This window comes from Methylobacterium sp. FF17 (assembly GCF_025813715.1).
Classification (GTDB): domain Bacteria; phylum Pseudomonadota; class Alphaproteobacteria; order Rhizobiales; family Beijerinckiaceae; genus Methylobacterium; species Methylobacterium flocculans.
In genome coordinates, this window is sequence record NZ_CP107532.1 from 2599599 (window position 1) to 2823581 (window position 223983).

A 223983-nucleotide genomic window follows, 5' to 3' on the forward strand; every position below is an offset into this window, starting at 1 on the left:
ACGATCCTGTCGCCGCCCTACGGCGTCTACTTCCTCGGGCAGGGCCTGGTGACCTGGGGGCTACTCGGCCTCCTCGCCCTGCTCTTCGCGGGATTCTGGTGGGAGGGCCGCCAGATCGGCAAGGCCCTCAACCATCCGGACCTGCTCGATTCCCCTGTCGCCGGGCTGCTGGGCGGCCTCGCCGTGATCGGTGAGCGCGCCGCTGCCATCGGGATGGAGCCTGGCTTCTTCCACGGCCCCCTGCGGCCGATCCGCCGGCGCTGACGGGTCCGTGGCGCTCAGCGCGCCGGCCCCTCGCGGGCGACCAGGCTGTCGCGGTGGACCGCGAGGCTCGCACACGCGCTCGCGAGGGTGACGGCGCAGCCGAGGGCGGGCAGCGTCCAATCCTCCGCCCGCCACAGGGCCGCCGCGAGGCCCGCGCGCCGAGGCAGGCCAGGGACAGGGCGGCCCGCCAGCACCGCACCGCGCGCGGCTCGAACCGCACCAGGCCGTTCGCCCACCAGACCAGGGGCAGCATCGACAGCCAGTAGAGCGGCTGGGCACGGGCGGCGCCGTGCGGTCCCGGCACGAGGCAGGCGGTGACCGAGACGGCGGCGGCGAGGCCCGCCACGACGGCGAGCCCGGCCGCCACGTTCGAGGGACGGTCCTTACGCAGGCGCTGCCAGTAGGCCGGCTCGCGGCGGATCAGGGAACTCTCTCCCGGGCCGGTGCCGGACGCTTCCAGGCCGCGAGGCGCGCCAGGACGTAGGCCGGCACGCGGTCGGCCACGGCGAGATTCTCCGGGCGCAGAGAGAAATCGTAGGTCAGGCCATCGCGGTGGACGAGGTAGGTGCAGGTGGAGACCTCGCGCCCGTCCGAGGTGTCCGAGGCGAGGCAGCTGGGCGGCGTCTGGTCGGCCGGCCGTGCCGCTTGCCGGGACGGGAGGCGGTAGAAGCGCCGGTGGTCGACGCCTTCGGAATGGACGAGGCGCTCGCCGCCGGACGGGTCGGGCCGCCACGGTGCGCCCTTGGCCAGCCGCGCATCGAAAGTGCCCCATTGCCGGGCGTGGAGGAATGCGAAGTGGCGACCGTCCGGGTCGCCCACGACGTGGACCACGAGGTCGGTGGCGAACGGGCCGGCATGGCCGTGGCTGAGGGGGCTGTAGCCGGGGAGGCCCGCCGCGACCTCGGCGGCGGGCAGCATCAGCCAGAGCGCGTCCGCCGGCTCCCGGCCGAGCCCCGGGAGCGCGTCGAGCCAGGGTAGGCGGAAGTTTCGGGAAAACTCGTAGGTGTGGGGCACGGCGTACGCGGTCCCGGCGAGGCGGTACCGCGTGGTGCCGAACCGGCCCTCCGCCGCGAAGGCCGCAATCACGAGGGGCAGGCCGAGGAGCGCGACGAGGAGCGCGACGCGGCGCGAGGGACGCATGCGGGACGTCCCTATTCCGGGGGGCCGGCACGGAGCCCGGCCGCTTCCGCCGCGAGGTTGGCGCGGGCGGCTGCCTCCAAGCGGTCGTGGAAGAGGTCGGTCTGGTAGAGGCGCGGCCGGGCGAGGAAACGGTCGAGGACCTGGGCGCGCCCGAGCCGCCACGCCGCCTCGGAAACGGCGGCGTATTCCCGGCGGATCGCCGCCGCGTAGGCCGCATAGACGGCGCGCGGCGCACCGAGCACGGCGAGATCGAGGTCAAGGAGGAGCCGTGTCGCCAGGTCCGCGCTCGGGCCGTGCGCCGCCGTCGCGTGGATCATCGCGATCGAGGCCCGGACGAGCGCATCCCCGGACGCCGGCCCCGCCTCGGCACGCAGCAGGTCGGCGCTGCGGGTTTCGTTGTCGGCGCGGGCGGTGTCGTAGACGGCGTCGTGGAAGACGATAACAAGGTCGATGGCGTCACCGTCGAGGCCGGCGAAATCGGGATGCGCCCGCACGGAATCGTGCCCCGCGAGCAGCGCCGCGACGTGGGGCCAGCCGTGATAGTGCCGGTCCGCCGCGCCGTAGCCCGCGTCGAGGGCCCGCCACGCCGCCGCGCCGGGCGTGCCGACGGTCCGTATCCACAGGGCGTCGAACCGCGCGTGGAGGGACGAGTCCCTGGCTTCCAACGCGCCGGCCTTAGTTCACGCGGTGGCAGGTCGAGGTGGTCTCGGCCGCGCCGCGCATCCCGCCCGCCGGCCGCACCTCGCAGACCACGTACTTGCCGCCCCGCTCCAGGGTGAAGCTCGGACCAGAGGCGGAGACGATGCGGTGGCCTCCGTTGAGGAGCGTGCTCATGGGCTCCTCGATTGTGATCCAGGTCGTGGCGGGGCGCGGCGGCCCGGCGGGCACCTGGGCGAGGGCGGGCCCGGCCGCGAAGACGATCAGGGCGAGGGTGAGGGGCAGCGATCGACGCATTGGGTATCCTGTATGGGGGGCCGGCCTCCGGCCCCTTGGGGCGATGAGGGGGATTAGGGCATCACCACGGCGAGGTCGGCCGCCGGCAGCCAGCCGATGACCGGGGCCTTCTTCCCCCGGTAGCGTACGCGCACCCAGGCGTCCCGCCGCTCCAGCACCGCGACGGGATCGAGCTGGACGAGGTAGGGCGCACGGGCCGGAACCGGCCCGGGCTCCGGCCGGAAGGCCGTGCGCTCGGCCGTCACGAGGCCGACGCCGATCCATCCGTCCGGGGCCGCCGCCGCACGCCGCGAAAGCGCGTAGGGGGTGCCCACCATCGTGCCAGTGGTCATCGAACAACCGCCGTGATCTTCCGCGAGGGTCAGGGCGGCGCCGTCCGGGGTGAAGGCGAGGTCTCCCGGAATGCGCTCCGGCTCGTCGGGAAACCACGTCTCGACCTTGGCTCGGTCGCCCGCGAGGGTCCCGCGCAGGAGGAACACGCAGGCGAATTGCGGGCTCCCGGCATCTGCCGCCCCCCGCTGCTCGGCGAAGACTCCCGTCACCGCATCGCCGGAAACCGCCAGGGTCAGGCTGTCGTAGGTGCCGGACCGGGCGGCCGGCTCGGCCGCCGCCGCGCCGCAGGCGGCGAGCAGGGCGGCGAGGCCCAGGGCGGTGCCACGCACCGTCAGAGGCCCTTCTCCAGCACTTTCACCACGGCCTCGACCCGGTCCTTGCTGTCGGCGACGTTGGAGAACGGCCGCCAGTTCACGTCGAGGACCCCGCCGATGAACGTAAGGCCGTTGGGGTAGTTCGAAGCGGGGGCGGTCTTCTCGTCGAAGCGGACGCGGATGGTCTTGAGCTTCTGGGCCAGAGCCTCGCGGCCCATGGTGTCCTTGGCCACCTCCTTCAGACCGGTGGCGAGGGGCTCGAAGATCGTTTTCTCAAAGTAGCCCGGGTCGGAATAATACTTGGCGTCGCCCGGAATCGTGAGCTGGTCCCACGCTACCTCCACCGGTACGGCAAAGCCCGCTGCCTCCTGGATCGCCTTCTCCTGCGCGGGGTAGCGGTCCTGTCGGTAGGCTGCGATGGCCCGGCGCTCGGCGAGGCCGATGGTCGGCTCGGCTTGCGCAGCGGTCGCGGACAGCACCGCCAGGGCGGCGGCGAAGGCGTGGCGGCGTGAGATCATGCGGTGTTTCCTCGGATGGGCGGACCCGGATGCGGGCTTGGCGTGACGTTTCGATGACGGGGTGAGATTTGCCTTCAGGGCGAAACCCGCCCTCACGGTGAGATCGCCCTCACGGTGTCGGGACGCAGCGCACCGGGCCGCTCGCCTCGACGGTGGGCGGGGCGGTCCCCGTGAGGCGTACGGGAAATGAGACGATGCTGAGCGTGTCCTTCGGGGCCCTTCCGGCCCGATAGGTCTCAGCGCAGGCCTTTACGGGCGCCGGCAGAGCCGCGACGGCGGAGGGAAGCACCCCGTCGCGGGCGATCCGCATCCAGCACGCGGCCCCATGCTTCGGGATCGAGCAGGCCCCCTGCACGCCGCGCTGGAAACCGAGCCGCACGGTCCCGTCCGCGACCGCGAAGGAGTCGATGCCGGCTTCGGCGGTCGTGTCCCGGATCAGGATACGGCCCGTGCCTGCGTCGAGCACCGCGAGCGGGACGGTGCCGTTGGTGCTCGCCTGCTCGATAGACGAGGAACCCGCCCGCGCGGCCGAGGAAGCGCTGGCCGGCGGTCGCCAGGATGCGCGCACCCGTCCCCGGCGCGGCGGCGCAGGCGGGAGCGGCGCCGTTCGCAAGGGGCACGAGGGTCGCGTCTTCGGGGTCCGGCGTGTCGGTGTCGCTCTCGCGCACCATGAGATCGCGGTAGGTGGTGCAGGTGATCTGCTTGCCCTCCCCCGACATCTTGCCCTCTCCAGACGTCGCGGTCTCGGTCTTTGCGGGCGGCTCGAACCGCGCCGCCTCCCATCCCACCGCCATTGACGAGGCGGGGAGGCACGCTGCGAGGAGCGCGAAGTGGGCGGCGGCGAAGCGGGCGGCGGGGAGAAGGCTGCGTCTCATGCGGGTTCCCTGTATACGGCGCGGGACGCCCGAGGAAAGGCAGGATGGAGAGCCATGCGGACCGTTCTCGCCAAGGTCGCCAAGGGTTCTGCCGGGCCGCTCGCAACGCTTCTCGCCGTGCCGCTCCTCGGACCGCTCGCCGTCCGGGCCGAGCCCGCTCTGCCGGGCGACGTGACGGCGTACGTGACGCGGCTGCGAGACTGCAACCATTGGGGCGGGGAGGATGCCACGGACGCGGCGCGCGGCCGGGCCATCGCGGCGGCCGTGAAGCGCCTGCGCTGCGACGCCGCCGAGGCGGACGAGCGGACCCTGCGACGGCGCCACCGGGGCGACCCCACCATCCTGAAGGCCCTCGACCAGGCGCGCGATGCGGACGGCTGAGCGGGGCCCCGACGCCGGCGATCCGGTCCGACGCTGCGTCCTGCGGCTGCTGCACGTTCCGCTCCTCGGGCTGCTGCTGGCGCTCGGCCTCGCCCCGGTCTTCCTGCTGTTTCCCCTCCTGTTCGCCGAACCCGGAACCGATCCGACCTTGCGGCCCGTCGAACTCTGGCTCGGCACGGCCCTCGTCGGCGGCCTCGTCGGCACCGTGGAAGGCGCGGCGCGGCCCCTCTACCGGGCGGCCGGCCTCGTCCTTGCCGTCGGCCTGCTCTCGATCCCGGTCCCGCACGGGCTCGCGCGCTGGCTCGGCCTCGATGGGGAAGCCGCCCTCGACGCCCACCCGTACGAGATCTGGCTTGCGGCGTGGTTTTCGGCCTGGGTTTTGGCTTGGGTTTTGGCTTGGCTCGGCCTCGTGCTCCTGGGCCGGCACCTCCCGGCGCGACGCGCCCGCATCGACCGTGCGGCCGTTCGATGACGGCGCCGTTCGAGGATTCTGGTCGGGGATTCTCGGCGATGATCGTCCCGCCATGATTGCCCCTCGGTCCGACGGGACGCGAAGGGCGGCCCTCATCGTCGGCGGCTGCGGTGTCGTCGTGTTCGGCTGGGCCCTCGTCGCCTACGCGCCGGCCCCGGGGATCGCCGCGGCCGTCGTCGCGGTGCCGGCGTTCGCCCGCGCGGCGAAGCGCCGGGTCGCGGCCTTCCTGGCCCTGGCGGTCTTCTCTGCTGCCGTGATCTGGGCGGCGTTCGGAACGACGACGGGCTACTTCGTTCTGAACCGATCGCGGCTCGACGCCGTGGTGGCGCAGATCGCGGCCATGCCCACCCTGGTGTCCTTCGAACGCGGGCGGGACGATCCTCCGGCGGAGGCGGAGCGAACGGCGTGGTGGGAGAGCACCCGCCTCGTCAACGGCCAGCGCGTCACCCCGTACCGCCCGCAAGGCGCGCGCGACACGGACAGCCTGCGGGAGATCGACGTCCTGCGGGAACTCGGGGTTCCCTACGACCGCTACCGCGCCCTCTGCGACGCCCTCGAACGCCTCGGGCTCGCGGGGTTCACCCGCGGTCCCGGCGGCGAGATCGGCCTGGACGAACCGATCCCGGGGGGCACGCCCTGGGGCACGTCGTTCTTGTACCGGCCGGACGACGTGTTTCCGGCCGCCTCCGAGGCCGAGAGCGACCGCCGCCTCGCGCCGAACTGGTTTTTCGTGTCGCGGGGCTGAGATTTACCGAACAACGCCGCCGGGTTCTTGGAGGGAAGGGCGGGCGCGCGAGGCCTCCGCCGTGGTGATGGTGCCGGTCCCGAGCAGGGCCGCGAACACGAGCATCGGCACGGCCCAGACCTGCATCGGCAGCCCCCAAAAGGCGTGGTCGCGCCCGGCCGGCCCGAAGGTCGTGCCGTGGTTCCAGCGCCATCCGAGACCGAGGACGGCGAGCGCCGCGAGACTCATGGTGAGGCAGACCGCCCTGTCAACTTCCGGCCCGTCGACCTGCCGCAGGACGATCAGGGGCAGGAACATCGCCAGCGCCACGAAGAGGACGACCCAGTAGCCGCGCCCGGTCCAGAAGACGATCATGTACTGGTCCTTATCCCTCGTGTTTCGGAGCGATCCGCCCGGGCCGTGACCGCGTTAGCCCATCGCGCCGGCGCGCCGGTTGCGCACCATCGCGGCGAGGGCCGCGACGATGATGACCGCCAGCGCCCCGGCGATGACTAGAAGCGTGACGGTGCGGTTCCACAGGCGGTCGAGGGCGAGATCGGTGGTGACGAGGTCGGGCCGGGCCGGATCAGCCAGCACCCGGACGCTGTAATCGCCCACGTGCATGCCCGTGAACACGGTATTGATCCGGCGCACCACCGTGCCCGTCGGCGTGGGCAGGGTGAGGGTCATGTCGCAGAGATGGAGCACGATCTTCGCGCTGCACTTGCCGTCGCTCACCCGCGCGGCGGCGACGGGACGCGCCGTGTCCCGGATTTGCCAATCCGAGATCACCGGCGGGGCCGTGTAGACGGCGCAGGCGACGAGGAGGGCCGCTAGCGCCACGAGGCCGAACAGGGTCCAGAAGATGTTGCCCCAGCCCTGGCGGGGCGGCGGCAGGCGCAGGGGCTCGGGGCGGTCGGCGGCGGTGTTCATGCTCGGAACCTCACGGGATCGCGGGAGTCTGGGAGGATTCGGAGGCCGCCGCGGTCTCGGCCAGGACACGGCGCGCCTGCGCCGCCTGCCGGTAACGGCCGATGAGGCCGGCGAAGTCCTGTACCGACATCCGGTACGGCAGGCCCGCCGTGATGGTGACGATACGCCGGCCCGCATCGAGCTTCACCTTGCGGCCGCCCGGCACCCGTTGCGGGAACGGCGCCTCCGGCGGCAGCAGCAGGCGGGTGACGACGCCGTTCTGCCGGGTCGTCATGTCGAGGTCGGCGATGCTGTCCCAGGGGATCGGCCGGTCGAGGCCGGGCACCGCCACGTAATCGGGGCTCAGGATCATCGTCGTGCGCTCGCCCCGCCACAGCCGGAAACCGCCGATGCCGCCGAGGACCGCCCCGCAGGCCAGCGCCACCCCCATAACGGCCCCCGCCTGGCTGGCGGACAGGCCGGGCAGGCCGGCGGCGAGCCACAGGAGGGCGACCCCGATGAAGAAGCCGCTGGCCACCAGGAGGGCGATGGCCCCCGGGCGGGTGCTTTCGCGCAGCACCCGCGCCTCGGTGCCGATCTCCGCCACCGTCGCCTCCAGGTGCGCGCGGAACGCCGCGTCGTGGGCCCGCACGGCGTCGAGGAAGTCGTGCGTCGCCGCGCGGCAAAGGCCGGCGGGATCGGCGAAGTAGGCCGCGAGCTGGCCGAGCGCGTGCGGGGGCGGCACGGCGGCGGCGGCGGCCAGGAGTTCGGCGTTGAGGGTCCGGCCGAGGGCCGCCACGCGCTCGCGGGTCGGCGGATGGGTGTCGGTGGGGTGGGCCTGCTCTGCTTCGAGATGCGTCGCCGGATCGTCGAGGCCGCGCGCGATGGCGTGGTCGAGGCTCGCCGCCACGAGGTCGGCGGGGGCGGACGCGGGCGCCTCGGCGGCGGCGTCCAAGGTCTCGGCGATGCGGGGGGCCACCGCCCCCGTGCGCAGGAGCGCCCGCGCGGCGGCGTCCACGGAGGCCGGGCCAGCGCCTGCCGCATCGGCCGCGAACTCGCGGGTCCGGCTCCAGTGACGCACGGCGAGGTGGAAGTTCTCCATGACGAAGACGCCGAGGCGCAAGGACGGGCCGAGGAGCCCGAAGGACCCGGCATGCCCCTGCGCCACCGCGTCGAGGGAGCGGCCGACGCCGGCGTAGATCGGCAGGAAGCGCTGGCTGTAAACGGTGTCGCCGCCGGCATAGTGGGCGAGTTCGTGGCCGATAATCGCCGCCACCTCGTCGCCCCGCAGCAGGGCGAGGTAGGGCAGCGGCAGGTAGAAGATCCGGCCCGTCAGCGGCGCGCCGCCGGGCTCGACCACGGCCGGGCCGGCGCTGACGAAGAAGCCTCCGGTAAGGCCGACCACCACGGCCTCCGGCTTCAGCGCCCCGAGCCGGTCGGCCAGCCCCTCGGTGAGCCGCCACAGGCCCGGCGCCTCGGCGGGCGAGACGACCCGGCCGAAGATCGACAGGGGGTCGGGCTCGAAGGCGGAGAGCGCCCGGCGCAGGCCGAGCACTGTGGCGCCCGCCGCGACCAGGACCGCCCCGATGGCGACGACGGCCACGAACAGCATCTTGATCTCGCCGCCGCCCAGCCCGGGCCGTGCCAGCAACCCGGCCTCGAAGACCACGGCGGCGACAAAGCCCGCCGTGGTAAAGAGCACCTGGAGGGTGAGCACCGGCGGCAGCAGGCGGCGCATCCACGAGAAACCGGCCACCAGCGCGTCGCGCGAGGCCCGCCCCAGCCGCCCGAGAGCGGCGCCGGTGAGGAGCACGAGGATCGACAGGAGTGCGGCGCCCCCCCCGGCCGCGACGACCACGGGCGGGAGCAGGCGGCGCCAGTCCATGATCGTCGTCAGGATCGCGACCTCGTCCCGAGCCGCCCGGGCCTGAACCAGGGCGAGTGGACCGCCATAACCCTTGCCGTTGCGGCGGAACTGCATCCGGAAATCGGGGCGCCCGTCCGGCGGCGCCCGCGCCTCCAGATCCGCGACGATCCGGGTCAGGTGCTCCCGCTCGGCGGCGAGGTCGGCCCAATCGGCGCCGGCCCGCTCCTGCTCCCACAGGCCGAGGAGCAGGATGCCCAAGGGCAGGAGGACGGTGGCGGCGATCAGGTGCGTGACGGAACGCAAGCGCAAGGGCATGCGCGAATTAGCTACGTCAGGGATACCCGCCTCCTCAGATGCGTTCGGAGCCAGAACGGGTCACTCAGAATTTGTTCGCCGGACGCTCGTCCACTGGAATCGGGATGAGGCTGTCGTGCTTGCGGCACGAGATCCTATCGACCTTGCGGCTCTCACCCTTGATCAGGTCCATGGCGCCAGTCTTTCGATTGACCAGGAAATAGCCACTGACATCGGCAGCGTCCGCGAGGTGGTGAGTCGCATTCTGGCGCAATGGGCAGAGGCTGGTCTGGTCGAGCTACGTCGTGGCGCGGTCGAGATCATTGACAGAGGCAGCTTGGCCTCTGCCGGTAGACGGTGACTGCTGCACTCCAATGGTTCGGTGTCCGCTTCGGGGCAGAAGGTCAAGGTCCGTTACCCATCCCGAGCCGAAATTGCCGGACGGCCGACGAATGGCCGCTTTCGGGAAGCGCTGATGGCGATCCTTATGACTGTGTTGGGTCGAGGCTGTGTGAAAACGTGGAAGCGATAGAAGGATCTCCCCTTCGAACACCGTCAGTAGTGCTGAAACCGGCGCCCTAATTGCATCAGAACGGTGGTCTGGTAGGCTGGAATGCCTGCCACCAAGAGGATTCTTCTACGATTTCGGAACGGGGCCGCGTTTTCACACAGCCTGGGTCGGGACCCGCCGGTCCACTAAACGGCTGGGTTGGGTGGATTTCTGGCCGTCCGTTCTTGGGCGATGCTCCGATTAAAGCAGACCCTACGGTACGACCGGACTCGCGCATGGATCTTCCACCGCAGTTCGAGCCGCACCATCGCTGTAACGAAACCGTAATCTGCAGCTCACAGCCAACGTGCCCTCCTCATCCAGCAAAGGGCTGCGGATCAGGTCGGGACCAGCCGAGAGGCGTTGACACGATACAAGACATGACACTATCGAAGTTACATGAGGCGGGACAGCCGATTGTCGGGCGTGCTCCACGTCCTCCTTCACATGGCCGAGTTCGAGACGCCGGTGACATCCGAGCGGCTCGCCATGGTGATGCAGACCAATCCGGTCGTGGTTCGTCGCATCATGGGCGGCTTGCGCGACCTCAGCCTCGTAACATCAGAAAAGGGACACGGAGGAGGATGGAGCCTCTCCTGTGACCTCGACCGCATCACCCTGCACGATGTCTATCTTGCCCTTGGAGCGCCCGAGATCTTCGCGATGGGGCATCGCAACGCATTCCCGGCGTGCCTTGTCGAGCAGGCCGTAAACGCAGCGCTCGCGACCGCCTTCGAGGACGCCGAGCGCTTGCTGCTCGCGCGCCTAGGCGACGTGACCCTCGGGCAGCTCAGCGTCGATTTCCATGCCCGGCTTTCGAAGCGTGAAACCAACCGAAAGGAAGCCCGTCCCGATGGCGCGTAGCGGCCAAGACCAGCCCCTTGATTTCATCGCTGTCTTCGACGATCCGGCGGCCGCCGCGAAGTACCACGAAGGACCACGCCGCTTCGTTCCCGGCTTCGAGGCCCTTCATAGAATGACCGCCATCCTCCTCGCCGAGGGAACCCGACATGACGCACATGTCCTGGTGCTCGGCACCGGCGGTGGCTTGGAGCTACGGGCCCTTGCCGAGGCCCAACCGGAATGGACCTTCGTCGGCGTCGATCCCGCGAAGGAGATGCTTCTGCAGGCCGAGCGGACGCTCGGTCCCCTGATGGAACGGGTGACCCTGGTCCAGGGCTACATCGACGACGCCCCGGCCGGTCCCTTTGATGCGGCCACCTGCCTTCTCACGCTCCACTTCCTCGAAGGCGTCGAACGGCAGGCAACGGTTCGGAGTATCCATCAGCGGCTGAGGTCGCGCGCTCCGTTCGTCGCCGCGCACACGAGCTTTCCGCAGGAGCAGGGTGAGCGGGAGCGCTGGTTGGGTCGCTACGAAGCGTACGCGCTCGCATCGGGGGCCGAACCGGAAACGGCACGGAAGGCTCGCTTGGCCGTCGATGCGAGCCTGCCTGCCCTGAGCCCCGGGGACGATGCCGCCATCCTAAGGGAAGGTGGTTTCACGGACGTTGCCCTGTTCTACGCCGCCTTCACCTGGCGGGGCTGGATCGCGCGGGCGTAGGGAACGGCGCCCGATGCTGCGCGACGACCGCTCCTGCTCCGAAGCCGCCGGGGAAAACCAGGTTGAACCTGAAACCGGCGTCGCAGCCAATGCCGGTGAACGGGAATGCCTGCCATAGGGATCATGCTTCCGTTTGGGTCCGTCCGGCACCATGCGTCGTCCCGCCGGCACTAAGGGGCCCGGGCGCGCCTTCGGCTTGGCTCGGCCGCGGATGCGGAGTCGGTCACCTGCTGCATCCGGCGCGGAAGTTCGCGAGCGAGGGCCGTGCGGCGGTACGGCGTCATCTTACGCCAAGCCCTCACCTCCGGAAGCGTACGACCGCAGCCCAGGCACCACCCGGTCTTCCCATCGAACTGACAGAGACCGATGCATGGATCATCCTTCATGGTCGGTGCCTTCACCTTGCCGAGGGAACCAAGTCTCGACGGCGGGTCGCCCCGCACCTGCTTCGATGAGCAAAGCTCCATAGTTTCATCGACTCCTAACCCGCAACCGGGGAGTTTGGTCCGACGTCGACCCCTCGGATGGGAGCGGCCTCGTCAGGGTGGTAAGGCTCGTTGGATGATGGACGAGACGACGGCGGCCAGGACCGTCAGGAGAGCAGTCGATAGCTGCTACGCACGCGGCCTCAACCTCACGCCGCTGCGGCGCCGGGTCCTGGAGGTCGTTGCCTCAGCCCCCACGCCGGTGTCAGCCATCGCAATCGCCGAGCGGCTCTCTGATCCGACCAGACACCTCGCTCCACAGGCGGTGTACCCGACGCTGGACTTCCTGATGGAAGCGGCGCTCGTGCGACACGTCGGTCTGCGCAAGGCCTACGTCTGCTGTGATCCGCAAACCGCCGGCGATTGCGCCATCCTCCTCGTCTGTACGGCCTGCGATTGCGTGAGTGAGATCGCCGCCGAGCCGCTCCGAGCCTGCATCAATCGAACAGCGTCCCTGCGAAGGTTCGTTTCCGGGAGACGCCCGATGGAAATCGAAGGGCTTTGCTCGGCCTGTCAGGGATGACGGCATCGGAACAGGACATCAGTCGCATGTTGCAACAGTGTAACGTTGCGACGCATTCGGCCCGACTGTGGATGAACCTGGTTGCGGGCCAGGGGCCTACCAAGGCAGGTGTAATAGTATAACGCTCGGTCGGATTACCCATGTCGCTCACGCTTCGCGCTCGGCTCGCAGCCGGTACAACCCTGGCCTCGCTGTCTTTGCTTCTTCCGGCAGGCACCGCGACGGCCCAGCAGTCCGTGGCCCTGGAGGAGCTCAGCGTCACCTCGCCGAGCCCCATCCAGCCCGTTCGCGGGAGCGGTGGCGCATCGTCCGGGTCCGGCGCCACGTTCCCCGTAGGCGTGCTCCCGGTGGTGACCAACACCTTCTCGCCGGTCACCGTGGTGACGCAGCAGCAGATCGCGCGCGAGCAGCCACGCACCCTCGGGGACGCCCTGTTCGACCGCCCCGGCATTTCCTCCTCGACCTACGCGCCGGGGGCGGCCAGCCGGCCGATCATCCGCGGCCTCGACAATGCCCGCGTGCGCATCCAGGAGAACGGCGTCATCAACAATGGCGTGTCGGACCTGGGCGAGGACCACACCGTCCCGGTCAATCCGCTGGTGAGCGACCGCATCGAGGTGATCCGCGGACCCGCCACTCTGCGCTACGGCTCGGGCGCCATCGGCGGCGTCGTCTCCGCGGAGAACAACCGGGTTCCGACCTTCATCCCGGCGAACGGCGTCTCCGGACAGGTCACGACGGGCTTCTCCAGCGTCGATAACGGGCGGCTCGGCGCCGCGACGGTCGACGCCGGCAAGGACGGCATCGCGGTCCACGCCGACGGCTTCAAGACCGCCACTGACAGCTACGCCATTCCGGGCGGCATCCAGCGCAACTCGGCCACCGAGTCGCAAGGCGGCTCGGTCGGCATCTCGGCCATCGGCGACCGCGGCTTCATCGGCATCTCCTTCAGCCACTACGATGCGCTCTACCAGATCCCCGGCGGCGAGGCGGCCGAGAGCCGGACCCGCCTCGACCCGCGCCAGGACCGGGTTGTCGCCCGCGGCGAGTACCGTCCGCTGGACGGCCCTCTGGAGGTGATCCGCTTCTGGGCCGGCGGCTCGGTCTACCGGCACGACGAGATCGGCATCGGCGAGGACGGCATCGACGGCATCCAGGCGACCTTCAAGAGCCGGGAGGTCGAGGGGCGCATCGAGGCCCAGCACGTCCCGGTCTTCACCCCCCTCGGCACGCTGACGGGCGCCCTTGGCGTGCAGAGCGGCCGACGCGTGCTCAACACCCAGGGCGAGAGCTTCCTGCCGCCGACCGAGTCGCGCTTCAACGCCGTCTACCTCTTCGAGCAGCTGGAGGTGGGAGGAGGACTTCGCTTCCAGGCGGCCGGACGCATCGAGGGCGCGCGCTCATCGAGCACGGCGGTACAGTTTCCGAGCGACTACCTGCCCATCGAAGGCCAGGACCCGGTCTCATTCGGCCTGAAACGCCGGTTCGCCCCGAAGAGCGCCAGTTTCGGCGCCCTGCAGGACCTGCCCTACGGGTTCGTTGCCAGCGTGAACGGGTCCTACGTGGAGCGGGCCCCCACGGCCTATGAGTTGTTCTCACAGGGGCCGCACGACGCCACCGAGACCTTCGAGATCGGTGATCCCCGCCTGAAGCTGGAGCGGGCCCGCACGGTTGAGATGAGCATCCGCCGGGCGCAGGGGCCGCTGCGCCTCGACGCGACGGGCTACTACACCCGCTACACCGGCTTCATCTACAAGCGCGACACGGGCAACCGCTGCGGCGACGACTTCGCCTCCTGCGGCAGCGGCGATGAGCTGCGCCAGATCGTCTATTCGCAGCAGAACGCCACCTTTTACGGTGCGGAGATCGCCGCGCAGCTCGACGTGATCCCGGTGGGCAACGGTTGGGCCGGCATCGAGGCGCAGTACGACTTCGTCCGGGCGCAGTTCGATGACGGCTCCTACGTGCCGCGCATCCCGCCCCATCGCCTCGGCGGCGGTGTGTTCCTGGCGACCGATGGCTGGTTCGCCCGGGTGAACCTGCTGCACGCTTTCGACCATGTCGAGATCGCGCCGTTCGAGACGTTCACGCCTGGCTGGAACGACCTGCGCGCCGAGGTGAGCTACACCAAGGCCGTCGATCCGGCGATCTACGGTGCGAGCGAGTTCACGCTCGGCCTGCAGGGGCGCAACCTCCTGGACGACGACATCCGCAACTCGGCCTCGTTCAAGAAGGATGAGATCCTGCTGCCTGGCCGCAACGTGCGCCTGTTCTTGACGGCGCGCTTCTAAGAAGACCGGCGCCGCCTCCAAGAACTTTCAGGTGGAGGCGGCCCGGTGGATCAACCGTGGCAGGCGCAGCCGGCATGGTTGCAGCCGGCATGCCCCTTGTGCCCGTCGGCGCACTCGTCACAGCAATAAGCCTTCTCGTCGCGCTTCACCGCCTTGGTCAGCGAGACTACGCAGACACAATCCTGGCAGGCGCACTTCACCATCTCGACATCGACGCTGGTCATGGGTTCTCTCCTTCAAATCCGGTTTGATCCCCACCGTCATTGGTGCAGGGGGCGTGGGAATGCTCGTGCGGCTCGGTGAAGTGAGCGACCATGTTCCGCAGCACGTCACGGACGTGGTCGTCGTCAATCGCATAGGCCACGTGACGTCCATGGCGAGTCGCACGCAATAGGCGCGCGGTCCGCAGGAGACGAAGGTGATGCGAGGTCAGCGACTGAGAGAGGCTCAAGCGTGCACCGAGCGCACCCACCTCCATGGGCTCGTCCAGGCAAGCAAGCACGATCCGCAAACGGTTCGGCTCGCCGAGCAGCTTGAAAACCTCGGCGATGTCCCTGACCTGATCCTGCGAGAGATGCTGCACTCCTACCCTCAATACATGAGCATGTGTTCATGTATTGCTGATCAGCGGCGCGACGTCAATCCAGTTCAACGAACCTGCCGCGAAGCGACCTGCCAATCGCTCCGCAGTCCCTGCAGGCCAGTCGAGTAGATACCCACATCACGAAGACCGCAGGCATCGACCGCGGCACTTGGCAAGATAGGAGAGAAAGCGTGGCGCGACCTGACCTAGAGGCTGTTATGAACTGGCCGCGAGTTGAGCGGCTTGTTTGAGCATGAGGCAGACGAAGGCGACGATGTGGAGATCTGCGAGCGTACTGGGATAGCGCTCGTAGTCCTTGACGAGGCGTCGGAAGCGGGTCGCCCAGGCGAAGGAGCGCTCCACCACCCAGCGCCGCGGCAGCAGGACGAAGCCGCGCTTGGCCTCGGGCAGTCTGACGACCTCCAGTTCGATGCCGTGCTCGCGGGCGGACTGGGCCGGTTTCTCACCGGTGTACCCCTGGTCGACGTAGGCCAGGTCGATGCTGTCGCCGGTGGCGGCCTGCACGGCTTGCGCCAGACGCCCGACCTGGGCGCGATCGTCGGCGTCGGCGGGCGTGACGTGCAGGGCCAGGAGGTGGCCGAGCGTATCGACGGCCAGGTGGACTTTCGAGCCCTTCTTGCGCTTGGCGCCATCGTAGCCAGCCCGCTCGCCGCTCTCGGGCGTCGAACGCAAGGTCCGACTGTCGAGGATCGCCGCGCTGGGCTCAGGCGAACGTCCGGAGGCCAGACGCAGCAGCGCGCGGAGGTCGTCAGCCAGTTGCTCGAAGCAGCCGGCCGCCAGCCAACGCTGGGCCTGCTGATAGACGGCTTCCCAGGGTGGCAGGTCATTGGGCATCCACCGCCACGGTGCGCCTGTCTTCACGACGTAGCGCAGGCCGTTGAACACCTCGCGCAAGCTATGCTCGCGCTGTCTCGCATCCTCGCGCAGCAGCGTCAGGTAAGGGGCGACCAGCGCCCACTCATCATCGGAGACATCGGATGGGTAGGATCTGCGCGAAGAGGTCATGCCCCTTCATCTGGAATCCTCGAACAACGGGTCCATAACAGCCTCTAGGCACGAAGCGGATCTGCCCGACGACGGGCAAGAAGTTCTACGATCTCGGCAAGGACCCCGTCATCTCGCCCTACTCAGGCGAGGTGGTCCCGCCCACGGTCGCGGCGTCGCTTGGCAGGGGGGGCGCTCCGGTCGTCGCGCGCAAGGAAGCCCCGTCCGAGGACGAGGACGAAGCCGAGGGTCCGGAGCTGGTTTCCCTGGACGAGGTCGAAGCCGAGGAGGCCGACAAGGATACCGATGCCGAGGGGGATGACGCCCTGGACATCGAGGACGCCGATGACGTGTCCGAGGATGACACCCTCGTCGTCGACGAGGACGACGACGACACGGACAGCCTCGTCGAGGTCGAGCCGGACGAAGACGAGTAGCGTCCTCCGGGCCGAACCAGCCACGGGATGGCGCGCATGGCTCTCCCGTGGCTTGCACGCCGAGGCGCCCGGCTAGGATCTGGTGGGCTTCGACATCAGCAGGGCCGACCGGACGGCCATGCGTCGTGCCGGCTCGCTGGCCTCGGCATCCATCATCGTCCGATAAGCATGGCCGTGCCTCGCGACGGATGCAGCCAGGTCGACGACGAGACCGTGACCGATCCGGTAGTCCCTGGTCGACGGCTCGGAGAGGTAGGTGTCGACCGCGGCCACCAAGTCCTCAATCGCGATCCGCTCTTCCGTTACCAGATCCCACAGCGTGTCGTTCTTCGACATCGCGTGGCCTGAACCCCGCGATCTGCCGGGGGCAAATGGGCAATCGATGTTTGCGACGTGCCCTGACGTTTCGTTCGGGGTCGTCCTGTGGCGCATCGGTTTGCGGTGCCTCCAGCGGCGTACCATCGACCCCGATGCATCCGACCAGCGACCGATCAGAGGCAGGCTCAGCCAACGATGTAATGTTATTGCGTTGCGTGACTTGGAGCCTTAGAGATTGTCACTCTGCCGCTGTCAACCGTCACGGTCATGCGCGAATATCCCCCACAGGTCGGCCAGCCCCGATCAGCGTCATCGCCGGATCTGAGCTTCTACGAGATCCCCCCCGGTGGCTCGGACTACGGAGACAGGGTGTCCTCGCTGATCGCTCGTCTCGTCCCGGGCTACGGTACAGTTTCCGAGGTCGGGTCGGCGTCTGGGGAGCTCTGCCGTACCCTTCGCAATCGGTCGGCCGGCACGGATGCCGAGGCTGGTTCTGACAGCGACTTGGTGCTGACGTGCGTGGACGACGTTGCCCGGTTCGACGCGCGAAAGCTCCTGTCGCACTGTCTCGTCTCCGCTCGGCGCGCCGTCGTCTGGGTCGTGCCTGCCGATGACGGCACGAGGCTCCTGGGACCGACCCTGGCGGGCTGCCTGCCGCGTGCATGGGTCGAGGAGTTGGAGAGCCGTCCCCTCTCTCTCGAAACCCTCTACGCGACCGTCTGCCAGGATTGCCCACCGAGCATCGTCACGAGCACGGCTTGGTCCATGCCCTTGGTGATCCATGACCTCGGGGCCTTCACGACCGACCTGACCTATCGCCTGGGATGGTCCGGGAGCCCGCGGGAAGCGGATCTCCATGTGCACCTGAATCAGGTTGCCAGTGCCCACCCCTTCGGGCACGCCATACCCGTGTCGAGGCGGTCCGCCGTCCTTGCCTGGATGCTCCAGTGAACGCCGAACCATTACGAGTCATCTACCGGCCCCCGAAGCGAACGTCCGACGAGCTTACAGGTAGCTTAGGCCCGGCCAGGCGGCGCGGCGTTTAAGGCCGCCCATCCAGCGGCAGGCAAGCCAGAGCGGCGGAACCAGGACGGCGGCGATCACCCAGATCTGCACCGGGGCTCCCGCCTCGATCCGGCCGGAAGGGCCGGCAAGGCCGAGCGCCAAGGCGCCGTCATTGAGCAGGCGCAGCAGCCAGAGATGCGCAAGGTAGAAGAACAGCGGCGTCCCCCCGAAGGTGCGCAGGACCCCGAGGCTTCGCGCCGGCACCGCCTCGAACAGGGCGAGGAGCCCGAGGCCGAGGGCCGACGTCAGTAGCAGGAAGTCGGCCGAGGGCGGGTACTTGGTCAGGTTGACGAAGGAGAGCGCGGTCATGAGGGACGTCGCCCCCGTCTGCCACGGCACCGGCTCGCCGTAGCCATTGAGGCTCCGCAGGATCAGGAAGGCGGCCAGCGCCGCGCCGCTCAGCGTCAGGAGCCCGGAGCGGCGGGTGCCCGGCGCGACCTGCCCGGCAAAGAGCGGCCCGAGAGCGTAGCCCGCCGCGATCACGCCGAACCAGGGCAGCACCGGGTAGGAGGTCCGCGCCACGCCCCAGGGCAGTTCGAGGAAGCCGCGCTGGTGAAGGATCAACCAGAGGACGTAGCCGGTGTCGCCGGGTTGGAGCACGAGCCCGTCGAACAGGTTGTGGCCGAGCATCACCGCCAGGGCGAAGAGCACAGTCAATCCGCCGGAGCCAGATTCTTGAAACATTGTAACGTTACATCCACGCACTGGCCTGGCTGGCGCTCGCTGGCCCATCGGAGGGAGGTTGCGTGAAAGCAGCGAGATGTCCGACTGGCCGTTCGTTCGAACGGAATCCGCAAATGACAGTCGGATACCGCAAGGGGTCCTGCCGGAGTACAGGGAGGCTCGGCCTATCAAAAAGAAAGCCTCATGCCACCGACGAAGTTGCGCGGGGTCCCGGCGAACACCGATCCCGTTGTCCCAGACAGGACGCTAGCCCCGTTCTGCAGCCCGGTCGTCGCGCTGATTGAGTTCGCCAGGTTCTGAGCCGAGGCGACGTAGGTCTTGTCGAAGACGTTGCGGGCCTCGAAGAAGAGGTTCAGTCGTTTCGCGTAGCCGCCGGCTAGCTCCGTGGCGTAGTGCAGGTTCAGGTTGACGATGGTGTAGCCCGGCGCCCTGAGCTGGTTGGCGTTGTCGATGAAGAAGTCGTCCTGGAACACCGTCTCGACGTAGGCTCCCAGGCCTGCCAGCGGTCCGGTCAGTTGGTCGTAACCCACGCGGGCGAGGAGCTGGTTGGCCGGCACGCCGGGGATCTTGTTGCCGGCCCGGTCGAACTGCGCGGTACGTGTCCCGGCACTGAGTTGCTCGACGTACCGGGTGTAGATCTGGTCGTCGTAGGTGTAGGCCGCCGTCGCCTTCCAACCGGGGGCGAACGCCCAGCTTGCGCCGACCTCGATGCCACGGTGCTCCGAGGCGGGTGCGTTGAAGGTGTAGCTCAGGAGACCAGCTCCTGGCGATTGCGAGATCAACTCGTTGCGGAAGAACTCGTAGAAGCCCGTCACGCTGAGGCGGACGTTCTCGGTCGGGGTCCAGTCCGCACCGAGATCGAACCCAAGGTTCTCCTGGGTCTGAAGCTGGGTGTTGCTGCCGGGCACGCCGGCGGGCGTGATGAACAGGTTGCCGGCGGTGGGAGTGCTGTAGCCGGTCGCGACCCGCCCGCGGAACTGCCACGCCTCGCTCGGTCGGTAGAGCAGCGAGAGCTCAGGGGCGACGTTGAGGAAGCTGCGGTCCACGTTCGCCAGCGTCGTGGTCGTGCTCGTGGCCGTGTAGCTGTAGGTCATGTTGCGCCCTTTGATCGTGGTGTTCTCGGCGCTGATGCCAGCCACCGCGATCCACTGGTCGCTGAGTTGGACCTCGGCGCGGGCTCGGCCTCCCAGATTGGCCTGCGTCGCCTCCTGATCGGCGGTCAGGGCCCCGAGGCGCGGTCCGCCGTAGGGCGCGCGATTGTAGGTCAGCTGATTGGTGTTCAGGGTGTTGTAGGCCAGCGCGACGTATCCGGTCGCCGGCAGGCCGAAGAGGTCACCGCGCCGGGTCAGGTCGGTGAGGAAGTTGAAGCCCGGGAAGTCGCCTCGGGAGGACGTCGTGTAGAAGGGCTGGTTGATGTTGCGGTCATCGAACACGAGCTGCGTGCGCCAGGTCGTGAACGCGTCGAGGTCGTGTTCCCAGTGGCCGCCAATGATGGTGCGACGGTCCCCGCGCAGGAAGCTGCCCTCATTGGCCGTGACCGGCACGGTCGCGCCATTCCGGCCATTGCGGAGGAGGTTGTAGGTCACGCAGCCGGGGGCGGCGTTCAGCGCCGTGGCACAGCCACGCTGGAAGGGATTGATCGCGAACTGGTCGAGCGAGGCACGTCCGGGGAGGTTGGTAAACACCTCGTTGTTGATGATCTTGAGCGTGAAGCGATTGTCCGGAGTCGGCGTGTAGGTGCCCAGGAAATTGATGGTCTGGGTGTCGAAGGCATTGTGGCTGAGGAAGCCGTTGCCGCGCGTGTCGCTGGTGAACAGGCTGTACTCGAAGGGGCCGCTGACACCGCCGAAGGTGGCGTAGTTGTTAAGGTAGCCGAAGCTGCCGGCGTCGACGCCGTACTCGACCCCGTTGATCTCGGATCCACGCCGGGTGACGAAGTTGAGGGCTCCGCCGGTCGCGTAGTTGCCGAAGAAGGCCGATTGCGGTCCCCGGAACACGTCGATGCGGCCGTAGGCGCGGGGGTCCGTCAGGTCGAAGCGCGAAGTCCCGTCCGCCTGCGTGACGGGAAAGCCGTCCTCCAGCACGACCATGTTGCGGTTCACGCCGGTCGAGCGGGCGTTGTTGCCCCGGATCGAGATGACGATGTCGCGCGGGCCATTGCCCTGGCGGACGGTGACCCCGGGGCTGTTGCGGAGCACGTCGGCGACGGTGGTTGCCGCCCGGTTCTCGATGACGCCCTCTCGCCCGATGCTGGTGACGACCTCGCCGACGGGACGGTCCAGGGGCGTCGGTGCGGCGGCACCGGTAGGCGCGATGGCGGTCCGGCCACTCCCCTGACCGGCGCCGCCGCCCTGGCCCTCGATGGAAAGCTCTTCGAGGGTCACGGCCTGACCCGTGGCCTGGGCCTGCGCCATCGTAATCGCGAAAGGGCTTGCGCCGAGAAGAAGGGCCAGCGTGCGCATAGGCCGGCAAATGCTTGAAGACGGGAACATGGTGGAAGCTCGACTGATCGGGGAGGAAGTCGCGCAGGGTTGCTGCGGCAAGCACGTGCGAAGGCGATCAGACGAGGTCAGGCGGAGCTCGGGGCTGCCCCGGGTAGCAGGCGGGAGAGGTCGAGGAAGTCGGGGGTGGGATCGGCCACGACACCGGGTGCCAGTGCAGGGGGCGGATGGATGCTAGGCCCGTCGGCAGCGTCGGGAGTGTGATCCCTGCACAGCATAGCTGGCACAGAGCGCATCCTGGGAGCGCCGGAGCGGGCACTTCCGTATTCGCAGGGTCCGCCTCGCTCCCATCGACCGCATGGCCGCAGATGATAGGGTTGCGCAGGGGGTCGGACATCTCCGCGAGCATGAGCAGGGCCGCCGCCGGCGCGAGCGCCTGTGTCCAGAGCGCAAGCGCGATCAGGGCGACGCCGAGGATACCGCGGCGGCCGAGCAGCTGGGGGAGGATGGTGTGCACGGGAGCGCCGCCCGGTCGGCTATTTCAGGTCCTTGCCTGCGTTCGCAGCGCCTGCATGCCGAGGTCGAGCAGGAGCATGGCGAGGATGGCGAGCCCGGTCATTGGGAACAGGGCCCCGAGGACAAGCACGATCAGGGTCACGCCAGCAGCGACCCGCCGGTCGCGCGGCCACGGCGGTACGCCGAGGCGACCCGCCGGACGCCGCTTCCACCACATCGTCGCGGCGGTGACCGCGAGCAGGATGGTCGCTAGGCAGAAGGCCAGCATCGCAAACTGGTTGGCCCGGCCCCAGTGCTCGCCCTTGTGGATGCCGATTCCATACTGGATCGCACGGGCAACGCCGCCCAGGTCCCCGAACCGGACGTCGACCAGCGGCTTGCCGGTGTATTGGTCGAGGGAGATCATCCGCTGCCCCGTTACATCCTTCGGGTAGGCGGCCGCGGCGTAGACGCCGGTGTCCCCTGACGGCAGGGAGACCTCAAAGCCACGTGGCATCCCAAGGCCCCGAAGGATCTCCACGGCACCCGCGAGCCCGATGGCGGGGATGTTGGCCGGTTGCGAGAGGGGCACCGGGGCGTCCTCCATCGCCCACCCAGTTGGGGTGAGCATCTCCTGCATGGGCACGTTCGAGACGGGCTTGTTGGCCCAGAGGGCGCTGGGCTGCCCCACGCCGGCCTCGTTGGACCAAGTGCGCAGTTGCTGGCCCCACCAGACCGACCATGGCAGCCCGGTCAGGGCGAGGAAGAAGATACCGGCACCGGCGACCAAGCCCGTGACGGCATGCAGGTCCCGCCACCAGACGCGCTTGCGCGGTGTCCCCCGGACGCTCACGACCCCGCCGCCCTGCTGACGTGGCCACAAGAGATAGATGCCCGTCAGGACCAGGATGATGGTGAACCCGGCCACAACCTCGATGATGCCGTTGGCCACCGGTCCAAAGTAGGCGAGGCTGTGCAGGCGCCGCAACACCATCATGAATTCGTCGTCACGCGCCACCCGGTCGAGCACCGAGCCGTCATACGGGTTCAGGTAGACCAGGATCTTGCGGGGTCCCTCGGCCATCGTCACGACCGCGGACGCGGACGGATCGACGGGGTCGGTCAGTGAGACCGGCACGGCGGTGGGTACGGCCTCGGAGGCGTTGAACAGCAGAACGTCTGCACTCAGGGGCTGACCCGTCTGCGCGGCGACCGTGGTCCGGTACGCGAACAAGGATGCGTTGACCTCGTCCTTGAACAGGTAGAGCGAGCCGGTCGCGGAGAGCAGGATCAGGAAGGGCAGGCAGAGCAGGCCGGCATAGAAATGCCAGCGCCAGACGGCGCGATAGACGGCATCCTGCATCGGGCGGGCCGCAGCCACGGCGCGGAAGGCCGTCGCGTCACCCTGAAGGGACTGAGACATGGGTTTGGGTCCGGGTCTGAGCGATCTGACAAGACGGATCGATCAGGTGGTCGGCGGACCTCGTGGACTGACGGATTGGTCAGGCGGGGCCCGAGCCTGAACCGAACCGGCGTCGCGCCAGGGGATGACGCTCACACGTACAGAGGACGCCCAGGCGACGGTCGCGAAGACCTCTAGGAGTGGGTGGAACAGCTCGTTGGCATGCGCCACCGTGCAACAGGCATCATGCAGGCAGGCTGGGGCGTGCTCCCCAGGGAGGCGCACACCTATGTGCTCCGCACAGACCTCGTTGCCGACAGGAGCAAGCGGGCGCGCGACAAGGCCGCCGAGGAAAGCCTGCAGCAATAGCGCGTAGAGCGCGACCACCGAGATGATCGCGCGGCCATGGACAGTCCGTGGCAAGCACCCGCGCATCGCCGCATTTAGGGTCGGGTGTGGCAGACGGTCAATCGGCCATCGTGTGGCGTTCATGCTCACAGCCGCCACCAATCAAGAACCGTACTTTGGTCTGCTATCTGGTGGCGCCGGCGGCCGCCTCTACGCCCGGCTCGGGTCGGAACTGGAACGTCCGCTTCGGGACGAAAGGTCGAAGCCTGGTTGCCACCCCGAGCCGAACGTACCGAACCGCCGACGAATGATCGCTCTTGGGAAGCGCCCAGGGCGGACGAAGCGTCAGTTTCAGCTCACTCGCCTATCCCCCCCGGTCAGGCCCTCCGCTCGCAGTAGCAAGGTGAAGGATTCTTCATCGGTTTCGCCGACCTCTTCAGGATGGCGATGATCCCCCTGGACGAGGCCCGTCCTTACCTTTTGGCGGCCAGCTACGTCACGAAATCGTCGACGGGCCCCATCACGCGGCGTGGCCCGGCAATCGTCGCCTTGGCTTACGGGTGCGGGCTCCAGCCGGCCGAGATCCTCTGTCTGAAAGGGCGACATTGGCGCCCGGGCGGGGTGGACGTCCTGGATGTCGACATGGTCGGCATGACCATCGACAGCGCTCCCATCCGCACCCGACATCGCCGGTTGCCGATCCCGCCGCACGTGAGGACGCTGGTGGAGGCCTATATGGGCGTCTCGCGGATGCCGGTGAGGGACGAGCCGATCTTTCGGGATGCCGATTGCAGCGAGGCCACCATGGGGAGCCTGATAACTCAGTTGCGAAACCCCGGCCGTCGAACGGGGCAAACCTCACCGCTGCCGCCTTCGCCGCTGCCTTCGCGACCTCGGTGATGTGGCCCCTTCGCGGCGAGGACGAGAGCGTCTTGAAGCCTGGCTTGTACGAGTATCTCACAGCGTTAAAGCCCTGGGAGGGATCCGCTTGGCGAACCGGGCACCCGCCACTGGGGGCCCTGCGGACATACCTTGCGAAGCGCGTCGAGATGTGGAGGATCGACCGCTCGTTCTGGCATCCCGCTGCCCAGCCAGATTCGACAACCAGCACCGAGCCTTGACGCGGTATCAGCATACCGCAAAAGTATGGTGACACGGTTGGGGTTTGGTCCGCGAATGGAAGTGAATTGATCCGTTTCGGCCTGTTTATGCCGCTGCCGGACGATACGAAACGACATCGGAACAGAGGGAAATCTACGCATTCGCGTCCGCCTAGCGCGCGGAGGCCCAAGCGCAGAAACCCATAGGCGGCAAAAACTTGGATCGTTTCGACGACACCGTCCAGTGTTCAAAGGCCAGGGAAATAACCCGGTGCGCATGGGCAATCCCCGATGCCCGACTTCCGCTTCGCCCAGGGTCCCGTAACGGCGTGAGACCTACAACGATTTCCACTTCAAGGCTATCTGCCCAGGGCACTGGGTGAGCGGGTCGCTTGGCACGGCCAGGAGCCATGACGCTCGACGTGCGCCATTCTAGAGCGGCCGAGGCTGAACAAGCCGGCCGCCTCGTCCACCTTGGGGGCTCCTAGGCTTGGCGCGGCGCTTCCGTCGCAGGACTTCCCCGGAACGCCGTTAGATGCCTCACGTTGGCCGCCGAACCGCTTCTCACAGGAACATCGGATACATGGCCAGCACGGATATCGGCACGATCTACGCGGGAGCACTTCGGAATACGCGCGCTCTGGAGAAGCAGGGGCTGGAGCAGATGGAGCGACAGCTTTCCGGATTGGAGCGCTATCCCGACTACGCCGCGGTCCTACGCCGTCACGTCGAGACCACGAAGGCGCAGATCGACCGCCTAGACAAAGCGCTGGCCGCCGTCGGCGAAAGCTCCTCGTCGCTCAAGGAGACGGTCACCAGCGTCGCCGGCTCCATCGGGGCAGCGGTCCATGCCATCGCCCAGGACGAGACCCTGAAGAACCTCTACGCGGGTTACGCCTATCAGTACGACCAGGTGGCGGCTTACCGCTCCCTGGCCATTATCGCGGAGCGGGCCGGCAAGACCGATCAGGTCTCAGGCTTCCACACCGCGGCCGAGGAAGAGGTGAAGGTCGCCGAGGAGATCGCCGGCCTGATCGAGCCGGTCACGAAGACCTACCTCGACCTCACCCTCAGCGGCGCCAAGGCCGATAGCTAAAAACGTTCCGGGCGGCCCTGCGATGGTCGCCCGGCCCTAGTCTGCATGCCGAAGGTCAAGGCCGGACGGAGCCACTTGCGCCGGCCGGAAACATATCCGCTAGCGTCCCCAGCCTCGGCAACGCCTACTTCATCGTTGCCAAGTAGGCGATGACGTCCGCGACCTTCTTGTCGTCCTTGAGGCCCTGGTAGACCATCTTGGTGCCCTTCACCTTGTTGGCCGCAGGCCCAATCAGCCATTCCTTCAGATTAGCCTCGTCCCAGGTGATGCCTGACTCCTTGAGCGCGGTCGAATAGTTGTACCCCTCTACGGACGCGGCCTTGCGTCCGACGACGCCGGTCAGGTTTGGGCCCACGCCGTTCTTGCCGAAGGCGTGGCAGGCCTTGCAGGCCGTGAATGCCTTCTCGCCAGCTGCCGCATCCTGGGCCTGCGCGGAGAAAGTAGGAAGGAGCAGTGCGAAGGCGGCGCCGATGATCGGATTACGCATCAGTATGGATCTCCAGGTGCGACAGTCGACGCTCGCACGTAACCGCTTGGCCACGCTGCAGAACCTGAGCCGCTATAACCAACATAGGAAGTATCCGGTCGGCGACCGGGGGTAGGACGATGCGGCCAAAAGCAGCCTGGCCGCGACGGATTGAAGTCGAGATGCAAGCGAATGCCGCCCGCAGGGGTGAGCCGAAGCCATTAGGATCCATGACGATGCTCTCACAAGCGGCTATCCTGCTGACAGCCCTCCTGTTCGGTGGGATGGTCCTGTACTCGTTCGGGTTCGCCTCGTTCCTGTTCAGCGCCCTTCCCGCCGACGCGGCAGGCCCACTCCTGCGCCGGGCCTTCCCTCACTTTTACGTTTTCGTCATAGGATGCGCTTTCGCCGACGCGGCGTTGACAGCCACTCTCGATGGGACCTCCGCCCTCATCCTTGGGCTCATCGCCGCCACGGCACTCCTCACGCGCCAGATCCTCGTGCCAGCTATCAACGCTGCGACCGACATGGGTAGTCGTCGACGCTTCGGCGTGCTTCATACCGGCTCGGTCCTGATCACCCTGGCCCACATAGCCGGCTCGGCTGCGGTGATCCTGAGGCTTTCCGCCTAGCTTAAGACGGTGGTAGCCTGCGCCACCCACCCTCGCAAAGGCGGCCAAGCCGCAAACCATCGGAGTCGGCCGCAGTTCCGACCGCCCGGGATCAACCCAAGACAGCCACGCTGTCCGGAGGAAGGCGGCCCGGCCGTCTCCGCTCCGGAACGCACCAGATTCGGCACGCGGCTGATCGGACGGAGCCTGGCCGGCAGCTTTGGGGGTGAAGTCGATCTGACCTACCCGGTCACCGGCGTGGTCTGTACCATCGACGCCCCGCTCCATGGCCTGCACGCCGAGGATACCCCTACGCTATAGCTTCCATAGGTCTCAGCGGACCTAGCGCAAACCTCCAGTAAAGGCTCGATGGATGCGATGCATCAGTTCGCCGATACGTCGGGAAGGCGGTTGCGCCGGCAGTGCGTCGTACATCGCGCGCAGGGTCCGGCCGAGATGCCTCTCGGTGGCGTTCCTCGTGGACGCGTACACCCGGTCGCTCCGTATCATGGGTATGGGCTTTCCGGTCTCGCCGTCCGACATCTAAGCGCCCTGATCGTTCCGAAGGCACGGTGTGCCCGCCGCCTTTGCCCGCAATGAAGTCCGTAATACCAACTCTCATTGATCAGCATGCATGAGCCCATTGGCGCCGTCCGATGGACGTGATGCGCCAGGGCTGGGCGATGAGCTTGTTCCAGGCGTTGCAACAGTGGTCGAGGATGTCGGCATAGGATCGGAAGACGCGGTTGCCGAGCCAGTTGTCCCGCATGAACTGCCAGAGGTTTTCGACGGGGTTCAGCTCGGGCGAGCGGGCTGGGAGGGGCAGCAGGGTGATGTTGTCGGGCACAGGCAGCTTCCTGGTGGTGTGCCAGCCGGCCTGATCGAGCAGCAGCACGGCGTGGGCGCCGGGCGCGACGGTTGCGGAGATCTCTTCGAGGTGATGGGCCATGGCCGAGGTGGTGCAACGGGGCATAACCAAGCCTGCCCCCACGCCTCGGGCCGGACAGATCGCTCCGAAGATGTAGGCCGAGGCCGTGCGCTGATCCTTTGGCGCCGAGGGACGCGTTCCACGCTTAGCCCAGCGTCGGGTGAGCGTGTTCTTCTGGCCGACACGGGCCTCGTCGCAGAACCAGATCTCTACGGGCTTGGCCCCGACAGCCTGCGCGATCTGCGCCAAACGGTCGGTGAAGCTTTTTTAAAAACAGCCGCGGCGTCCGGGTCCTGGGCGTGATGGCGTGGACGGGCCGAAAGCTTCCGGTAGCCCATGGTCCGCAAGACCCGGCTCAAGGTCTGCTCGGAGACCGACACGCCGTGATCCTCGCACAGGATCTGGGCAAGGTCGCACAAGCGCCAGCGGACCACACCGTGGGCGGCGGGCGTCGGCCCCTGTTCGACCAGGGCCCTGAGAACCTCGCGCTGGTCGGCGTTCAGGCGCGGACGGGCACCCGGGGCCTTGCCGTCGATTAGCCCGCTTGGGCCATCGGCGTTGAAGGCCATCACCCAATCACGCACCGTCTGCAACCCGACCCCGCCGATCTCGGCCGCCTCCGAACGCGAGCCACCCGCGGCAATCACAGACAGCGCCAACAGGCGGCGGGTCTGGGACGGATCACGTGACCCCTTGGCTAAGACACGCAGGGCCTCGGCATCAAAATCCGACCGCAGCGGTACCGGAGCAGCCATCGCATCCTCCTCAGGCTCCAAAACCAGAGGACAGAATCATGACCCGCATATCGACGCCACCCCGCGTGAGTCTCGCTCAACGAGGCTTGGTATAAGGTCCGTCCAAACATATCGGGGGACTAAGGTTCCCTCCGAGGCGTCGAAGGCGGACATGTCACCGGACGATGATCCGTCAGAGCGGCGTCGGCGGTCCTTCCAACGACAACCGAGCATCGTGCCCGGAGCGGAGGGGTCCGTCCGGACCCCTCCGCCTATGGCCGGAGCCGGATCAAAACCTGAGATCCCGTTTTCACAGGTATGCGCCTGCGCTACCCTGGCTCAGGCATGGACGGTGAAGCAGGCCCCCGGGGCATTCGCCACCTCAAGCGTCGCGTCGATCTGGTCGAGCATGGCGCGCACGAGCTTCATCCCGAGGCCCGTACCTTTCGGCTTCCGCTCAGCCCAGCCCTCTGGCAGGCCCTCGCCGTCGTCGCAGACACGGACCCGCACACGGCCGCCGCCTTGGTCGCTGACACTGACCGCGATGTGCCCCCCGCCGCCTTCGGTCGAGGCGTACTTGAAGGCGTTGGTGACGAGCTCGGTCGCGATCAGCGAGAGCGCCACCGCCTTGCGATAGGGCACCATAACCCCGGAGTCGGCGGTGATGCCGACGGTGTGGCCGTCGCCCGCCATCCCGGACAGGTCACGGCACAGGTTCTCGATGGTCTGGCCGAGGTCCACCTCCTCGACGTTCTCGGCCTGGTAGAGGCTGTCGTGGACGCGCGCGACGCTCATCACGCGGGCGGACGTCTCAGCGAACGCCTGCTTGGCGTCCGGGTCCTTAGTCTGGCGCTGCTGCATCAGCAGGAATGCCGAGACGATTTGGAGGGAGTTCTTTACCCGGTGGTCGATCTCCCGGCTCAGCACGTCCTTCTGCTCCAGTGCCTTCTCCTTATCCGCCAGCAGTCCCGTGAGCTCGACGATGGTGCGGCGCTGGCGGAGCGCGACGCCCTCGACGACCTGCGCGAGGGAAGCGGCGAAGGACATCTGCCACTCCGCCCAGGGCCTCGACATGCCTTGGCGTTCCTCGATCCAGCGCTCGAACGACCGCCGCGGCAGGACCGGGGCCGCCCCGCTGCCGGGCGTCACGGGCTTGCGGGGGTCGCCGCCCCAGGACACCGTACTTGGCACCTCGGGCCGAAACCACAGCAGCAGGTTTTGCCGCGCCTCGTCGACGAAGACCGCAACAAGTCCACTTGCACGGTTCGCATAGGCCAGGGCCGGCGGGTACGCGGCGGGAAGCGCGTGGGTGCTGAAGCCGGCCTCCGCTTGCGGCCTTGCGCTGAGAAGCCAGTCCCGGAGAGCAAGCAACGCCTCCGGCTCCGGCGCCCTGCCGACCAGGGTGACGGCATCGCTTGAGACCACGGCGGCCCCTTCCGCCTCGAACAGGTCGAGCATCGTGGTCTCACCGGCCGTCAGCGCAGCCACGTAGTCGTCGGACCGGGTCAGCTGGCGCACCAAGCGCCCCTCGGCGGCGAGGTGGGCTTGCTGAGCCTCCCAGAGGCGCCGCCCCTCGATCTCCTGTACCCGCATGGCAAGCGTCTCCGCCAGGATGCCGGCAACGGCCCGAGCCTCAGGAGGTACGTAGTGCGGGCGGCGATGGTGTCCGATCAGCAGGCCCCACAGCGCCCCGTCCACGATGATGGAGGCCGACATCGAGCCGTTGACGCCAAGGTTGCGCTGGTACTCCAGGTGGATGGGCGACAGCGAGCGGTGCTGCGCGAACGTAAGGTCGACCGGGGTCCCGGCCAAGGTAACGTCCCCGAGGATCGGCACGGGCTCCGCGTCCCGGTCGGTTACGAAGCGGCTTCGCGAGCGCAGGTAGAGGGCGCGGGCCTGGGCTGGGATGTCTGAGGCCGGGAAATGCAGGCCAAGGAGGGAGCGCGACCAGTCCGTGACCTTGTCCTCGGCGATGGCCTCACCGTTCCAATCGGTGTCGAATCTGTAGACGAGGACGCTTTCGAAGCCGGTGACCGCCCGGACCTCGCGCGCGGTCGCCTCGGCCACCTCGGCGACGGTCCGCGCCGTGCGTAGCCGGGCAATCGCGGGTCCGGCGCCAGCCGGATGCGAGGGTCCGAAGTCGCCGGGTCGGTCCGGGGCTCCCTCCAGCTCGACCAGGAGGCGTCCGCCATGAGCATGCGCGACGGCGTGGAAGGTGGATGCGCCGTCCTGCCCAAGGCACACGATATCAGAGACGGTCTGTCCGTCGGTCAGCCGTCCTGACGCCAGGGCCCCGCGGACGCAGGCCACGAACCCTTCAGGAAGGAGGCTTTCGAGCGCGCGACCGAGCAGGGATGGGCCCGCCTTCGGGAACGCCTCGGCCATGTTGGCGCTATGTGCCAGGATCCCGAGGCCGACCGGCTCGACGACCAGGAGGACGGCGTCGGGCTGTATCGAACCCGGGATATGGATCAGCTCGCGTTCGCAGGCGGTGACGTCCACCGGCTCCGCGCGTTCGCGACGCTCGACGACGGAGGCGCCCTCGATGCTCTCGCGGCGGGAGGATTGCCCGGCCGGTCTGAGCTCGATCCAGGACCCCTTCGTCGGCTTGCCCGACACCATGCGAACTTCGAGGCTGACCGGACCGGCGGGACGGTCAAGGGCGAAGCGACCGGCGACGTCGAGATGCCCACGACGGACGCCTGCGAGGAAGCGCCCCCGTCCGCGCGGTACGTCGGCACCCGGCATAAGGTCCCGGAAAAAGTCCCGGCCTTCGAGCTGTACGGTCGGTTTACCGAGGAGGCTTGACGCGGCTGGGTTTGCGGCGCGCACGTAGCCCCTGTCGTCGACCCGGACGACGCCTTGCGGGATGCCGGCGATCTGCTCCGCTGGGAGGGCATCGTAATCCGGACTGTTGGCCGGCAAGCCCGTGCCGTCACCTCTCGTCATGTCTCGCCCATCAGGAGGTTCGCTTGGCCCGGCAATACCACAGCACGGTTCGGATGCCTTGCGCACAGGGTAACCTGTGAGGACAAGTCGGAACGGCGCCGCAGCCGCCTTGGATGGTCGCGCCTCCTAGTCCGCGGCCATCGCGACGAGTGGGGAGGTCTCGGAGGAGAGTAAGGAGAGCCATCGGGAGTGTCCGCATAGAGGGCACGGTGAACGCAAAAGGCCACGCTTCGGTTTCGGCGGACCGGTTCACGTCCGTGCCGGCGCTCGGACCCGAGCGCCGAAGCCGCCGTCATGGCCGACCGCACGCGGAAGCCTTCGACGGGCCGGACGCCTCTCAATCGCGGATGATCTCGGACAAGGGCGCCTCGGCCGTGAAGACGACGCCCCGAGGGCGGTACTCGATCTCGGCCGTCCCGCCGATCTTTGTCGCCAGGGCACGCTCGATCATTCGGGAGCCGAAGCCGGTTCGCGTCGGCCGCGACACAGGCGGCCCCCCGATCTCCTGCCACTGGAACCAGAGGCGCCCCGGGCTCGACCCGTCCACCGCGTCCCAGCTGACGATGATCCTGCCCGTATCGACGGAGAGGGATCCGTACTTGACCGAGTTCGTCGCAAGCTCGTGGATGGCAAGGGCGAAGGCTAGGCCGACGCGCGGAGCCAGCCTGAGGATCGGGCCGCCGATCCTGAAGCGGTGGTCTTGCTCGACGCCGAAGGGATGGAGTGAGGCGATGACGACCTCCGTCAGGGTCGCCCAGTCCCCGCTGCCGCGTGCCAGCATCTCCGACGCCGCCGACAGGGACTTCAACCGGCTTTCCATCGCCTCCTGAGCAGCCTCAAGCGACGACGCGTTCCGGAGGGTCTGGCGTGAGATGGATTGGACGGTGGCCAAGGTGTTCTGGATGCGGTGGTTCAGCTCGCCCGCCAGCAAGTCGCGGTGCTCCTCCGCGCGCTTACGGTCCGTGATGTCCAGGCTGATCCCGGCGATGCTCAGCGGGGCGCCGTCGGCACGGTACGAAGCCTGTCCGCGCAGCTGGAGCCAGCGGATCTCACCCGAAGGCGTCACCACCCGGATCTCGATGTCGTAGTCGGAATGCCCGGCGGTGGCCGCATCCCGCGCCGCGAGCTTCCTGGCCCTGTCGTCGGGATGGATGACGGACAGCATCTCCTCGTAGGTCAACGGGTCCCTCGGCGAGCGACCCATGTTCTCCTTGAACCCGTCGGACGCCATCAGGCGCATCGCGTCCAGGTCTACCGTCCACCGGTGTCGAGCCTTCCGTCGGCAGCGTCGGCGACAGCTACGACAATGCCCTCGCCGAGACGATCAACGGGCTGTTCAAAGCCGAACTGATCCATCGGCGTGGACCATGGCGGTCGTTCGAGGCCGTCGAGTTCGCCACCCTCGAATGGGTCGACTGGTTCAACACCCGTCGTCTGCTCGAACCGATCGGGAATATCCCTCCCGCCGAGGCTGAAGCGCGCTACTATGCCCAGGCCGAGGTGCAAACCTTGGCAGCCTGAATCAAACCAAATGGCCTCCGGGAAACCCGGCGCGGTTCATACCGCCGGGAATACATTCAACATCCTTCGCCAAACCCATACGACCGAACAGCATTACCTCGGCGGCGACGGCACGCACCATCACCACGTCCTGACGGCCGTGTCGGGATCGTGGTGGAGCGGTCCCTACGACCGCCGCGGCATCGCCTGCGCCTGACAGCCGGGACGGCACGCCCAACCGCTACCACCTCCTTTCTATCGACGGCGCCAGCTACGCGACGCGCTTCGTCGCCGCTTCCGAACCGGACCGAGCGATGCGGATCACCCTCGACAGCCAGTACAACGCCCGCAGCCCGGAGGTCGCCCGGGCATACACGGTCGAGCGCCTGCTCGGCTCGCCCATCCCCGTCGAGGCCATGGGATCGACCGACCTCGTGGTCGACGTGTTCGATGGCGGCCCCCGGACGCGTGTCACCCGGCGGCTCGGCAGACGCGCGGCGGTCGCGATGGGGAAAGCACGTCAGCCCGATCCGTTCGTGACGCAGGTCTACGCCCGCAACATGGACACCAAGAAGCCCTGGGTGTCGGCGATCCCATCCTCGCACATCTGGGTCGCCTGGTTGCCTTCGGACCTTGGGCCGGGGACGCACCGGGCGGATGTCGAGGTCATGGACGAGTACGGTCGAGGGCGGCACGGGGCGATAATCATCGAGGTCACCGGTGCATGACGCCTCGGCCCTTTAGCCTCTGGTACGCTGACCCTCCAAGACGGTGCGCAGTACTGTCGGCGGGCGCCCCACCAAGTTCGCGAGCGTCGGATCGGTATTGGCGAACTCGCCCGCCCGCGCCGCTTGGTACAAGCCGAGGGTGATCTCTATGACGGCCTTGGGCGCCCCGCCTTTCCGCATCGCTGCCTCCAAGGCCTCGTCCGTGATGGTCCTGCGTTCGACCGGCTTGCCGTGTATCGTCGTTAGAAGGGTTGCGACATCAGCCAGGTCCAGCGCTTCCGCACCGGTCAACGGCGGAGTGGGTCCCTCGAATCGCCCCTCATCTACAAGCAAGACCGCGGCGGCGGCGGCCAGGTCGTCGTGGGTGGTCCACGCGACCTTGCCGTCGACCGGGGCGCTGAGCACCCCTGTATCGACTGCATCCCCAACCATCATCGTAGGTACCGTCTCGGCATAGAAGCCGTTGCGCAACGAGGTCCAGGCAATGCCGGCGTCGCGTAGCATAGCCTCGGTCTCCGCATGGGTGTGCATCGGCCGGAAGGCGGAGGATGAGCCCGCCCCCATGTGGCTGGTATAAACGACGCGCCTTGCACCCACCGCGCGCGCGGCTTCGACAGCACTTCGATGCTGGGCCACGACGTCTGCGCCGGTTCGCTCCCCGTTGGAGGAGATGATCAGGACCTGCGTAGCTCCCTCGAACGCGGATAGCAGGGTGTCGGGCCTTGCGTAGTCACCGTAGCGCACGCCTACGCCTGCTCGGACGAGCGCATTCGCCTTTCCCGGGTCCCGGGTGGTGGCGATGATCCGGTCCGGTGGCATCCGCCTCAGAAGTTGCTGGGCGATGCGACGGCCGAGTTGGCCCGTGGCTCCTGTCACGACGATCATCGACGATACGAACCCTGCGTTAGCTTTGATAACGACTCTCTGATAACGCTGATTAACGATGTAAGCAAGTTCATGCTATCGGCGATAACTTCCGAGCGATATGTTCTCGCGATGGCGCACAGCGAACCTCAGGACGACATCCCGGCTGGTACACGGGCACGCATCCTCGCTGCCGCGGCCGAACTCATTGCGGCCGGCGGGATCGAAGCGGCGACGACGCGTGCAGTGTCGACCGCGGCCGTGGTTCAGGCCCCGACGATCTACCGGTTGTTCGGCGACAAGCGCGGCCTGCTCGATGCCGTGGCCGAGCAGGCGTTCGCCACTTACGTCGCGGGGAAGGCCGCGCGGACACCGAACCCGGATCCTGTCGCGGACCTACGCCAGGGTTGGGACGACCACGTCGCTTTCGGCCTGGCCCATCCGGCAATCTTCACGCTTATCAGCATGCCGGCCGAGGGCGCCTCCTCGACCGCCGCAGCGGCCGGGCTTCAGGTTCTGCATGAAAGGGTCCGACGCGTGGCGCAGGCCGGTCGACTACGCGTCGGGGAGGAACGCGCAGTGGATATGATCCACGCCGCGGGCACCGGCACGATTCTTACGCTTCTTGGGCATCCGAGAGGCGAACACGCCGACTTTTCCGATGCCGCGCGCGAGGCGGTGATGGCTGCGGTTTTGGACGAGCGTCAAGCCTCGGCCACAGTCACGTCGGCAACGATGGCATCGGGCCTACGGTCCCATTTAGATGGCCTCGATATGCTGTCGCCGGGCGAACGCCATTTGATGGACGAGCTTCTGCGGCGCGTCGCGGATGCCGGTCGGTAGCTGCCTTTTGGAAGTTTTGCGACAAACGGCCGTGAGACCTGCCGTTCAGGCGGCCTGAGCCCTTATCTCTCGCAGGAAGCAGCTGACAAACTCATCCATACCGGTCTCGCCCATGTCGACGGACTTGGCGTTCCCGGCGGCCACGAACGTGACGTCGGTGATGCCAATTACGTTCAGGATCAACCGTAAGTACTGGGTCTCGATGTCCCGGTCTCGGATCGGGGAGCCCTCCGTGTAAATGCCGCCGGAGGCCAGCAACACGGTCGCCTTCGTGCCGGTGACAAGGCCCTTGCCGTCCATGCCGAGCGTCAGGCCCTTCCGAACGATGTGGTCGATCCATGCCTTCAGCGAGGCCGGGACGTTGTAGTTGTAGACCGGTGTCGCGATGACGAGGTGGTCAGTTGCCAGCACCTCGGACACCAACTCGTCCGATAAGCGCAGCACCTCCCTCATCTCGGCCGAATGCCGCTCGGATGGAGTGAAGTAGGCCTGGAGCCAGGGCGTGTTCACGAACGGCAGGTCGGTCTGCATCAGGTCGCGTTCGACGACCTCACCCCCCGGATGCGCCGCGCTCCAGCGGGCCACGAACCGGCGGGTAAGCGCGCGCGAGATCGAGTGGTCGCCGCGCGGGCTGGTCTCGATGACGAGGAGGCGAGGCATCGGAAGTCCCTTGATTCTGTGGGTTGGCAAAGGAGCGGTTCGGCTTGGCCCCGCCCGAATGGACGGTGGCAGGCACTCCGGTGTTCGGACCCAAGATTGCCGGTTTGACCTAGTCAGCGGGAGCGATCAAATAGTGATGCTTTCCATCGGCGCAGGTGATGGATGATCGGCAATCTCACCCTCGACCAGCTTCGTGTCCTCGTAACAATCGCCGAGACCGGCAGCTTCTCCGCCGCAGGTCGACGGCTGCGACGCGCCCAATCTGCGATCAGTCAGACCGTAGCAGTCCTTGAAGCCGCTCAGGGGGTGACGCTATTCGACCGTTCAGGGCATCGCCCGCGCCTGACGGAGATTGGCAACGTCCTCGTCGGGCAGGCGCGCCTCGTCCTGGCGAACGCCGGGCGTTTCGAGGCGATGGCTGCAGTCACGCGCGAGGGGGTCGAACCGGAACTCGCCGTGGCCATCGACCCGCTGGTGCCAACCGCCCCGCTCATCGAGAGCCTGCGTGCACTTCGTGACGCCTTCCCGCACCTAGCGGTCAGCTTCTCGACAGAAGGGCTCGGCGGCGCGGAGCGTCGGCTGCGCAGGGGCGATGCCGCGCTTTCCTTCTGCATCCTCCTCCCGTCGGTACCCGACGACATCAGGGCGCTCCCGCTGCTCGGCGCGCGGCTCGTGCCTGTCGTGGCGCCTAGTCATCCCCTAACGCAACTCGGACGCCCAGCGACCCGGGCGGACCTGGAGGAGCATGTCCAGTTGGTCCTCTCCGATCCATCCGATCCGGAGGGGCCTCGCCATGGCATTATGGGCACGAGGGTCTGGCGCTTCGTCGACCTCGGACGCCGCCTCGACTTCCTGCTGGCCGGACTGGGATGGTGCCGAATGCCCGAGCATCTCGTCGCTCCGCTTCTGAGCGACGGGCGCCTCGTCCCGCTGGTTATCGACGACGACCCAGCTCGCCTAGCCGGTCCCCTGACGGTGTATGCTGCACAGATGTGCGACCGTCCGCTCGGTCGCGCGGGTCGTTGGCTTCTCGGTGACCTGCAGGCACGCTTCGAGGACGCAATCGACTGTCGCCCCGTCTAGGGCGGGTCTATCCATGCCGATGGGTGGCTAGGCAGGGCTGGCACCCGCACAGTGTAGCATCGCGGACGGCCGCGATGGTGCCAGTCGCTGACCCCATCGCCGTTGGCCTCCATTGCGGTTGATCGGGCTTCGATAGGCGCACGGGCTCCTTGCGCTCGCCTTGGGTCGCGGCAGGTCCTTAAACGGAGGCTCTCCCGACCTTGGCCATCTGGTTGAACATGAGTTCCGGAGCAAGGCGGCTGCCGACCTTCAACGCGTTGCTGAGACCTGGACGAATCTCAAGCCTGCCCTTTTCGATTCCGGCGATGGCGCGCGCGGCAAGCACCGACACGTCCATTCCTTTCTCGCCCGGCATCAGGGCGGCGAACTCCCCGTGGAACAGGGGGGTCGCCGTGAGGGGCGGCGCCAGTTCGACCACCCTGACACCCGTCCCGTCGAGTTGGGTGCGCAGGCATCGGGTGTAGGCGTGCAGAGCCGCTTTAGTGGCCGAGTAGACTGGCGCCGCAGCAAGGGGGACGAAGGCGAGCCCGGAAGTCACGTTGATGATCATGGCGTTCCCGACGCCCTTCAGGTGCGGCAGGAACGCATCGATTAAGCGGATGGGGCCATTCAGATTGGTGTCGATTTCCCGCGTGACGTCCATGGGCCCGCTCTGCCGCCTCAGATCCAGGTGCCGCATGATGCCGGCATTGTTGATCAAGGTGTCGAGCTCCGGGAACTGGCGAAGCACGCCATCGCACAAGGCGGCCGGTGCCTGAGGGTCGCCGACGTCGCTGCGAAAGGTATGGATATCTGGCAGCGCCCGCTTCGTTGAATCGAGCCTAGCCTGGTCACGGCCGGTGACGATAACGGTGTTGCCACGGGCAAGGAGCGACTTGGCCAACTCCAAGCCAATCCCGCTCGTCCCTCCTGTGATCAAAATGGTTTTGTTTCTAAGCTTCATCGCCTGGGCCCGCCGTGTGGGTTCTTGTTTGCGAAGCCATCGATGCCATGCCACGGTATCCGGACGGAAGAAGGCACCGGAAAGTTCTATACTTACCGTACGGAGAGTGTCGGATGGATGCCCTGACGCGATTTACCCCGGAGCAGGTGGCAGCGGCGAAGCGCTACTCGGAGGCGATACCGCCAACTGACATAGACCCCCGCATCGAGCGCCTCGTCGCCGACTTGATCGGGCGGGTCGCCGACAAGTGGACGATGCTGGTCCTGGAGCTGCTGACCGATGCGGGTACCTTGCGGTTCACACGCATCGCCGAACGCATCGAGGGCATCAGCCAGAAGATGCTCACTCAGACGCTACGCCAGATGGAGCGGGACGGCCTCATCGAACGGAAGATCTATCCCGTCGTCCCGCCCAAGGTCGAATACAACCTGACGCCACTCGGCTTGACCCTCGGCGGAGCGTTCTGCGGCCTGTGGGTCTGGGCCGCCGAGAACCTGGGTGAGGTCGAACGCGCCCGGGCGGCCTTCGACAAAAAGGCCTAAGGCGAACGCCTCGGCTGGGGGCGTCATGTTGGGGCTCAACGAACAAGGCTGTCACCCTGCCACTCGACCCGCAGTTATGCTGGCTTCGTCACCGACGCTATTCGGCCGCATCGCGCAGGAAGGGTTCTTCGATAAGGGGCGCACCGCAGGCTGCCATCAGGTCGCGTAGGAGATCAAGCGCACGGTCCACGTCGGGCCGCGTCGCCAGCCCTTTCCGGTACTGGGTGCGCCCGCCGGCCACCGTGACTGCGATGTCGAAGTGACCGTCCGGCCGTTGGACGACTTGGTAGGAGACGCTGCGAGCCATCCTTTCGACCTAGCGCAACCTTCCGGCTTGGGAAGGTTGCCAGATCCACGAGCAGTGACGGGTCGGGTGCGTCCTCGGGATCGGTCGAAGTCGGCCTTGCGGCCAGGACGCTCGAACAGGGACCGGCCCGACGGCGACACGGGATGTACGCCGCGTTCCCAGCCGATGCCGGATCGGCCTCCTGGCGGAGGTCGGAAGCCTTCCGGCTTCGCGCGACAATGATGCGGTCGCGTCTAGCAAGCGAAAATTGATCGCTGCCCCAGGATCCACAATCGCGTGAGAAACACGAAGTGTAGCCGCTTGTCGGGAAAGCGCACCTCCCATAGCAGTTCAGGTTCCGTAGCCGACGACTTATGCAAATGCTCGGCTTCAGAAGAGACCTAGTCCGCTTCTCGCCATCAAACCAAGTTCAGCTTTCCACCCCGTACCGAAGTTGCGTCACGCCCGACGAATGGCTGCTTTCGGGAAGCGTCGAGGCGGGCCTGTACGTCAGGGGTGGGTCGGCACCCGTCTGTCCTGTGTGGATGGCTCCCGCATTGCAAGTGACGAATTGAGGTTCTGACGCGTTGGTCGGGTGCAGTCTTGTGTCCGGCCTGTTGATGCAGTCGTTCATGTTGACCGCTGGCCCTGATGGTATCCGCGAGCTGGGTCCCACTCTGCTTTGCGGGCTATGATGCCCTGGACTGGCGGCGGGGTGTCCCGGCTCCCGGTCTGACCGGTTCGCCATCAACTCTCATCGTCCTCGCAACCTGGAAAAGTGCTCCGCTTCCTCCGGTCAGGCGGCCGTGGCCGCGGGTGCGCGGTAGGTGCCGCCGCGGGTCATGATCGCCCAGGCGACCCGCGCCGTGCGATTGGCCGCTGCCACGGTCACGACACGCACTGGCTTGCGCTGGAGCAGCGCCGGCAGCCGTGGGTCGACCGACGTCGGCGTCGCCTTCGCACGCCGGATCAGAGAGGTCATGCCGACCACGAGCAGGCGTCGCAGATAACGGTCGCCCATGCGCGAGATCCGGCCCAGGCGCTCCTTGCCGCCGCTGCAGTTCTGCAGCGGTGTCAGGCCCAACGAGGCCGCGAACTGCCGACCGGAGCGGAAGCGCTCGGGCTCGCTCACCGAGGCGGCCAGCGCTGTCGCCGAGACGATGCCGATCCCGGGGATCGTCGCTAGGCGCTGCGACAGGTCGTTGTCCCGATGCCAGGCCAGCAACTCCTTCTCCAGCCGGGTGAGCTGGATCTGCACGGCGCCGATCTGATCGGCCAGCCCGGTTACCACACGATGGGCTAACGGCGGCACCTCGGCCGCGTCTCCGGCTGAGAGCCTGGCCGCCAGTTCGAGCGCATGGCGCAGGCCCCGCGCCATCTCGATCCCGAACTCGGCGAGCAGGCCGCGGATCATGTTCACCAACTGGGTGCGTTGCTTGACCAGCAGGTCGCGCGTCCGGTGCAGCGCCAGCGCCGCCTGCTGCTCAGTCGACTTCACCGGCACGAACCGCATGCTGGGGCGCGTCACCGCCTCGCAGATGGCGGCGGCATCGTTCGCATCGGTTTTGCCGCGCTTGACGTATGGCTTCACGTAAGCCGGCGGCATCAGCCGCACGTCGTGGCCGAGCCTCATCAGTTCCCGGGCCCAGTGGTGGGACGTTCCGCACGCCTCCATGCCAACCAGGCAGCGCGGCAGCTTGGCGAAGAACGGCACGACCTGCGCCCGCCTCAGCGCCTTGCGAACGACGACCTGCCCAGCTGCGTCGATGGCGTGAACCTGGAAGATGCTCTTGGCCAGATCGATGCCGACGGTGGTGATCTCCATGGGGATGGCTCCTACATCTGCGTCGCTGCTGCTTCGACAGCAACCACATCTTGGCACCGCGATGCCGTCAGTTGGAGCGGGAGCCATCCACCCCATCTGCTCTATGACCGGGCTGGGTGGAAAGCTTCAAGCGGACATCAACACCGTCCGTTCAGCAGGATCTCGGCGACCTCAGGCACGTCCCGTGTCGCCCGCTCACACAGTCCGGCAAGATCCGCACCTGAGAAGGCGTGCATGTAGAGGGGGTGGAGGGCATCTCGACGAACCGCGCTGCCATCGGGGTAGCCTCCGCCACCGCCGCGTCGGAGGCATCCGTCGCCAGGCATTCGGCGATGCAGCGGACGCAGCCCCCGAAACCGATCCGGAATCCCTCGCGAGCAAGTTCGGGAAATACCTTCGCCTCGGCGATGGTGAGGCGCATCAGGGCGATGCTCTCCTCGGCCAGGGTGAGGTTGGCGAGCTCGATGCCGACCTGGACGAGACGCTCCTTCAACGTCCCGCTCGTCGGGACGATGGCCATCCGCACCTGCAACGCATCGACGTAGCGGAGTACGACCGCCGAGAAGAGTGCCTCCTTGGTCGGGAAGCGCCCGTACAGCGTCATTTTGCCGGTGTGGGCGAGCTGGGCGATGTGATCGACCGTGGTGCGGCCGAACCCCTACTTTAGGAACAGGGACGAGGCGACGGTGATGATGCGTTCCTCGATCTGTCCGGCCTGGTCGGCGCGCGGGCGTCCACGGCGCGGGCGGTCCGGCGACGACTGGACGGGGGTACGCAGACGCAAAGGGCGCGCAGGCCGGCCGACTAACGATCGGCTTCCTTGACCTTAGGGGCCGCCCCGGCAGGGGCGCCAGGGGGATTGGCGGAGGGATGGGTTCCGCCCGAGCCGCGGCAAGGTCGCCGCGCTCCCGGTCGAATATGTAGCCGACCATGTCTAACTGGCTGCGGTCGATCCTGGGGAGCCTCGGAGAGCCGCAAAGCTCTTCGGGGACTTGCATCACATCCTCGGCATAAGGGCGTCCTCGTCGGGGACAGGGTCGGGCGTGTCGACCAGGCGCGCGGCGAACCGGGCTTGGAGGAAGTAGGATTCGGCTCGAAGACGCTTGCCCTCGTGGAGGATCGCGGCAATGCGGTCGTTGATCACCCTCAGGAGCGCGTCCTCAACCCATTCCGGGAATGGCCTGAGCTCGGACAGCCAGTGGCTGATCTGGGGACCCTTAATGCTGCGCCCGGTGACGGCCGCCAGGTCCGCGGCCAGAGGCGCGATCCAGCGCTGGCCGTGGATGAGCTGACCGATGCGGATTACCAGCTCGCGCCGGAACTCCTGATCCCTATCTTTGACGGAGGTCATTAGTGTCTCCCTTTCGGTTTGCGAGGCCGGCCTGCAAGCGGGCGCGGCGTAGGTGGACGAGGGCGGTCTCGCGGGCGAGGACGGCCTCCTGATCTGTAAGACGGATCTGATCCAGGCGTACCCAGAGGACGTCTTCAAGGTGCTGCCGGGATGCGAGCCCCCGTTGAGTCGCCCCGGCCCGAGTGGCTTGAGGGAGGCCGGGGCGCGGGGCACCGGCGTTATGATAAGGTCTTGGCGGCGGCCTTGCTGGGCGTTCGGAGTAAGGACGGGGCGTGGTCGTCGATAAGGCGCTCTATGGCTGCCCAGGGACGGCTAGCGATCTCGTCCTTCTCGGCGCGAGCGATCACCGAGGCAATGTGGTCGACTATGCCCTGCGGGCAAGCCAGATCGACTCGCACCTGGCCGTCCGCCACTGCGTCGCGCACGAGAACGGAGATGCTATGCACCCGTCGTGCATCATGGATCGGCATGGACGCCGTTACGGTGTGGGCGGCGTCGTCGAACTTCATTGGGTAGAGGCACTTCAGCTCGACCTCGGTCTCGCGGATCGATTGATGAAGCACATGTTGAGTTCCGACAATCAGCAGCGTCAGGTCGAAGAAGTGGAGGGTGATGGTGACGTCCACGAGGTATTTCCTGAGTAGGGATGGGCGGGATGGTGGCCCCGTCGACTCGCCCTGAGTTAGGCGGCTAGTGGGAGGCCGGGGTACGAGGCCCCGGCATTCCGATCAGGCCTCTCCGGTGAACGCCAGGAAGTCGTCCACGGTGTCGTTATCCCCAATCATGGCCGTGCCTCGGCCAATCCAGATGTCGCGTTCGGCGTCGTAGTCGTGGACCTGGTAGCTCTCCTGCCCCTGATACCAGTAGCGCGTCATCCCGCCGGACCCATCGCGGTACGTGAACACGCTGGGGAGACGGTCGTCGTCGCTGAGGCGTGTGTTGCCATCGTAGAAGCCAGCAACTTCAAGAACGGAGTTGGCTTCCGTGGCTGAGACTTCGTCGGTCATGGTGGCGGTCCTGGCAATGCCCAGAGGGATATGGCGGGTGTCACGGCCCTCACTGAGACGTCCCGCAGGACGTCTCAGTGAGGGCCGAGGCGGCGGTCCGATCAGGCGCCTACTTTGCGAACTGGGCGTCTACCCAAGCGTCCTCGGCCTCTTCCCTCGCGGCCACCACCTGCGCCCGGACAGCCCATGCATCGACCTCGGCTTCGTCGATGACCTGGCAGCGATGGTCCCGAGCGATCTGGTGGGCCTGCTCCTGACGGTCCGAGGACTTCCAGACAGGAGCAGCGCCACCTCGACTGAAGACCTGAGCGCGGCTTCCATCGTCGAGCCAGACGCTGATGTACCCCCCGACGTCGCCGTGGGCGTACATCGTCTCGCGGCGGTATCCGCTCCCGTCGACGCAAATCCGGGTGACGTCGCCCTTGAGGATGGTCACGATAGTGGACATTGCGTAGGTGCTTTCCAAGCCTGTAACTGAACCGGTTACAATATGCATGTGATCGAACCCGTTGACCAGAACCCGAACTGAAATAATTACATCTTCGGGCGAAAGGTGGTATTCCAGGGGTTGCGTGGGGTTAATGCCCAACCTAGGGTTTAATCTGGCTCCGGAGCGGGCGCCTACCTGAGGACGGCACCAGCGGGGAGGGCGTTGACGGCGAGGTAGGCCGCATCTGCGGCGTCAGCCGCAGCCCCGGCCATCACGATACCAGCCGCCCGTGGCGCGTCGCTGGCGAACAGGGCGACCCCCTCGATGGGAGTCAGGGCACGGCGGCAGGGATCAGCATCGGGCATGGTCGGTCTCCTCGGCATCAAGGGCGCGCAGGACCCGTTCGAGAGCGCCTTGCTGGGGATCGGGTAGCTCGCGGTCCTCGGGCAGGCCTAGGTACCAACGCCGCCAGCCCACAAGGCGCCGGGCGGCCTCGACGACGTAGCGTTCCGCGTTGGTCCTCTCAGGCTCCAGGGCGGCGGCCTGAGGTCGGCGAGGCACAGCCACAGCAGGAACCCTACGAAGAAGAACGTCACCGCGTGGCTCCCATGGTGGCGGGCAGCGGCGCCCCCGGCGGCCGCGGCGACGACCTGGGACGGGGCGGCCCCGGCGACGAGTTCGCCCCGCAGGGCAAGGTGGACGCCGGAACCGACGAGGGACACCGGCGCGGCCGCGCAGCGGGACCGGTAATCGCCATCCCCCACTGACGATGCCCCGGACTTCGCCGAGCTTGCCGGCGCAATCGGCATGGGCGTTGCTGAGAATCCTCGTCGAATCCCGCGGCGTCGCGCTGGGTGCCGCCCGTCTACCAGGGCGCGCCCGAGTAGGTCAGCAGCGTGTCCGGGATTGCGAACATGTCCGGCTTCCCAGCGTGGAAGTCGAAGACCGAGGCGGTGATCAGCACGGCGAGGACGAGGCGGGTCATCGGAACTGTCCGACGTCAGCACCTGTGGGACAGATTGAGGGTCTTCACGAACGGAGGATGGCTGGTTCATCGTAGCCCCTGAGGAGCGAAGATGAATCAGACATCCGGACCGGCCAAGAAGCCGGCAGAAGCAGTGATCAAGGACATCCGCCGGGCAACACGTCGACAGTTCCCGTCCGAGGAAAAGATCCGCGTCGTACTGGAAGGCTTGCGTGGCGAGGACAGCTCCATTCGAGGAGCGGTGATCGAGCTGCGGACCAAGGAGCACGTTCATTCCGTCTTGGTCCTTCTGATCTAGAGGCTGTTATGAACCGGCCGCGAGTTGAGCGGCCTGTTTGAGCATGAGGCAGACGAAGGCGACGATGTGGAAATCTGCGAGCGTGCTGGGATAGCGCTCGTAATCTTTGACGAGACGACGGAAGCGGGTGGCCCAGGCGAAGGAGCGCTCCACCACCCAGCGGCGTGGCAGCAGGACGAAGCCGCGCTTGGCTTCCGGCAGTTTGACGACCTCCAGTTCGATGCCGTGCGTGCGGGCAGCCTTGGCCGGCTTCTCACCGGTATAGCCCTGATCGACATAGGCGAGATCGACGCTGTCGCCGGTGGCAGCCTGCACGGCTTGCGCCAGACGCCCGACCTGGGCGCGGTCGTCGGCATCGGCGGGGGTGACGTGCAGGGCCAGGAGGTGGCCGAGGGTGTCGACGGCCAAGTGGACCTTTGAACCCTTCTTGCGCTTGGCACCGTCGTAGCCGGCCCGCTCGCCGCTCTCGGGTGTCGAGCGCAGGGTCCGGCTGTCGAGGATGGCCGCGCTCGGTTCGGGCGAACGTCCGGAGGCCAGACGCAGCAATGCCCGCAGATCGTCGGCGAGTTGCTCGAAGCAGCCGGCCGCCAGCCAGCGCTGCGCCTGCTGGTAGACGGCTTCCCAGGGCGGCAGGTCGTTGGGCATCCAGCGCCACGGCGCGCCCGTCTTCACCACGTAGCGCAGCCCGTTGAACACCTCGCGCAAGCTGTGCTCGCGCTGTCCCGCATCCTCGCGCAGCAGCGTCAGATAGGAAGCGACCAGCGCCCATTCGTCATCGGAGACGTCGGACGGGTAGGCTTTGCGTGAAGAGGTCATGTCCCTTCATCTGGAATCCAGCCGTCATAGGTCCATAACAGCCTCTAGCTCGGTGCCCTCCCATTCGCCGGCGCGCTTCTCGCCGCCAACCTTGCCGGCTGTACGGATGCATGCTCGACGAGGCCGGACTGACCGCAGACGTGCTGGAGGCGCGGGTGGTAGTATTGTGGAGAAATTTTTTCAAACACAACTCGGATGTCTTCTTGCATGGCCACGTCCCTAGCAGTAGTTTACATTGAAGAAGACTGTTAACGACAAATCAAAATGGGACTTTCATTAGGCGCTCGCCTTTTGCTAACTCTTGCGCATACCGCCCACGGGCCGCACCACACGCAGTGAAAGCATAATGGCTCATTCCCCCATCCCAAAGATCGAGTACGTCCCTCCTGATCCCTCAGCCTTGCGTTTGACGGAGCAGATGAACCCGCTCCGGGAACCAGGTAAGCACAAGCCCAAGCCCTGGCCGGCCGCAGGCGAGCGCGCGGGGTCGATCAACGGTCATAAGTTTGTCTGGGAACTGCCAGATGCCGCATATGATTCGTTTCGGGCATGGGCCATCCGGTTGGAGGCCGGTGAGCCCGAGGCGGTGGCACAGGCGCAGGAGCGCGCGATCCACGTCGTCGTAAGGCACCCGCCCGGCAGGCGCGATGAGTTCCGAGATTCGGAGCATGTCCTTTTTGACATCTCGGACGCCATACACAGCGGGTTCTTCGACAGTTCCAAGGATCGAGACGAATCGGATGCGGTGCGCTGGAGGCGCTCTGACCTTCACATGGAGAAGGCACTGAAGACCATCGAGGTGATCTTCGGCGACGATCAACACGGCATGATCATGTGGATCACAAGCGACTGCTACAAGGCCCAGCGCCAGACCGGCACCCAGACGTGTTTCCGGCGCAAGAGGTCGGAGGTAAGGCTAGAACTCGGCATCGCCAACATGCGCGACCACGCGCTCCAGGTTTTTGGCCCGGATGACTAGGACTAAGCCGGGGCGCAGGCGTAACGGACTAGGCGTGCAGTCCCGCAGTGTGGTGGCATCAGTTTAGCTGAAGTCGCTGCACACCGGGAGGCGTTATAAGACCTATTCTTATTGGCTGCACCACTGTCCGTCGTCAGGTGATTTGGGACATTCAGCGGTGTTCAGGAGCGGAGGCTCTGGTCCATCTGGGGTAAGAGGTTAGGCAGCCTGCGCGTGATGGCGCAAGCGGCGATCCATCAGGGTCTGGCGCTTGATGCGTTCCCGCTCGGCCAGGATCCCTTCGCCGCGTCCGAAGTAGACGTCAGCGGGCGTGAGGTTGCCCAGGCTCTCATGGGCTCGGGCATGGTTGTAGTGTTCAACGAAGGCTTCGACCCGCGTCTCCAGCTCGCCGGGCAAGTAGGCGTGTTCGAGCAGGATGCGGTTCTTGAGCGTCTGGTGCCAACGCTCGATCTTGCCCTGCGTTTGAGGATGACAAGGCGCACCGCGGATGTGGGTCATGCCCCGGCTGCCGAGCCAGTCGGCCAGGTCGCTGGCGACATAACTCGGGCCGTTGTCGGAGAGCAGGCGGGGCCGCTGCATCACCCGCGCCTGATCGAGCCCAGCCACACCCAGCGCCCGGTCGAGCGTGGCGGTGACGTCACTGGCCTGCATCGTGGTGCAAAGCTTCCACGCCACGATGTAGCGTGAGAAGTCGTCGAGTACCGTCGACAGGTAGTACCAGCCCCAACCAACGACCTTCAGGTAGGTGAAGTCCGTCTGCCAAAGCTGGTTGGGCGCGGTGGTCTTATCGCGGAACGCGTCGGCGGCCTTGATGACGATATAGGCCGGGCTGGTGATCAGGTCCTGAGCCTTGAGCAGCCGGTAGACGGTGGCTTCCGAGACGAAGTAACGCCGCTCGTCGGTGAAGCGCACCGCCAGCTCACGCGGGCTGAGTTCAGGCTTCTCCAGAGCCAGGGCAACGATCTGCTCGCGGATTTCCGCAGGTAGACGGTTCCAGACCCGGCTCGGCTGCGAAGGATGGTCCCTCAACGCCTCGGGGCCGCCGCGCTGGTAGGCGTCGTACCAGCGGTAAAACGTCGAGCGCGTGATGCCGAGCTTGTGCAGGGTCGCGCGCACCGGCAGGTGGGATTGCTCGACCAGCCGGATGATCTCCAGCTTCTCGGGGGCCGGATACCTCATGCCTCGTCGCCCCCAGCCCCGCTCATGCTTTTTTTAAGCAGACGATTCTCCAGGACGAGATCAGCCACGACCTCCTTCAGTGCCCCCGTCTCGCGGCGCAGATCCCGCACCTCGTCCGTGGTGGCCGCGCGCGCCGTGTCGCCGGACAGGCGCTTCTTGCCCGCCTCCAGGAACTCCTTGGACCAGCCGTAGTACATCGAGGCGGCGATCCCCTCGCGTCGGCACAACTCGGCGATGCTGTCCTCGCCACGCAAGCCTTCCAGCACCACGCGGATCTTCTCCTCGGACGAGAACTGTCGACGCGTGGCCCGACGGATGTCCTTGATCACCGCTTCTGCCGGCTTCTTGGCCGGTCCGGATGTCTGCTTCATCTTCGCTCCTCAGGGGCTACGATGAACCAGCCATCCTCCGTTCGGGAAGACCCTCATTCTGTCCCACAGGTGCTGACGTCGGACACGCCGAACAGGCCCGGACCGACGAAAGCGCCCGCCGGCTCACCACCATCCCGGGCATCGGTGCACTCAACGCGACGGCGCTGGTCGCGGCGATCGGTGATGTGGCGACCTTCGCCCGCGGACGTGATCTGGCGGCCTGGCTCGGCCTCGTGCCGCGTCAGGTCACAACGGGCGGACGACCACGCCTCCTCGGGATCACCAAACGCGGCAGCAAGTACCTGCGCAAGATGCTGATCCAGGGCGCACGGGCCGCGATGCCGACTTTGCGCAAGAGCGATACGCTGATCGGCCAGTGGCTACGGGGCCTGCTGGCGCGGGCGCACGCCAACACCGCCGTCGTCGCGCTGGCAGCCAAGATGGCCCGGACCGTCTGGGCGCTGCTGCGCCACGAACGCGTCTATGAGCCGGCGGCGGTGGCTGCCTGAACCGAGCTTGGTCGGCGAAGCCTTCGTCGGCCTCACCATGTCTGCGAGCGGCGAGAGGAAGATGGCCTGACAGTCGATCGGTGTTCTGGAAGCCTCCGGCGGAAAATGGCGCTCGACGCCGATCCCTTTATGAGGACCAGGACGCGCGGATCTCCATCTTGGCCAACGGCATCGCCGGAAGGCCGGATACGTTTATGCAGACTGCTCAGACCAGCGGATCATAAGCCACTTGCGGACGGGGCGGGCCATACGTTTCCACCTTCGCCTAGGTACGCTTCCCACCGAGAACGACGCGGAGCGAATGGGCGAGCTCATCCCGCCGATAAGGCTTGTTAAGAACGGGGAGATCACCCCGCCCGATCACCTGGCCCTCTTCGAGGTTGGCGACGTACCCGGAGGTCAGCAGGACCTTTAGGCCCGGTCGGAGGCGCTGGGCCTCGACGGCAAGCTGCGAGCCGTTCATGCCGCCGGGCATCATCACGTCGGAGAACAGGATGTCGATCCGCGCGACGCCCTGGAGATGGACGAGGGCCTCGGCGGCGTTGCGGGCCACGACCACGCGGTAGTGGAGCTCCTCCAGGCTCTCGACGGCCATGCCGAGTACCTGCTCGTCGTCCTCGACCAGGAGCACGGTATCGCCTTCCGTCGCCCGGCGTAGCGGAAGGTTGCCACTGCCGGAGCCTAGCTCCTCGCCGGCCGGTTCCGCGGAGCGGGGGAACAGGAGGCGGAAGGTGGTGCCGGCACCGAGCTCCGTTTCAATGCCGACGAAGCCACCTGCGCTCCGGGTGAAGCCATAGACCTGCGACAGGCCCAGGCCCGTTCCCTTGCCGATTTCCTTTGTGGTGAAGAACGGCTCGAACACCCGAGCCATGGTCTCCGGGGAGATCCCGCTGCCCTGGTCTGTCACCGAGACCTCGACATAGGCTCCCGGTGGGACACCCCTGTCGGCCACCGCCGCGGTGTCGAGATGCACGTTCCTGCTCCGTACGACTATCCGCGAACCGCCCCCCTCCATCGCGTCGCGGGCGTTGACGACGAGGTTCAGCACCGCCGCCTCGAACTGCGCCGGGTCGATCCGGATCGGGTCGATGGTGGGGTCGAGTTCCAGCAGGAGTTCCACGGCGCCTCCCGCCGCCCGCTCGGCCAGCGGCTTGAATTCGGAGAGAAGGCGGTTCGGGTTGATGGTCTGGGGCCGCAGCATCTGCCTGCGGGAAAAGGCCAGGAGTTGCTGCGTGAGCTGCTCACCGCGCCGCGCCGCGTTCATCGCAGCTTCCGCCAGGCGGACGACGCGTTCGGTGTTCTCCGGCTTGCGCAGCATCATGTCGAGGCCGCCGACGATGACCGTCAGCAGATTGTTGAAATCGTGCGCCACGCCGCCGGTCAGCTGCCCGATGGCCTCCATCTTCTGAGCCTGCCGCAACGCCTCCTCGGTGTTCCGTTGGTCGGTCCTGTCGACGATGATGCCCGCCATGCGAACGGGCCTCCCATCGCCACCGAATTCGGTTTTACCCTTGGCCGCGATCCAGCGGATCGCACCGTCGGTCCGTGAAATCCGGCATTCCAGGTCCAAGGTCCCGGTCTCGGCTGCCTTCGCGAAGGCGGCCTCGACCATGGGTCGATCCTCCGGCACGGCGTGGGCCAGGAAGGTGGCCCTGCCCCACGACGAGACAGGCGTGTCGTAGCCGAAGATCGCGTCGTATCGACGGGAGCGGCGGGTGATGTCGTTGACGAGGTCGAGATCCCACGACCCCATGCCGGCGGAATCGAGCGCGAAGGCCAGGGTCTCGCGCGCCGCCTCGACCTCGCGCGTGCGTTCCTCGACACGACGCTCCAAGGTCTCGTTCGCGATGCGCAGGCGTCCCTGGGCGTCCTCGCGTTCCCGAATGTGCTGCCGGGCCTGATACTGGCGCCTTCGGACACGGAGAGCCGAGGAGACCGCACTGAGGAGCGTCTCGGCGTTGATCGGGCGTTCCAGTAGGACGACGTTGCCGAGTCGCTCGATCACTGCGGCGGCCTGGGCCGTGCGCCGCCCGGCCTGCCGCGTCGCCAGCATGATGAAGGGGAAGTCCGACCACGGTGGCTGGGACGCTACCCAGGCGTCCAGGGATGCCGCATCGACGTCGAGGAGCGCCTCCTCGGTCACGATGGATGTGGCGGCGGACGAGCGGAGGCCATCGAGCCACTCGGCGCTGTCGGCGCAGACGGTGACGCCGACGCCGGACTTGCCCAGGAGCTGCGCCATCACGATGGCGTCGCGTCCGCGCGGGGCGAGGATCAGGACGCCTTCCCCATCGGGAACGGATGCCGGGGTCATACCGCCGGCGCCGGCTCGGCGGCGCCCGGGATCAGCGCGACCTTGCCGTCGTAGGTCGGCAATCCGGACAGGATACCTTGGAAGTCGGAGAGGGCGGCGCCGACCTGGAGACCGACGGGGGAGAGCTTGAGTTCCCGGATGGTGCGCTCGTGGGCGTTGACCCGGCTCTTCACCACCGACAGGGCGGTCCGGACCGCACCGTTGGCCTCGAAGTACCGGAACAGCAGGATGCCGTCGCTGAGATAGCTCAAGTCGATGTCCGACCGGACGTCGCCGATCACGCCGTGCTGACCGAGGACCAGGAGGGTCGTGGCCCCCTTCTGGTTCAGGTAGTTCAGGAGCTCGTGCATCTGGAGGATGAGGTACTCCTCGCCCGGCATGGCGTGGATGTACGCGTTCAGGCTGTCGAACACGATGAAGCTAGCCCCCCGCGTCTCCACGGTGTTGCGCACCCTGCAGGCGAACTCGCCGGGAGAGAACTCGGCCGGCTCGATCTCGTCGATGACGAGGCTGCCGCTGGAGAGATGGACGTCAAGGTCCATGCCCAGCGCCCTGGCGCGCGTCAGCATGGTCTGGCGGCCCTCGTCGAACAGGAAGTAGGTCGCCTTCTCCCCGCGGTCCAAGGCCTCAAGCATGCAGCGGACCGCCGTGGTGGTCTTGCCGACGCCCGAGGGACCGAGCAGCAAGGTGTTGGTTGCGGGCGCCAGCCCTCCACCCAGGAGGAGGTCGAGTTCCTTCGAGCCGGTCGAGGCCGGCGTCATGTCGAACTGTGCGTGATGGTCGTCGATGACGAGGCTGGGGAACACCTCGACACCACCGGTGTCCAGAAGGAAGTCATGAAGCCCGCCGTGGAACTTGACGCCGCGCATCTTAAGGACGTCGAGGCGCCTACGGGCTGCCCCGAAGCCGCGCCTGACCTGCTCCAGCATGATCACCCCGTGGGCGATGCTGTGGAGTTGGACGTCGGCGGTCCCGTCGTCCAGAAGCAAGACCGTGCATTCCCTGGACGCGAACATCTGCTTCAGGGCGAGGATCTGGCGGCGGTAGCGGAGCGGATTCTGGGCGAGAAGCCGAAGCTCGGACAAGCTGTCGAACACCACCCGCTGCGGCTTGAGGCTGTCGACCCGGTCGATCACCTCCCGCACGGTCTCGCCGAGCTCGACCTCGGAGGGATGCAGCACGGATTGCTCGCTGTCGGGGTCGAGGCCAAGCTCGTTGACGAGCTCGTAGACCTCTATGCCGTCGAGGGACCACCCGTGCGTGCCGGCTGCGAACGCAAGCTCGTCTGCGCTCTCCGACAGGGTGACGTAGAGACCCTTCTCCCCTCGCGCGACGCCGTCGAGGAGGAACTGAAGGCCGACCGTCGTCTTGCCGGTCCCGGGCGTCCCTTCGAGCAGGTAGAGGCGACCGCGCGTCAGGCCGCCGTCGAGGATCTCGTCGAGTCCGGCGATGCCCGTCGACAGGATGTCGCGACCCCTGGAGGCATGCGTCGGGGCGAACTCTGTCATTGGGCGGCATCCGGTTCGTGGCAAACAATACCCGCGTCGTGGGCTCAGGCGTACCTTGGAAAATGCATTCGGACGACAACTCCGGCTTGGCGGTTTAGTCCCATGGCAGTCGCTCGACCTCCGTGGCCTGGGCGACAAGTCAGTCCCCTCCGCTGGGGGGCGGTCGGCCTAATGCTGTAAATCCGACACCTGGTGCCGGCGCTGAACGTCCGTACCGGATGGAAACCGAACCCTGATCCTTCGCCCTGAAGCGGACGATCCGGCTCGGGTCGGATACGGACCTAGGGCATGGGTTCCATCCGGCGGATTTCGCCCACCGGGAGGCGAGGTTAGCCTCAATCCGCGCGGTGTATGGCGTCGATGACCTGGGAGACGCTGTAGGGTTTTGCTACGAACAGGCCATGGTCGGGCACCGCGCGATCCGCGAACCGCTGGCGTCCCGACGTCAGGATGATCCTGATGTCGGGCCAAGCGTCGGAAACGCGTTCAGCGAGCATTACGCCGCACATTGTCCCCGGCATGTCCACGTCGCTGAAGACCACGCCGATGTCAGACCGTTGATGCAGGACGAGCCACGCCTCGTCGGCATGGCGTGCCTCGACGACGTCGTAGCCGGCGTCCTCAAGCATCTCGACGGCCATCAAACGCACGAGGTCGTCGTCCTCGACGACGAGGATCACCGAATCTTCGGGAGCGCTCTTGGCGGGCATCACGTCCCAACAGGCCAGGGAGGGATGGGTTGCCGGCTTGGAACGTATTCGTGAAAGGGTCGCGGCTGCGTTCGCCGGGCGGCGGAGGCGCACGACCTCGGCCGTGGAGCCAATCCACCACGGAAGGGTTTGTCCTCGCGGCGGTGCGCCTGGCATCGCCGAGGCTCCGGATCGACCTAGGGATTGCATGGCTGAGGATACCACGCCGACCGAGTACGAGTGGACGCTGGCGAGCTTCACCGACACGATCCACCGCGGTGGCGTCGCCATGTGGGCCTGGTCGCCGAGCCGGCGACTGGCCCAACTCGACGGCTTGTGCCGGGAATTCTGGGCCACCAGTAAGACCGTCGTTCCCATCGACGAGTTGTTCGCGAAAGTGAACGCGGAGGACCGCCACGGGATGATGCTCGACTGGGACGCGAGCGCGACCGATCCGGGCCCTTATAGCTTCGACTTCCGCATCGGCGACGGTCCCGATGCCCGCTGGATCTCGGCACGCGGCGTCGGTGGCGACACCGGCCAGGTCGGCGAGTGGGTGCAGGCCATCTTCCTCGATATCACCGACCGCAAGCGCGCCGAGGAGGCCGAGCACCTCCTGACCGCCGAACTCGAACATCGCGTCTCGAACATGTTCACGGTCGCCCGCGCACTCACCGCCATCGTCGCCCGCGAGGCCAAGTCGACGCCCAACTTCGCCGAGGATCTCTCGCGGCGGTTCGGCGTCCTGCACGAGGCGACATCGCTGGCGACGCGTTCGCACAAGCACGACCTCGGCGATGTCAGGCTCCAGGACCTCGCCGAGCGCATCCTGTCCCCCTACCGGGACGGCGCCAACGTCCTCATTGCAATCGACGGGAGCGTTACCGCCGCGCCGGGTCGGGTCAACGACTACGCAATGATCTTCCACGAGCTCGCCACCAACTCGGCCAAGTACGGCGCCCTGTCAGGAGGCGGGACCCTAAGGCTGCAGGGCGGCATCGATGGCAATGAGATACGGCTGACCTGGGAAGAAGGCGTAGCTCCGTCTAAGGCGGACAAGGCCGATGGCACGGGGTTCGGCTCGCGCCTGCTCAAGCAGACCATCGAACGGAGCCTACGCGGACGCTTCCACCGCACCATCGACGGGAGCGGCCTGCACTTCGAGATGGTGGTGCCGACGGAATAGGTAATGCGTGCACCGGACGTGGTCGTGGGTATCCCATGCGCATGTCAGGCAACGCCGGCCAAGCGATGGTACGACACCGGGAATGCTCATCCGCTTCCCCGGTGCCGCAAGAGTCACGCCGCCCTGGAGGTGACCTTCTGGTAGGTCCCCGTAGCGATCTGGTCTTCCAGCTGTGCCTTGAAGTCCGCGATGCCGAGAACCTGGACGGGATTGCCCGCGTCGTCGAGGAACTCGTAGAGCGCGTCCTCAATGTTGCGGTTGCTGAAGAACACGATGGCGTCCTCGTCGCCGCCACCCTCCAGGTGAGGCTCGCCGTTCGCCACGCCTGAGACATAGGAGCCAGTCGGGCGGGTCTCCTTGTGCGTCCCGTCTGGGCGATAGAACCGCAGCTCACCCTGCATCACGAGGGTCACGTAGGGACTCCTGTGCCGGTGCAGCATCACGCGCTGGTTCGCGGCGAACTTGAAGACGACGTCGACGATGCGGTTTTCCTCGTCGACCTTGTAGACGAAGAAGGCGATGTGCGGCAGCCAGTCAAGCGTCCGCCAGGTGATGTTGCTCTCGTCGAACATGGGTTTCGGCATTCGGTTTCCTTCCGTTTCCCCCATGCGGCCGCTCGTGGGCGACGCACGGCTTTCCGCCGCATCGGATGGGTTGACCTTGGGGCAACGTCCCGCACGGCGGATCGATGCGGCGGCCCGTCAGCCGGGCGGGCCTGCCAAATGCTGTCGAAGGTCCCCGAACGTTGCTCAGACAGAGTGCCGGTTTAGGACGACTCCGTACCGACGCGTTCACGCAGGTGCGCGATCAACGCCCGCAGAGCCTGAGGCACCTGGCGTCGGCTTGAATAGTAGACGTGGAAGCCCGGTCCCGGCGAACTCCATTCGGGCAAGACCTCCACCAGGGTGCCGGCGGCCAGTTGCCGTGCGACCAAGCCATCCTGGCAGTAGGCGATCCCGCCGTCCGTCTCGGCCATCGCAAGCGCAAGCGCCGTCTCGCTCAGCACGACGGACCACGCCACGTCGACGACGTGATGCTCCGGCCCCCGCTCCACCTCCCAATGGTAGATCGCGCCGGTGCCCATCCTAAGACCGATGCAGCGGTGGGCTGCGAGGTCGGAAGGGTGTTCGAGCGGGGGGGCACCCCCGAGGTAGTGCGGGGAGGCCACCATGACCCACCGGATGTCGCCGCCGATGGGTAGTGCGATCATCTCCTCGGGGACACGCCCCCCGAAGCGGATGCCCGCGTCGAACCCTTCCCCGACGATGTCGACGAAGTCGTCCTGGACCACGACCTCCAGCCTCACCTCGGGGTACTCGGCAAGGAAGCACGACAGGGCCGGACCCAGGACCAGTCGGGCCGCATCGGTCAGCACGTTGAGCCGGAGCCGGCCGGCCGGCTTACCCCGGTAGCGGTTCAGCGCCTCCAGGCCTTCCTCGATGGCGCCGAACCCGGCCTCAAGACGCGCCAGCAAATCGGTGCCGGCCTCGGTCAGGGTGACGGCGCGGTTGGTCCGGTTGAACAGCCGCACGCCGAGCCTAGTCTCCAGCCCGCGTAGGGCGTGGCTCAGCGCCGAGGGCGAGACGTCGAGTTCGAGGGCGGCGCGCCGGAAGCCGCCGACCCGGGCGATCACACGGAACAGGTTGAGGTCGCCCAGGTCGCCCCGGGTCAGTCCCGCCACGATTGCCGCCCCCTGTCCTGTGTTGAGCTCAACTGAACACTACGATGAGTTTGATCGCGGCACAAGCGAGCCGCCGCGTGTTTAAATGTCAGCAAGGCCGGACGCCGGTATCCACTGACAATCGAGGACGAGACATGGCTGAAAACAGCAAGCGCATCGCCGTGACCGGAGGCCATGGCAAGGTCGGCAGGACCCTCGTCCCTTACCTTAAGGACAAGGGCTACGAGGTCTTCGTCATCGACCGCGATGCGCCCACCGATCCGAATGAGTTGGCGATGGTCGCCGACCTGACTGACTTCGGCCAGGCGCTCGACGCCCTGTCGTCCGCCGGGGAGGACACCTACGCCCACGCCGAACCCAAGGCGTTCGACGTCGTCGTTCACCTCGCCAGCATCCCGCACCCGCGCATGCTGCCGGACAGCGACGAGTTCCGGCTCAACATGATGGCGACCTACAACGTCTTCGAGGCGGCTCGCCGGCTCGGCATCAAGGACATCGTCTGGGCGGCCAGCGAAGTCGGCATCGGCGTACCGTTCGACAAGACCGACGCCCCCTACGTCCCGGTGGACGATGACTACCCGATGCGCGGCTTCAACGTCTACGCGCTCACCAAGGTGCTGGGCGAGGAGATGGCGCGCCAGTTCTGCCTCAACGATCCTGAGATGCGCATTACCTGCCTGCGGCTTTCGAACGTCATGGACCCGCAGGAATACGCCAGGTTCGAGGGCTGGCAGGACGACCCGACCCGGCGCCTCTGGAACATGTGGACCTACATCGACAACCGCGACGCCGCCCAGGCCATCGAGTGCGCGATCCGGTACGAGGCCCGCGGCAAGGACGCGTTCCTGATCACCAATGACGAGACGGTGATGCGCACGCCGACGGCGGAGCTCCTCGAACGCCATTTCCCGAAGGCGGAGCGGCGCAAGGCGTTCGCCGGCAACGAGGTCATCCTCTCGAACGAGAAGGCCAAGCGGGTCCTGGGCTTCAAGCCGGTCCACCATTGGACCGACGAGGTCTGAGGGCATGACCGGTCTTGATCACCTGGGATTCCTCGGCTTCGACACCTTCGGCACGGTGGTCGATTGGCGCTCGGGCGTCGCCCGTTCTGCTGCGCCGTTCCTCGACCGCCATGGCATCGGCCTCGATCCGTTCGCCCTCGCCGACGAGTGGCGGTCCCTCTACCAGCCGGCGATGGAGGAGGTGCGCTCGGGCCGTCGTCCCTGGGTCCGCCTCGACGTCCTCAACGGCGAGAACCTGAGGGCCGTGCTGGGCCGGCACGGCGTGGCGGTCTGTGACCTCCCGGACGGCGAACTCACCGATCTCAACCGGGCCTGGGAACGGCTCGACACCTGGCCCGACAGCGTCGAGGGACTGACCCGCCTCAAAAGGCGGTTCGCCATCGGCCCGCTCTCCAACGGCCACCTCGCCGGCATGATGCGGCTCGCCCGGTTCGGCGGCCTGCCCTGGGACGTCATCGTCGGGGCCGAGATCGCCCGATCCTACAAGCCGATGCCCGAGACCTACCTGCGCTCGGCCGAGGCGGTCGGCCTGCCGCCGGAACGCGTCGGCATGGTCGCCGTGCACAACGACGACCTCAAGGCCGCCCGGGCCTGCGGCCTGCGCACCGTGTTCGTCCGCCGGCCTCACGAGCACGGCCCGGGCCAAACCACCGACCTCGCCCCCGCCGGACGCTGGGACATCGTCGTCGACAGCCTCACCGAGGCCGCCGACGCCCTCGGCTGCCCCTGAATCGGAGATCACCGACATGACCGACACCCATCGCCCGCTCGCGCTCGTCACGGGCGCGTCCAGCGGCATTGGCTACGAGCTCGCCCGGCTGTTCGCGGCCGACGGCCACGACGTCCTCATCACGGCGACCGGCCAGAACGACGGCCTGGAGCGCACCGCCGACGCGGTCCGCGCGACCGGCGTCGAGGCCATCGTCGTGAAGGCCCACCTCACCGAGTACGACGGCGTCGAGGCTCTCGCCCAGGCCGTGGCCGGGACAGGTCGCCCCCTGGCTGCGGCGGCCCTGAACGCCGGCGTCGACGTCGGCGGCTACTTCGTCGGCGGGATCGACCTCGCGGCCGAGCTGAAGATGATCCAGCTCAACGTCGTCTCGCAGGTTCACCTGACCAAGCGGCTTCTGCCGGCGATGGTGGAGCGCGGCGCGGGCCGGCTACTCTATACGGCCTCAATCTCCGGCACGATGCCAACCCCCTACGAGGCCGTCTACGGCGGCACGAAGGCCTTCCTGATCAGCTTCGTCGAGGCGGTGAAGGAGGAGGTGAAGGACAGTGGCGTCAGCTTCACGCTGCTGCTGCCGGGCGAGGTCGATACCCCGTTCTGGCACCGCGCCGGCATGGATACGACCAAGCTCGGCCTGGGCGAGAAGGCCGCCCCGACCAAGGTCGCCCAGGAGGGCTACGAGGCGATGAAGGCCGGCAAGGACCGCGTGGTCGCCGGCAAGCCCGGCTCGAAATTCATCGGCCGGGTGCTCAACAACATCCTGCCCGACACCGCCAAGGCCGCGGCCCATTCCGGCGGGGCGGAGCCCGGCTCGGGTTTGAAGTGAGGGGGCGATGACGATGAACGACGATCTTCTCGCACCGGGCCGCGTCGCGGTCATCACCGGCGCGGCGCTCGGGATCGGCGCCGCTGCCGCACGGCACTTCTCCGCGCTTGGCATGAGGCTCTGCCTCCTCGACCGGAACGAGGACGCCCTCCGGGATCTCGCCGCCGATCTTGGCCGGGGGGCGGACGTACGGACCACGGTCGGTGACGTCACGTCCGCCGACGACCTGAACGCGCTGTGCGCATCGGCCTACGTCGGCTTCGGCGAGGTCGCGGTCCTGATGAACAACGCCGGCGTCATCGCCGGCGCCGGGCCTTGGACCGATCCGTCCGCCTGGCGCCGCCAGCTTGAGGTGAACCTGCTTTCCATCGTCACGGCGCAATCGATCTTCGTGCCGCGTATGCTCGCCCAGGTCGGACGCGGGGCGGTCGTCAACCTCGGCTCGAAGGAGGGCATCACCACCCCACCCGGCAACGCCGCCTACTCGGTCGCCAAGGCCGGTGTGAAGGTGCTGACCGAGCAGTTGGCGCACGAGCTGCGCGCCGAGGCCGGGAACAAGGTGACGGCCCATCTGCTCGTTCCGGGGTACACCTGGACGCCAATGAACGCCGCCCGGAAGCCCGCCGGCGCAACCATGCCCGACGAGGCATGGACGGCGGAGCGCCTGCTCGCCCACTTCGAGGGCCGCTTCCGACGCGGGGACTTCTACATCCTCTGCCCGGACAACGTCGTCACGCCCGAGCTCGACGCCGCCCGCATCCTCTGGGGCGCCCGGGACATCACCGAGAACCGGCCGGCGCTCTCGCGTTGGCACCCCGACTGGACGGGGCGCTTCGACGCCTTCGTCGCACAGGAGGCTGGCACATGAGGCCGTACGTCATCTGCCACATGATGGGTCCTCTAGACGGGGAGTTGCTCGTCGACCGCTGGAGCCCGTCGACGGGGCGCTCGTCGGAGTCGTTGGTCGCGGAATACGACCGCGTGCACGAGGCGCTGGAGGGCGACGCGTGGATCGCTGGCCGGGCCGTTGGCGAGGAATTCGCCGAGGGACGGCCGCACCCGCAGGAGCCGGTGCCCGCGGTAGAGCGTCCGGTCCACGTCGCGCGGGCTGGAGCCGAGGAATACGCGATTCTGATCGACCAGCACGGCAAGCTGCACTGGACCGGGCCGGAGACCTACGGGGCGCCCCTCGTCATGATCCTGGCCCGGGACGTCCCCGACGCGCACCTCGCCGAACTCGCCGCCGACGGCATCTCCTACGTCGTGTCGGAAGGCCCGGAGATCGATCTCGGGCGAACGCTCGACGTGCTGGCCTCAGCCTTCGGCGTCCGCCGGCTGATCCTGGAAGGGGGTGCCCGGACCAACGCCGCGTTCCTGAAGGCGGGACTGGTGGACGAGATCAGCCTGGTGTTGTTCCCGGCCATCGGCGGCCATTCGGGAAGCCAGTCCCTGTTCGAGGCAGGCGAGGACGGACTGGCCGACCGTGTCCGGCTGAGCCTCGTCTCCACCGAGGTCCGCACGGCGGGCGCCGTCGCCCTCCGGTACCGCGTCGCCTACGCGCCAGTGTAATCCGACCCACAAACCGAGGTGAACCCCACTCAACTCGGCGTGCAATCCAAGTGAACGGATTAGAGGCAGCCAACGGCCTCCGGCTTCGTTAAGTCTTCGTCACCGCATCGACACCGAGCGGCGCCCCGGGCGCCGAACCACACGGGAGGTCCCCTCCCGCGAACGATGCCCCATGCCCGCATCACCCTACAAACCAAGGATTGAGATTATGACCACCCAACGTCCCCTCGCCCTCGTCTCCGGCGGCTCGTCCGGCATCGGCTTCGAGCTTGCCAAGCAGTTCGCCCAAAACGGCTTCGACGTCGCCATCTCCGGCTCCAGCGACAAGGTGCACGCCGCGGCCGACGCCCTGCGCGAGCTCGGCGCCGAAGCCTACCCACACAAGGCCGATGCCGCGACCTACGAAGGCGTCGAGGGCTTCTGGACCTTCGTGACCGGGCTCGGCCGGCCGGTCGAGGCCGCGGCGCTCAACGTCGGCATCGGCCAGGGCGGCGCCTTCGTCGACAACACGCTGGAGGCCGAGTTCCGGCTGATCGCAGTCAACATCACCGGCACCGTGCACCTGGCCAAGCGCGTCGTGCAGCACATGGTCCCGAACGGGCGCGGCCGCATCCTGATCACGTCCTCGGTCTCGGCCACGATGCCGACCCCCTACGAGACCGTCTACGGCCCGTCGAAGGCTTTCGGCTTCATGTTCGCCGAGAGCCTGCGCGAGGAGCTCCGTGAGACCGTCGTGACCGTGACGGCCCTGCTGCCCGGCGCCACCGACAGCCAGTTCCACAAGAACGCCGGCATGGCCTCCAGCGCCATCGACCAGGGCAAAAAGAACGACAAGACCGAGGTCGCCCGGCAGGGCTTCGAGGCCCTGATGAACGACGTCGACCACGTCGTCGGCGGCGACGAGGAGACCAAGCAGACGGTCGTCGACAACCGCGTCACGCCCGAGCCGGTGAAGGCCGCGCGCCACGCCGAGAAGACGAAGCTGCAGGGCTGAGGGGGATCACCATGAGCAACCTCACGAACGCGGTGACGGTCGTCACCGGTGCCTCCTCCGGGATCGGCGCGGCCACCGCCAAGCGGCTCGCGGCCTCGGGCGCCAAGGTCGTCCTGGCCGCCCGCAACGAGGACAAGCTGCGCGCCCTGGTCTCCGAGATCACGGAGGCCGGGGGGACGGCGAAGTACAGGGTCACCGACGTCACCGACCGAGCCGACGCCAAGGCTCTCGCCGCCTTCGCCGAGGAGACCTACGGCGCGGTCGACGTCCTGGTGAACAACGCCGGCCTGATGCTCTTCTCCGCCTGGAAGGACACGGCGGTCGACGACTGGGACCGGATGATCGACACCAACCTACGCGGCTACCTCCACGCCATCGCGGCGGTGCTGCCGTCAATGCTGAAGCGCCGGTCCGGGCGCATCCTGAACATGAGCTCGGTCGCCGGCATCAACGTCGGCGAGGGCGCAGGCGTCTACAGCGCGACCAAGTTCTTCGTCCGGGCCATCACCGAGAGCCTACGCAAGGAGGTCGGCGTCGCGAACGGCATCCAGGTGTCGATGGTGAGCCCCGGCGTGATCGACACGGGTTGGGCCGACAAGGTCTCGGACGCCGAGGGGCACAAGGCGGCGACCGAGCTGAACAAGGACGCCATCCCCGCCGAGGTCGTCGCGGACGCGGTGGCCTACGCCCTCGACCAGCCCGCGAACGTGACCGTGAGCGACGTCGTCGTCCATCCCACAAAGCAGGGTTGGTGAACCTCGCGACCAGCACGCGACCACGGTTCGGCGCCGGCATCCGCCCCCCCGATCAGGAGAGAACCATGCGCGAGAACTGGGGCAACGCGACCATCGAATGGGGTTCGGCCGAGGTCGAGCCCGGCATCCGCATCCATCACGGCGTCGCTGGGACGGGCGAGCGTACCGTGCTGCTGATTCACGGCTACCCGGAGACGGCCTATGCCTGGCGCCGGGTAGTCCCCCTTCTCGTCGCTGCGGGCCTGCGCGTCGTAGTCCCGGACTATCGCGGCGCTGGCGGCTCCTCGAAGCCGCCGAGCGGCTACGACAAGCACACCATGGCGGGTGACCTCCACGCGCTGCTCTACGACCACCTGGGCCTCACCGGACCGGTAACGGTAGTCGGGCACGACATCGGCATGATGGTCGCCTACGCATTCGCCCGTCGATTCCCGGACCGGACCGAGCGGCTCGTCGTGATGGAGGCGCCGCTGCCCGGTACCGCCGCCTATGACAAGGCGCTCGTGGACACCGACCGCCTCTGGCACTTCCAGTTCCATCGCGCCCCGGACGTGCCCGAACTCCTCACCGCCGGGCGGGAGCAGCTCTACCTGGAGCGCTTCTACCAGGACCTTGCCTTCCACACCGAGGCCATCGGCCTTGAGGCAGTCGCCCGCTACGTGCGTGCCTTCTCGCGTCCCGGCGCGATGCGGGCGGGCTTCGAACTCTACCGCGCATTCCCGACGGACGCCGAGCGCAACCGCGCGGACCTCGACCGGGACGGCAAACTGACAATGCCGGTACTAGCGCTCTCGGGCGCGGCCAGTGCGTTCGCTTCCTTCACAAAAGGGATGATGCGCGAGGTCGCGGGGGACGTAACCTTTCGCACCATCGAGCGGGCGAACCATTGGGTGCCCGAGGAAAATGCCGAGGGGCTTGTCGACGCCATCAAGGTGTTCGCCCGATGACATGGACGTCTGCTTCCAGGGATCGGACGCATCCGGCTGTATGACCATGTTGGGTCGGAACCCGCCCGTCCGCTCTACGACTTGGTCGAGTGGTCTTCAATCCGTCCGTTTCCAGGCATAGAACCCCGAAAGCCGCCCTCGGACCTTCGGTTACCAGGCGCGCGAGGCCGTCACTTCCTCAGCGGCACGCCCTTCGTGGTGAAGCGCGGCGCGCCTGGATGGCGCATGGTGCGCGGCTGACCGCCCGCCTTACCCATACCCGTTCCCGGCGGCTGCGAGGACGGAACGAGCTGGTCCGGCTTCGGCCCGATCAGGTCCGCGCGGCCCATCGCCCGCAGCGCCTCGCGCAACAGGGGCCAGTTCTCGGGGTCGTGGTAGCGCAGGAACGCCTTGTGCAGCCGGCGCTGTCGCATCCCCTTGATCGCGTCGACCGGCTCGCTGCCACCGCGCCGCACGCCCTGCAGCGGGTTGATCTCGGTGTGATACATGGTCGTGGCCGTCGCCATCGGCGAGGGCAGGAACGTCTGGACCTGATCGGCGCGATAGTCGTTCTTCTTCAGCCAGATCGCGAGGTTGAGCATATCCTCGTCAGTGGTGCCGGGATGCGCCGCGATGAAGTACGGGATCAGGTAGTATTTCTTGCCGGCCTTCTTGGCGGCGGCGTCGAACATCTCCTTGAATCGGTCGTAGGTGCCGATCCCCGGCTTCATCATCAGGTCGAGGGGGCCGCGCTCGGTATGCTCGGGCGCGATCTTGAGACGGCCACCGACGTGATGGGTCACGAGTTCCTCGACGTATTCGGGGCTCCGCACCGCGAGGTCGTAGCGCACGCCGGAGGCGACCATCACCTTCTTGACGCCCTCCACCTCGCGGACCTTGCGATAGAGCCGGATGAGGTCGTCGTGGGAGGTGTTGAGGTTCGGGCAGATGTCCGGGAACACACAGGACGGCAGGCGGCACGCCGCCTCGATCTTCGGGTCCTTGCAGGCCATCCGGTACATGTTCGCCGTCGGCCCGCCGACATCCGAGATCACGCCCGTGAAGCCCGGCGTCTTGTCGCGAATGTGCTCGATCTCGCGCAGGATCGAGCCCTCCGAGCGGTTCTGGATGACGCGGCCCTCGTGCTCGGTGATGGAGCAGAAGGTGCAGCCGCCGAAGCAGCCGCGCATGATCGTCACCGAGAACTTGATCATGTCCCAGGCGGGGATCTTGGCATCGCCGTAGGAGGGATGCGGCGCGCGGGCGTAGGGCAGGTCGTAGACCGCATCCATCTCCTCGCTGGAGAGCGGGATCGGTGGCGGGTTCAGCCAGAGGTCGCGATCGCCGTGGCGCTGGACGAGGGGGCGGGCGTTGCCGGGGTTGGCCTCCCGGTGCAGCACCCGCGAGGCGCGGGCATAGGCCTCCTTGTCGTCCTTGACCTCGTCGTAGGCGGGGAGCCGGATCACGGTGTCGCCGGGGCGGCGAGAGGCGGCCTCGTCGGCCGAATCGAGATCGTCGGCGGGCAACTCGGCGTAATGCGCGGGCACGCGGCGGAACAGGGCGACCCCCCGGACGGAGTCGAGCTGGTGCGGCGCCTCGCCCGCCGCGAGACGGTTCGCCACCTCGACCACCGCACGCTCGGCATTGCCGTAGAGGAGCAGATCCGCCTTCGCATCCGCCAGGATCGAACGGCGCACCTTGTCGGACCAGTAATCGTAATGCGCGATCCGGCGCAGGGAGGCCTCGATGCCGCCGAGGATGATCGGCACGTCCTTGTAGGCCTCGCGGCAGCGCTGCGTGTAGACGATGGTCGAGCGGTCCGGGCGGGCGCCGCCTTGTCCGCCCGCCGTGTAGGCGTCGTCGCTTCGCAGGCGACGGTCCGCCGTGTAGCGGTTCACCATCGAATCGAGATTGCCGCCGGTCACGCCGAAGAACACCGTCGGCCGGCCCAGCGCCTTGAACGGTTCCGCCGATTGCCAGTCGGGCTGCGCGATGATGCCGACCCGGAAGCCCTGCGCTTCGAGCAGGCGGCCGATGATGGCCATGCCGAAGCTCGGATGATCCACATAGGCGTCGCCCGTCACCAGGACGATGTCGCAGGCGTCCCACCCAAGCGCGTCCATCTCGGCGCGGCTCATCGGCAGGAACGGTGCCGCCTTGCTGAGAAGCGGCAGCTTGCAGGCGAGGGGAGCCGGGGATCGGCTCGCGGAAGCTTGAAGGTCCATGGGGTCCGTGCATAGACCGCCAGGCCCGCGAGCTCAACGAAGAGCGGAGGGGCCCGGGAGCCGCGACCTCACGACAGCGGCCGAGACTGGCACTCACTCTGCACCAGACGCGAAACGCGGGCACAGGCCGGGCGGCGAGTCGTTTTTCGTTGGCCAGCGTCCATCCGACGGCGGTATCTGTTCAACCATCCGCCGATGGATCTCGGAAACGGTCCCTGGAAGGGCGAGGTTGGGTCGTCACCTGACGGTCCCGTCTCGTCCATGATGGGTGGCTTGCCACCCGTATCCTTCCGAGATGACAACGACGAAATCGGACGTCTACCAGGCCACCAACGGTCCCCGGCTCAGATCGCCGCCCTGAACCGGACGGTCGATGGTGCTCCCGATACGAGTAAGCCCGCGAGTTTTTCCAGGCCTTCACGCAATGATTCTCGGTTCGGGGCCCCGTTGACGCAGACGCGCACGCTATCGCTCTGATGCAAGGCGGATACCTCGAACAAGCTGAGCGGTGTGACCCCCACCCCGATCTCTTCGGCGGCTTGGGTATAAGCTTCTGCGGACCAGCCGTTCCCGAGGTTCAGGCAGAAGTAAAACGCGTTGGGATGGGTCATGATGGACCGCTCGGGCAGCACGGAGGCCACGAGCGCCTGTCGTGCTTCGGTTTCCGTGCGTAAGGCACTGACGATTTCATCGATCTTCTGCGACGCCAGGAGGCGCGTCGCCCACTCCGCGGTGAAGGGAGATGCCATCAGCGTCGTGGCACGAAGGGCGATCCCGAACGCGTAAACCAGATGACGCGGCACTTTCATGAAGCCGATGCGAAGTCCCGGACCGGCGAGCTTCGATAGGCTCGAGATGTGAACGACGCGATCCGGAGCGGACGCCGCCAGAGGTCTCAACGTGGGGTTCGGCAGGAACCCGTAGACGTCGTCCTCGACGACCATGACATCGTGGCGTGCGCAGACCTCGGCGACGTCGCGCCGCCGCTCCAACGACATCGTCGCCGTCGTCGGGTTGTGCAGTGTCGGCGTGCAGAACAGGACCTTCGCCTTGGTCCGCTGGCAAACGACGTCGAGGTATTCCGGCATGATACCTTCGCGATCCATGCGCACGCCGACGAGCGAGCGACCCAGCATGCCGGCGGCCGATTTCAAGCCGTAGAAGCTCAGCTCCTCCGCCAACACGGACTCGCCTGGCCGGGTCAACGCCATGAGCGCGAGCAGCAATCCGTGCTGACCGCCGCAGGTGATCAGCACGTCGTCGGCCTGGGCCTCGATCCCGAATTGGCCGAGCCAGCGTGCCGCGACCTCACGGTGCCGGCCGAGACCGACATCGACCTGAGACGAAAGCATGCCGCCGACATCGATGTCGCCTTCGAATGCCGGGCGTATCGACGCCAACGCGGGGTGGTGCATCGCATGCGTCGGGAAGTTGTGGGACAGATCGATGAAGGCCGGGCGTGGGGCAGGTACCCGTAGGGATGACGGCCCATCGGTCTCCTGCACGGGGTTGAGGAACGTGCCCCGGCCGACCTCGCCCCGCGCCAGGCCGGTGCGTTGCATCTCCGCATAGGCCCGGGTGACCGTCCCGAGGTTGAGGGACAACCAGCCGGCCAGATCCCGCTGCGGCGGCAGCCTGTTGCCAGGGCGCAGGACGCCGGAGCGTAGCGCGATCTCGACCGCGCCGACGATGGCCAAGTAACGAGGCCCCTCCGTCCGCTCGACCGCGTCCGTCCATGTCGGCCGAGCCATGTCTTCCCCGATTGTCATGGTGATTGTCTCGGTAGCCCCCGACCTGCGCCGGAAATTCCAGCAGCGTGCCACAAGCTTCCACGCGATGGACCGGACAATATCAGCTAGTTTGACCATGACAATGCGGCGCACCGAGGTGGGCCAAGACGTGTCCTGCATGCTGGACCTGCGCCAGGGAGATCACGGTGCCCAACTCCGAAACGACGTCATCGGCCGCGCTCTTCCACATGATCGCCGGCGGCCCGACGCCGGTGGCGCCCTTCAGCCATGCGGTCGAGATCGACGGCATGGTCTTCGTCACGGGTCAGATGCCCGACACGCCGCAGAGCCCTGGCGTCCTGCCGGACGGCATCGAGGCGCAGACGCGCCATGTGATGTCCAATCTCGAAGCGGTGCTGGCGGGACTCGGACTGGGCTTCGAGCATGTCGTCGTCGCGCGCGCGTTCCTCACGGAATTCCAACGCGACTACGCCGCGTTCAACACGACCTACAAGGCGTACTTTCCGCCTGATCGGCTGCCGGCGCGCACCTGCATCGGCGTGACGGGGCTCGCCTATGACGCGCTCGTCGAGATCGACCTCATCGCCCATCGCAGCGCGGCGACAGCGCCGAAGCCCTGAACATCGTTCGCCGAGACGGGGAACCATCTCGGCGGCGGAGGAGGCGGCACGGTCACCATCGAGAGCAGAAGGATTGAACGATGTCTTTCGTTTTGGGCAAGGTCCTCGGGATGGTCGCGGTGGTCGGCGCCATCCTGAACAACGGCACATCACACGCTCTTGCGGCGAGCCTGGACGAGATCAAGACCAAAGGAACCCTGATCGTCGCGACCGAGGACAGCTACAAGCCGTTCGAATTTGTCGAGAATGGCAAGCCGATGGGCCTCGATCACGAGCTTCTGGCGCTTTTGCGCAAGGAGGCGCCGTTCAAGATCGTTCAGCAGATCATCCCCTGGACGGGGCTCCTGGCCGGCGTCGCGACCGGCAAATACGACGTGGCACTGACCGCCGCCGTGATCACACCGGAGCGCGTCCAGAGCCTCGCCTTCACGATGCCCATCGCGGATGCCACCCAGTATTACGCGGTTCGCGCCGATGAGACTCGGATCAAGGGCGTGGCGGACTTGGCGGGCAAGACCGTCGGCGTGCAGTCCGGCGGTGCGTCCTATGCGGCGCTGGCCGATCTCGAACCCACGCTCGCCAAGGCGGGCGGGAAACTCGGGAAGGTGGTTCAGTACACGTCCCTGCCGGAAGCCTACCAGGACCTCGCCAACGGACGGCTCGATTACGTGATCAACGGCGTCGTGAACCTCGTCAGTCTGACGAAGGACCAGCCGAAGCGCTTCAAGATGGGTGAAGCGGTCGGCGCGCCGACCTATGCGGCCTGGGCCGTGGCCAAGGGCAACGACAGCCTTCTCGCCTACCTCGACGCGTTCATGGCGAAGGTGCGGGCGAGCGGGGAGCTCTATGCCCTGCAGGAGAAGTGGCTGGGCCGCGCCTTCAAGGACATGCCGGCCACGCCGACGAAGTAGCGAAGCCTTTGGCGGCCCTCTGACAACGGAAGCAAGCGGTCATGACGGGGCCAGCGATCCGGACGATCCTCGACGGCGCGGTGGTCACCGCGGCGCTCGCGGCGATCAGCATCCTGCTCAGCATGCCCCTGGGCCTGCTCCTCGCTCTTCTGCGCTGGCGCCGGATCCCGGTGCTCGCGGGCGTGCTGGCCGACTTCGTGAGCGTCGTCCGCGCGACGCCCTTCGTGACGCTCGTCCTCTTCGTGTTCTTCATCCTTCCCGCGACCGGCATCGAACTGGAGCCGGTTCCTGCGGCCATCGTGGCGCTGACGATGAACACGGCGGCATTCAGCAGCGAGATCTGGCGGGCCGCCCTCCAGACTTTCCCCCGCGACCAACGCGAGGCCGCGAGCGCGTTCGGCATGTCCGAGTGGAAGATCCTGACCCGCATCGTCTTCCCCCAGATCTGGCGGGCCAACCTTGGCCCGTTGGTCAGCGAGGTCACGATCCTGCTCAAGTGCACCCCGGCCGTAGCGATCATCGGCGTCGTCGAGATCACCCGCGCAGCCGGCCGGGTCGGCGCCGAGACCTACGAGCCGCTGCCGCCCTTCCTCGTCGCGACACTCATCTACACGGTGCTGATCGCAGCGGTCGTGCGGGGCCAGCGTGTCATCGAGCGCAGGATCGCCAGGCGTTTCGGACTGAGGCAAGCATGAACGGGCTGCTGGTCGTCTGGGAGAGCCGGGACGTCTTCCTGTGGGGGGCTGCCAATACCTTATCGCTGGTGCTGGGATGCCTGCTGCTCAGCATCCCGCTCGGCATTCTCGGCGCCATCCTCCTCACCGAGGCGCCGAAGCCTCTCCGGCGGTTGATGGCGGAAATCGTCGATCTGCTGCGGTGCGTGCCGTTCCTGCTGCTGGCCTACGTGGTCTATTACGGCCTGCCCGAACTCGGGCTCAGGCTCACCTCATGGTGGGCGGGCTTGGCCTCGCTGACGGTCTACACCACCGCCTATCTCGTGGAGATCTTTCGGGCCGCGTTCCTCGCCGTCGCCAGGGACAACATCGAGGCCGCCCACGCCTTCGGCCTGTCCCGCAGCCTGCTCTACCGGCGCATCATCCTGCCCCAGGTCGCCATCACGGCCGCTCCGGTGATCGGGAATCAGATCATCACGACGATCCGGGACAGTGCCCTGCTCATGATCATCACGGTGCAGGAACTGACCTTCGCCGCGAATTTCGTCAGCGCGAACCACTTTTCACCATTAGCGCCGTTCGCCGCTGCGGTCGGCCTCTACCTCCTCATGTCGTTCGTGGTCGAGGAGGGCGTGCGCCGCATGGAGAGTGTGAGGAGGGTGCGTTATGGCTGAAACCGACGATGCGATCTCGGTGCGGGGCGTATGCAAGGATTTCGATGGATTCGAGGTCCTGCGCGACATCGATCTCGACATCGCTCCTGGCACGACGACCTGTATTCTCGGGCCGAGCGGCTCGGGCAAGTCGACCCTCCTGCGCTGCCTGAACTGGCTTGAGGAGCCGAGCGCAGGCTCGGTCCTGATCCACGGCGAGCCCATCGGCCGGAAGGGGACGGGGGCGACCGCACGGCCCATGGCCCGGCGCGAACTCGCCGCCGCGCGAACCCGCATCGCCATGGTGTTCCAGCACTTCGCACTCTGGCCGCACCTGACCGTCCTCGGCAACGTCATCGAGGCACCGATCCACGTTCTCGGACGCCCCAGGCGGGACGTCGAGGAGGAAGGCCGCGCGATCCTGGCTCGCGTCGGGCTCGCCGAGAAGGCCGACGCCTATCCGCACACGTTGTCCGGTGGTCAGAAGCAGCGCGTTGCGATCAGCCGCGCGCTTGCCATGAGGCCGAAGGTCATCCTCTTCGACGAGCCGACCAGCGCCCTCGATCCCGAGATGGTCGGGGAGGTGCTCGGCGTCATTCGGGAACTCGCGAAAGAGGGACTGACCATGGTGGTCGTGACCCACGAGATGAACTTCGCACGCGATGTGGCCGACACGATCGTTTTCATGGAAGGCGGCTGTATCCGGGAGGTCGCGGCGCCACACACATTCTTCACCGATCCGCAATCGGAACGGGCCAGGCGGTTCCTGACCCGACACTGACCGCCGGTCTTGCAACGCGTCCGGTCGTTCGCGGACGTGGAGGGTAGCGTCCGCCTTCGAAGGCCCGATGGAACGAGCGTGACGACCATTTTTGGGTCGGAGGCGGAATGTCCGCTTCAAGGCGACGGGTTCGGGTCGGTTCACCACCCAATCCGGTCTTCGACGCGTGTCAGCCCATTGTCGGACGGTGGGCATTTTCAGGAAGGCGCCGCGCTTTCACGGATACGGCCACGTGCCTACATAGTCCTCGTGCCCGTCCTCCTCGCGCTTGGCGCCGCCCTCCTGTTCGGTCTGGTGTTCGGCCCCCAGTGGTGGGTGCGCCGGGCGATGCAGCAACACGCCGCCGAGCGGCCGGACTTGCCCGGGACCGGCGGCGAGCTCGCCCGCCATCTGCTCGACATGGCGCGGCTAGAGCACGTCCTCGTCGAGATCGCGCCCGCCGACCACTACGATCCGGTCGCGAACGTCGTGCGGCTGTCGCCGGGGAATCATGACGGCCGCTCGATCACGGCGGTCGCGGTCGCGGCGCACGAGGTCGCCCACGCACTCCAGCACGCGGCGGGGGACCGGCTTTTCGCGGCGCGGGTGAGGTTCGCTCCGGTGGTGCAGGGCTTCGAGTTCGCCGCGGCCCTGGTGACGATGACCGCGCCCGTGGTGCTCGTCTTCGTCCATTCGCCTGCCCTGCTCGTCGTGCAGGTGGGTATCGGCATCGCGCTCCTCGGCGTTCGCGTCCTGTTCCACTTCCTGACGCTGCCCGTCGAACTCGATGCGAGCTTCCGCCGGGCCCTGCCCATCCTAGAGACGGGTCGCTACCTCGACGAAGGCGACATGCCCGGCGCCCACACCGTCCTGCGCGCCGCCGCCCTGACGTACGTGGCTTCGTCCCTGGTGGCGCTCGTGAACATTGCCCGCTTTCGACGACTCCTGCCGTTCTGAAACGTCCAACGCGAGCGCCCGGTTTTCAGCACCGATAAGCTGCGATCGGACCATCTCTTCCCAGGCCTGAGCCAGCCATCCCGGTGGTTGCTCTGCGCCAGGAGCGGACAGCAACGCACCGCCTGGCAGGGGAAATCGGTTCGCAGGTCGGCGACCATCCGGTGCCGCCCCCTTCGCGAAGCTGTGAACGTCCGCATGCAGGCCGCCCGGTAAGACAGAGGCCTGCGACCGGGTCGGGTGGAAAGCGGGCCTTGCCGCCGGGTCCGTGAGCGGACGTTCCCCCTTCGAACCAACCCGGCTGCTGCTGCGCCAAACGCATCAGCCGGCGACGTCCGCGCACGCGGCGCCCATGGCCACCCGGCGGGCGAGGGCCCAGTCGATCAGTGCTTCGATGGATGGCCCGAGCGCAACGCCCATCGCGCTGAGCGCATACTCAACCTTCGGCGGCACCTGAGGGTAGACCGTCCGGGTGACGATGCCGTCCTTCTCCAGCTCCTTGAGCTGTTGGATCAGCATCTTCTGGTTCACACCCTCGATCCGCTTCTCCAGCTGCGAGAACCGTAGCGGCACCTTCGCGGCGAAGAGCTGGACGATGATGACGATCTTCCACTTGCCCTCCAGAACCCGCAGGGTCTCGCTGGTCGCCGCTGCCCAGACGAGCTGCTGCTTCGGGTCCTCGCAAAACCAATCCCGCGCCGGTGCCATACTTACCTTCAGGTGGGCTACCCACCTTTCGGTAGGTTCTTGCTGGAACCTCTACCTACCCATAGGTCCCGCTGCATCGCAACGGGCGCGGTCAGGGAACAGGGCATGAAGATCGGCATCATCGGCATCGGACACATCGGTAAAACCCTGGCCACGACGCTCAGCGCGGCCGGGCACGATGTGAAGGTCGCCAACGCACGCGGCCCGGAAACCATCGGCGCCGACGTGCTGTCGACGGGCGCCCGCGCGGTGACGGCACAGGACGCAACCGTGGATGTCGACGTTGTCATCCTCTCCATCCCGCTGGCCGGCATTCGAAAGGTTGCCCCTCTGATCCGGGCGGTTTCCGATAAGACCGTCGTCATCGACACCTCGAACTACTACCCGATGCGCGACGGGACCCTCGACGCCATCGAGGCGGGCCAGGTCGAGAGCCTGTGGGTCGCCGAGCAACTGGGCCGGCCCATCGTCAAGGCCTGGAACGCCATCGGTTCGGGCTCGCTGGCCGAGAAGGGCTCCCCGTCCGGTACGCCGGGACGCATTGCCGTTCCCGTTGCGGCCGACCGCGAAGAAGACCGCCGCGTGGGCATGCGCCTGGTGGAGGAAACCGGCTTCGACGCCTTCGATGCGGGGTCCCTGGCGGAGTCGTGGCGCCAGCAACCGGGGGCGCCGGGCTACTGCACGGATCTGACGCGGGAAGAAATGCCGGGCGCGCTTGCCGTCGCCGAGAGGGCTCGCCTGCCGAAGCGGCGCGACCTCGTGGTGGCGGTGGTTCAGGAGCGCGTCGGCGACGGCAAGACCAACCCGGATGCCGCGTTCGGCGTTCGCGTTGCGCGTGCGATCTGCCGCTGACGCCTGACCGGCGCACTCACGAAAGGACACGATCGATGACCCGCGTTGTACGCTTTCACGAATACGGTGCCGCAGACGTGCTGCGCATCGAGGACATCGAGGTTCCCGGGCCTGCCGCCGACGAGGTGCAGATTGCGGTTCGAGCCATCGGCCTCAACCGTGCGGAGGTGATGTTCCGCAAGGGCGCCTACCTGCAGGAGGCGAACTTCCCCTCCCAGCTTGGCTATGAAGCCGCCGGTACGGTCAAAGCGACGGGCCGCGACGTGTCCGGGTTCGCCGTAGGCGACGCCGTCAGCGTCATCCCGACACTCGATATGGCGCGCTGGCCCACCTATGGCGAAGTCATCAACATTCCCGCGCGCTACGTCGTCAAGCATCCGGCCGCCCTTTCCTTCGAGAAGGCCGCCGCATCCTGGATGCAGTATGTCACCGCCTGGGGCGCGCTCCTCGATCAGGCGAAACTCACCGCCGGCGATTTCGTCATCGTGTCGGCCGCGTCGAGCAGCGTCGGGATCGCGGCGTTCCAGATCGCCCGCAGCGTCGGGGCGACGGTGATCGCGACCACCCGCACGAACGCCAAGGCGCAGGCGCTGATCGATGCCGGCGCGCATCACGTGATCGCCACGGACGAGGGCGACCTGGCGGCGCGCGTGAAGGACATCACCGGCGGCAAGGGGGCCCGCGTGGTGTTCGATCCGATCGGTGGTCCTGCCATCGCGCAGTTTGCCGAAGTCATGGCCGTGGGTGGCATCCTCCTGGAGTATGGCGCCCTGAGCCCGGACGAGGGGCCATTCCCGCAGTTCGCGGTGCTGGGCAAGTGCCTGACCCTGAAGGGATATCTCTACACCGAGATCGTCAGCGACGATGAGGCGCTTGCACGTGCGAAGGCCTTCATCCTTGAGGGACTGGAAAGCGGCACGCTCGATCCGCTGGTGTCGCGGACGTTCCCGTTCGACCAGATCCAGGAAGCGACCCGATTCCTCGAATCCAACGAGCAGATCGGCAAGATCGTCCTGACGCTCGATTGATGGCGATGATGCCGGACTCTCCAGAGTCCGGCACCACATCGGTTAAGGCGTTCGGCTCGCGCACCATCAGCTTGCGGTGCGATCTGCGCAGCAGGGGACGAGCGGAAATACCCCCTTCTCGGCTGCAGATGATTGCCTCACCGAGCAGCCTGAAAGCGGACCTCCCCAAGGCCCGCGACGGGTCGAGACACCTCCGTCTGCTTTATCGACGAGTTGGGTGAATCTCCGCCGGTCCGCTTCCGTGCATCGGAACGACGGCGCGGACACTTGCGCGATAAGGTCCGAAACAAGCGCCGTCACTCGGTCGCAAGCGAACGCGTCACCCGCGGCATGACTTCGGTGCCGAGCAGTGTGATCGAGCGCTGCATGGCATCGGGCTCCTGCATCGCCGAACTCATCTGGAAGGTCAGTCGCGAGATGCCCCCAAGCGCGGCGCCGGCGGCAAGCACCTTCGCCGCGACCGTGTCCGGAGCGCCGATCAGGTACGCGCCGTAGGGTCCACACATGGCTTCGAACTGCTCCCGTAGACCCGTGCTCGGCCAGCCCCGCTCCGCGCCGATCTTGCCGAACAATTGAGCCCAGCCCGGATAGAACGCCTCTTGCGCCTCCCGGTCCGTGTCGGCGACGAACCCGACCGCGTGCACACCCACCTTCAGGCTCTCCGGCGCATGGCCGGCCTTGCGACCGGCTTCCCGGTAAAGTTCGACCAAGGGACGGAAGCGCGGGAAGCTACCGCCGATGATGGCGACCATGAGAGGCAGGCCCAGGGTGCCCGCACGGACGAAGGAGGCTGGGGTCCCGCCGACGCCGATCCAGACCGGGAGCTTGTCCTGGTTCGGGCGTGGGTAGACACCCTGACCGGTCAGCGGCGGACGAAACCGGCCGCGCCAGGTGACGTGGGTCTGGTCGCGCAACGCCAGGAGCAGGTCGAGCTTCTCGACGAACAGCGCATCGTAATCCTCGGCCGCGAAACCGAAGAGCGGGTAGGCTTCCCCGAAGGAACCGCGTCCGACCACGATCTCGGCCCGACCCTTGGCGATGAGGTCGAGGGTTGCGAACTCCTGGAAGACGCGGACGGGGTCTGCGGCGCTGAGGACCGTCACGGCGCTTGTCAGTCGAATGCGGCTCGTACGCGCCGCCGCGGCCGCGAGAATGATGGCGGGTGCGGAGTCGAGGAATTCCGCCCGATGATGTTCGCCGATGCCGAAAACGTCGAGCTCGGCCCGGTCGGCGCACGCGACCTCGATGAGCAGGCGTTCCATCCGTTCCGTTGCCGTGATCGTGCGCCCCGTCTTCGGGTCGGGAAGCGTGACGGCGAAGCTGTCGATGCCGATTTCCATAACGGATGACCTCAGGTGCATGACTGCGGGAACGAGGGGATGGGTGGGGTCACTCATCGTCGAACTGGGAGGCCGTTGACGACGGGCACGACCTCCCGCTTGGCAGGCGCTCAGCGACGACCGAAAACCGCGAGGATCTGATCCCGGCGCAGCCAGGCCAGGGTCGCCGTCAGGGCGAGCAGCACGGCGGCCGGGGCGGCGGGCGTGGGCAGTGCGGTGAGATGGGCGACGATGGCACCCACCATGGTACAGGCCAGCCAGAGCGCGGCGAACGCGGCGTATCCGGGGACCAGCAGGGCGATGGCCCCGGCGACCTCCACGAGGCCGGTGACGATACGGAACCACTGACCGACGCCGATGAAGTCGTAGACCTCGACCATCATGGGCACGCCAGCGAGTTTGGCGCCGCCAGCGGCGAGGAACACCAGTGCAAGCAGCACCTGCAGCGACCAGGCTAGGATGTTGAGCCTGCGCGACGGGGCAGGTGAGATCGCGAGGGTCTGGGACATGATCGACATCCGGTTCTAGGTGGCCGACCGCGGATGCGGCTTGGCTGTGAACCCAGATCTAGGTTCCTTCCTTCTCTCATCGAAGTCTATATATTTCGATGCGTCCCATCACCCAGGCATATGGATGCTCGATCAACTCACTCTCGATCAGTTACGCACCTTCGTCGCCGCCGTGGACACCGGCAGCTTCTCGGCGGCGGGACGCAAGCTCGGGCGCGCGCAGTCCCTCGTCAGCCAATCCATGGCCAACCTTGAGGCACAGTCCCGAATCAAGCTGTTCGACCGCTCCAGCCGGTATCCGGTCCTCACCGAGGCCGGCAGCGTGTTGTTGGCTCATGCCCGTGCGACCGTGGCCGCCGCCGAGACCTTCAAGGCGCACGCGCGGGACCTCGCCGGCGGCTTGGAGCCGGAGGTCAGCTTCGTGCTCGACGTCCTGTTCCCGATCCAGGTGCTGACCGCTGCCGTTGTCGCGTTCCAACCGGCATTTCCGACGACATCCCTGCGCGTCCAGGTCGAGACCCTGGGCGCGGTGATCGCGCCCGTTCTCGACGGACGCTGCGCCTTCGCGGTCGCCGGCGCCACGCCCCTGCTGCCGCCCGAGCTCGCACGTGAGCCATTGTGTCAGATCGAGTTGGTGATGGTCGCGTCGCCTGCACATCCGCTGGCCCACCGGACCGGGACGATCCCCACGGCGGACTTGGCCGAGCACGTCCAGCTGGTTCTGACCGACCGGAGCGAGTTGACCAAGGGGCGCGAGTTCGGCGTGTTCTCGCCGAGGATCTGGCGGCTGGCTGATCTCGGAGCCAAGCATGCCTTCCTGCGCTCGGGCCTTGGTTGGGGTGGGATGCCGCTGGACGTCGTCGCGGATGACCTCGCCAGCGGCCAACTCGTGCGGCTGGACATTGCCGCCCTGCCAAAGGGCGGCCTGTTTCTGCCGATGTGGGCGGTCTATCCGATCGAGCGCGCACCTGGTCCGGCGGGCCGGTGGCTCATCACACAGCTTCGGCGCACCGATACCGCCCGCTGACATCAAGCTCTTGGGACACGAACGCTCCCCCGATCATCGAGCTGAGAACGTCCGTTTCCGGAGACGACGGAATTGAGATCCAGCGGCATAGATGGCTCGGACGCAGCAGAGCTGAATTTTAAGCCTGGCAGCTCCGTGGCACACATCGCGAATGTCGAACCCGTGATGCGCAGGCTACGTTGGCGGCACTCTCTTGGCGAAGGCCCGGAGCGCGAAGCGAGCCGGCAGCCAGCCGACGACAAGGACCGCCTCGCCATCGCGACAGTCGAGGCCATGCCCGATCGCAAGGGGCGGTTGGACAGGGAGGTCCTCGTCGTCGAGGTCCCGTCCGGATATCGCGGCGCAAAGAAGGGCGTGCCCGATGCCGAGACCGGCGCGCTCTAGGGCGGCATCGCCCGATACGAGGAAATCCGGACCCGGTATGGGCCCCACGCCACCGACCACATGGAAGGCGCCCGGAAGGCGATGGGCAGGACAGAAGGTCCGGAAGGCTGCTTGAGCCACGGCCAAACTCTGGTCCGGACAAGCACATAGGCCCGACCAATCTTTCGTCGAACCTTTGATCAGGAATTGCTCTCTGAGCCGGGAAGACCATTTCCCTTAGGGAAAGCTGGTCGGAGTGGCAGGATTTGAACCTGCGACCCCCACGTCCCGAACGTGGGTACGTTCGGTGTCCGTCCCCGCGGGGGTTTCGGTTTCCCCTCTACACCGCGACTGGTTTCGCATTCGTTCATTCACGTTCATGCGCCGCAATCCGTGGCCGTCGGGACCAAACCTGTGGCCGACATGTGGCCCGAGAACGTTTGTGGACCGCCGCCGTGACAGTGCCAAGGCCCCTCCGCACCCGCCCGGGCTTGCCCTTGGGCTCCGACGGCGCGAGGTTCGGTGCATGCCTGATCGTCCCGGCCGCCCCGGTGAACGCGTTGCCGACCTCTACCCCATCGAGGACGGCCCCGGATCCGGGCGCCTCGTCGAGCTCACCGTGCGCGTGCTCGTGGGGACCGAGCGGTCGACCGTCATCGTGGCCGACCCGGTGACGGGGAGGGCCCTTGCCCACCAGGTCGTCCCGCACGGGGCGGAGGCTGACACGGCGGCCGCCGCGGTTGCGTCCCTAGTGGAGGACAGGATCGCAGGGGGAGCGCCGAGATGGCTGATACGACCGAAGCCCGCCCGTCCCGAGAGGAGCGCCTCGCGCGGCTGTCCCCCGAGGACCGCGCCGCCGTCGAGGTCTGGAGCCTCGGCCGCCGGGCACGGGACCTGGCCGCCGCCGGGGATCCGGACGCGCCCGCGGCGGAGGCGGCCTTCTGGGAGGCGGAGGCCGCCGCGATCGAGGCCGAGATCCTGATGCGGCGGGTCAACGTCGAGGACCTGAAGGCCCGGTACCCGGTGCTCGCCCGGGACGCCGAGGTCACCGTCGGCGTGGGCTGGCAGCCGATCCTGGAAGCCCTGTTCGATCGGCTCGCCGGCATGAGCGTCGTCGTCCCCCTCGTCCGGGAGAAGTTCGGCGGGCTCGACGCCAAGTTCTACCCGGTCGGTGCCTGGGTCCATGCGGAGTTCGACGCCATGGACGGGATCAAGGAACCGGTTAGGGAGGCGGCGCTTCGGACCTGCGAGGCCTGCGGGGCGCCGGGCACCATGCGGCGGGACGGCCGGTGGCGGACCCGGTGCGATCGGCATGCCGCCATGTGAAACCAGATTAAGACGGATCGCCGTTTCTGTCTTAATCCGGTTTCAAATGGGAGAGCCCCTCCGGCCTACTGTTGCTGGGCTACCCAAAGGTTGTCAGTGGGACGGGGGTATCTGACAGCGCTGAAGGCATTTGATGGCAGTTCCCTGTCAAATCAGGCTTTGCAGCGGATATGAGAGCATTGACGCGGACGCCTCGACGGCGATGCGGGCGGCTCAGGCCGCCGCCACAACCGGAAGCTCTTCGAGCCGGGTCGTGTACCGGGGGGAGCGCATCTCGAACTTTGTCGACCAGTCCCGCTTGGGCGCAAACCCTGCCGTGCCTGGTACGACCGCTCCCCGTCCGAAGCGGCGATTGCAGGCGTCGAGCGCCTCCATAAGAGCCGCGCCCATCTCGCGGTCGATCTGTCCTAGGCCGGGCATGGCTCGCTGCGACGAGACGAGAGGCGCCAAGTCGGTCGTCACGACCCCGGCCTTGGAATAGCGGTACCCGTCCCGCCACGTCTTCCGGACGCCGTGGGTCGCGGCCTTCACGAGCGCGAGCGAGTCGTTGGTCGCTTCCGGCAACGTGACGACGGTCGAGACCGAGCGCTGTGGCCGGCCCCGGTCGTGCTCCGAGGTGTGAAAGAAGACCGTGACGTGGTTGGTCGCCAACCCTTCGCGCCGGAGCTTCTCGCCGAGCCTGGACGCATGCGTCGCCACGGCCTGCTCCATGGTGGCCCGGTCCTCGACCCGTTCCGAGAAGGACCGGGTGACCGCGCAGCCCTTCCGGGTCGCCGCCAACGTCTCCAGGTCGAGGCAGGCCGTCCCGCGCAGCTCGTGCACAAGGCGCTCGCCCACGACAGTCATGGCCATGCGGGCGGCGCGCGGGTCGAGGTCGCGCACGTCCGCGGCGCTGTCGCATCCCAGCGCCTCCAGGCGCCGGGCGTTCGCCGGGCCCACCCCCCAGATGTCGGCCACCGGCACCCGGATGATCCAATGGTCGTACTGCTCGGGATCGGTCAGGTCGCACACGCCCCCCAGCGCGGGATTTTTTTTCGCGATGTGGTTGGCGAGCTTCGCGAGGGTCTTCGTGGAGCCGATCCCGACGCAGGTGGGGATCCCCGTCCAGGCCCTGACGGTCTCGCGCATGTCTCGGCAGAGGATCGCCCGCTCGGCAGGGCGCACATCCGAGATGTCCAAAAAACTCTCGTCGATGGAGTAGATTTCGATGCGGGGGGAGAACCCCTGGTAGACGGCGTTCACCCGGGCGGACATGTCGCCGTAGAGGGCGTAGTTCGAGGAGTAGACCCGCACGCCCTTCTGCCGGCACATGTGGCGGATCTTGAACCACGGCTCGCCCATGCCGATGCCGAGCGCCTTGGCCTCGTTGGTCCGGGCGATGGCGCAGCCGTCGTTGTTCGACAGCACGATCACCGGCAGCTTCGCCAGGCGCGCATCGAAGACCCGCTCGCACGAGCAGTAGAAGCTGTTGCCGTCCGAGAGGGCGTAGGCCCGGGCGCTCATTCCGAGCGGCGCCTCGGGCTCACCGAGCTGGAGACCACGCCCCAGACCTCGATGACGGCGTCGGGCGAGAGCCGGAACTCCGGGAAGCGCGGGTTGGCGAAATGCAGGGTCACCCGGGGGCCCTGGCGCTTCCAGACCTTGAAGGAGCGCTCGCCGTCGATGTCGACCACGACGACGTCGCCGTTGCGCGGGGTCAGCGAGCGGTCGACGACGGCGAGATCCCCGTCGTGCAGGCGGGCCAGCAGCATGCTGTCTCCGGCCACGCGCACCAGGAAGGTCGCCGGCCGGCTCACGATCAGCAGGCGCTGGAGGTCGATCTCCTCCTCGATGAAATCGTCGGCCGGGCTGGGGAAGCCGGCCCGCACGGGCGTCGCCAGGAGGGGGACCGGCATGGGGAAGCCGATAACGACGTCGTAGACCTGCATGCCCGCGCTCCGCGAATCCTTCGGAACAAAAGCAGAACACATTGGCCGGGTTCCGCACAAGCGGCCACGCTTGCGGCGACGGAAATAGGGGGCAACCTATGGACGGACCCTGGAACGGTCTACGTCACCCGGAGGGAGCCGTGCGCGTGTCCCGTGATACGGACCCACCCCGCACGCAGGCAGGCTCGGCGCCGCTCCATCGTGTCAAAGAAGACACACGAAGCGGGCGACGACCCGGGACGTACCGGTACGCTTAACCTAAGCGCCAACCCGCACGTCGAGCGCGCTGGCTGAAGCTTTCCAACGGGGGTATGCTAATCAGCGTATTCGTGAACGGCAAGGCATCATCCATGACCCCGGCGACCTTCGGGTCTTACATCGTCAGCCAACGCAAGGCGAAGGGCATAAGCCAGAAGGACCTTGCGGCCCGCATCGCGCGGGAGGAGGACGGCAAGCCCATTTCCGCGCAATACCTGAACGACATCGAGCGGGATCGCCGCAATCCCACTTCCGACCACATCATCACCCAGTTCGCGACCGCGCTGGACGTCTCGCCGGAGTACCTTTTCTATCTGGCCGGAACCCTGCCGAAGTATGCGCGCGATGCGGGCGTCAGTCCCGAGACGGCCACCCAGATCATCAGCGCGTTCAGGAAAAGCGGCGGGTAGGGGAGCGGCCATGGTGATGATGGTGCCGGACGAGACGAGGCGGTTCCGCAGGCGGCCGCACTTCAGGCAGGAGGAGATCGATCGCGAATGCGAGACGCTCGTGGCCGGTTTCCTCATGCGCCACAGGGGCAAGGTCGAGTACCCGATCTCGACCGATGACCTGACCGTGCTCATCGAGCAGCATGTCGACGTGTTGGACGTCTACGCCGACCTCACGCCGGACGGACACGACGTCGAGGGGGTGACCCGCTTCAAGAGCGGCGCGATCCCCGACATCGAGATCTCCAAGCCCCTGTCGACCGATACCCGCCGCGAGAACCGGTACAGGACGACGCTGGCGCACGAGCTTGGGCATGTCCGTCTCCACGACGGGCTTTTCCAGGCGGCCTTCACTCCCGGCGACATGTTCGAACATGCCCGCGAGCATCGCCTGGTCTGCAAGCGCGATACGATGCTCGATGCGCCGAAAGGCGACTGGCTCGAATGGCAGGCCTGCTACGCCTCGGGCAGCTACCTCATGCCCGTCGGCGCGATCCGGGGCCTGCTCGCACCCATCCTCGCCGCCCAGGACGCCCTGGCGCCGTACCAGGTCGGCGAGGGCGTATCCGATGCGATGATCGAGGCGCTGCGGGCTCGTTTCCAGGTCTCAAGGGACGCGGCACGCGTGCGCCTCCTGAAGCTGAACTACATCAGTTCCACGCCCAGGGTCCCGACGCTTTTCGGCTGACCCCGTTCGTTCGAACGGGGCTGTTGACTCCTTCCTCAGACCCGAACTACGCTGATCAGCATATCGGCGATTCGGCATAGCGAGATGCGGTCGTTGGAGCGGCGCGCCCCGATAGCGGCGGGCCTGGCCCCTCGTACCGAAAGAACGACATGAACCGCATGACGCCGAACTTCGAGACCGATCCCCTTGCGGAACCGCTCGATGCCCTCCTCATCGATATCGCCGTGCGCGTGCAGCTTCCGCCGGGATTGCACGAAAAGGCGTGCGGACGCGGCGAATCGGTCTGCAAGCACATGGAACGCGACGGGAGCTCCCTGAAGGACCGGGTCCGGCGCTTCTATCCGCAGGGGTCGATGGCCATCGACGCCACCATCTCCACGCGAGGGACGGACGAGGAGTACGACCTCGACTACGTCGCGGAACTCGACGTCCACCACGAGGCTCCCCCCGGGGCGGTCCTCGACCTCGTCCACGCGGCCCTGCGCGACTACCCGACCTCCAAACCGGTCGAGCGTCAGACCCGGTGCGTCACGGTCTTCTTCGCCGACGGCATGCACGTCGACGTCACCCCATCCTCGCTCCTGCCGCATGGGGCGGAACGGGAAAGCCACATTTTCCATAGCAGTCCCGACAGGCCCTCGCACGAAGGGCGGCACGTGCCGATGAACGCCTACGGGTTCGGCGGCTGGTACAACCAGCTCACGCCCGTCGAACGTCGCTTCGCCGATGCCGTCAACCGGCGGATCTACGAGGCCGCCGGCATCGAGATCCGTGCCGACGCCCAGTTCGACGAGGTCCCAGGCCAAGTGCCGCTGATCGTCAAAAGCGTGACCACCGTCGCGCTCCAGTTGCTCAAGAGGCATCGCAACGTAATCTACGCGGGCTTCGAGGGCCGCATCCCGCCGTCGGTGATGCTGAGCTGCATCGCCGGCCATTCGGCGAGCCCCGGCACACCGCTTTCCGACATAGTGATCCGGCTGTGCCGCACGATCGCGCGGATGATCCACGCCGCCTCGGCCAGGCGGGAGAAGGTCTCGGTCGTGAACCCCGTCTATGCCGACGACCGGTTCACCGATCGCTGGCCCGAGAACCTCGGGCAGCAGGACGGATACGCCGCACATCTCACCAGGCTCGCCGACGGTCTGGAAGCCATCCGCCGGGGGGCCTCCCTGGAGGATGCGCAGGATTGGCTGCGCCTTCAATTCGGGGACTCCGTCGTCTCCCGATCGATGAAGGCGTTCAACCTGCGGCTCGGCAGCGGCATCCGCCACTCCGCGCAGGCCTACACGCCCCGCGGCGCCCTCTACGTGCCGAGCGCACCCCGCATCATCGGAGCCGGGGCGGCTTCCGCTTCGATGCCGGCCGCGGCGCGCGCCCATACCTTCATGGGGGACCTCCGGCGGTGAAAGGCTTCCCGAGCATCGCCGACCAGGCCGCCGCTATGCTGCGGCTCTGGCCCTCCTTCCGCATGCACCGGATCGACGATCGGTCCGCGACTTGGAGCGGGCCGATGCGACCCCTCATGGCGCGCTACGAGATCGAGGTCCTCTACAGGGTTCCCCTCATCGTCGAGAGGTTCGCTCTCCTGCGCCAGCAGCCGAGGGTGCGTGTCGTCTCGCCGGAACTCAGGCGTCGGAACGGCGACCCCGAGGGAAAACTGCCCCACGTCTATTGGGACGCCCGGGACAATCCGAGCCTGTGCCTGTTCGACTTCGAGACCTCCCAGTGGACGCCCTTCGACCTGATCGCCGAGACGACGTTGCGTTGGTCCGTGGATTGGCTGGTTTGCTACGAGGGATGGAGAGCGACCGGCGAATGGACCGGCGGCGGACGTCACCTCCAACTCGCACGGGCAGGGAACTGACATGACTTACGTTCCGCCCCGGCGTTCCGACGACACCCACCAAGGCCGCCGGATCCGCCAACCATGGCCCGCCGACAGGCCCTTCCGCATCCTCTCGATCGATGGCGGGGGGATCTGCGGCATCCTTCCGGCCTCGGTCCTGGCCGAACTCGAACACCGCTTCCTCGGCGGCAGGTCGATCGCCGGCCATTTCGACATGATCGCCGGAACGAGCACCGGCGGCATCATCGCCCTTGGCCTCGCCCATGGCCGGACGGCCGGCGACGTGCGCGACATCTACGTCGAACGTGGATCGAACATCTTCCCGCCACCCACCCGGGTCGGCCGCATCGTGCGATCGCTGCGGCGAACCCATCGCTACGCATACGACCGCGCGCCGCTGGAGGAGGAGCTGCTCCGGATCTTCGGCGACGCCCCCTTCGGCGATGCACGGACGAGACTTTGCATCCCCTCGTTCGAAGGTCGGCATGGGGAGCCATGGATCTTCAAGACGCCGCATCATCCGGATTACCGGAAGGACCGCTTCGAACGCATGGTGAAGGTCGGCCTCTCGACCGCCGCCGCCCCAACCTACTTCGAGGCGCTTCCGAACAACGGCTACGTGATGGTCGACGGCGGTCTTTGGGCCAATAACCCGGTCATGAACGCGCTCGTCGACGCGCTCGCGTGCTACGATGTCGGGCGAGGCCAGATCGAGATCCTCAGCCTCGGCTGCGGCGAGACGGCGTTCACGGTCGACCAGGCGAAGGCGCGGGGCGGCCTCTTCCAGTGGAAGGGGGTCATCCTCGCGGCGATGCGGGCGCAGTCCCACAACGCCCTCGGCCAGGCCGGCCTCCTCGTCGGCAAGGACCGGGTCATGCGGATCGATGCGCCCGAGAGCTCGAACGCGATCGCCCTGGACGATCATCGCCGGGCCACCGCGGAGCTTCCGGCCATGGCCCGATCCCTCGTCGAGGCGTCGGGCCGCGAGATCGCGAGGGTCTTCCTCGGCGACGAGGCGGCTCCCTATACCCCCTGTCCCCTCCCTCTCTAGGAGGGCCCCCGGCCGAGGGTCGGCCATTCCGGGTCCGCGCGTCACGATGCGGGCGGTCGGCCATCCGGCAGGTCCAGCCGCCCGCGCAGCCGTCCCATCTCCGCCTCCGCCACGCCGAGCCGAGCCGGACCGGGCCGGGCCGGGCCGGGCCAGGGCCTCGTCCGACGCCCGCATCCGCGCGGCAATCGTTTCCCGCTGCCGGAATTAGAAAAGGCGGACCGAGCATTCAGGTTGGTGGTTGTCACGATCATGAAGGGCAGGCGAACAAGGCAGGGGAAGCGGTAGGATACGGGCGGAACCCCCGCGCGCTTCCGGCTGCGGCCGGACCCACCACCCATGCCGAAGTCGCCTCGCTCCTCGAGCGTGGACGGGCCAATGGATGAGACCGCGTTGCGCCTCCGGGCCTTTTTCGACCTGCACCGGGAGTGGCCCGAAACCGGTCAGGATCCAGCCGCGCACACCCGCAGGTCCGCATACCGGGCGAAGGCCTATGCCTGCCGGATGTTGATGCGACGGACGGCGCCGCAGGACGTGGGACGGGGCGACGACCTTTCGCGGGCGTGCCCGCAGCGCCTATGGCATGGGTTCACCAACGACGGGCGAACCTCGTCGTCGACCGTCGTCAGATTCTGATCTGGGACCCGATCTCCACGGCGCGGTCGACCGGGATGCGGAAATAGCGCGACGCGTCCGTGGCCGCCTGTGCCATCGCGATGTAGATCCGGTCCTGCCAGACCGGCATCCCGGTCTCCGACGACGCCACCAGGACGCGCCGGGTCAGGAAGTAGGATAGCTCGCCCCTGTCCAGGCCGGCCTGCGCCAACGCCGCCGGAAGGTCGGGGAGTTCCATGAACCCGAACCGGACGCTGGCCCGGCTGACGGTCTCAGACAACTGCTCGACCCGGACGCGCTCCCCGCCGACGATGCGCGGCGTATCCTCCGTCACGACCGTCACGATGATGTTCTCCGCGTGAAGTACGCGGTTGTGCCTTACGTTGTGCAGCAGGGCGCCGGGCGTGTCGCCGAGCGTGCCGGTCAGGAAGACGGCCGTTCCAGGCACGCGCTGGATCGTCCCGTTCGTGGCCGTCCCGATGAAGTCGGAGAGGGGGAGACGGTCGCGGTGGATCTCCCTGGTGATGAAGAGGGAGCCGGTGCGCCACGTCCACATCATCGTCACGAGCACAGCACCCACCAGCAGGGGAAGCCAGCCCCCGTCGAGGAGCTTGAGGGCGTTGCCCGTCAGGAACACGCCCTCGATGAGCAGGAACGGCGCCAGGACCAAGGCCGCGACCGCCGGCGACCACTTCCACGCCTTCCACGCCACGACGAAGACCAGCGCCGTCGTGATGACCATGTTGCCGGTGACCGCGATCCCGTAGGCCGCAGCCAGTGCGGTGGAGGACTTGAACAGCACCACCAGGAAGACGACCGCCACGAGCAGCCACCAATTCACCTGCGGGATGTAGATCTGGCCCCTCTCAGTCTCGGAGGTACGCAGGACCCGCATGCGCGGCAGCAGCCCCAGCTGCATCGCCTGCTGGGTGATGGAGAACGCCCCCGTGATGACCGCCTGGCTCGCGATGACGGTGGCCATCGTGGCCAGCAGCACCATCGGGACCAGGGCCCAGGATGGGTAGAGCAGGAAGAATGGGTTCTCCATGTTCTCCGGGTGGGCGAGCAGCATGGCGCCCTGTCCGAGGTAGTTGAGGGCGAGGGCCGGAAAGACGAGGCCGAACCATGCCGTCCGGATCGGCCCTCCGCCGAAATGGCCCATGTCCGCGTACAGCGCCTCTGCGCCGGTGACGGCGAGGAACACGGCGCCGAGGACCAGCAGGCTCGCGCTTCCGTGGCCTAGGAGGAAGCTCACGCCGTACGCCGGATTGAAGGCATGGAGGATGCCGGGTTCGCCGGCGAGATGGATCAAGCCGCCAACCGCCATGGCAAGGAACCAAAGGGCCGTGATGGGGCCAAAGAACGTGGCAACCCGGGCGGTCCCATGGCTCTGGACGACGAAGACGCCGATCAGGATGGCCAGGCTGAGTGGCAGCACGAAGGGTTCGAAGGTCGGCGTGACGAGCTTCAGGCCCTCGACCGCGGACAGGACGGAGATGGCCGGGGTGATGATGGCGTCGCCGTAGAACAAGGCTGCGCCGGCCATGCCGATCAGGATGACGGCCCCGCCCTGGTGGCCAAGTGCGCGTTGCGCCAGGGCGACGAGGGACAGCGTGCCGCCCTCGCCGTCGTTGTCCGCCCGCAGGACGATCAGCACGTACTTGACGGTCACGATGAGGATCAGCGCCCACAGGATCAGCGAGATCACGCCCAGGATGATCTCGCGGGTCAGCGCATGGTGCCCTGCGCCACCGGTGGCCGCATGGAGCGACTCCTTCAGAGCGTAGAGCGGGCTGGTGCCGATGTCGCCGTAGACCACCCCGACGGAACCGAGGGTGAGGGTCCAAAAGCCGGCTCCCGGCGCATGTCCAGTCCCGGCCTCCGATGGCCTCGGCGATGGGACGGGGGTCGTGACGCTGGTGGGCATGGGTCGTGTCCCTTGGCTTGGCCACCGGTCATCACCGCGGCCCGGCTATAACGGCCAAGCCTCCAGGATTGTTCGTCGCCCGCGCAAGCGCCGTCGCCCTGGCGGTCGAACCGAAATCCTTATGCGAATGTCCATCGGTCCATCTCGATCCCTTATGCGGGTTCGAGGATGTTCGCCTGCCTTATCCGCGGCGCAGGGTCGAACCATCTCCATGAACGTCTTCGTACGACGCCAAGCCCCGACGGAGCCGCTGCCGTCCCGGCAAGAGGCGCCACGTGACGAACGCCATTCCTTCGACCGGCAACCGACGCGGGACCGACTTCGCAACATCCGCTCGCAGTGCCGTACCTGCGGCGTGCGCTTCCACGGCTTCCACCTCGGCAACGACGGCGTCGTCCAGGCTGACCGCTCCGTATGGAGGGCGGCCTGTCCGAGATCCGTGCAAGCCGAGTGCCCCGTCGGCTGCCCGGAGCTTCGCCAGGCATTGCGCCGATCGACCCTGATTTCGGAATGAGCCGACGTCGGCTGTTTCCGCCGGGAATACCGAGGAAGGCGACGCGGCGGGTCATGGTCCCGGCGATCCTGATGAGATCCTTATAAGATCGCCCTCTCGTCCCTCTCGAACCCTAATGCGGTTCCGGGCCACATCAAGGTCATGAGCGCGACCGGTCATGGCACCGGTCCGCCGAACCGAAACGGACGCACCATGCTCGATCTGACCTTCATCGCCGTGGGGCTCGCCTTCTTCGGCCTGGCCGCCGGCTACGCCGCCCTTTGCGAACGCCTCTGAGGGACCTGCCATGACCCTCGACCTCACCCTCGGCGCCCTCGTGACCCTCGGGCTGCTCGGCTACCTAACCTACGCCCTCGTCCGCCCCGAGCGGTTCTGAAGGAACACCTCCCATGACCCTCAACGGCTGGTTCCAGATCGCGCTGTTCTGCGCGGTCGTCGTCGCGCTCGCACGCCCCCTCGGCGGCTACATGACCCGCGTGTTCACGGGTGAGCGAACCCTCCTATCTCCCGTCCTCGCGCCCGTCGAGCGTGGGCTCTACCGCGTCGCCGGCATCAACGCCTCGCAGGAGCAGCACTGGCTGGCCTACGCCCTGACCATGCTGACCTTCCACGTCCTCGGCTTCCTCGCCCTGTACGGGCTTCTGCGCTTCCAGGCGGTGCTGCCGTTCAATCCGGACGGGCAGTCGGCGGTCGCGCCCGACCTCGCCTTCAACACGTCGACGAGCTTCGTCACCAACACCAACTGGCAGTCCTACGGCGGCGAGACGACGATGTCGTACCTCACCCAGATGCTGGGGCTGACCCACCAGAACTTCCTGTCGGCGGCCACCGGCATCGCGCTCGCCGTCGCCCTCGTGCGCGGCTTCTCCCGGGCCTCGGCCAAGACCGTGGGCTCGTTCTGGGTCGATCTGACCCGGACCACCCTCTACGTGCTGCTGCCGCTCTGCATGGTGCTGACCCTGTTCTACGTCTGGCAGGGCATTCCGCAGACGCTCGGCGGTGCCGTCGAGGCGACGACCCTGGAAGGCGCCAAGCAGACCCTGGCGGTCGGCCCGGTGGCGAGCCAGGTCGCGATCAAGATGCTCGGCACCAACGGCGGTGGCTTCTTCAACGTCAACGCCGCGCACCCGTTCGAGAACCCGACCACGCTGTCGAACTTCGTCCAGATGGTCTCGATCTTCGCCATCGGCGCGGCGATGACCAACGTCTTCGGCCGCATGGTCGGCGACGAGCGCCAGGGCTGGGCCATCCTGTCCGCCATGGGCGTGCTGTTCCTCGCCGGAACCGCGGTGGTCTATTGGGCTGAGAGCGCAGGCAGTCCCGTCCTCAATTCCTTCAGCCTCACCGGGGGAAACATGGAGGGCAAGGAGGTCCGCTTCGGCATCGTCGCGTCCGCCCTGTTCGCGGCGGTGACCACGGCGGCGTCCTGCGGCGCGGTCAATGCCATGCACGACAGCTTCACGGCGCTCGGCGGCATGATCCCGATGATCAACATGCAGCTCGGCGAGATCATCGTCGGCGGCGTCGGCGCCGGCCTCTACGGCATCCTGGTCTTCGTCATCGTGACGATCTTCGTGGCCGGGCTGATGGTCGGCCGGACCCCCGAGTATCTCGGCAAGAAGATCGAGGGCCGCGAGGTCAAGATGGCGATGCTCGCCATCCTATGCCTGCCGCTGATAATGCTCGGCTTCACCGCGCTGGCCACCGTGGTCGCCGCCGGCCTCGCCGGGCCCGCCAACGCCGGCCCGCACGGCTTCTCGGAGATCCTCTACGCCTTCACCTCGGCGGCGGCCAACAACGGCTCAGCCTTCGGCGGGCTCACGGCGAACACGGCTTTCTACAACACGACGCTGGGTATCGGCATGCTCTTCGGGCGGTTCTTCGTGATCGTCCCGGCGCTCGCCATCGCGGGGTCGTTGGCGGCCAAGAAGACGGTTCCGGCCTCCGCGGGGACGTTCCCGACCCACGGCGGCCTGTTCGTCGGGCTCCTCGTCGGCGTGATCCTCATCGTCGGCGGACTGACGTTCTTCCCCACCCTGGCCCTCGGGCCGATCGTCGAGCACCTCGCCGGCGGCCTTGGTCAGACCTTCGCGGCGGGAGGCTGAGATGCAACTCGCCATGCTGCCATCCCGCAACCGCGCCGCGATGCGGCGCGCCCTGGCCCGTCACAGGCCGCGGTCCCAGCCCTGGAGCCGGATCGAGCGCAACCGAAAGGACATTCGGCTTTCGGACGTCATCCTCGCCATGCTCGGCCTGGCCATGCTCGGCGCCCTCGGCCTGATGGCCGGGGTCGCCCTCGTCGGCGATGCGCTCGCACCTTGAACCCCGCTCCACGGCGCGGGACCGCGCCGACCCTGAAGACGTCTTCCAATCGGACACCCGCAATGGCCCGCCCAAATTCCACCAGCCTGTTCAGCGCCGCTCTCGTCGGTCCGGCGCTCATCGGCGCCCTGACCAAGCTCGACCCACGCAAGATGATCAAGAACCCGGTCATGTTCGTGGTCGAGGTCGTGGCCGCGCTGACCACCGTCCTGTTCATCCGTGACGTAGCGACCGGCGGGGCGAACCTCGCCTTCTCCGGCCAGATCATCCTCTGGCTGTGGTTCACCGTGCTGTTCGCCAACTTCGCCGAGGCCATCGCCGAGGGACGCGGCAAGGCCCAGGCCGACAGCCTCCGGCGCACCCGCACCGAGACCATGGCCAAGCGCCTGAAGGGCGCCGGCCGGGAGTTCGAGACCATCCCCGGCAACGACCTCAAGGTCGGCGACGTGGTGCTGGTCGAGGCCGGCGACATCATCCCGTCGGACGGCGAGGTGATCCTCGGCGTCGCCTCGGTCAACGAGGCCGCAATCACGGGTGAATCAGCACCGGTGATCCGGGAATCCGGCGGCGACCGCTCGGCGGTCACCGGTGGCACCCAGGTGCTCTCCGACGAGATCCGGGTGCGGATCACCGCCGCCGCCGGCTCGACCTTCGTCGACCGGATGATCGCCCTGGTGGAGGGTGCCTCGCGACAGAAGACCCCGAACGAGATCGCGCTCAACATCCTGCTCGCGGGCCTGACCATCATCTTCGTCTTCGCCGTCGCCTCGATCCCGAGCTTCGCCTCCTATGCCGGCGGATCGATCCCGCTCATCGTGCTCGTCGCACTGTTCGTCACCCTGATCCCCACCACCATCGGGGCGCTCCTGTCCGCCATCGGCATCGCCGGCATGGACCGCCTTGTGCGCTTCAACGTCCTTGCCATGTCGGGGCGCGCCGTCGAGGCGGCTGGCGACGTCGATACCCTGCTGCTGGATAAGACCGGCACGATCACGCTGGGCAACCGGCAGGCCATCGAGTTCCGTCCCGTCCGCGGCGTATCCGAGCAGGACCTCGCCGACGCCGCCCAGTTGGCATCGCTGGCCGACGAGACCCCGGAGGGTCGCTCCATCGTGGTGCTGGCCAAGGAGAAGTACGGCATCCGCGCCCGCGACATGGGAAGCCTCAACGCCACCTTCGTGCCGTTCACCGCCCAGACCCGGATGAGCGGCGTCGACCTCGACGGTTCCTCCATCCGCAAGGGCGCCGTCGATTCCATCATCGCGTCGGTGAGCCAGCAGCCGATGGCCACACGCGGATCGAGCGCGGCCCTGGCCTACAGCCCCGGCGTCGCCGACGAGGCCGTGCGCGAGATCCAGTCCATTGCCGAGGACGTGGCCAAGGCGGGCGGCACCCCGCTCGCCGTGACGCGGGACGGCCGGCTTCTCGGCGTCGTCTACCTCAAGGACATCGTGAAGGGCGGCATACGCGAGCGCTTCGCGGAGCTGCGCCAGATGGGCATCCGTACGGTGATGATCACCGGCGACAACCCCATGACCGCCGCCGCCATCGCGGCGGAGGCCGGCGTCGACGACTTCCTCGCCCAGGCCACCCCGGAGGACAAGCTCGCGCTGATCCGCAAGGAGCAGTCCCAGGGCAAGCTCGTCGCCATGTGCGGCGACGGCACCAACGACGCCCCGGCGCTGGCCCAGGCCGATGTCGGTGTCGCGATGAACACCGGCACGGTGGCGGCCCGCGAGGCCGGCAACATGGTCGACCTCGACAGCGACCCGACAAAGCTCATCGAGATCGTCGGCATCGGCAAGCAGCTCCTGATGACCCGCGGGGCACTGACCACCTTCTCCATCGCCAACGACGTGGCCAAGTATTTCGCCATCATCCCGGCCATGTTCCTGGTGCTCTACCCGCAGCTCCAGGCCCTCAACGTCATGGGCCTCGCCTCGCCCGAGAGCGCGATCCTCTCGGCCATCATCTTCAACGCCCTCATCATCGTCGTCCTGATCCCGCTGGCGCTGAAGGGCGTGTCCTACCGGGCGGTCGGCGCCGGGGCGCTGCTGCGCCGGAACCTCCTGATCTACGGGCTCGGCGGCATCCTCGTGCCCTTCGTCGGCATCAAGGCGATCGACCTCGCGGTCACCGCCCTGCACCTCGTCTGAGCCGTCCCCGCCGATCACCTCTTGGAGCATCGCCATGTTGAACCAGCTTCGCCCCGCCTTCGTCCTTCTGATCGCCCTGACGGCGATGACGGGCCTCGCCTACCCCCTCGCGATGACCGGCATCGCGGGGGCGATCTTCCCGGCCAAGGCCGCCGGCAGCCTGATCGAGCGCGACGGCAAAGTCGTCGGCTCCAGCCTGATCGGGCAGTCCTTCACGCAAGACGGATACTTCCACGGTCGTCCCTCGGCCACGAGCGCCGCCGATCCGGCCGACGCCACCAAGACCGTGCCGTCGCCCTACAACGCAGCGAACTCATCTGGCTCCAACCTCGGGCCGACGAGCGCGGCCCTGGCCGAGCGGGTCAAAGGCGACCTCGACGCCCTGAAGGCCGAGAACCCTAGTGCCACCGTGCCGGTCGACCTCGTGACGGCGAGCGGCTCGGGCCTCGATCCCGACATCTCGCCCGAGGCAGCCCTGTTCCAGGTTCCCCGGGTCGCCAAAGCGCGCAATCTGCCCGAGGATCGGGTGCGCTCCCTGGTGGGGGCCCAGGTCCAGGGTCGCTTCCTCGGTATCCTCGGAGAGCCCCGCGTGAACGTGCTCGCCCTGAACCTCGCCTTGGACGGTTCAGACTCGAAGTAAGCCAGCCTCATGACAGGCCGCCCCATGCCGACGCCCCTGCGCGAACCCGACCGTCCCTCGCCCGACGCCCTGCTGCAGGCCGCGCGTCGGGAGGAAGGCGGACGGGGTCGCCTCAAGATCTTCCTCGGGGCGGCCCCGGGGGTTGGCAAGACATACGAGATGCTCACCGTCGGCCGGGCGAGGCTGAAGGCCGGCACCGACGTGGTCGTCGGTGTGGTCGAGACCCACGGGCGCGCCGAGACCCTGGCGCTCGTCGAGGGGTTCGAGGTGCTCGGCCGGCGCTCGGTCGCGTACCACGGCACGGCGCTCGACGAGATGGACCTCGACGGATTGCTGGCCCGAAGGCCCGCCCTGGCGCTCGTGGACGAGCTCGCCCACACCAACGCGCCGGGCTCGCGCCACCCCAAGCGCTACCAGGACGTCGAGGAACTGCTGGACGCCGGCATCGACGTCTACACCACCCTCAACATCCAGCACGTCGAGAGTCTGAATGATGTCGTCGCGCAGATCACCCGCATCCGGGTGCGCGAGACCGTGCCCGACGGCGTCCTCGACCGGGCGGACGACATCGAGGTGGTGGACCTCAACCCGGACGACCTGATCCAGCGCCTGCGCGACGGCAAGGTCTACGTGAAGGGCAACGCCGAGCGCGCGCTCAAGCACTACTTTTCGCGGGGCAACCTGACGGCCCTGCGCGAACTCGCGTTACGCCGCACCGCCGACCGGGTCGACGACGAGCTCCTGAGCCACATGCGGGCCAACGCCATCGCGGGCCCGTGGGGCGCCGGCGAGCGCGTCCTGGTATGCGTCAGCGAGGATCCCCGCTCCGCCGGCCTCGTGCGCCATGCCAAGCGGCTCGCCGACCGGCTGCACGCGCCCTGGACCGCCATCACGGTCGAGGGTCCCCGCAGCCTGTCACTCGACGAGGCCGCCCGCGACCGCATCGCCGACACCCTCCGCCTCGCCGACCGCCTCGGCGGCGATGCCGTCACGCTTCCGGGCGGTCGACGCGTCGCCGACGACATCCTTGCCTACGCCCGTTCGACCAACGTCAACCACATCATCCTCGGCAAGGCCGACCGGTCGAAGCTGTTCGAGCTCCTCAACGGCTCGGTGGTGCACGACATCGTCCGGCACTCGGGCAACATCAGCATCCACGTCATCACCGGCGAAGCGGCGAAGGCCGATCCGGTCCCCCCGAAGACGGTCGCCACGGCTCCGGCCAAGCCGCCCTTCGCACCAGTGCCCTACGTCGTCGGTGTCCTCGCCACCGCCGTGGCCCTCGGGCTCGCCCTCTTGGTCGAACCGTATCTCGGCGTCGAGAACGCCGATCTCATCCTTCTCACCGCCATCGTCGCCGTCGCCGTACGGTTCGGCCTGGGACCGTCGCTGGCCGTCGTCGTCATCGCCTCGCTCTCCTACAACTTCTTCTTCCTGCCGCCGGTCTACACCCTCACCATCGCCGACCCGACCAACGTCGCCGCGTTCCTGCTGTTCACGGTGGTCGCCGTGGCGGTCTCGAACCTCGCGTCGCGGTCCCGCCGCGAGGCGGTGGTCTCGCATGGCCGGGCCCGGGCCACGGAACGCCTCTACGGCTTCAGCCGCAAGCTCTCCGGCTGCGGCACCCTCGACGACGTACTCTGGGCGACCTCCGCCCAGGTCGCCGCCATGCTTCGGGTCCGGGTTGTCGTCCTTCTCCCCGATCAGGGAGCGGTCTCCGTCCGGGCCGGCTTCCCACCCGAGGACACCCTCGACGCGGCCGACCTCGGCGCGGCCAAGTGGGCCTTCGACAACGAGCGACCCGCCGGCAGGGGCGCCGACACCCTGCCCGGCGCCAAGCGGCTGTTCCTGCCGATGCGGACGGGGCGCGGCATCGTCGGCGTGATCGGCCTCGACGCCGACGGCACGGGTCCCATCCTCTCGCCCGAGGACCGCCGCCTGTTCGACGCGCTCGCCGACATGGCGGCGCTCGCCGTCGAGCGGGTCCGGCTGGTGGAGGATCTCGACCGGGCCGAGCGCGCCGCCGAGACCGACCGCCTGCGCCAGGCCCTGCTCACCTCGATCAGCCACGACCTGCGCACCCCGCTGTCCTCGGTGCTGGGTGCGGCCACCACCCTGCGCGACCTCGACGAGGCGCTGCCCCGCGACGCCAAGGCCGAGCTGCTCGCCACCATCATCGCGGAATCGGAGCGGCTCAACCGCTTCATCGTCAACCTCCTCGACATGACCCGGCTGGAGGCGGGAGCGGTCGCGGCGAGCCTGACCCCGCAGGACGTCGGCGAGACCGTCGACACCGCCCTGCGCCGCTTAGGCTCCATCCTCGCCGGCCATCAGGTCGTGCTCGATCTTCCGGCCACCCTGCCGGCCCTGCGCCTCGATCCCGTCCTGTTCGAACAGGTCCTGGTCAACCTCCTCGACAACGCCGCCAAGTACGCTCCCGAGGGCTCGACCGTCACCGTCAGGGGCGCGGTCGAGCCCGGACAGGTCCGCCTCCAGATCCTCGACGAGGGCGACGGCGTGCCGGTGGCCGACGTGGAGCGCGTGTTCGACAAGTTCTACCGGGTCCGCAAGTCCGACAGTGTCCGGGCCGGGACGGGCCTCGGCCTCGCCATCGCCCGCGGCTTCATCGAGGCCATGGGCGGCACCCTGACCGCCGGCAACCGCCACGACCGCCTCGGCGCCGTCTTCACCATCATCCTGCCCGTCCCGGTTCCGGGACGCGGCGAAGCGGATATCGCCGCATGACCATGAACATCCTCGTCATCGACGACGAGCCGCCGATCAGGAAGCTCCTGCGCATGGGCTTGGCCACCCAGGGTTACGAGATCTTCGAGGCGCCGGACGCCCGCACCGCCCTCGATGTCCTGTCCCGCGAGACGGTCGACCTGACCATCCTCGACCTCGGGCTGCCGGACATGCGCGGGCACGACCTGTTGCGCCTCATCCGCATGGATTTTCGCGACCTGCCGGTGGTGGTCCTGTCGAGCCGCGACGACGAGGCTGGCAAGGTCGAGGCGCTCGACCTCGGGGCCGACGACTACGTCACCAAGCCCTTCGGTATGGGTGAGCTCCTGGCCCGTATCCGCGCGGCCCTGCGCCACCAACTCGCGGTCCAGGGCGAGCGAGCCCTGTTCGAGGTCGACGGCCTCAGCGTCGACCTGGTGCGCCGCCTCGTCCGGGTCCGCGGCACCGAGGTGAAGCTGACCCCACGCGAGTACGACTTCCTGCGCGTGCTGATCCAGCATGCCGGCAAGGCGCTGACACACGCCCAGCTCATGAGCGCGGTGTCGACCTCGTCCGACCCGCAATACCTGCGCGTCTACATGCGCCAGCTTCGCCTCAAGCTGGAAGAAGACCCCGAGCGCCCGCGCATCCTCCTGACCGAGACCGGCGTCGGCTATCGCCTACGTGCCCCCGAGGACGAGGCCCGGGCTTGATGGCGGGTTTAGCCGTGCATGAAGGCGAACCCTTCGAGATCCTTCCGGACCCGGGCGCTTGAGCGAGCCCCTCGACCCATACCGCAGTCCCGCGACCGAGCCGACCCGAATGACCATCGACGAGATCCTATCGCCCGACCAAGTCTCCGTCGGGGTCCGTGCGGCGAGCAAGGCCGCGCTCCTGGACGACCTGGCGCGCCGGGCCGCCCAGGCGCTCGGTCTCGATGCCGCGTCGCTGCGGACGGCGCTGGAGAAGCGCGAGGGCCTCGGTTCGACCGGGGTCGGGGACGGCATTGCGCTGCCGCACGCCCGGCTGGAGAGCGTCAGGCACCCGTTCGGATGCCTGGTACGCATGCGCGATGCGGTGGACTTCGACGCCATCGACGAACGGCCGGTGGACCTCGTCTTCCTTCTGCTGCTTCCGACCGATGCGCAGGGCTCGCAACCCAACGCTCTGGCCTGCGTCGCCCGCCGGATGCGGGATTCCAAGACGGTGGCGGCGATGCGGGGAGCCCGCGATGCCGGGGCGCTGTTCGCGACTATGAGGGGCAGCCGGACGTCACCGTGACGGCCTACAGGCTGTCGATCCAACGACACTGGATGCTGTGCACCCTGACCGTCCAGGATGGGTGATGGGGTGGACGCCCCCCGGCGGCATCGCTGTGCCAGAGTGGTGGTGTTGAGCACCAATCGAGGGAGGCGTCCGTGTCCCAGGTTACCACGATCGGCTTGGACATCGCGAAGAACGTGTTTCATGCGCATGGTGCGGATGCGCGTGGGCAGGGCGTCTTCAGCAAGCGGCTGAGCCGGGCAAAGCTTCTCGGCTTCTTTGCAGCCCAGCCGCCCTGCCTGGTGGCTCTGGAGGCCTGCGGCGGTGCCCATCACTGGGCCCGCGAACTGATGGCGCTGGGCCATGAGGTGCGGCTGATCCCACCAGCCTACGTCAAGCCGTTCGTGAAGCGCCACAAGAACGATGCCGTTGATGCTGAGGCGATCTGCGAGGCGGCGCAGCGTCCGACGATGCGCTTTGTCGCCGTCAAGAGCGAGGAGCAGCAGGCCTCGGCTCTCCTCTTCCGGACCCGCGACCTTCTGGTTCGGCAACGCACCCAACTGATCAACGCCCTCAGGGGGCATCTCACCGAGTATGGCTGGGTCGCACCGAAAGGCCCGTCGCATATGGCGATGCTGGGCGATCTTCTGGAGGACGAGATGGGCTCCTTGCTTCCACCTGCCGCTGTCGCGATGTTCCGGGTGATGCTGAACCTCCTGGCCGACCTGGATGACCGCATCGCCGAACTCGACCGGGAGATTGCCCGCCGGGCTCGGGAGGACGAGACGGCTCGTCGGCTGATGACCATCCCCGGCATCGGCCCCATTACCGCAACGGCACTGATTGCCCTGGCTCCTGTGGCCGAGACCTTCGCCAAGGGACGGGACTTCGCCGCGTGGCTCGGCCTTGCCCCCCTGCAACGGTCGACGGGTGGCAAGCAGAAGCTGGGCGCGATCTCGAAGATGGGCGAACGCACGTTGCGACGTCTCCTCATCATCGGCAGCAGTGCGGTGGTGCATCAGGCGTCGCGACGCGGAGCGCCTAAAGGATCGTGGCTGGAACAGATGCTGGCGCGAAAGCCCCGCATGCTGGTGACGGTGGCGCTGGCCAACAAGATGGCGCGCATCGTCTGGGCCCTTCTGGCGAAGGGCGGAAGCTACCGAGCTCCGGCGGTGGCCACGGCGTAGAGCCGGGGTCGGCGTCAGAGGCTGTCGGGGACGCGAGGTCGGTCGAAGGAGGGTATGGCACAACAGTCGGCGAGACGGGGCCGGAAGAACCAGTGCTTTCCACCGTGCCAGCGAGCACGCTTTGGGTGACTTGGTTCCGGTCCGCGAACTCCCATACGGGCCCGCAGCCAAAAGCTGCAGCAGAGGCCGGACAGATGGCAGCAACCGACATCGTGCCTACACACCAAAAGCCACTTGCGTTCCAGGGGGCGTCCACAGATGGGAAGCAGCTTGGCTGCTTTCGGTCGCAAGACGTTCTTAAGCGGACCTAAGATGACCTGCCGACTCCGGATGGACGGTCCAACCCATCGCAGGGTCGAAGTTCGTTGAAGTGGGATGCCGACATCATCAGAGGCGATGCGACCGGCACGAAAGCGCTCTGCCTCGGGAGACAGCGTGATTCACGATTGCAAAGCCCCGGTCACGCGACATCTCGTGCTGGTCCGGCATGGCCAGAGCGTAGCCAACCGATCCGGCCTGTTCACGGGATTGCTGGACTCGCCCTTGACCGAGCAGGGCCGGATGGAAGCCGAGGCAGCCGGGCGGCGTTTGGCCGAGCGCAGCTGGCGCTTTTCCGCAGCCTTCACCTCGACGCTGACGCGGGCCGTCGTGAGCGGCCGGCTTATTCTCGATGCGCTCGGGCAACCCGGATTGGTCCCCCAACGCTTCGCCGCGCTCGACGAGCGAGACTACGGCGACCTCAGCGGGCTCGACAAGATCGCCGCCGATGCGCGCTGGGGGGCGGAGCGGATCGAGACCTGGCGCCGCTCCTACGCCGAGGCGCCGCCGAACGGTGAGAGCCTTCGCGATACCGTCGCCCGCATCGTGCCATGCTACCTCCGAACCATCCAGCCGGCGGTCATGGGCGGAGACGTGCTCGTCGTTGCCCACGGCAATTGCCTGCGGGCGCTTGTCATGGCGCTTGAAGACCTGAGCCCCGCGGAGGTCGAGCACCTCGAACTCGCGACGGGCTCCGTCAGGATCTATGAGCTTGCTGCGGACACGGCGATCAAGGCCCGTTGGATCGACGGGTGAATCCGCCTGTCGGCCCCACAAAATGGGTCTCCGCAAACTCTGAAGGGGTCATCATTCCATCTATTTCAGTGATGGGAAACATCTAATCATTCCGTTGGAGTGAATGAACGGGACCTGGGATCCTCCGGCATCACATCGGAGCCATCCATGTCCGCGCCCAGACTTTTCTCCCACTCTCGTTCGACGCGTGCCTTAGCCGGCACGAGAGCCATCCTTCCGGGACTGGGCCTCTGTGTGGCGGTCACCGCCGCAGCGATCGGCTTCGAAGCCGTCGAGACGCACCTGTTCGGTCGCGCTTGGCTCGAAGCCTTGGTGCTGGCGATCCTGCTCGGGAGCGCGATCCGCACCGCCTGGACCCCGTCGCAGCGTTTCTTTCCCGGCATCGCTTTCGGGGCCAAGACCGTGCTGGAGATCGCGGTCGTACTGCTCGGCGCGTCGCTCAGCCTCGCGACGATCCTCGCCGCCGGACCGGGCCTGCTCTTCGGCATCGCGGGCGTCGTCGTCGTGGCGATCCTGTCGAGTTACGGCATCGGCCGAGCGCTCGGGCTGCATCCGCGCATGGCGATCCTCGTGGCCTGCGGGAACTCGATCTGCGGCAACTCGGCGATCGCGGCCACGGCACCGGTGATCGGCGCCGATGGCGAGGACGTCGCCGCCTCCATCGCCTTCACCGCGGTGCTGGGCGTGCTGGTGGTGCTCGGCCTGCCGCTGCTGGTGCCGCTGCTCGGTCTGTCGCCGATGCAGTACGGCGTGCTCGCCGGCCTCACCGTCTACGCTGTTCCGCAGGTCCTCGCCGCCACCGCGCCGGTCGCGGCGCTCAGCGTCCAGGTCGGAACCCTGGTGAAGCTCGTCCGGGTGCTGATGCTAGGCCCGGTCGTCCTGATGCTCTCGCTCGGCGCAAGCCGGCTGCGCGAGGAGACCGACGAGGCCGCCCCCGGCGTCACCGCCGGCGACCGCCCTGCTCGCGCCGGCCTCGCGATCCACCGCCTGGTGCCGTGGTTCATCCTCGCCTTCCTGGCGCTCGCGGGCCTTCGCTCGGCCGGGCTGGTCCCGCAGGTCGCGCTCGCGCCGATGTCGGAGACTGCCAACGTGATGACCGTGGTTTCGATGGCGGCGCTCGGTCTCGGGGTCGATGTGCGCAGCGTCGCTAAGGCCGGAGCACGGGTGACCCTGGCGGTGGTCGCCTCGCTCGTCGCACTCGGCGCCGTCAGCCTCGGTCTGATCCGCGTGCTGGGCCTCGCTTGAACCGATCGGATGCGCCCGAGGCCCGGTCAGGCCCCGGCGAGGCAGGGCGAGACGAAGAGCTCCCCGCGATAGGCCCCGCGCAACGTGCGCACGGACACGATCAGCCAGAGTAGGGTCAGCAGGCCGACGAGGCCCGCTCCGAGCCAGGCGAACCCGCTGAGTGCCGTCACTTCGCCGATCCGCAGGGTGGCCAGGGCATAGACGCCGAGCGGGAAGATGTAGCCCCACCAGCCGAGGTTGAACGGAACGCCGGCGCGTAGGTAGCGCACGGTGACGGCGAGCGAGAGCAGAAACCACCAGGCGCCGTAGCCCCAGAGGATCAGCGCGCCGATCAGGCCCGTGATCCTGAGGATCTCGGGCGCGCCGGCAAAACCGCCTGCCGCGAGGATCGGGCCACCGGCCTGCCCCAGCACGAGCAGGCCGAGCGCCCCGGTTCCGAGCGGACCGAGGGAGAGCCAGCTCGATGCGGCCATCTCACGCGGTGGCAAGTTGTGCAGCGCCATGCGCAGCACCAGGATCGCCAGGATGCTCAGCGCCAGCGGGACCGAGACGCCCCAGAGTACGAAGCTCGTGACGATGACGGCGAGTTGTTGGCTCTCGCCGCTCAAGGCTGGAGCGAGCAGGCCACCGGAGACGGCGACGACCTCGGCTGTCACCACTGGCAGCAGCCATACGGCCGTCATCTGGTCGATGCGGTGCTCCTGACGGGTGAACATCAGGTAGGGGATCGCGACAGCACAGATCAGAGCGAGCGCCACGTCGAACCACCACAGCGGCAGTGCGATTCGGACGGTCTCTGCGCCGAGATAGGGCGGACCGAATATCAGCAGCCCGTTCAGAAGCGTCGCCAGTGCCATCGGGATCGCCCCGAAGAACATCGACACCGTCGAGTGTCCGAAGATCCGTCGGGCGCCGTCGAAGTAGAAGATCCAGCGCGCGCCGTAGACCAAGCAGAAGGTGGCGAAGAGCACGACGGAGGCGAGCCAGAGCCCGAGCGGCACAGGGGCCAGCAGGGCATGCGTCGCTGGCAGACGGTCGAGGGTCAAGGCGACCACGCCAGTGCCCATCACCACGGTGAACCAGTTCGGCGTGAATTGTCGGACCACGTCCCGCGGATGCTGGAGGCGCGAGAGCGGCTTTAGGCCTGTGCTGATCGCCAGCAGACTGGATTCGGACACGGGGCGCTCTTGGGCTTCGGAGGGTCAACGCACCGGCTCTAGCACGACCCCGCATCGCGCGCCGCCGCGATAGACAGCAACTCGCAAGCGGCGCTTAATCATCAAAACAATCGATTAAAACTAGCTAATCAAACCATTAGTACGAATGGTTTCCGGCCGCTACCTTCTTGTCATCACGAACCGGCGTGACGACCCCACCAGAAGGATATCGACCATGACCCGTACGATCGCCGCCGTCGCCCTCGCCGCCTCCGCGCTTGTCGGCATGACGGGCCTCTCGCAGGCCCAGGGCCTCCGCGCTCCGCAGGTCCGCTTCATCACCAGCCCATCCGCACCGATCTACGGCGACGCCGATGGCGCCAACGCCAAGAACCCGGCACTCCCGGCCTACGCCCGTGGCCGAGGCCAGGAGACCGGCGGCCCGGCGCGGGAACTGATCGGACGCTGACAGCGCCCCCTTGGCCGCCGGGCATCCGTCCGGCGGCGCGTGAAGCCTTCGACCACCCGAATGGCAGGGAGATCCGTCATGACCCGACCCACCATCGAGACCACCGACGAGGCCTAGCAGGGCGAGACCAGCGGTCATATGCGCTGGGTCCTATTCTGGACGGTCGCCCTGACTGTCGCCGCCGTCGGCACCGCTTGGCTGACGATCATCTGATCCGGCCGCCCGCCATTGATCGGAGATCGGAGATCTTCGGATGATCGCAATCGGAGATCGTTGAGATCTCGAACGATCATTGGATGGAATAATCGTCTCGCCGTAGCATCTCCTTCACGGAGAAGACGCCTCTTTGCCGGGATGCCTTGGATCGATGACCCGAGTTTCCGGCGGCGAGACCGAACCGTCTCGACCGACGCCAATGCCGTCCGCCGACGGCGACACCGAGATCTAGCGACCGGCCGACGCGGCCCAACAAACGATTCCAGGGAGACATCATGCGCCATCTGCACGAACCGTTGAACCGCCGCCTCGTCCTGGGTGGCCTAGGGGTCGGCAGCCTCGCCGCCGCCATGCCGGCCTGGGCCGCGGGCTCGGTGAAGCTTCCGCTGCCCGGCGGCCCGGACGAGCGGGCGCTGACCACCGCCTTTCCGGGCAAAGGCGAGATGATCCTCCAGCGCACCCATCCGCCGCTGCTGGAGACGCCGTTCTCGGTGTTCGACGAGGGCGTGTTCACGCCCAACGACCGCTTCTACGTGCGCTGGCACTGGGCCTCGATCCCGACCGAAGTCGATGCCGGCACCTTCCGGCTCAAGGTCCACGGCCACGTCGATAAGGAACTCTCGCTCTCGCTCGACGCCATCGCCGGCCTGCCGCGCTTCGAGATCGCCGCGGTGAACCAGTGCTCGGGCAATTCACGCGGGCTGTTCGAGCCGCGGGTGCCCGGGGCGCAATGGGCCAACGGCTCGATGGGCAACGCCCGCTGGACCGGGGTGCGCCTCAAGGACGTGCTCGAAAAGGCCGGGGTGAAGGCCGGTGCCGTGCAGGTGCGCTTCAACGGCCTCGACGAGCCGGTCGTCGACGACGCGCCGGACTTCAAGAAGTCCCTCGATCTCGACCACGCCAACAATGGTGAGGTGATGATCGCCTACGCGATGAACGGCGAGCAGCTCCCGTTGCTAAACGGTTTCCCGCTCCGCCTCGTGGTGCCGGGCTGGTACTCGACCTACTGGGTCAAGATGCTGTCCGACATCGAGGTGCTGGACAAGCCCGACGAGCAATACTGGATGAAGACCGCCTACCGCATTCCGGACGTGCCGGGCGCCAACATCAAACCAGGCCAGACCGGCTTCAAGACGGTGCCGATCAACAGGATGGTGCCGCGCTCGTTCATCACCAATTTGCAGGACGACGCCAAGGTGGCAGCCGGAACGCCGGTGGCCATCCGCGGCATCGCTTTCGGCGGCGATTGCGGGGTAAAGGCGGTCGAGTTCTCCAGAGACGGCGGGGCGACGTGGTTTCCGGCGCAACTCGGCGCGGACGAGGGCCCCTACAGCTTCCGCCGCTTCGACGGCAGCCTGCCGGCGCTGGCCGCCGGCACCCACACGGTCAGGGTCCGCTGCACCAACACCAACGGCGTCGCGCAGGGCATGGACCGGATCTGGAACGGGGCCGGCTTCATGCAGAACGGCATCGAGGCCGTATCCTTCCAGGCCGCTTGAGGAGACCAGCCATGAACCCGATCCATCCGGCGGCCCTGATCGCCGCGCTCGCCTTGTCTCCTCTGGTGGCGCTTGCCGCCCCGGCCCCCGAGCCGATGCGCTTCACCTCACAATCCATCGCGATGCCGACCTCCGACCGGACCTTCCCCGACGGACAGGGGGCCGAGGCGGTCAACAACAACTGCCTCGCCTGCCACTCGGCCGGGATGGTGCTAACCCAACCCAAGCTCACGAAGGCGCAGTGGACCGAGACCGTGAACAAGATGGTCCACGTCTACAATGCGCCCGTTGATCAGGCCGACGTGCAGACCATCGTCGACTACCTGACGGCGTTGAAGCCGGCACCCTGAACCCCCGAATCCCGAGGCCGCCGCGCTTTTTTCGCCGGCCTCGGGGAATAGACCGCGCCTTCCGGCGTCTCCCCAGGGCGATGCACGGCCGGCCCGGCCTTAGACCACGGATTTCCGATTTCGAACCAGCCCTCACGGTAGGCCCCGGCCGCCGAACGAGCGCGCATGCCCGAGAGACCCGCTTCATGACCCATATCCGCACCAGCCTCCGCACCCTCCTCGCCGGAGCCGCCTTGCTCCTAGCGCAGGCCCAGCCCGGGTTCGCCGCCGGCTTCGACGGCGCGATCAAGAACAACGCACTGGCGCTGAACGCCGCCGGGACCGTCGCCGCTGTGTCGAACAGCGAGGAGAGCGCCGTCGTCGTCTACGACGTCGCCAAGGGCACGGTGCTGCGCCGCCTCGACGGCTTCGTCACGCCGCGAAACATCGTGTTCGCGCCGGACGGCGCCCGTTTCTACGTCTCCGACAGCGGCACCGGCCGGATCACGGTCTACGAGACCGCCACCGGCAAGGAGGCCGGCGTTCTCGCCGCGGGCCCCGGCTCGTTCGGTACGGTGCTCTCGGCCGACGGGGGCAAGCTCTACGTCAATAACGAGGCCGCAAGCACGCTGACCGTGTTCGACACCAGGACCATGCTCGCCGAGGCTGTGATCCCCGGCTTCGCGCAGCCGCGCCAGGGCGTGAAGCTGTCGCCGGACGGCAAGACCGTGTTCGTGACGAACTTCCTCGGCGACAAGATCACGTTGGTCGATACCGCCACCAACAAGATCACCGGCGAGATCGCCGGGTTCGACAAGCTGCGCGCCATCTCGATCACCAAGGACGGAAAGACGCTGTTTGCAGCCAACAGCGGCCGCAACACCATCGGCGTGGTCGATGTCGCCGCCCGTAAGGTCACCTCCGAGGTGGCAGTGGGCAAGGACCCCTACGGCGCCGCGCTGACCCCGGACGGGCACTTCGTCTATTCGGGCAACCTCAAGGACAACTCGCTCTCGGTGATCGATACCGGCACCCTCAAGGTCGTCGCCACGGTGACCGGCCTGAACGAGCCGCGCCAGGCGATCGCGTTCTCGGCCGACAACGCCCACGCCTACGTCCTCAACCGCGACCTTAGCGTCGCCGTGGTGGACCGGGCGAAGAACGCGGTCATCTCGACCATGAAGCCCTGAGGCGTCGCGCGTCGGGTGCCTTCTCGGCTCCCGGCGCGTTCTCGTCGTCGACACGTCACGAACGCAGGACAAAGACCCCATGCTCGGCCTGTTCCAGCGCAAGGACCGCCTCATCGTCCACGGAAAGGCGCCCTACAACGCCGAGCCACCGCTCGATCGCCTACGCGCCGCCTTCCTCACCGAGCAGGCCGACTTCTACGTCCGCAGCCACGGGAATATCCCGGATCTCGACGCCGACAGCTACCGCCTGACCGTCGACGGGATGGTTGCGACGCCGCTCGAACTGTCCATTGCCGATCTGAAGACGCGGTTCGCGCCCGTCACCGTCACGGCGGTAATGCAATGCGCCGGCAACCGCCGGGCCGACATGCTAGCGGTGGCCCCGGTCTCCGGCGACCCGTGGGCGCCCGGCGCCATCGGCAACGCGAAATGGACTGGGGTGCGCCTCGCCGACGTGCTGCGCGCGGCCGGCATCGATGCGGGCGATACGCGCCACGTGGCCTTCGAGAGCCACGACCGGATCGCGGACACGGACACGCGTTTCGGCGCCTCGATCCCGCTCGCCAAGGCGCTGGCCCCCGATACGTTGGTCGCCTTCGCAATGAACGGCGAGCATCTCTCCCCCGAGCATGGCCACCCCCTGCGCGTGGTGGTGCCGGGATTTGCCGGTATCCGCAGCCCGAAGTGGCTCGCCCGCATCACGGTGCAGGACCGGCCCTCCGACAATCCGATGCAGGCCGACGACTACAAGCTGTTTCCGCCCGACGTGACCGCCGAGACCGCCGACCCCACCCACGGCATCACCATCGAGGCGATGCCGCTCAACAGCGCGATCTGCGAGCCCGCCCGCGGCGCAGCGTTGAAGGCCGGCCGGCACGCGATCCGCGGCTACGCCATCGCCAGCGACCGCGCGGTCGCCCGCGTCGACGTCTCGACGGATGGCGGTCGCAGCTGGGCACAGGCCCGGATCGACCGCGATGCGGACGCACCCTACGCCTGGACGTTCTGGGAGATCGACTGCGAGCTGACCGCGGGCGAACACGAACTCGCGGTGCGGGCCTGGGACTCAGCCGGCCAGACCCAGCCTGCGGCGCCGGACGACACCTGGAACTACAAGGGTTACCTCAGCGCCGCCTGGCACCGGGTACGGGTCACGGTGGCCTGACCTCACGCCCAGAGTAGGGCGGTGGCCGCAAGGCCCGAGATCGCGATCAGCAGGGCCGCGATCCCGACGGTGAGGATGCGCGGCATCATCGGGATCTCGGTATGGGCAAGACGCGCTCGAATCGCCCGATCCCGCCATGCGGCGCCGGCGAACGAGGCGAGCGCACAGGCGATCAGCGTGAGCGACAGCACCTTCAGCGGCCAAACCGCCAGCACCTCCCGCAGGAAGCGCTGCGCAGCCAGGCCGACGCCGAGGAAGGCGAGCCCGGTGCGAAGCCACGCCACGAACGTACGCTCGGCTGCCAGCACCGTCCGGTCCTCGGCGAGCCTCACCCGGGGATCGTCGGGGGGCACGGGTTTCGCGGGCTCACTCATTTGATGTTCGCCGTCGCGATCAGGTCGAGAAGCGCGTCGGCGGCCCGGCTGCAGTAGCGCTCCTTGTGGCGCAGCACCCGGAAAGGACGGCTCGGCAGGGCGAACGCCGCCCGTACCAGGGTCCCGGCTCGAAGCGCTGCGGCGACCACGGTCTCGGACAGCACGGCGGCCCCGCCCCCGGCCTCGACGGCGGCGCGGACCGCCTCGTTCGAGGGCAATTCGAGTGTGACTTGGAGTTGAGCCGCAGCGAGGCCGGCGTCCGTCAGCGCCGCCTCGAAAGCCGAGCGGGTTCCCGATCCCGCCTCGCGCAGCACCCAATTGGCCGTTGCGAGCTCCTTGGGTTCGAGGGCAGTAGCCCCGGCGAAGGGATGGCCAGGAGCGACTACGAGGACAAGCTGGTCTCGCGCGATGGTCGTGCTCGCGAGCGTCGGGTCGTCCAGCGCTCCCTCAACGAAGCCGAGTTCGGCCTGCCCCGCGCGCACCGCGTCGGCGGCGTCGGTGGTGTTGCCCACCGCCAGCCGGATAGCGATCTCGGGGTAGGCCCGGCGGAAGGCAACGAGATGGCGCGGCAGCCAGTCGCTGGCGATGGTCTGGCTGGCGTAAAGCGCCAACGTCCCTCGTCGCATGCCGCTGAGGTCTGCGAGCACCAGTTCGGCGGCCTCCGCCCGGGCGAGCACGGCACGGGCCTCGACAAGGAACGTGCGCCCCGCCTCGGTCAGCTCGATCCCGCGGCCGACCCGGTGGAACAACTTGGTGGCGTGACGCCCCTCGATATTGGCGATCGCCGCGCTGACCGCCGACTGAACGAGGTTCAGTGCCTCGGCGGCCCGCGTCACGTGCTGCCGCTCGGCCACCGCCACGAAGATGCGGAGCTGGTCGAGGGTCATGGCTGCTGCCGATCCGGCGCGAGGCCGCGGACCTGCGCATCAACCGCCTGCGCGACGGTGAGCAGCCGGGCCTCGTCGGTCCGACCGGTGACGACGTAGGACATGCCGCCATCGACCCAGGAGAAAGCGGCGACGTCGCCCTCGCGGGCGAAGCGGAACACTGTGCGGCCATCCGCATCGCCCACGCGGCTGTAGAGCGTCAGCCGGGTGCCGTGGTCGTCGTCGTACATCAGCATCGCTGCGGATTCGGACCCAGCGGGCAACAACCGCCCGCCCATCAGGCGGAAGCCGTAGGCCGTGAGGTCGGGGGTGGTCACCGCCCGGCCGAGGCGCTTCGAGAGCCACGTAACAAGGTGCGGCTTCTCGTCGGCGCGCACCTCCACCGGATGCACCGCCTCGACCACGTAGGTGCGGAAGGCCGCCACTGCGTCGTCGGTCGCCGGCTCGGTTCGCGCAAGCGTGACCGTGGGTACCTGCCGCGCGGCATGGCCGAACCAGCCGGCGGCACCGCCGACCGCGAGGCAGAACACGGCCGCAGCCGCGACCGGAAGCCAGCGCCCGGTTATTGGGCTATGTCGCGAGCGGATGTTGGCCACCCGGAGCCGCGCCGGGATCGCCTCCTCGGCAATCGGCGCGAGGCGGGTACGCAAGCGCTCGCGCAGGGCGCGATCCGCCGAGACCTCGGCCGCCCGCGCGGGGTTTCCCCTGAGCCATGCCTCGACCAGCGCCTGCCGCTCCGGTTCAAGATGACCGTCGATCAGGCCGTGCAGGTCGTCCTCGCCGACCGGGCGCGGATCCCCGCTCATTTCACCCTCCTCAACAAGCCGGTTCGGCCCGTTTCCAGAAAACTTCGCATCCGCTCCCGGGCTCGGCTTAACCGCGACATCACCGTGCCCAGCGGTACTCCGAGCACCTGCGCCGCTTCCGCATAAGACAGATCCTCGACCGCGACGAGCAGTAGCACTGAGCGCTGCTCCTCGGGCAGGGCGTCGAGTCCGGTGAGCACGTCGCGTGCCCCCATAACGGCCTCGGGGTCGGCACCCGGATCGGGCACCTGCTCCAAAGCCTCAGCGCCGACATCGATGCCGCGCCGGCCCCGGCGTCGAACAGTGCCGAGGAACAGGTTGCGCTCGATCGTGAACAGCCAGGCTCGCAGGTCGCCGTCGCGGCGACGTCCGGACCAGCCGGACAACGCCCGCTCCAGGGTGTCCTGGACGAGGTCATCCGCCGCTTCGCGGTCCCGCAACAGTGCGACTGCGTAGCGCCGCAACGCTGGGATCTGCGGTTCGATGAGGGCGGCGATCTCGTCCACGAGGCTTTACCGATCAGGGCTTGGCGATGTGCCACGCGTCGTTGAGGAATCCGTCGCCGGTGATGTCGCCGGGCTTCGTATCCTTGGCGAAGGTGTAGAGCGGCTTGCCCTTGTAGGCCCACTGCATCGTCCCGTCGTCCCGCGTCACCATCGTCCAGTCGCCACTAGCAGCCGAGCCGGAGGCGGCCATCAGTGCCGGCCAGTTGGCGGCGCAGGGGCCGTTGCACATCGACTTGCCGCCCATGTCCTTGTCGAAGGTGTAGAGGGTCATGCTCTTGGAATCGACGAGCGCCGGCCCCTTGGCAGTCTCGGCCGTCATCGCAGGCGCAGCGGCCTGGGCGGCGACGGCGGAGAAGGCGAAGGCCGCAAAGGCAGCGCGGATCAGCATGGTGTGCATGAGTGAGGTCTCCGGCGGTCGACCATGACCGCATCGGGAGAGATGCCGAACGGGCGCGTCTATTCCACTGACACACGAAAAAGATTGGTGACGTCAGCGTGACCGCCGACTCGTCCTCAACCACGGCATACGGCCGTCACCCAGGAGCAGTCAGAGGAATGATGCGGCGGCGTCACCACTCTGAAAGGCGGAGATCCGAGATCATGCCCTCGCACGGCGAGATCGACTGCAACGTCTGCTTTCAAGAGATACGTTGGCTTGCTCTTACGGCGTAGTTGGGTCGATTTCCGCCGTGTTGATGGGGTGGTGCCAACAATCAAATTGCTTCGAGCGGGCCCTTGCTTCGTAACACTCAGGTTCCGCGTGGTCCCAGCAGGATGACCGCGGCACCAATAAGACAGATCGCGGCGCCGCCGACGTCCCATCGGTCGGGCCGATGTCCCTCGGCCAGCCATGGCCACAGGATCGACGAGACGATGTAGACGCCGCCGTAGGCTGCGTATGCGCGTCCCGCGCTCTCGACGAGGGTCGGCAGGTAGGCGAAAAGGTCAAGCGAAGCCTTTCCAGGCGTCAGCCACCACGGCGAGCGTTCGAGGCGTAGCCAAGCCCAGAAGGCGAAGCATCCGGCAATCTCGGCGACGGCTGCGCCGACATAGGCGATAAGTGTCATCTCGCCGGCATCCGGTGCCCCGCGTCCACGGTCAAGCCTGGTTTAGAAGCGACCGGCCGGTCAGACGAGATCGAGGGAAACCGTCCCGAGATCCCCGAAGGATGCGCGGACGTTCTGGCCCGGGACGATCCGCACGAGGCCGGCGCAACTCCCCGTCGTGACGACCTCGCCGGCTTCCAGGCGGCGCTCGCGGCCGGCCAGCCACTGTGCCGTCCAGGCCACGGCGCCGATGGGTGCGCCGAGCGTATCCGACCCCCGGCCCCGGGTGACGGCATGGCCATCGAGGTCGATACGGACCTCTGCCGAGGCGAGGTCGACGGGACGTCCATCCCGCACCCAGGGCCCGAGCACATGGACGGCTTCGAGCCCAAGGTCGGCCGTGGCCGTCAACGCGTTCAGTGGGATGCCGTGGGGGACGCGACGTCCGACGATATGCAGTTCGAGATGGCACGCGAGGCAGGCATCGGCCGCCTCGTGCTCTCCGGTCGGACCTTCCAATACCTCTCCCAGGGGGTGCGCGAGGACGAAGCAGTATCTGGCCCCGACCCCGATGATCCCCCGCGGGAGGAGGAAGGCTGAGCCGTCGTCCAGAAGCGCTCCGCGACGCAGGGGGGTGATCACCCGTTCCGTGCATCCCAGGGGCTTGGCGGTCACCGGGCTGGTGGCGCACAGCGCGTAGCCGACGTGGCCGTCCGCCAGGATGCGCAACGTCGCCTCCCGGAAGTCCTCGGCCTCGTCCATTCCGGCCAGACGGTGGAGGCCTACGTCGAGGCTCTCACCGCCTGAGCGATGGGCCGACGCGGCGCTTTCGGCGATCCGCTCGATCTTGTCCCGTGTCAACGTCATGGCGCCCGGCTGCGGGCGAGCGTCACGCCCTGGTGGTGCCGCTGCCGGATCGGATGCCGTCGCATCTGACCATCCCTCCGGTGGCGGCCGTGCTCCTGCGCAACGAAACGGTGGATCAGCGCCATCACCGGCAATCCAATGCAGAGCGTCGCAACGGTGGCGGAGGCGGAGAGGCCCAGCCCCCAACCGGTGACAACCCAAAGGATGAAGGCGTACCCCGTCATGACGAACCGTGCGACGAGGCGGCGGGCATGGCGTGCCCGCAATCGTCGGGCCGCGTAACCCATCCTAGATCCTAAGCTCGATGCGGTCCGTCGCGATGACGACGGCGTCCGGTCGATGGCCAGTGAGGTCGACCGCGTAGTGGAGCGCATCATGCCGGGTGCGGAACAGGCCCCCGCCCAGGCCATGGACCTCCATGGCGACCCAGCGACCCTGGGGGTCCTGGCCGACGATGAACCGCATCGATTGGGATTGGACCGCCTCGGAGACGATGGTGGCGACCGGGATGGTGACGGGCATGGAACGACTGGGGTTCGCGCGATCCATCGGTGGACCGCCTCCTTAAGCTGGACCCAGGCGCATAACGGTTCGAGCGGGAGCCCCGGGCTTCGGCATAAGTGTCCCATCAGGATTTTCGTCGAAACGCGGATGGGGCGCCAAACTCACTCGCATCGGGGCCTGCGGCGGCCCACCTTTGCCTGGAAGGCAGAAGGCCGCGTGGGGGGATGTGCACTTGAGCGGAAAGCGTTCGCCGGCCTGGCGCGTGGCGTGGTTCTGCGCGCCGATCCTGGCATTGGCCGTCGCCGGCCTCGCCTATGCCTACCTGACGCACCCGACCACGCTCGTCGTCGCGGTCGCCCCCAACGGCGGCACCGAGCCGGCGCTGATGCGCGCCTACGCCGAGGCGCTGTCGAGGAGCAAGGCATCCATCCGGCTGAAGCTCGTTCCTTTCGGCGGGGTCCGCGAAAGTGCCGAGGCGCTGCGGGACGGCAAGGCCGACCTCGCTGTGGTCCGGCCGGACGTGTCGATGCCGCGAAACGGGCTCACGCTGGCGGTCCTACGCGAGCAGGCCACCCTGGTGGCCGCGCCCCGACGGGTCGGCATCGCGGATTTCGCAGCCCTCGCCGGAAAGAGGCTTGCCGTGTTGGCACCCCGCAAGGCGGACCATGCCCTGGTGCGGGGGCTCGTGGAGCGGCATGGACTGGAACTTCGGGACGGCGGTCCGGAGGGGGACGCATCGGCGAAGGCGGTCTCCCTGGTGCCGGTGGAGGAAGCCGAGCTTGCGACGGCCTTCGCCGCCGGGCGTATCGACGCCGTGATCCTTCTGACAACCCCGACCTCGGCGGCCGCCCAGCGCATCGTCGATCTCGTCCGCGACGCGGATCCCGACCACGAGGCGGCGCTGTTCGGGATCTCCAATGTCCCTGCCGCCCTTGCGAGGATGCCACTGCTCCAGTCGGTCACCGTCCCGGCCGGCCTCTTCGACGGCGACCCGCGCATGCCGGCCGATGACATCGTGACGGTGGGATCGTCCTATCGCCTGATGGCCCGCTCGACCCTGTCCCGGACCGTCGCCGCCGAAGCCACCCAGCACCTCTTCGAGATGCGTACCCTGCTCGCGGAAACGACCCCCGCCGCCAACGACGTCCTGCACCCGGCGTACGACACGACCGTCGGCGCCACCAGCGCGCGGCTGCCCATCCACCCGGGCGCCATCGACTATTACGAGCGTGAGCAGGAGAGCTTCATCGAGCGTTACGAGAGCTGGATCTACCTCGTGGCGATCTTCGGCGGCGGCCTCGGCTCGGTGGCGGCGTGGCTCCGCCAGCGGGTGGGACGCATCCGGCGTGAGCGCATCGAGGTCGCGACCCTACGATTGCTGGAAATCCGCTCCAGCGCCCGCGGTGAGACCGGGCCGGCGAAGCTTGAGGCCATGGCGGCCGAGACGGACGACTTGGCCGCCAGCATCGCCCGGCATGCGATGAGGCGGACGACGGAGCCGCGGACGCTTGCGGGCGCGACCCTGGCGGTGGATGCGGCGCGATCGACCATCGCGAGGCGGCTCGGACGACGAGGGCCGGAGGGGGCGACCGCCCCCCTCGATGGATTTTCAACGGAAGGTCGAGACGGAGGGGAGCGATGACGATTACGAACGAGGTTCGCTTCGAGCGGAAACGCGAGCGGGCCTACGAGCCTTGGGACCTCACCCACAGGCCCGAAGGGCTCGACATGCTGTTTTGGCTTCTCGCGAAGAGGGAACTCGGGGCGGCGGGAATGGACACGACCGAACGAGGCGGGCCATCGCGGGCCCATCACGAAGGAAACGCGGCATGAGCCTTGGTGCGACGACCTTGGACGGGACGGGCACCGCCCGATCGCCGTCGACATCCGTCGGGCATCTCATTCCCGAGGGTCCGCCGGCCGCCACCGGCGGTGGAGAGGTCCCGGGCGTCGTGGCCTCCGGGGTCTACGCCGGCGGACGCCGGATCGCGGACATCCGGATCGACGAGGCCGGGGAATGGTCGCGCCGGCCCGATCACGTCGTCTGGATCGGCCTCTACCAACCCTCGATGGAGCTCCTCGAACAGGTGCAGGCCCAGTTCGGGCTGCATCGGCTCGCCATCGAGGATGCCAGGCACGCCCACCAGCGTCCCAAGGTCGAGCGATACGGCGACGGCCTTTTCGTGGTGGTGCGGACCGCCCAGCTCGTTGAGGGACGCATCGCGCTCGGAGAGACCCAGATCTTCGTCGGACGAGGCTACATCGTCACCGTCCGCCACGGCGCCTCGGCTTCGTACGCGTCCGTGAGGGAGAAGACGGAGTCCTGCCCCAGGCAGCTCGCCCACGGGGAGGACTACATCCTCCATGCGGTGCTCGACTTCATCGTCGACAACTACCGGCCGGTCATGGAGACGGTCATGGCCGAGGTGGAGGCCATCGAGGACCGCGTCCTCAAGCGCGAGCTCCTCCCGGCCGAGGTGGAGCGCCTCTACCTGCTCCGACGCGACCTGCTGCGCCTGCGTTCCGCCGTGGTCCCGCTGGTGGAGGTCTGCCGCAAGCTCGAACACGGCGACATGGTCGCCATCGACGAGGAGATGCAGCCCCTGTTCCGGGACGTCTCCGACCACCTGCGGGGCGTTCAGGAAGAGATCGACGCGATGCGCGAGGTGCTCGCCTTCGCATTCGAGGCGAGCCTGATGCTGGGACAGGCCCAGCAGACGGTCATCACCCGGCGGCTCGCGGCCTGGGCGGCCATCCTGGCGGTCCCGACGGCCATCGCCGGCATCTACGGCATGAACTTCGAGGTCATGCCCGAACTGAAGTGGCGCTACGGCTACTTCGTCGTGCTCGGCGGCATCTTCACCGCCTGCGCCGTCCTGTACTGGCGGTTTCGTAAGAACGGCTGGCTGTGATGGGGTTCGGCACCGCGGATCGGCCATAGGGCTGCCGGGCGGAAGGGCGGCCGGCCATCGCCTTCCATGGTCCGGCCACCGCACGTTCGGGCCTTGTCGACGTCGCGTCCCAGGGAGACGACTAAGGCGGGTCTCGCCGAAGGCCTCCGGGGGCATGCGCGCCATCCGTGTCCGGCGCCGGCCTCAGTAGCGGATGGTGGCGCGCAGACCGAAGACGGCCGCGTTCCCGATCCGGGCTCCGGTCGGGTCGCGTGGGTTGGCCACCCCACCGTTCGGCCGGAACACATACTGGAAGTCCGGCTGCAGCGTCACGCCGGGTCCGAGCACCGCCTGGTAGGTCGCCTCCAGCACCGCCTCGCTGCTGCGCCGCGGTCCGGGGACTCCGCCCAGGAGAATGGCATCGGTGTCGAGGCCGCGCGCTCCGTCCGAGATCTTGCTGAGAGCGAAGGCGACGCCGATGGTGTCGTCGGAGCGCCCCGGGAACAGGCCTTTGTAGCCGATGCCGGCATCGAAGTAGACGTCGAGCAGGTTGCGGTCCGTCGGCGAGGACGACACGCGCACGAACACGCTGGCGCCGTCGTTCGGGTCGTCGGGCTCACGGTAGATCGTCTGGTCGATCATCCCGTAGATGCCGTTGTTGCCACGGAATCGCCGGGCGATGCCGGAGCTGGCGGGATCGGCCAGGGGCCGGCCTTCACGGTCGTCGCGCAGGCCGTCGAAGCGGCCGAAATGATACCAGCCGCCGAGCGTGACTGTGCCGGGCTCAAGGTTGTCGTCCGCCTCAAGGCCGTAGGCGTAGGCCGCCTCGGCGATCACCAGGGCAGGGTCGTTCGTCCGGAAGTTCGTGCCCGTGCGGTTGCGGCGCTGCGGGTCCGGGTCGTTGTCTTCCCGTGCCGCGCCGGAGGGATCGCCGTTGTAGACGCCCGCCTGCAGGGAGAGGTTCTTGTTCGGCACGTACTTGGCCCGGACGCCCGGCGTCGCCAGCGGGTAGATCGGGCCGCCGCTCGGCAGGATGACCGCCATGATGTTGGGCCATCCGAAGGTCGAGTTGACGAACAGCGTGCCGGTCTGGCTCACCGCGAACTCCGTGTCGCTGGCAAGCTGGCCGATGCGCAGGCTGAGCTGGTCGTCGAACAGCTTCTGCTCGAACCAGAGCTCGTACAGGCGCGAGGACGGCAGGGCCTCGATGGCGCTGACGGTGATGAAGTTGTTGACGTAGTAGCGCGACAGGCCCGTGCCGTGGATCTGGAACAGGTTCGCGTGGAAGCTCGCGCCCTGCCAGCCCAGAAGCCTGTCGAGGTCGGCGTCGAACTGGAAGTCCAGTCGCCCCTCGTAGATGCCGCCGCGGCGCGAGCCGCCGGTGACGTTTCCGAAGCTCTCGCCGATGAAGGTCAGGCTGTAGGAGATGCCCTTCCCCTGGAGGAAGCTGCGCATCCCATAGGGGTCACCATAGGATCCGAGTTGGTCCTGGATCGACGTCGTCAGGTTGGCCGAGGGCTTGGCGGAGGTGTCGGGCTGGGCGACCGAGGTTTGCGGATCGCCGCCCGCGCCACGCAGGTTGCGCAGGAACGGCGTTTCACGCGCGATCCGCGCCGCGTCACCGATGAGGTCCTGACCGGAAACGGCCTGGGAACCCATCGCAAGGGCGAGCCCGATGAGAAGGCGGCGATGGTAGCGTCGCAAGGAACCCGGCATCCTCCGCAAGCCTTCGGGGTTACCTGGCGCCCGTTCAGGTTTCGGAGGCGTCGGCGCCGCCGTCATGGGACGCATGTTCCACGCCGGACCGGTTATGGACCAACGAAGGCGGTCGCGATATGGGCCGGGCGAAAGGCGGCGTGGCTTCCGGACGGGAGGATCCCGCGTCGGGGTTTCGCCCGCGTCGGGGCGCATCCGTGCGTTTCCCCACCTGGATCAATCCTCGACGGATCCCATCAATTCACCGGTGACCAGCAACGTCGCGGCGATGGCGGAGCGCAGCTCGGCGATGCCCCGACCATGGGGCGACGTCCCTTGGCCCGGTTCATCGAACGCGGCGCAGGCTTCCGACAAGCGGACGAAGCCCATGAGGCCGGCCTCCGACTTCAGGCGGTGGATCGATGCCAGTCCCGCCGGCGATAGGAGCGAGGCATCCCCCAGCCCGGCCAGCATCATGACGAGGGATCGCAGCATCAGGAGCAGCGAACGGGTTCGGTCGCCCCCCAGGAGGGCCGTGACCTGTCCATGGATCGTCGGATCGAAGACGAGCGGGCCATCCGCTGCGGCATGTCCGTGATTGTGTCCGGGCATGGGTCACCGCGCATCGCAAGGTGGGTGGAGGCCCGCCCGGACGGCCTTTTGCCGCTCGCTGGAACCGGCCTCTTCCCACCCCGGTCCGGAGGACGCGTCCGGTACCACCGGCGAGGCGATCGGCCCATCCGTGGGCACCAGGCCCGGCGGCAGGGCCGGAGCGTCGGGCCCGGGGTAGGGACCGAGGCCGGCGGCGACCGGGGAATGTGGGATCGGGATGTGGACCATGGCGCTTCGGTTCGTTCGCATCGATGACCGCCATCGTCCACGGACGGACCCGCGCCGTCACCTCGTCCGGATGGGCGGCCCGATAGGCCGCACGGCCTAGCGAGCGATCCGGGACGCCCTCGGACGACCGAGGTTGGCGCCGCCCCAGGCGGCGGCCGCGGAGCGGTTCGGCACGCCCAGAACCCGGAGCAAGGTTGCCACGTGGATCTTCACCGTACCTTCCCCGAGGACGAGCGTGCGCGCGATCTCCTTGTTCGATCGGCCCGACACGATGAGGTCGAGGACCTGGCGCTGGCGCGGGGTCAGGTTCGCCATGGCGTCGGGGCGCCCCGCGATCCGGGCGGGGTCGCCGGGGAACGCCCCTCCCTCCCCGGTGCCCACATGCGTGACGAAGGAGGGCACGTAGACGAACCCGTCGAGCACCATGCGAAGCGCTTCGGCCAAGGCCTCGACGGTCGGCCCCTTCGGGACGAAGCCGTGGACGCCGGCCCGCAAGGCCATGAAGACGTCCTCGCGACGCGTCGAGCCCGACACGACGACGGTCAGGACCTCCGGATGGCATTCCCGGACCGCGGAGAGGCTTTCGGCACCCGCCATGCCCGGCATCGCCAGGTCGAACAGGGCGAACCGCACCATCGGCCTTTCGGCAAGGGCTTCCAGCGCCTCGTCGAGCGAGCCGGTCTCATGCACCGCCTCGAAGCCGAGCCGCGTCGTCAGGACGGCCGCCAGCGCGATCCGGAAGAAAGGGTCGTCGTCGGCGATGACGGCTTGCCCGGGAGATGACATCGGTTCCCCCGTACGCTGTCCGGTTGGGATGCGGGCGGCCCGGAGCCGCGACGATAGTCCGGATGGCCTATTCGCGGCATGATACCAGCTCGACCGGACTAATGGCCATGCGGCGAGGACTTCGTAGCATCGAATACGCATCACGGATCCGGGATTTCCCCGGGCCGCGGCGTGCCGAGCCGGAGACGCCTTCCATGAGCCAGCGTGCCAGACCCGCCGTCGTCGTCGTGGCCGAGGACGACCCGGTCGCCCGCAGCCTCGTGGTCGCGGAACTCGCCAGGGCGGGCTACCTGGCGATGCCGCACGGGGACGGGTTGTCGGCCCTGGAGTACCTCGCCCTTGGAGAACGGGCGGACGCCCTCGTCACCGACGTGCACATGCCCGGCTCCATCGACGGCCTCTTCCTGGCGGTCGAGGCGCGGGCGCAGCGCCCGTACCTGCCCGTCCTCTACATGTCGGCGCGGGCCCTCAGGGTGCAATCGATGGTGCCCGGGTCCCGCTTCCTGCCGAAGCCCTACCCGGTGGGCGGCCTCGTCGGCATGCTCCGGATCGCGATGGGCGCATCGGCCGCCCGGATGATGGCGGAGACCTGGTCGCTGCATGCCGAGATCGAGCGCAGGTTCGTCGTGACCGACGACGGCTGGATGGAGGCCGCGACCGGCTGGCGCCAACTCACCGACGGGATCCTCGGCGAACTCCACGGCATCAAGGTACGCGTGCGCCGGGCCGGCGAGCGCGCGTGGCTCACGGTGAAGGGACCGCGGGAAGGCATGCGGCGCTCGGAGTTCGAGTACGAGATCCCGTCGGCGCAGGCCGAGGTGCTTCTCGGCTCCGGGCTCGCGGGCGAACCGGTCGTCAAGGTCCGCCACCTCGTTCCCCATGGCGGCGTGACCTGGGAGGTGGACGTGTACGAGGGGCGTCTCGCCGGTCTCGTCCTCGCCGAGGTCGAGCTGCGCGACGAGGCGCAGGAACTCGACCTGCCGCCGTGGGTCGGACGCGAGGTCACCGGCGACCCGCGTTTCGGCCGGAAGGGCCTGAGGTCCCTGTCCTGGCAACGCGCCTGAGGGTGCGCGGGATATCGCGAGGACTTCCGTGCCCGTAACGCGTAGGGGACAAGGCGCGACCGGACGGATATCGGAACGCGTCCGGCGGGAGCCGGGCCTTCGGGGGATGAAGTTGATGACCGGGTCCGCGACGCCGCAGGCAGACGACACGGACGCGCCGGGTTCCACCTGGCATCCCGGCATGCGGACCGCGAGCCCGGCACCGGGCGTCGCCTTGGTTGCGCTGGTCGTCCTGGGCCTCGTCCTGGCTTGCGCGACCGCGGCCTGGAAGGAGGCGAGCAACGCCAGGGTCACCGCGGAGCGGCTGGACGTGGCCGTGCTCCGGGTGGCATCGGTGATCTCCGAACGCATGGCGAAGTACGAATACGGGCTCCGCGGCGCGCGGGGAGCCATCGTGGCCGCCGGCGAGGACGGGATCACACGGGGCCGCTTCAGGGACTACAGCCTGACCCGCGACATCGACCGCGAGTTCCCCGGGACCCGCGGCTTCGGCTTCATCCGCCGCGTCGATCCCGCACGGGAGGCCGCGTTCCTGGAAGCCGCGCGCCGCGACGGCGCACCGGACTTCGCCCTCCGCCAGATCACCCCGCACCCCGGCGAGCGCTACGTGATCCAGTACCTGGAGCCCGTGGAGCCCAACCGTCCCGCCATCGGCCTCGACGTCGCCTCCGAGGACCATCGCAGGGGCGCGGCGCTCGCCGCGATGGAGACCGGCCAGGCCACGCTGACCGCGCCCATCACCCTGGTGCAGGCCAGCGGCTTGCGCGAGCGAGGTCTCCTGCTCTACCTCCCGATCGCCCGGATGGACCCGAGGGGGGCGACGGTCGCCGAACGACGGGCCCGGACGATCGGATGGGCCTATGCGCCCCTCGTCATCGACGAGGTACTCGCCGGCCTGGACCTGAACCTCGTCGAGCTGGACCTGGCGATCTCGGACGCGACGCCCGAGGCGCTTACCCGGTTCTACGGCACGGGCGACGCGCTCGCCTCGGTCGACCCGGCCCTGGTCCGGCGCAGGACCGTCGCGGTGTTCGGGCGATCCTGGGACCTGGAGGTCCGGGCGCTGCCCCCGTTCGTATCCGGGCTGAACCTGACCTCACCGGCCACCGCCGGCGGCACCGTCCTGGTCGCCATGCTGATGTTCGCCGGCATCGCCCATCTCCGGTTGACCGGACGTCGGCGCGAGGTTCTCGCCGGGGTCGAGAGGAGCCGCCTGGCGGCCATCGTCGAGAACGCGGAGGACGCCATCGTCGGCAAGACGCTCGACGGGACCGTCACGGACTGGAACCCGGCGGCCGAGCGCCTCTTCGGCTTCACGGCCCCCGAGGCCATCGGACGCAACGCACGTGACCTCGTCGTGCCGCCGCACCTGCGGGCGGAGGAGCGCGAAACCCTGGATCGCGTGCGTCTCGGGAAGCCGGTCGCCCCGCTGTCCACGTTGCGGCTCCATCGCGACGGCAATGCCGTACCCGTCCTCGTCACGGTCTCGCCGATCCGTTCCCCGCGCGGGGAGACCGTCGGCGTCGCCACCGTCATCCGGGACATCGGCGCCCAACTCGCCGCGGAGGAGGAGATCCGCACGCTCAACGCGTCCCTGGAACGCCAGGTCGCGGAACGGACCTCGCAACTCCGGGCCGCCTCGGCCTGGCAGGACGCGATCCTCCGGCATGCCGGATACGCGGTCATCGCGACCGATCTGGACGGGACGATCAGCCTGTTCAACCCGGCGGCGGAACGGATGCTCGGCTATGCGGCCGGCGAACTCGTCGGAACCGCGACGCCCGGACTGTTCCACGACCCGCGCGAGGTCGCTGATCGCGCGGCCGAACTGTCCGCCGCCCTCGGGGAGCGGGTGGAGCCCGGCTTCGAGGTCTTCGTCGCCCGTGCCCGGCGAGGCATGCCGGAGACGGCGGAGTGGACCTACGTCACCAAGGCCGGGGAGCGACATCCCGTGCTCCTCAACGTCAGCCTGCTGAGGACGGCCGACGGCCGGGACCTCGGCTACCTGGGCATCGCGATGGACCTGTCCGAGCGGCGCCGCCACGAGGCCGAGATGAAGGCGGCCAACGCCGGCACCTGGAGCTACGACGTCGCGACCGGCCTCGTCCGTCTCTCCGCCGAATGCGCCCGCCAGCACGGCCTGCCGGACGCGGAGACCGAGATCGACGTGGAGCGCGGCTGGCGCCCGCTGGCGCACCCGGCCGACGTCGGGCACGTCCTCGCCGACCTCGGCGCGGCCGTCGAGACCGGCGGGAGCTACACGACCGAGTTCCGCATCCCGCTCCCCAACGGTGGCCTGCGCTGGATCTCGGCCATGGGTCGCGTCGAGACCGACGCCGACGGCAGGACGTCGAAGGTCCTCGGCCTGACGCTGGACGTGACGCCGCGCAAGCTCGCGGAGATCGCGCTGGGCGAAGCCAAGGCGCAGGCGGAGGCCGCGCGCTCCGATGCCGAGAGGGCCAACCAGGCCAAAACCGACTTCCTCGCCTCGATGAGCCACGAGATCCGTACGCCCCTCAACGCCATCATCGGCTTCACCGACCTGATGCTGGCATCGGACCGGCTCGCCCCAGACCTGCACCGGCACGCCGACCTCGTGCGCGCGTCCGGCGCGGCGCTCCTCGCCATCGTCAACGACATCCTCGACTTCTCCAAGGTCGAGGCCGGCGCGGTCGAGCTCGCTCCGAGGCCCTTCGCGCTGTCGAGCCTCCTGGATGCCTGCACGTCCATCGTCCGGGCACAGGCCGAGACCAAGGGCCTGCAACTCCGGACGAGCCTCGGCCCGGACCTGCCCGGTTGGGTTCTGGGCGACGAGGGCCGCCTGCGGCAGGTGCTGCTGAACCTGCTCAACAATGCCGTGAAGTTCACCAAGGCCGGCTCCGTCACCCTCGACGTGAGTTCGGAACCGGCGGGGCCGGCGGAGCGGGTGCTCCGCCTGCGGGTGACCGACACGGGCATCGGCATCCCGGAGGAGAAGCGCAAGCGCCTGTTCCAGCGCTTCAGCCAGGTCGACGGCTCCATCGGCCGGGACTACGGCGGCACGGGGCTCGGCCTCGCCATCAGCAGGAGCCTCGTCGAGCTCATGGGCGGCGAGATCGGCGTCGGCTCCGACACCGGGCGCGGATCGAGCTTCTGGTTCAGCGTCACGCTTCCGTTGGCGGACGCGCCCGACGGACAGGCGACGGTTCCCGCGGCATCGGTCGCCCGACGGAAGGGGCGCCTGCTCCTCGTCGACGACTCCCCCATCAACCTGGAGCTGGCCAAGGCCGTCCTGACCGGTGCGGGACATGACGTCGAGGTCGCGGGCGAAGGCGCGACGGCGGTCGCGGCGGTCGCGGCCGGCGGCTTCGACCTCGTCCTCATGGACGTGCAGATGCCCGGGATGGACGGGATGTCGGCGACGCGTGCGATCCGGCATTCCAAGCTCCCGACGGCGACGATCCCCGTAATCGCGATGACGGCGAACGTGCTGCCCGAGCAGGTCCGCGCCTTCCGCGAGGCCGGCATGGACGACCACGTCGGAAAGCCCTTCGAACGGGAGGCGCTCTTCGCCACCATCGAACGCTGGCTCGGCGCCGGCACCTCGGCATCGGGCGTTCCCGTCGAACGTCGGGTGCCCGCCTCGTTCGACCGCTCGATCTACGAGCAGATCGGCCGGTACCTCAAGCCGAACCGCCTTCACGAGGTCCTGCACCTGCTCATCGCGGAGCTCCGCACGAGCTTCCAGGGCGACGCAGCCATGTTCGACGCCCGGTCCTGGTTGCGCCATCGCGCCCACTCGCTCTCCTCGGCGACGGGGATGATGGGCTTCGTGGACCTGGCAACCGCCTGCCATGCGCTCGAATGCTGCGGCGAGGATCGGCTCGACCGCGAGGGCGTCGAGGTGTTCGGGCTGCTCCTGGAGCAGGTCCGGCGACTGTCCGACGATGCCGTCGTCCTCGCCGAGGAGCTCTCCCGTGGCATCGACGGGACTGATCGCCCCCACACGGCGGAGCATACCTCCGCATCCGCCCGGGAGGCGGCGGCAAGCTAGGATCGGGCGTGCTGTAGTAAATCTCCGGCCTTCGACCTGCCCGGCTCAGACCGCATCCTCCGGCCTGCGCCTGCGGTAGCGCCCGCCGCCTTCGCTCACGAACATGCGCCGCTTATACCTCCGCTCGTCGATGCCCCCCCTGACCGTCGCGACGTCCCAGACCTGCCTGTGCCTCTCGGCCTCCTGCACCAGGTCGGCACCGATCCGCATCGTGATCTCGTTGACGTGCAGCGAGCCCTGCTCCGGCAGGATCTCCCAGACCTCCTGAACCACCCGCAGCCAGAACTCCCGCGCGCGCACCGTGGCCACCTTCCTCCGCGACGCGTCGAGCTCGGCCGCATGCCGTGCGATCTCGGCACGAAGCCCCTCGATCACGGCCTCGCGCGCATCCACCATGCCGAGCGCCTCGTTCCGGAGCTCCCGTTCGGTCGCGACGGCCTCCGCCATCCGCCGCCGCTCGCCTTCCAGGACGGCCGCGGCCTCCGCCTGCGCCGCCTCCCACAACGCCACGCCGGCCTTCGCCAACATCGTCGAGACCGCGTCCGGCATGCACGCGAGCTCGATGATCGGGCTGTAGGCCCGCTCCTCGCACCAAGCCGAAAAGTGCTCGCCGACAACCAAGTTGCTCTCTGCCAATGCGGGCTGCAGCGCATACTTCGCGGCGTCCTGGACCATTCGGCTTCCGGCTCCGAGGCCGCAGATGGAACGGATTAGAGCGACCTCACTAGGGCTGTCCACACCCTGTTCGGAACGCCCATCGGAAGCCGGTTGCCCGCCCGGTCTGGCCAGGGCAGGGTGGCCTCTCACCTCCTGGGATCCCCGCCGTGAACGCTCGCTCGATCTTGAAACGGATAGCTCGCACCGCCTGAGCCCAGCTCAGCGCCCCTTCGCGCGCGCCCTCCGTTCGATCCTGTGAGCCCCCCCAATGTCCGAGAAGCTCTCCGCCGCCGCGGCTGCGTCCGTGCGCGCCGCCATGCTCGACCCCTCGAAGCTCGCCGGAGCGCGCAAGACGAAGGTGCCGCTCCCCCGGGTGCAGCGCCTCGCCGGCGGGGAGATGCAGTCGTGGTGCGTCGTCACCGACCTCCGCTCCGTTCTCAGGCCGCTGCTCCGCCATCGCCTCAGCCGGCCGTGCGCCCGCGCCATCGAGCGGGCGATCGTCGCCGCGAACGTCGTGACGACCACGAGGCTTGAGCGCATCCTCTACAAGGAGGCGCTGCGCCGGGACCTGCCCCGCGGGGCGTGCCCCGAGCTCCAGGCTGCGGCCGACGTCCTCCCGTTCCACCTTGCGGAGCTCGGATGCCGCGTGTCGGCGGCCCGGATCGCCTCGCAGGCGCTCGCGTCCGCACACCTCGCTGTGCAGACCGGGCGCCTCGACAGGGCGTTCCTCTACCTTAGGCACGCGCTGTTCCGGGCAGAGGAGGCCGAGCACGGTCGCGGGGATAACGCCGAGCTCGCGCAGGGACCCCTCTACCAGTTCCTGGAGGCCTTCGACGTCCGGGCTGGCCTCTGGCTGGCGGCGATGACGGCCTTCGAGACGGCAGACCGCATGGTGGAGGACGAGCACGACATCCTCAGGGGCGGCGTCGGGATGATCGCGCCGCCGCCGTCCGACCTTGCGGACCTCGACCTCATCCTGGGGCAGGCGAAGGCCAAGGCGGAGGAGGCGCCCGGCCGGACGCTCGTGGTCTTCCCGACGATGGACCACCTGCCCCAGCCCTCGAAGTCCGTCTCGGACCGGGGGGACTCCCCGCGCGCGATCGCGGAGCCTTGGGCCGGGAAGGGCATGCCCCTCACCCCGGCGCCGGACCCGGCCGCCTTCGCCGCTCGGCTGCGGGGCCTGTTCCCGTGGGCCGACGAAGTCGTCGACGTGTTCGCCAGCGACTTCGTCGGCTCGCCCTACGCCGCGCTGCGGCCGCGCATCCTCGTCAGCCCTCCCGGCTGCGGGAAGACGGCCTTCGCCCGTGCGGTGATCGAGACGGCCGGGCTGGACGTCACCGTCTTTGGGGCTGCTGGGACCATGGACGGAGGTGCCTGGGCGGGCACATCTCGTCAGTGGGGGTCGTGGCGCCCGTCGACGCCAGCGCAGGGCTGCCTTCGCCATGGGAAGGCGAGCCACGGCATCGTCATCGACGAGGTCGAGAAGGCGGGCAACGACCGGCGGTGGGGCAGGCTCGACGAGACGATCCTCCCCTTCCTCGAACGGGGATCCACCGCCCGGGCGATCCACGACCCGGCTTTCGAGACGGCACTGGACCTCAGCGCAGTCTCCTACGTCCTGACGGCGAACTCCCTCCGGGGCGTCTCCACGGCGCTGCTCGACAGGTGCCAGATCCTGGAATGGCCGGCCCCGCGGGCGGAGGACCTGCCGGTGGTGGCGGCCGGGATCCTCGCGGAGATCCGACGGGACCGGGGGCTGGATGCGGCCTGGTGCCCGGACCTCGACCCCGAGGAGCTCGGGATGATCCCCTGGGTAGGGGGGAGCATGCGGCCGCTGAGGAGGATGGTCGAGGCGGTCGTGGCCTCGCGCGAGGTCGAAGCTCGCCGCCTTCCGAACTGAGAGGGAGGGCGAGATGGAGACGTCGGACACCTTCGCCCTCATTGCGGCCCGGATCCGGGACGCGTGGGAAGCCGGCCGCATCTGCAGCCTGGTCGGCCGCGGCTGCCGGGCCCGCGTCATCCGGATCGGCCGCCTCGTCGCGGCCGGGCGGCTCGACCCCGCCATCGGCCTTCGCCTCGCGTCCGAGGTCGAGGGTGTCACCTACTTCTTCGCCCCCCTGCCTCCGGAGCCCGCCCCGTGATCGCGTCTGAATTCCTCACGATCGCCGGGCGCGCGTTGCAGGGTCACCGCGGCGCCGACAGCGTCACCGTCCGGGCCGTCGAGCCGACCGTCCACGGGCCCCGTGTCCGATGGGACGGCCCGCTCCTCTCCTGCGAGCGCGAGCGAACGCCAGCGCACGGTGGCGTCATCATGTGGCCGCCGGCCGGCCCGCTCCTCCTTGACGTCCTGTCGCTGGCCACGGCGTTCCGCTGGGCGGACGGGGCGCCGCGCTGCGCCAAGGACTGGAGCGAGCGCTTGGCGCGTCGGTACCGGCGTGTCTTCGGACCGACGGGGCCGGCTACGGGGCCGGGGTGGTCCTGGCTGTGGGAGGCGGGCGCTCAGGCGGTCAAGGACGCCGGGCTCCCCCGCGATTTCAGGACCGTCGACGCGAAGGAGAAGTACGGCTCGGCGCGCTGGTACGTCGAGGGCGACACGTCCGAAACCGTCGACGACATCATCGACGCGATCGAGCACCTGTCCGCCCACATCTGCGAGGACTGCGGGTCCCCGGGCAGGATCCGGAAGGGCGGGTGGCTCCGATGCCTCTGCGAGCGCCATGCCGGTGGGCGCCTGCCGACCGGTGACTGACGTCTACTGGAACAGGTCGCGACGTCTCTGGAGCGTCCGCGAGCGCGGCCGGGTCGTCGCCCACGCCCCGGCGATCGCCCTCTCGGGCGTGCGGTTCCGGGCGTCGGAGGCGTCCCGATTGCGGTGCCTGCGGACGGGGGCGAGGGACGTCCACGCCTGGGCAGCCGGCACGATCGAGGGTGTGTCCCGCACAGGGGACGCGAGCCGGCTCCGGTACCGGATCGAGGAGGCAGGTTTCAGGGTGGAGGGCCGGGTCGTCACGAGGGCGGCCGCGGTGTGGTTCGAGGCGGACGGGGCCGCGTGGTGCGAGGGAGGGTGGTGATGCCGACGATCTGGATCATGAGCGACATCCACGCCGACGCCTCCCCGTGGGTCCCGCCGCCGGGGCCGCGCGTCGACGTGGCGATCGTCGCCGGCGACGTGTCCGACGGGCTGTGCCGGAGGGCGCTGCCCTGGCTCGCGGAGCACGTCGTCCCGCGCGCCGGGGCCGTCATCTATGTGCCGGGAAACCACGACTTCTACGGGACGAGGATGCCCGACGAGATTGAGCGGGCTCGGGGGAACGCGATCGAAGCCGGGATCCGCCTTCTCGACCTCGGCCAGGTCCTGAACCTGGGTCGGGTCCAGATTATCGGGGCGACGCTGTGGTCCGATTACAGGATCGGCGGGGAGGGCACCCGGGCGGCGGCCATGGCGGCATGCGGCGACCGGCACACGGGGATGAGGGATCACCGGCGGATCCAAACGCGCGACGCGGCAGGGGTTCCCGCCGCGTTCCGTCCGCAGGAGGCGGCCGCGCTCCACGCCCGGCACCGCGCGAGGGTTGAGGAAGCCCTTGCGGCGGAGTGGGACGGCCCAAGGATCGTGGTCACCCACCATGCCCCGAACGCGCGCTCCCTCCTGCACGGGGAGGTCCGCGAGACGATCGACGCGGCCTACGCCAGCGACCTGTCGGCCCTCATGGAGGGGGCGGGCGCGCCCGACATCTGGATCCACGGGCACGTGCATCGGAGCGCCGACTACGTCGTGGGTCGGACCCGTGTCGTGGCCAACCCGAGAGGGCACGACACCTCTCACCAGCGGCGGGACGGCACGTGGGCCGACGGGCGGGAGAACCCTGCGTTCGACGGCGGCCTCGTGGTGGAGATCTAGGAACGGAAGAGGGCACCACCCTCGCGGATGGCGCCCTGATCTGCAGTGCAGGAAAAGCGAACTAAAATATGGTTCGCTTCTCTACCAGGGGGTAAACCCGTGATAGGATGAGGGGTCCGCACGGTGTGCGGACTTTTCGCAACTGAAATTTAAGCCCTGATCTTCGGGTCCGCTCGCGTCGAAGAGGTCCGGCTCGTGCCTCCCCTCGGCCTTCCGTGCTTGCTCGGCTGCCTACATAGGGAAGTCGACGAGGATCCTGTCGAGCCCCTTCGGGGTGATCAGGGGCTGCGGGTTCTGCTCAACCGTGCCGTTCGACCGCCGGATCGGAGCGAGGCGCACGTGCATGTACTTCTGCCCCACCTGAGGACGGAACGGCCGCTTCTTCACGGTGCTGGGCCGGACGTAGAGCTAAGACTCCAGGCGGTCGTTGTCCCGCAGGTTGAGTAATGAATCCAACGGGGCGGCGCCTGTCGAGCCGGCTAGCTATCCAACCCACTTACGGTTGTCTTGGCGCGACCTAGACACGGCCTTCGACGCAAATGGGCTTAACCCCGAGACCGACGCTTAACCGGATCGATAAGGCACGCGCGTCGTCACGGCGCGCGCTTCACGAACCCAATGTCCACCGCCACATCCTTCAGGCGCTCGGGCTCACGTTCCTTGCGCTCTGAATACCGGTCGACGAGGTAGGCTGACCGCTCGCGAGTCAGCAGCGTGAACTTCATCAACTCCTCGCAAACGTCAACCACCCGGTCGTAGAGCGGACCGGGCTTCATCCGACCTGCCTCGTCGAACTCCTTGTAGGCCATCGGGACCGAGGACTGATTTGGTATGGTGATCATCCGCATCCAGCGCCCGAGGATGCGCAGGTTGTTGACTGCGTTGAACGACTGCGAGCCGCCCGAGACCTGCATCACGGCCAGGGTCCGGCCTTGTGTTAGGCGTACAGAGCCCTCCGACAGGGGCAGCCAGTCGATTTGGCTCTTGATGACCCCGGTCATGGCGCCGTGGCGCTCGGGGCTGACCCAGACATGCCCCTCGGACCAGATCGAGAGGTTGCGCAGCTCCTGGACCTTGGGATGGTCGGCGGTCGCGTCATCAGGCAGCGGTAAGCTGTGCGCGTCGTAGATCCGCACCTCGCCGCCCATTGCCTCCAGCAGGCGCGCGGCCTCGTAGGCCAGGAAGCGGCTGAAAGAACGCTCTCGGAGCGAGCCGTACAGGATCAGGAAGCGTGGGGCGTGGGTGAACGGTGCCTGCACCTGCAGGTTGGTCGCCGTCGGAACCACGAAATGCTCCTCGCTGAGGTTGGGCAATCCGTCGGCGAAGAGCTGTTGGGGCTTGTCCAAGACGCTTCATTCCTCTACGTTTCAACGATGGTTGAGATATTGACATCATGATGGACGAACGGCAAGCCGTCGCTGCCTTCGCAGCCCTCGGACAGGAGCATCGGCTGCGCATCGTGCGCCAGCTCGTCACCGCTGGCCCCGAAGGGATGGCGGCCGGCGTACTGGCCGAGACGGTCGGTGTGTCGGGTACCAACCTGTCGTTCCACCTGAAGGAGCTCAGCCATGCGGGGCTGGTCACCTCCCGGCGAGAGGGACGCTCGATCATCTACAGCGCCGCCTACCCGGACCTGTCCGGGCTCATCCAATTCCTGATGCGCGATTGCTGTCAGGGGCGTCCCGAGGTCTGCGCCCCCGCCGTCGCGGCCCTGGCCGCCTGCTGCTTGCCCACCGGAGACACCGCCCATGCCTGATCGCGTCTACAACGTCCTGTTCCTCTGCACCGGCAACTCCGCTCGCTCGATCCTGGCGGAGGCCATGCTCAACAAGGAGGGCCAGGGACGCTTCCGGGCCTTCTCCGCCGGCAGCCAGCCCAAGACAGACGTGAACCCGCTCGCTGTTCAGGTTCTGAGCGAGACGGAGTACCCGACCGAGGGGCTGCGCTCGAAGTCCTGGGACGAGTTCGCCCGCCCCGACGCGCCGGTCATGGATTTCGTCTTCACGGTCTGTGACAACGCCGCCGGCGAGGCTTGCCCGTACTGGCCCGGCCAGCCGGTGACGGCGCACTGGGGCATCGAGGATCCCGCCTCGGTCGAGGGGACGGACCTGGAGTGCAAGACAGCCTTCGTAACTGCGCAGCGCTACCTCAAGAACCGGATCTCGGCCTTCGTAGCGTTGCCGCTGGCCAGTCTCAATGGAGTCGCCCTGTCCGCCAAGGTGCGCGAGATCGGCCAGCAGGCCGGCGCCACCTCGCCCCGCCCGGAGGTCGCGTGATGGACGTCGTCATCTATCACAACCCGGATTGCGGCACGTCGCGCAACACTCTGGCCCTCATCCGCAACGCCGGCATCGAGCCGCACGTGGTCGAGTACCTGAAGACGCCGCCGAACCGGGTGTTGCTGCACCAACTCGCAGACCGCGCCGGCATCAGGGTCCGCGACTTCCTCCGCGAGAAGGGCACGCCCTACGCCGAACTCGGCCTCGGCGACGAAAGCCTCACGGACGACCAGCTTCTGGATGCCATCGCCGAACACCCGATCCTGCTCAACCGTCCCTTGGTGGTCAGCCCGAGGGGCGTTGCCCTCTGCCGCCCCTCCGAGGCTGTGCTCGACCTCCTACCGGCCCAGCAAGGAGAGTTCGTCAAGGAAGACGGTGAGCGCGTCGTCGATGCGCACGGGCGCCGCGTCGCCACCGCCTGAGCCGTTCCAAGCCTCCAAGAACAAGAAACGGTCTCGATGCTTGCGCTTGCCATCTTCGTGGTCACCCTCGTCTTCGTCATCTGGCAGCCCAAGGGGTTCGGGATCGGGTGGAGCGCCCTCATCGGGGCCGCCGTGGCGCTCGCCACAGGGGTCATCAGCCCCGGTGACATCCCTGTGGTCTGGCACATCGTCTGGGACGCCACCTTCACCTTCGTCGCCCTCATCATCATCTCGCTGCTCCTCGACGAGGCCGGCTTCTTTCATTGGGCGGCGCTACACATCGCCCGCTGGGGCGGCGGCCGGGGACGTTTGCTATTCCCGCTGGTGATCCTGCTCGGCGCGGCCATCGCGGCGGTGTTCGCCAATGACGGGGCGGCCCTCCTGCTCACCCCCATCGTGCTCGCCATCCTGCTCCGGCTGAACTTCAAGCCGGCGGCGGCGCTGGCCTTCATCGTCGCCTGTGGGTTCGTGGCGGACTCGACCAGCCTGCCGCTGGTCATCTCGAACCTCGTCAACATCGTCTCAGCGAACTTCTTCGACATCTCCTTCAGCCGATACGCGGCGGTGATGGTGCCGGTGAACCTCGTCTCGCTGACCGCGACCTTGGTGGTGCTGTGGCTGTTCTACCGGCGCGACCTTCCGGCCACGTACCCCGTGGCCGAGCTCGAAGCGCCCCGCCACGCGATCAAAGACCCGCTGGTCTTCAGGGCGGCTTTCCCGCTCCTCGGGCTGCTGCTGGTCGCCTACTTCGTGACGGCACCGTTCGGCGTGCCGGTCTCGGTGGTCACTTGCGCCGGAGCACTGGTCTTGCTGGCGCTGGCCAACCGCAGCCGCGTCATTCCCATCCGCAAGGTCCTGACGGGGGCCCCCTGGCAGATCGTCCTGTTCAGCCTCGGCATGTACCTCGTGGTCTACGGCCTGAAGAACGTCGGCCTGACCGACTACTTGGCGCAGGGGCTCTTCTGGCTCTCGGGCCATGGTCCGTTCGTTGCCACCATCGGCACCGGGTTTGCCGCCGCCATCTTGTCCTCGGTCATGAACAACATGCCGAGCGTGCTCGTGGGTGCGCTCTCCATCCAGCAGGCTCCGGATCTCTCGCCCCTGATGCGCGAGCTCATGGTCTACGCCAACGTCATCGGCTGCGATCTCGGCCCGAAATTCACCCCCATTGGCAGCCTGGCGACCCTGCTCTGGCTGCACGTCCTCGACACCAAAGGCCAGCACATCACCTGGGGCCAGTACATGCGGGTGGGTCTGGTCATCACGCCGCCGGTGCTGCTCGTCACCCTCGCCGCCCTGGCGCTCTGGCTCCCCGTGCTCGGGGCTGGGTAGCGGACCGATGGCTCCGACGCGCCGCTGGCCCGTGATCTCGGCCCTGGGGGTCGTCCAGATCCTGACCTGGGGCTCCTCGTTCTACCTGCTGTCGGTGCTCGCCGCCCCGATGTCGGAGGATACGGGATGGCCCTTGGCGTGGGTCATCGGTGGCCTGTCCCTGGGCCTCCTCGTCGCGGGTTTGGTCTCGCCGCGCGTGGGAGCCTTCATCGGGGAGCATGGAGGCCGGCCCGTCCTGGCCTTTGCGGCCCTGGTCCTCGCCGCGGGCCTCGCCATCCTCGGCCTGGCTCCGAACCTTCCGACCTACCTGGCGGGATGGCTTCTCATCGGTCTGGGCATGGGCACCGGACTCTACGATCCGGCCTTCGCCACCCTCGGGCGCCTCTACGGCTCCGAGGCACGGAGCGCCATCACGACGCTGACACTCTGGGGCGGCTTCGCCAGTACGGTATGCTGGCCACTCTCCGCCTTCCTGATCGAGCAGGTGGGCTGGCGCGGGACCTGCCTCGCCTATGCCGGGCTTCATCTCGCGGTCACGTTGCCCCTCGTCCTTCTCGTGATCCCCCAGCAGCCCGTACGTATTGTTTCGCGATCGGAAGGCGTGATCCCTGCCATCCGGCTTGAGGGACGAGAGCGTCGTGCCTTCCTCCTCATGGCGGGGGTGCTGACCCTTGGGGGCACGGTCATGGCGTTGGTCTCGGTGCACCTCATCACCCTGCTCCAGGCCCGTGGCGTGGCACTCACCTCGGCCGTCGCCTACGGCGCCCTGATCGGGCCGGCACAGGTCGGGGCGCGCATCGTCGAGATGGCTGGCAAGGGCCGGCATCACCCTCTCTTGACCCTCTCCGCGGCGATGATCCTGGTAGCCATCGGGGTCGCGATGCTGGCGGCCGGCCTACCCTTGGTCGGGCTGGCGCTGGTCCTCTACGGGGCTGGCAACGGGATCTATTCGATCGCCCGGGGAACGGTGCCCATGGCCCTGTTCGGTCCCGAGCGCTACGCCCCGCTCGTCGGCCGTCTCGCCCGTCCAGGGTTGGTAGCGCAGGCGCTTGCGCCCTCCGTCGGAGCCGTTGTCCTCACCCACGCGGGCGCGAACGCCACCTACGCCCTGCTCAGCGTGCTCGCCGTTGCGAACGTCGCGCTTGCCCTGTCCCTCTGGCGTGTTCGGCCCGGAGGATAGAAAAGCGACGGCCGCCGCGGACGTCCGCCGCGGTCCCCAATTCGATCCTTGCCTTCGACGGATCCCGAGCCTACTGACGCTTAAACGATTCCATAACGGTTTAAGTGTCGTGAAAGAAAAGCAAGCGCTCGATGGCTTCGCAGCCATCGCGCAGGAGACACGCCTGCGCATCATCCGCCTCCTGGTCACGGCCGGGGCGAAGGGCATGGCGGCCGGCGCCATCACTCAGGCGATCGCCGGGGCCTCCGCGCCGCGCATCTCGTTCCACCTCGGCCACCTTGAGAACGCCGGTCTTGTGGAGAGCCGCCGCGAGGGGCGCTCCATCATCTACAGCGCGATCTTTCCGGCCCTGTCCGACCTTGTCGCCTTCCTCATGCGCGATTGCTGCGAGGGGCATTGCGAGGTCTGCGACCGCGCCATCGACCTGTTCGCCAAATGCACCGGCCGGCCCCAGCGGGTCGAGCAAGCCCCCAAGATAGTCTGCGAGGAAGCATGACAAACCTGCGCGACACCCTCGAAGGCCACCAGATCGCGATCTACTTCGTGGCCATCGGCGTCGCCGCTCTTACCGCCCTGACGCTGCCCGGAACGACGGCCCTGGAGGTCGGCATCAACCCAGCCCTGGCGCTAATGCTCTTCGTCACCTTCCTCCAGGTGCCCCTGCCTGAACTTGGGCAAGCCTTCACGCGAGTCCGTTTCCTGGCGGCGCTCCTGGTCGCGAACTTCGTCGTGCTGCCGATCCTGGTGGCCGGCCTGATCCGGTTCGTGCCTGCCGATCCCATGCTGCGGCTAGGGGTGCTCATGGTCCTGCTCACGCCGTGCATCGACTACGTCGTGACCTTCGCACACCTCGGTCACGCGGACGCCAAGGTGCTGCTGGCGTCCACCCCGGCGCTCCTGATCGCGCAGATGCTCCTTCTGCCCGTCTACCTGAACATCTTCCTCGGCGAGGACGCCGCCAGGTTCGTCCAGGTCGGTCCATTCGTGCACGCGTTCGTCTGGCTGATCGCCGTCCCTCTCGGGCTTGCCGCGTCGGTTCAGCATTGGGCCGGACGCAGCCTAGCCGGGCAACGGGTGTCCACAGGCCTCGGACTCCTGCCGGTACCCGCAACGGCCCTCGTCCTGTTCGTGGTGATCGCGTCCGTCCTGCCCCAACTCGGGCCCGCGCTCGACGATGCCATCCGGGTGGTCCCGATCTACGTCGCCTTCGCCGTGGCGGCACCGCTTCTGGGTTGGACGGTCGGGCGCGCATTCCGCCTTGATGCGCCCACCGTCCGCACCCTCGCCTTCAGCGCGGCCACCCGCAACTCCCTTGTGGTTCTGCCACTGGCGTTTGCGGTTCCGGGTGCCGTGCCACTCCTGCCCGCCGTCATCGTCACACAGACGCTGGTCGAACTCCTCGCGGAACTCATCTACGTCCGCCTCATGCCCAGGTTCGATGCCCCGGCATCCTCGCCGGTCGCCGCCTAGGTCGACGGTCGTTCCACGGACGAGCGGCTGCGTGACCCCGCATCGCCACCCGCTTCCGGCCTCTTGGGACCAAGGCAAGGACGACCGGCGGTCCCGTTCCACTGCTGTGTGTCGGAGGGGCCGGCTTTCACATCGGTGCATCGAGCATGTCGAGAACCGGGCAGGCCGGCGTCGGGGCGCCGCTGCACCGCTCCACGGTGTCGCTCAGGATGCGCTCAAGCCGCGCGAGACGAGCGAGCTTGGCGCGGACCTCGGAAAGGTGGGCGGCGGCGACGTCCCGGACCTCGCCACAGGACCGGTGCCCGGGCGCGGCCAACGCCAGCAGGGTTCGGATGTCCTCGATCCCGAAGCCCAATGCGCGGGCCTGACGGATGAACGCCAGGCGCCGGACATGAGCAGGATCGTAGGCCCTGTGACCGCCTTCCGTGCGGGCGGGCGGCGGCATGAGCCCGATGCGCTCGTAGTAGCGGACGGTCTCCAGGTTGATCCCGGCCGCCGCCGCGATCTGGCCAATGGAGAGACCTCGCGAACCCTTCGCCATTTTTCGCTTGATCCCGTAGTGGCTACGGGATGCAGGGTGGCACGATGATGATCGACACACCATCCATGACGCCTTCCGCACGACCCGCCTCAGGTCCGCGGGACGGCCTGCCGGTTTCCTCGGGAAACTGGTTCGCAGGGCTGGGCACGGTCGCCGGGCTGGGTGCCCTGGCGGCTTCGTCCTGCTGCGCCCTCCCGGTGGCGCTTGCCGGTCTCGGCGCGACAGGGGCGGTGTTCGGAGGGTTGGCCATGTTGGCGAGCATCCGGCCGATCCTGCTCGGCGGGGCCGCCCTGGCCCTCCTCATGGGTTGGGCGCTGTTCTTCCGTCACCGGGCGACGGCATGCGACATGGCCGAACCATGTGCTCGCACGGGGCCGTCATGGCATACCCCTGGCCTTCTCGGGCTTGGGACGGCGCTGGTCGGTTTGGCGCTCGCGTGGGAACCATACCTTGAGCCTGTCGTGCTCAAGGCGATGCGGTGAGGCCGACGATGCAGCTTCGGTCCACCCTGACCTGCCCGCACTGCGGTCATCGAGCGACGGAGACGATGCCGACCGACGCCTGCCAATTCTTCTACGAGTGCACCAGCTGCGGCACGCTTCTGCGCCCGAAGGCGGGCGACTGCTGCGTCTTCTGCTCCTTCGGCGACGTGCCCTGTCCGCCCATCCAGGAAGCGCGCGAGAACGGCGGGTCCGCATCCTGCTGCTCGGGGTCCTCCTGAGCTGCGGACCGGACACGAAGCTTACCCGCTTGGTCCAAGTCCGGGCAGGGTGCCGTGCTGAACGATCCGACCCTCGATTTAGCGTGTCCGAAGCCGTCGGGTGCATGGCTTCGGAGGTCCGAGCGCGAGACGTCCTGCGCGTCCCGTACTCCAGTCCCTTCCTCGCCGGTCTACGATGTGGCATCGTCCAAAGGTGACCTTCTGGCTCGCCCTTCGCAGGCTGCTCCCGCTCCTGGCGGTCCTCAGCCTCGCCCTTGCGCCGGTGACCGCATCCGCGGCCGCCGCGGGCATGCGCGCGCCGACGGCCGTTCAAGGTCACGCCATGGCGATGCCCGACGAGGCCATGGACGACATGGCCGGGATGGCCATGGACGAGATGCCGTGCTGTCCCAAGGAGCGGCCGGGCATGCCCGACTGCTCGAAGGGTTGCCCCCTGATGGCGCTCTGCCTGGCGAAGGTCGCCACCGGGCTGCCGGTCGCCGTCGGACTTCCGGGCCGCGTCGCCGGCGTCGAGGGGCCGACCTGGGGCGTCACTGCCTCCTTCGACAGCCTGTCGCAAGGGCCGCCCACCGAGCCTCCCCAAGCCTGAACCCGATGCCGCCGGCGCCTGCGCCGGCCGATCCCGCGCGCCTGAAGGCCCGGGTCCCATCGTTTTCAGGAGATCATCGACCGTGTCCAAGACATCGTTTTCGCGCGCCCTCACGGCTGCGCTGCTCGGCCTCGTCCTCACCGCCGCGGCCCGGGCCGACACCAAGGACTACGAATTCCAGCTGGTGAAGGACGAAGCCAAGCAGGGCGAGGCCATCCTCGACGTCCGCCTCGTCGACAAGCGCACGTCCAAGCCCGTGCCGAACGCCGTCATCTTCGCCAAGCGCATCGACATGGCGCCCGACAGCATGGAGGAGATGACCTCCAAGATCGAGCAACTGCCCTCGCCGGAGCCGGGCCTTTACCGGTTCAAGGCGAAGCTGACGATGGCCGGCGGCTGGCGCCTCTCGCTCGGGGCCAAGGTCCAAGGCGAGACCGGCACCGTCGAGAACAGGCTGGTGTTCAAGGCCACCAAGTGAGCCGGTCGGCTTGGGCGGCCGGGACCCTCTCCGCGCTCGCGGCGGGGGTTTTGGGGTATGGCGCGGGGCATGAGGGCAGCCCCGTGCCGGCGCTCGTCCAGCAGGCGCGGACCGGGTTCGCCCATTGGCTGCCGGGAACCCGGCAGCCCTCTTCGGTGCCCGCTCGGGTCCCGGCCAAGGCGACGGGACCGGTCGTCTACTACCAGGACCCGGACGGAAAGCCGGACTACGCCTCCGAGCCCAAGCGCACGGCGGACGGTCGAGACTATCGCGCCGTCCACGCGAGCGAGGAGGTGCGCTTCGACGAACCCGACGAGACGGAGGCAATGCCCGACGCCGGGCACGGCGACATGGCCATGGCTCAGGCCACGATGCCGGAGACGAGTGCCCGCAAGGTGCGCTTCTACCGCAACCCGATGGGTCTTCCGGACACCTCGCCGATTCCGAAGAAGGACTCGATGGGAATGGATTACCTCCCCGTCTACGAGGGCGAGGACACCGACGACGGCACCGTGAAAATCTCGCCCGGCAAGCTCCAGCGCACCGGGGTCCGGACGGCGGTCGTCGAGCGACGCGTCCTGTCGATGCCGGTGCGCGCACCTGGCGCCATCGAGGAGGACGAGCGCCGGATCTCGGTCATCGCGATGCGTACCGACGCCTTCATCGAGAAGGTCGAGGCCGTCACCACCGGCGACCACGTGCACAAGGGCCAGCCCCTCCTGCGCCTGTTCTCGCCGGAGATGAACGCGGCCGCCGCGCAGTACCTAACCGGCATCGGCTACGAGGGCGCCCGCCGGCGTCTTGAGAACCTCGGCATCCCGCCCGAGGTCATCGACGAGATCGAGCGATCCCGAAAAGTGCCCTCGACCATCACGTGGTCGGCGCCCCGCGACGGCGTCGTGGTCGAGCGCAACGTCTCGGACGGGATGCGCGCCAAGTCCGGCGACACCCTGTTCAAGCTCGTCGACCATTCCCGGGTCTGGGTCTTGGCCGACGTGACCGAACGCGACCTGGCGGCCGTGGCGGAGGGCCAGACGGCGACCGTGCGCGCCCGGACGTTTCCTGATCGCGTCTTCACCGGCGCGGTGACCCGGATCTACCCGCACCTCGCCATGGGGACCCGGACCGCCCGCCTGCGCATCGAGTTGCCCAACCCGAACGGCGACCTGCGCCCGGGCATGTTCGCCGACGTCGCCATCGCCACGGGCAGTGACAAGCCGGTGGTCGCGGTGCCCGATGACGCCGTCATCGATACCGGCATCAGGCAGGTCGTCCTGCTAGACAAGGGAGAGGGTCGCTTCGAACCGCGACCGGTCAGGCTCGGCGTCCGCGGCGACGGCTACGTCGAGATCCGCGCCGGCATCGCCGCGGGCGACCGCGTGGTGACCTCGGCCAACTTCCTCATCGACGCCGAGAGCAACCTGAAGGCGGCCCTCCAAGGTCTTTCCGAGCCGAAGCCCGATCCCGGGCCGCAAGCCGCCGCCGAGGGGAAGGCGCCATGATCGCCCGCCTGATCGCCTGGTCGGCGCGGAATCTGGTGCTAGTCCTGATCGGGACCATCTTCGCGGTCGGAGCCGGGCTCTACGCCCTGAAGACCCTGCCGCTCGACGCGATCCCGGACCTCTCGGACGTGCAGACCATCGTCTACACTGAGTACCCGGGCCAAGCTCCCCAGGTCGTGGAAGACCAAATCACGTACGTCCTCTCGACTGCCATGCTGACGGTGCCGCGATCCAAGGTCGTTCGCGGGTTCTCGTTCTTCGGGGTCTCGTTCGTCTATGTCATCTTCGAGGACGGCACCGACCCGTACTGGGCTCGCAGCCGAGTGCTCGAAGATCTCAACACCGTGGCCAAGCGCCTGCCGGCGGGAGTAACCCCGACCCTGGGCCCCGACGCCACCGGCGTCGGCTGGGTCTACCAGTACGTCGTGGTGGCTAAGGAACGGACGCTGGCCGAGCTCCGCTCGCTCCAGGACTGGGTCGTGCGCTTCGGGGCGTCGCGTGCCGAGGGCGTGGCGGAGGTCGCGGGCGTCGGCGGCTTCGTGAAACAGTACAACGTCGTGGTCGATCCCAACCGGCTCCGTGCGCAGGGCATCACCCTGTCCAAGCTCCGGGACGCGATCCGGTCGAGCAATGCCGACGTCGGCGGCCGCACCGTCGAGCTCTCCGAGTTCGAGTTCGTCGTCCGTGGCCGCGGGTATCTCAAGAGCGTCGCCGACATCGAGAGCATCGTCCTGAAGACCGAGGCGGGCACCCCGCTGCGGGTGAAGGAGGTGGCTCGGGTCGAGCTCGGTCCCGACGAGCGCCGCGGCATCACCGAGATGAACGGCGACGGCGAGGTCGCCGGCGGGATCGTCCTGCAGCGGTTCGGGGCGAACGCCCTGAACGTCATCGAGAACGTGAAGGTGCGCCTTTCCGAAGTCGCCGCCAGCCTGCCCAAGGGCACGGAGATCCTGCCGGTCTACGACCGCTCGCACCTGATCGAGGCGGCCATCGAGACCCTCAAGGGTACCCTGATCGAGGAGAGCGTCATCGTCGCCCTCGTCTGCGTCGTGTTCCTGCTCCACGTCCGCAGCGCGCTGGTCGCGATCCTGATGCTGCCGGTCGGCATCCTGATGGCGTTCGCGGGCATGAAGGCCCTCGGGCTCGGGGCCAACATCATGAGCCTCGGCGGCATCGCCATTGCGGTGGGCGCAATGATCGACGCCGCCATCGTCATGATCGAGAACGCCCACAAGCACTTGGAGCGGGCTGACCCCGGAAAGTCCCGGGTCGAGATCCTCATCGAGGCAGCGAGCGAGGTCGGCCCCTCGCTGTTCTTCTCGCTTCTCATCATCACCGTGAGCTTCCTGCCGATCTTCACCCTGGAGAGCCAGGAGGGGCGCCTCTTCGGGCCGTTGGCCTTCACCAAGACATTCGCCATGGCGGCGGCGGCGGTGCTGTCACTGACCCTCGTCCCGGCGCTGATGGTCCTGTTCGTCCGCGGCCGGATCATCCCAGAGCACCGCAACCCGGTGAACAGGCTCCTCATCTGGGTCTATCGGCCCCTTATCGCCGGCGTGCTCCGGGCGCGCGTGTTGACGGTCCTGCTGGCCATGGTCGTCCTGGCGGCGACGGCATGGCCGGCGAGCCGGCTCGGCTCGGAGTTCATGCCCGACCTCGACGAGGGCACGCTGATGTACATGCCGACGACCCTGCCGGGCATCTCGGTGACTAAGGCGGGGGACCTGCTGGCGACCCAGGACAGGATCATCAAGTCCTTCCCCGAGGTGGCATCGGTCTACGGCAAGGCCGGTCGCGCCAACACCGCGACCGATCCGGCGCCGAGCGAGATGTTCGAGACCATCGTCAACCTGAAGCCGAAGGCGGAGTGGCGCCCCGGGGTCACGACGGCGAGCCTGAAGGCCGAGATGGACGCTGCACTCCAGTTTCCCGGGGTCTCGAACGCTTGGACCCAACCGATCCGCGCGCGGATCGACATGCTCTCGACCGGCATCCGCACCCCTGTCGGGATCAAGGTGATGGGGACCGACCTCACCGAGATGGAGAAGGTCGCCCGCCAGGTCGAGGCGGTGGTGAAGGCGGTGCCGGGCACGTCGAGCGCCTATGCCGAGCGCGTCCAGGGCGGCTACTTCCTCGACATCACCCCCGACCGCGAGGTGCTGGGTCGGTACGGGCTGACGGTCGGGGACGTGCAGGACGTCATCGCCATGGCGCTCGGCGGCGAGAGTGTCACCAACACGGTCGAGGGCCGCGAGCGCTACACCGTCAACGTGCGCTACCCACGCGCCTTTCGCTCCGACCCACGATCCATCGGCTCCGAGGTCCAGGTGCCCATCGCAGGCGGGGGTACGGTGCCGCTCGGCGAGGTGGCCAAGGTGCAGTTGAACCGTGGTCCGACCCAGATCCGGACGGAGAACGGCCGGCTCGCGGTCTTCATCTACGTCGACGTCGCCGGTCGCGATCTCGGGGGCTACGTCGCCGAAGCCAGGGCGGCGGTGACCAACGAGGTCAGTCTGCCGCAGGGCACACTCGTGCAGTGGAGCGGGCAGGTCGAGTACCTCGACCGGGCGACGGCCCGGCTGAAGGTCGTGGTCCCGCTGACGCTGCTGATCGTGTTTCTGCTCCTTTACCTGAACTTCCGGCGGCTCACCGAGACGTTCATCGTCATGCTGTCGCTGCCCTTCGCTCTCGTCGGCGGGGTCTGGCTGATGTGGTGGATGGGCTTCAATGTGTCGGTGGCGGTGGCCGTCGGCTTCATCGCGCTCGCCGGCGTCGCGGCCGAGACCGGCGTGATCATGCTGGTCTACCTCGATCATGCGTTGATCGAGGCGCGGGCTGAATGCGGTCGCGCTGGCAGGGCCTTCACCCGCGAGGGCCTGCGGCGGGCGATCATGGTGGGCGCGGTCGAGCGGGTGCGTCCGAAGATGATGACGGTTGTCGCCATCATGGCCGGGCTACTGCCCATCCTGTGGAGCACCGGCTCTGGCTCCGAGGTTATGCAGCGGATCGCGGTTCCCATGATCGGCGGCATGGTCTCGTCGACCATGCTGACCCTGGTCGTCATCCCGGCGGTCTACGGTCTCGTGAAGGGATGGAGCCTGCCCGAACCCGAGATGCCGACCGAATCCGTTGAAGTCGCCGAATTGCCCTTAGCGGCAGAGTGAGAACGGGAGACCGACCATGAACGAGACGATCATGACGACCCGGCGTGCCGCGATCCTGGGACTAGCGGCTTTGGTCGTCCCCGGGCACCGCGCTCTGGCACAGGACCTGCCGACCCTGTCCGTGACCAAGGACCCAACCTGCGGCTGCTGCGAGAGGTGGGTCGCCCACCTGCGGGAAAGCGGTTTCCCGGTGACCGTCACCGAAGGAGCGGTGAACCCGCTTAAGGTCCGCCTCGGGGTGCCGCGTGACCTTTCAGCCTGCCATACCGCCCAGGTTGGCGGCTACGTCGTGGAGGGGCATGTCCCGGCCGGGGCGATCAAGCGGCTGCTGGCCGAGAAGCCCAAGGGCACCGGACTGGCTGTCCCTGGCATGCCGACGGGTTCCCCCGGGATGGAGGTCGAAGGCATGGAGCCGGACACCTACGACGTCGTCCTATTCGGGCCGACCGGGCGGAGCACCTTTGCGCGCTATCGAGGCGGCGCAATTATCTGAGACGAAGCCGTGACCTCCGGGAGGGGAGGGTAAGCGTGAGGCCAGGGCGCGCCCGATGCACCTCATGCTATGGAGGCCCATGCGCCGCTTCCCGCCCGAACGCATCGTCTGCCTGACCGAGGAAACAGTCGAGACCCTGTATTTGCTCGGGGAGCAGGACCGCATCGTCGGCGTCTCCGGCTATGCGGTCCGTCCTCCACAGGTCCGCCGCGAGAAGCCGCGGGTCTCCGCTTTCACCAGTGCGGACATTCCGAAGATCTTGGCACTCGCGCCCGACTTGGTGCTGACCTTTTCGGATCTTCAAGCCGGTATCGTCTCAGACCTCATACGGGCAGGCATTGCCGTGCATGCGTTCAATCATCGGGACGTCGCCGGTATCCTTGCCATGATCCGCACCGTCGGCGCCTTGGTCGATGCCCGAGACAAGGCGGAGGCGCTGGCGCTCGGCTACGAGAACCGGCTCGCGCGGGTGGCTGCCCAGGCCCGGGGACAGGCGCGATTGCGCGTGTACTTCGAGGAATGGGACGAGCCCCTCATTTCGGGCATCGGGTGGGTTTCTGACCTGATAGACATCGCTGGCGGCAACGATGTCTTCCCGAACCTCGCCCGGCAGCCGGCCGCTAAGGACCGTATCGTGGCGCCGGAGGCGGTGCTGGAAGCCGCTCCCGAGGTCATCCTGGCATCTTGGTGCGGGAAGAAGGTTGTGCCCTCGCGCATCGCCGGGCGGTCGGGCTGGTCGGCCATCCCCGCCGTCGTGAACGGACGCATCGTGGAGATCAAGTCGCCCCTGATCCTGCAGCCCGGTCCTGCAGCACTGACGGACGGCCTCGACGCCATCCTGCAGGCATTGGGTCATCCGCTCCTGGATGACGACCCTTATCCGCTGTCTCCGGCCTTGGGTATCGCCGCCGCGCCGTGGCGCCTCACCGAGAGGCACCGCACGCAGCTTCTCAAGGTCCCGGATGAGGGATGGATCGAGGGCACTCGCCTCGACGCACGCTCGCTGGAGGTCCTCGTCCGGCGCGGATGGATCCGACGCGCGCACGCCGACCCCCTCGGGCGGGCGCGCCGCGACGGATACCAGCGGACGGAGGCGGCTAGGCTCGCGCTGGGCATTACGACCGCGCCACCCTAAAGGGTGGGCGCCCCTCATGCGTGGCGCGCGATCCTAGAAATGGTGGTGATGCCGCCGATGATGATGATGGTGGTGGCCCCAGCCATGGTGGTGATGTGGCCGGAAGTGATGATGGTGTCCCCAGCCGTGATGGTGACCTCTGCCGTAGTAGCCCCCGCCGTGGTGATGGTGATGCCGGCGATGGTGATGGTGATGCTGAACGTGACGCATCAGGCCAGGGCCATCCTGCATCGCGATGACCCCGCTCGGTGTCACCGGAGCGGCGGAAGCGGCGGTGCCGAACGTCAGGACGGCGAGGATCGACAGAGCGATCAAGGAAAAGGTGCGCGTCATGGGCTTTCCTCCTCAATGAGGAACGAACGCCCGGCGAGGTCTCCTTAATCCCGCCCCCGGTCCTGAGCCAACGGTAATGGCGACGGAAAGGGGCCCCGAAGGGCCCCTGGACGATCACATGCGGTGGTGGCGATGGCCGTGACCGTGGCGCATCATGTGGCCACGGCGATGGTGGTGATGGCGCATGCCGTGCCCACGATGGTGGTGATGGCGCATGCCATGGCCGCGGTGGCCGTGGCTGTCGTGCATGCGAACATCGACGATGCTGGTCGGGGCATCGACGGCGCCGACCATACCGGGAGCGGCGGAGGCAGGTGCGGCGATGCCGATGGCACCGAGCGCGGCCAGGGCGGCGACGGCGAACAGGGACTTCCTCATAGGAGCTTCCTCGTTGGTTGTTGCTGGATCGTCTTGGCCCCGGGCCGGACCGGCGAACGGCCCATCGGGAGCGACGAGGAACGGCTTCGCTTCGAGGAGGGTTCCGCGGATGCGCAGTCTCCCGATGGTCATGGATAAGGAAGGCTTGTCCCTGACTTACCGCGATGTCGGCGTTGTTCGTCCGCGAGGCGGATCCCGGGTTCGAACGGAGTGGCCATGCGTCTGCGACCGTGTTACCTATTGGGTAACGTAGTGCGGAGCATTACCTTGCGGGTAACGGATTGGTGCGATGCAGATCCGTTTCCGGTCTAGGCGCCTGGGGAAGGCGCTGTCGGACCCGAAGGAGATGGCGAAGGCCTACGGGGACAGGGCGAAACCGATACGGAAGCGGCTGGACGTGTTGGGGCAGGCGGCCTGCCTCTCGGACGTTCCGACGGAGCCACCCGTCCGCCGGCATCAACTCGGCGGTAACCGGGACGGCCAACTCTCGGTCACGATCAAGGACAACTGGCGTATCGTCTTCGTGCCCGACCACGACCCGGTGCCCTGCCTGCCTGACGGCGGGCTCGACACGGGTCAGGTCACGGCGGTCGAGATCATCGAAATCGTCGACTACCATGGCAACTGAACGGCGGAGACCAAGGGGATGACGACGCAGGAAGCCTGGACGCCGCAATGGGCGACCCATCCCGGCGAACACCTCGAAGAGTACATCCAGGAGCGCGGCTGGTCCCAGGCCGAGTTCGCCCGCATCGCCGACATGACGCCCAAGCTAGTCAGCACGATCATCAACGGCTCCAACCCGGTCACGCCCGAGACCGCACTGAAGCTGGAGCACGTGCTCGGCCTCAAGGCCTACATCTGGACCGGCCTCCAGGCGAACTGGGACCTGTTCCAGGCTCGGCAGCGGGAGCAGGAGGCGGCCGTGCGGGAGGCCGAATGGCTCAAGGGGTTCCCTATCAGGGAACTGAAGGCCTGTGGTCGCCTTCCCCAGACCAACGACCCCGGCAGGATCATGGACGGTCTGCTGGGCCTCCTCGGGATCGGGGGACCGCACGCCTACGAGGCGAAGCTCGGTTCCCTGGCCGTGCACCACCGCAAGGCGAGGACCGGCACCACCTCGCCCCACCACATGCTGTGCTGGCTGATGCTGGGCGAGGAGAAGGCGCGCCGGCTCAGCCTGCCGGCCTACGATCCGGGGCGGTTCAAGCAGGGATGCGCAGAGATCCGTTCGCTGACCGTGGAAATGCCTGAGACCTTCGAGCCGCGCATGCTCGAAATCTGCCATGCGTCCGGCGTCGCCCTAGTGTTCCAGAAGCCCCTAAGCAAGACCTGCGTCTTCGGATCGGCGCGGTGGCTGAACGACGACCGTCCCATGATCCAGATGTCGCTGCGCATGAAGAGCAACGACCATTTCTGGTGGACCTTCTTCCACGAGGCGGCGCACATCAGCCTGCATCGCGGAATGAATTTCGTCGACGACAAGAACGGCGAGGACAACGACGTCGAGGCCGAGGCGGATGCCTGGGCCGAGGAGATGCTGGTCGGGCGCGAGCGGATCGATGCCTTCGCCACCACATGCCCACGGACGAAGCAGGAGGTCGTGACCTTCGCCGACGAGGTCGGGCTTCATCCGGGCATCGTGGTCGGCATGCTGCAACACCGACGCGTCCTCGCATTCAGCCACCTGAACGACCTGAAGGCACGTTTGGGATGGGCGGACGAGGTCGCCGCCGCCTGAGTGCGCGGGGCATCGGTCAGGCCGCCTCGGTCATGGGGGCGCTGATGGCCGACAGGCCCATCACCTCCGCCCGTCCCCCGCCGCGGCGAAGGTCTCAAGCAGGCGCCGACGCTCAGCCACGAGAATGCTAGTCCCCGGCGGCTTGGGCGCTGCCGTGCTCCGTACCGGCTCCCGCCTTCCGACGAGCGCGACCGGCCCCTGCGCTGGCATGTCCACCTCTCGCGGGCCTGATGCCAGGGCTTCGGGTCGGCTTACCTCGCCTAGTCCGTTGCCGGCAGCCATCATGGTCTCGCGGAACGCCCGGTGCTGACCGCCGTCCTCGTACACCAGCCGGACCGCCGACGTTCCGCTCGCCACGAGGGCGGCGACCTGCCGCTCGTCGTCCGCCTGCTTCCGGGCGACCGCGTCGGCGGCGGGGGCGTCAACGCCCGCATCGAACGCGTAGCGTCCGCCCGCCACGTCGACGGCCGGTTCCGCCCCCGTGACCTCGAACCGGTCCGACCCTTCCTTGAGGTTCCTCCAGAAGGCCATGTTCGGGTCCTGCCGGTGCCGGGCGAGGTTCTCCGGGGTCATGCGGAACGGGTAGGACTGGAACTGGACGGCTCGCTGCCCGCCCGCGAACGCCTCGCGGACGACGGCGTAAAGCTCCGAGATCGCCTCGTCCGTCATCGCGAAGCAGCCCTGGGACGAGCACGAGCCATGGACCATCAGGTGCGTCCCCGTGCGCCCCAGGGAGCGGTCGTACGCGTTCGGGTAGCCGAGGTTGAACGACAGGTAGAGGCTGGAATTCGCGTTCATGGACTCCGGCGTGATCGCGTAGAAGCCCTCGGGGGCCTGTCGGTCGCCCTCCCGGGTCTTGGGCCCGAGCTGACCCGACCACCGGCACATCGGATACGTCTTCAGCAAGGCGTACCTGCCGTCCGCTCCGCGCTTCCAAAGCTCGATCTCGGACTCCTTCTTGTAGGCCCGCATCAGGATCGGGTCGGCGGAAGACACACCCTTGGTGGACATCAAGGCCAGGGTCTCAGGCGGGATGGGCGCGAGGTGGCGGGTCGAGCCAGCGTACCGTCCGTCCTGGCAGGCGGACAGCGCCGACAGGAGAGCCAACCCGAGCGTGATCTTCTTCAGCATGTCGGCCTCGACGGTATCTGTGTCCGAGCCTGGGCCCGGGAGGGGCATGACGGGTTGCCGTGGCCACGGTTCGGCGGGATCGGGGCTATCATGAGGTCAATTCCCCGGCATCGGGATGCCGCCGGCGCGTTCGGAAGCCGTCGATGAGCAGCAGGACGACGCCCAGGGAGATCCAGGCATCCGCCAGGTTGAAGGTGAACCAGCGCATGCCGCCCATGTGCAGGTCGAGGTAGTCGGTCACGGTCCCATCCATGAACCGGTCGATGAGATTGCCCGCGGCGCCGCCTGCCATCGAGGCGAGCCCGAGGCGTTCGAGCCCGCTTCCCGCTGCCACGGCACAGCCGGCGATGAGGCAGGTAAGCGTGCCCTGGATGCCAAGAAGAAGGGTCAGGGAAGACGGATCGCGTGCCGGGAACAGGCTGAAGCTGATGCCGTGGTTGAACGACAGGCTCAGGTCGACGAAGGGCAGGAAGCCCTGGACCCCACCCTCGGCCAGCCAACTCTCGGCCGCCGCCTTCGCGGCGAGGTCGATGGCCGCGGCGGCCACCAGGATGGCGCCCACCGTCGCGACCCGGCGGGCCAGTCCCTCGGATGGGGTGGTCATCATGCCCTCAGAAGGCGGAGCGCGTTGGCCGTCACCAGGACGGTCGCACCGGTATCCGCCAGGATGGCCGGCCACAGCCCGGTGATGCCGGCGAGCGTGGTCACGAGGAACACCGCCTTCAGTCCGAGTGAGATGGCCACGTTCTGATGGATGTTGCCGAGCGTGGCCCGGGACAGCGCCACGAGGGCGGCGACGTCGGACACCCGGTCGTTGAGAACGGCGGCATCGGCAGTCTCCAGCGCGGCATCGGTACCGCCGCCCATGGCTATGCCGACGTTGGCTGCGGCAAGCGCGGGGGCGTCGTTGATGCCGTCGCCGACCATTGCCACAATCCCCAATTCCTTCAGGGCATTAACCTCGGCGAGCTTGTCCGCAGGTAGAAGATCGGCCCGGGCGGTGAGCCCGAGGCCCCTTGCGATGGCCTCGCCGGTACGGCGGTTGTCGCCCGTCAGCATCACGCACTCGACGCCGAGCCTGCGCAAGGACGCGATGGCGGCGGTCGCATCCTGTCTGGGCTCGTCCCGGACCGCTATGGCGCCGAGGGCCTCGCCGTCCCGGACCACGATGACCGCGGTCTTGCCTGCTTCCTCCAGCGCCGCCACGGTCCGCTCGGCCTCGTCTCCGAGGGGGGCCAGCGTCGCCGCGTGGCGGGGGGAAGCCACCACGACGAGCCGTCCTGCTACGGTGGCCTGGACGGCCTTACCGGGCACCGCCCTGGCGTCACGCACCGGCCGTAACGGGATGCCGTCCACCCCCGCGCGTTCGATAAGAGCTCGGGCGATGGGGTGGCTTGACCCCGCCTCCACCGCCGCTGCCAGCCCGAGAAGGGCCCGGTCCGTCATGCCCGTGGCGAACGGCAACACGTCCGTGACGAGCGGCCGACCGACCGTGAGCGTCCCGGTCTTGTCGAAGGCGACGGTTCGAACCCGCCCGATGGTCTCAAGGGCGGCGCCACCCTTCACCAGAAGTCCGCGACGAGCCCCGGCGGCCAGCCCGGAGGCGATGGCGGCGGGAGTCGAGAGGACGAGTGCGCAGGGGCAGGCGATGAGGAGCAGAGCCAATCCACGATAGATCCAGGTGCTCCAGTCGGCACCGAGCAGGAGGGGCGGCCCAAGCGCGGCCAGCGCGGCGAAGGCGAACGCCACCGGGGTGTAGACGGCGCTGAAGCGGTCGATGAAGCGCGCGGTCGGCGACTTCGACGCCTGCGCCTCCTCCACCATATGCAGGATGCGGGCGACGGTGTTGTCGGAGGGCATCCGGGTCACCCTGACCTGCAGGGCGCCGTCCGCGTTCACGCTGCCAGCGTAGACCGCGTCCCCGATTTCCTTTGGCCGGGGGACGGATTCCCCCGTGATGGGGGACTCGTCGAGGCTCGACGACCCGTCCGTGATCTCACCGTCGGCGGGCACGCGGTCGCCGGGGCGGACCAGCACGGTCTGCCCGATCCGAAGGGCGGCAGCCGGCACCTCGCGCACGATACCGTCCTCCTCGATCAGGCGCGCCGTCTTCGGCACGAGGCCTACGAGCGCCTTGATGCCGGCCCGGGATCGGCCTGCCGCGAAGCCTTCGAGCATCTCGCCGACCGTAAACAGCAGGACCACGACCGCGGCTTCCTCGGCGGCATGGATGGCGAGCGCGCCGACCGTCGCAACCGACATCAGCATCTCGATGGAGAAGGGCGAGCCATTGCGCGCCGCAGCGATGGCCCGGCGTCCGTAGAAGGCAAGCCCAAGGAGCGCCCCGGGCCAGTAGGCGTACTCGCCGACCAGCGCAGGCTGGGCTTGATCCAGTAGGAAGCCCACGGCGAACAAGGCTGCGATGGCAATGGCTAGGAGCCCCTTGCGGCTGCGCCAGGCGGGGGGCTCCGCCTTCTCGTCCTCGACCGAAAGGATATCGGTCCCGGACGAATGGGCATGGGCGAGGTCGGCTGCCGTGGGCAGGGAGGCGACGCCGTAGCCGAGGCCGGCGATCCGCTCCTCAAGCGCAGCCCGGGGCGTCGCGCCCTCATCAAGCACGAGGTCGAGGACCTGGGCCGTGTAGTTCACGCGCACGTCGCCGACGCCGGGGAGGCGGGTCACCGCCGTCTCGATCTTGGCCGCGCAACTCGGGCAATCCATGCCCTTCACGCGGTAGCGCAGTGCGGCGGCTGCGGGGATCTTCCCCATGGTTCCTGTCCCCGGCATGGCATGCTCCGTCGGCCCGGGCGTCGCGCCGGGCGGTGGGACCCCCTATGTGCACCCTGTAGCAACTACAGGGTCAAGACCGTGGCGAACGCATCCTCCATGACCATCGGCGACTTGGCGGCGGCGACGAACACCCGTGTCGAGACGGTCCGGTGGTACGAGAAGGTGAAGCTCCTGCCGAAACCCGCGCGGTCGGCGGGCAACTATCGCCTGTACGGCCCGGAGCACCTGCGTCGTCTGAGCTTCATACGGCGTGGCCGGGACCTCGGCTTCACCGTGGACCAGATCCGCGAGCTTCTGGCTTTGGCCGACGAACGCGGCCGGTCCTGCGCCGAAGTCGACACGATCGCGCGTGCGCACTTGGCGGAGGTCGAGCGGAAACTCTCGGACCTCACCAGGCTCGCCCGTGAGCTGAGCGACGTCATCGGTCAGTGCAAATGCGGCTCGGTCGCAGACTGCCGCATCATCGAGGCCTTGTCGCCTCACGGCGACCTGGCCTGAGCGGGGGACCGACCAAATCGGGGCACCGGCGGATGGAGACGGCCGAGCCGGCGTCAGCCCGATGGGGGTGATCGCCCATCGGTCCAGCGGCGCTCACGTCATGGAGCCAAGGAGATAGAGCAGGATCCAAACGCCAGGAACGAGGAGCAGCACCCAGGCGAAGGAGCGTAAAGCCGCCTTGCGAACGTGCGGCCGCACCCGCCGCCGACGCCGTGGATTGCCTCGCCCCCAAACATTCTCATTTCGCGCAGCCTTCTTGCCGGCCATTGGGCATTCCTAAGTCCGGGGACCTACCTGGCACTTCGAGGGCGGCCGTACCGCCCCGCCCCCTGTTGTCTCCCCACCGTGTCGATTCCGGAGCCTTGCTAGAGGGTCTGTTGCGTCCTCAGGTGCCGGTAAAGGGCATGCACGGCGTCCATGTAGTCGAGGGAGGGACTTTTCCGGCAAAACGCCCGGAGGAAGTTCGCCTGCGCGCTCAGTGGCATCGAGGCCGGCGCCAAGTCGAGGCCCTCGTCGATGCCTTCGGGTGCCCGTATCAGCGCCCCGCTCATGAACCCCTGGGCCCAGGCGAGGTAATCCCGCTCCCTCTCCGGCGCTTCCCCGATGTCATGGATGAAGCGCGCGCAGGTGGATGCGCCGATGCCCACGATCTTCGTGGCCGGCGCCTGCGCCAGGATCACGAAGACGCCCGAAAGCACAGCCGGCATCGCCATCATCGTCCGTTACCATCGGGATCGAGGAGCCTGGAAGCGTGCACGCCGGCCGGATGGCCGGTCATGGCCTCGTGGGTGGCCGAGCATCCCGCGTAGCGCCCGCCCTGGGAAACCATCAAGAGGCGCCGGTCCCCCGAAGCCGATGTCCGGACCGCCAGGAAAGTCCGAGCCGCAGGCCATGCGACGGTTCCCGGAGCGTCACCCTCCCGCGGCGTTCCATGGCGTTGAACGCCTTCCTGGAGGATGGCGGCGTAACGGGCCGGGAGTTCCACGTCGGAGAAGGGGCGGCTGAGCCAGATGACTTGCTGCAGGCCCTCGTCCTTGCAGACCTCCAGGACGACCCGGTCGGTGTCCCGTCCGGCCGAGGGGGGACGGTCATGGAAGTAGATCAGGGCGGTGATGTTGCCTTCCCGGTCCACCATCGAGGGTTTTGGTACCTCCGTCAGCGGCCCCCACGAGAGCCCGAACGGCGCTTCTTCCGGCTTGGCCGGCTCGGGGGTATCCATCGCCATGGTGCCCGGCTGTCCGACCTGGCAAGGACCGGCGTGCCCTAGGGAATAGCCGCAGGGTTCGGGCACGGAGACCGTCGGGGACGGCATGAAGCCGCTTCGCAAGGGAAAACGGCCGGGGATCACGCAGCTTTGGTCGCTCGCCGCGGAGGTTCCGCCCATTCCAAGGAAGCAGGCGAGGAGCAGCGCGGCGACGTTCATGGCAGGGCTCCGTCCGGTGGGGGCTGCCTCACTCCGCCGCGACCTCGACCTGGTGCCTCGCTTGGCCGGCACCAACCGGCCGGGCGCCCCCCGACGGCAGGACCGCTCCGGCAAAGCGTGCGTACAGGGCCGGCAGGACGACCAACGTCAGCAGGGTCGCGCTGATGAGGCCTCCGATCACCACGGTGGCGAGCGGCCGTTGGACCTCGGCCCCCGTCTCGGTCGCCAACGCCATCGGTACGAACCCGAGGGACGCCACCAAGGCGGTCATCGCCACCGGTCGGAGCCGGGTCATCGCGCCTTCGAGGATCGCCTCGCGCCGGGGCTTCCCCTCCGCGATGAGCTGCTTGATGTACGTCAGCATCACCAAGCCGTTGAGGACCGCCACCCCCGACAGGGCGATGAAACCCACCGCCGCGGGCACGGAGAACGGCATTCCCCGCAGCCACAGGGCGGCGATGCCGCCGGTGAGCGCCAGCGGCACCGCGCTGAACACGAGTAAGGCGTCCTTGGCCGAGTTCAGGGCCGAGAACAGAAGCAGGAAGATCAGGAAGAAGCAGACCGGCACGACCACCATCAGTCGCTGGCGGGCCGAGGCCAGGTTCTCGAATTGTCCGCCCCAGGTCACGTAGTAGCCGGCCGGAAGCTGCACCCCGGACGCGACCTTGGCCTGCGCCTCGGCGACGAGCGAGCCGATGTCGCGGCCCCGGACGTTGGCGGTGACCACGACGCGGCGCCGACCATTTTCCCGCGAGATCTGGTTCGGGCCCTCGGTGACAGAGAAGCTCGCCACCTGCTTCAGGAGCACGGAGGAGGCCCGCCCATTGGCGCCCGGGGGCAACGGAACAGGGATGTTCTCCAGGGCCTCGCGGTCCTCGCGAACCTTGTCGTTCAGCCGCACGACGATGGGGAAGCGGCGATCCCCCTCGAACACCATGCCGGCCTCGCGGCCGCCGATGGCCGCCCCGATGACGTCTTGGATTGCGGACGTGCTCAGGCCGAGGCGCGCGGCCTCGGTCTTGTTGATCTTGATCTCCAGGAACGGCAGGCCGGCCGTCTGCTCGACCTTGACGTCGTCGGCCCCCTCCGTCCCGCGCAGGATCGCGGCGACTTGGTTGGCGGTCTTGAGCATCGGCTCGAACTCCTCACCGAACACCTTTACGGCAAGGTCGCCGCGGGTGCCGGCCAGGAGCTCGTTGAAGCGAAGCTGGATGGGCTGGGAGAACTCGTAGACATTGCCGGCAAGCGACCCCAGGGCCTTCTCGATCTGCTCCTGCAAGTCCGCCTTGGACAGGTCGGGGTCGGGCCATTCCTCCTGCGGTTTCAGAATGACGAAGGTGTCGGACGAGCTCGGTGGCATGGGGTCCGAGGCGACCTCGGCGGTGCCGGTCTTCGAGAAGACGTAGGCGACCTGGGGGAACCGACTAACGGCCTGCTCGACCTTCAGCTGCATCGCCTGCGACTGGGTGAGCGAGGTCGACGGGATGCGCTGGGCGTTCAGCGCGATGCTCTTCTCGTCGAGCTGCGGGATGAACTCCTGCCCGAGCTTGGTGAACAGGAACCCGGCCCCGACGAGCAGCACCAGGGCAACCGCGACGAAAGTCATCGGGACCCGCAGGGCGGCACCGAGGACCGGACGGTAGGCGGCTTTGATCCCGCGGATGAGGACGTTGTCCTTCTCCGTCACCTTGCCGGTGATGACGATGGCGATCATCGCCGGCACGAAGGTCAGCGACAGGACGAAGGCCGAGAGAAGGGCGATGATGACGGTGAGTGCCATCGGCTCGAACATCTTGCCCTCGACACCAGTGAAGGTGAGGAGCGGCACGTAGACGAGGATGATGATAGCTTGCCCGTAGAGGGAGGGCTTGATCATCTCCTCGGCCGAGGCCCTCACCGTGACGAGGCGCTCCTCCAGTTCGAGCTTGCGCCCGAGCTCCCCCTGCCGCTCCGCCAGGTGGCGCAGGGCGTTCTCGGTGATGATGACGGCCCCGTCGACGATTAAGCCGAAGTCGAGGGCGCCGAGGCTCATCAGGTTGGCGCTGATGCGGCCCTGGACCATGCCGGTCATGGTCATCAGCATCGCGACCGGGATGACGAGGGCAGCGACGATGGCCGCGCGGATGTTGCCCAGCAACAGGAACAGGATGACGACGACGAGGGCCGCGCCCTCGGCTAGGTTCTTCGCGACGGTCCTGATGGTGGCCTCGACGAGGACCGTACGGTTGAGCACGGTCTGGACCTGGATGCCGGGCGGTAGCGTGCGCCGGACCTCGGTCATGCGAGCGTCGACGCCGGCCGCCACGGTCCGGCTGTTCTCGCCGATGAGCATCAGGGCGGTGCCGATCACCACCTCGCGCCCGTCCTCGCTGCCGGAGCCGGTGCGCAGGTCGCGCCCGATCCGAACCTCTGCGATGTCGGAGATGCGGACCGGCACGCCGCCGCGCGTCGTCACTACGACGGAGCCGATGTCCTCCATGGTCTCAAGGCGGCCGGCGGCGCGCACTACGTAGCCCTCGCCGTTGTCCTCAAGGTAACGTGCGCCTTGGTTGGCGTTGTTGGCCTCCAGCGCCCGGGCGATGTCGGCGAAGGACAGGTCGAGGGCGGTGAGCTTCATCGGGTCGGGCTGGACGTGGTACTGCTTGTCGAAGCCGCCGATGCTGTCGACGCCGGCGACCCCCGGCACGGTCTTCACCTGGGGGCGGATGATCCAGTCCTGAACGGTGCGCAGGTAGGCCGTGCGCTCCAGCTCGGTCGTGAGCCGCTGGCCCTCGGGGGTCAGGTAGCTTCCGTCCGACTGCCACCCGCCCTTGCCGTCCGGGGAGACCTTGCGCTCCTCGGGCTTGGCGTAGTGGATGGACCACATGTAGATCTCGCCCAGGCCGGTCGAGATCGGGCCCATGTGGGGCTCTGCCCCGGGCGGCAGGGTCGACTTCGCCTCGTTGATGCGCTCCGCCACCTGCTGCCGGGCGAAGTAGATGTCTAACTTCTCGGAAAAGACCGCGGTGACCTGGGAGAACCCGTTCCGCGAGAGCGAGCGGGTGTATTCCAGGCCCTTGATCCCGGCGAGGGCGGTCTCGACCGGATAGGTCACCTGCTTCTCGATATCGACCGGCGAGAGCGACGGCGCCGTGGTGTTAATCTGCACCTGGTTGTTGGTGATGTCGGGCACCGCGTCGATGGGGAGCTTGGTCAGCGAGAAGACGCCGAAGCCGGCGGCGAGAAGCGACAGGAGCACCACGAGCCAGCGCTGGTGGACCGAGAAGTCGAGGATCTTCGAGATCATGTCCGCGCCCGCCTTCAGTGGTCGTGGTCGGCTTCGGCCTTGCCGAGCTCGGCCTTCAGGACGAAGGAGTTGGCCACCGCGACCTCGTCGCCTGGGTTCAGACCCGAAAGGATCTCGTAGGCCTGGTCGTCGGCCTTGCCGATGGTCACGTCCCTTCTCTCGAACCCCGCCGGGGTCCGCGCGAACACCACCTTCTCGCCGCCGATGGTCTGGATTGCGGATTTCGGCAGTCGGACCTTGACGGGATCCTGGGCGATCTCGACTTCCGTCGTCACGAAGGTCCCCGGCCGCCAGGCCATGTCCTTGTTGGGCAAAGAGACGATGACACGGGCCGAGCGCGTCTCCGGGTTGAGGATCGGGCTCACGAAGACGACCTTGCCCTCTGCGCGAGGGCGGTCGTCCCCCGCGACGATGGCCACCCGGGCGCCCTCTCGCACCTTCGCCAGCTCGGTTGTCGGGACCGAGAGCTCGATCCACACGGAGGACAGGTCGGCCACGGTGTAGACGTCCGCGGGGTCGCCCTCGCTGCCGACCTTCGTGCCGACGTCGACCTTTCGCTCGACGACCCGTCCGGCGAGGGGGGACCTGAGCTCGTATCGTCGAAGGGTCGACAGGTTCGGGGTTGTCTCGTCCTTCTTGGCCGAGACTGCGACCTCGGCCGCGTTCAGCCCCAGGGCCGAAAGCTTCTGGCGGGCGAGGTCGACGCGAAGGGTCGCTTCCGAATAGGCCGCCTTCGCGTTGAGAAAGGCCGATTCCGCCGAGATTCGCTTGTCCCAGAGCGCTTGCTGGCGGTCGAAGTTGGTCTTCTCCAGGTCCGCCTTGACGGTCGCCGTCAGGAACTCGCTCTTGGCCTCTGCAACCTCGCGGCTATCGAGGACCGCTACGACCTCGCCCTTGGCTACGTCCTCGCCGAGACGCTTGCGCATTTCCGCCACCGTCCCGGCAACCCGGGCGGGCACGCGGGCGATCCGGTCGGCATCCTGGACGATGGAACCGGGAACGAGGAGATGGCGCGAGAGTATGCCGGCGTCGACGCGAGCCAGCTTGATGTCCTGCTCCGCGGCCTGTTCGGCCGTCATCTTGATCTTGCCCTCGCCCTCCTCGCCGTGCGCCTCGCCCTCGGCATGCGCGTGGCCGGGGGCCTTCGGCTTGGGCTTGGCCTCGTTATCCGAATGCCGATGTGCGGCCTCTCCATGCGCCGGCTCGCCCGCCGAATCCGGGCGCTCGTTGGAAGCATGCTCGTGATCCGGCTCGCCGTGTCCCTCGTCGCCCTTCCCGGACGCCGGCCTCGATACGGCGGCGTTCGTCGGTGGAGGCTTCGGGGCCGTTGAAAGACCGGCGGTCGCGAGGGCGCCCTGCACGATTTCGGACACACGCGGGAAGGCACCGCCGATGGCGATGCCTATGGCCAGGAAGGCCACGGACAGAAGTGCACGCATGGAAGGAGGCCGTTTGCCTGGAACACGAAGGCCCGTTCTCTGGGCTTCGGTGCTCCGTACTGTTCACGCTCTGTGGGGGCCGATCATCCGCTGGGATGGTCGGAGGACGCGCGCCACGGACGTGACGACGCCATCTCAGGCGCGGGGAGGCCTCGGAAGGCGGTCCGGCGAGACCGAAACCATAGTCGCGTCCACGAGGGCGTAGGTCGGCCGCTTGGTCATGGCGCTCAGCGCCAAAGCCGGTCCCTCGGGATTGATGGCTTGGTGGCATCCGCAGTTTGCGTGACAGGTCAGGCAGCCATCAGCATGGCTTGCCGGAGCCGCGTCGGAATAAGCCGACATCGACACTTCGGCACCGGCGAAGCGATGGACCTCTGCGGAATGGATGGTTCCGGGAGCGACAAGCGCCAGGGCGAGCACGAGCGAGAGCGCGCGGACGGCGATCGCCCACCAACCGCGCATTGCCTCGTAGGCCCTAATTGGGGATCCCGCGCTCATGGCTGCCTTATGAACGATTCCGGGCCACTCGTACATGCCGGATGGCCCCCGACGGGAGGCAAGCCTCAATAGTCGTGATGGTGATGATGGTGGTGGCGACGCTCGTAGTAGACCGGCCGCTCCTCGTAGTGGCGGCGATGACGATGCACGACGATGTCGTCGTGGTCGCCGTGATGGTAGCGGTCGACATGGACGTCGCGACCGCGCCTCTCGAAGTCGCCCCCGTAATACTGCGCCGATGCGGCGGCAGGGACGAGGATCAGGGTCGCGGCGAGAAGGGCTGGGATGCGGACTCGCATGGCTCTTTCCTCAAGGATTGATGCCGTGAGCATGGGTCCGGCGACTTGAACGGGGTCTGAAACCCGCGTTCATCTTGCCGGACCTGGGAGCGGCGAACCGCTCAGTGGCGCTCGATGACCGTGGTTCGGCGCTCGCTGCCATGGTTGTCATCGTGATGGTCGTCGTGGTGGTGATGCTCGCGGACGACCTCATGGTGGTCGTCATGGTGACGGTCGCCGTGGCGCTCGCCATGACTGTCGCCATGGACGCCGACGCCGCCCGGGCCGACGTCGATGTGCTGGGCGAGGGCCCCGACCGGCGCCAGGGCCAGGGTCGTGGCGGCGGCGTAAGCGAGAAGGTTGCGCTTCATCGTGGTGCTCCTAGAAACATTGTATGGCCAGCAACGCATTTCGTTCGGAAACCGATCCGAGATTATTTTGGTGTTTCAGACGTATCGCTTAGCCAAAGATGAGAAGCGCACGAGATAATCGCGTGTATTGTTCGGGGTTCAGCGGACGCGAAGGCGCCTCGTTGGTCCTTTCGCTGGCGAGGTCTAGGATCGTCATTGGTCCGGACTGGTCGACGTGCGCCGGATACGCACGCCTCGGCACGGCGAAAAGGGGCGGTCGTCAGCCGGAGATGGCTATTGGCCCCGAAGGACGAGCTTCCACGCATGGTCGGGGCTTACAGGCATGGACGGATCGGAGCATGCCGGGTCGTCAAGGTCATATCGGTTCATGGCCTGCACGTGGACGGAAATTGACGCCCATGGTCAGCCCCTTACGTTGAGAGCAAGGGATAGGCCGGGCGGGGGCCTGCACCAAGCTTGAGATCACGCCAAGACAAGCCGCTCCGAGGTATCCGTCTGCCGCCGGACAAGAAGCTCTTGACCTTCCCATCATGGGAAGCCCCATATCGCCGTGACGTCACTTCTAAGAGGAGAACCGTCATGATCCGGCTCAAGGTCACTCGAATGAACTGCGGCGGCTGCGCCAAGTCCGTTACGCGCGCGGTCCTGGGCGTCGATCCGAATGCCACCGTCGACATCGACCTGGGCGAAGGCATCGTCTCCATCGCGTCGTCCTCGGATGCGGCGCGGTTCACCGACGCGGTCAGTTCCGCGGGCTATGGCGTCGAACCGCTGACCGCCGCGGCTTGACCGACCGGCAAGCGGAAACAATATCGGCGCTCGGCCATTTGTGTCCCGGGGCGAGTATTCCTCGGCCCATCGAAACGGTGTAAGCAATCCCGATGAGACCCGACCGGCAACTCGTGCGCCTGATGGCGGCGATGATCGTGATGATCATCGCCTACGTCGCGCCGTCTGCCGTCCAGGCTCACGAAGGCCATCATCACGGTGGCCATGACCATGCCGCCATGACGCGGGCGCCCAAGGCGTCCGTCGCGCCGCTGGCGGCCCCCGCACCGCGCGACGTCGGTCGGTCGGCGGCTGCCGTCGATGCAACGCCCGTGCTGCTCAAGGCCGCGGTTCCCGCCCGGGTCGCCGTCCTCCAGTCCGAGGACGCGGGTCGGGGTTGCTGCCCCGGTCCCTGCAAGGGCGCATGCTGCGGGACGATGTCCTGCTGCGTTCCTGGCATCCTCTCGGCTCCGATGACAATGCCGACGCTCGCCTTCGGGCATGTCGTTCTGGTCACGCACGACATCGACGGCCGCTCCGGCCTCGGCCCCGAGGCCCTGCCCAGGCCCCCACGAACCCTCGCGTAACGAACGGCGCGCCAAGGGCGCGCAACGGTCGGATTCCGTCCGCAAGCCGCGGATGTGCGTCCGGTGTTCGAACGCGAGGATGCCTCTTCCATGTCTTTTCGTATTGCCGCCGCCCTTGGCGCGGCGTGGCTGGCCGTCGCTTCGCTGGCGGGTCCCGCACGTGCCCATGAGGGGCACGACCACGGCGCACCGCCCCCGCCCGTCTCGAAGTCCATCGCCCCGCGCGGCGAGGCCGCGTCGGACGCGTTCGAGCTGACCGCCATCCCACGGGACGGGAAGGTCACGTTCTACCTCGACCGCTTCCGGACCAACGAACCCGTCCGCGGCGCAGTCCTGGAGGTGGAGACGCCCGAGGGGCAGAGGACCGCCACCGAGACCGCCGAGGCGGCCTACGTGCTTCCCGCGCCCTGGCTCGCGCAGGCGGGATCGCACGACCTCCTGGTGACCGTCACCGCCGGGGAGGCGGTCGACGTCCTCACCGTCCCGCTGTCCATCCCGCAGACCCAGGCGCCCGTCGCCGCCCCGGCCGCAGCGCCGGGCGGCACCGCCATGGCCAAGGCGTCCGCCGCCGTCGCCGACCTGAAGGCCCGCCTCGCGGCCAAGGACCCCGTCCTGATGCTGACCGCGGCGGCCGCCTTCCTCCTCGGCATGCTGCTCACCGTGCTCATGCGGGGCCGGCGCAGCCTTCCCGCCGTGGCCGTCATGGCGGTCTTCGTGACCCTGGCGCTCGGGACCGTGGCCTTCGCCCATGGCGACGAGGACCACGGCACCCCGTCCAAGGGCGACCCGGTTCAAGGCGCGGCCCTGCTCGACCCCGCGCAGCCGTCGTCCGACCTTGCCCAGCGCCTGCCTGACGGCTCCGTGTTCGTGCCCAAGCCGACCCAGCGCCTCCTGGTCCTGCGCACCACCATGACGGAGCAGGCGACGTTCCACCGGACGGTCGAACTGCCGGGACGCGTGATCCCGGACCCGAACGCCAGCGGCGTCGTGCAATCCTCGGTCGGCGGCCGGCTCTCGCCGCCGTCCTCAGGCCTGTTCCCGCGCCTCGGGACGACGGTGAGGAAGGGCGACGTGCTGGCCTACGTGACGCCCCCGGTCCAGGCCATCGACGTCTCGGACATGCGCCAGCGCCAGGGCGAGCTCGACCAGCAGATCGACGTCGTCGAGCGCCGCGTGGAGCGCTATCGCAAGCTCGCGACCACCGGCGCCGTCGCCCAGACACAGCTCGACGACGCCCTCTCCGAGCTGAAGGGCCTGCAGGACCGCCGCACGGCCCTCGACAAGGCACGACAGCAGCCGGAAGCCCTGGTCGCGCCCGTCGACGGCGTTATCGCGCAGGCCTCCGCGGTGGCGGGCCAGATGGCGGCGGCCGGCGCCATGGTGTTCCAGATCGTCGACCCGACCCGTCTCTGGGTCGAGGCCCTGAGCTTCGACGCCCTCACGCCGGCTGGGAACGCCACGGCCCGCTTCGCCGACGGGCGCACCCTATCCCTCGTCTACCAGGGCGCCGGCCTCGCCGACCGCAACCAGGCCATCCCGGTCCAGTTCGCGATCAAGGGCAACACCGCCGGCCTGCGGGTCGGGCAGTTCCTCACGGTGCTCGCCGGCACGGACGCCGAGCAGTCCGGCCTCGCCCTGCCGCGTGCGGCGGTGGTCCGCTCCGGCAACGGGCAGGCCATCGTCTACGAGCACGTCGCCGCCGAGCGCTTCGAGGCCCGCCAGGTCCGGGTCGAGCCCCTCGACGGGACCAACGTGCTCGTCGCCGAGGGGGTAGGCGCGGGCAAGCGCGTCGTCACCGAGGGCGCCGAGCTCCTCGATCAGGTCCGCTGAGGAGGCACGCCCATGTTCAATTTCCTCGTCACGCAGTCACTGCGCAACCGCCTGCTCGTCCTCGCGGTCGCCGCCGTCCTGATCCTGTACGGCGCCTTCACCGCCACCAAGCTGCCGGTGGACGTGTTTCCCGACCTCAACAAGCCGACGGTCACCATCATGACCGAGGCCGAGGGGCTCGCGCCGCCCGAGGTGGAGCAGCTCGTCACCTATCCCATCGAGACCCGGATGAACGGCCTGCCCGGGGTCAGCCGGGTGCGCTCGGTCTCCGGCGTCGGGCTCTCCATCGTCTACGTCGAGTTCGACTGGGGCACCGACATCTACCGGAATCGGCAGCAGATCGCCGAGCGTCTGACCCTGGTCCGCGACCAGCTCCCGCCGAACGTCACGCCCCAGATGGGGCCGATCTCCTCCATCATGGGGCAGATCCTGCTGGTCGCGGTGACCGGAGACAACGCGACCCCGATGGAGGTGCGCGAGGCCGCCGACTTCATCCTGCGGCCTCGCCTGCTCACCATCCCGGGCGTCGCCCAGGTCATTCCCATCGGCGGCGAGGTGCGCCAGTTCCGGGTAAGCCCGAACGTGGCGGCCATGCGGGCGCTCGGCGTCACCAACGCCCAGCTTGAGGCGTCCCTGACCCAGTTCGGCACCAATGCCGGCGGCGGCTTCACCGACCAGTACGCCCGCGAGTACCTCATCCGGAACATCGGCCGGACCATGAGCCTCGACGACCTGCGCAGCGTCGTCGTCGCCAACGTCGCGGACGCGCCGGTCTACCTGCGCCAGGTGGCGGAAGTCTCCTTCGCCCCGAGGGTGAAGCGCGGCGACGGCGGCTACATGGGCAAGCCCGGCGTCATCGTCTCCGTCGAGAAGCAGCCCGACGTCGACACGGTCAAGCTCACCCGCGAGATCGAGGCGGCGCTGAAGGAGGTCACCGCGACCCTGCCGAACGGGATCAAGGCCGACCAGATCCTGTTCCGGCAGGCGAACTTCATCGAGACCTCCATCGCCAACGTCGAGCGCGTGCTCGTCGAGGCCATCGTGGTTGTGGCCATCGTGCTCTTCGCGTTCCTCCTGAACGTGCGCACCACGGCCATCTCGCTGACCGCCATCCCGGTCTCGATCCTGGCGACCGCGGTGGCCTTCCACCTCGCCGGCCTGTCGATCAACACCATGACCCTGGGCGGGCTCGCCATCGCCATCGGCGAGCTCGTCGACGACGCGGTGGTCGACGTCGAGAACATCTTTCGAAGGCTCGGCGAGAACCGGGCGGCCGGCTCGCCGCGCTCGACCTTCGAGGTGGTGGTTGCCGCCTCCTCGGAGGTGCGCTCCGGCATCGTCTACGCAACGATGATCATCGTCCTCGTGTTCGTGCCCCTGTTCGCCCTGTCGGGCATCGAGGGCCGCCTCTTCGCGCCCCTGGGCCAGGCCTACATCATCTCCATCCTGGCGAGCCTGCTGGTGTCCGTGACCCTGACGCCGGTGCTGGCCTACTACCTGCTGCCCGGCCTCAAGAGCCTGGCCGAGCACGACAGCGCCCTGCTGCGCTGGCTCAAGCGGGGTAACGCCCGGTTGCTCGGCGTCGCCTTCCGGCACCAGCGCCTGCTCGTCGCCACGGTGGCGCTGTCCGTCGTGGCGGCCGGGATCGCCGCCTGGAACCTGCCGCGCGCCTTCCTCCCGCCCTTCAACGAGGGCTCGTTCACCGTCAACACGACGTTCAACCCGGGGATTTCGCTCTCCGAGAGCAACCGCGTCGGCCTCATCGCCGAGAAGCTGCTCCTGGACATTCCGGAGGTCGCCTCGGTGGGTCGCCGCACCGGCCGGGCCGAGCTCGACGAGCATGCTGAGGGCGTCCACTCCTCCGAGATCGAGGTCGAGCTCAAGGGCGGCGGCCGGCCGAAGGACGCGGTCGTGGCGGACATCCGGCAGCGCCTGTCCCGGCTGCCGCTCTCGGTGAACGTCGGCCAGCCGATCTCGCACCGCCTCGACCACATGCTGTCCGGCGTCCGGGCCGAGCTTGCCCTGAAGATCTTCGGCGAGGATCTCGACGCCCTGCGCAGCGTGGCCAACGACCTGCGCGACCGCATGGCAAAAATCCCCGGCCTGGCCGACCTGCAGGTGGAGAAGCAGGTCCGCATCCCGCAGCTGGAGATCCGGGTCGATTACACCCGGGCCGCCCTCTACGGGGTCCAGCCCTCGGCCGTAGTCGAGCAGCTCAGCCGGCTGTCCAACGGGCGCGTCGTTTCGACGGTGGCCGATGGCTACAAGCGCTTCGACGTGCTCTTGCGCCTGCCCGAGCGCCAGCGCACGACCCAGGGGCTCAAGGACCTCCTGATCGAGACGCCGTCCGGCTGGGTGCCGGCGCGCCAGGTCGCCGACATCCGCGAGACGGACGGCCCCAACCAGATCCTGCGCGAGAACAGCCGGCGCCGTCTCGTCGTCCAGGCCAACACCAACGGGCAAAGCGACATGGCCACCATCGTGGCGGCCATCCGCAAGGAGGTGGCGGAAGCCAAGCTCCCGCCGGGCTTCTTCGCCAGCCTGGAGGGGACCTTCCAGGCGCAGGAGGAGGCGAGCCGGACCATCGCGGCCCTTTCGACCCTTTCCCTCGCCCTGGTCTTCGCCATCCTCTACAGCCGCTACCGCTCGGCCGTGCTGGCGCTGATCATCATGGGCAACGTGCCGCTCGCCCTCATCGGCAGCGTGATCGCGCTGTGGCTGGTGGGCCAGCCGCTCTCGGTGGCGTCGATGATCGGGTTCATCACGCTGACCGGCATCAGCGCCCGCAACGGCATCCTGAAGATCAGCCACTACCTGAACCTGTCGCTGCACGAGGGCATGCCGTTCGGGCGCGACCTCGTGGTGCGCGGCAGCCTGGAGCGCCTGACGCCGGTGCTGATGACCGCCCTGTCGGCGGGCGTCGCCCTGGTGCCGCTGCTCTACGACGCCGCGAACCCGGGCAAGGAGATCCTGCACCCGGTCGCGGTGACCATCTTCGGCGGCCTGATCAGCGCGACCCTGCTCGACACGGTCCTGACGCCCGTCCTGTTCCTGCGGTTCGGCAAGGCCCCGCTGGAGCGCTTGCGCGCCGTGCAGTCCGAGACACCCGATGCACCGCGTCCGGACGGCGCCAAGCCGCGTCCGGTCGAGGCGTTCTGAGCCCCCACCCAAAAAGGAGAAACCCGATGATTCCCTGGAGAATGGCCCTGATGGCGGGCGTGCTGCTCGCCCTGCCGGTCCACGCGCACGAGGTGTCCGGCCAGCACGGCGGCCGGGTGACGGATGCCGGCAAGTACCACGTCGAGCTCGTTGCCAAGGGCGAAAGCGTCGACGTGTTCGTCACGGACGGCAGCCAGAAACCGGTTCCGGCGACCGGCTTCAAGGGCACCGCCATCCTCGTCGTCGGCGGCAAGCCGGCTCGGGTGCCCCTCGAACCGGCCGACGCCAACCGCCTCTCGGGCAAGGCGTCCGTGGCGCTCGGTGAGAGCCCGAAGGGCGCCGTCCAGCTCACCGCCCCGGACGGCGCGACGACGAGCGGCAAGTTCAACTGACCAGCGGCCCTCCGGCCCCGGACGCGGGCCGGAGGGGACCGACCGATCCCGTGCAGGGATGCAGGAGGACCGCCGAAGGCTGTCCCTCCTGTTCGAGCCACCGGCCGGAAAACGCTTTGCCGGCCTGTCCAACACGACGAACCAAGGAGACCGAAGCCATGAAGACCATGACCGCCGCCGCCCTGCTGATCGCCCTCTCGGCGGCAACCCCGGCCCTCGCCGACGACCAGGGCAATGCCAACGCCGAGCAGCAGACCCAGCCGACGCCGAACCGTGGTGGCACCTCGGGTGGGCCGGCCCACGACGCGCGCCCCGGCGAGACGGGTTCGACGGGGTCGGGTGAACGCATGGACCACGCCCATCCCGATGGATCGGCCTCCAAGCCGTCCCGGAACCGCTGATCGGCCGCCCGGACCGGGAACCCTCATGCGTCCGTCCAGGGCGCAGGGCTCCCACTGCCCCACCACCAAGTTACGTCACGTAGGAATGGAAACGACCATGAAGACCATCGGCACGATTGCACTGGCCGCGCTGCTCGGCCTCGGAACGGCTGGGCCGAGCCTCGCCCAGTCGACCCATTCCCACGGCGGGCACGAGATGCCCGGCGACCCGAAGGCGTCGCATGACGAAGACATGATGAAGATGATAAACGACATGAAGCCGGACCCGAAGGACCCGGCCTCGACCAAGGACTTCAAGGCCGCCGACATGGCGATGATGCACGACATGCACGTGCCCTACACCGGCAACCCGGACGTGGATTTCCGCACCCACATGATCCCGCACCACAAGGGCGCGGTGGCCATGGCCAAGGTGGCCCTGAAGCACGCCAAGGACCCCGAGACCAAGGCGATGGCCCAGAAGATCATCGACGACCAGGAGAAGGAGATCGGCGAGATGGAAGGCTGGTTGAAGAAGAACGCGAAATAAGCCGTTCACCCGAGGGGCTGGAGGCCGGCACGGATCCGGCCTCCAGTCCCTCGATGATCGGGCAGTGGGGTCGTCCGTCCCCGTCGCAGGCGTCGGCCAGACCACGAAGGACGTCCGCCATTTCCTGAAGGTGGCGGGCCTTCTCTTCGAGTTCCTCGATGTGGGTCAAAGCGAGGGCCTTCACCTCGGCGCTGCTGCGTGTGGGATCGCCCCACAATCCCAGAAGGACCCGGATGCGTTCCAACGGGAAGCCGAGGTCCCGAGCCCGGCGGACGAAGCTGAGCCGGTGCACGTCCTCCGGGTCGTAGTCGCGGTAGCCGCTGTCCCGGCGGTCGGCCTGGGGCACCAAGCCGATGCTCTCGTAATGGCGGATCATCTTGGCTGAGACCCCCGATGCGTCCGCCGCCTGCCCGATGTTCATGACGATCCCCATGGTTGACCTTCCCATGATGGGAAGGCGCACACCGTTAGGCAACATCGACGAACGGGAACACGATCATGATCCACGGCACCGCAGCGAACGACCATGCAGACCCCCACGGTGCCCATGCCGGGCATGACCACGCGCATGGCCATCAGGTCGAGCCGCCCGCCGGCGCCGGGACGGTCAAGGATCCCGTCTGTGGGATGACGGTCGACCCTCACAGGGCGAAGCATCGGGCCGAGCATGCCGGGCACCCGTACTACTTCTGCTCGACAGGCTGCGGAACGAAGTTCGAGGCCGATCCGGTCCGGTACATCGACCCGGCCCAAGCCGCCGCGAAGTCCGATCCCGTGCCCGAAGGCACGATCTACACCTGCCCGATGCATCCGGAGGTGCGCCAGGTCGGCCCCGGCGCCTGCCCGATCTGCGGCATGGGGTTGGAGCCGGCCATGGTCGGCGCGGACGCTGGCCCGAGCGAGGAGCTCGTCGACATGACGCGCCGGTTCCGGGTCGGGCTCGTCCTGACGCTTCCGGTCTTCGTGCTGGAGATGGGCGGCCATCTTTTCGGCCTGACCGAGCGGCTCGGCCAGCAGGCCTCGAACTGGATACAGTTCGCGCTCGCGACGCCGGTCGTGCTCTGGGCCGGCTGGCCCTTTTTCGTGCGGGCCCTTCACTCCGTGCGCTCGCGCAACCTCAACATGTTCACCCTCGTCGCCCTCGGGACCGGGGTGGCCTGGGCCTACAGCGTCGTCGCCACCGTCGCTCCCGGCTTGTTCCCCGAGGCGCTGCGCGGTCACGGCGGGGCGGTGCCGGCCTACTTCGAGGCGGCGGCCGTCATCACCGTGCTGGTGCTTCTCGGCCAGGTCCTGGAACTGCGGGCGCGCGAGAGCACCAGCGGGGCCCTCAGGGCGCTCCTCGACCTGGCGCCGAAGACCGCCCGGCGCCTTCATCCGGACGGCACCGACGACGAGGTTCGCCTGGAGGACATCCGCGTCGGCGACCGCCTGCGGGTGCGCCCGGGCGAGAAGGTGCCGGTCGACGGAACCGTGAGCGAAGGTCGAAGCTCGGTCGACGAGAGCCTCGTGACCGGGGAATCGATGCCGGTCACGAAGGAGGCCGGCGCCACGGTCATCGGCGGCAGCCTCAACCAGTCCGGCTCGCTCGTCATCGAGGCGACCAAGGTTGGTCGGGACACCATGCTGGCCCGCATCGTCCAGATGGTGGCCGAGGCGCAGCGCAGCCGGGCCCCCATCCAGCGCCTCGCGGACCGGGTGGCGGGCTGGTTCGTGCCCGCCGTCATCGGCGTGGCGCTGCTGGCCTTCGTCGCCTGGATGGCGTTCGGCCCCGAGCCGCGCTTCACCTTCGCCCTCCTGGCCGCCGTGGCCGTTCTCATCATCGCCTGCCCCTGCGCGCTCGGGCTCGCCACCCCGATGTCCATCATGGTCGGCGTCGGCAGGGGCGCCGGGGCCGGGGTGCTCGTGAAGAACGCCGAGGCGCTGGAGCGGATGGAGCGGGTCACGACCCTCGTGGTCGACAAAACCGGTACCTTGACGGAGGGCAAGCCCACGGTCACCCGGATCGTGCCCGCGGCGGGCTTCGACGAGGCGGAGGTCCTGCGGCTTTCGGCAAGCGTGGAGCGCGCGAGCGAACACCCCTTGGCGGTCGCGGTCGTGGCGGCCGCCGAGAAGCGGGGGCTGGCCTTCGCCCCGGTCACCGGCTTCGACAGCCCGACGGGCAAGGGCGCGCTCGGCACCGTCGAGGGACGGCGTGTGGCGCTCGGCAACGCGAGCTTCCTGCGCGAGCAGGGCGTGGACGTCTCCGCCTACGCGGTCCAGGCCGATGACCTGAGGCGGGACGGGGCGACGGCCATCTTCGTCGGCGTCGACGGACGCGTGGGCGGCGTCCTCGCCATCGCCGACCCGGTCAAGGCGACGACGGCAGAGGCACTGGCCGCGCTCCGGGTCGAAGGCATCCGTGTCGTCATGCTCACGGGCGACAACCGGACCACCGCCGAGGCGGTGGCGCGTCGGCTCGGCATCGAGGAGGTCGAGGCGGAGGTGCTGCCCGACCAGAAGGCCGCCGTGGTCGAGAGGCACAAGTCGGCGGGGCAGGTGGTCGCCATGGCGGGCGACGGCGTCAACGACGCCCCGGCGCTCGCCGCGGCCGACGTCGGCATCGCCATGGGAACGGGGACCGACGTGGCCATCGAAAGCGCTGGGCTGACGCTGCTCAAGGGCGACCTCATGGGCATCGTGCGGGCACGGCGCCTGTCGCGGGCGGTGATGGGCAACATCCGCCAGAACCTGTTCTTCGCCTTCATCTACAATGCCGCGGGCGTGCCGGTGGCGGCCGGGGTGCTCTATCCGTTTCTTGGCATCCTGTTGTCCCCGGTCATCGCGGCCGCGGCGATGGCGCTCTCCTCGGTCAGCGTCATCGGGAACGCCCTGCGGCTGCGGGCGGTGCGGCTTTAGAAGACGCCGTGGCGGTACATCCTTCCGGAAGCGGTGCGTCATCGTGGAGGGGCGTGAAGGGGCAAGCTTCGCGGACGGCATCCAGCACAGGCCCCGGTCCAGAGCTAGGCGCCGAGGACCTCGCCGGTCTGATCGATCAGGCGGGTGGCCTCGTCCGCCAAACGGCCTTCCTCCTGCTCACGGGCTTCCTCGATGGCACGCCTGACCGACTGGGCCGTGACCGCCCGAGCGATGGCGATGCCCATGACGAGGACGAGTGCGACGAGCGTGAAGAGGGCGCCGAGCTGGGCGAGGTCGGTGATCATCGGCCAGGGCCCGTCCACGACGGCATCGAGGGCTACAAGCCGGACCATGAAAAGGGCGGCGAACAGCACAGTCAGGGCAGTGAGCCCCGCGAGCCAGGCGACGCAGGAAACGTCGCCTGCGCGTACGAACACCGCGATGCGGGTTCCCCGCCAGACGTTCCGCAGACCGTTCCCTAGGGCCTGCAGCTGCTTGTGGCAGGGCCGAAAGGTCCAGGGCGCAATGGAGTGGATGCTAATCAGCGTGTAGAGGGCGATGAGTGAGGGACGGGATTTTTCGTTCTTCTCAATGGCGGCTTGCGCCCGCTTCAACTGCTCGGAGGATTCCTCCCGGTTCTGGTACATCTCCCCGAATGCCTGCTGTGCCAGTCGTTGCGCGGCCTCGCTAAAGCGTTCCTGTGGTAGGGAGAGATACCCCACGGTGCAGGTGAGGGTGATGCCCCCGAGGGTGATGATGGTGCCGAAAATGACCTCAAGCGCCTTGCGGTTCTCATCGGCCGCAAGGCGCCTCAGGTCTGGGGTGTCGAACTTCGGGTGGAAGTGCTCCACCATAGCGGAGACCCCGGTCACCCCGAGCACGTGATAGACAGCAAGCCCGACCAGGACGCCGAGGGCGAGCAATCCGAACGCACGCATGGGGCGGGACCGTTCGCCTAGCGGGTCGCGGAGGCGCCGAGTTCCTGGGCGGTGACCGGTACCGCGGCATCCCAGAGCGACTTGAACTTGCGGGTTGCGGAACGCGCGACGACGGGGTCGCCGAAGACGACCGTGGCCTTTCGGGACTGGGTGTCGGTCTCGATCCGAACGTCGCGTTCGTCGGCGATGCCGAAATGCACCGTGGCCGGATGTTCGAGACGACGGACCCTCAGCTTTGGGTCGTCGCCGACCATGTATGCGCCGAGTTCGGACAGCGCGGAACGATGGGCAGCATCCGGCATGTGGTCCAGCAGGACCGACATCTGGGCGCCGGGACCGTCGAGGAACTCGCGGGTCTTCGAGGCATCGAAGATATCCGACGAGAAGTACCCGCACAGGAACGCGAGATGTCGCTCCGCGCTGGTAACGAGCACGTCGGTCACGGCGCGCGCATGCTCGGGCCCGCGATTGCTCACGACCCGGCGACTGCCGGTTGCCCGACTGGCACGAAGGGCGTTTTCCGCCATTGTGCGATACTCGGTCATGTCGACGGGACTGGCCATCAAAGGGGTTCGGCCTCACGCTGGAATGGATGCGGTTACCAGCGGGTGAATGGTACACCTCCGCCGGCCGTCTGCAACGGTGATATGGGGTGCCAACGGCTCCACCGCATCAACATGTGCCTTTAAGCGCACGTTCCAGCAGGCCGCAAGGATTTCCGGACACGAGGTAGTTCGCAAAGCCGCTCAACCAACCGAGCGACGACACGCTCGATCAAAGGGCTGCACGCGGCCGCTCAGTTCTTAATACCAGTACGCGACGGATGCGCCCGCCCGCGTCGAACTCGATCTCGTCCTCCTCCGATACCCCGAGAAGCTTCGACCCCAGGGGTGAGCTGATGGGAAGCTGTCCGTTCACCTCGTCGTGGGATCCATGCCCAAGCGTGAAGGTCGCCGTCCTATTGTCATCGAGGTAGCGCACCACGACCCGGTCGCCGGCACGTATCCCTTCTTTCGAAGGTACGCTTTTCGGGGTTCCGGCGCGCTCCAGCGGGTCGCATTCGGCGCGTGGTTCGAGGAGGTCCTGTGAAGCACCGGCCTCCGGCCGTCCTTCCGCTCGCTCCCGCGACGTCGGAGCCGTCCGGTGCGCGGTATAGGATGGCTGGCTCTCTGCAGCTCCTCCTGGCTCGATGCCGGACCGTTCGAGCGTCTCGAACAGGTCCAGCATGCATCCATCCGGGTCGAGGGTGAAGCTCGACGACCAGCAACGCCAGAAGCGCCAACCGACCCGTTCCAGAATGCGCTGGCGGCGCATGTCGTCCGCCCAGCGCTCCGGCCCATGGTACCTGTCGCCGTCGCATTCGACCGCGAGACGACGCCCGTTCACGCCCTCCACGACGAGATCGATCCGGTACCCGAGCGCGCCCACCTGCGGGGTCACGCGGTATCCGCGCTCGACGAGACGCCGAAGAACGTCGCGCTCGAAATCGGAATCGCAGTGTGCCTCCAGGTCTCCCGAGCGGGCCTCGGCGCCGGCCATGGGCTCGCGGAAGTGCCGGATCACGCGCGCCTTGAGGTCGTCGGGCTTGAGCTCGTCCTCCCGGACGGAGCGCACCAGGACCAGCCTGTCCCGGGCCCGGGACAGTGCCACGTTGAAGCGTTGCTCGAACTGGGTGGCGGTCTGGGCCTGCTTGCTGTCCGGATCGGCGATCATCGACAGGAAGACCACGTCGCGCTCGTTACCCTGGAAGGTGGCGCTGTCTCCGCAGGCGATGCGGTGTCGCCTCACGAGTTCCTCGCCGAGTTCGTCCAGGAGCATGCGGTTGATGAGGGCGGCCTGCTTCGCCCCGATCAGGGACACGACGCCGATGGTTCGCCAGCGGTCCAGGGCCTCCACGCGCGCAAGGCTCGGGTCGTCGACGAGCTTGCGGATCTCGTCGACGATCACCTCGGCCTCGCGGGGGTTCTGCTTGTCGCCCTTGCGGCGTCCGTCCGGCACGTAGATGTCGACGAGGGGAGGGTCGAGCCGCTCGTGCGCGGTGGGCACGCGAAGGGGGACCAGGGGTTCGGGATAGAACTGCATCGAGAACCGGATAATGGGTTCGACGCAGCGGAAGTGCTCCCGCAGCATGACCAGCTTGTCCGGGAACATCACCTTGGCGAGGTCGTAGAGCGAGGCTCCCGGCAGGAGGAGGGTTCGGAAGGGCTGGCCCTTGAGGAAGCCGTGTTCGAGCCGGTCGATCTTCGCGTTCTCGATGAACGCCGCGCTCGGGCTCACCTGCTTGTCGTCGCCGACCACGAGGATCTTCCTGCCGCGGAGCAGGGCCGGAAGCTCGCGGATGTCCGACTGCGAGGCCTCGTCCATGATCACGAGGTCGAAGGAACCGACCTCGCCGGGCAGCTGCTCGGCGACGCGCCAAGCCGGCATGATCCAGCATGGAATGGCGGCGTAGCATTGCGCCATGGCCAGGCGGGCGTCACGTCGGTGGCGCACGGCGCCCTTGCCGGTGCCCTTGCCCGTCTTGCGCAGGGCCGTGGCGAACATCATCAAGGCCGCACGCACCGTACCGGTCATCGAGCGACCGAGCTCGTAGAAGGTGCGCTCGCGGACGAGCCCTTCAAAGGTTTTCCGCACCTCGGCATCCAGCCGGACGCGTTCGTCCGCAAGCGACCTCAGCCTGTCCCGGTCATCGATCCGCCCCAGGTAGGCGGCCATCGCGCCCCATTCCCAGGCCTCGCGCCACTCCTTCGGCAGCAGCGGGTCGGCCAGGTCCTTGGCCGGTTCCCGTCGAAGGCGCGAAGCCCAGATCGGCGCGCCGCACGCGTGGACGGCTTCGGTGACCTCTCGAACGACATCGAAGTGGGCTCGGCTCTGCCCCAGGTCCTCGATCTGGCGACGCAGGGCCGACCAAAGATGCGAGACCTGCTCCCCTTCCACCCCCTGACGCCCGACTGCCTCCGACAGGAAGTTGCGGGCGAGCTGACCGATCTTTCCTGCCGTCTCCGGGAAAAAGGTCTGAAGCCGGCCGATCTCGCTCCGGGAGGCCGAGAGTTGCGCCGCGGCCGCGGCATTTCGAAAGGCTGCCTCGACGAGATCGAGCCGACGGCGATCCAGCCAAAGGTCGCGGACGGACCCGCCACCCGGAACAAGGGCGGCGAACGTAGCGCTGAGAACCTTCGTCGCGCGTTCCGCCTCAAACAGAACGGCATCGAGCGTGGCAACGAGCTGGTCGAGCTCGCGAGCCGTGGCGACGGAGGGAGCGCCGATCTCCTCCGCCAACGCCCGCCAGCGGATCGCGAGCGATGCGACCGCATCCCGCCAAGCCAGATGGTCACGAACATGTGCCCATTCCCCGGGTCCGGCCGGAGGGTGCCCCTGCACCCGGATGGCGTCGACGGTGGGACGCAGCGACCTCTCGCGGAATGCGAAGAAGCCGAACACCGGTTCGTCGGCAGCGAGGCGGCGGACGATGCCGGCGACCTCTTGGGATGCGGGGCCAAAGCCCTCGGGAAGCTCAACGGGAAGGCCGAGGTACCGCTCCCGCTCGCGAGCGACAGGTCGGGCATCCTCGGCGAAGCGCCTGACAAGGTCGACGAGGCGGTTCTCGCCGGTCGCGAACAGCATATCCTCAGCCAACGGCTGCAGCCAGGGAGCGCCATCGGAGAGGTGCTTGGCGCGGCGCAGGGCCCCCAGCTCGAAAGCTGCCTCAAGCGCTCGGGCCACGTCCTGCAGGGACGCGATCCGCACTCGGATCGAGGGTTCGCTCGCCGCAGCCTCGGCAAGGTGGACGGACCGGACCAGATCGTCGTGGAGCCTCGCGAGGACATCGCCGTCCGGCAGGTCGTGGACGGAGGGAAGGACGCAGTCGATGTGTTCGAGGCGGGTTCCCAAGGCGAGGCGGGCCGTGCGCAGGGCGGCGACGTCTTCGTCCCGCGGTGTCGCCTCGGAGGAGGCGTCGCCCGGACGGTCCTCGAACCAGCCATGCCGCGTGGCCGAGTGCGCAACCCGCCGCGCGAGCTCGGCGGGACGCTCGTCACCAAAGGCGGGGGAGAGTTGGCGGAGTGCGAACCGCTCGATCTCGGCGTCGACAGCTTCCAGCCGGCCCCGGAGCCCCACGACCGACGCTTCCAGGTCACGGATCAGCCGTGCCTGCTCCGACGGCTTGATGCTCTCGACCACCGACTGCAGGAGGCGAACCGCAGTTTCTAGTTGCCGAAAGCCCTCGCGCTCGGTCGCGGTAATGCTGATCGCCAGGTCGCGGACCCCGTCGGGTAGTTGGTCCCGTAGAACGGCCAGGGCCGGCTCCCCATGGGAGACGACCAGGATGCGCCGACCGGTCGCCATGTAGTGGCAGATGATGTTCGAGATGGTGTGGGTCTTGCCCGTTCCGGGCGGGCCCTGAACCACGATTCCGTCGGTGGCTTCGAGCCGCCGCACGATTTCCATCTGCTCGTCGTTGAACGGCTTGGGGAAGAAGAGGTCGCCTGCCTCGGATGCGCCTTCCGGCTCGGGCGCGCGCTCGGCCGTCCCGCCTACCCGGTCGCTCAAGGGTCTCCAGAAGTCCCGCGACGGCTCGTCGGCCGGCCCCATGACCAGCGTCCGCGCCGGACCCGGCAGACCGTGCTCCTGCGCAGCACGTTCGACGGAGCGCTTCAGGTTCTCGATGTCCGCGAGCAGGAAGCTGTCCGACCTGCGGCGGGCGAAAAGCACCCAGCGGTCGGACACCGACAGGTTCTCCCCTGCAGCCGGAACGGGTTCGCCGGGTGCGAGCGTCAGACGGTCGGGCAGGTATCCACCCTCGACGTCCAGCCTGGCCTGGCAGGACCGGAGGATCGGCTCGAAGCTGTCGCGCCGGTAGGGCGAGATGCCTTCGTCCGGATCGAGGATGGCGATGGCGCGCCGGGCCGCGTCGTGGGCCAGCGTCACGCCCTCGACGCCCAGCTCCTCGTAGGCCCGGAGGTTCACGGCGGCCGCGGCGGCACGGGGACGAACCCGGATCTCGGCGCCGCCGGCATCGTCGACCTCGATCTCGACCAGGCGTTCCACCAGGGGCAGGTCGATCTCCTGCGCGTCCTTTCGCCAGCGCGCGAGGCCGATGCCCCAGACGAGCTCGAACGGGCGCTCCCCGCCGCCGAGTTCGGACAGCTGCGCCACCTCGAACAGGCGTTGGTACAAGGCAAGGGAGCGACGGACGGGCCCCTCCGCCAGCGACCAGGGTAACCACCGCTCGGTGATCCAGGCCTCCGCGGCCGTCCTCAGGTCATCCCTGTCTTCGAGCCGGAGCCGCACGTCCCAGAGGCGGACGTCCTTGTCGGGTTGGGCGAGTGCCTCGGCGCAATCCTCGGCTCGTGCCAACCCATCGGAGACGAGGGCATCCTTCTCGCCGGCCGGGACCGTCCGGATCAGGAACGGGCGAAGCTGCGGCCGTCTCTCCGGATCGGGAGCCAGTTCAAGCCATTCCGCGGCCGTCTCGGGCGGTGCCGGCGGCCCGCTCCGCCGCAGCCGCTCGACCGCCAGCCAGATCGGACCCTCCTCGTCGACGAGGTCGTGCCTGACGCCCGGCAAGGCGTGGAGCTCATGCTGATGGAGGGTGAAAGCCTGGCCGGTCGGGAGACGATGCTCGCCGAGTCGCATGGTCGCCCGTTCGTCGAGCCTGACAACCTGCTCGACGTAGCCCAGCAGGCCGTGAAGCCGTTCGCCGGCGGGATCTAGCGTCACTTGCTTGGTCATTGCCCGGGAGCGCTACTCCGGCCGCGTGTCCTGGGCGAAGCTTCCGAGCGGGACAGTCCGACACGCCTCCGGGCGGCGTCAAGCGTCCCCGGCTTGTTCAAGGCAGATGCCCACCCCAATCCGTTTGCGTGCTCAGTGAGCCTCGTGAAGGCATTCCTCGTGGTCGGCGAGGACCTCGATGACCCGGCATTGGGCGATGCTGCCTCTCGCGCATTGGTCGACCATGGCCTGCACCTCGGTGCGGAGGGCGGTCAGGCGGGATAGGCGGTTATCGATGTCGGCGAGGTGCCGCCGGGCGATGACATCGGCATCGCCGCAGGGGCGGTCCGGCTGGTCCGCCAGATCGAGGAGCGTCCGTATGGCGTCCACCTCGAAGCCCAACTCCCTCGCATGACGGATGAACCTGAGACGTCGCACAGTCGCATCGTCGTAGGTCCGGCGGTTGGTGCCCGTGCGTTCCGCGACCGGAAGCAACCCGATGCCCTCATAATAGCGGATGGTCGGGATCTTCACGCCGGCCAGTTCGGAAAGGGCGCCAATCGGCAGGGGTTTCATATTTTCCGCTTGCTCCTCCAGCCACTAGAGGATTTACGGCATCGCCGGTCGATAAGGAAGACGTTCCGTGGTTGCCGAACCTTTCCAATTTCGTCCCGCCGAGCGGACGCAGGCCTTGGACGGGTGACCTCATGACCTGACTTGGCGGACGCACGAGCCGACCTCTCCCGCGACGTGGGCCGGAGGTTTTTTTCCCGACGGCCGACATACAACCGAACCCCCGTACCGGATCCGACCACATGGCAAGCGAGCACGACCACGACGGACATGACCACGGCGACGGGCACCAGGGCGGGCATTCCCATGCGGGACACCGGCATGGCCCCGGCCATGCGCACGCCCCGGCAAGCTTCGGACGAGCCTTCGCCATCGGCATCGCCCTCAACGTCGGCTTCGTCGCCATCGAGGCGACCTATGGCGTCCTTGCCAACTCCGTGGCCCTACTCGCCGATGCGGGACACAACCTGTCCGACGTGCTCGGCCTTCTGGTCGCCTGGGCCGCCACGGTCCTGGCCAAGCGTGCGCCGACCTCCCGCTACACTTACGGGATGAAGGGCTCGTCGATCCTGGCGGCGTTGTTCAACGGCGTCTTCCTGCTCGTCGCGGCCGGGGCCATCGCCTGGGAGGCGGTCCAGCGCTTCGGGCAGCCCGTGCCGGTCGCCGGAACGACTGTGATGGTCGTTGCGACCATCGGCATCGCCGTGAACGGCATCACCGCCTGGCTATTCGCCTCCGGTGCAAAGGGAGACATCAACATCAAGGGCGCCTTCCTTCACATGGCCGCGGACGCCGCCGTCTCCGCCGGCGTGGTCATCGCCGGCTTGGTGATCCTTTATACGGGGTGGACATGGATCGACCCGGTGGTGAGCCTGTGCATCGTGGCCGTCATCGTCTGGAGCACCTGGGGGCTCCTGAAAGACAGCCTCGTCATGTCCCTCGCCGCGGTGCCGCCGGGCATCGACCCCGAAGCGGTGCGCCGCCATCTCCTGTCCCTGCCCGGCGTCGTCGCCCTGCACGACCTTCATATCTGGCCGATGAGCACCACAGAGACCGCGCTGACCTCCCACCTCGTCATCCCCGCGGGACATCCCGGCGACGGGTTCCTGATGCAGGCCGCCAGTGAAATGAAGGACGAATTCGGGATCGGGCACACCACGCTCCAGGTCGAGACCAGCACGGACACCGCCTGCGCGCTCGCCTCCGACGCGGTCGTCTAGGCCGGCCATGCAGGCATGGACCTACACCCTGATCCCGGCTGCGGCGGCCATCGTCGGCGCCGCCGTCGCGGTCAACTTCCGGCCCGGCCCCGTCCTGGTCAGCGCCATCCAGCACTTCGCGGCGGGCGTCGTCTTCGCGGCCGCCGCCGGCGAGATCCTGCCGGACCTCAAGCACGCCGGCGCGCCATGGGCGACCCTGGCCGGCGGGGCCCTGGGCGTCGCCGCCATGCTGCTCGTCAAGAGCCTGGGCAGACGCGCGAAGGGGCCCGTCGGGTTGATGTCCGTCATGGCCATCGACATCCTGGTGGACGGCCTCGTCCTCGGCATCGCCTTCGCGGCGGGAGCCAAGGCGGGCCTCCTCCTTACGGTGGCGTTGACCATCGAGGTGCTCTTCCTCGGCCTGACTGTCGCCAACGAGCTCGGCGCCTCCGGCTCCTCGAAGGGCAAGGTGGTCGGCTTGACCGCGGGCATGGTGGTCCTGCTTCCGCTGGGGGCCTTGCTCGGTGGCCCCGTCGCCACCCTGTCGGCCACTGTCCAGGCCGGCTTCCTCGCCTTCGGGCTGATCGCACTGCTCTACCTTGTCACCGAGGAACTCCTGGTCGAGGCACATGAGGTCGAGGATCGCCCCTGGGTCACGGCGATGTTCTTCGCGGGCTTCCTGCTCCTGCTCCTGCTCGACCAGACCATGGGCTGACCTGAGGAATCGATGGTTCTCCAACCCGGCGAAAGCCCGCTTGGCGGTGATACCGGCCACATCGTGCTCGTCGAGGACGATGACGGCCTGCGCATGCTCGTGACCCGCCTTCTCCGGGAGGCCGGCTATCGCGTCACCGGCTGCAGGAGCGCCATTGAGTTCTGGCGCGTCCTTCCAGCCGGTGGCATCGACCTTGTCCTGCTCGACGTGATGCTTCCGGGCGCCTCCGGCCTCGACCTGCTCCGGGCGTTGCGGGCCAAAAACACGGTTCCGGTGATCATGGTCAGCGCCCGAAACGAGGAGGCCGACCGGGTGCTCGGACTGGAACTCGGCGCCGACGACTACGTGGCCAAACCCTTCGGCCGCCCGGAACTGTTGGCCCGTGTCCGGGCCGTGCTTCGCCGCGCGGCAATCGCGGCGACATCGCCCTCGGCCCCGACATCGGAGACCCTCGCCTTCGCTGGCTGGAGGCTCGACCTGCGCAGCCGATCGCTCCTGGATCCCGAGGGGGCGGCCGTCGACCTGTCCGGCGCGGAGTACGACCTCCTCTTGGTCTTCCTGGAGCACCCGGGACGTGTGCTGGGCCGCGAGATGATCCTCGAACTCTCCCGCGCCCGGCTCGGATCGCCCTCGGACCGCAGCGTCGATACCCTTGTCAGCCGCCTGCGACGCAAGCTCGAACCGCCCGAGGGGCTGCCCGCGGTCATCAAGACCATCCGCGGTGCCGGCTACATGCTCGCCTCCAAGGTAGAGCGCGCGTGAGCCGCCTCGCTCTGCTGGCCCGTAGCCTCGAAGCCCGAACGGTCGCCGTCCTGCTCCTGGCCATACTCACCGTCCACGGCGGGGCCTTGCTGCTCTACCGCCAGTCCGCGGCGGCCGCGGCGGACGATGCGTTCGCGCGCCAGGTCGCCAACCAACTCACCCTGGCGCGCGAGGCGGTGCTGAGGCGTCCTTCGTCCGAACGTGACGCCGAAGCGAAGGCTCTCTCGTCCCCACATTTCGAGCTGGGCTGGTCCAAAACCTCGCCGCTGCGCCAGGACCAAGCCGGAGACCCGGCGATGTGGTCGCTGAGATCCCGGATGGTCGCATCGGAGCCGAGCCTCGGACCCGGGCTCGCCCTGGCCATGGGCGGCGGCGGCGAGGCCATCCACGAGGAGGATCTCGCTGGTGCGCTGGCGCTCGTTGACGGAAGCTTCCTGACCTTCCACTCGGCCCATGCACCGAGCCTCGCCAGGCTTGGATCGTGGGCCTATCTCGCGACGGCGATGGCCATCCTCGTCGGCGTCGCCGCCGTCGTCCTGATCCACCGGATCGCAGGACCACTGCGCGACCTAACCCGCGCCACGGGGGAGATCGGACATGGCAAAGTCGTCCCCGTCCGGGAGGCCGGCCCCGACGAGACCCGCGAGATCGCCCGGGCCCTCAACGCGATGCAGGAGCGCATCCATCGCTTGGTGACGGAACGGACCCAGGCCCTGGCGGCCGTCTCCCATGACCTTCGCACGCCGATCGCTCGGCTTCGCCTGCGCCTCGACGGACTGCCTGAGGGACAGGAATTCCGGGGGATGGGCTCGGACCTCGACGAGATGCAGGCCATGGTCGATTCGACCTTGGCGTACCTCCGGGGCGACGCAGATCCCGAGCCGCGCCAGGTCACCAACGTCGCGAGCATCCTGATGAGCATCGCCGACGCGTCCTCGGATGCCGGACGCGACGTTTCCTATACCGGGCCTGGTCGCGCCCTCGCGACCGTGCGCCCAGTCGCCTTGCGGCGCGCACTCGACAACGTCGTCGACAACGCGGTGCGTTACGGTACCCGTGCCTGCGTCTCGCTCGCGGTGGACGTGGGGGAACTCCTGCTGACCGTCGAGGACGACGGTCCTGGCATCGCGCCCGACGAGGTTGCGAAAGCCTTCGAGCCGTTCACACGGCTTGAGGCGTCCAGGAACCGCAATACCGGCGGCACGGGGCTCGGCCTCACCATCGCCCGCCGGATCGTCGAGGCGGAGGGAGGTCGCATCGTTCTGGGTAACCGGGCGGAGGGCGGGCTACGGGTGCAGATCTCCCTACCGCGCAGCAATCGCTGACACACTTCGTCACGAACCAGGCGACCGGCAGACAAACGGGGTCGCTATCTCAAGTCTCGAAGCGGCCCGTTCGGCCGTCGGACCCCGGAGACAAGCACCATGAAGCGTACCGTCGTCGCCATTCTCACCGCTGGCCTGCTGGCAGGCCTCTCGGCTCCCGCCTTTGCCGCCGAGGACGGACATGGGAATGCGTCCAATCCCGAACGCGCCGTTCCGAACACCGGCGGCGTCTCAGGAGGGCCCGCCCATCGGGACGATCCGCGCGTGAGCGAGGCCCGCGAGATCGGCAAGGACGGCAAGCCGGTCCACTCCGACAAGGACGGGCACGCCCACGGTCATTCCCACGACAAGAAATAACAACGGCGGCAAGCCAGAGCGACCGTGAGGACGCGCCAATGCGAATGTTACCCCTCCTGGTCGTGTTCGCGTTGTTGGCCACCGGTATCGGCTGTGCCCTTGCGGCGAACGGCCGATCCGTTCCCGCCCACAACCTTCGCGGTGCGATAGTGCCCCCTCTCGTACCGTGAAGCGCCCGTCCCGATGGAACCGTCGGGGCGGGCACCGCCAACCTTCGGATGCCGGCCGGATCCCGAGGAGGCGATGACACGCTGCGCCCGAACCCAAGATGTGGTATCGACTTCAAGCCATGGCCTTCACCTCGCTTCCTTCGCGGCTGCTCACCATGATCCTCCGGATCATGGTTCTCGTCGCCTTGGCGCCGGTCGTGGGCCTCGGGCACTCCGGGCACGACCACTCAACCGAGCGAAGCGCTCCCGCGGAATACGCCGCGGTTCCGGACCACGCTGCGACCGAGATGCCGGCCGGTAAGGCGCACGACGACCAAGCCGCCGCTACGGATGCATGTTCGGGCTGCGGCTCCTGCCAAGCCTTCGTGACGCAAGCCTCCGACACTGCGCGCGGCGTCTGGGGAAAAGCCGGGTGCGTGGCGTCGGGACCGGATCTGGCCCTTCCGAGCGTGGTCCCGGAGACGCTACCCGAGCCTCCTCGATCCTTCGCATGAGACGCGCGCGCCGACGCGCCTGACGCCGCCTCCCACTCGGATGCGGCGAATGTCCCATACGAGAAGGCTTGCATCGCGATGAAGACCCGGCTTCCGGCTGCCCTTGCGGCGGCGGTCCTTACGTTCGGTTTGTGGTCGGTGGCGCCCCGGGCGCACGAAGGCCACGACCATGGCGACGAGGCCAAGTCCGCCCCCGCCGCCAACGCCCCAAGAGGCACGTCGTCGACGGATACGCTCGAATTGGTCGCCGTCGCCCGCAACGGCACCGTGTCGGTGTTCGTCGACCGGGTTGGCACCAATGAACCGGTGACGGACGCGGCCGTGACCGCGGAAACGCCAGAGGGGACCACGGAGGTCGCGGTGGCGCCCGACGGCAGCTACCGTCTCGACGCCCATTGGAGCGAGAAGCCGGGCGAGTACGACGTCCTGTTCACCGTCAAGACGGGCGGAACCTCCGACGTTTTCCCAGTCACACTGAACGTTCCCGACCTGCCCGCGCCCGAGGCCAGCGGAGGGGCCTCGGCATGGGCGACCGGGCTGGCCGTCGCCCATGACTTCCGGCAGCACCTCGGACAGGCCGACCCGCTCCCGATGATCATCGGCGGCGTCGGCTTCCTGCTGGGAGTGGCGGTGACGCTGCTGATCCGAGGTCGGCGGCTCGTTCCCGCCCTCGGAATCCTGGTCCTCGCCGCCGCGCTGCTGTTCGGGCCGCCCGCCTTCGCCCATGAAGGGCACGACCACGGCGGCGAGGGCTCACAGAAGGGAGCGGGCACGCCGATGGCGACAATGGGCGCCCAGGATTTGGCCCAGCGCATGCCGGATGGCTCGGTGTTCGTGCCTAAGCCGACCCAACGCATTCTGACCGTCCGGACCATCGTCACGGCGTCCGACGTGCTGGCCCGCACCACGGAGTTGCCGGGCCGGATCATCGCCGACCCCAACGGAAGCGGAGTGGTCCAGTCCTCCGTCGGCGGGCGCCTCTCGCCGCCGCCGTCCAACGCATTTCCGCGTCTTGGGACGCGGGTGAAGAAGGGTGAGGTGCTAGCGACCGTAACCCCGCCCGTCCAGGCGGTGGACGTCTCCGACATGCGACAGCGCCAGGGGGAGCTGGACCAGCAGATCACCATCATGGAACGCCGCGTCGAACGCTTCCGGAAGCTGGCGCCGGGCGGCTCGGTCTCGCAGGTCCAGCTGGACGACGCGCAGGCCGAGCTGAAGGGTCTGATGGACCGTCGTGCCGCCCTGGATGGCGTCCGCCAGCAGCCCGAGGCCCTGGTCGCGCCCGTCTCCGGCGTCGTCGCCGAGGCCAACGCGGTGGCCGGGCAGATGGCGAACCCGGGTGCGATGGTCTTCCACATCGTCGACCCCGCCCGGCTCTGGATCGAGGCGCTGAGCTTCGACGCACTCGCGAGCACCCAGGACGCCACGGCCCGCCTCGCCGACGGCCGGATGCTGACGCTGAAGTACATGGGTGCGGGCCTCGCCGACCGAAGCCAGGCGGTTCCGATGCACTTCGCCGTGCAGAACGCACCGGCCGAACTGCGCACGGGTCAGTTCGTCACGGTGCTGGCGGCGACCGACACCCAGCAGAAGGGCTTGGCCCTGCCGCGCGTCAGCGTGGTCCGCGGCTCGAACGGGCAGAACATCGTCTACGAGCACACGCAGCCCGAGCGCTTCGAACCGCGCGAGGTGCAGGTCGAGCCCCTCGATGCCGCCCGCGTGCTGGTCGTGTCGGGGGTTGGCCCAGGCAAGCGCATCGTGACCCAGGGCGCCGAACTCCTCAACCAGGTCCGCTGAGGGAACCGGCGCCATGTTCACCTTCCTCGTCACGCAATCCCTGCGGAACCGCCTCGTCGTCCTCGCCATCGCCGCCGTGCTTGTCGTCTACGGAGCGTTCACCGCGGTCCGGCTACCTGTCGACGTCTTCCCGGACCTAAACCGGCCCACCGTCACCATCATGACCGAGGCGGAAGGCCTCGCCCCGCAGGAAGTCGAGCAGCTCGTCACCTTCCCGCTGGAGACGCAGATGAACGGGCTGCCGGGCGTGGCCCGTGTCCGCTCCGTCTCCGGGGTCGGCTTGTCGGTCATCTACGTCGAGTTCGATTGGAACACGGAGATCTACCGCAACCGCCAGCAGGTCTCCGAACGCCTCGCGATGGCCCGCTCGCAGCTGCCCCCCACGGTCAGCCCGATGATGGGCCCGATCTCCTCAATCATGGGGCAGATCGTGATGGTGGCGGTGACTGGCGACACCGTGTCGGCCATGCAACTGCGCGAGATCGCGGACTTCACGATCCGGCCGCGCATCCTCTCCATCCCCGGCGTCGCCCAGGTCATCCCCATGGGCGGCGAGGTGCGCCAGTTCCGGGTGGCGCCCCAGCCGACGGCCCTGCGTGCACTTGGGGTCACCCATGGCCAGCTGGAGACGGCGTTGGCGCAGTTCGGCGTCAACACCGGCGGCGGCTTCACGGACCAGTACGCCCGGGAGTACCTCATCCGGAACCTCAGCCGGACGATGAACCTCGACGATTTACGCAACATGGTCGTGGCGACGGTCGAGAAGAAGCCGGTCTTCCTCCGCCAGGTCGCCGAGGTGTCGTTCGCGGCCAAGGTCAAGCGCGGCGACGCCGGTTACATGGGCGCGCCCGCCGTCGTGGTCTCGGTCGAGAAGCAGCCGGGCGTCGACACCGTGCAGCTCACCGCCGCGGTGGAGAGCGCGCTCAAGGACATCACCGCCTCCCTGCCGAAGGGCGTCCGGACCACCGCCATATCGCTCACCGCGATCCCCGTCTCGATCCTTGCCACCGCCGTAATCTTCCACTTCGCCGGGCTGTCAATCAACACGATGACCCTGGGCGGCCTCGCCATCGCCATCGGCGAGCTCGTCGACGATGCCGTGGTCGACGTCGAGAACATCTTCCGGCGGCTTCGGGAGAACCGGGCCGAGGGCAACCCGCGCTCGGTCTTCGACGTGGTGGTCGCGGCCTCCCAGGAGGTGCGCTCGGGCATCGTCTACGCGACCATGGTCATCGTTCTGGTGTTCGTGCCGCTGTTCGCCCTGTCGGGCATCGAGGGGCGCCTCTTCGCGCCGCTCGGCCAAGCCTACATCATCTCGATCCTGGCGAGCCTCGTCGTCTCGATCACCCTGACCCCCGTGATGGCCTACTATCTCCTCCCGGGCCTCAAGCGCCTCGACGAGCACGAGAGCGGCCTGATCCGGGTGCTCAAGCGGGGCGTGGCCGCGATGCTGCGCCCGGCCCTACGCCACGGTCGCCCGATCATGTTTCTGGCCGCCCTGGCAGTGGCCTGCGCCGGCCTGGCGGCGACGTTCCTCCCGCGGGCGTTCCTGCCCCCGTTCAACGAGGGCTCGTTCACGGTCAACATGACCTTCAATCCGGGCATCTCGCTCAGCGAAAGCAACCGGGTCGGGCTGGCGGCGGAGCGGATGCTGCTGGACATCCCCGACGTGCTCTCCATCGGACGCCGCACCGGCCGGGCCGAGCTCGACGAGCATGCCGAGGGCGTCCATTCCTCGGACCTGGAGATCGACCTGAAGGCGGGTGCTCGTTCGAAGGCTGAGCTCGTCGCCGATATCCGGAGCCGGCTGGCGGTGCTGCCTGTCAACGTCAACGTGGGCCAGCCGATCTCGCACCGCCTCGACCACATGCTCTCGGGCGTTCGGGCCGAGATCGCCCTCAAGGTCTTCGGGGAGGACCTCGACACCCTGCGCACCATTGCCGAGGACCTGCGCCGGCGCATGGCCGGCATCCCCGGGATCGCCGACCTGCAGGTCGAGAAGCAGGTGCTGATCCCGCAGCTGGAGATCCGGGTCGACTACGCCCGGGCCGCCCTTTACGGGGTGCAGCCCGCGGCCTTGGTGGAGCAGCTGAGCCGCCTCTCGAACGGCCAGGTCGTCTCTCGGGTCGTCGACGGCTATCGTCGCTTCGACGTCGTCATGCGACTGTCCGATGCGCAGCGAACCACCCAGCGCCTTGGCGACCTTCTCATCGAGACACCGTCCGGCTGGGTTCCGGCGCGGCAGATCGCCGACATCCGGGAGACGGACGGACCGAACCAAATCCTGCGCGAGAACGCGCGGCGCCGGATCGTTGTGCAGGCCAACACCGCGGCGGGCGCCGACATGGGCAAGGTCGTGGCCGGCATCAGGGAGCAACTCGCTGCCGCCAACCTGCCAAACGGCTACGTCGCGAGCCTGGAAGGCTCGTTCCAGGCCCAGGCCGAGGCCGGCCGCACCATCGGGTTGCTCTCGCTGCTGTCGCTGGCGCTGGTGTTCACGCTCCTGTTCAGCCGCTACCGCTCGGTGGTCCTCACCCTGATCATCCTGGGCAGCATCCCGCTCGCCCTGATCGGCTCCGTGGCGGCGCTCTGGATCGCCGGGCAGCCCCTTTCGGTCGCCTCGATGATCGGGTTCATCACCCTGACCGGCATCGCGACGCGCAACGGCATCCTAAAGATCAGCCACTGGCTCAACCTCGCCATCCAGGAAGGGCTGCCCTTCGGACCCGAACTTGTCATCCGCGGCAGCCTTGAGCGGCTGACACCGGTCCTGATGACCGCACTTTCAGCCGGGGTCGCGCTCGCACCGCTGCTGATCGGCGCGGACGCGCCGGGCAAGGAGATCCTGCACCCGGTCGCGGTGACGATCTTCGGCGGCCTGATCAGCGCCACCCTGCTCGATACGGTCCTTACGCCGATCCTGTTCCTGACCTTCGGCCACAAGCCCCTGGAGCGCCTGCGCGCCGAGGCCATCGCAGCTCCTCCCTCCGAAGGCATCCGCCGCACCACCCCGGTGGAAGCTTTCTGAGCCCGAACCCTCAACCCGAAGGAAAGGATTTTTCCGATGCGTACGATTCCCGCCATAGTCCTCGCCGCGTTCCTGGCCGTCTCCCATCCCGCGCAGGCCGCCGGGCCGAACGGGGGCTTGACCACCGTCGCGGACGGTCATCCCATTGAGCTGGTCAGCACCGATAAGGACCTGACGTTCTTCGTCATCGGCGAGGACGGCAAGCCCGTGGACACCGCGGGCATGACGGCCAAGGCCTTCGTGCAGGTGGGCGGCAAGACCGAGACGGTGGCGCTGAAAGGCGCCGCGCCGAACAAGCTCTCGGGAACGCTGCCGGCTCCGCTCGCCGCCGGTGCGAAGGTGGTCCTGTCCACAAAGATGCACGGTCACAACATCCAGGCACGGTTCGAGAAATAGCCGGGGGTCGGACCTTGATGCGGTCCGGCCGAGCCCAGGCTGTCGGCCTCCTCTAGGGGGCCGTAACCGGCGGGACCAAACCGCCATGTCACAAAGGATACCGACAATGATCAATTCGACCGGGATCAAGGCGGCCCTCGGGGCCGTCGCACTTGCCGCCAGCCTCATCCTAGGCGCGGGTTCTGCTATCGCCCAGCATCACGACGGCGGCCACGGTGGCAGCCGCGGAGGGTATGGCCATGGCGGCGGCTACCGTGAGGGCCATGGCGGCGGGCATGGCTACGGCCACGGCGGTGGTTACCGGAGAAGCCACGGCGGCGGGCATGGCTACGGCCACGGTGGGGGGCACCGTCGTGGTCACGGCGGCTACGGGCACGGTGGTGGCCATGGCGGTCACCGCGGTGGCCATTACTAAGGCCCGTACTCTCGGTCGTCCGGCGGAGCCTGCTTAGGCGCAGGATCTGCCGGAGGACATAGCGAGCCTCGATAAAACTTCGCGGTCTTGGCCTCGCCGGGAAGGCGCGCTCTGCTCCGCCCCCGGGAAGGCTGGTCGGCCGATGCGGATATCAGTCGTTCCAACCGTAGCAAGCGAAGTGCCCTCGGCCGTGACCATGGTGCTCGCAATCATGGCTGTGGCGGATCGAGTGATGGTCGAGGTGATTGTCCTCGTGCGCGATGTGGTCGCATTCGGCGTCGGACCGAACACATCCGAGGTACCTTCGATGAACGTGATGGTGATGATGCTGGATCAGAGTCAATCCCGGCATCATTTGCTTCTGATTTCCTGCTCCGTGCGTTCAGAAATCAGTCCTTCCAAACTCGCTGGAAAGGGCGGGACCCATGAAGCCAATTGCGATGAGACACCCAAGGACAGAATAACGAAGCTTCATTGCGTAACCTCGTGATGGCAGCGCCAGAATGAGACTATGGTTTAGATGCCACAAGGGGTTTTTCTTGTAAATTGCTTCGAGCTATGCTGGCTCGTAGGGACCGAACCCAAAAGGTCGAACCGGGTAACGGACCGTGGGAACAGCCCCCCCGGAGCGATGGGGAGTTACCATATATCACCTTCTGTGCTGCCACATATCCATCGCCTACTAACAACCTTTGAGGTGCCCAGCGCGTCCACTACCGGGGACAAATCCTGCACACTTACGGGGCTAAGCTCACAAGGATGGCTTCATCGTTGTCGAGGGGCACTGCCTCTAAGACAGGATTGCCAAGGCTCAAAAGGGTATCTCGCAGCAGAACCATCCACATGATGTGCCCCTCGATAACGGGCATGCGCTCGTGCCCCGAGGCGATGATGTCGAACGACTCCTGGATCGTCCGGTCCCTCAGGGATTCCGGGATGCAGCCCGAGCGCATCCACATGGGCGGGATGCGATCGGGGCAGCCGGGGTGCTTACAAATCGCCCGCAGGATACCCTGGATTACAGGCCGGGCAGCTTCAGCGTGCTGTTCAAGCACGAGCCGGCGCCGCGCGCCCTTTGCCGGGATCGGCAGCATCAGGCGGCCATTGTTGTGCTCCTCGTAGATCCTGTCTGTCGTGGGGATCCAGAAGCGCCGATCTTTTCCCCTGCCGGCCGTGCCGAGACATCCGTACAAAAGAGCACCGCGCGCATGACAGGCTGCCTGGAGAGCCTTGCTGGCGTCTCGGACGCTGTAGCCCACGCTCCGCAAGGCCCGCCAGGACATCCACCCGTCTATAAATTCGGGGATGTCCATCTGCCCCTGCCGGCGTCCTTGGCCTCCGAAGATCTCGCGCACGTCGAGTTCGATTAGAAACGGCGACGTCAGGCGGGGCTCGATCTTCGTCCACCCGTACTCGAAGATCTCGATTGCCTCGTCACTGTTGATGCGCCTGCGTGCCATAGCAGCCTCGGGCCTTGGGTTGGGACAGAGCGACGGTGGGGACGACGCTTGCGAGCGTCGGAATGCCGTACGCTGTCCAGATGGCTAAGCCGCGCAGAATGCTCGACATCGAGCGCGCATCGAGAACATAGCGGCGGGGCGATCGAGCCCGTCCTGCAGGGCATGGACACAAGGTCGTCCTCAACAGCGTGGAGGTTCTTAACGAAGCCAGACGGTGGGGTCCTAAGCAGAGCCATGCTTTCGAGGATTCAAGTGGCTTCAGGCGAACAGGCGTCCTCAAGCAGTCCGCGGCTTTGTGAGGCGTTCGATTGGTGAGACAAGCAAAGCAGGCTCGGCAGTCGTAGTAAATTCTTGATCGCTTTGCCCGAGAGGACGCCCGGAACTAGGAGAAGGCGAACTTACGGCCGTATGGTCAACTTACAGTTGAGGAAGGAGAGCCATTGCGAGAGGCCAACTGGATGACGAATGAGCATGTCAGGCACCGAACCATTTTGACGAACTCTATTTGAACCGAGTGGTGCGTGGGCATGCCCCTGGGCCCGGCGTGGGTCTCGTTCGAGGGCGACATCTCGCATAGAATACAAAAGTACGGCTTAAGATCTAGAACATGAGCGATTGCAGGGCCTCAGCATCGTCGTCACGCACTGGTTCGACGCGAAAACCGACGCCCACAACCATTTCTCGAAGAGCCTTAAATAGAGACGGCTTTTTCTCAAAAAAGCAGCCTTTATTTCCAGCTAGGATTGAAACTTGTTGAGCACAAGCCCAGTCACCACCTCGCCACTTTAACGTTGGCAAATAAACACCGCCGACCGTCAAAACTAAGCCAACGCTCTCTCCCTCGGGCGTCACTCCGGGAATTCGACAATCCCATGCCATTTCGATTTTTTTCAATATGAATCGCTTTGAATCGATCGAAAATCTAGAATTGATAAAGAGCGGATGGCGCTCGACTCGCTCGACCCCGTGCTGCCAATACGACAATCTACCGCCTAGCCTGGGTTCAACGTTGTAGATCAGATGGCCAGACTCAATGCAGACTTTTGGGAGTGGGATACCAGTGATTTGATCAGGGTCTTCCAGGTCTGTCTGCTCAACTCTGTATTTTCTATAATTAATAGGTCGAAGTGCAGGCGCGCGTTTAATCATGAATATCGCATCATTCAGTGCACTACGGAACGAACATGCTGCGGATTCGCGGCAATGTACGCTCGTCCATAAGGAGTTGCTGCCTGCCGCATGTTTTCGACAGCTTGTTTCCCACCATCATTCTGCTGTTCCCTCCTGTGATGTCGGGATGCGGCCGAGTCCCCGAAAGCGATATCTAAGAAGCGCGCATCCATGTATGAAGCAACGAAGAAAGCAGTTAATCTTAGTGTTCTCTGCAGTACCACCGGCTTCTCATTTTTGGAGCTGCCATCCGTCTCCACAACCTTCAAATCAAACCCCGATCCATCAAGGACAGGAGCTCCTGTAATGACATACAGAGCGCCTTGATGTGGTGCATCATCAGAAGGAACGATCGCAAAAACAGCATCGTTGTGTCTAATCTTACTATTGATAAACTTAACTTGCTGAGCAGGACCCAAAGCAGACAAAGCTACCTCGTTCTCACGAGCCTTTTCTATCATGTCTAAGGTGAAATCTTCGATCTTATTGGCCATTGGGTCCGTGGGAGGCTGAGTCAAAGCTGATGCTAAAAAAGTTTTTAGCACAAATGCCGGCTCGCGATAGGGGCCAAAAAAATATATCCACAGGCTTGCGTGTCTGCCTGTCCATGCCAGTCGCATGCGATTAAGACCTTGGAGAAGCTACAACACTCACCCAAAGCATCCTAAATAGACGTGCCGCAGAAAATTAGGTTGCTGGATATAAATGATCTAGGCACGTGAATAATATTGTATTTGTGTAGAAGTGATAGCCGTTCACAGATTAGGCATGCGAAATAGCAAACCCGAACCAAACTTCAGGTATTGGATCCAATTTATATGAGCTCAAACCGCCCCTTACCCGGTAGTGTCGAAGCGAAAATTAGACGAGCACCTAAAGTTAATATATCTAATCTCAACGATGAACAGCGCATACTTCGAGAGCACGTGTTGAGCCTTGGGAAGCAAGCTTTTGGAGAGCGCTGGCTCTCTCCAATGGCCGCTGCTTTGTCGAAAGAGACCGGCCGCCGCATTTCGGTGTCTCAGGTTGCTCAGTGGCAAAGTGGCGAGAGGCCAGTGCCGATTGTTTTGGTTCCAAGCTTAAACGTCATCGCACACGATGCAGTAAGGCATCTATTGCACCGAGCGGATGAAATAAAAACTCGGTGGCTTGATGCAAATGATTGGGATATTAGTCTTGATATGAAACCTCTTGTTGTCCATCTTCAAAACAAAGGGGGAAAATAGCAGATCGATCCTACGATGTAGTTTTAATTCTTATTGAAGTTGCCTTACTCTATGAATAGATTACAGGTCTCAGCAACTAAATGCTTACGTAACGACTAGCCGCGCTCGCTTTGTAGCGTAAGTCATTCTCGTAGTCTGGCTTTATGGGGCGGCTGAGACACGAGGATCTGTCGCACGCGGGGCAACCGGCTTTCCACGTCCCTACGGGGCTTGGCTAGGACTTGCAGGCGCTTGCCGGCAGCGCGGAGGAGGTTCGAACCGAACGAGAAACCTGAGGAGGATGCAGGCAGTTGTTCCTGTCTTCCATATGCGCGTCGCAGGCGCGAACGGGCGGAACATACACCGTCCGGCATCGTGGCCGATAAGGCCTCAGCTATTTCCTGGGCCGGACGACCCTCCGCGGGCACAGGCTTCCATTACCGGGACGCAGTGTTGTGAACCGCACCGGGTTTCCCGGAGGCTCCAACTCTTGAGAGGATGGAGCCATGACGAAGCGAACCCCACCCTATTCCCCCGAGGTCCGTGCCCGCGCGGTGCGGATGGTGCTGGACCACCAAGGCGAGCATGCCTCGCAATGGGCGGCGATCAATTCGATCGCGGCCAAGATCGGCTGTTCGGGCGAGACGCTCCGGAACTGGATCCGGCAGTCCGAGCGTGACACGAGACAGCGGGGCGGCCCGAGCACGGACGAGCGCGAGCAGATCAAGGCACTGGAGCGCGAGAACCGCGAGCTGCGACAGGCCAACGAGATCCTCCGGAAGGCCAGTGCGTATTTTGCGATGGCGGAGCTCGACCGCCCTTTCAAGCGATGAAGGCGTTCATCGACGAGCACCGCGATGCCTACGGGGTCGAGCCGATCTGCAAGGTCCTGCCGATCGCCCCGTCGACGTACCATGCCCATGCCGCGCGGCGAGCCGATCCCGGTAAGCTACCGGCACGAGCGAGGAGTGACGCGGCGCTGATGGTCGAGATTCGGCGTGTGTTCGAGGCGAACTTCCACGTCTACGGCGTGCGCAAGGTCTGGCGGCAGCTCGGCCGGGAAGGGATCGTGGTGGCTCGGTGCACCGTGGCGTGGCTGATGCGGGCGATGGGACTGAAGGGTGTCGTGCGGGGCAAGACGGTCCGGACGACGATCCCCGATCCGGCAGCGAAGTGCCCGCTCGACCGGGTCAACCGACGGTTCAAGGCACCGCGCCCCAACGCCCTATGGGTCAGCGACTTCACCTACGTGGCGACCTGGTCCGGCTTCGTCTACGTGGCCTTCGTGATCGACGTCTTCGCCCGCCGCATCGTCGGCTGGCGGGTCTCTCGGACGGCTCACGCTGCCTTCGTGCTGGATGCCTTGGAGCAAGCCCTGCACGAGCGTCGTCCCGTCCAGGGCGGCGGGCTCGTGCACCACAGCGACAGGGACTCGCAATACCTTGCGCTGCGCTACACCGAGCGGCTCGCCCAGGCTGGTGTCGAGCCGTCCGTCGGCAGCGTTGGCGACTCCTACGATAATGCCCTCGCGGAGACGATCAACGGCCTGTTCAAAGCCGAGGTAATCCATCGGCGTGGACCATGGCGGTCGTTCGAGGCCGTCGAGTTCGCCACCCTCGAATGGGTCGACTGGTTCAACACCCGTCGTCTGCTCGAACCGATCGGGAATATCCCTCCCGCCGAGGCCGAAGCACGCTACTATGCCCAGGCAGAGGTGCAAACCTTGGCAGCCTGAATCAAACCCAATAGCCTCCGGGAAACCCGGTGCGGTTCATCTGGGGCGTATAGGTTCCGTGTGTCGCGGTGACGCACCGCTCAGGTCAGTCCGCTTTTTTGGCTTGTAGCCGCCACGGAAGCCTTCTGGCGCACGCACGATGCCCAAGGCGCCTTTACGCTTCTCCTCCGTAGCCAGCCGGGCAGCATCGACGATCGCCCGTCAACGTTCGGCGTGACCTGCGTTCGGAGGGACCGCGGCGCGGAATTACGACCTCCTGGCAGGCAGGGCCGCCGCGCCCTTCGCGCCCTGCCCACACGTGACGACCGGATGGGATCGATCCGGCGTCTCCGAGGGGTTTCTCGAAGGCGCCGGCCGATCGTTCAGAAGCCCGGTCCCGTGAGATCATCGTCCTCAAGCGGCACCGAAGCCGTCTTCATGGTCGAGCTTCGTTTGACGGGTCGGCGCCTCACAAAGCGGGGCTGCGGAGCCCGCGCGACGAACCCCACGTCCAGGCCGAAGGCACTGCCGATGCGTCGAAGGGTCTCGACGGTCGGGTTGGCTTCCCCGCGCTCGATCTCCGCCAGTTGCCGCCGGGTCAATCGCACCATGCCAGCGAACTCCTCCTGGGAGAGGCCGAGCGCATGTCGCATCTCCCCAACCGCACCGGGTAGCGCCAGCGTTCCGTTCCTGACGCGTTCGGCCAACTCGGCCCTCCGCTTCCGGATCTCCTCCGAGGTCGGCCGTCTCAATCCGCCCACGTCGCTACCTCGGGGTTCTGCCAAGTGGCGGGATCGCCGCGATGGTGTCGGCGATCCCGGCGGGGCGATCCCCGATCGCCCTCGAAACCACGGCCTCGGGGACCCCGTGCTCGCGTGCCGTCCGGGGCAAGGCCCTAACGCGCTCCTCGGCTTCCCTGAGGATTGCCAGCAGCGCACCGGGGTCGAGGTCGTTCCCGGCCGCCGCCTCGCAGACGATCGTCCAGTCAGGAGCGTGGTCCCGTCCCGAGGCCCGCATGCAAGCCCATTTCGTCGGCCGCCCCGTATCGGCCGGCGCGAGACGCATGGGCGCGAAGTCGAAGAGCGGCGTCAGCCGAACTTGGCCGGATGCGTCCTTGGCCAGGGCGGTGTTGCGGCCGTGGTTGTCGGGGTTACCCATGGCCTGGTTGAGCACCTCGCGCTTCAGGTACTCAGCCACATCCGCCATAGGGTCGGCCGATACGGCGCGGATCATGTCCAGGTATGTCTCGTGTGCCTCCACATGGCCGAACGCCGAGACCCCGATGGCGGAGACGATGCTTTCCTGCCCCCGGCGAACCAAGCCGTCCGGGGCGATTCGCCGGTCGAACCTCGGGATGACGAGCACGCCATTCCTGTGCACCAGGGGAAGACCGACCCTGACGCCGAATGCCTTGGCGACGGCCGCATAGGCGGCCTCGCCCTCCAGGATCAGCCTGTCGCTCTCCTCGTTGCTCCGGAGAAGCTTGACGATGACGTGCGCCACGGCTTGGGTGTCGGGGACTACGGGGTCCGGATACCAGCGGCCGTCCCTCGCCCTCGTCATCGCGATCTTCGGCCACTCCCCCTGCAGGCCCGAGGATCCGGAGGCGACCATCGCGAAGCGATCCACGACCTCCAGGAACACCTCGGACTTGTCGAGGATATCGTCCCTGGTGACCCCCTGCCGCGGGGCGTCGTGCAACCTCTCCGCCTCGGCTTCCGCCGCTTCCTTGATGCGAAGGTTGCCGACCGGTGCACCTGCGCCCCTGAGAAGCAACCGGACCTCGGAGCTCGGCGCATCTGGGTTGATGCCGAGATGCTCGGACAGCTTACGGCGGGCGTGTCCCTGCGGCATGAGGTCGAGAAGGAACGGAGGCCACCCCGGGTAAGACCGATCCTCAAGGTCGACGGGGCTCATGACGGAGACCGCCCGGGCGTCGGTCAGCGGCTGCCCTTCGGAGAGCGGGATGGCTCCGTGCTCCAGGAAATAGTTTGCCTCGTAGGACACGACGCTGGAACCGGCCACCCCCGCGTCGGCATCGGCGAGCGTCAGCGTGGCCGCATCGTGCCAGGTGCCGCCATGATGAAGTTGAATCGTCAGTCTCATCGATTGACCCATTTTCATGGATCATTTTGCCATGGTTGCGGTGTTTGACAACCCTTATAATGGGTCACTGATGGCTGAACGTATCGAACAAGTAGGCCGATGCAGGGTTGGGGAGAAAAGGGGCGCCTGAGATATGACCCATCATAAGGATCATAAAGCACCAGCACAAAGCCATATGTGACCCATTGAAGGGGTCGGTCATCCCGATTTCCAGGTATGGACAAGCGTGAATGGGTTCGTGGGCATGGCGGGATACCGGGCGCCCCGATCAAGGCCGATGACGCCGTCGAACATCACGAACAAGGGACACTCGGTCGGGGCTTCATGCCGGAGCGGATCGCCGACACGGTGTTCGGGGTCGAGCACCGCTCCCGGAACGCTCAAGGTCAGCCATGGACCAAAGGCCCGCCAGATCGCCTGCGGGTCCAGAAACGGAAAATGGGGCGGCGCGGGCCTTGCCGACTTCGGACATGCAGGAGCTTTCGTCCCGCCCGCCGTATAAGATCCCGGATCGATTACAGTGGCTGGTTGCAGGTCAGAGTTCGGTTAACCTAATAACGGCCAAGCCCGGACATACTGGGCGGCCTCGACGAATGTGCAACCGCCGCAGGGTTGCGTTCGACCGTCGATCGCGAGGACGGACAGGGCAAGCCGGAGGAACGCCACTTGGTCGATTTTAAGAAACGCCTCGGCGGCAAGGGGGCAGTCAAGGCGACGAACCCCGTCGAGATCTACGACAGGCTCGACCGCGCGCACGACAAGGGTCCCCTCCGGCCGGCCCAGGAGGCCGTGCTCGGCGAGTGGTTCAAGGACCATCAGGCGACGCGGGACATCATCGTCAAGCTGCACACCGGGCAGGGCAAGACGCTCGTCGGACTGCTCATGCTGCAGTCAAGGCTGAACGCGGGCCACGGGCCGGTGGTGTACCTTTGCCCAGACCATTTCCTCATCGACCAGACCTGCGAGCAAGCGAGGCAGTTCGGCATCCGCGTCTGCAAGGCCGAAGATGCGCTGCCCGACGAGTTCATCAATTCCGGCGCGATCCTCGTGACCTCGGTCCAGAAGCTCTTCAACGGGATGACCAAGTTCGGCCTGCATCGCCAGTCGATCGGCGTCGACACGGTCCTGATGGACGACGCGCACGCCTGCGCCGACCGGATCCGGGAGGCCTGCCACATCCGGATCCCGAACGATGAGCCGGCCTACGCCACCCTCAGGACGTTGTTCGCCGACGATCTCGAACGCCAGGGCGTGGGGACTTTCGCAGACATCGAGAACGGAAAGCGCGATGCCATCCTGCCGGTGCCGTACTGGGCTTGGCAGGACCGTGAGAGGGAGGTCGCCGGCATCCTGTCCGCGAACGCCGAGCGGCGCTCGATCAAGTTCGCCTGGCCCTTACTGAAGGACATCCTCGGCCACTGCCAGTGCGTCGTCTCGGGGGCGGCAATCGAGATCGAGCCCTATGTCGCGCCCTTGAACGCCTTCGGGTCGTACTGGGACGCCAAGCATCGCATCTTCATGTCGGCTACGGTGACCGATGACGCGTTCCTGGTGAAGGGCCTGCAACTGAAGCCGGGCACGATCGCCCGCCCCCTGACCTATGACAAGGAGACCTGGTCCGGCGAGAAGATGGTCCTCCTGCCCTCGCTGTTCAACGAGACGCTCGACCGCGAGTGGGTGGTGAAGGCCTTCGGCGAGCCGGACGCCAAGCGCCCCTACGGCGTGGTGGCTCTCGTGCCGAGCTTCGCGAGGACGAAGGATTGGGCGGGGTACGGGAGCAAGGTCGCGGACAAGACCTCCCTGGGAACCATCGTCGACGATTTGCGCCGGCGGGAGTTCGAGCAGACGGTCGTCCTCGCGAACCGGTACGACGGGATCGACCTGCCGGACGAGACCTGCCGGATCCTGGTCTTCGATTCCCGTCCGTATTCGGAGAGCCTGATCGACCTGCACGAGGAGCATTGCCGTCCGAGGAGCGAGGCGACGCTGATGCGCACGCTCCGGTCGGTCGAGCAGGGCATGGGTCGCAGCGTCAGGGGCGAGAAGGACTACTCGGTCATCGTGGTGACGGGGGCCGACCTCGTTCGGCTGCTTCGCGAAAAGGCATCGCGGCATCACCTTTCCCCTCAGGTCTCGACCCAGATCGAAATCGGCCTGGAGATCGCCGAGCTCGCGCGGGAGGAAATCGAGAACGAGAGCAAGTCCCCGGAGGACGCCTTCGGCGGGCTCGTGCGCCAGTGCATCCGGCGCGACGAGGGCTGGAAGCAGTTCTATGCCGAGGAGATGGCGGGGGTGACGCCGGGCAGGGCGAACGCGAAGGTGCTTGGCGTCTATGCGGCCGAACTCGCGGCGGAGCAGGCTTACGTGGACGGGGATTATGCCCGTGCATCCGAGACCATCCAGGCGCTCCTCGACGACGGGTCGGTGGGAGAGGACGACAAGGGTTGGTACCTCCAGGAACGGGCCCGCTACGAGCATCAGTCGCGCCGTGCGGACGCCCAGGTTCTCCAAGTCTCCGCCCACCGTAAGAACCGTCTGCTGCTTAAGCCGCCGACGGGTGTCACGGTCTCCAAGCTCACGATCGTGAGCCAGGGCCGGATGGAGCGCATCGCGGACTGGGTCCGAGGCTTCGGCAGCTACGTGGAAATGGATGTCACGGTGAGCGACATCCTCGGGCGGCTCGTGTTCGGCACCAAGGCGGACAACTTCGAAAAGGCGCTCGACGAGTTGAGCCGCGCGCTCGGGTTCGCGGGCGAGCGCCCGGACAAGGAATGGAAGGAAGGGCCGGACAATCTCTGGGCCCTCGACGACAGGCGCTATCTCCTCATCGAGTGCAAGAGCGAGGTCGACGTCGCCCGCACCGAGATCGACAAGCGCGAGGCCGACCAGATGAACCGGTCAAGCACCTGGTTCAAGAAGCACTACGAGGGCATGTCGGCGACGCGCTTCATCATCCATCCCGCAGGCAAGATCCAGAGCGCGGCGGGCTTCAACGACCATGTCGAGGGGGTCAGGGTGAACGAGCTTCGACGGCTGGTGAAGGCCTGCCGCGGCTTCTTCAAGTCGTTCGAGGCCCAGGACTTCGCCGACCTGTCCGTCCGACAGATCCAGAAGTCGATCGACGCGCACAAACTGTCGGCCGACGACCTCTCGATCTCTTATTCGGTGAAGCTGAAGAGCCTGAAATGAAACTGTGGACGCGTTTCACGCCGACCACCGGCGGTCGGTGCGGGACGTGTTCGCCCAAGGGCTTCAGCATCAGATGATGAGGCTTCCGTCGAAGCCGGAGGTCTCCTCGGCGTGGCCGCGCGGGTTGCAGACGATCCGGGTCGGTCCGACCGTTTGATCGGCCGTTGCACAGATGTGCCCATGAACCCAGAGGTCGGGACCCCCGGCGTGAATGAGGTCGCGCAGGTCCGACGCGTAGCACCAGGGCAGGTCCGTATGCGGGTCGGGCAGACTGTTGGGGAGCGGCGCATGATGAGTGACGACCACGGTCGGCCCCGGATGGGGCTCGCTGAGGGTCGCCTCAAGGAAGGCCCGGGTCCGTTGGTGCAGGCCGAGGACTTCGCCCGGCTCGATCTGGTGGCGCGAGCTCGGGCCGGTGCGGATGCGCCGGTAGTCGGCCATCCCGAAGCGTTCTTGCGCGGTGCGCCTGGCGTGGCTCAGGCTGAACGAGCCGAAGCGAAAATCGGTCCAGAGGATGCTGCCGACGAAGCGCGTGTCGCCGATCAAGACGGCGTCGTCCATCAGCAGGCGGATGCCGAGCCGCGCGGCAATGTCCCGCCCCCGGGACATCTGGTCGCCGAGGGTGTAGCGCTCCTCGCCCCGATCCCACCAGAAATCGTGGTCGCCCGGAACGTAGAAGACGACTGCGGGTCACAGGACAAACGGCCGGGCCTTGGTGCGCTTCAGCCCGACGGCGACTGCCAGCTAGTAAGCGTGCTCAATCGGGATGGCGTTGTCGTAGTAGCCCTCCCACAAGCGCCAGTGCGCCCGCGGGCTCCACTTGCTCACCCCGGCGGAACGGAGGAGCTTGGGCTCCTTTTCGGCTTATAGTCGCCACGGAAGCCTCCGGGCGCCCGCTCGATGCCCACGGCGCCTTTCCGCTTCTGCTCCGTAGCCAGCCGGGCAGCATCGACGATCGCCTGGTGACGGGCACGGTCGCGCTCGTAAACGGATCGGTTACCCGCGATCTTCGCGGCAGGATCCTGCGACGAGCCGTTCATGACGGAGAGGGGCCAAGCACGTGCCAGGATGGCGACGTAGTGGGAGAAGTTGTCGTCCTGTTCTCTCCACGTCGAGCCGGGGATGTTCTCGCGTGACCCCCTCACCAGGGGCCCCAGGCTGAGGATGTAAACGTCCTTCATGGCAGCATCGGCCGCCGCGAGGGTCGGGTACTCCGTCGGGAAGGCCGCCTTGATGCGTCGGGCCGTATCGCCCGCATGGGCGAACGGAAGGTCGTAACCGATCTGCCACTCGCGGTAGAGACGACCCGCCTCCTCCTTGGCTTCCGGTGTCGCAAGCATTCCGGCCCCATCGACAGCCCGAGGCTCGACCACAGACGGCGGGCCCATGACAGGAATGGAGGCGACCTCGGCGGCCTTCGTCGGCGATTCGGTCATGCGCGTCCTTTTTCTGGCGGGAGCGATCGTACCTTCCTCCCGAGGTTCCCGCACGGCCTTCCGGCTCGCCTTTGCGCGCGTGCCCTTCTCGGCGGCGAACCGGGCCTTGCGGGCGTCCTCGCCCTCGCGCAGGAGGCGGAATTGTTCGTGCAGTCGCGGTCCCAGGTCAGGGGCATCCGCCTCCTCGTGGGAGAACGCCCAGAACGCCTTGTCGGCCCCCTCCGTCGCGATGAGGTCCAGGAGGCGCTGCCCGCGGGTCGCCCGCGTCTCGAAGGCCGGCGTCAGGGTCGCGCCCGTGAGCGCCTCGTGGATCGCAGACAGCCACAACCCGTAGCGTCCCTGCATCTCGGATGCGAGCAAGGGGCGGGCTGCTCCCGACTTCTTCCGGTTCCCGATCTGAGACGGCAAGCTCGTGCCCAGGCGAACGAGCGTCTCGGGGCGGATCGCGTAGGGGGCGCCGTCGCCGCGCTCGGCGAGCCATTTGAAGTCGGGCTTGTCGATCGCCCGCACGGCCGCCGTCTCCAGCCTTTCCGGTGGGCGCAGGCGGACAGTGAGGAGAAGCATCGAGATCGCGCGCGCCTCGGTGGGCTTACCCCCGTCCATGACGATCTCTCCGGCCTTGCGGCGAGGCTCATGCTTCTCGGTGACGGACACGACTTCGAAGGACCGGACGTGCTCCGCGATTTCGGCTAGGGCCGGGGCGAGATAGTTCAAACGGAGCTGTCCGACGTGGACGGGCTCCGCCATGCCGAGCACACGGGCGAGACCGGCGGGGGAATAGGCGAGGACGGTGGGCTTCGCGCCCGGCTCGTAGCGCAGGCCCTCGGATGCGACGTGCCCAACGATGTCTCGGTATAGCAGGGTCGACGACCGGCGCCGGAACCGGGCAAGGACGGCAAGGTCAAGGTAGCCATAGCGCGTGCCAGGCTTTTGCAGGTCGATCATCCAGGCAGGCAGGTGGAAGGTGAAGGCAGCGCTCCGCTTAAGGGGCGTGCGCTCCCGGCCGAAGAGCCGGTGCAGGGCATCGACGAGCTCGCGGGGCTGGGCGGTGCGCCCGCCGACGGAGAGCACGGTCAGGGCATGCTTCACCGGGCAGAGACGGGCGGCGCGGATCGTGTCGACCGTCTCCTCGCTCGTAACGTAGCGCGCCACGAGGGTCTCGAACAGCGCGATGTCCCGCGCGGTCAGAGCCGACAGGGACGAGAGCGTCCGGTCACTTAGCCATGCTGTGGAACGGGGCACGGCAGGGGCGATGCCCACGAAGGTCTCGGGCGACTGCAAGGCAGAGCCGAGGTCACCCCGGATCCGGGCGACGAAGGCAGCCCGACGCCGAGGTGGGACGGGGTTGGGGTCGGAGATGGAGGCGGTGGCCATGAGCCGGGACCGATCTGCAAACTTTCAACGGGGCGTCGGGGGGGGCGATAGCACTCGGCCCAGCAAGAACAAGGGCTTGGCGGCCCAAAGGGAAAGGATCGTGCATGCAATACTGAGAAGATAGAGCGGAGAAGCCTCAAACGGGCTCAAAGGCCCTTCCAGCTCCTCAAGGCGAGGAAGGCAGGTTACAGCTCATTAGTATTGCAAACGCGTCCACGCCCATTCTCGCGGCTCCTCGGGTCGTTTCCCCCAGGCAGAGGCGCTTCATGGACTGCCTCCAACGCTGAAACCCCGTTGAATGTTTGCAGAAATAGCGTTGAAAAGATGCATGTGTGGTTGAGGGTCATGGGGTGCATTCCTTCATCGCCCTCGCCCTTGTGTCCTTCGCTCCCTGGGGCACCGCCAGCGTCCTCTGACCCCATGGCGGCGCCACCCTCCCGGGCCCGCCGGTGTGTTGTCCGTCGCACGGCCGCACCCGAGCCTACCCTCCAAGCATGGAACGACTGAACGCCCGGCCGGCTCGCACGGACCGGGCGTCTTCTTTCCCGACATCGGACCGGACGCAGTGGGCTACAGGCACATCCCCGTCATCGTGAGGCCCTCGGACCCGAGCGCGACCCTGCGCGGGCGGAAGTGGGCGCTATTCTCCTTCGAGCACCCGGACGGCACGCTCTACCCCGTGGCCCGCATGAAGCGCCGGCCCCGCGTGCAGGGGTCCCGCGACGGCGAGTCCACGATCACCTTCGACGCCGGGCTGCTCTCGAACTGGAAAGACCTGCGCGACCAGGGCCTCGCCGCCCTGAAGCGGCTGATCGGTTTCCACCCCGTCTTCGTCTCGCCCCGGCGCCATAATGATCCGATGGAGATCCTGGATGGTCACCGGCGCATCGGGCATTTCAACCGCGTGACCGGGGCCTACACGACGCCTAAGCTCCTCGGCGAAGGTCTGCACATGCGGACCTTCCGGCCGGACGATTGGATCGGGTGGAACGCCGGCGGAGGCATCAACATCTCGGAAGCCGGGCAGGCCCTGCGCGGGGTTCAGGTCACGTGCACGGCGTCGTGGATGCAGCTGCTCCAGGGCATGCTCGACCTGTCGGCTGCGATCCGGCCCCTGTTCCCCGAGCTCAACGTGGGGCCCGCGTCCGACCCGAAGTCCCTGTTCGGCGGCTACGACCCCAGCGTCGTCATCGCGTCCGGCCGCGTCGCGACGCTGACGCCGGACGAGTTCGAGCGCGGCTTCCCGCAGGCAGGCGCCTCGATCGCCGGCGGCTCCGGCTACACGGTCGTGAAGTCCGTCGTGACGAAGGTCGACCCGAAGCGGTTCGCTGAAGGCCCGCAGCCCAAGAGCGTCGGTTCCGTGCACGGGACGAAGGGGAAGCACGTCTACGTCCGGAAGGAGGGGGAGCCGAAACCCGATCCCGCCGATGCATATGCCGTCAACCTCGACGTGACGTACTACGACGTCGAGCTCGTCCTGGCCTACGTGGCGCAGCAGAAGCGAGAGGAGACCGTCAGCTTCCTCGTCCTCAACGCCACGTGCTCGGACCCGGACGCGCCGATCAAGACCTTGGACATGCGGACCGAGGACCCGTCGATCGACCAGACGACCGTGCCCTGGCTGCCCCGGACCCACTACGTCCCGGCCGACGTCCGGCGCGTCGGCTGGAACTGCTGGCTCTGCGCCAAGGAACACGTGAGCGCGTCCTTCGCCGGCGACGTCCAGGCCGGGCGCTGGACCCTGGCGCTGGCGCTGGCGCTGGCGAACCAGAGCTACACCGGGGGGGCCGGGGGCCGGACGTTCTGGCACCTGCCGTCCGGGATCAACGCCCTGTTCACGGTCGTCCTCAAGGCGACCAAGATGCTCGCCCTCGCGCAGAGGAGGAATCCGTACGAGTTTTCGGTGCCCTTCGAGGACATCGTGGCGGACGGGTTCTCGACGGCGTGGAAGGCCCGCATCGAGGCCGACAACCTCGACCTGCCGGGCGGCCGGGCCGAGGGGAAGGTCGTGTCCCTGACGGTCCGGGACGAGGCGGGGCCGGGGGGGCTTTGCCAAGGCGACGATCCGGATCGCGGCCTGCGACGGGGCCGGGCTCGCCAGCGACACTGGCTCCCTCACCGTGGGCTACACGGACCAGGACTGGGGCCGCGTCTCGATCGCCAAGTTCGCGGGCTACCCGCCTTCGCCGGAGCCGGTCGCGGGCGGGGAGGCGTACCTGGAGAACTCCGTCGCGGGCCAGATCCTCTACGTCCGGGAGGACGACTACCAGCGCGGCGTCGCGGGCCGGTCCGACGCCTTGGCCAACGATCCAGAACAGCTGCTCCGGAAGGTGCCGACGAAGATCATCTTCGCCATGGTGTGGAGGCGGCCTCAACCAGGCGCTTCCGGGCGGACGCGGCGAGGTAGAGCACGGCGTCGTCGAGCGCCGCTCGCATCTCCTTGGCCTTCGTGACCCCAGCGCGCTTGAACGCGGTGGTGTCGACCTTCACTCGGCTCGTCGTCGTCATGGGTTTAGGCTCGCGCCACTTAATGCGACGGCCAACACACGGCCCGCCGTCGGGCGCACGGCGGCCCATTTCAGGCGCACGTCGGGCGCACGTAGCCCTTCAAACTGAATACTCGTTCAGGGAGCCGTCACATGTGACGTAACTTGCTAGCCCCGGGTGTAGTCTCCCTTCATGCGCGAGACATCCTACGCCCCAGTCCATTCCTACCTCGAAACAGGCGCACGCCGCATCGGGAGGATACGCCGCCAGACGGCCGGCCGCATGCGCGACTTGCGGCAGCGCTGGCGCGACGTCGGCCGCCCGGATCCGGCGACCCTCGACCGGGCCGTGGTCGACGCCCTGCGCGACGCCATCCACGCCCTCGTCGTGGACGGCGCCGTGGTGGGCACGCTCGATCCCGCGGACATCATCCGGCGCACGGCCCATCAGCTCGTGGAGCGGACGCAGCGGGCCAAGGAGGCCGGCAAGGAAGGCGTCGTCTACGACCGGAACGAAGTCGCGGACGCGCTGCGCCTGCGCCTGCTCTCTCCCCCGAAAGCCGGCGTCATCGTGTGACGGCAATCCCCGTTTCTCCCGATAGGAGTAACGGGAGGACAGACCTCGACCTCTCCGAACGACCTCTCGTAACTGTGCGGTAACCACGGCCTGTGGAAACCCGAAAATCCGCTGGACAGCGATTCGCGCCCAGGTGCCTCATAGGGACGTGAGATCGCCCCGCACCGGAGACGCCCGATGTCCCACTTCGCCCACCTCTCGATCGAAGCCGGATCGCGCGTCATCCAGGGTGCCGCCCTCACCACCATGGCCGTCGACACCTTCTTCAGCGAGCTCGACAGTCAGCGCCGGGCCGGCGTGTCGTCCGTGGAGTGCCTCGTCGCCGAGCTCGCTCGCACGCGTCAGTCCGCTGCAGCTGCGCACGCCGAGATCGTCCGTCTCCGCTCTGAGCTCGCCTCGTGCGCGGGCGCCCTCGGGGCGGAGCGGGCCCGGGCGGAGAGTGCCGAGCGCGACCTTGCCAAGGTCTTCAAGGCCATTGGCTTCCGCCGATGAAAAAACCTGCCGGAGGACCGGCGGGCTTGGTGGCGGGTAGGGCGGGCTGATCAGCGACGGGGCGCGCCGTAGGTGTATTGGGGCGCGAACCCGAGTTCGGCCAACGCCTCCGTCAAGTCGACCGAGCGGGGCGAGGCGTTCGTCCCGCCCGTGGCGCCCTTGCTCGCGACATGGCGAACCGGCTCGGGGGAGATTGCCGGCAGGTGGAAGGGTCCCTCGGCGTTCGAGCCGCCGAGGCCGGCGTTGATGTGGCGCTGGAGCCGCTCGCTCGGGCACCCGATGACGTGCCCTAGCTGCGTCGGCGACAGGCCCGCGATCCACGACGCGAGGGGCGCCGGCAGGGGGACTGGAAGGTCGTGGCGCTGGTGCGTGTAGAGCCGCGCGCGGGCGTGCTGGCGGACGAGCTCAGCGACCGGGTGGGTGTCGGAGCGGATCTCCGCCGCCGGTGCGACGGGATTGGCGCGCACGACGTCGAGGGCGGCGGTGGCCACGCTCTCCGCCGTGGGGCGGCCGCGCAGGCCGAAGAGTTCGAAGGGCAAGCGCAGGATCCCGAGGATGGCGGCGATCAAGGCGGCGAAGAACCTGGCAAACATGGGGACCTCCTGAAGGCGGGGAGCGTCCCCGCCGGTGATGGGATGATGCCTCGGGACGTAGAAAGTCAGAGGGCGAGGGCGGGCTGATCGTCCGTCTCGCGACGCCGGCGACGCGTCGGGATCTCACCGAACAGCGTCAGGTTCGCCTCGTCGGAGAGCTGCCTCCTATGCCCATGGAGGAGAGCCAAGGCGTGCGTGGTCTCGCCCTGATCCAGGCTCTCGCGCTCGCTGAGGAGATGCCCGGTCCAGCACGTGGCCTGGCTCCAGCCAGCTCCGTTCTGAACGGCTGCCCAATCGGTATCGAGCTCGCTCAGGAACCGGCAGGCGGCCAAGGCGGCTGCCTGGACAGCCGGGTCCGCGGCCCGGGCGAACCAAACCGCGGGGGGCGTCCTTCCGAGGTGCTCCTCCGCGCGGGCAGCGTTGGCCTCCGCGTTCGACAGGAAGCGCTGGGCTGACCGGAGGCCGTAAGATGTCCATGCCTCCTCGGCCGCGAGATCGCGCGCCTCCGTTAGAGACCGCTGCAACGCCCACGGACGCTCTGCGAGAAGTCTGATGAGCTCGGCGCGGACCGGGACGGCTAGCGGCGCGGTGTCGGCAAGGTCACGCTGGTGGCGCTCCTCCTCCGCACGGGCGCGCTTCTCACGGACAGCGGCCGCCTCGGCGACCACGCGATCGACCTCGGCGCGGAGGGCGGGCTCGTCGAACGCGATGCCGGTATCCCACCAGCAGGGCTGCATCGTGCCGGTGGCGTTGGCCCGGTCGGTCCACGAATACCCGGCCGCGGTCATGACGCCCCGCGCGTGGCGGTAGGCGTCGTGCCAGGCCTGCGGGGCGTCCGGGCAGATCCAAAGGGAGAGCTCGTGGCCGTAGCGGCGGTGGACGCCGACGGGGGTCCAGACGGCGCCGAAGGTGAGAGGGGGCGTGGCCATAGCGGAGAGGTTCCGGTGGGGTGGGTGGCCGCGTCAGCAAATACGCTGACTGACTGAATGTACTCCCGGCCAAGCCTCCCACAAGAGAACAACGTGATCAAAAAGCGGGCATCGCTCCAACAAATCCGACGCCTATCACAACAGCCGTCACAACAGCCTGTTGTGGCAAGCTGTTGTGGCAAGAGTAGCGCCCCGTTGTGGCAAGCGATTTCCGTCCAATTACCTGAAAAGAGGGCTTGACCGGGCGTGCGATATACCCCGATCATCGCTTAGCAGGCACGCTGATCGGCGGTCTGCTTCCTCACAGGAGTACCCGTTATGGCAAGGAGCGCGGGGGCGCAGGCCCCTTTGCGGGCGCTGGAACGCGCCATCAGGAGAGCCGGGTCGGCCAGGTCGTGGGCGACCAAGGCCGGTGTGTCCGAGGCGTATGTCAGCGACGTTCGCCTCGGACGCCGCGACCCCGGTCCGGCCGTCCTCGCCGCCCTCGGGATGCAGCGCATCGTGCGCTACGGCCGCATCGAGGAGGCCCGCTCGTGATCAAGTGGACGCCCGAGGCGAAGAATTTTGTCCTCACTCTATGTGACACGCAGAAGCTCAGCGGGTCTCAGATCGCCGACCGGTTGGCCGCCGAGCACGACCTCGTCGTGACGAAGAGCGCCGTCATCGGTGTCGCCTTCCGTGCGGGACGGAGCTTCTCCGGCCCGCGCTCCACGGCATGCCTCGCCGCCGCCCGGGCCGCCCGGGCCGCGCGCGTCGGCCGCACTGATGAACAGCGCCGCCGGGACCGCGAGCGCAAAGCCGCCAAAGCCGCGACGGCAGTCCCCAAGCCCGCCTCGGCGCCCAAGCAGACGCCGCGGCCAGCCATCCCCGCCGGGATCCCCACGTCCCTGCGGATCCCCCTGACGCAGATCGGCGAGGCGCAGTGCCGGTTCATCGCCGACGACCCGCTCGCCGGGCCGGCTACGTGCTGCGGGCATGCGACCCAGCACGGCTCGCCCTGGTGCCCGGGACACTACGCGCTCTGCACCGTGCCCGTCCGCAAGGCCGTCTCGCTCTGGCAGCCTGAACACAGGAGGGCGGCATGAGCGACATCGGCTACGACTACGAAGGGGACGACGACAGCGCGGCCGGGGACGCCGAGCTCGACCTGATCCACCGCGCGGCGATCGAGACTTGCCTCGCGGCCGGTCTCGACCTGCGCGGGGTGCGGTTCACCGATCTCGGTCAGGTGGCCGAGGACATCGCCGAGGGCGAGCCCTGGTGCCTGACTGAACTCGCTGGCCTGCAGTTCTACAAGTACGGCCTGTGGGACGGGTTTCTGGAAGAGCGTGTCATGCCGAAGGACGGCGACCGCCTCTCCCTCAAACGGGCGCCGGAGAACGAGCACGACGCGAACGCCGTCGAGGTCTGGTGGCGGAACGGGCTGAGGCTCGGGCACCTGCCGCGCGCCGTGGCCGCCGTCGTCGCCGGCCCCCTCGACATCGGGTTGCGGTGCCGAGCCTTCATCGCCGACGGCGGCACGGGGGAGGCGTGGACGGCCAAGGCACTCCTCGTCGGCGAGGCGGTGCGGGGGCTCCACGAGAAGCGGATCGCCCACGTCATCGCGGACGCCATCCGAGAGCACGAGGGGCGAGAGCTAGATCAGGCTGCACGGCGACGCAGCCTGGGTCTTCACAACGGCATCCGCTTCGACATGGAGCAGGACGAGCGTCGGAAGCGTCGCATCGTCCAGGCCGTTAACGCCCTCCTGCCGGGCGAGGCCTTCGAGATCGAGCCGCCGGCTCTTGGGTGGTGCGATCTCTTCACGATCGAGCGGATCCTCGACGTGTCCCGCTCGACCGCCCGCCGCCTTGCGGAGCGGGCCGGGTCGAAGATCGAGGTCCACCGGCGGGGCTGGTACGCGACCGGCACTCACGTCGAGGTCACGTCCCGCCTACAGGACGCGATGCGGGACTGGGCCGCCCATCCAGTCCGGAGGATCACGCACGAGGACGTCCGGCTCGGTACTGGCAGCATCGTCGCCCCGGCGCCGCGGTCCGCCGACGACATCCCCTTCTGAGGAGACAGAGCATGGCTATCGACCCCCACCGCATCGCCTGCCGCGACGGCGTTGTCTTCTTCGTTCGGGAGCGCGCAACCGGCACGATCGTCGTCTCCGCGCTCCACGACGACGCCGTTTCCCTCTCCTGCGGCCTCTCCCGGTACCGCGCGCCCCATCGCCCCGGAGAGGCCTACGCCGAGCACACGAGTATGCCAGTCGAGCGTGTGCGCGCCTACGCGATCGGCCATGTCGGCGTCGCGGAGGGCGGGCCCGTTGCGGTCGCCCTTCTGAAGCGGCTGCCCTCCGAGGCCTCCAAGGGCGCCGAGGGGGTCGCCCCCTCCGCGAGCTTTCCCGCAGCGGGGGGATCCGGTGTGGCCGGGCGGCCCGAGGCCTCGGCTGTCCCCGGGGCACCTGATCAACGCCTCGGCGCAGGACTTCCGCAGGTGGAGGTCGACGTCCTGACGCCGGAGATCATCGACGCGCGGCGGTTCCTCGCCGTGCTCGACGGGCCGCATCTCCTCGACGGCTAGGAGCCTGCGACGGACGCAGAGGCTCTGCGCGTCTGGCAGAACCGCGGCTCGATCGCCCTACGAGCGTACACGAGCCTCGCCGTCCGGCTCGGGCCTGGGTCCGAGCGGCACCCTCTCTACCGCGAGGCGGTCGCCCTGAGGGACAGGGCGCTGTCCCACGTGCGGGACACGATCCCACACACCAACACCTACACCCCGCACCGACAGGCCGGCTGAATTTTCAGCCGCCCCCCACCCCGAGCTTGACTTCGCTAACCTTGTCCATATATTGATGGACATGAGCTGGCCATGCCGGCTCATTCACGAAGGGAAACCTCGATCATGACGAAATCTTACAACCGCGGCGCCATCCTGCGCGCTGCCTGGTCCCAGGCCAAGTGGATCGCCGCGCTCATCGGCAGGCCTGTGCGCCAGTTCATCGGTGCCGCCATGCGGAAGGCCTGGTCGCTGGCGGAGGAGACCCCCGCCGCCCCGGCCATGGTCCCGCAGCCGGTCCAGCAGCAGCAGGCGTGCGCGGCCCCGTCCTCCTCAACTGACGCGTCCCAGCCGGTTTCCTCGGCCGTTACGTCGGAGCCTCCCGCCGTTGAGCCCTGCGCGACGTACCGCTTCGGCCGGATGGACAGCCGATGCCGCGGTTGGGAGCAGGTCCTACGCGAGGGCACGCCGCTGCCCGCCCCCGAGGACATCACCGGCGCAGGCGACCTCCCGGGGCGGTACGCGCCCGACCGCGGGGAGGAGGAGCTCTTCGGGACCGACGCGGTCCTGCTGGGGGAGGAGAGGCACCATCGCAAGTCGCGGGGGTGGACGTATAGGCTCCACGTTCGCAACCCCGCCACGGGCGAGATCGTGGAGATGATCCCAACGGCGGAGCACAAGGCTCAGATCAAGGCGTGGATCCTAACGGGGCATCTCGACCTGCCTGTCGAGATCCTGAAGGGCGCCGGGGAGATCGCCGGGATGGTGCGCATCCTCGCCGCGATCCGGGCCGGCGCCTCGATCGAAGTCCTCGCTTCCTGCGGTTGACCGCCCTCGGCTGGGTCCGACTCCCGGTCTCCATCCCCATCCGAAATCCGAGCAGGCCTAGGCCGCTTCTCCGCGAAGGATCCCGCCGTGAACATACATACCCCCACCGCCACTGCGATCCCCGCCCTCAACCGGGGCATGCTGGACGAGGAAGTCGCCGTCATCGTCCGCGAGATGTGGGGCGCCACCGAGCCGCGTGAGGTCACGGAGGAGGCCTGGTACAATGCCGCCTCAGACATCGAGCGGGCCGCCCAGGCCGCTCACAAGGAGACGATTGCCTGGCTCGCGCTCCACGAGCGTCAGCTTGCCGGAGAGCACGTCGAGTACGGCGTAGCGTTTGACGCCCGGGAGCGGCTGCAGGACGCCCACAAGTACCACGCGGACTTGGTCAGCATTGCCGCCATCGGGAACATCGGAGAGAGCTGGCACCTGCGCCCGCACTCCGAATTTCAGTACGGGCTCGCCGAGGACGGCGACGACGACGCCCTGATGACGGTGCCGCGCGGGCTTCCGGCCGGCGGCTACCGGGCGATCGCTCGGGCCTACCGCACCGGATCGGAGCACGGACGTCGCGATCTGCAGCGCGACCTGCGCGCCCTCCTTGGAGCGGCCGCCTAGTGAGCATGGACAAGATCGTTCTGGAGGAGGCCGCGCGCCTACTCCTCGGGCCGGAGTGGAAGAGGCCACTCGCGAAGCTCCTCGGGCCGCATCACCCGGCCGGCCCGAGGGACAGCCTCGACCCCCGTCTCGCATTCCGCTGGGCGAGCGGCGAGAGGCCGATCCCCGGCTGGGTGCCAGGGGTCCTGGCCGACATGCTGATCCACCGCGCCGAACTACTCGCGCATCAATCCGAGCAAGCCCTCGCTTTGTCTGCCCGTCTTATGAAGGAGGAACGCGATGCCGTGGGTTGAACGCCCCATCATGCCCCGGTTCCCGCCGTTCCACCCTGAGAGGGGGGGCACGTACGACCCTGGCCTCCGCGTCGAGACTGAGAAATTCGTGGATAGCCTGAAGTTGGTCACGTGCCCGATCTGGCAGCTGGCCCCGCTCACGAAGCGCGGCCGTGAGGCTGTCCTCCGACCGGCAGGGGGCACGCTCCGGGCTGCGCTCGTGGCCGGCTGGCGCGTGCGTCGGCTTGGAGAGGAGGATCCGTTCGCGCTCGTGCTGCGGCTGAAAGACCACCTCATGCACGACCGCCTCGTGTCCGCCTCGCCTGAGCGCATGCCCCTTGAGTTCATGGACCGGTGCCTCGTCGTGACGCCCGCCCAGGTCATCGCCGTTCACGGCTCCGACGAGACTTGGGCGCTGAGCCAACTGGGAGACATCATGGTCGGGACTTATCCCGCCCCCCGCCGGCGAGCGCGGCGGCTGCCCGCCGAGGACGCCGAAGCGCTGGGGTGGCTCCAGGCAGAGCCGCCCCGATCCCCCGAAGCCAGCCCCATCCAGGAGTGAGCCCGATGTCTACCGTCACCGATGCCCACCGGGAGTGGATCGCCGAAGCCCTCGCGGCACCCTTCGAAACGCCGCGCCGCATCCCTACGCTGGGCAGGGTGAAGGTCCGCACAGAGCCGCTGCCCGACCTCTTTCGGGACATCCTCGACGCGTTGGACGCCCCGTCCGAGCCGGAGACCCCGACCCCGGTTGGGATGTCGCCAGGCGAGCTCCTGAGGTCGCATTTCGGAGAGGCGCTCCCCGGCCCGTCCGCGCACACGCTGAAGCGGCGGGCCCTCAAGCGCCAGAGGGTGGAGGCCGAGGCCAAGGTCCAGCCCGAACCGGTCGCCGCGGCACCGGACCCGGCCCCCCGCCGAGGATCCGATGGCCCGCCTCGTAGCGTCCGGGATCGCGAACGAGTACATCGCCGGCCTCGGCGCGCTTCGGGATCCGGACAATCGGGCTCCCTACTCCCCCCGCTCCATCGGCTTTCCGGTGAGGCTCCACCGGGTTGGCGGCCCCTTCCAGCCGCCGACGGCCCCTAGGATCTGGGAGCTCCACCTCTCCACCCCCGCGTGCGGCGACCTCCCGTTCGTCCGCAGGGTCGAGGAGGTCACCGGGCTGAGGGCGATCTGGGCCTCAGGTCCCGGCACGCTCGGGCAATGGCATCACGCCGTGGACCTCGCCAACGACGATGGGTGGGAGCGGCTCGCCTCCTCAATGGAGCACACAGAGCCCCGCATGGTTGCCAACGCGATCAGGATGCATGTCGCCGTTGGCAGCCTAAGCGCGGCAAACGGCCGCCGGCTCCTTCTGGCCGTCGGCGTCGCCGAGCCTGAGACGCGGGCATGCCTGAACCCTGACAGCAGCATGCAGTCATCCCTCGGCGGATGGCAGGCGATCCACGCCGTAGAGGACGGCCTCGTCGCCCCGGGCAACCCGAAGCGAAACACGTACGCTCGGGTCACAGACGCCGGGTGGCGCAGCGTCGGGAGGGAGCCGCCCACGAACGCTGAGCCCAAGGCCCGTCGGAAGGCGGTTTGATCGGCGGGGTCTCCTCAACCCTGAGGAGACCCCCACCCTCACGCTGCCTGCGCCATCGAGCCCGCAAGGGCGTCCCCTGCTTGCCGGGCGGCCACGTCCGCGAGGAGCTCTTGGATCTCAGGCACGGTCACTGGGCGGAATTGCCAGCAATCCACGCCGACATCGCACGCCCGCGCCGTCGGGGGGATGGCCCCGTGGGAGTGCCCGTAGAAATGGAGGCGGCCCCTGTGGATGTCCCTCCACGTGACGTGCGCGTAATGCGAGAGCCACACCGGGACGGCATTCGCCATGCCGCTGTCCTGGATCGAGATCGCCACCACATCGTGGATCCCGCCCTCCCAGCCGAGCCGCTCGCCTCTGGCCTCGTGATTGCCCCTGAGGAGCGTCTTGTGGCCTGCGAGGCGTGAGAAGATCGCCTCGGCGTGCTTCATCGAGCAGCCATAGGCAAAATCGCCGACATGGAAGACCCTGTCGCCGGGGCGCACGCGGTTGTTCCAGGCGGACACGAGGTGCTCGTCATGCTCCTCCCGGGAGCCGAAAGGACGGGGCCTGCCCATGCGATCGCTGAGCATGCCAGCATGCCCGAAGTGGGTGTCGGAGGTGAAGTAGGTCGTCACGGGGGGATCCCCTCTCAGCATAGGAACGCAGGCGTCCGGAGGCCCGGACGGGATGGCTGGCTTCAGGCCAACAGGCGTTTCGATATGCGGAGGAGGGCGGTCTTCATCGGAATAGCCTCGCCGATCGCGGCCGCCCCGGCAAGCCCTGGTTCGTCCGAGGGTTAGGCGATCCCTGGCCGGATCGCCGGAGCCCAGGCGGTCAGCCCAGGGCGCCGTTAACCGACAACCCACGCACCGCTTCCCACGGCCACGTTTTCCGGCGAGTCTTTTCGGATGAGCGATTCGACCGATCCCCTGTCCTACCCCTTGATCGCCGACGTGCACTCGATGTCCGAGGGTGCGTACGGACGCGCGGAGCACGCCGGCGACGACGTGCCCTTGAACCTGGAGACGGCGATGTGGGCCCCCGAGCTTCGGGGTCTCGGGCACCTGCCGCTCTATTCGACCGCCGACCTGCGGGGAGCGATCCTCCGCAGGGAACTGATCGTGGGGCGACGCGGCCGCCTGATCGAAGTCACGCGCCGGCAGCTGCGCGAATGGAGGGAACGATGCCACCTCGGTCTGGGGCCGAACCAAAGCCCCGCAAGCCCCGGGCAGCCAAGCCCAAGTCCCTCGGCAAGACCGGACGCGGCAACCCCTACCTCTGGTGGCGCCCCGGACGCGTCGATGCCGACGGCGTCGACCGTAACGGCAGGTGGTGGATCGTCCACCGCGGCAAGCAGGTCCGAAGCACTGGCTGCGGTGCTGGCAAGGACGAGGAACGCCGCGCGCTCCAGGCCCTAGACGACTATACCGCGACCCTCCACGTCATCGCGCCTGAGGAAGCCGGCGGCCCGCGGAAGAACCGGCCGGCCAACGAGGTCCTCGTGGCCGAGGTCCTCGACCGGTACCGGGACGCGAAGAAGGGGCGGGTCGATCCCGCGACCGGCGAGGTGAAGGGCGGCGTCGCCCGGCACCACGAGCTGGCGCAGCGCATCGCCACCCTCCTCGACTGGTGGGGGACCCGGACCCTCGACGAGGTCGATAGCGCGACCTGCGCCGAATACGTGACCTCGCGCGTCGGCACGCCGTGGAAGGCGCACGCACGGGCTGGTCTCGATCGCAACGGCGAGCCGCGAAAGGGCGACGGGAAGCCGATGCGGCGCGGCCACTCCAAGCCGACGAAGGCCCGGGTCGTCACCGAGGGCGGGGCCCGGCGGGAGCTTGAGGACCTGCGCGCCGCCATCAACGCAGCGATCGGCGACGGCCTGACGCGCGACACCGTCCGGGTGACCCTGCCGGCCAAGGGCGAGGAGCGGGACCGCTGGCTGACCAGCGCAGAGGCCGCCCGGATCCTCCTCGGTGCCTGGCGCAAGAGGGAGGTGCAGACCGTCCACTCCGGCCCCCGGAAGGGTGAGCGTGTCGTCGGCCGTCTCGTGTGCAAGCACCTGGCGCGCTTCGTCCTCGTCGCGCTGCGCACAGGCACCCGGTCGGGACCCGTCTGCAACGCCAGCTTCGAGAAGGTCGTCGGCAAGCCGTGGATGGAGCTCAAGACCGAGCGGTCCGTCGAGGACCGGGTCGAGCGGGTCGTGGTCGACGGCGCCGAGTACGAGCGCCGTGTCCAGGTCCCCGTGGTCAAGCGCGTGGCGATCTTCCACCGCAAGGCGCTCGGCACCAAGGAGAAGGAGAATAAGAAGGCCCCCACCGTTCGGATGCCGGACAGCCTCGTCGCGCATCTCTGGCGCTGGCGCCACGTCCTCGGACAGACCTACGTCGTCGAGTGGCAGGGCAAGCCGGTCGGGTCGACCAAGCGGAGCTTCGCCAACCTTTGCTACGACCTCGGCTTCGGGGACGACGTCGTCCGGCACTCGCTCCGGCACACGGCCGTGACCTGGGGCATGCAGGCCGGCGTCGATATCTGGGAGCTTGCCGGGTACGTCGGCATGACGGTCGAGATGATCGAACGTCGGTATGGCCACCACTCGCCAGCCCACATGGAAGGGGCGCGCGCTGCCCTTGGCGGGAGGGGGCGGAAGCGGGCCGCCTAGCCCGCTCGGTTCTTCATCAGGAGGTCGATCTCTGCGGCGATCGAGCGCTGGCAGATGCCCAGAAGCCTGTGGAATTTCTCGCGCTCGGAATAGGAGAGCCGGGTCTTGCCGCTGTGCACGATCTCCGACCGAACGGAATAGAGCCCTCGGAAGTCGGCGAGGACCTTCTCCCGGTCGGCCTGGCTCTCGCCGATCAGGTAGGCGCAGCGGTTGCTCAGGAGCTCGCCGATCCCGACCATGTCCGAGGTCTTCTTGTCCCCGAGCAGGATTTCCATGGCGACCATGGCCTGGACGAACGACAGGGTTTCGTTCCGGCTCGCGTAGCTGCCCGCCAGCCACTGCCCCGCCCGCAGGATCCGTCCAGCCTCCCGCGGATGGGAGAAGCACGACCCCATCGTCCGAAGCACCGTCCCGGCGAACCGCACGTAGTTCTGGTTGCCGGCGAGGCCGGTGCAGTCGAACCCCTCCAACCCCATGACGACCGTCGCCTCCATGTCGACGCTGGTGTCGTAGGCCCACGCCCCGTCGACCTGCCGGTGGACATGGTACGAGCTGCGGGGCGGACCGAAGGGGGTCGAGTTCGAGGACGGGCTGTAGCGGAACAGGTGCAGCGCGATGCCGAGGCCGAGGAATGTCTGAAGGGTCTCGACCGCCCGAAGCACCGTGCCGGTGGTGCCGTACCGGTCGGCGTATCCGGAGCCCGGCACCTGCAGGTAGACGGCGTCCGTCTCCCAGGCCCCCTTGGCGCCGAGGGTCATGAGCAGGGAGGATGCGTAGGGGAGGGGGAACTGCGCCTGCAGCGCATCGCTCGTCCGGACCAGCGAGATGCCGCCGCCGATGTCCATCGGCCCCGTCGCGTCCATCAGGGTCGCCAGCACCGTCCCGATCGAGCGCGGGAGCCGAAGGCTGAAGACATAGTCCCAGGGAAGGGACGCGAACTCCCCGACGATCCGCTGCGCGATCGGCGCCGGATCCGCGAAGGGCGCGAGGCTGACGAGCTGCTCCGGCAGCGGGATCGCCATGTCCTGGAAGGTGCCGAGGTTGGACAGGAGCCGGCCGATCCGGTCGGCGGCGAAGTCCGAGACTGGCCGCTCGTCGATCATGGCCGTCAGCGGAACCGGGAGACGGTCCTGTTTCGGGACGACGTCATTCAGGGGGATGAGGGCGTCGAGGGTCTGCCACGCCAGGATGGTGCCGTAGATGACGCGGAGCTTCCGCATCCCGGCGGTCAGCACCTCTTCGAGGCGGGCGGTGCAGTTGGCGTGGAGGTTCAGGGGCACGTTCGGCCTGTCGATCGGGCAGAGTTTTAAAGGACCGAATGAGCGGTTCTTGCACCAACCTGTGGCCGAACCTGTGGCCGGACCGATGCTCTCTGAGCCGGGAAGACCGTTCCCCTAGGGAAAACTGGTCGGAGTGGCAGGATTTGAACCTGCGACCCCCACGTCCCGAACGTGGTGCGCTACCAGACTGCGCTACACTCCGACAGATGCCGGCGGCTGTGGCCGACGAGCGGGTGTATAGCGAGACCGGCCGGGGGCTGCAAGCGTCCTCGCGCGAGAAATCGTCCGGGGAGGCCGGTCAGGTCGCGTCGGCCCAGTTCGGGGGGAGGCGATACCGGGCGCAGGGTGTGTCCGCCCGGGCGATCGCGACGGCTCCGACCGCGTCCGGACCGAGGTCGAGATGGTGCATCGACCATCCCGCCTCCGATCCGCTGGCCTGTTCCCAGGTCAGGATGGCGGGCTCGGCCGGGGGCAGGGTGACGCGGAAGCGGTCGAGCGGCAGCGAGAGGCCGAGGCCCAGGGCCTTCACCACGGCCTCCTTGCGCGTCCAGCAGGCGAAGAACGCTCGGAGCCGGGCGGAGCCGGACAGCCGTGTCAGGTCCGCGACCTCGCCGGGATGGAAATGCGCGCGCGCGATGGCGAGGGCGTCCGTGATCGGGCGCTCGGCCTCCACGTCTACCCCGATGGCGGCGGCGCCGATGCCGATGAGGGCGTGGTTCGCCGAGTGCGAGAGGTTGAACGGAAGGTGGCCCGCAGCCGGGTCGTCCAGTTCCGGCTTGCCGTGGGCGCCCGTCCGGAACGCCAAGTCCCGTGGGTGTCGGCCGAGGTGGCGGCCGAGGACGTAGCGCAGGGCCTGGTGGCTGCGGGTGAATCGATCCCGGTCGGCGCGGCGCAGGAAGCGCGCGGCTCGCGCGGTTTCCTCCGGCGGCAGCCACGCGGGATCGCCGGTCCCTGGGGGCGGGATCGTTGCGAGGTCCACGTGCCAGACGGCGCTGCCCGGCTGCCCGGTCGGGTCGGCGACGGGCCAGAGGCGGGGAGGGGGCTTCGACAGGTTATCGCCGGGGCAGAAGGACGCGGTGCGTCCGGTATCACAAACGCGATGCCGCCGCTCGTGATCGGGCGGTCCGCAGCACTGCCAGATCATCCCCGGCGGGCCCCAGGGGCATTCGGAAGGCCCGACGGGCGGGCGGGCGCGGCCGCCCGGATACCGTCAGGCGTAGACGTTGCCGCCCGATTGCGGGAAACGCTCGGCCAGGGCCCGCCGCAGCTTTTCCAGGGCCCGGTTCTCGATCTGGCGCACGCGCTCCTTCGAGATGCCCAGGCGATGGCCCAGGGCCTCCAGGGTCGCCTGATCCTCGGCAAGCCGGCGCTCCTTCAGGATGCGCAACTCGCGTTCGGAGAGGACCGTCAGGGCCTCGTTGAGCCAGATCAGGCGGCGCTCGCCATCGACGGTGGCGGAGACGGTCTCGTCCGGCAGTGCGGCGCCGTCGACGAGGAAGTCCATGCGCTCCGAGGACGCCTCGCTCTCCTCGCCCACGGGGGCGTTGAGGGACATGTCCGGACCCGAGAGGCGGGCATCCATCAGCGCCACGTCCTCGCGCGACACGCCGATGGCGGTGGCGATGCGGCGGTGGATCTCGTCGCCGACATGCTCCTCGGTGGACTGCATGAGGCGGGCGCGCAGGCGGCGCAGGTTGAAGAACAGTGCCTTCTGGGCCGAACTCGTGCCGCCACGGACGATGGACCAGTTGCGCAGGATGTAATCCTGGATGGAGGCGCGAATCCACCAGGTGGCATAGGTGGAGAATCGGACCTCACGCTCCGGTTCGAACCGGGCGGCGGCTTCCATCAGGCCGACATGGCCTTCCTGGACGAGGTCGGCCATGGGCAGGCCGTAATGCCTAAAGCGGCCGGCGATCGCGATCACGAGGCGCATGTGCGCCGAGATCAGGCCGTGCAGCGCGCGTTCGTCGCGCTCGTCCTTCCAGCGGACCGCGAGGCCCCGTTCCTCATCCCGCGCAAGGAAGGGCGCCTCCATCGCCGTGCGTATGAACTGCCGCCGGATCCCTGCGATATCCGCCATCCCCGCCTCCGCCTCGATGGAACGTGCCCGCGCCGCCACGAGGCCCCGACCGATCGAACTCGGTCTCCGGGCCTGTGATGGGCAACGCGACAACACGGGGTCCTGAGGATAGTTCCCCCAGCGCGGCACAGCTCACGCGCACGTGAGGCGGACACGAAAAAGCCCGGCGCTGACGCGCCGGGCTCGCAACCGATTCTAAAGGTGCAGGGCCGCTCAGGCGGCCTCTTCCTGGATGTCGTCGGCCTCGGCTTCGCCTTCCGCCTCGGCTTCGCCCTTGGCGCGGCGCGGGGACTTGGCGAGGCTCTGCTCGATCAGCTTAAGCGCCTCGGTCTCGGTGACGCGGTTCACCGAGGAGATCTCGCGCACGATCCGGTCCAGGGCCGATTCGTAGAGCTGGCGCTCGCTGTAGGACTGCTCGGGCTGGGCCTCGGAGCGGAAGAGGTCGCGCACCACCTCGGTGACGGACAGCAAGTCCCCCGAGTTGATCTTGGCCTCGTATTCCTGTGCACGACGCGACCACATGGTCCGCTTGACCCGGGCACGGCCGGTGAGCAGGTCGAGGGCCTTCTTCACCAGTTCGGGCTCAGCCAGCTTGCGCATGCCGACGCTGTTGGCCTTCGCGGTGGGGACGCGCAGGACCATCTTGTCCTTTTCGAACGAGACGACGAACAGCTCGAGCTTGTAGCCGGCGATCTCCTGCTCCTCGATCGCCGTGATGCGACCGACGCCGTGGGCCGGGTACACGACCGCTTCGCCCGTCTTGAAGCCTTGGCGGCCTGCCGTCGTCTTCTTGGCTGTGGTCATGCGAGAAGCGCCTCCAGAACATCACGCGGCCTTGCACGCCGCGCCGAACCCTGTAATCCGGGGTGGGTCACCCGGCTCCAGCCCCTTGTCCGAAGGGTTAGCATCTCAGACGCCAACCTGTCGGTTCCCGGGCACGCCAACGCGTCGCGCAACGAGGGACCGGTCACCGAAGGCGTAAACGCCTTCAGCGATCGATCGCATGCGACTCCGATGCTCAACCGAAGTTTGAGGCCCATCGTTTGATGGCAGGAGACCGCACGTCGGGCACGAACGACGGCAGGCCCTTCTCATAGCACAAAGACACCGCCGAATCAAAGGATTGCCGGCACGCCGGAGCGTCGCGGGCCCCGCGTCGGGCGCGCTCCACAGCGTCTTCCCACAGCGTCTTGGCGAGGAACGTCACCGCCGGCTCATGCGGCCGGCGGCGGCAATCAGTCGCCGGTGCCGGGATTGGCGGAGAAATGTGCCTCGAACTTGCCGGCGACGCCATCCCACGTCTTCGCGTCGGCGGGCGCATCCTTCTTCTGGGTGATGTTCGGCCAGGTCCGGGCGAAATCGGCATTCACCTTGAGCCAGCTCTCGAGGCTCGGCTCGGTGTCGGGCTTGATCGCCTCGGCTGGGCATTCCGGCTCGCAGACGCCGCAATCGATGCACTCGTCCGGGTGGATGACGAGCATGTTCTCGCCTTCGTAGAAGCAGTCCACCGGACAGACCTCGACGCAGTCCATGTACTTGCACTTGATGCAGTTGTCGGTGACGACGTAGGTCATGGGGCCTTCAGTCCTCGATCCGGTGATCGCCGGAAGCGTCCGGTGCCGGATCCGTTTACGCTTCGTGAAACTGGGGTCGAACGGGTCGGGCCGGGGCCCGCCTCCTGAAGGCGCTGGCTCTAGCCCCTGTCCGAGGGGCTGACAAGCGCGTCCGGGGTCGCGCCCGTGGCATCGGGCCACGGCGGCCCGCCGGTGTCGCGCCGGGGACACGGGGATCCGGTGGGATTCGCCCCGCTACCCGGTCGCGTCGTCCACCACCTCGTAGAGCGCCTGGGCCTCCGGGGCCGGCCCCCGGCGTTCGCCGAGATCCCGCACCCGCGCGATCACCGTCGCGTGGGCCGCCGCCACGGTGACGACGTCGCCGAGACCGACCGCCGTCGCCGCAGCCTCGGCCCGCTTCCCGTTCACCCGGACATAGCCGTCGGCCACCAAGCGGGCGGCCAGCGACCGGGTCCGCGCGAAGCGCGCGAACCACAACCATTTGTCGAGACGCTGGCGCCCCGGCTTCATCGCGCCTCAGCGCTTGCGGTCATTGCCCGCTTCCAGCTGCGCCTTCAGGGCCGCGAGCTTCGCGAAGGGCGAATCCGGGTCCGGTGCGCGCTCGCGGCGCTGCGGACGCGGCTCGTCGCGCGGTGCGGCCCGGGGCTCGTCGCGGCGCTCGGGGCGCGTCCGGCCCGGCTCGAAACGCTCGCGGCGCTGGGGCCGGCCACTCTCGGGACGTCCCTCGCCGGGACCACTCCGGCGGCCGCCCTCCGGACGGTCCCCACGCGGCCGCTCGCGATTCTCGGCGCCGGCGGCCTGTCCGCCCTGGCGGCGCTGGTCCGGCCGTCCTTCGCCCGGCGCCCGGTTGGGAGCCGCGCCGTCGCGGCCGGCGCCGCGGGGGCGATTCTGCCGGGGATTGACATGGCGCTGCTGACGCTGCAGGCGCCAGACCTCGACGGGCGGAGCCTCGGTGGTCTCGGTCGCGGCCTCGGCGGCAGGGGCTTCCGGGGACTCGACAGGGGCGTCCGTGGCCTCGGCAGATGCGTCCGTGGATTCCACGGAGGCTTCGGTCGCCTCGACGGCCGGGGATTCCGGCTCGGCGGCCGCTTCCTCTGCCGGGGCGGCCTCGACGGTCTCCGCAGGCGCCGTCTCGACGATCTCCGCAGGCGCGGCTTCCTGGGAGGACGCCTCCTCTGCAGGATGCTCGGCCGCATCCGCGAGCGCGGCGATGTCGGCGACCGGCACCGGTGCCGCATCCTCGCTCGCCGGCGTCTCGGCTTCGGCAGCCGGCGCCTCGGGCTCCGCGACAGCCTCGTCCTGTGCCTCGGCGATGGCGTCCGGAGCCGTGGCGGCGCCGGAATCCTCCGTCGAGCCGGGCTCGATGGCGGCCGGCGCGTCGCTGGCCTCGGACGCCGGGGCTTCCGCCTCGGCCGTGGCCTCGCCGGGCACCGATTCGTCCGCGGCCGTCTCGGAGGCGGCGGTCGCCGGGGTCACGGGGCGAGTCGACGCCGCCGGCAGCAGCGGTACGGTGATGGCCGGGCCCGGACGGGTCTCGGGAGCGTAGCCCAGCGACTTCAGGATGGAGGCGAAATCCTCGCCCGAGCAGCCGACCAGGGAGGTCATGCCGACCGTCGCCACGAAGGCGTCGCCATCGGCCGCGCCCACCGGTGCCTCGCCCGGCGTCGTGCCGGGCCGGTACGCGATGGCGGGGCGGATGAGGTCGGCGAGACGCTCCAGGATGTCGACGCGCACGGCCCGCTCGCCGCAGACGCGGAAGCCGGCGGCGCGGTAGAGCCCCTTGGCGATCTCGGTATCCACCTTGATCGAGGTGCGGCCGGAGCTCGCCAGGTGCGCGATCTCGTCGAGGCCGCGCTGGTCGAGGCCGCCGTTCTTGAGGGCCCAGAGCTGTGCCGCGAGGGTGCGCGGCGCCGGCTTCAGCAGGGCGGGCAGGAAGATGTGGTAGGCGCCGAAGCGCACGCCGTGGCGGCGCAGGGCTCCGCGTCCCTCCTGGTCGAGGGTGCGCATCTCCTGCATCACCTTAGCGCGCTCCAGCACGCCGAGGGATTCCACCACCTGGTAGCCGATGCCCTTGGCGAGCCCCGTCAGGTCGGCGGCGGTCTCGATCTCCATCAGCGGGCCGAGCAGCCGGACCACGGTGGCCTTGAGCCAGGCCACCAGGCGCGCCTCGACCTTGTCGCGGGCGGGACCGGTGAGCTGCTCGTCGGCGAGCAGGCGCACATGCGGCTCGAACAGCTTGTCGCCGGGCGTCAGCTTGGCGACCGGGTCGCCGGTCCAGCGGATGACGCCGTCGTGGCTGAGCACGAGGGAGGCGTCGGGCGCCGCGGCGAACCGCTCGGCCCGTGCCTCGATCTCGCCCCCGAGCGCCTTCTCGGCCGCGCTGCGCAGGGTCTTGGCCTCATGCCCTTCCGCACCGGGATCCGGAACGAACTGGAAGCCATGCAGGTGGCCGACATGCTGGCCCTCGACGGTGACGTCCCCGCCGGCGGTGATCTCAGCTTCCAACATCGTGTTCTCTCTCAGGCGCCGCATCAGGACGCTGGTGCGCCGATCGACGAAACGGCTCGCGAGGCGTTCGTGCAGGGCGTCGGACAACCTGTCCTCTACCCGACGCGTCTCGGCCTGCCAATGCACCGGATCGATGAGCCAATCCGGCCGGTTCGCCACGAAGGTCCAGGTGCGCCCCTGTGCGATGCGCTGGGAGAGGGCGTCGATGTCCCCGTCCGTGCGGTCGATCATGGCGACATGCTTGGCGAACCAGTCGTTCGGAATGCGCCCCGCCATGCCGCGCATGAGGAAGCGGTAGAGCTGCGCCACGAGGTCCGCATGGGTCTGGGGATGGACCTTGCGGTAGTCCGGCACGCCGCAGACGTCCCAGAGGCGGCGGACATGGGCCGGGCTGTTGGCGAGATCGCGGATGTCGTCCTCGCGCATCAGGATCTCGAGGGCCGACTGGTCCTCGCCCATGGGCGCGCGGGTGAGGCCCTTTTCGCGGGGATGTTCGTCCAGGCTCTCCTGGAGCCGCTTCAGCGAGCCGAAATCGAGGTCCGGGTTGCGCCATTGCAGCACCCGCAGGGGCTCGAAATCGTGATTCTCCAGGGCCTCGATCATCTCGGGCTCGAAGGGCGAGCAGCGCCCGGTGGAGCCGAAGGTCCCGTCCGAGAGGTGGCGCCCGGCGCGGCCCGCGATCTGGCCCATCTCGGGGGGCGTCAGCTTGCGGAAGCGGGTGCCGTCGTATTTCCAGTTCGCCGCGAAGGCGACGTGGTCGACGTCGAGGTTCAGGCCCATGCCGACCGCGTCGGTGGCGATGAGGTAGTCGACGTCCCCCGACTGGTAGAGCTCCACCTGCGCGTTGCGGGTGCGCGGCGAGAGCGCGCCGAGCACCACCGCCGCGCCGCCGCGCTGGCGGCGGATCAGCTCGGCGATCGCGTAGACCTCCTCGGCCGAGAAGGCCACGATGGCGGTGCGCCGGGGCAGGCGCCCGAGCTTCTTCTCGCCCGCGAAGGTGAGCTGGGAGAGGCGGGGGCGGGTCGTGGTGTGCACGCCGGGGATCAGCGACTGCACCAGGGGCAGCATGGTGGAGGAGCCGATGAGCAGCGTCTCCTCGCGCCCGCGCTGGTGCAGCAGGCGGTCCGTGAAGACGTGGCCCCGGTCCATGTCGGCGGCGAGCTGAATCTCGTCGATGGCGACGTAGGCCACGTCGAGGTCGCGGGGCATCGCCTCGATGGTCGAGATCCAGTAGCGCGGCCGGTCCGGCTTGATCTTCTCCTCGCCGGTGACGAGGGCGACCTTGTCGGCCCCGACCTTGGCGACGACGCGCAGGTAGACCTCCCGCGCCAGCAGCCGCAGGGGCAGCCCGATCATCCCGGTCGGGTGGGCGAGCATGCGCTCGATCGCGAGATGGGTCTTGCCGGTATTGGTCGGCCCGAGCACCGCCGTGACGCCGCGTGCGCGGGCCTGCGGGGAGAGGGAGGGACGAATCATGGGTGAGGGGCGGTCCCTTCGGCGAGGCCGGCAGGTTTTGACGGAGCTTGGAGCGCCGCCGCGCCACCCTCAGGGGTCGCGACGCCGTGGCGGCCGGTCCTCATATGGGACGCCCAGGCCCCGCCTGCCATCCCGTGGCGGCATGAGAGCCCCGCCCGCATCGGGATAGATTCCGATCTCCAGCGGCGTCCCGAGGCCCTGTGGTGCGACATCGGCGCAGAGCGTGTCCGGCACGGCGGTCAGGGGTCCGCGTCGCGGGGGACGATTCTCGATGACCTGCGCCGAGGAATAGGCGTCGCCGCCGCAATCGGGTCCGGTCGCGAGCGAGGATTGCGCCCCCGCGGGCAGGCCCGCCAGCGCGGCACCGGTCAGTGACAGGGCTGCCAGCAGCAGGAAGCGGGTCGGTCGCGGGCGGTGCGGGCTCACTGGACCAGGCTGGCTTGGGTGGCGGTGCCCTCCGAGGCCGAGGCGGTGCTCCCGCCCGCCGTACCGCCGGCCCGCGTCCAGCGCGTCGCCTCGATGATGTTGGTCCCCACCGTGGTCCGCACGGCGATGCGGACCGGAAGCAGCACCCGCGTGCCCTCCACGGGCGCGAGCCAGACCGACATCTCGCGGTTGTCCTCCATGAACTTCACGCCCGGCCGGTCCGGACGGTGCCCGGCGATCGGGGTATAGCGCGCCTGGCAGACGAGGACCGGGCCGCTGTAGCCGGGCTTGGCCACGCTGCGCGTCTCGCCGTAGCTCAGGATGACGTCGAACCGGGTGGCGCCGTCGAAGATCGGCAGCGTGCGGTTGCAATTGGCCGGGTCCATCGGGTCGCCGCGTCCGACCACCGGCATCACGAGGGCGCTCGCCGGATCGATCACCCCGCGCTTGTTGGCGGCGGTGATCGGCACCCGGTCGCCGAGATCGATCAGCGGCGGGGTGATCTCGGCCTGGGTGACGGTGCCGCGCGCCAGGGCCATGCGCACCGCGATCCCGGAATTCGACGTCTTGGTGGCGATCGCGAAGGTGCTGGGCTGGGGCGCCGCGCCGACCGAGCCGGCGGCGCGCGCCGAGCCCATGCCGCCGGTGACGACGCCGGCGAGCCCGGTCAGGCGCGCCGAGACGTCCATGCGGTAGCCCGAGCCCTCGAAGGCGCCGGAGACCTGTGCCGCGCCGATGGTGAGGCCGGCCAGGGCGATCTCGTAATCCACCGTGACCGTGGAAGCCTCCGCCCGCGCCTTCGGACGCGCCTGGGCCTCGGGGGCCGGCAGGGCGGCGAAGGCCAGCAGGCCGGCGCCGGAGACGCATAGGGTGAAGCGCTTGCAGGCGAGGAAGCGCTGGAGAGTGAGGGAGCGCTTGGCGCGGTCGCGCATGGCAGGGTACTCGGGGTTGACGGTGTGCCCGCAGCCGAACGGGCCGGGAGCATCGTTCCGGCATCGTCCGCCCTCATGGTTAACACATCGTTGGGGCGGCGGAAGACGGGCCCCCGGAGGCGCGGGGCGGACGCAAAAAATCGCCCCCCACCTTGACGTCACCGGCCCCACTCCCCTATAGGCTCGCGCCTTCAATGAGAACGCCGCTCCACCGGACCTGGCGTGCGAGAGACCGTTCGGCCACCCTGCGGCCGGGTTTCCCGCCAGTCGGTCGGACACGCGGAACGAGACGGGAATTAAAACAATGTCGCGCCGTTGCGAACTCACGGGCAAAGCCGTGCAGACCGGCCACCTCGTGAGCCACTCGAACCGCAAGACCAAGTGCCGGTTCCTGCCGAACCTGTGCCAGGTCACCCTGCAGTCCGACGCCCTCAAGCGCCGCGTGCGCCTGCGGGTGACGGCGCACGCCCTGCGCTCCGTCGAGCACCGTGGCGGCCTCGACGCCTTCCTCATCAAGGCGCGCGAGATCGAGCTGTCGCAGACGGCCCGCCTCCTCAAGCGCGAGCTTCACAAGAAGCTCAGCGAAGTCGAGACCCCCGTCGCCGCCTGAGGCTTCGCAGGGCCGGACCGGCGGGAGACCCGCCGGCCTCCACGCCCGCTGAACCCTGTCACCGTTCCCGAACGGCCGCCGCACGCCCGAGCGCGTACGGTGGCCGTTCGCGTTGGAGCACCGGCTCGCCCCGATGACCGTCTTTGCCCTCGTCGCCCCGATCTTCGGCCTGATCCTCGTGGGCTGGGTCGCGGCCCTGGCCGGCTTCCTGTCCGAGAAGGTCAGCGACGGCCTCTCCGAGTACGTGTTCTCCATCGCGGTGCCGGCGCTCATCATCGCGACCCTGACCCGGCCCGGCCTGACGGGGGAGATCACGCCGTCCTACTGGTTCAGCTACTTCGGCGGCGCGGCCCTGTCCTGGCTGATCGGGTCGCTGATCGCCTTCCGCCGGGAGGGCGTCGAGCGGCGCGGCGCGATCCTGCACGGCTTCGCCGCGAGCCAGTCGAACACCGTCTTCATCGGCGTGCCGATGATTCTCCAGGCCTACGGGGAGGAGGGGGCTTTCCCGCTCTTCATGCTGCTCGCGGTGCACCTGCCGCTGATGATGGGCTGCGCCACCTTCCTGATCGAGGCCGACGGCCAGACATCGATCCTGCGCCGCCTGCGCGGCCTCGCGCTGGTGCTGCTGCGCAACCCGATCTTTCTGGCGCTGATCGTCGGCCTGTGCCTCAAGGGCGTCGACGTCGCCCCCACCGGCATGGTCAAGGCGCTGATCGATTCGCTGGCCGGCACCGCCTCCACCTGCGCCCTGAT

At 67.9% G+C, this 223983-nt stretch carries 226 protein-coding genes, 2 tRNA genes, 6 pseudogenes and 1 other annotated feature (2 of these 235 running past the window's edge); of the genes and pseudogenes, 131 read left to right on the plus strand and 103 right to left on the minus strand.

Annotated elements, in window-relative coordinates:
* Positions 1-264, plus strand: partial view of an ABC transporter ATP-binding protein gene (locus OF380_RS12095; protein WP_264051003.1) — the 3' portion only. It extends 135 nt beyond the left edge of the window; only the last 264 of its 399 coding nucleotides appear in the window; its start codon lies off the left edge, out of view; it ends in the stop codon at positions 262-264.
* Positions 265-278: 14 nt separating this feature from the next.
* Here the strand turns inward: OF380_RS12095 and OF380_RS12100 are convergent, their stop codons facing one another.
* The 7 genes from OF380_RS12100 to OF380_RS12130 all read right to left on the minus strand — a co-directional run bounded on the left by OF380_RS12100 (position 279) and on the right by OF380_RS12130 (position 4091).
* Positions 279-500, minus strand: a complete 222-nt coding sequence (locus tag OF380_RS12100; RefSeq protein WP_264051004.1) for a hypothetical protein — start codon at positions 498-500, stop codon at positions 279-281.
* A 184-nt stretch (positions 501-684) separates the two neighbouring features.
* Positions 685-1404 (minus strand): hypothetical protein, encoded by a 720-nt coding sequence (locus OF380_RS12105; RefSeq protein ID WP_056186763.1) that lies wholly within the window; start codon positions 1402-1404, stop codon positions 685-687.
* An 11-nt stretch (positions 1405-1415) separates the two neighbouring features.
* The gene (locus OF380_RS12110) at positions 1416-2069 is read right to left on the minus strand and encodes a hypothetical protein (RefSeq protein ID WP_264051005.1); all 654 of its coding nucleotides are present in this window, start codon (positions 2067-2069) and stop codon (positions 1416-1418) included.
* Between the two features lie 10 nt (positions 2070-2079).
* Positions 2080-2358, minus strand: a complete 279-nt coding sequence (locus OF380_RS12115; RefSeq protein ID WP_264051006.1) for a hypothetical protein — start codon at positions 2356-2358, stop codon at positions 2080-2082.
* 53 nt (positions 2359-2411) lie between these two features.
* Complete coding sequence (locus OF380_RS12120) at positions 2412-3020, minus strand: hypothetical protein (protein ID WP_264051007.1); 609 nt, start codon at positions 3018-3020, stop codon at positions 2412-2414.
* 2 nt (positions 3021-3022) lie between these two features.
* Entirely contained in the window at positions 3023-3523 is a 501-nt protein-coding gene (locus OF380_RS12125) for a hypothetical protein (RefSeq protein WP_264051008.1), read from the minus strand.
* Between the two features lie 109 nt (positions 3524-3632).
* Positions 3633-4091 carry a hypothetical protein gene (locus OF380_RS12130; RefSeq protein ID WP_264051009.1) on the minus strand — a complete coding sequence of 153 codons (459 nt, stop codon included), beginning with the start codon at positions 4089-4091 and terminating at the stop codon, positions 3633-3635.
* 361 nt (positions 4092-4452) lie between these two features.
* Here OF380_RS12130 and OF380_RS12135 point away from each other — a divergent pair, with 361 nt between their 5' ends.
* Genes OF380_RS12135 through OF380_RS12145 form a run of 3 tightly spaced genes read left to right on the plus strand, consistent with a single transcriptional unit; the run spans position 4453 to position 5996 of the window.
* On the plus strand, positions 4453-4779 hold the full coding sequence (locus tag OF380_RS12135; RefSeq protein WP_264051010.1) for a hypothetical protein: 327 nt from the start codon (positions 4453-4455) through the stop codon (positions 4777-4779).
* Positions 4766-5251 (plus strand): hypothetical protein, encoded by a 486-nt coding sequence (locus OF380_RS12140; RefSeq protein ID WP_264051011.1) that lies wholly within the window; start codon positions 4766-4768, stop codon positions 5249-5251. Before OF380_RS12135 ends, OF380_RS12140 begins: the two co-directional genes overlap by 14 nt.
* A 52-nt stretch (positions 5252-5303) precedes the next feature.
* The gene (locus OF380_RS12145) at positions 5304-5996 is read left to right on the plus strand and encodes a hypothetical protein (RefSeq protein ID WP_264051012.1); all 693 of its coding nucleotides are present in this window, start codon (positions 5304-5306) and stop codon (positions 5994-5996) included.
* Positions 5997-5999: 3 nt separating this feature from the next.
* On the opposite strand, the gene OF380_RS12150 is transcribed toward OF380_RS12145, so the two are convergent.
* Genes OF380_RS12150 through OF380_RS12160 form a run of 3 tightly spaced genes read right to left on the minus strand, consistent with a single transcriptional unit; the run spans position 6000 to position 9069 of the window.
* Positions 6000-6350 (minus strand): hypothetical protein, encoded by a 351-nt coding sequence (locus tag OF380_RS12150; RefSeq protein WP_147830653.1) that lies wholly within the window; start codon positions 6348-6350, stop codon positions 6000-6002.
* A gap of 54 nt (positions 6351-6404) precedes the next feature.
* Entirely contained in the window at positions 6405-6908 is a 504-nt protein-coding gene (locus OF380_RS12155; protein WP_056186785.1) for a hypothetical protein, read from the minus strand.
* A gap of 10 nt (positions 6909-6918) precedes the next feature.
* Positions 6919-9069, minus strand: coding sequence for a M48 family metalloprotease (locus OF380_RS12160; RefSeq protein WP_264051013.1), 2151 nt, complete (start codon positions 9067-9069; stop codon positions 6919-6921).
* Between the two features lie 232 nt (positions 9070-9301).
* Between OF380_RS12160 and OF380_RS12165 the strand changes: the two genes are divergently transcribed.
* The 3 genes from OF380_RS12165 (at position 9302) to OF380_RS12175 (ending at position 11159) form a co-directional block, all read left to right on the plus strand.
* Positions 9302-9409: a hypothetical protein gene (locus tag OF380_RS12165; protein WP_244477241.1), complete on the plus strand. Its 108-nt coding sequence runs from the start codon at positions 9302-9304 to the stop codon at positions 9407-9409.
* Positions 9410-9997: 588 nt separating this feature from the next.
* Positions 9998-10462 (plus strand): Rrf2 family transcriptional regulator, encoded by a 465-nt coding sequence (locus tag OF380_RS12170; protein WP_264051014.1) that lies wholly within the window; start codon positions 9998-10000, stop codon positions 10460-10462.
* Complete coding sequence (locus OF380_RS12175; protein WP_264051015.1) at positions 10452-11159, plus strand: class I SAM-dependent methyltransferase; 708 nt, start codon at positions 10452-10454, stop codon at positions 11157-11159. Before OF380_RS12170 ends, OF380_RS12175 begins: the two co-directional genes overlap by 11 nt.
* Before the next feature lie 170 nt (positions 11160-11329).
* On the opposite strand, the gene OF380_RS12180 is transcribed toward OF380_RS12175, so the two are convergent.
* Positions 11330-11626, minus strand: a complete 297-nt coding sequence (locus OF380_RS12180; protein ID WP_318784632.1) for a DUF1289 domain-containing protein — start codon at positions 11624-11626, stop codon at positions 11330-11332.
* A gap of 94 nt (positions 11627-11720) precedes the next feature.
* On the opposite strand from OF380_RS12180, the gene OF380_RS12185 reads away from it, so the two are divergent.
* Positions 11721-12167, plus strand: coding sequence for a Fur family transcriptional regulator (locus OF380_RS12185; RefSeq protein ID WP_264051017.1), 447 nt, complete (start codon positions 11721-11723; stop codon positions 12165-12167).
* Between the two features lie 140 nt (positions 12168-12307).
* Complete coding sequence (locus OF380_RS12190) at positions 12308-14458, plus strand: TonB-dependent receptor (RefSeq protein WP_264051018.1); 2151 nt, start codon at positions 12308-12310, stop codon at positions 14456-14458.
* Positions 14459-14508: 50 nt separating this feature from the next.
* On the opposite strand, the gene OF380_RS12195 is transcribed toward OF380_RS12190, so the two are convergent.
* The 3 genes from OF380_RS12195 to OF380_RS12205 form a co-directional block, all read right to left on the minus strand.
* Positions 14509-14682, minus strand: coding sequence for a metallothionein (locus OF380_RS12195; RefSeq protein ID WP_264051019.1), 174 nt, complete (start codon positions 14680-14682; stop codon positions 14509-14511).
* Positions 14679-15041, minus strand: a complete 363-nt coding sequence (locus OF380_RS12200; RefSeq protein ID WP_264051020.1) for an ArsR/SmtB family transcription factor — start codon at positions 15039-15041, stop codon at positions 14679-14681. Before OF380_RS12200 ends, OF380_RS12195 begins: the two co-directional genes overlap by 4 nt.
* A 216-nt stretch (positions 15042-15257) precedes the next feature.
* A complete protein-coding gene (locus tag OF380_RS12205; RefSeq protein WP_264048435.1) occupies positions 15258-16067 on the minus strand; it encodes an IS5 family transposase in 810 nt (269 codons plus the stop codon).
* Between the two features lie 59 nt (positions 16068-16126).
* On the opposite strand from OF380_RS12205, the gene OF380_RS12210 reads away from it, so the two are divergent.
* Complete coding sequence (locus OF380_RS12210; RefSeq protein ID WP_264051303.1) at positions 16127-16483, plus strand: TIGR02300 family protein; 357 nt, start codon at positions 16127-16129, stop codon at positions 16481-16483.
* Positions 16484-16555: 72 nt separating this feature from the next.
* Here the strand turns inward: OF380_RS12210 and OF380_RS12215 are convergent, their stop codons facing one another.
* The gene (locus OF380_RS12215; RefSeq protein WP_264051022.1) at positions 16556-16819 is read right to left on the minus strand and encodes a hypothetical protein; all 264 of its coding nucleotides are present in this window, start codon (positions 16817-16819) and stop codon (positions 16556-16558) included.
* A gap of 501 nt (positions 16820-17320) precedes the next feature.
* Between OF380_RS12215 and OF380_RS12220 the strand changes: the two genes are divergently transcribed.
* Positions 17321-17752, plus strand: a complete 432-nt coding sequence (locus OF380_RS12220; protein WP_264051023.1) for a hypothetical protein — start codon at positions 17321-17323, stop codon at positions 17750-17752.
* 54 nt (positions 17753-17806) lie between these two features.
* Here OF380_RS12220 and OF380_RS12225 read toward each other — a convergent pair.
* The 3 genes and pseudogenes from OF380_RS12225 to OF380_RS12235 form a co-directional block, all read right to left on the minus strand.
* Positions 17807-18508 (minus strand): annotated as a pseudogene (locus OF380_RS12225) (hypothetical protein); the annotation flags it as partial.
* Positions 18509-18717: 209 nt separating this feature from the next.
* Complete coding sequence (locus OF380_RS12230; RefSeq protein ID WP_264051024.1) at positions 18718-20964, minus strand: TonB-dependent receptor family protein; 2247 nt, start codon at positions 20962-20964, stop codon at positions 18718-18720.
* Positions 20965-21532: 568 nt separating this feature from the next.
* Positions 21533-22909: a PepSY-associated TM helix domain-containing protein gene (locus tag OF380_RS12235; protein ID WP_264051025.1), complete on the minus strand. Its 1377-nt coding sequence runs from the start codon at positions 22907-22909 to the stop codon at positions 21533-21535.
* Between the two features lie 183 nt (positions 22910-23092).
* Between OF380_RS12235 and OF380_RS12240 the strand changes: the two genes are divergently transcribed.
* The 3 genes from OF380_RS12240 to OF380_RS12250 all read left to right on the plus strand — a co-directional run bounded on the left by OF380_RS12240 (position 23093) and on the right by OF380_RS12250 (position 25432).
* The gene (locus OF380_RS12240) at positions 23093-23257 is read left to right on the plus strand and encodes a hypothetical protein (protein ID WP_264051026.1); all 165 of its coding nucleotides are present in this window, start codon (positions 23093-23095) and stop codon (positions 23255-23257) included.
* A 426-nt stretch (positions 23258-23683) separates the two neighbouring features.
* Positions 23684-24136 carry a site-specific integrase gene (locus tag OF380_RS12245; RefSeq protein ID WP_264051027.1) on the plus strand — a complete coding sequence of 151 codons (453 nt, stop codon included), beginning with the start codon at positions 23684-23686 and terminating at the stop codon, positions 24134-24136.
* Positions 24137-24919: 783 nt separating this feature from the next.
* Positions 24920-25432 carry a ferritin-like domain-containing protein gene (locus tag OF380_RS12250; RefSeq protein ID WP_264051028.1) on the plus strand — a complete coding sequence of 171 codons (513 nt, stop codon included), beginning with the start codon at positions 24920-24922 and terminating at the stop codon, positions 25430-25432.
* A 124-nt stretch (positions 25433-25556) separates the two neighbouring features.
* Here OF380_RS12250 and OF380_RS12255 read toward each other — a convergent pair whose 3' ends face one another.
* Positions 25557-25919, minus strand: coding sequence for a c-type cytochrome (locus tag OF380_RS12255; protein ID WP_264051029.1), 363 nt, complete (start codon positions 25917-25919; stop codon positions 25557-25559).
* A 209-nt stretch (positions 25920-26128) separates the two neighbouring features.
* On the opposite strand from OF380_RS12255, the gene OF380_RS12260 reads away from it, so the two are divergent.
* Entirely contained in the window at positions 26129-26530 is a 402-nt protein-coding gene (locus tag OF380_RS12260) for a DUF4149 domain-containing protein (RefSeq protein WP_264051030.1), read from the plus strand.
* A 604-nt stretch (positions 26531-27134) separates the two neighbouring features.
* Here OF380_RS12260 and OF380_RS12265 read toward each other — a convergent pair.
* The 3 genes and pseudogenes from OF380_RS12265 to OF380_RS12275 form a co-directional block, all read right to left on the minus strand.
* Positions 27135-28232 (minus strand): annotated as a pseudogene (locus tag OF380_RS12265) (IS630 family transposase).
* A 278-nt stretch (positions 28233-28510) separates the two neighbouring features.
* Positions 28511-31120: a histidine kinase dimerization/phosphoacceptor domain -containing protein gene (locus OF380_RS12270; RefSeq protein ID WP_264051031.1), complete on the minus strand. Its 2610-nt coding sequence runs from the start codon at positions 31118-31120 to the stop codon at positions 28511-28513.
* Between the two features lie 337 nt (positions 31121-31457).
* Positions 31458-32351 carry a sensor histidine kinase gene (locus OF380_RS12275; protein ID WP_264051032.1) on the minus strand — a complete coding sequence of 298 codons (894 nt, stop codon included), beginning with the start codon at positions 32349-32351 and terminating at the stop codon, positions 31458-31460.
* Positions 32352-32371: 20 nt separating this feature from the next.
* Here OF380_RS12275 and OF380_RS12280 point away from each other — a divergent pair.
* Together OF380_RS12280 and OF380_RS12285 are read left to right on the plus strand one after the other, a co-directional pair.
* Positions 32372-32641: pseudogene (locus OF380_RS12280) on the plus strand (integrase core domain-containing protein); the annotation flags it as partial.
* A 236-nt stretch (positions 32642-32877) separates the two neighbouring features.
* Positions 32878-33348, plus strand: coding sequence for a calcineurin-like phosphoesterase C-terminal domain-containing protein (locus OF380_RS12285; RefSeq protein ID WP_264051304.1), 471 nt, complete (start codon positions 32878-32880; stop codon positions 33346-33348).
* Positions 33349-33360: 12 nt separating this feature from the next.
* Here the strand turns inward: OF380_RS12285 and OF380_RS12290 are convergent, their stop codons facing one another.
* Entirely contained in the window at positions 33361-34233 is an 873-nt protein-coding gene (locus tag OF380_RS12290) for an NmrA family NAD(P)-binding protein (RefSeq protein ID WP_264051033.1), read from the minus strand.
* Positions 34234-34344: 111 nt separating this feature from the next.
* On the opposite strand from OF380_RS12290, the gene OF380_RS12295 reads away from it, so the two are divergent.
* Positions 34345-35055, plus strand: a complete 711-nt coding sequence (locus OF380_RS12295; RefSeq protein WP_264051034.1) for a TetR/AcrR family transcriptional regulator — start codon at positions 34345-34347, stop codon at positions 35053-35055.
* Between the two features lie 45 nt (positions 35056-35100).
* Here OF380_RS12295 and OF380_RS12300 read toward each other — a convergent pair whose 3' ends face one another.
* On the minus strand, positions 35101-35715 hold the full coding sequence (locus OF380_RS12300) for an FMN-dependent NADH-azoreductase (protein ID WP_264051035.1): 615 nt from the start codon (positions 35713-35715) through the stop codon (positions 35101-35103).
* A 162-nt stretch (positions 35716-35877) separates the two neighbouring features.
* Here OF380_RS12300 and OF380_RS12305 point away from each other — a divergent pair, with 162 nt between their 5' ends.
* Positions 35878-36798: a LysR family transcriptional regulator gene (locus tag OF380_RS12305; RefSeq protein WP_264051036.1), complete on the plus strand. Its 921-nt coding sequence runs from the start codon at positions 35878-35880 to the stop codon at positions 36796-36798.
* 178 nt (positions 36799-36976) lie between these two features.
* On the opposite strand, the gene OF380_RS12310 is transcribed toward OF380_RS12305, so the two are convergent.
* Positions 36977-37681: an SDR family oxidoreductase gene (locus OF380_RS12310; RefSeq protein WP_264051037.1), complete on the minus strand. Its 705-nt coding sequence runs from the start codon at positions 37679-37681 to the stop codon at positions 36977-36979.
* Between the two features lie 173 nt (positions 37682-37854).
* Here OF380_RS12310 and OF380_RS12315 point away from each other — a divergent pair, with 173 nt between their 5' ends.
* Positions 37855-38283, plus strand: coding sequence for a winged helix-turn-helix transcriptional regulator (locus tag OF380_RS12315; protein WP_264051038.1), 429 nt, complete (start codon positions 37855-37857; stop codon positions 38281-38283).
* Between the two features lie 97 nt (positions 38284-38380).
* Here the strand turns inward: OF380_RS12315 and OF380_RS12320 are convergent, their stop codons facing one another.
* From OF380_RS12320 to OF380_RS12360, 9 genes are all read right to left on the minus strand, one after another.
* A complete protein-coding gene (locus OF380_RS12320; RefSeq protein ID WP_264051039.1) occupies positions 38381-38590 on the minus strand; it encodes a hypothetical protein in 210 nt (69 codons plus the stop codon).
* A gap of 775 nt (positions 38591-39365) precedes the next feature.
* Positions 39366-40394, minus strand: coding sequence for an IS110 family RNA-guided transposase (locus OF380_RS12325; protein ID WP_264047946.1), 1029 nt, complete (start codon positions 40392-40394; stop codon positions 39366-39368).
* Between the two features lie 151 nt (positions 40395-40545).
* On the minus strand, positions 40546-41025 hold the full coding sequence (locus tag OF380_RS12330; protein WP_264051305.1) for a TetR/AcrR family transcriptional regulator: 480 nt from the start codon (positions 41023-41025) through the stop codon (positions 40546-40548).
* A gap of 366 nt (positions 41026-41391) precedes the next feature.
* Entirely contained in the window at positions 41392-41745 is a 354-nt protein-coding gene (locus OF380_RS12335; protein ID WP_264051040.1) for a hypothetical protein, read from the minus strand.
* A gap of 218 nt (positions 41746-41963) precedes the next feature.
* Positions 41964-42371: a hypothetical protein gene (locus OF380_RS12340; RefSeq protein ID WP_264051041.1), complete on the minus strand. Its 408-nt coding sequence runs from the start codon at positions 42369-42371 to the stop codon at positions 41964-41966.
* Positions 42372-42473: 102 nt separating this feature from the next.
* Positions 42474-42752: a hypothetical protein gene (locus OF380_RS12345; protein ID WP_264051042.1), complete on the minus strand. Its 279-nt coding sequence runs from the start codon at positions 42750-42752 to the stop codon at positions 42474-42476.
* A gap of 109 nt (positions 42753-42861) precedes the next feature.
* Positions 42862-43341 carry a hypothetical protein gene (locus OF380_RS12350; protein WP_264051043.1) on the minus strand — a complete coding sequence of 160 codons (480 nt, stop codon included), beginning with the start codon at positions 43339-43341 and terminating at the stop codon, positions 42862-42864.
* A gap of 32 nt (positions 43342-43373) precedes the next feature.
* Positions 43374-43547 carry a hypothetical protein gene (locus OF380_RS12355; protein ID WP_264051044.1) on the minus strand — a complete coding sequence of 58 codons (174 nt, stop codon included), beginning with the start codon at positions 43545-43547 and terminating at the stop codon, positions 43374-43376.
* Positions 43534-43743, minus strand: coding sequence for a hypothetical protein (locus OF380_RS12360; protein ID WP_264051045.1), 210 nt, complete (start codon positions 43741-43743; stop codon positions 43534-43536). Before OF380_RS12360 ends, OF380_RS12355 begins: the two co-directional genes overlap by 14 nt.
* Before the next feature lie 38 nt (positions 43744-43781).
* Here OF380_RS12360 and OF380_RS12365 point away from each other — a divergent pair, with 38 nt between their 5' ends.
* The gene (locus OF380_RS12365; RefSeq protein WP_264051047.1) at positions 43782-43949 is read left to right on the plus strand and encodes a hypothetical protein; all 168 of its coding nucleotides are present in this window, start codon (positions 43782-43784) and stop codon (positions 43947-43949) included.
* 309 nt (positions 43950-44258) lie between these two features.
* Positions 44259-44393 (plus strand): annotated as a pseudogene (locus OF380_RS12370) (IS3 family transposase); the annotation flags it as partial.
* A gap of 78 nt (positions 44394-44471) precedes the next feature.
* Here the strand turns inward: OF380_RS12370 and OF380_RS12375 are convergent.
* Positions 44472-45281, minus strand: a complete 810-nt coding sequence (locus OF380_RS12375) for an IS5 family transposase (protein WP_264045755.1) — start codon at positions 45279-45281, stop codon at positions 44472-44474.
* 418 nt (positions 45282-45699) lie between these two features.
* On the opposite strand from OF380_RS12375, the gene OF380_RS12380 reads away from it, so the two are divergent.
* The gene (locus OF380_RS12380) at positions 45700-46260 is read left to right on the plus strand and encodes a hypothetical protein (protein WP_264051048.1); all 561 of its coding nucleotides are present in this window, start codon (positions 45700-45702) and stop codon (positions 46258-46260) included.
* A 198-nt stretch (positions 46261-46458) separates the two neighbouring features.
* On the opposite strand, the gene OF380_RS12385 is transcribed toward OF380_RS12380, so the two are convergent.
* A protein-coding gene (locus tag OF380_RS12385; protein WP_264045123.1) for an IS3 family transposase occupies positions 46459-47810 on the minus strand; the annotation gives its coding sequence in 2 pieces (ribosomal slippage) (positions 46459-47474 and positions 47474-47810; 1353 coding nt in all).
* A 74-nt stretch (positions 47811-47884) separates the two neighbouring features.
* Here OF380_RS12385 and OF380_RS12390 point away from each other — a divergent pair.
* A pseudogene (locus tag OF380_RS12390) lies at positions 47885-48319 on the plus strand (transposase); the annotation flags it as partial.
* A gap of 265 nt (positions 48320-48584) precedes the next feature.
* On the opposite strand, the gene OF380_RS12395 reads toward OF380_RS12390, so the two are convergent.
* From OF380_RS12395 to OF380_RS12405, 3 genes are all read right to left on the minus strand, one after another.
* Positions 48585-50633 carry a PAS domain-containing hybrid sensor histidine kinase/response regulator gene (locus OF380_RS12395; RefSeq protein WP_264051050.1) on the minus strand — a complete coding sequence of 683 codons (2049 nt, stop codon included), beginning with the start codon at positions 50631-50633 and terminating at the stop codon, positions 48585-48587.
* Positions 50630-52141 (minus strand): ATPase domain-containing protein, encoded by a 1512-nt coding sequence (locus OF380_RS12400; RefSeq protein WP_264051051.1) that lies wholly within the window; start codon positions 52139-52141, stop codon positions 50630-50632. Before OF380_RS12400 ends, OF380_RS12395 begins: the two co-directional genes overlap by 4 nt.
* A gap of 335 nt (positions 52142-52476) precedes the next feature.
* Positions 52477-52851 carry a response regulator gene (locus OF380_RS12405; RefSeq protein WP_264051052.1) on the minus strand — a complete coding sequence of 125 codons (375 nt, stop codon included), beginning with the start codon at positions 52849-52851 and terminating at the stop codon, positions 52477-52479.
* A gap of 187 nt (positions 52852-53038) precedes the next feature.
* Here OF380_RS12405 and OF380_RS12410 point away from each other — a divergent pair, with 187 nt between their 5' ends.
* Positions 53039-54016, plus strand: coding sequence for a sensor histidine kinase (locus OF380_RS12410; protein WP_264051053.1), 978 nt, complete (start codon positions 53039-53041; stop codon positions 54014-54016).
* Positions 54017-54129: 113 nt separating this feature from the next.
* Here OF380_RS12410 and OF380_RS12415 read toward each other — a convergent pair whose 3' ends face one another.
* Complete coding sequence (locus OF380_RS12415; protein WP_264051054.1) at positions 54130-54600, minus strand: cupin domain-containing protein; 471 nt, start codon at positions 54598-54600, stop codon at positions 54130-54132.
* Positions 54601-54782: 182 nt separating this feature from the next.
* Positions 54783-55697, minus strand: coding sequence for a LysR family transcriptional regulator (locus tag OF380_RS12420; protein ID WP_264051055.1), 915 nt, complete (start codon positions 55695-55697; stop codon positions 54783-54785).
* 134 nt (positions 55698-55831) lie between these two features.
* Here OF380_RS12420 and OF380_RS12425 point away from each other — a divergent pair, with 134 nt between their 5' ends.
* From OF380_RS12425 to OF380_RS12460, 8 genes are all read left to right on the plus strand, one after another.
* Complete coding sequence (locus OF380_RS12425) at positions 55832-56719, plus strand: NAD-dependent epimerase/dehydratase family protein (protein WP_264051056.1); 888 nt, start codon at positions 55832-55834, stop codon at positions 56717-56719.
* A gap of 4 nt (positions 56720-56723) precedes the next feature.
* Positions 56724-57449 carry a haloacid dehalogenase type II gene (locus OF380_RS12430; RefSeq protein ID WP_264051057.1) on the plus strand — a complete coding sequence of 242 codons (726 nt, stop codon included), beginning with the start codon at positions 56724-56726 and terminating at the stop codon, positions 57447-57449.
* Between the two features lie 16 nt (positions 57450-57465).
* On the plus strand, positions 57466-58275 hold the full coding sequence (locus OF380_RS12435) for an SDR family NAD(P)-dependent oxidoreductase (protein ID WP_264051058.1): 810 nt from the start codon (positions 57466-57468) through the stop codon (positions 58273-58275).
* A 13-nt stretch (positions 58276-58288) separates the two neighbouring features.
* The gene (locus tag OF380_RS12440) at positions 58289-59143 is read left to right on the plus strand and encodes an SDR family NAD(P)-dependent oxidoreductase (RefSeq protein ID WP_264051059.1); all 855 of its coding nucleotides are present in this window, start codon (positions 58289-58291) and stop codon (positions 59141-59143) included.
* Positions 59140-59844, plus strand: coding sequence for a dihydrofolate reductase family protein (locus OF380_RS12445; RefSeq protein ID WP_264051060.1), 705 nt, complete (start codon positions 59140-59142; stop codon positions 59842-59844). The genes OF380_RS12440 and OF380_RS12445 overlap by 4 nt, the downstream gene beginning before the upstream one ends.
* 208 nt (positions 59845-60052) lie before the next feature.
* A complete protein-coding gene (locus OF380_RS12450; RefSeq protein ID WP_264051061.1) occupies positions 60053-60838 on the plus strand; it encodes an SDR family NAD(P)-dependent oxidoreductase in 786 nt (261 codons plus the stop codon).
* Between the two features lie 11 nt (positions 60839-60849).
* Positions 60850-61593 carry an SDR family oxidoreductase gene (locus OF380_RS12455; RefSeq protein WP_264051062.1) on the plus strand — a complete coding sequence of 248 codons (744 nt, stop codon included), beginning with the start codon at positions 60850-60852 and terminating at the stop codon, positions 61591-61593.
* Between the two features lie 65 nt (positions 61594-61658).
* A complete protein-coding gene (locus OF380_RS12460) occupies positions 61659-62540 on the plus strand; it encodes an alpha/beta fold hydrolase (RefSeq protein ID WP_264051063.1) in 882 nt (293 codons plus the stop codon).
* 170 nt (positions 62541-62710) lie between these two features.
* Here the strand turns inward: OF380_RS12460 and OF380_RS12465 are convergent, their stop codons facing one another.
* Both OF380_RS12465 and OF380_RS12470 read right to left on the minus strand, forming a co-directional pair.
* A complete protein-coding gene (locus OF380_RS12465) occupies positions 62711-64744 on the minus strand; it encodes a YgiQ family radical SAM protein (RefSeq protein WP_264051064.1) in 2034 nt (677 codons plus the stop codon).
* Positions 64745-65088: 344 nt separating this feature from the next.
* Positions 65089-66441 (minus strand): aminotransferase-like domain-containing protein, encoded by a 1353-nt coding sequence (locus tag OF380_RS12470; protein ID WP_264051065.1) that lies wholly within the window; start codon positions 66439-66441, stop codon positions 65089-65091.
* Positions 66442-66722: 281 nt separating this feature from the next.
* On the opposite strand from OF380_RS12470, the gene OF380_RS12475 reads away from it, so the two are divergent.
* From OF380_RS12475 to OF380_RS12500, 6 genes are all read left to right on the plus strand, one after another.
* The gene (locus OF380_RS12475) at positions 66723-67115 is read left to right on the plus strand and encodes a RidA family protein (RefSeq protein ID WP_264051307.1); all 393 of its coding nucleotides are present in this window, start codon (positions 66723-66725) and stop codon (positions 67113-67115) included.
* A gap of 80 nt (positions 67116-67195) precedes the next feature.
* Positions 67196-68026, plus strand: coding sequence for a transporter substrate-binding domain-containing protein (locus tag OF380_RS12480; RefSeq protein WP_264051066.1), 831 nt, complete (start codon positions 67196-67198; stop codon positions 68024-68026).
* A gap of 41 nt (positions 68027-68067) precedes the next feature.
* Positions 68068-68721: an amino acid ABC transporter permease gene (locus OF380_RS12485; RefSeq protein ID WP_264051067.1), complete on the plus strand. Its 654-nt coding sequence runs from the start codon at positions 68068-68070 to the stop codon at positions 68719-68721.
* The gene (locus OF380_RS12490; RefSeq protein ID WP_264051068.1) at positions 68718-69374 is read left to right on the plus strand and encodes an amino acid ABC transporter permease; all 657 of its coding nucleotides are present in this window, start codon (positions 68718-68720) and stop codon (positions 69372-69374) included. The genes OF380_RS12485 and OF380_RS12490 overlap by 4 nt, the downstream gene beginning before the upstream one ends.
* The gene (locus tag OF380_RS12495) at positions 69367-70134 is read left to right on the plus strand and encodes an amino acid ABC transporter ATP-binding protein (protein WP_264051069.1); all 768 of its coding nucleotides are present in this window, start codon (positions 69367-69369) and stop codon (positions 70132-70134) included. The genes OF380_RS12490 and OF380_RS12495 overlap by 8 nt, the downstream gene beginning before the upstream one ends.
* 249 nt (positions 70135-70383) lie before the next feature.
* Entirely contained in the window at positions 70384-71070 is a 687-nt protein-coding gene (locus tag OF380_RS12500; RefSeq protein ID WP_264051070.1) for a zinc metallopeptidase, read from the plus strand.
* 318 nt (positions 71071-71388) lie between these two features.
* Here OF380_RS12500 and OF380_RS12505 read toward each other — a convergent pair whose 3' ends face one another.
* A complete protein-coding gene (locus OF380_RS12505) occupies positions 71389-71775 on the minus strand; it encodes a winged helix-turn-helix transcriptional regulator (protein WP_264051071.1) in 387 nt (128 codons plus the stop codon).
* 105 nt (positions 71776-71880) lie between these two features.
* Between OF380_RS12505 and OF380_RS12510 the strand changes: the two genes are divergently transcribed.
* Positions 71881-72627: an NADPH-dependent F420 reductase gene (locus OF380_RS12510; protein WP_264051072.1), complete on the plus strand. Its 747-nt coding sequence runs from the start codon at positions 71881-71883 to the stop codon at positions 72625-72627.
* Between the two features lie 35 nt (positions 72628-72662).
* Entirely contained in the window at positions 72663-73655 is a 993-nt protein-coding gene (locus tag OF380_RS12515) for a zinc-dependent alcohol dehydrogenase family protein (RefSeq protein ID WP_264051074.1), read from the plus strand.
* Positions 73656-73951: 296 nt separating this feature from the next.
* On the opposite strand, the gene OF380_RS12520 is transcribed toward OF380_RS12515, so the two are convergent.
* Positions 73952-74995 carry an Atu2307/SP_0267 family LLM class monooxygenase gene (locus OF380_RS12520; RefSeq protein WP_264051075.1) on the minus strand — a complete coding sequence of 348 codons (1044 nt, stop codon included), beginning with the start codon at positions 74993-74995 and terminating at the stop codon, positions 73952-73954.
* A 110-nt stretch (positions 74996-75105) separates the two neighbouring features.
* Positions 75106-75504 (minus strand): DoxX family protein, encoded by a 399-nt coding sequence (locus tag OF380_RS12525; protein WP_264051076.1) that lies wholly within the window; start codon positions 75502-75504, stop codon positions 75106-75108.
* Positions 75505-75628: 124 nt separating this feature from the next.
* On the opposite strand from OF380_RS12525, the gene OF380_RS12530 reads away from it, so the two are divergent.
* Positions 75629-76531, plus strand: coding sequence for a LysR family transcriptional regulator (locus OF380_RS12530; RefSeq protein ID WP_264051308.1), 903 nt, complete (start codon positions 75629-75631; stop codon positions 76529-76531).
* 135 nt (positions 76532-76666) lie between these two features.
* The gene (locus tag OF380_RS12535; protein WP_264051077.1) at positions 76667-76915 is read left to right on the plus strand and encodes a hypothetical protein; all 249 of its coding nucleotides are present in this window, start codon (positions 76667-76669) and stop codon (positions 76913-76915) included.
* A gap of 227 nt (positions 76916-77142) precedes the next feature.
* On the opposite strand, the gene OF380_RS12540 is transcribed toward OF380_RS12535, so the two are convergent.
* Positions 77143-77244 (minus strand) — tRNA-Leu (locus tag OF380_RS12540).
* A 433-nt stretch (positions 77245-77677) separates the two neighbouring features.
* Here OF380_RS12540 and OF380_RS12545 point away from each other — a divergent pair.
* Positions 77678-78220 (plus strand): hypothetical protein, encoded by a 543-nt coding sequence (locus OF380_RS12545; RefSeq protein ID WP_056354917.1) that lies wholly within the window; start codon positions 77678-77680, stop codon positions 78218-78220.
* Positions 78221-78433: 213 nt separating this feature from the next.
* Here the strand turns inward: OF380_RS12545 and OF380_RS12550 are convergent, their stop codons facing one another.
* Both OF380_RS12550 and OF380_RS12555 read right to left on the minus strand, forming a co-directional pair.
* A complete protein-coding gene (locus OF380_RS12550) occupies positions 78434-79723 on the minus strand; it encodes a Y-family DNA polymerase (protein ID WP_056354919.1) in 1290 nt (429 codons plus the stop codon).
* Positions 79720-80148 (minus strand): LexA family protein, encoded by a 429-nt coding sequence (locus OF380_RS12555; protein ID WP_056354922.1) that lies wholly within the window; start codon positions 80146-80148, stop codon positions 79720-79722. Before OF380_RS12555 ends, OF380_RS12550 begins: the two co-directional genes overlap by 4 nt.
* Positions 80149-80498: 350 nt before the next feature.
* On the opposite strand from OF380_RS12555, the gene OF380_RS12560 reads away from it, so the two are divergent.
* The 5 genes from OF380_RS12560 to OF380_RS12580 all read left to right on the plus strand — a co-directional run bounded on the left by OF380_RS12560 (position 80499) and on the right by OF380_RS12580 (position 84440).
* Positions 80499-80816 (plus strand): helix-turn-helix domain-containing protein, encoded by a 318-nt coding sequence (locus OF380_RS12560; protein WP_056355282.1) that lies wholly within the window; start codon positions 80499-80501, stop codon positions 80814-80816.
* Between the two features lie 10 nt (positions 80817-80826).
* Complete coding sequence (locus OF380_RS12565) at positions 80827-81543, plus strand: ImmA/IrrE family metallo-endopeptidase (protein ID WP_056354925.1); 717 nt, start codon at positions 80827-80829, stop codon at positions 81541-81543.
* Between the two features lie 149 nt (positions 81544-81692).
* Positions 81693-82949, plus strand: a complete 1257-nt coding sequence (locus OF380_RS12570) for a nucleotidyltransferase domain-containing protein (RefSeq protein WP_056354928.1) — start codon at positions 81693-81695, stop codon at positions 82947-82949.
* A gap of 104 nt (positions 82950-83053) precedes the next feature.
* Positions 83054-83407 carry a hypothetical protein gene (locus OF380_RS12575; protein WP_244472792.1) on the plus strand — a complete coding sequence of 118 codons (354 nt, stop codon included), beginning with the start codon at positions 83054-83056 and terminating at the stop codon, positions 83405-83407.
* Between the two features lies 1 nt (position 83408).
* The gene (locus tag OF380_RS12580; RefSeq protein ID WP_056354931.1) at positions 83409-84440 is read left to right on the plus strand and encodes a CBASS cGAMP-activated phospholipase; all 1032 of its coding nucleotides are present in this window, start codon (positions 83409-83411) and stop codon (positions 84438-84440) included.
* A 622-nt stretch (positions 84441-85062) separates the two neighbouring features.
* Here the strand turns inward: OF380_RS12580 and OF380_RS12585 are convergent.
* Positions 85063-86979, minus strand: a complete 1917-nt coding sequence (locus OF380_RS12585) for a potassium transporter Kup (protein ID WP_056354937.1) — start codon at positions 86977-86979, stop codon at positions 85063-85065.
* Positions 86980-87634: 655 nt separating this feature from the next.
* Here OF380_RS12585 and OF380_RS12590 point away from each other — a divergent pair.
* The 12 genes from OF380_RS12590 (at position 87635) to OF380_RS12645 (ending at position 100104) form a co-directional block, all read left to right on the plus strand.
* Complete coding sequence (locus tag OF380_RS12590; RefSeq protein ID WP_264051079.1) at positions 87635-87769, plus strand: hypothetical protein; 135 nt, start codon at positions 87635-87637, stop codon at positions 87767-87769.
* A 10-nt stretch (positions 87770-87779) separates the two neighbouring features.
* The gene (locus OF380_RS12595) at positions 87780-87869 is read left to right on the plus strand and encodes a K(+)-transporting ATPase subunit F (protein WP_036267122.1); all 90 of its coding nucleotides are present in this window, start codon (positions 87780-87782) and stop codon (positions 87867-87869) included.
* 13 nt (positions 87870-87882) lie between these two features.
* Positions 87883-89598 (plus strand): potassium-transporting ATPase subunit KdpA, encoded by a 1716-nt coding sequence (kdpA, locus tag OF380_RS12600; RefSeq protein WP_056354940.1) that lies wholly within the window; start codon positions 87883-87885, stop codon positions 89596-89598.
* Between the two features lies 1 nt (position 89599).
* Positions 89600-89815, plus strand: a complete 216-nt coding sequence (locus OF380_RS12605) for a hypothetical protein (protein ID WP_056354942.1) — start codon at positions 89600-89602, stop codon at positions 89813-89815.
* 62 nt (positions 89816-89877) lie between these two features.
* A complete protein-coding gene (gene kdpB, locus OF380_RS12610; protein WP_056354945.1) occupies positions 89878-91971 on the plus strand; it encodes a potassium-transporting ATPase subunit KdpB in 2094 nt (697 codons plus the stop codon).
* Between the two features lie 34 nt (positions 91972-92005).
* Complete coding sequence (locus OF380_RS12615) at positions 92006-92611, plus strand: K(+)-transporting ATPase subunit C (protein WP_056354948.1); 606 nt, start codon at positions 92006-92008, stop codon at positions 92609-92611.
* A 24-nt stretch (positions 92612-92635) separates the two neighbouring features.
* The gene (locus tag OF380_RS12620) at positions 92636-95356 is read left to right on the plus strand and encodes a sensor histidine kinase (RefSeq protein ID WP_056354951.1); all 2721 of its coding nucleotides are present in this window, start codon (positions 92636-92638) and stop codon (positions 95354-95356) included.
* The gene (locus OF380_RS12625; protein ID WP_056354953.1) at positions 95353-96048 is read left to right on the plus strand and encodes a response regulator; all 696 of its coding nucleotides are present in this window, start codon (positions 95353-95355) and stop codon (positions 96046-96048) included. The genes OF380_RS12620 and OF380_RS12625 overlap by 4 nt, the downstream gene beginning before the upstream one ends.
* 58 nt (positions 96049-96106) lie before the next feature.
* Positions 96107-96616 (plus strand): PTS sugar transporter subunit IIA, encoded by a 510-nt coding sequence (locus OF380_RS12630; RefSeq protein ID WP_244472793.1) that lies wholly within the window; start codon positions 96107-96109, stop codon positions 96614-96616.
* Between the two features lie 137 nt (positions 96617-96753).
* Positions 96754-97785: an IS110 family RNA-guided transposase gene (locus OF380_RS12635; protein ID WP_147018767.1), complete on the plus strand. Its 1032-nt coding sequence runs from the start codon at positions 96754-96756 to the stop codon at positions 97783-97785.
* A 435-nt stretch (positions 97786-98220) separates the two neighbouring features.
* A complete protein-coding gene (locus OF380_RS12640) occupies positions 98221-98859 on the plus strand; it encodes a 2,3-bisphosphoglycerate-dependent phosphoglycerate mutase (RefSeq protein WP_056186057.1) in 639 nt (212 codons plus the stop codon).
* Between the two features lie 147 nt (positions 98860-99006).
* Positions 99007-100104 carry a YeiH family protein gene (locus OF380_RS12645; protein WP_056186060.1) on the plus strand — a complete coding sequence of 366 codons (1098 nt, stop codon included), beginning with the start codon at positions 99007-99009 and terminating at the stop codon, positions 100102-100104.
* A gap of 26 nt (positions 100105-100130) precedes the next feature.
* Here OF380_RS12645 and OF380_RS12650 read toward each other — a convergent pair whose 3' ends face one another.
* Complete coding sequence (locus OF380_RS12650; RefSeq protein WP_056186063.1) at positions 100131-101282, minus strand: TDT family transporter; 1152 nt, start codon at positions 101280-101282, stop codon at positions 100131-100133.
* Between the two features lie 214 nt (positions 101283-101496).
* Here OF380_RS12650 and OF380_RS12655 point away from each other — a divergent pair, with 214 nt between their 5' ends.
* The 5 genes from OF380_RS12655 to OF380_RS12675 all read left to right on the plus strand — a co-directional run bounded on the left by OF380_RS12655 (position 101497) and on the right by OF380_RS12675 (position 106129).
* Positions 101497-101730: a hypothetical protein gene (locus tag OF380_RS12655; protein WP_018044302.1), complete on the plus strand. Its 234-nt coding sequence runs from the start codon at positions 101497-101499 to the stop codon at positions 101728-101730.
* 491 nt (positions 101731-102221) lie between these two features.
* Positions 102222-103445, plus strand: a complete 1224-nt coding sequence (locus OF380_RS12660; protein ID WP_056186066.1) for a molybdopterin-dependent oxidoreductase — start codon at positions 102222-102224, stop codon at positions 103443-103445.
* A gap of 11 nt (positions 103446-103456) precedes the next feature.
* Complete coding sequence (locus OF380_RS12665; RefSeq protein ID WP_056186069.1) at positions 103457-103795, plus strand: c-type cytochrome; 339 nt, start codon at positions 103457-103459, stop codon at positions 103793-103795.
* Positions 103796-103980: 185 nt separating this feature from the next.
* Positions 103981-104964, plus strand: coding sequence for a beta-propeller fold lactonase family protein (locus tag OF380_RS12670; RefSeq protein WP_056186073.1), 984 nt, complete (start codon positions 103981-103983; stop codon positions 104962-104964).
* A 79-nt stretch (positions 104965-105043) separates the two neighbouring features.
* Entirely contained in the window at positions 105044-106129 is a 1086-nt protein-coding gene (locus OF380_RS12675; protein WP_056186076.1) for a sulfite oxidase, read from the plus strand.
* A 2-nt stretch (positions 106130-106131) separates the two neighbouring features.
* Here OF380_RS12675 and OF380_RS12680 read toward each other — a convergent pair whose 3' ends face one another.
* The 9 genes from OF380_RS12680 to OF380_RS12720 all read right to left on the minus strand — a co-directional run bounded on the left by OF380_RS12680 (position 106132) and on the right by OF380_RS12720 (position 111137).
* Positions 106132-106503: a YidH family protein gene (locus OF380_RS12680; protein WP_056186077.1), complete on the minus strand. Its 372-nt coding sequence runs from the start codon at positions 106501-106503 to the stop codon at positions 106132-106134.
* The gene (locus OF380_RS12685; RefSeq protein ID WP_056186080.1) at positions 106500-107390 is read right to left on the minus strand and encodes a LysR substrate-binding domain-containing protein; all 891 of its coding nucleotides are present in this window, start codon (positions 107388-107390) and stop codon (positions 106500-106502) included. The genes OF380_RS12680 and OF380_RS12685 overlap by 4 nt, the downstream gene beginning before the upstream one ends.
* Positions 107387-108196 carry an anti-sigma factor family protein gene (locus OF380_RS12690; protein WP_056186082.1) on the minus strand — a complete coding sequence of 270 codons (810 nt, stop codon included), beginning with the start codon at positions 108194-108196 and terminating at the stop codon, positions 107387-107389. Before OF380_RS12690 ends, OF380_RS12685 begins: the two co-directional genes overlap by 4 nt.
* On the minus strand, positions 108193-108702 hold the full coding sequence (locus tag OF380_RS12695) for an RNA polymerase sigma factor (RefSeq protein WP_018044293.1): 510 nt from the start codon (positions 108700-108702) through the stop codon (positions 108193-108195). The genes OF380_RS12690 and OF380_RS12695 overlap by 4 nt, the downstream gene beginning before the upstream one ends.
* Before the next feature lie 13 nt (positions 108703-108715).
* A complete protein-coding gene (locus OF380_RS12700) occupies positions 108716-109099 on the minus strand; it encodes a COG4315 family predicted lipoprotein (protein WP_056186085.1) in 384 nt (127 codons plus the stop codon).
* A gap of 352 nt (positions 109100-109451) precedes the next feature.
* Positions 109452-109769, minus strand: a complete 318-nt coding sequence (locus OF380_RS12705) for a YnfA family protein (RefSeq protein WP_264051082.1) — start codon at positions 109767-109769, stop codon at positions 109452-109454.
* A gap of 60 nt (positions 109770-109829) precedes the next feature.
* Positions 109830-110615 carry a 2-keto-4-pentenoate hydratase gene (locus OF380_RS12710; RefSeq protein ID WP_082487843.1) on the minus strand — a complete coding sequence of 262 codons (786 nt, stop codon included), beginning with the start codon at positions 110613-110615 and terminating at the stop codon, positions 109830-109832.
* Positions 110612-110902: a hypothetical protein gene (locus OF380_RS12715; RefSeq protein ID WP_056354964.1), complete on the minus strand. Its 291-nt coding sequence runs from the start codon at positions 110900-110902 to the stop codon at positions 110612-110614. Before OF380_RS12715 ends, OF380_RS12710 begins: the two co-directional genes overlap by 4 nt.
* A gap of 1 nt (position 110903) precedes the next feature.
* On the minus strand, positions 110904-111137 hold the full coding sequence (locus tag OF380_RS12720) for a hypothetical protein (RefSeq protein ID WP_056354967.1): 234 nt from the start codon (positions 111135-111137) through the stop codon (positions 110904-110906).
* A gap of 214 nt (positions 111138-111351) precedes the next feature.
* On the opposite strand from OF380_RS12720, the gene OF380_RS12725 reads away from it, so the two are divergent.
* Genes OF380_RS12725 through OF380_RS12735 form a run of 3 tightly spaced genes read left to right on the plus strand, consistent with a single transcriptional unit; the run spans position 111352 to position 114031 of the window.
* A complete protein-coding gene (locus OF380_RS12725; RefSeq protein ID WP_404810580.1) occupies positions 111352-112761 on the plus strand; it encodes a TAXI family TRAP transporter solute-binding subunit in 1410 nt (469 codons plus the stop codon).
* On the plus strand, positions 112758-112952 hold the full coding sequence (locus OF380_RS12730; RefSeq protein ID WP_082487844.1) for a DUF2934 domain-containing protein: 195 nt from the start codon (positions 112758-112760) through the stop codon (positions 112950-112952). The genes OF380_RS12725 and OF380_RS12730 overlap by 4 nt, the downstream gene beginning before the upstream one ends.
* Entirely contained in the window at positions 112949-114031 is a 1083-nt protein-coding gene (locus OF380_RS12735; protein WP_082487846.1) for a magnesium and cobalt transport protein CorA, read from the plus strand. The genes OF380_RS12730 and OF380_RS12735 overlap by 4 nt, the downstream gene beginning before the upstream one ends.
* Positions 114032-114214: 183 nt before the next feature.
* Here OF380_RS12735 and OF380_RS12740 read toward each other — a convergent pair whose 3' ends face one another.
* The 3 genes from OF380_RS12740 to OF380_RS12750 form a co-directional block, all read right to left on the minus strand.
* Complete coding sequence (locus OF380_RS12740) at positions 114215-115669, minus strand: carbohydrate porin (RefSeq protein ID WP_082487869.1); 1455 nt, start codon at positions 115667-115669, stop codon at positions 114215-114217.
* 273 nt (positions 115670-115942) lie between these two features.
* On the minus strand, positions 115943-116317 hold the full coding sequence (locus OF380_RS12745; protein ID WP_056354972.1) for a hypothetical protein: 375 nt from the start codon (positions 116315-116317) through the stop codon (positions 115943-115945).
* Between the two features lie 324 nt (positions 116318-116641).
* Entirely contained in the window at positions 116642-117331 is a 690-nt protein-coding gene (locus OF380_RS12750; RefSeq protein ID WP_056354975.1) for a response regulator, read from the minus strand.
* A 194-nt stretch (positions 117332-117525) separates the two neighbouring features.
* On the opposite strand from OF380_RS12750, the gene OF380_RS12755 reads away from it, so the two are divergent.
* Both OF380_RS12755 and OF380_RS12760 read left to right on the plus strand, forming a co-directional pair.
* A complete protein-coding gene (locus OF380_RS12755; protein WP_162239187.1) occupies positions 117526-118395 on the plus strand; it encodes a response regulator in 870 nt (289 codons plus the stop codon).
* A gap of 115 nt (positions 118396-118510) precedes the next feature.
* Positions 118511-122428 carry a CHASE domain-containing protein gene (locus OF380_RS12760; protein WP_264051083.1) on the plus strand — a complete coding sequence of 1306 codons (3918 nt, stop codon included), beginning with the start codon at positions 118511-118513 and terminating at the stop codon, positions 122426-122428.
* A gap of 45 nt (positions 122429-122473) precedes the next feature.
* Here the strand turns inward: OF380_RS12760 and OF380_RS12765 are convergent, their stop codons facing one another.
* The gene (locus OF380_RS12765; protein ID WP_056354980.1) at positions 122474-123103 is read right to left on the minus strand and encodes a hypothetical protein; all 630 of its coding nucleotides are present in this window, start codon (positions 123101-123103) and stop codon (positions 122474-122476) included.
* A gap of 250 nt (positions 123104-123353) precedes the next feature.
* Here OF380_RS12765 and OF380_RS12770 point away from each other — a divergent pair, with 250 nt between their 5' ends.
* The 5 genes from OF380_RS12770 to OF380_RS12785 are packed head-to-tail and all read left to right on the plus strand — an operon-like array spanning position 123354 to position 126986.
* Complete coding sequence (locus tag OF380_RS12770) at positions 123354-124985, plus strand: AAA family ATPase (protein WP_264051084.1); 1632 nt, start codon at positions 123354-123356, stop codon at positions 124983-124985.
* 13 nt (positions 124986-124998) lie between these two features.
* The gene (locus OF380_RS12775; RefSeq protein WP_264051085.1) at positions 124999-125226 is read left to right on the plus strand and encodes a hypothetical protein; all 228 of its coding nucleotides are present in this window, start codon (positions 124999-125001) and stop codon (positions 125224-125226) included.
* Positions 125223-125834: a hypothetical protein gene (locus tag OF380_RS12780; RefSeq protein WP_264051086.1), complete on the plus strand. Its 612-nt coding sequence runs from the start codon at positions 125223-125225 to the stop codon at positions 125832-125834. The genes OF380_RS12775 and OF380_RS12780 overlap by 4 nt, the downstream gene beginning before the upstream one ends.
* A complete protein-coding gene (locus OF380_RS28870) occupies positions 125803-126156 on the plus strand; it encodes a hypothetical protein (protein ID WP_449818601.1) in 354 nt (117 codons plus the stop codon). Before OF380_RS12780 ends, OF380_RS28870 begins: the two co-directional genes overlap by 32 nt.
* On the plus strand, positions 126156-126986 hold the full coding sequence (locus OF380_RS12785; RefSeq protein WP_264051087.1) for a metallophosphoesterase: 831 nt from the start codon (positions 126156-126158) through the stop codon (positions 126984-126986). Before OF380_RS28870 ends, OF380_RS12785 begins: the two co-directional genes overlap by 1 nt.
* Before the next feature lie 231 nt (positions 126987-127217).
* Here the strand turns inward: OF380_RS12785 and OF380_RS28780 are convergent, their stop codons facing one another.
* Both OF380_RS28780 and arsH read right to left on the minus strand, forming a co-directional pair.
* On the minus strand, positions 127218-127331 hold the full coding sequence (locus OF380_RS28780; protein ID WP_404810613.1) for a hypothetical protein: 114 nt from the start codon (positions 127329-127331) through the stop codon (positions 127218-127220).
* A gap of 248 nt (positions 127332-127579) precedes the next feature.
* Positions 127580-128332: an arsenical resistance protein ArsH gene (gene arsH / locus OF380_RS12790; RefSeq protein WP_318784649.1), complete on the minus strand. Its 753-nt coding sequence runs from the start codon at positions 128330-128332 to the stop codon at positions 127580-127582.
* A gap of 50 nt (positions 128333-128382) precedes the next feature.
* Between arsH and OF380_RS12795 the strand changes: the two genes are divergently transcribed.
* The 7 genes from OF380_RS12795 to OF380_RS12825 all read left to right on the plus strand — a co-directional run bounded on the left by OF380_RS12795 (position 128383) and on the right by OF380_RS12825 (position 133669).
* Positions 128383-128742, plus strand: a complete 360-nt coding sequence (locus OF380_RS12795) for an ArsR/SmtB family transcription factor (RefSeq protein ID WP_264051310.1) — start codon at positions 128383-128385, stop codon at positions 128740-128742.
* On the plus strand, positions 128735-129262 hold the full coding sequence (locus tag OF380_RS12800; RefSeq protein WP_264051088.1) for an arsenate reductase ArsC: 528 nt from the start codon (positions 128735-128737) through the stop codon (positions 129260-129262). The genes OF380_RS12795 and OF380_RS12800 overlap by 8 nt, the downstream gene beginning before the upstream one ends.
* Complete coding sequence (gene arsC / locus OF380_RS12805; RefSeq protein ID WP_264051089.1) at positions 129262-129687, plus strand: arsenate reductase (glutaredoxin); 426 nt, start codon at positions 129262-129264, stop codon at positions 129685-129687. Before OF380_RS12800 ends, arsC begins: the two co-directional genes overlap by 1 nt.
* 36 nt (positions 129688-129723) lie before the next feature.
* Positions 129724-131019 carry an arsenic transporter gene (locus OF380_RS12810; RefSeq protein ID WP_264051090.1) on the plus strand — a complete coding sequence of 432 codons (1296 nt, stop codon included), beginning with the start codon at positions 129724-129726 and terminating at the stop codon, positions 131017-131019.
* 7 nt (positions 131020-131026) lie between these two features.
* Positions 131027-132199: an MFS transporter gene (locus tag OF380_RS12815; protein WP_056355007.1), complete on the plus strand. Its 1173-nt coding sequence runs from the start codon at positions 131027-131029 to the stop codon at positions 132197-132199.
* A 109-nt stretch (positions 132200-132308) separates the two neighbouring features.
* Positions 132309-132695 (plus strand): ArsR/SmtB family transcription factor, encoded by a 387-nt coding sequence (locus tag OF380_RS12820; protein ID WP_056355010.1) that lies wholly within the window; start codon positions 132309-132311, stop codon positions 132693-132695.
* On the plus strand, positions 132692-133669 hold the full coding sequence (locus tag OF380_RS12825) for an arsenic resistance protein (RefSeq protein WP_056355013.1): 978 nt from the start codon (positions 132692-132694) through the stop codon (positions 133667-133669). Before OF380_RS12820 ends, OF380_RS12825 begins: the two co-directional genes overlap by 4 nt.
* A 127-nt stretch (positions 133670-133796) precedes the next feature.
* Here the strand turns inward: OF380_RS12825 and OF380_RS12830 are convergent, their stop codons facing one another.
* The gene (locus OF380_RS12830; RefSeq protein ID WP_056355016.1) at positions 133797-134210 is read right to left on the minus strand and encodes a MerR family transcriptional regulator; all 414 of its coding nucleotides are present in this window, start codon (positions 134208-134210) and stop codon (positions 133797-133799) included.
* A 44-nt stretch (positions 134211-134254) separates the two neighbouring features.
* Here OF380_RS12830 and OF380_RS12835 point away from each other — a divergent pair, with 44 nt between their 5' ends.
* From OF380_RS12835 to OF380_RS12875, 9 genes and pseudogenes are all read left to right on the plus strand, one after another.
* Positions 134255-134692 (plus strand): mercury transporter MerT, encoded by a 438-nt coding sequence (locus OF380_RS12835; protein WP_162239188.1) that lies wholly within the window; start codon positions 134255-134257, stop codon positions 134690-134692.
* An 8-nt stretch (positions 134693-134700) separates the two neighbouring features.
* Positions 134701-134931 carry a GDCCVxC domain-containing (seleno)protein gene (locus OF380_RS12840; protein ID WP_056355022.1) on the plus strand — a complete coding sequence of 77 codons (231 nt, stop codon included), beginning with the start codon at positions 134701-134703 and terminating at the stop codon, positions 134929-134931.
* A 193-nt stretch (positions 134932-135124) separates the two neighbouring features.
* Entirely contained in the window at positions 135125-135520 is a 396-nt protein-coding gene (locus OF380_RS12845; RefSeq protein WP_056355025.1) for a hypothetical protein, read from the plus strand.
* 82 nt (positions 135521-135602) lie between these two features.
* Positions 135603-135998, plus strand: coding sequence for a FixH family protein (locus OF380_RS12850; RefSeq protein WP_056355028.1), 396 nt, complete (start codon positions 135603-135605; stop codon positions 135996-135998).
* Entirely contained in the window at positions 135995-137500 is a 1506-nt protein-coding gene (locus OF380_RS12855) for an efflux RND transporter periplasmic adaptor subunit (RefSeq protein ID WP_056355031.1), read from the plus strand. Before OF380_RS12850 ends, OF380_RS12855 begins: the two co-directional genes overlap by 4 nt.
* The gene (locus tag OF380_RS12860) at positions 137497-140664 is read left to right on the plus strand and encodes an efflux RND transporter permease subunit (protein WP_264051092.1); all 3168 of its coding nucleotides are present in this window, start codon (positions 137497-137499) and stop codon (positions 140662-140664) included. The genes OF380_RS12855 and OF380_RS12860 overlap by 4 nt, the downstream gene beginning before the upstream one ends.
* Positions 140665-140680: 16 nt before the next feature.
* A complete protein-coding gene (locus tag OF380_RS12865) occupies positions 140681-141157 on the plus strand; it encodes a DUF411 domain-containing protein (protein WP_056355038.1) in 477 nt (158 codons plus the stop codon).
* A 79-nt stretch (positions 141158-141236) separates the two neighbouring features.
* Positions 141237-142007: pseudogene (locus tag OF380_RS12870) on the plus strand (cobalamin-binding protein); the annotation flags it as partial.
* Between the two features lie 324 nt (positions 142008-142331).
* Positions 142332-142673: a hypothetical protein gene (locus OF380_RS12875; RefSeq protein ID WP_056355041.1), complete on the plus strand. Its 342-nt coding sequence runs from the start codon at positions 142332-142334 to the stop codon at positions 142671-142673.
* A 66-nt stretch (positions 142674-142739) separates the two neighbouring features.
* Here OF380_RS12875 and OF380_RS12880 read toward each other — a convergent pair whose 3' ends face one another.
* Positions 142740-143003: a hypothetical protein gene (locus tag OF380_RS12880; RefSeq protein WP_082487871.1), complete on the minus strand. Its 264-nt coding sequence runs from the start codon at positions 143001-143003 to the stop codon at positions 142740-142742.
* Between the two features lie 289 nt (positions 143004-143292).
* Here OF380_RS12880 and OF380_RS12885 point away from each other — a divergent pair, with 289 nt between their 5' ends.
* Both OF380_RS12885 and OF380_RS12890 read left to right on the plus strand, forming a co-directional pair.
* Positions 143293-143631 carry a type II toxin-antitoxin system RelE/ParE family toxin gene (locus OF380_RS12885; protein WP_056355047.1) on the plus strand — a complete coding sequence of 113 codons (339 nt, stop codon included), beginning with the start codon at positions 143293-143295 and terminating at the stop codon, positions 143629-143631.
* An 18-nt stretch (positions 143632-143649) separates the two neighbouring features.
* A complete protein-coding gene (locus OF380_RS12890) occupies positions 143650-144744 on the plus strand; it encodes a HigA family addiction module antitoxin (RefSeq protein WP_056355050.1) in 1095 nt (364 codons plus the stop codon).
* Between the two features lie 60 nt (positions 144745-144804).
* On the opposite strand, the gene OF380_RS12895 is transcribed toward OF380_RS12890, so the two are convergent.
* The 3 genes from OF380_RS12895 to OF380_RS12905 all read right to left on the minus strand — a co-directional run bounded on the left by OF380_RS12895 (position 144805) and on the right by OF380_RS12905 (position 148644).
* Positions 144805-145875: a L,D-transpeptidase family protein gene (locus OF380_RS12895; RefSeq protein WP_056355301.1), complete on the minus strand. Its 1071-nt coding sequence runs from the start codon at positions 145873-145875 to the stop codon at positions 144805-144807.
* A gap of 88 nt (positions 145876-145963) precedes the next feature.
* Positions 145964-146482, minus strand: coding sequence for a signal peptidase II (lspA, locus tag OF380_RS12900; RefSeq protein WP_177232401.1), 519 nt, complete (start codon positions 146480-146482; stop codon positions 145964-145966).
* Complete coding sequence (locus tag OF380_RS12905) at positions 146479-148644, minus strand: heavy metal translocating P-type ATPase (protein WP_056355056.1); 2166 nt, start codon at positions 148642-148644, stop codon at positions 146479-146481. The genes lspA and OF380_RS12905 overlap by 4 nt, the downstream gene beginning before the upstream one ends.
* Positions 148645-148761: 117 nt before the next feature.
* Here OF380_RS12905 and OF380_RS12910 point away from each other — a divergent pair, with 117 nt between their 5' ends.
* Positions 148762-149163 (plus strand): MerR family transcriptional regulator, encoded by a 402-nt coding sequence (locus OF380_RS12910; protein ID WP_056355059.1) that lies wholly within the window; start codon positions 148762-148764, stop codon positions 149161-149163.
* Positions 149164-149528: 365 nt separating this feature from the next.
* Here OF380_RS12910 and OF380_RS12915 read toward each other — a convergent pair whose 3' ends face one another.
* From OF380_RS12915 to OF380_RS12945, 7 genes are all read right to left on the minus strand, one after another.
* Complete coding sequence (locus OF380_RS12915) at positions 149529-149870, minus strand: hypothetical protein (protein WP_056355304.1); 342 nt, start codon at positions 149868-149870, stop codon at positions 149529-149531.
* 5 nt (positions 149871-149875) lie between these two features.
* The gene (locus OF380_RS12920) at positions 149876-150586 is read right to left on the minus strand and encodes a hypothetical protein (RefSeq protein WP_056355062.1); all 711 of its coding nucleotides are present in this window, start codon (positions 150584-150586) and stop codon (positions 149876-149878) included.
* A 28-nt stretch (positions 150587-150614) separates the two neighbouring features.
* Entirely contained in the window at positions 150615-153872 is a 3258-nt protein-coding gene (locus OF380_RS12925) for an efflux RND transporter permease subunit (RefSeq protein ID WP_056355065.1), read from the minus strand.
* Positions 153873-153886: 14 nt separating this feature from the next.
* The gene (locus OF380_RS12930) at positions 153887-155311 is read right to left on the minus strand and encodes an efflux RND transporter periplasmic adaptor subunit (protein ID WP_264051095.1); all 1425 of its coding nucleotides are present in this window, start codon (positions 155309-155311) and stop codon (positions 153887-153889) included.
* 135 nt (positions 155312-155446) lie between these two features.
* Positions 155447-155809 (minus strand): hypothetical protein, encoded by a 363-nt coding sequence (locus OF380_RS12935; protein ID WP_244472794.1) that lies wholly within the window; start codon positions 155807-155809, stop codon positions 155447-155449.
* 65 nt (positions 155810-155874) lie between these two features.
* Positions 155875-156108, minus strand: a complete 234-nt coding sequence (locus tag OF380_RS12940; RefSeq protein ID WP_082487856.1) for a hypothetical protein — start codon at positions 156106-156108, stop codon at positions 155875-155877.
* Positions 156109-156209: 101 nt separating this feature from the next.
* Entirely contained in the window at positions 156210-156458 is a 249-nt protein-coding gene (locus OF380_RS12945; protein ID WP_056355073.1) for a hypothetical protein, read from the minus strand.
* A 579-nt stretch (positions 156459-157037) separates the two neighbouring features.
* On the opposite strand from OF380_RS12945, the gene OF380_RS12950 reads away from it, so the two are divergent.
* The 7 genes from OF380_RS12950 (at position 157038) to copM (ending at position 164124) form a co-directional block, all read left to right on the plus strand.
* A complete protein-coding gene (locus tag OF380_RS12950) occupies positions 157038-157247 on the plus strand; it encodes a heavy-metal-associated domain-containing protein (protein WP_056355076.1) in 210 nt (69 codons plus the stop codon).
* 92 nt (positions 157248-157339) lie between these two features.
* Positions 157340-157813: a hypothetical protein gene (locus OF380_RS12955; protein WP_056355079.1), complete on the plus strand. Its 474-nt coding sequence runs from the start codon at positions 157340-157342 to the stop codon at positions 157811-157813.
* Positions 157814-157903: 90 nt separating this feature from the next.
* Positions 157904-159643 (plus strand): efflux RND transporter periplasmic adaptor subunit, encoded by a 1740-nt coding sequence (locus OF380_RS12960; protein WP_056355308.1) that lies wholly within the window; start codon positions 157904-157906, stop codon positions 159641-159643.
* A 12-nt stretch (positions 159644-159655) separates the two neighbouring features.
* Positions 159656-162802 (plus strand): efflux RND transporter permease subunit, encoded by a 3147-nt coding sequence (locus tag OF380_RS12965; RefSeq protein ID WP_056355082.1) that lies wholly within the window; start codon positions 159656-159658, stop codon positions 162800-162802.
* Between the two features lie 26 nt (positions 162803-162828).
* Positions 162829-163194, plus strand: coding sequence for a hypothetical protein (locus tag OF380_RS12970; protein WP_264051096.1), 366 nt, complete (start codon positions 162829-162831; stop codon positions 163192-163194).
* Positions 163195-163352: 158 nt separating this feature from the next.
* Positions 163353-163595, plus strand: coding sequence for a hypothetical protein (locus OF380_RS12975; protein WP_056355088.1), 243 nt, complete (start codon positions 163353-163355; stop codon positions 163593-163595).
* 97 nt (positions 163596-163692) lie between these two features.
* Positions 163693-164124: a CopM family metallochaperone gene (copM, locus tag OF380_RS12980; protein WP_056355092.1), complete on the plus strand. Its 432-nt coding sequence runs from the start codon at positions 163693-163695 to the stop codon at positions 164122-164124.
* On the opposite strand, the gene cueR is transcribed toward copM, so the two are convergent.
* The gene (cueR, locus tag OF380_RS12985) at positions 164060-164545 is read right to left on the minus strand and encodes a Cu(I)-responsive transcriptional regulator (RefSeq protein WP_082487872.1); all 486 of its coding nucleotides are present in this window, start codon (positions 164543-164545) and stop codon (positions 164060-164062) included. The genes copM and cueR overlap by 65 nt on opposite strands.
* A 77-nt stretch (positions 164546-164622) precedes the next feature.
* Between cueR and OF380_RS12990 the strand changes: the two genes are divergently transcribed.
* Positions 164623-167019, plus strand: a complete 2397-nt coding sequence (locus OF380_RS12990; protein ID WP_056355099.1) for a heavy metal translocating P-type ATPase — start codon at positions 164623-164625, stop codon at positions 167017-167019.
* Between the two features lie 104 nt (positions 167020-167123).
* On the opposite strand, the gene OF380_RS12995 is transcribed toward OF380_RS12990, so the two are convergent.
* From OF380_RS12995 to OF380_RS13010, 4 genes are all read right to left on the minus strand, one after another.
* Positions 167124-167957: a hypothetical protein gene (locus tag OF380_RS12995; RefSeq protein WP_056355102.1), complete on the minus strand. Its 834-nt coding sequence runs from the start codon at positions 167955-167957 to the stop codon at positions 167124-167126.
* Between the two features lie 17 nt (positions 167958-167974).
* Positions 167975-168400 (minus strand): hypothetical protein, encoded by a 426-nt coding sequence (locus tag OF380_RS13000; protein WP_264051097.1) that lies wholly within the window; start codon positions 168398-168400, stop codon positions 167975-167977.
* Between the two features lie 331 nt (positions 168401-168731).
* Entirely contained in the window at positions 168732-173687 is a 4956-nt protein-coding gene (locus OF380_RS13005) for an AAA domain-containing protein (protein ID WP_264051098.1), read from the minus strand.
* A gap of 132 nt (positions 173688-173819) precedes the next feature.
* The gene (locus OF380_RS13010) at positions 173820-174242 is read right to left on the minus strand and encodes a MerR family transcriptional regulator (RefSeq protein ID WP_056355111.1); all 423 of its coding nucleotides are present in this window, start codon (positions 174240-174242) and stop codon (positions 173820-173822) included.
* A gap of 239 nt (positions 174243-174481) precedes the next feature.
* On the opposite strand from OF380_RS13010, the gene OF380_RS13015 reads away from it, so the two are divergent.
* From OF380_RS13015 to OF380_RS13060, 10 genes are all read left to right on the plus strand, one after another.
* Positions 174482-175459 carry a cation diffusion facilitator family transporter gene (locus tag OF380_RS13015; RefSeq protein WP_056355113.1) on the plus strand — a complete coding sequence of 326 codons (978 nt, stop codon included), beginning with the start codon at positions 174482-174484 and terminating at the stop codon, positions 175457-175459.
* A gap of 7 nt (positions 175460-175466) precedes the next feature.
* Positions 175467-176153: a ZIP family metal transporter gene (locus tag OF380_RS13020; RefSeq protein ID WP_056355116.1), complete on the plus strand. Its 687-nt coding sequence runs from the start codon at positions 175467-175469 to the stop codon at positions 176151-176153.
* A gap of 12 nt (positions 176154-176165) precedes the next feature.
* A complete protein-coding gene (locus OF380_RS13025; protein WP_056355119.1) occupies positions 176166-176915 on the plus strand; it encodes a response regulator transcription factor in 750 nt (249 codons plus the stop codon).
* Entirely contained in the window at positions 176912-178240 is a 1329-nt protein-coding gene (locus OF380_RS13030; protein WP_056355122.1) for an ATP-binding protein, read from the plus strand. Before OF380_RS13025 ends, OF380_RS13030 begins: the two co-directional genes overlap by 4 nt.
* 99 nt (positions 178241-178339) lie before the next feature.
* Positions 178340-178597, plus strand: a complete 258-nt coding sequence (locus OF380_RS13035; RefSeq protein ID WP_056355125.1) for a hypothetical protein — start codon at positions 178340-178342, stop codon at positions 178595-178597.
* Positions 178598-179339: 742 nt separating this feature from the next.
* On the plus strand, positions 179340-181058 hold the full coding sequence (locus OF380_RS13040; protein ID WP_056355134.1) for an efflux RND transporter periplasmic adaptor subunit: 1719 nt from the start codon (positions 179340-179342) through the stop codon (positions 181056-181058).
* A gap of 13 nt (positions 181059-181071) precedes the next feature.
* Complete coding sequence (locus tag OF380_RS13045; RefSeq protein ID WP_264051099.1) at positions 181072-184086, plus strand: efflux RND transporter permease subunit; 3015 nt, start codon at positions 181072-181074, stop codon at positions 184084-184086.
* 36 nt (positions 184087-184122) lie between these two features.
* Positions 184123-184482: a hypothetical protein gene (locus tag OF380_RS13050; RefSeq protein ID WP_056355141.1), complete on the plus strand. Its 360-nt coding sequence runs from the start codon at positions 184123-184125 to the stop codon at positions 184480-184482.
* A gap of 275 nt (positions 184483-184757) precedes the next feature.
* The gene (locus OF380_RS13055; protein WP_156650063.1) at positions 184758-184934 is read left to right on the plus strand and encodes a hypothetical protein; all 177 of its coding nucleotides are present in this window, start codon (positions 184758-184760) and stop codon (positions 184932-184934) included.
* A 153-nt stretch (positions 184935-185087) separates the two neighbouring features.
* Positions 185088-185387, plus strand: a complete 300-nt coding sequence (locus tag OF380_RS13060) for a hypothetical protein (RefSeq protein ID WP_143103754.1) — start codon at positions 185088-185090, stop codon at positions 185385-185387.
* 247 nt (positions 185388-185634) lie between these two features.
* On the opposite strand, the gene OF380_RS13065 is transcribed toward OF380_RS13060, so the two are convergent.
* From OF380_RS13065 to OF380_RS13075, 3 genes are all read right to left on the minus strand, one after another.
* Positions 185635-186357 carry a hypothetical protein gene (locus OF380_RS13065; RefSeq protein ID WP_056355145.1) on the minus strand — a complete coding sequence of 241 codons (723 nt, stop codon included), beginning with the start codon at positions 186355-186357 and terminating at the stop codon, positions 185635-185637.
* Positions 186358-186957: 600 nt separating this feature from the next.
* Positions 186958-187506, minus strand: a complete 549-nt coding sequence (locus tag OF380_RS13070; RefSeq protein ID WP_143103753.1) for a hypothetical protein — start codon at positions 187504-187506, stop codon at positions 186958-186960.
* Positions 187507-187520: 14 nt separating this feature from the next.
* Positions 187521-188021 (minus strand): hypothetical protein, encoded by a 501-nt coding sequence (locus OF380_RS13075; RefSeq protein WP_143103752.1) that lies wholly within the window; start codon positions 188019-188021, stop codon positions 187521-187523.
* A 324-nt stretch (positions 188022-188345) separates the two neighbouring features.
* Here OF380_RS13075 and OF380_RS13080 point away from each other — a divergent pair, with 324 nt between their 5' ends.
* Positions 188346-188753 carry a hypothetical protein gene (locus OF380_RS13080; RefSeq protein ID WP_156650069.1) on the plus strand — a complete coding sequence of 136 codons (408 nt, stop codon included), beginning with the start codon at positions 188346-188348 and terminating at the stop codon, positions 188751-188753.
* 485 nt (positions 188754-189238) lie between these two features.
* Positions 189239-190467, plus strand: a protein-coding gene (locus OF380_RS13085) for an IS3 family transposase (protein ID WP_156650071.1) whose coding sequence is annotated in 2 segments (ribosomal slippage) — positions 189239-189527 and positions 189527-190467 — 1230 coding nt in all. Because the reading frame shifts where the segments join, the coding sequence is not laid out codon by codon here.
* Positions 189520-189636 (plus strand) — a sequence feature (AL1L pseudoknot). (Overlaps the previous gene by 117 nt.)
* Before the next feature lie 362 nt (positions 190468-190829).
* Here OF380_RS13085 and OF380_RS13090 read toward each other — a convergent pair.
* On the minus strand, positions 190830-191153 hold the full coding sequence (locus OF380_RS13090) for a helix-turn-helix transcriptional regulator (protein ID WP_318784659.1): 324 nt from the start codon (positions 191151-191153) through the stop codon (positions 190830-190832).
* A 58-nt stretch (positions 191154-191211) separates the two neighbouring features.
* The gene (locus OF380_RS13095; protein ID WP_264051100.1) at positions 191212-192552 is read right to left on the minus strand and encodes a type II toxin-antitoxin system HipA family toxin; all 1341 of its coding nucleotides are present in this window, start codon (positions 192550-192552) and stop codon (positions 191212-191214) included.
* Between the two features lie 666 nt (positions 192553-193218).
* On the opposite strand from OF380_RS13095, the gene OF380_RS13100 reads away from it, so the two are divergent.
* Complete coding sequence (locus OF380_RS13100; RefSeq protein ID WP_056355310.1) at positions 193219-195741, plus strand: DEAD/DEAH box helicase family protein; 2523 nt, start codon at positions 193219-193221, stop codon at positions 195739-195741.
* A gap of 69 nt (positions 195742-195810) precedes the next feature.
* Here the strand turns inward: OF380_RS13100 and OF380_RS13105 are convergent, their stop codons facing one another.
* On the minus strand, positions 195811-196350 hold the full coding sequence (locus OF380_RS13105) for a metallophosphoesterase family protein (RefSeq protein WP_264051102.1): 540 nt from the start codon (positions 196348-196350) through the stop codon (positions 195811-195813).
* A 215-nt stretch (positions 196351-196565) separates the two neighbouring features.
* A complete protein-coding gene (locus OF380_RS13110; protein WP_056355158.1) occupies positions 196566-198551 on the minus strand; it encodes a hypothetical protein in 1986 nt (661 codons plus the stop codon).
* A gap of 565 nt (positions 198552-199116) precedes the next feature.
* On the opposite strand from OF380_RS13110, the gene OF380_RS13115 reads away from it, so the two are divergent.
* The 3 genes from OF380_RS13115 (at position 199117) to OF380_RS13125 (ending at position 202106) form a co-directional block, all read left to right on the plus strand.
* Positions 199117-200958, plus strand: coding sequence for a hypothetical protein (locus OF380_RS13115; protein ID WP_056355161.1), 1842 nt, complete (start codon positions 199117-199119; stop codon positions 200956-200958).
* A gap of 272 nt (positions 200959-201230) precedes the next feature.
* Positions 201231-201614 (plus strand): hypothetical protein, encoded by a 384-nt coding sequence (locus tag OF380_RS13120; RefSeq protein ID WP_156650073.1) that lies wholly within the window; start codon positions 201231-201233, stop codon positions 201612-201614.
* Between the two features lie 177 nt (positions 201615-201791).
* Positions 201792-202106: a hypothetical protein gene (locus OF380_RS13125; RefSeq protein WP_056355165.1), complete on the plus strand. Its 315-nt coding sequence runs from the start codon at positions 201792-201794 to the stop codon at positions 202104-202106.
* A 50-nt stretch (positions 202107-202156) separates the two neighbouring features.
* Here OF380_RS13125 and OF380_RS13130 read toward each other — a convergent pair whose 3' ends face one another.
* Together OF380_RS13130 and OF380_RS13135 are read right to left on the minus strand one after the other, a co-directional pair.
* A complete protein-coding gene (locus OF380_RS13130) occupies positions 202157-202699 on the minus strand; it encodes a hypothetical protein (RefSeq protein WP_056355167.1) in 543 nt (180 codons plus the stop codon).
* Between the two features lie 65 nt (positions 202700-202764).
* Entirely contained in the window at positions 202765-203628 is an 864-nt protein-coding gene (locus OF380_RS13135; RefSeq protein WP_056355168.1) for a hypothetical protein, read from the minus strand.
* A 318-nt stretch (positions 203629-203946) separates the two neighbouring features.
* On the opposite strand from OF380_RS13135, the gene OF380_RS13140 reads away from it, so the two are divergent.
* From OF380_RS13140 to OF380_RS13180, 9 genes are all read left to right on the plus strand, one after another.
* Positions 203947-204165: a hypothetical protein gene (locus tag OF380_RS13140; protein ID WP_056355171.1), complete on the plus strand. Its 219-nt coding sequence runs from the start codon at positions 203947-203949 to the stop codon at positions 204163-204165.
* Complete coding sequence (locus OF380_RS13145) at positions 204162-204713, plus strand: GcrA family cell cycle regulator (RefSeq protein WP_056355174.1); 552 nt, start codon at positions 204162-204164, stop codon at positions 204711-204713. Before OF380_RS13140 ends, OF380_RS13145 begins: the two co-directional genes overlap by 4 nt.
* The gene (locus OF380_RS13150) at positions 204710-205687 is read left to right on the plus strand and encodes an HIRAN domain-containing protein (RefSeq protein WP_056355177.1); all 978 of its coding nucleotides are present in this window, start codon (positions 204710-204712) and stop codon (positions 205685-205687) included. Before OF380_RS13145 ends, OF380_RS13150 begins: the two co-directional genes overlap by 4 nt.
* 11 nt (positions 205688-205698) lie before the next feature.
* Positions 205699-206199, plus strand: a complete 501-nt coding sequence (locus OF380_RS13155; RefSeq protein ID WP_056355179.1) for a hypothetical protein — start codon at positions 205699-205701, stop codon at positions 206197-206199.
* 321 nt (positions 206200-206520) lie between these two features.
* On the plus strand, positions 206521-207222 hold the full coding sequence (locus OF380_RS13160) for a hypothetical protein (RefSeq protein WP_056355187.1): 702 nt from the start codon (positions 206521-206523) through the stop codon (positions 207220-207222).
* 87 nt (positions 207223-207309) lie between these two features.
* Positions 207310-207840 (plus strand): hypothetical protein, encoded by a 531-nt coding sequence (locus tag OF380_RS13165; RefSeq protein ID WP_056355191.1) that lies wholly within the window; start codon positions 207310-207312, stop codon positions 207838-207840.
* Between the two features lie 5 nt (positions 207841-207845).
* Positions 207846-208133, plus strand: a complete 288-nt coding sequence (locus OF380_RS13170) for a hypothetical protein (RefSeq protein ID WP_056355314.1) — start codon at positions 207846-207848, stop codon at positions 208131-208133.
* Between the two features lie 88 nt (positions 208134-208221).
* The gene (locus OF380_RS13175) at positions 208222-208674 is read left to right on the plus strand and encodes a hypothetical protein (protein WP_156650075.1); all 453 of its coding nucleotides are present in this window, start codon (positions 208222-208224) and stop codon (positions 208672-208674) included.
* A 363-nt stretch (positions 208675-209037) separates the two neighbouring features.
* On the plus strand, positions 209038-209697 hold the full coding sequence (locus OF380_RS13180) for a hypothetical protein (RefSeq protein ID WP_056355197.1): 660 nt from the start codon (positions 209038-209040) through the stop codon (positions 209695-209697).
* A gap of 38 nt (positions 209698-209735) precedes the next feature.
* Here OF380_RS13180 and OF380_RS13185 read toward each other — a convergent pair whose 3' ends face one another.
* Entirely contained in the window at positions 209736-210314 is a 579-nt protein-coding gene (locus OF380_RS13185) for a metallophosphoesterase (protein ID WP_200917671.1), read from the minus strand.
* A gap of 548 nt (positions 210315-210862) precedes the next feature.
* Here OF380_RS13185 and OF380_RS13190 point away from each other — a divergent pair.
* Positions 210863-212341 (plus strand): site-specific integrase, encoded by a 1479-nt coding sequence (locus OF380_RS13190; protein WP_156650077.1) that lies wholly within the window; start codon positions 210863-210865, stop codon positions 212339-212341.
* On the opposite strand, the gene OF380_RS13195 is transcribed toward OF380_RS13190, so the two are convergent.
* The 10 genes from OF380_RS13195 to OF380_RS13240 all read right to left on the minus strand — a co-directional run bounded on the left by OF380_RS13195 (position 212338) and on the right by OF380_RS13240 (position 222620).
* Positions 212338-213621, minus strand: coding sequence for a HEPN domain-containing protein (locus OF380_RS13195; protein WP_056355206.1), 1284 nt, complete (start codon positions 213619-213621; stop codon positions 212338-212340). The two genes, OF380_RS13190 and OF380_RS13195, sit on opposite strands and share 4 nt — an antisense overlap.
* Positions 213622-213746: 125 nt before the next feature.
* A tRNA-Pro gene (locus OF380_RS13200) sits at positions 213747-213823 on the minus strand.
* Positions 213824-213919: 96 nt separating this feature from the next.
* Entirely contained in the window at positions 213920-214600 is a 681-nt protein-coding gene (locus OF380_RS13205; RefSeq protein ID WP_264051103.1) for a 4'-phosphopantetheinyl transferase family protein, read from the minus strand.
* A gap of 231 nt (positions 214601-214831) precedes the next feature.
* The gene (locus OF380_RS13210; RefSeq protein WP_264051104.1) at positions 214832-215704 is read right to left on the minus strand and encodes an RNA polymerase factor sigma-32; all 873 of its coding nucleotides are present in this window, start codon (positions 215702-215704) and stop codon (positions 214832-214834) included.
* Positions 215705-215917: 213 nt separating this feature from the next.
* Positions 215918-216508, minus strand: coding sequence for a CarD family transcriptional regulator (locus OF380_RS13215; protein WP_264051105.1), 591 nt, complete (start codon positions 216506-216508; stop codon positions 215918-215920).
* Positions 216509-216939: 431 nt separating this feature from the next.
* Positions 216940-217278, minus strand: coding sequence for a ferredoxin FdxA (fdxA, locus tag OF380_RS13220; RefSeq protein ID WP_264051106.1), 339 nt, complete (start codon positions 217276-217278; stop codon positions 216940-216942).
* A 234-nt stretch (positions 217279-217512) separates the two neighbouring features.
* Entirely contained in the window at positions 217513-217788 is a 276-nt protein-coding gene (locus OF380_RS13225; protein WP_264051107.1) for an RNA-binding S4 domain-containing protein, read from the minus strand.
* Between the two features lie 6 nt (positions 217789-217794).
* Positions 217795-221262 (minus strand): helicase-related protein, encoded by a 3468-nt coding sequence (locus OF380_RS13230; RefSeq protein WP_264051108.1) that lies wholly within the window; start codon positions 221260-221262, stop codon positions 217795-217797.
* Between the two features lie 69 nt (positions 221263-221331).
* Entirely contained in the window at positions 221332-221688 is a 357-nt protein-coding gene (locus tag OF380_RS13235) for a hypothetical protein (protein WP_404810581.1), read from the minus strand.
* On the minus strand, positions 221685-222620 hold the full coding sequence (locus OF380_RS13240) for a DUF3108 domain-containing protein (protein ID WP_264051109.1): 936 nt from the start codon (positions 222618-222620) through the stop codon (positions 221685-221687). The genes OF380_RS13235 and OF380_RS13240 overlap by 4 nt, the downstream gene beginning before the upstream one ends.
* Before the next feature lie 304 nt (positions 222621-222924).
* Between OF380_RS13240 and rpmB the strand changes: the two genes are divergently transcribed.
* Both rpmB and OF380_RS13250 read left to right on the plus strand, forming a co-directional pair.
* Positions 222925-223230, plus strand: a complete 306-nt coding sequence (gene rpmB / locus OF380_RS13245; protein ID WP_264051110.1) for a 50S ribosomal protein L28 — start codon at positions 222925-222927, stop codon at positions 223228-223230.
* A gap of 133 nt (positions 223231-223363) precedes the next feature.
* Positions 223364-223983, plus strand: partial view of an AEC family transporter gene (locus OF380_RS13250; protein WP_264051111.1) — the 5' portion only. 310 nt of this gene lie beyond the right edge of the window; 620 of the gene's 930 nt are visible here — the first part of the coding sequence; the start codon lies at positions 223364-223366; its stop codon lies off the right edge, out of view.

Coding starts and splice junctions, on each gene's coding strand:
- OF380_RS12495 (WP_264051069.1), top strand. CDS start 69,367: ATGGCTGAAACCGACGATGCGATCTCGGTGCGGGGCGTATGCAAGGAT.
- OF380_RS12710 (WP_082487843.1), bottom strand. CDS start 110,615: ATGACGTTGACACGGGACAAGATCGAGCGGATCGCCGAAAGCGCCGCG.
- OF380_RS12910 (WP_056355059.1), top strand. CDS start 148,762: ATGACCATCGGCGACTTGGCGGCGGCGACGAACACCCGTGTCGAGACG.
- OF380_RS13140 (WP_056355171.1), top strand. CDS start 203,947: ATGGCAAGGAGCGCGGGGGCGCAGGCCCCTTTGCGGGCGCTGGAACGC.
- OF380_RS12550 (WP_056354919.1), bottom strand. CDS start 79,723: ATGAGCGCCCGGGCCTACGCCCTCTCGGACGGCAACAGCTTCTACTGC.
- OF380_RS12990 (WP_056355099.1), top strand. CDS start 164,623: ATGATCCACGGCACCGCAGCGAACGACCATGCAGACCCCCACGGTGCC.
- OF380_RS12585 (WP_056354937.1), bottom strand. CDS start 86,979: ATGCCCACCAGCGTCACGACCCCCGTCCCATCGCCGAGGCCATCGGAG.
- OF380_RS12660 (WP_056186066.1), top strand. CDS start 102,222: ATGCGCCATCTGCACGAACCGTTGAACCGCCGCCTCGTCCTGGGTGGC.
- OF380_RS13135 (WP_056355168.1), bottom strand. CDS start 203,628: ATGGCCACGCCCCCTCTCACCTTCGGCGCCGTCTGGACCCCCGTCGGC.
- OF380_RS12940 (WP_082487856.1), bottom strand. CDS start 156,108: ATGCGAGTCCGCATCCCAGCCCTTCTCGCCGCGACCCTGATCCTCGTC.
- OF380_RS13080 (WP_156650069.1), top strand. CDS start 188,346: ATGAGCTCAAACCGCCCCTTACCCGGTAGTGTCGAAGCGAAAATTAGA.
- OF380_RS12765 (WP_056354980.1), bottom strand. CDS start 123,103: ATGGTCCAGGACGCCGCGAAGTATGCGCTGCAGCCCGCATTGGCAGAG.
- OF380_RS12400 (WP_264051051.1), bottom strand. CDS start 52,141: ATGACAGAGTTCGCCCCGACGCATGCCTCCAGGGGTCGCGACATCCTG.
- kdpA (WP_056354940.1), top strand. CDS start 87,883: ATGACCCTCAACGGCTGGTTCCAGATCGCGCTGTTCTGCGCGGTCGTC.
- OF380_RS13240 (WP_264051109.1), bottom strand. CDS start 222,620: ATGCGCGACCGCGCCAAGCGCTCCCTCACTCTCCAGCGCTTCCTCGCC.
- OF380_RS12395 (WP_264051050.1), bottom strand. CDS start 50,633: ATGACCCCGGCATCCGTTCCCGATGGGGAAGGCGTCCTGATCCTCGCC.
- OF380_RS28870 (WP_449818601.1), top strand. CDS start 125,803: ATGCCGGTGGGCGCCTGCCGACCGGTGACTGACGTCTACTGGAACAGG.
- OF380_RS12270 (WP_264051031.1), bottom strand. CDS start 31,120: ATGACGAGAGGTGACGGCACGGGCTTGCCGGCCAACAGTCCGGATTAC.
- OF380_RS13230 (WP_264051108.1), bottom strand. CDS start 221,262: ATGATTCGTCCCTCCCTCTCCCCGCAGGCCCGCGCACGCGGCGTCACG.
- OF380_RS12235 (WP_264051025.1), bottom strand. CDS start 22,909: ATGTCTCAGTCCCTTCAGGGTGACGCGACGGCCTTCCGCGCCGTGGCT.
- copM (WP_056355092.1), top strand. CDS start 163,693: ATGAAGACCATCGGCACGATTGCACTGGCCGCGCTGCTCGGCCTCGGA.
- OF380_RS12205 (WP_264048435.1), bottom strand. CDS start 16,067: ATGACCTCTTCGCGCAGATCCTACCCATCCGATGTCTCCGATGATGAG.
- OF380_RS12345 (WP_264051042.1), bottom strand. CDS start 42,752: ATGACCGACGAAGTCTCAGCCACGGAAGCCAACTCCGTTCTTGAAGTT.
- OF380_RS12455 (WP_264051062.1), top strand. CDS start 60,850: ATGAGCAACCTCACGAACGCGGTGACGGTCGTCACCGGTGCCTCCTCC.
- OF380_RS12615 (WP_056354948.1), top strand. CDS start 92,006: ATGTTGAACCAGCTTCGCCCCGCCTTCGTCCTTCTGATCGCCCTGACG.
- OF380_RS12685 (WP_056186080.1), bottom strand. CDS start 107,390: ATGACCCTCGACCAGCTCCGCATCTTCGTGGCGGTGGCCGAGCGGCAG.
- OF380_RS12190 (WP_264051018.1), top strand. CDS start 12,308: ATGTCGCTCACGCTTCGCGCTCGGCTCGCAGCCGGTACAACCCTGGCC.
- OF380_RS12760 (WP_264051083.1), top strand. CDS start 118,511: ATGACCGGGTCCGCGACGCCGCAGGCAGACGACACGGACGCGCCGGGT.
- fdxA (WP_264051106.1), bottom strand. CDS start 217,278: ATGACCTACGTCGTCACCGACAACTGCATCAAGTGCAAGTACATGGAC.
- OF380_RS12995 (WP_056355102.1), bottom strand. CDS start 167,957: ATGCGTGCGTTCGGATTGCTCGCCCTCGGCGTCCTGGTCGGGCTTGCT.
- OF380_RS12745 (WP_056354972.1), bottom strand. CDS start 116,317: ATGCCCGGACACAATCACGGACATGCCGCAGCGGATGGCCCGCTCGTC.
- OF380_RS12595 (WP_036267122.1), top strand. CDS start 87,780: ATGACCCTCGACCTCACCCTCGGCGCCCTCGTGACCCTCGGGCTGCTC.
- OF380_RS13170 (WP_056355314.1), top strand. CDS start 207,846: ATGGACAAGATCGTTCTGGAGGAGGCCGCGCGCCTACTCCTCGGGCCG.
- OF380_RS12195 (WP_264051019.1), bottom strand. CDS start 14,682: ATGACCAGCGTCGATGTCGAGATGGTGAAGTGCGCCTGCCAGGATTGT.
- OF380_RS12960 (WP_056355308.1), top strand. CDS start 157,904: ATGTCTTTTCGTATTGCCGCCGCCCTTGGCGCGGCGTGGCTGGCCGTC.
- OF380_RS12815 (WP_056355007.1), top strand. CDS start 131,027: ATGGCTCCGACGCGCCGCTGGCCCGTGATCTCGGCCCTGGGGGTCGTC.
- OF380_RS12460 (WP_264051063.1), top strand. CDS start 61,659: ATGCGCGAGAACTGGGGCAACGCGACCATCGAATGGGGTTCGGCCGAG.
- OF380_RS12515 (WP_264051074.1), top strand. CDS start 72,663: ATGACCCGCGTTGTACGCTTTCACGAATACGGTGCCGCAGACGTGCTG.
- OF380_RS12915 (WP_056355304.1), bottom strand. CDS start 149,870: ATGCCGGCTGTGCTTTCGGGCGTCTTCGTGATCCTGGCGCAGGCGCCG.
- OF380_RS12410 (WP_264051053.1), top strand. CDS start 53,039: ATGGCTGAGGATACCACGCCGACCGAGTACGAGTGGACGCTGGCGAGC.
- OF380_RS12530 (WP_264051308.1), top strand. CDS start 75,629: ATGCTCGATCAACTCACTCTCGATCAGTTACGCACCTTCGTCGCCGCC.
- OF380_RS12320 (WP_264051039.1), bottom strand. CDS start 38,590: ATGGCTCGCAGCGTCTCCTACCAAGTCGTCCAACGGCCGGACGGTCAC.
- OF380_RS12440 (WP_264051059.1), top strand. CDS start 58,289: ATGAACGACGATCTTCTCGCACCGGGCCGCGTCGCGGTCATCACCGGC.
- OF380_RS12920 (WP_056355062.1), bottom strand. CDS start 150,586: ATGAACGTCGCCGCGCTGCTCCTCGCCTGCTTCCTTGGAATGGGCGGA.
- OF380_RS12620 (WP_056354951.1), top strand. CDS start 92,636: ATGCCGACGCCCCTGCGCGAACCCGACCGTCCCTCGCCCGACGCCCTG.
- OF380_RS13180 (WP_056355197.1), top strand. CDS start 209,038: ATGGCCCGCCTCGTAGCGTCCGGGATCGCGAACGAGTACATCGCCGGC.
- OF380_RS12700 (WP_056186085.1), bottom strand. CDS start 109,099: ATGCACACCATGCTGATCCGCGCTGCCTTTGCGGCCTTCGCCTTCTCC.
- OF380_RS12625 (WP_056354953.1), top strand. CDS start 95,353: ATGACCATGAACATCCTCGTCATCGACGACGAGCCGCCGATCAGGAAG.
- OF380_RS13055 (WP_156650063.1), top strand. CDS start 184,758: ATGGCTACGGCCACGGCGGTGGTTACCGGAGAAGCCACGGCGGCGGGC.
- OF380_RS12575 (WP_244472792.1), top strand. CDS start 83,054: ATGCGACCCCTCATGGCGCGCTACGAGATCGAGGTCCTCTACAGGGTT.
- OF380_RS12970 (WP_264051096.1), top strand. CDS start 162,829: ATGATTCCCTGGAGAATGGCCCTGATGGCGGGCGTGCTGCTCGCCCTG.
- OF380_RS12795 (WP_264051310.1), top strand. CDS start 128,383: ATGGACGAACGGCAAGCCGTCGCTGCCTTCGCAGCCCTCGGACAGGAG.
- OF380_RS12490 (WP_264051068.1), top strand. CDS start 68,718: ATGAACGGGCTGCTGGTCGTCTGGGAGAGCCGGGACGTCTTCCTGTGG.
- OF380_RS28780 (WP_404810613.1), bottom strand. CDS start 127,331: ATGCACGTGCGCCTCGCTCCGATCCGGCGGTCGAACGGCACGGTTGAG.
- OF380_RS13010 (WP_056355111.1), bottom strand. CDS start 174,242: ATGAAACCCCTGCCGATTGGCGCCCTTTCCGAACTGGCCGGCGTGAAG.
- OF380_RS13105 (WP_264051102.1), bottom strand. CDS start 196,350: ATGTCCCGGGGGCGGGACATTGCCGCGCGGCTCGGCATCCGCCTGCTG.
- OF380_RS13225 (WP_264051107.1), bottom strand. CDS start 217,788: ATGAAGCCGGGGCGCCAGCGTCTCGACAAATGGTTGTGGTTCGCGCGC.
- OF380_RS12785 (WP_264051087.1), top strand. CDS start 126,156: ATGCCGACGATCTGGATCATGAGCGACATCCACGCCGACGCCTCCCCG.
- OF380_RS13035 (WP_056355125.1), top strand. CDS start 178,340: ATGAAGCGTACCGTCGTCGCCATTCTCACCGCTGGCCTGCTGGCAGGC.
- OF380_RS12250 (WP_264051028.1), top strand. CDS start 24,920: ATGGCCAGCACGGATATCGGCACGATCTACGCGGGAGCACTTCGGAAT.
- OF380_RS12475 (WP_264051307.1), top strand. CDS start 66,723: ATGATCGCCGGCGGCCCGACGCCGGTGGCGCCCTTCAGCCATGCGGTC.
- OF380_RS13215 (WP_264051105.1), bottom strand. CDS start 216,508: ATGACCACAGCCAAGAAGACGACGGCAGGCCGCCAAGGCTTCAAGACG.
- OF380_RS12435 (WP_264051058.1), top strand. CDS start 57,466: ATGACCGACACCCATCGCCCGCTCGCGCTCGTCACGGGCGCGTCCAGC.
- OF380_RS12510 (WP_264051072.1), top strand. CDS start 71,881: ATGAAGATCGGCATCATCGGCATCGGACACATCGGTAAAACCCTGGCC.
- OF380_RS12935 (WP_244472794.1), bottom strand. CDS start 155,809: ATGAGCGCGGGATCCCCAATTAGGGCCTACGAGGCAATGCGCGGTTGG.
- OF380_RS12415 (WP_264051054.1), bottom strand. CDS start 54,600: ATGCCGAAACCCATGTTCGACGAGAGCAACATCACCTGGCGGACGCTT.
- OF380_RS12105 (WP_056186763.1), bottom strand. CDS start 1,404: ATGCGTCCCTCGCGCCGCGTCGCGCTCCTCGTCGCGCTCCTCGGCCTG.
- OF380_RS12730 (WP_082487844.1), top strand. CDS start 112,758: ATGACGATTACGAACGAGGTTCGCTTCGAGCGGAAACGCGAGCGGGCC.
- OF380_RS12880 (WP_082487871.1), bottom strand. CDS start 143,003: ATGAGGAAGTCCCTGTTCGCCGTCGCCGCCCTGGCCGCGCTCGGTGCC.
- OF380_RS12215 (WP_264051022.1), bottom strand. CDS start 16,819: ATGTCGAAGAACGACACGCTGTGGGATCTGGTAACGGAAGAGCGGATC.
- OF380_RS12325 (WP_264047946.1), bottom strand. CDS start 40,394: ATGGAGATCACCACCGTCGGCATCGATCTGGCCAAGAGCATCTTCCAG.
- kdpB (WP_056354945.1), top strand. CDS start 89,878: ATGGCCCGCCCAAATTCCACCAGCCTGTTCAGCGCCGCTCTCGTCGGT.
- OF380_RS12835 (WP_162239188.1), top strand. CDS start 134,255: ATGATGATCGACACACCATCCATGACGCCTTCCGCACGACCCGCCTCA.
- OF380_RS12965 (WP_056355082.1), top strand. CDS start 159,656: ATGTTCAATTTCCTCGTCACGCAGTCACTGCGCAACCGCCTGCTCGTC.
- OF380_RS12375 (WP_264045755.1), bottom strand. CDS start 45,281: ATGACCTCTTCACGCAAAGCCTACCCGTCCGACGTCTCCGATGACGAA.
- OF380_RS12135 (WP_264051010.1), top strand. CDS start 4,453: ATGCGGACCGTTCTCGCCAAGGTCGCCAAGGGTTCTGCCGGGCCGCTC.
- OF380_RS12115 (WP_264051006.1), bottom strand. CDS start 2,358: ATGCGTCGATCGCTGCCCCTCACCCTCGCCCTGATCGTCTTCGCGGCC.
- OF380_RS12380 (WP_264051048.1), top strand. CDS start 45,700: ATGAACCCGCTCCGGGAACCAGGTAAGCACAAGCCCAAGCCCTGGCCG.
- OF380_RS13160 (WP_056355187.1), top strand. CDS start 206,521: ATGACGAAATCTTACAACCGCGGCGCCATCCTGCGCGCTGCCTGGTCC.
- OF380_RS12735 (WP_082487846.1), top strand. CDS start 112,949: ATGAGCCTTGGTGCGACGACCTTGGACGGGACGGGCACCGCCCGATCG.
- OF380_RS12160 (WP_264051013.1), bottom strand. CDS start 9,069: ATGCCCTTGCGCTTGCGTTCCGTCACGCACCTGATCGCCGCCACCGTC.
- OF380_RS12680 (WP_056186077.1), bottom strand. CDS start 106,503: ATGAGTGAGCCCGCGAAACCCGTGCCCCCCGACGATCCCCGGGTGAGG.
- OF380_RS12480 (WP_264051066.1), top strand. CDS start 67,196: ATGTCTTTCGTTTTGGGCAAGGTCCTCGGGATGGTCGCGGTGGTCGGC.
- OF380_RS12180 (WP_318784632.1), bottom strand. CDS start 11,626: ATGGAGCTTTGCTCATCGAAGCAGGTGCGGGGCGACCCGCCGTCGAGA.
- OF380_RS12465 (WP_264051064.1), bottom strand. CDS start 64,744: ATGGACCTTCAAGCTTCCGCGAGCCGATCCCCGGCTCCCCTCGCCTGC.
- OF380_RS13190 (WP_156650077.1), top strand. CDS start 210,863: ATGCCACCTCGGTCTGGGGCCGAACCAAAGCCCCGCAAGCCCCGGGCA.
- OF380_RS13130 (WP_056355167.1), bottom strand. CDS start 202,699: ATGTTTGCCAGGTTCTTCGCCGCCTTGATCGCCGCCATCCTCGGGATC.
- lspA (WP_177232401.1), bottom strand. CDS start 146,482: ATGATGACCACCCCATCCGAGGGACTGGCCCGCCGGGTCGCGACGGTG.
- OF380_RS13070 (WP_143103753.1), bottom strand. CDS start 187,506: ATGATTAAACGCGCGCCTGCACTTCGACCTATTAATTATAGAAAATAC.
- OF380_RS13065 (WP_056355145.1), bottom strand. CDS start 186,357: ATGGCACGCAGGCGCATCAACAGTGACGAGGCAATCGAGATCTTCGAG.
- OF380_RS13110 (WP_056355158.1), bottom strand. CDS start 198,551: ATGGCCACCGCCTCCATCTCCGACCCCAACCCCGTCCCACCTCGGCGT.
- OF380_RS12655 (WP_018044302.1), top strand. CDS start 101,497: ATGACCCGTACGATCGCCGCCGTCGCCCTCGCCGCCTCCGCGCTTGTC.
- OF380_RS12140 (WP_264051011.1), top strand. CDS start 4,766: ATGCGGACGGCTGAGCGGGGCCCCGACGCCGGCGATCCGGTCCGACGC.
- OF380_RS12675 (WP_056186076.1), top strand. CDS start 105,044: ATGCTCGGCCTGTTCCAGCGCAAGGACCGCCTCATCGTCCACGGAAAG.
- OF380_RS12405 (WP_264051052.1), bottom strand. CDS start 52,851: ATGCCCGCCAAGAGCGCTCCCGAAGATTCGGTGATCCTCGTCGTCGAG.
- OF380_RS12645 (WP_056186060.1), top strand. CDS start 99,007: ATGTCCGCGCCCAGACTTTTCTCCCACTCTCGTTCGACGCGTGCCTTA.
- OF380_RS12275 (WP_264051032.1), bottom strand. CDS start 32,351: ATGGCGTCCGACGGGTTCAAGGAGAACATGGGTCGCTCGCCGAGGGAC.
- OF380_RS12230 (WP_264051024.1), bottom strand. CDS start 20,964: ATGGCGCAGGCCCAGGCCACGGGTCAGGCCGTGACCCTCGAAGAGCTT.
- arsC (WP_264051089.1), top strand. CDS start 129,262: ATGGACGTCGTCATCTATCACAACCCGGATTGCGGCACGTCGCGCAAC.
- OF380_RS12810 (WP_264051090.1), top strand. CDS start 129,724: ATGCTTGCGCTTGCCATCTTCGTGGTCACCCTCGTCTTCGTCATCTGG.
- OF380_RS12840 (WP_056355022.1), top strand. CDS start 134,701: ATGCAGCTTCGGTCCACCCTGACCTGCCCGCACTGCGGTCATCGAGCG.
- OF380_RS12945 (WP_056355073.1), bottom strand. CDS start 156,458: ATGAAGCGCAACCTTCTCGCTTACGCCGCCGCCACGACCCTGGCCCTG.
- OF380_RS12865 (WP_056355038.1), top strand. CDS start 140,681: ATGAACGAGACGATCATGACGACCCGGCGTGCCGCGATCCTGGGACTA.
- rpmB (WP_264051110.1), top strand. CDS start 222,925: ATGTCGCGCCGTTGCGAACTCACGGGCAAAGCCGTGCAGACCGGCCAC.
- OF380_RS12860 (WP_264051092.1), top strand. CDS start 137,497: ATGATCGCCCGCCTGATCGCCTGGTCGGCGCGGAATCTGGTGCTAGTC.
- OF380_RS12605 (WP_056354942.1), top strand. CDS start 89,600: ATGCAACTCGCCATGCTGCCATCCCGCAACCGCGCCGCGATGCGGCGC.
- OF380_RS12145 (WP_264051012.1), top strand. CDS start 5,304: ATGATTGCCCCTCGGTCCGACGGGACGCGAAGGGCGGCCCTCATCGTC.
- OF380_RS12800 (WP_264051088.1), top strand. CDS start 128,735: ATGCCTGATCGCGTCTACAACGTCCTGTTCCTCTGCACCGGCAACTCC.
- OF380_RS12670 (WP_056186073.1), top strand. CDS start 103,981: ATGACCCATATCCGCACCAGCCTCCGCACCCTCCTCGCCGGAGCCGCC.
- OF380_RS13075 (WP_143103752.1), bottom strand. CDS start 188,021: ATGGCCAATAAGATCGAAGATTTCACCTTAGACATGATAGAAAAGGCT.
- OF380_RS12175 (WP_264051015.1), top strand. CDS start 10,452: ATGGCGCGTAGCGGCCAAGACCAGCCCCTTGATTTCATCGCTGTCTTC.
- OF380_RS12705 (WP_264051082.1), bottom strand. CDS start 109,769: ATGACACTTATCGCCTATGTCGGCGCAGCCGTCGCCGAGATTGCCGGA.
- OF380_RS13150 (WP_056355177.1), top strand. CDS start 204,710: ATGAGCGACATCGGCTACGACTACGAAGGGGACGACGACAGCGCGGCC.
- OF380_RS12255 (WP_264051029.1), bottom strand. CDS start 25,919: ATGCGTAATCCGATCATCGGCGCCGCCTTCGCACTGCTCCTTCCTACT.
- OF380_RS12425 (WP_264051056.1), top strand. CDS start 55,832: ATGGCTGAAAACAGCAAGCGCATCGCCGTGACCGGAGGCCATGGCAAG.
- OF380_RS12520 (WP_264051075.1), bottom strand. CDS start 74,995: ATGGAAATCGGCATCGACAGCTTCGCCGTCACGCTTCCCGACCCGAAG.
- OF380_RS12125 (WP_264051008.1), bottom strand. CDS start 3,523: ATGATCTCACGCCGCCACGCCTTCGCCGCCGCCCTGGCGGTGCTGTCC.
- OF380_RS12950 (WP_056355076.1), top strand. CDS start 157,038: ATGATCCGGCTCAAGGTCACTCGAATGAACTGCGGCGGCTGCGCCAAG.
- OF380_RS12555 (WP_056354922.1), bottom strand. CDS start 80,148: ATGCAGGTCTACGACGTCGTTATCGGCTTCCCCATGCCGGTCCCCCTC.
- OF380_RS12775 (WP_264051085.1), top strand. CDS start 124,999: ATGGAGACGTCGGACACCTTCGCCCTCATTGCGGCCCGGATCCGGGAC.
- OF380_RS12185 (WP_264051017.1), top strand. CDS start 11,721: ATGATGGACGAGACGACGGCGGCCAGGACCGTCAGGAGAGCAGTCGAT.
- OF380_RS12295 (WP_264051034.1), top strand. CDS start 34,345: ATGGCGCACAGCGAACCTCAGGACGACATCCCGGCTGGTACACGGGCA.
- OF380_RS13045 (WP_264051099.1), top strand. CDS start 181,072: ATGTTCACCTTCCTCGTCACGCAATCCCTGCGGAACCGCCTCGTCGTC.
- OF380_RS12975 (WP_056355088.1), top strand. CDS start 163,353: ATGAAGACCATGACCGCCGCCGCCCTGCTGATCGCCCTCTCGGCGGCA.
- OF380_RS12580 (WP_056354931.1), top strand. CDS start 83,409: ATGACTTACGTTCCGCCCCGGCGTTCCGACGACACCCACCAAGGCCGC.
- OF380_RS12155 (WP_056186785.1), bottom strand. CDS start 6,908: ATGAACACCGCCGCCGACCGCCCCGAGCCCCTGCGCCTGCCGCCGCCC.
- OF380_RS12560 (WP_056355282.1), top strand. CDS start 80,499: ATGACCCCGGCGACCTTCGGGTCTTACATCGTCAGCCAACGCAAGGCG.
- OF380_RS13015 (WP_056355113.1), top strand. CDS start 174,482: ATGGCAAGCGAGCACGACCACGACGGACATGACCACGGCGACGGGCAC.
- OF380_RS12525 (WP_264051076.1), bottom strand. CDS start 75,504: ATGTCCCAGACCCTCGCGATCTCACCTGCCCCGTCGCGCAGGCTCAAC.
- OF380_RS12955 (WP_056355079.1), top strand. CDS start 157,340: ATGAGACCCGACCGGCAACTCGTGCGCCTGATGGCGGCGATGATCGTG.
- OF380_RS12445 (WP_264051060.1), top strand. CDS start 59,140: ATGAGGCCGTACGTCATCTGCCACATGATGGGTCCTCTAGACGGGGAG.
- OF380_RS13005 (WP_264051098.1), bottom strand. CDS start 173,687: ATGACCAAGCAAGTGACGCTAGATCCCGCCGGCGAACGGCTTCACGGC.
- OF380_RS13155 (WP_056355179.1), top strand. CDS start 205,699: ATGGCTATCGACCCCCACCGCATCGCCTGCCGCGACGGCGTTGTCTTC.
- OF380_RS12335 (WP_264051040.1), bottom strand. CDS start 41,745: ATGACCTCCGTCAAAGATAGGGATCAGGAGTTCCGGCGCGAGCTGGTA.
- OF380_RS12315 (WP_264051038.1), top strand. CDS start 37,855: ATGGATGCCCTGACGCGATTTACCCCGGAGCAGGTGGCAGCGGCGAAG.
- OF380_RS12565 (WP_056354925.1), top strand. CDS start 80,827: ATGGTGATGATGGTGCCGGACGAGACGAGGCGGTTCCGCAGGCGGCCG.
- OF380_RS12570 (WP_056354928.1), top strand. CDS start 81,693: ATGAACCGCATGACGCCGAACTTCGAGACCGATCCCCTTGCGGAACCG.
- OF380_RS12905 (WP_056355056.1), bottom strand. CDS start 148,644: ATGGGGAAGATCCCCGCAGCCGCCGCACTGCGCTACCGCGTGAAGGGC.
- OF380_RS12430 (WP_264051057.1), top strand. CDS start 56,724: ATGACCGGTCTTGATCACCTGGGATTCCTCGGCTTCGACACCTTCGGC.
- OF380_RS13040 (WP_056355134.1), top strand. CDS start 179,340: ATGAAGACCCGGCTTCCGGCTGCCCTTGCGGCGGCGGTCCTTACGTTC.
- OF380_RS12755 (WP_162239187.1), top strand. CDS start 117,526: ATGAGCCAGCGTGCCAGACCCGCCGTCGTCGTCGTGGCCGAGGACGAC.
- OF380_RS12740 (WP_082487869.1), bottom strand. CDS start 115,669: ATGGGTTCCCAGGCCGTTTCCGGTCAGGACCTCATCGGTGACGCGGCG.
- OF380_RS13120 (WP_156650073.1), top strand. CDS start 201,231: ATGCGCGAGACATCCTACGCCCCAGTCCATTCCTACCTCGAAACAGGC.
- OF380_RS12150 (WP_147830653.1), bottom strand. CDS start 6,350: ATGATCGTCTTCTGGACCGGGCGCGGCTACTGGGTCGTCCTCTTCGTG.
- OF380_RS13050 (WP_056355141.1), top strand. CDS start 184,123: ATGCGTACGATTCCCGCCATAGTCCTCGCCGCGTTCCTGGCCGTCTCC.
- cueR (WP_082487872.1), bottom strand. CDS start 164,545: ATGAACATCGGGCAGGCGGCGGACGCATCGGGGGTCTCAGCCAAGATG.
- OF380_RS12895 (WP_056355301.1), bottom strand. CDS start 145,875: ATGCTGAAGAAGATCACGCTCGGGTTGGCTCTCCTGTCGGCGCTGTCC.
- OF380_RS12260 (WP_264051030.1), top strand. CDS start 26,129: ATGACGATGCTCTCACAAGCGGCTATCCTGCTGACAGCCCTCCTGTTC.
- OF380_RS12690 (WP_056186082.1), bottom strand. CDS start 108,196: ATGAGCGGGGATCCGCGCCCGGTCGGCGAGGACGACCTGCACGGCCTG.
- OF380_RS13025 (WP_056355119.1), top strand. CDS start 176,166: ATGGTTCTCCAACCCGGCGAAAGCCCGCTTGGCGGTGATACCGGCCAC.
- OF380_RS12720 (WP_056354967.1), bottom strand. CDS start 111,137: ATGCCCGTCACCATCCCGGTCGCCACCATCGTCTCCGAGGCGGTCCAA.
- OF380_RS12830 (WP_056355016.1), bottom strand. CDS start 134,210: ATGGCGAAGGGTTCGCGAGGTCTCTCCATTGGCCAGATCGCGGCGGCG.
- OF380_RS12875 (WP_056355041.1), top strand. CDS start 142,332: ATGGTGGTGATGCCGCCGATGATGATGATGGTGGTGGCCCCAGCCATG.
- OF380_RS13095 (WP_264051100.1), bottom strand. CDS start 192,552: ATGAGACTGACGATTCAACTTCATCATGGCGGCACCTGGCACGATGCG.
- OF380_RS12750 (WP_056354975.1), bottom strand. CDS start 117,331: ATGTCATCTCCCGGGCAAGCCGTCATCGCCGACGACGACCCTTTCTTC.
- OF380_RS12890 (WP_056355050.1), top strand. CDS start 143,650: ATGACGACGCAGGAAGCCTGGACGCCGCAATGGGCGACCCATCCCGGC.
- OF380_RS13020 (WP_056355116.1), top strand. CDS start 175,467: ATGCAGGCATGGACCTACACCCTGATCCCGGCTGCGGCGGCCATCGTC.
- OF380_RS12930 (WP_264051095.1), bottom strand. CDS start 155,311: ATGCGTGCACTTCTGTCCGTGGCCTTCCTGGCCATAGGCATCGCCATC.
- OF380_RS12305 (WP_264051036.1), top strand. CDS start 35,878: ATGATCGGCAATCTCACCCTCGACCAGCTTCGTGTCCTCGTAACAATC.
- OF380_RS13210 (WP_264051104.1), bottom strand. CDS start 215,704: ATGGCGGATATCGCAGGGATCCGGCGGCAGTTCATACGCACGGCGATG.
- OF380_RS12545 (WP_056354917.1), top strand. CDS start 77,678: ATGGCTGATACGACCGAAGCCCGCCCGTCCCGAGAGGAGCGCCTCGCG.
- OF380_RS12590 (WP_264051079.1), top strand. CDS start 87,635: ATGAGCGCGACCGGTCATGGCACCGGTCCGCCGAACCGAAACGGACGC.
- OF380_RS12665 (WP_056186069.1), top strand. CDS start 103,457: ATGAACCCGATCCATCCGGCGGCCCTGATCGCCGCGCTCGCCTTGTCT.
- OF380_RS12770 (WP_264051084.1), top strand. CDS start 123,354: ATGTCCGAGAAGCTCTCCGCCGCCGCGGCTGCGTCCGTGCGCGCCGCC.
- OF380_RS12450 (WP_264051061.1), top strand. CDS start 60,053: ATGACCACCCAACGTCCCCTCGCCCTCGTCTCCGGCGGCTCGTCCGGC.
- OF380_RS12300 (WP_264051035.1), bottom strand. CDS start 35,715: ATGCCTCGCCTCCTCGTCATCGAGACCAGCCCGCGCGGCGACCACTCG.
- OF380_RS12885 (WP_056355047.1), top strand. CDS start 143,293: ATGCAGATCCGTTTCCGGTCTAGGCGCCTGGGGAAGGCGCTGTCGGAC.
- OF380_RS12505 (WP_264051071.1), bottom strand. CDS start 71,775: ATGGCACCGGCGCGGGATTGGTTTTGCGAGGACCCGAAGCAGCAGCTC.
- OF380_RS12170 (WP_264051014.1), top strand. CDS start 9,998: ATGAGGCGGGACAGCCGATTGTCGGGCGTGCTCCACGTCCTCCTTCAC.
- OF380_RS12290 (WP_264051033.1), bottom strand. CDS start 34,233: ATGATCGTCGTGACAGGAGCCACGGGCCAACTCGGCCGTCGCATCGCC.
- OF380_RS12825 (WP_056355013.1), top strand. CDS start 132,692: ATGACAAACCTGCGCGACACCCTCGAAGGCCACCAGATCGCGATCTAC.
- OF380_RS12925 (WP_056355065.1), bottom strand. CDS start 153,872: ATGATCTCGAAGATCCTCGACTTCTCGGTCCACCAGCGCTGGCTCGTG.
- OF380_RS12245 (WP_264051027.1), top strand. CDS start 23,684: ATGATCCCCCTGGACGAGGCCCGTCCTTACCTTTTGGCGGCCAGCTAC.
- OF380_RS12715 (WP_056354964.1), bottom strand. CDS start 110,902: ATGGGTTACGCGGCCCGACGATTGCGGGCACGCCATGCCCGCCGCCTC.
- OF380_RS12485 (WP_264051067.1), top strand. CDS start 68,068: ATGACGGGGCCAGCGATCCGGACGATCCTCGACGGCGCGGTGGTCACC.
- OF380_RS13125 (WP_056355165.1), top strand. CDS start 201,792: ATGTCCCACTTCGCCCACCTCTCGATCGAAGCCGGATCGCGCGTCATC.
- OF380_RS12355 (WP_264051044.1), bottom strand. CDS start 43,547: ATGCCCGATGCTGATCCCTGCCGCCGTGCCCTGACTCCCATCGAGGGG.